151 protein-coding genes, 1 tRNA gene, 3 pseudogenes and 1 CRISPR repeat array (1 of these 156 running past the window's edge) are annotated in these 176,739 nt (G+C 65.3%); of the genes and pseudogenes, 79 read left to right on the top strand and 76 right to left on the bottom strand.

Annotated features, from left to right (window positions below; translation table 11 throughout):
* Positions 1 to 29: 29 nt before the first annotated feature.
* Positions 30 to 1,114: a CRISPR direct-repeat array (repeat unit 32 nt; unit sequence GTCGCCCCCCGCGCGGGGGCGTGGATCGAAAC).
* Between the two features lie 214 nt (positions 1,115 to 1,328).
* Together ABC969_RS12995 and ABC969_RS12990 are read left to right on the top strand one after the other, a co-directional pair.
* Complete coding sequence (locus ABC969_RS12995) at positions 1,329 to 1,832, top strand: EthD domain-containing protein (RefSeq protein ID WP_345865454.1); 504 nt, start codon at positions 1,329 to 1,331, stop codon at positions 1,830 to 1,832.
* Positions 1,833 to 1,904: 72 nt separating this feature from the next.
* Positions 1,905 to 2,204: a hypothetical protein gene (locus ABC969_RS12990; protein WP_345865453.1), complete on the top strand. Its 300-nt coding sequence runs from the start codon at positions 1,905 to 1,907 to the stop codon at positions 2,202 to 2,204.
* Positions 2,205 to 2,447: 243 nt separating this feature from the next.
* Here ABC969_RS12990 and ABC969_RS12985 read toward each other — a convergent pair whose 3' ends face one another.
* The 3 genes from ABC969_RS12985 to ABC969_RS12975 are packed head-to-tail and all read right to left on the bottom strand — an operon-like array spanning position 2,448 to position 5,037.
* Complete coding sequence (locus ABC969_RS12985; protein ID WP_345865452.1) at positions 2,448 to 4,112, bottom strand: recombinase family protein; 1,665 nt, start codon at positions 4,110 to 4,112, stop codon at positions 2,448 to 2,450.
* The gene (locus tag ABC969_RS12980; protein ID WP_345865451.1) at positions 4,109 to 4,522 is read right to left on the bottom strand and encodes a DUF2924 domain-containing protein; all 414 of its coding nucleotides are present in this window, start codon (positions 4,520 to 4,522) and stop codon (positions 4,109 to 4,111) included. Before ABC969_RS12980 ends, ABC969_RS12985 begins: the two co-directional genes overlap by 4 nt.
* Entirely contained in the window at positions 4,522 to 5,037 is a 516-nt protein-coding gene (locus tag ABC969_RS12975) for a DUF3489 domain-containing protein (protein ID WP_345865450.1), read from the bottom strand. The genes ABC969_RS12980 and ABC969_RS12975 overlap by 1 nt, the downstream gene beginning before the upstream one ends.
* Positions 5,038 to 5,395: 358 nt before the next feature.
* Here ABC969_RS12975 and ABC969_RS12970 point away from each other — a divergent pair, with 358 nt between their 5' ends.
* The 3 genes from ABC969_RS12970 to ABC969_RS12960 all read left to right on the top strand — a co-directional run bounded on the left by ABC969_RS12970 (position 5,396) and on the right by ABC969_RS12960 (position 10,113).
* The gene (locus ABC969_RS12970) at positions 5,396 to 6,451 is read left to right on the top strand and encodes an amidohydrolase family protein (RefSeq protein ID WP_345865449.1); all 1,056 of its coding nucleotides are present in this window, start codon (positions 5,396 to 5,398) and stop codon (positions 6,449 to 6,451) included.
* Positions 6,452 to 6,577: 126 nt separating this feature from the next.
* Positions 6,578 to 8,923 carry a TonB-dependent receptor gene (locus ABC969_RS12965; protein ID WP_345865448.1) on the top strand — a complete coding sequence of 782 codons (2,346 nt, stop codon included), beginning with the start codon at positions 6,578 to 6,580 and terminating at the stop codon, positions 8,921 to 8,923.
* A complete protein-coding gene (locus tag ABC969_RS12960; RefSeq protein ID WP_345865446.1) occupies positions 8,923 to 10,113 on the top strand; it encodes an MFS transporter in 1,191 nt (396 codons plus the stop codon). Before ABC969_RS12965 ends, ABC969_RS12960 begins: the two co-directional genes overlap by 1 nt.
* Here the strand turns inward: ABC969_RS12960 and ABC969_RS12955 are convergent.
* A complete protein-coding gene (locus ABC969_RS12955; RefSeq protein ID WP_345865444.1) occupies positions 10,110 to 11,027 on the bottom strand; it encodes a LysR family transcriptional regulator in 918 nt (305 codons plus the stop codon). The genes ABC969_RS12960 and ABC969_RS12955 overlap by 4 nt on opposite strands.
* Before the next feature lie 153 nt (positions 11,028 to 11,180).
* On the opposite strand from ABC969_RS12955, the gene ABC969_RS12950 reads away from it, so the two are divergent.
* Positions 11,181 to 12,371 carry an MFS transporter gene (locus tag ABC969_RS12950; protein WP_345865443.1) on the top strand — a complete coding sequence of 397 codons (1,191 nt, stop codon included), beginning with the start codon at positions 11,181 to 11,183 and terminating at the stop codon, positions 12,369 to 12,371.
* A gap of 15 nt (positions 12,372 to 12,386) precedes the next feature.
* Here the strand turns inward: ABC969_RS12950 and ABC969_RS12945 are convergent, their stop codons facing one another.
* The 8 genes from ABC969_RS12945 to ABC969_RS12910 form a co-directional block, all read right to left on the bottom strand.
* The gene (locus tag ABC969_RS12945) at positions 12,387 to 13,331 is read right to left on the bottom strand and encodes a fumarylacetoacetate hydrolase family protein (RefSeq protein ID WP_345865442.1); all 945 of its coding nucleotides are present in this window, start codon (positions 13,329 to 13,331) and stop codon (positions 12,387 to 12,389) included.
* A gap of 4 nt (positions 13,332 to 13,335) precedes the next feature.
* A complete protein-coding gene (locus ABC969_RS12940; protein WP_345865441.1) occupies positions 13,336 to 14,115 on the bottom strand; it encodes a cyclase family protein in 780 nt (259 codons plus the stop codon).
* Positions 14,112 to 15,269, bottom strand: coding sequence for an alpha/beta hydrolase family protein (locus ABC969_RS12935; protein ID WP_345865440.1), 1,158 nt, complete (start codon positions 15,267 to 15,269; stop codon positions 14,112 to 14,114). The genes ABC969_RS12940 and ABC969_RS12935 overlap by 4 nt, the downstream gene beginning before the upstream one ends.
* Before the next feature lie 6 nt (positions 15,270 to 15,275).
* A complete protein-coding gene (locus tag ABC969_RS12930) occupies positions 15,276 to 16,178 on the bottom strand; it encodes a VOC family protein (protein WP_345865438.1) in 903 nt (300 codons plus the stop codon).
* Between the two features lie 24 nt (positions 16,179 to 16,202).
* The gene (locus ABC969_RS12925) at positions 16,203 to 17,318 is read right to left on the bottom strand and encodes an FAD-dependent oxidoreductase (protein ID WP_345865436.1); all 1,116 of its coding nucleotides are present in this window, start codon (positions 17,316 to 17,318) and stop codon (positions 16,203 to 16,205) included.
* 284 nt (positions 17,319 to 17,602) lie between these two features.
* A complete protein-coding gene (locus ABC969_RS12920; RefSeq protein WP_345865434.1) occupies positions 17,603 to 20,044 on the bottom strand; it encodes a TonB-dependent receptor in 2,442 nt (813 codons plus the stop codon).
* Between the two features lie 556 nt (positions 20,045 to 20,600).
* Entirely contained in the window at positions 20,601 to 21,344 is a 744-nt protein-coding gene (locus ABC969_RS12915) for an IclR family transcriptional regulator (RefSeq protein WP_345865432.1), read from the bottom strand.
* 42 nt (positions 21,345 to 21,386) lie between these two features.
* On the bottom strand, positions 21,387 to 22,514 hold the full coding sequence (locus ABC969_RS12910) for a cobalamin-independent methionine synthase II family protein (protein WP_345865430.1): 1,128 nt from the start codon (positions 22,512 to 22,514) through the stop codon (positions 21,387 to 21,389).
* Between the two features lie 220 nt (positions 22,515 to 22,734).
* Between ABC969_RS12910 and ABC969_RS12905 the strand changes: the two genes are divergently transcribed.
* Positions 22,735 to 23,139 carry a nuclear transport factor 2 family protein gene (locus ABC969_RS12905; protein WP_345865429.1) on the top strand — a complete coding sequence of 135 codons (405 nt, stop codon included), beginning with the start codon at positions 22,735 to 22,737 and terminating at the stop codon, positions 23,137 to 23,139.
* A 35-nt stretch (positions 23,140 to 23,174) separates the two neighbouring features.
* Complete coding sequence (locus ABC969_RS12900) at positions 23,175 to 24,530, top strand: MFS transporter (RefSeq protein ID WP_345865428.1); 1,356 nt, start codon at positions 23,175 to 23,177, stop codon at positions 24,528 to 24,530.
* 3 nt (positions 24,531 to 24,533) lie between these two features.
* On the opposite strand, the gene pobA is transcribed toward ABC969_RS12900, so the two are convergent.
* Genes pobA through ABC969_RS12865 form a run of 7 tightly spaced genes read right to left on the bottom strand, consistent with a single transcriptional unit; the run spans position 24,534 to position 31,228 of the window.
* Complete coding sequence (gene pobA / locus ABC969_RS12895; protein ID WP_345865462.1) at positions 24,534 to 25,742, bottom strand: 4-hydroxybenzoate 3-monooxygenase; 1,209 nt, start codon at positions 25,740 to 25,742, stop codon at positions 24,534 to 24,536.
* 35 nt (positions 25,743 to 25,777) lie between these two features.
* Positions 25,778 to 26,719, bottom strand: a complete 942-nt coding sequence (locus ABC969_RS12890; protein ID WP_345865460.1) for a Gfo/Idh/MocA family oxidoreductase — start codon at positions 26,717 to 26,719, stop codon at positions 25,778 to 25,780.
* Between the two features lie 34 nt (positions 26,720 to 26,753).
* On the bottom strand, positions 26,754 to 27,650 hold the full coding sequence (locus tag ABC969_RS12885) for a class III extradiol dioxygenase subunit beta (RefSeq protein WP_345865427.1): 897 nt from the start codon (positions 27,648 to 27,650) through the stop codon (positions 26,754 to 26,756).
* Between the two features lies 1 nt (position 27,651).
* Positions 27,652 to 28,095: a protocatechuate 4,5-dioxygenase subunit alpha gene (ligA, locus tag ABC969_RS12880; protein WP_345865426.1), complete on the bottom strand. Its 444-nt coding sequence runs from the start codon at positions 28,093 to 28,095 to the stop codon at positions 27,652 to 27,654.
* Positions 28,092 to 29,111 (bottom strand): amidohydrolase family protein, encoded by a 1,020-nt coding sequence (locus ABC969_RS12875; protein ID WP_345865425.1) that lies wholly within the window; start codon positions 29,109 to 29,111, stop codon positions 28,092 to 28,094. Before ABC969_RS12875 ends, ligA begins: the two co-directional genes overlap by 4 nt.
* On the bottom strand, positions 29,108 to 29,968 hold the full coding sequence (locus ABC969_RS12870) for an NAD(P)-dependent oxidoreductase (protein ID WP_345865424.1): 861 nt from the start codon (positions 29,966 to 29,968) through the stop codon (positions 29,108 to 29,110). The genes ABC969_RS12875 and ABC969_RS12870 overlap by 4 nt, the downstream gene beginning before the upstream one ends.
* Before the next feature lie 54 nt (positions 29,969 to 30,022).
* Positions 30,023 to 31,228, bottom strand: a complete 1,206-nt coding sequence (locus ABC969_RS12865) for a LysR family transcriptional regulator (protein ID WP_345865423.1) — start codon at positions 31,226 to 31,228, stop codon at positions 30,023 to 30,025.
* A gap of 95 nt (positions 31,229 to 31,323) precedes the next feature.
* Between ABC969_RS12865 and ABC969_RS12860 the strand changes: the two genes are divergently transcribed.
* Genes ABC969_RS12860 through ABC969_RS12850 form a run of 3 tightly spaced genes read left to right on the top strand, consistent with a single transcriptional unit; the run spans position 31,324 to position 33,924 of the window.
* Positions 31,324 to 31,998, top strand: a complete 675-nt coding sequence (locus ABC969_RS12860) for a 4-carboxy-4-hydroxy-2-oxoadipate aldolase/oxaloacetate decarboxylase (RefSeq protein WP_345865422.1) — start codon at positions 31,324 to 31,326, stop codon at positions 31,996 to 31,998.
* On the top strand, positions 31,991 to 33,046 hold the full coding sequence (locus tag ABC969_RS12855; protein ID WP_345865421.1) for a 4-oxalomesaconate tautomerase: 1,056 nt from the start codon (positions 31,991 to 31,993) through the stop codon (positions 33,044 to 33,046). Before ABC969_RS12860 ends, ABC969_RS12855 begins: the two co-directional genes overlap by 8 nt.
* Complete coding sequence (locus ABC969_RS12850) at positions 33,043 to 33,924, top strand: amidohydrolase family protein (RefSeq protein ID WP_345865419.1); 882 nt, start codon at positions 33,043 to 33,045, stop codon at positions 33,922 to 33,924. The genes ABC969_RS12855 and ABC969_RS12850 overlap by 4 nt, the downstream gene beginning before the upstream one ends.
* 43 nt (positions 33,925 to 33,967) lie before the next feature.
* Here ABC969_RS12850 and ABC969_RS12845 read toward each other — a convergent pair whose 3' ends face one another.
* Genes ABC969_RS12845 through ABC969_RS12830 form a run of 4 tightly spaced genes read right to left on the bottom strand, consistent with a single transcriptional unit; the run spans position 33,968 to position 36,907 of the window.
* Positions 33,968 to 34,336, bottom strand: coding sequence for a dihydroneopterin aldolase (locus ABC969_RS12845; RefSeq protein WP_345865418.1), 369 nt, complete (start codon positions 34,334 to 34,336; stop codon positions 33,968 to 33,970).
* The gene (locus tag ABC969_RS12840) at positions 34,333 to 35,187 is read right to left on the bottom strand and encodes a bifunctional 5,10-methylenetetrahydrofolate dehydrogenase/5,10-methenyltetrahydrofolate cyclohydrolase (protein WP_345865417.1); all 855 of its coding nucleotides are present in this window, start codon (positions 35,185 to 35,187) and stop codon (positions 34,333 to 34,335) included. The genes ABC969_RS12845 and ABC969_RS12840 overlap by 4 nt, the downstream gene beginning before the upstream one ends.
* Positions 35,184 to 36,038 carry a formyltetrahydrofolate deformylase gene (gene purU / locus ABC969_RS12835; protein WP_345865416.1) on the bottom strand — a complete coding sequence of 285 codons (855 nt, stop codon included), beginning with the start codon at positions 36,036 to 36,038 and terminating at the stop codon, positions 35,184 to 35,186. The genes ABC969_RS12840 and purU overlap by 4 nt, the downstream gene beginning before the upstream one ends.
* Entirely contained in the window at positions 36,035 to 36,907 is an 873-nt protein-coding gene (locus ABC969_RS12830) for a methylenetetrahydrofolate reductase (protein ID WP_345865415.1), read from the bottom strand. The genes purU and ABC969_RS12830 overlap by 4 nt, the downstream gene beginning before the upstream one ends.
* 83 nt (positions 36,908 to 36,990) lie before the next feature.
* Between ABC969_RS12830 and ABC969_RS12825 the strand changes: the two genes are divergently transcribed.
* From ABC969_RS12825 to ABC969_RS12815, 3 genes and pseudogenes are all read left to right on the top strand, one after another.
* Positions 36,991 to 37,743, top strand: coding sequence for an alpha/beta fold hydrolase (locus tag ABC969_RS12825; protein ID WP_345865414.1), 753 nt, complete (start codon positions 36,991 to 36,993; stop codon positions 37,741 to 37,743).
* Positions 37,740 to 39,134, top strand: coding sequence for a syringate O-demethylase (gene desA / locus ABC969_RS12820; protein ID WP_345865413.1), 1,395 nt, complete (start codon positions 37,740 to 37,742; stop codon positions 39,132 to 39,134). The genes ABC969_RS12825 and desA overlap by 4 nt, the downstream gene beginning before the upstream one ends.
* Positions 39,135 to 39,185: 51 nt before the next feature.
* Positions 39,186 to 39,671: pseudogene (locus tag ABC969_RS12815) on the top strand (integrase core domain-containing protein); the annotation flags it as partial.
* An 819-nt stretch (positions 39,672 to 40,490) separates the two neighbouring features.
* Here the strand turns inward: ABC969_RS12815 and ABC969_RS12810 are convergent.
* A complete protein-coding gene (locus tag ABC969_RS12810) occupies positions 40,491 to 41,291 on the bottom strand; it encodes an NF038132 family protein (RefSeq protein WP_345865412.1) in 801 nt (266 codons plus the stop codon).
* 420 nt (positions 41,292 to 41,711) lie between these two features.
* Here ABC969_RS12810 and ABC969_RS12805 point away from each other — a divergent pair, with 420 nt between their 5' ends.
* Together ABC969_RS12805 and ABC969_RS12800 are read left to right on the top strand one after the other, a co-directional pair.
* The gene (locus tag ABC969_RS12805; protein WP_345865411.1) at positions 41,712 to 42,434 is read left to right on the top strand and encodes an IS6 family transposase; all 723 of its coding nucleotides are present in this window, start codon (positions 41,712 to 41,714) and stop codon (positions 42,432 to 42,434) included.
* A gap of 94 nt (positions 42,435 to 42,528) precedes the next feature.
* Entirely contained in the window at positions 42,529 to 44,016 is a 1,488-nt protein-coding gene (locus ABC969_RS12800) for a TonB-dependent receptor domain-containing protein (protein ID WP_345865410.1), read from the top strand.
* Positions 44,017 to 44,332: 316 nt separating this feature from the next.
* Here the strand turns inward: ABC969_RS12800 and ABC969_RS12795 are convergent, their stop codons facing one another.
* The gene (locus ABC969_RS12795; protein ID WP_345865409.1) at positions 44,333 to 45,253 is read right to left on the bottom strand and encodes a LysR family transcriptional regulator; all 921 of its coding nucleotides are present in this window, start codon (positions 45,251 to 45,253) and stop codon (positions 44,333 to 44,335) included.
* Between the two features lie 103 nt (positions 45,254 to 45,356).
* Between ABC969_RS12795 and ABC969_RS12790 the strand changes: the two genes are divergently transcribed.
* From ABC969_RS12790 to ABC969_RS12780, 3 genes are read left to right on the top strand one after another with little or no spacing between them, the layout of a single operon-like run.
* Positions 45,357 to 46,556 carry an MFS transporter gene (locus tag ABC969_RS12790; protein ID WP_345865407.1) on the top strand — a complete coding sequence of 400 codons (1,200 nt, stop codon included), beginning with the start codon at positions 45,357 to 45,359 and terminating at the stop codon, positions 46,554 to 46,556.
* Complete coding sequence (locus tag ABC969_RS12785) at positions 46,556 to 47,521, top strand: LLM class oxidoreductase (protein ID WP_345865405.1); 966 nt, start codon at positions 46,556 to 46,558, stop codon at positions 47,519 to 47,521. The genes ABC969_RS12790 and ABC969_RS12785 overlap by 1 nt, the downstream gene beginning before the upstream one ends.
* A 23-nt stretch (positions 47,522 to 47,544) precedes the next feature.
* Positions 47,545 to 48,462 (top strand): EthD domain-containing protein, encoded by a 918-nt coding sequence (locus ABC969_RS12780; RefSeq protein ID WP_345865403.1) that lies wholly within the window; start codon positions 47,545 to 47,547, stop codon positions 48,460 to 48,462.
* Between the two features lie 371 nt (positions 48,463 to 48,833).
* Here the strand turns inward: ABC969_RS12780 and ABC969_RS12775 are convergent, their stop codons facing one another.
* Positions 48,834 to 49,076, bottom strand: a complete 243-nt coding sequence (locus tag ABC969_RS12775; protein WP_345865459.1) for a DUF4334 domain-containing protein — start codon at positions 49,074 to 49,076, stop codon at positions 48,834 to 48,836.
* A gap of 4 nt (positions 49,077 to 49,080) precedes the next feature.
* Between ABC969_RS12775 and ABC969_RS12770 the strand changes: the two are divergent.
* From ABC969_RS12770 to ABC969_RS12760, 3 genes and pseudogenes are all read left to right on the top strand, one after another.
* A pseudogene (locus ABC969_RS12770) lies at positions 49,081 to 49,795 on the top strand (IS6 family transposase).
* A gap of 370 nt (positions 49,796 to 50,165) precedes the next feature.
* Positions 50,166 to 50,591, top strand: a complete 426-nt coding sequence (locus tag ABC969_RS12765; RefSeq protein WP_345865401.1) for a fasciclin domain-containing protein — start codon at positions 50,166 to 50,168, stop codon at positions 50,589 to 50,591.
* A 69-nt stretch (positions 50,592 to 50,660) separates the two neighbouring features.
* Positions 50,661 to 51,593, top strand: a complete 933-nt coding sequence (locus tag ABC969_RS12760) for an NAD(P)/FAD-dependent oxidoreductase (protein ID WP_345865399.1) — start codon at positions 50,661 to 50,663, stop codon at positions 51,591 to 51,593.
* On the opposite strand, the gene crtI is transcribed toward ABC969_RS12760, so the two are convergent.
* The 7 genes from crtI to ABC969_RS12725 form a co-directional block, all read right to left on the bottom strand.
* A complete protein-coding gene (gene crtI / locus ABC969_RS12755; protein WP_345865397.1) occupies positions 51,590 to 53,209 on the bottom strand; it encodes a phytoene desaturase family protein in 1,620 nt (539 codons plus the stop codon). The two genes, ABC969_RS12760 and crtI, sit on opposite strands and share 4 nt — an antisense overlap.
* On the bottom strand, positions 53,206 to 54,165 hold the full coding sequence (locus ABC969_RS12750) for a Brp/Blh family beta-carotene 15,15'-dioxygenase (RefSeq protein WP_345865396.1): 960 nt from the start codon (positions 54,163 to 54,165) through the stop codon (positions 53,206 to 53,208). The genes crtI and ABC969_RS12750 overlap by 4 nt, the downstream gene beginning before the upstream one ends.
* Positions 54,166 to 54,169: 4 nt before the next feature.
* On the bottom strand, positions 54,170 to 54,937 hold the full coding sequence (locus ABC969_RS12745) for a bacteriorhodopsin-like (RefSeq protein ID WP_345865395.1): 768 nt from the start codon (positions 54,935 to 54,937) through the stop codon (positions 54,170 to 54,172).
* Positions 54,938 to 55,190: 253 nt separating this feature from the next.
* Positions 55,191 to 55,814 carry a LuxR C-terminal-related transcriptional regulator gene (locus ABC969_RS12740; protein WP_345865458.1) on the bottom strand — a complete coding sequence of 208 codons (624 nt, stop codon included), beginning with the start codon at positions 55,812 to 55,814 and terminating at the stop codon, positions 55,191 to 55,193.
* A 217-nt stretch (positions 55,815 to 56,031) separates the two neighbouring features.
* Positions 56,032 to 56,433 (bottom strand): BLUF domain-containing protein, encoded by a 402-nt coding sequence (locus ABC969_RS12735; RefSeq protein WP_345865394.1) that lies wholly within the window; start codon positions 56,431 to 56,433, stop codon positions 56,032 to 56,034.
* Between the two features lie 375 nt (positions 56,434 to 56,808).
* The gene (locus ABC969_RS12730) at positions 56,809 to 57,204 is read right to left on the bottom strand and encodes a response regulator (RefSeq protein ID WP_345865393.1); all 396 of its coding nucleotides are present in this window, start codon (positions 57,202 to 57,204) and stop codon (positions 56,809 to 56,811) included.
* 324 nt (positions 57,205 to 57,528) lie between these two features.
* On the bottom strand, positions 57,529 to 61,734 hold the full coding sequence (locus ABC969_RS12725; protein WP_345865392.1) for a PAS domain S-box protein: 4,206 nt from the start codon (positions 61,732 to 61,734) through the stop codon (positions 57,529 to 57,531).
* Positions 61,735 to 61,980: 246 nt separating this feature from the next.
* Here ABC969_RS12725 and ABC969_RS12720 point away from each other — a divergent pair, with 246 nt between their 5' ends.
* Positions 61,981 to 64,290 (top strand): putative bifunctional diguanylate cyclase/phosphodiesterase, encoded by a 2,310-nt coding sequence (locus tag ABC969_RS12720; protein WP_345865391.1) that lies wholly within the window; start codon positions 61,981 to 61,983, stop codon positions 64,288 to 64,290.
* Positions 64,291 to 64,527: 237 nt separating this feature from the next.
* On the opposite strand, the gene ABC969_RS12715 is transcribed toward ABC969_RS12720, so the two are convergent.
* Positions 64,528 to 65,421, bottom strand: coding sequence for a hypothetical protein (locus tag ABC969_RS12715; protein WP_345865390.1), 894 nt, complete (start codon positions 65,419 to 65,421; stop codon positions 64,528 to 64,530).
* Between the two features lie 109 nt (positions 65,422 to 65,530).
* Between ABC969_RS12715 and ABC969_RS12710 the strand changes: the two genes are divergently transcribed.
* The 3 genes from ABC969_RS12710 (at position 65,531) to ABC969_RS12700 (ending at position 68,569) form a co-directional block, all read left to right on the top strand.
* Positions 65,531 to 66,832, top strand: coding sequence for an SLC13 family permease (locus ABC969_RS12710; protein ID WP_345865389.1), 1,302 nt, complete (start codon positions 65,531 to 65,533; stop codon positions 66,830 to 66,832).
* Between the two features lie 206 nt (positions 66,833 to 67,038).
* Complete coding sequence (locus ABC969_RS12705) at positions 67,039 to 67,398, top strand: hypothetical protein (RefSeq protein ID WP_345865388.1); 360 nt, start codon at positions 67,039 to 67,041, stop codon at positions 67,396 to 67,398.
* 49 nt (positions 67,399 to 67,447) lie between these two features.
* Positions 67,448 to 68,569: a glycosyltransferase family 2 protein gene (locus tag ABC969_RS12700; protein ID WP_345865387.1), complete on the top strand. Its 1,122-nt coding sequence runs from the start codon at positions 67,448 to 67,450 to the stop codon at positions 68,567 to 68,569.
* Here the strand turns inward: ABC969_RS12700 and ABC969_RS12695 are convergent.
* A complete protein-coding gene (locus ABC969_RS12695) occupies positions 68,505 to 69,086 on the bottom strand; it encodes a class I SAM-dependent DNA methyltransferase (RefSeq protein WP_345865386.1) in 582 nt (193 codons plus the stop codon). The two genes, ABC969_RS12700 and ABC969_RS12695, sit on opposite strands and share 65 nt — an antisense overlap.
* Positions 69,083 to 70,168: an acyl-CoA dehydrogenase family protein gene (locus tag ABC969_RS12690; RefSeq protein WP_345865385.1), complete on the bottom strand. Its 1,086-nt coding sequence runs from the start codon at positions 70,166 to 70,168 to the stop codon at positions 69,083 to 69,085. Before ABC969_RS12690 ends, ABC969_RS12695 begins: the two co-directional genes overlap by 4 nt.
* Before the next feature lie 47 nt (positions 70,169 to 70,215).
* On the opposite strand from ABC969_RS12690, the gene ABC969_RS12685 reads away from it, so the two are divergent.
* Positions 70,216 to 70,914, top strand: coding sequence for a PIG-L deacetylase family protein (locus ABC969_RS12685; RefSeq protein WP_345865384.1), 699 nt, complete (start codon positions 70,216 to 70,218; stop codon positions 70,912 to 70,914).
* A gap of 30 nt (positions 70,915 to 70,944) precedes the next feature.
* On the opposite strand, the gene ABC969_RS12680 is transcribed toward ABC969_RS12685, so the two are convergent.
* Complete coding sequence (locus tag ABC969_RS12680) at positions 70,945 to 71,406, bottom strand: hypothetical protein (protein ID WP_345865383.1); 462 nt, start codon at positions 71,404 to 71,406, stop codon at positions 70,945 to 70,947.
* Between the two features lie 283 nt (positions 71,407 to 71,689).
* On the opposite strand from ABC969_RS12680, the gene ABC969_RS12675 reads away from it, so the two are divergent.
* From ABC969_RS12675 to ABC969_RS12640, 8 genes are all read left to right on the top strand, one after another.
* Positions 71,690 to 73,999 (top strand): hypothetical protein, encoded by a 2,310-nt coding sequence (locus ABC969_RS12675; protein ID WP_345865382.1) that lies wholly within the window; start codon positions 71,690 to 71,692, stop codon positions 73,997 to 73,999.
* A 368-nt stretch (positions 74,000 to 74,367) separates the two neighbouring features.
* Entirely contained in the window at positions 74,368 to 77,157 is a 2,790-nt protein-coding gene (locus ABC969_RS12670; protein ID WP_345865381.1) for a TonB-dependent receptor, read from the top strand.
* Between the two features lie 14 nt (positions 77,158 to 77,171).
* A complete protein-coding gene (locus ABC969_RS12665; protein ID WP_345865380.1) occupies positions 77,172 to 77,738 on the top strand; it encodes a hypothetical protein in 567 nt (188 codons plus the stop codon).
* Complete coding sequence (locus tag ABC969_RS12660) at positions 77,735 to 78,697, top strand: family 43 glycosylhydrolase (protein ID WP_345865379.1); 963 nt, start codon at positions 77,735 to 77,737, stop codon at positions 78,695 to 78,697. The genes ABC969_RS12665 and ABC969_RS12660 overlap by 4 nt, the downstream gene beginning before the upstream one ends.
* Before the next feature lie 48 nt (positions 78,698 to 78,745).
* Positions 78,746 to 79,891, top strand: a complete 1,146-nt coding sequence (locus tag ABC969_RS12655) for an aldose epimerase family protein (protein WP_345865378.1) — start codon at positions 78,746 to 78,748, stop codon at positions 79,889 to 79,891.
* Positions 79,892 to 79,915: 24 nt separating this feature from the next.
* The gene (locus tag ABC969_RS12650; RefSeq protein ID WP_345865377.1) at positions 79,916 to 81,076 is read left to right on the top strand and encodes a glycoside hydrolase 5 family protein; all 1,161 of its coding nucleotides are present in this window, start codon (positions 79,916 to 79,918) and stop codon (positions 81,074 to 81,076) included.
* Between the two features lie 3 nt (positions 81,077 to 81,079).
* Positions 81,080 to 81,442 carry a hypothetical protein gene (locus tag ABC969_RS12645; RefSeq protein WP_345865376.1) on the top strand — a complete coding sequence of 121 codons (363 nt, stop codon included), beginning with the start codon at positions 81,080 to 81,082 and terminating at the stop codon, positions 81,440 to 81,442.
* 221 nt (positions 81,443 to 81,663) lie between these two features.
* Positions 81,664 to 82,098, top strand: a complete 435-nt coding sequence (locus ABC969_RS12640; protein WP_345865374.1) for a glycoside hydrolase family protein — start codon at positions 81,664 to 81,666, stop codon at positions 82,096 to 82,098.
* A gap of 31 nt (positions 82,099 to 82,129) precedes the next feature.
* On the opposite strand, the gene ABC969_RS12635 is transcribed toward ABC969_RS12640, so the two are convergent.
* Entirely contained in the window at positions 82,130 to 82,876 is a 747-nt protein-coding gene (locus ABC969_RS12635) for a FadR/GntR family transcriptional regulator (protein ID WP_345865372.1), read from the bottom strand.
* A gap of 227 nt (positions 82,877 to 83,103) precedes the next feature.
* On the opposite strand from ABC969_RS12635, the gene manD reads away from it, so the two are divergent.
* Together manD and ABC969_RS12625 are read left to right on the top strand one after the other, a co-directional pair.
* The gene (gene manD / locus ABC969_RS12630) at positions 83,104 to 84,315 is read left to right on the top strand and encodes a D-mannonate dehydratase ManD (RefSeq protein WP_345865371.1); all 1,212 of its coding nucleotides are present in this window, start codon (positions 83,104 to 83,106) and stop codon (positions 84,313 to 84,315) included.
* 4 nt (positions 84,316 to 84,319) lie between these two features.
* A complete protein-coding gene (locus tag ABC969_RS12625) occupies positions 84,320 to 85,624 on the top strand; it encodes an MFS transporter (protein WP_345865370.1) in 1,305 nt (434 codons plus the stop codon).
* Positions 85,625 to 85,633: 9 nt separating this feature from the next.
* Here ABC969_RS12625 and ABC969_RS12620 read toward each other — a convergent pair whose 3' ends face one another.
* The gene (locus tag ABC969_RS12620) at positions 85,634 to 87,271 is read right to left on the bottom strand and encodes a GH35 family beta-galactosidase (RefSeq protein ID WP_345865369.1); all 1,638 of its coding nucleotides are present in this window, start codon (positions 87,269 to 87,271) and stop codon (positions 85,634 to 85,636) included.
* 175 nt (positions 87,272 to 87,446) lie between these two features.
* Here ABC969_RS12620 and ABC969_RS12615 point away from each other — a divergent pair, with 175 nt between their 5' ends.
* On the top strand, positions 87,447 to 90,683 hold the full coding sequence (locus ABC969_RS12615; RefSeq protein WP_345865368.1) for a TonB-dependent receptor: 3,237 nt from the start codon (positions 87,447 to 87,449) through the stop codon (positions 90,681 to 90,683).
* A gap of 87 nt (positions 90,684 to 90,770) precedes the next feature.
* On the opposite strand, the gene ABC969_RS12610 is transcribed toward ABC969_RS12615, so the two are convergent.
* Both ABC969_RS12610 and uxaC read right to left on the bottom strand, forming a co-directional pair.
* Positions 90,771 to 91,778: a sugar kinase gene (locus tag ABC969_RS12610; RefSeq protein WP_345865367.1), complete on the bottom strand. Its 1,008-nt coding sequence runs from the start codon at positions 91,776 to 91,778 to the stop codon at positions 90,771 to 90,773.
* Between the two features lie 13 nt (positions 91,779 to 91,791).
* On the bottom strand, positions 91,792 to 93,225 hold the full coding sequence (uxaC, locus tag ABC969_RS12605; RefSeq protein WP_345865366.1) for a glucuronate isomerase: 1,434 nt from the start codon (positions 93,223 to 93,225) through the stop codon (positions 91,792 to 91,794).
* A 134-nt stretch (positions 93,226 to 93,359) separates the two neighbouring features.
* On the opposite strand from uxaC, the gene ABC969_RS12600 reads away from it, so the two are divergent.
* Positions 93,360 to 94,799: a mannitol dehydrogenase family protein gene (locus ABC969_RS12600; RefSeq protein ID WP_345865365.1), complete on the top strand. Its 1,440-nt coding sequence runs from the start codon at positions 93,360 to 93,362 to the stop codon at positions 94,797 to 94,799.
* A gap of 158 nt (positions 94,800 to 94,957) precedes the next feature.
* On the top strand, positions 94,958 to 96,736 hold the full coding sequence (locus ABC969_RS12595; RefSeq protein ID WP_345865364.1) for an IlvD/Edd family dehydratase: 1,779 nt from the start codon (positions 94,958 to 94,960) through the stop codon (positions 96,734 to 96,736).
* Positions 96,737 to 96,782: 46 nt separating this feature from the next.
* On the opposite strand, the gene ABC969_RS12590 is transcribed toward ABC969_RS12595, so the two are convergent.
* The 12 genes from ABC969_RS12590 to ABC969_RS12535 all read right to left on the bottom strand — a co-directional run bounded on the left by ABC969_RS12590 (position 96,783) and on the right by ABC969_RS12535 (position 110,715).
* Positions 96,783 to 98,909 (bottom strand): GDSL-type esterase/lipase family protein, encoded by a 2,127-nt coding sequence (locus ABC969_RS12590; RefSeq protein ID WP_345865363.1) that lies wholly within the window; start codon positions 98,907 to 98,909, stop codon positions 96,783 to 96,785.
* A gap of 159 nt (positions 98,910 to 99,068) precedes the next feature.
* Positions 99,069 to 101,048 (bottom strand): hybrid sensor histidine kinase/response regulator, encoded by a 1,980-nt coding sequence (locus ABC969_RS12585; RefSeq protein ID WP_345865362.1) that lies wholly within the window; start codon positions 101,046 to 101,048, stop codon positions 99,069 to 99,071.
* A complete protein-coding gene (locus ABC969_RS12580) occupies positions 101,041 to 101,679 on the bottom strand; it encodes a chemotaxis protein CheX (RefSeq protein WP_345865361.1) in 639 nt (212 codons plus the stop codon). Before ABC969_RS12580 ends, ABC969_RS12585 begins: the two co-directional genes overlap by 8 nt.
* Positions 101,676 to 102,056, bottom strand: coding sequence for a response regulator (locus ABC969_RS12575; protein WP_345865360.1), 381 nt, complete (start codon positions 102,054 to 102,056; stop codon positions 101,676 to 101,678). The genes ABC969_RS12580 and ABC969_RS12575 overlap by 4 nt, the downstream gene beginning before the upstream one ends.
* A gap of 86 nt (positions 102,057 to 102,142) precedes the next feature.
* Positions 102,143 to 102,388, bottom strand: a complete 246-nt coding sequence (locus ABC969_RS12570; RefSeq protein WP_345865359.1) for a hypothetical protein — start codon at positions 102,386 to 102,388, stop codon at positions 102,143 to 102,145.
* Complete coding sequence (locus tag ABC969_RS12565) at positions 102,385 to 104,316, bottom strand: chemotaxis protein CheA (RefSeq protein WP_345865358.1); 1,932 nt, start codon at positions 104,314 to 104,316, stop codon at positions 102,385 to 102,387. Before ABC969_RS12565 ends, ABC969_RS12570 begins: the two co-directional genes overlap by 4 nt.
* On the bottom strand, positions 104,316 to 105,164 hold the full coding sequence (locus ABC969_RS12560; RefSeq protein ID WP_345865357.1) for a CheR family methyltransferase: 849 nt from the start codon (positions 105,162 to 105,164) through the stop codon (positions 104,316 to 104,318). Before ABC969_RS12560 ends, ABC969_RS12565 begins: the two co-directional genes overlap by 1 nt.
* Positions 105,161 to 106,243 (bottom strand): chemotaxis-specific protein-glutamate methyltransferase CheB, encoded by a 1,083-nt coding sequence (gene cheB / locus ABC969_RS12555; RefSeq protein ID WP_345865356.1) that lies wholly within the window; start codon positions 106,241 to 106,243, stop codon positions 105,161 to 105,163. The genes ABC969_RS12560 and cheB overlap by 4 nt, the downstream gene beginning before the upstream one ends.
* Positions 106,240 to 107,616, bottom strand: a complete 1,377-nt coding sequence (locus tag ABC969_RS12550) for a chemotaxis protein CheW (protein WP_345865355.1) — start codon at positions 107,614 to 107,616, stop codon at positions 106,240 to 106,242. The genes cheB and ABC969_RS12550 overlap by 4 nt, the downstream gene beginning before the upstream one ends.
* Positions 107,597 to 109,528 (bottom strand): methyl-accepting chemotaxis protein, encoded by a 1,932-nt coding sequence (locus tag ABC969_RS12545; protein ID WP_345865354.1) that lies wholly within the window; start codon positions 109,526 to 109,528, stop codon positions 107,597 to 107,599. Before ABC969_RS12545 ends, ABC969_RS12550 begins: the two co-directional genes overlap by 20 nt.
* Before the next feature lie 86 nt (positions 109,529 to 109,614).
* Positions 109,615 to 109,842, bottom strand: a complete 228-nt coding sequence (locus ABC969_RS12540; RefSeq protein WP_345865353.1) for a hypothetical protein — start codon at positions 109,840 to 109,842, stop codon at positions 109,615 to 109,617.
* 99 nt (positions 109,843 to 109,941) lie between these two features.
* On the bottom strand, positions 109,942 to 110,715 hold the full coding sequence (locus tag ABC969_RS12535) for a FadR/GntR family transcriptional regulator (protein WP_345865352.1): 774 nt from the start codon (positions 110,713 to 110,715) through the stop codon (positions 109,942 to 109,944).
* Positions 110,716 to 110,850: 135 nt separating this feature from the next.
* Here ABC969_RS12535 and ABC969_RS12530 point away from each other — a divergent pair, with 135 nt between their 5' ends.
* Genes ABC969_RS12530 through ABC969_RS12520 form a run of 3 tightly spaced genes read left to right on the top strand, consistent with a single transcriptional unit; the run spans position 110,851 to position 113,971 of the window.
* Entirely contained in the window at positions 110,851 to 112,479 is a 1,629-nt protein-coding gene (locus ABC969_RS12530) for a sodium:solute symporter family transporter (protein ID WP_345865351.1), read from the top strand.
* A complete protein-coding gene (locus ABC969_RS12525; protein WP_380808149.1) occupies positions 112,473 to 113,339 on the top strand; it encodes a 2-dehydro-3-deoxygalactonokinase in 867 nt (288 codons plus the stop codon). The genes ABC969_RS12530 and ABC969_RS12525 overlap by 7 nt, the downstream gene beginning before the upstream one ends.
* Entirely contained in the window at positions 113,336 to 113,971 is a 636-nt protein-coding gene (locus ABC969_RS12520; protein ID WP_345865349.1) for a 2-dehydro-3-deoxy-6-phosphogalactonate aldolase, read from the top strand. Before ABC969_RS12525 ends, ABC969_RS12520 begins: the two co-directional genes overlap by 4 nt.
* Here the strand turns inward: ABC969_RS12520 and ABC969_RS12515 are convergent.
* Entirely contained in the window at positions 113,968 to 115,260 is a 1,293-nt protein-coding gene (locus tag ABC969_RS12515; protein WP_345865348.1) for an Hsp70 family protein, read from the bottom strand. The genes ABC969_RS12520 and ABC969_RS12515 overlap by 4 nt on opposite strands.
* 369 nt (positions 115,261 to 115,629) lie before the next feature.
* Complete coding sequence (locus tag ABC969_RS12510; protein WP_380808146.1) at positions 115,630 to 117,426, bottom strand: IlvD/Edd family dehydratase; 1,797 nt, start codon at positions 117,424 to 117,426, stop codon at positions 115,630 to 115,632.
* Between the two features lie 286 nt (positions 117,427 to 117,712).
* Between ABC969_RS12510 and ABC969_RS12505 the strand changes: the two genes are divergently transcribed.
* The 4 genes from ABC969_RS12505 (at position 117,713) to ABC969_RS12490 (ending at position 122,714) form a co-directional block, all read left to right on the top strand.
* Complete coding sequence (locus tag ABC969_RS12505) at positions 117,713 to 119,017, top strand: sugar MFS transporter (protein WP_345865347.1); 1,305 nt, start codon at positions 117,713 to 117,715, stop codon at positions 119,015 to 119,017.
* Positions 119,018 to 119,176: 159 nt separating this feature from the next.
* A complete protein-coding gene (locus ABC969_RS12500) occupies positions 119,177 to 120,754 on the top strand; it encodes an aldehyde dehydrogenase (NADP(+)) (RefSeq protein ID WP_345865346.1) in 1,578 nt (525 codons plus the stop codon).
* Between the two features lie 50 nt (positions 120,755 to 120,804).
* Positions 120,805 to 121,788, top strand: a complete 984-nt coding sequence (gene araD1 / locus ABC969_RS12495; RefSeq protein ID WP_345865345.1) for an AraD1 family protein — start codon at positions 120,805 to 120,807, stop codon at positions 121,786 to 121,788.
* Between the two features lie 2 nt (positions 121,789 to 121,790).
* Positions 121,791 to 122,714: a Gfo/Idh/MocA family protein gene (locus tag ABC969_RS12490; protein WP_345865344.1), complete on the top strand. Its 924-nt coding sequence runs from the start codon at positions 121,791 to 121,793 to the stop codon at positions 122,712 to 122,714.
* Here the strand turns inward: ABC969_RS12490 and ABC969_RS12485 are convergent.
* Positions 122,704 to 122,892 carry a hypothetical protein gene (locus ABC969_RS12485; protein ID WP_345865343.1) on the bottom strand — a complete coding sequence of 63 codons (189 nt, stop codon included), beginning with the start codon at positions 122,890 to 122,892 and terminating at the stop codon, positions 122,704 to 122,706. The genes ABC969_RS12490 and ABC969_RS12485 overlap by 11 nt on opposite strands.
* Positions 122,893 to 123,100: 208 nt before the next feature.
* On the opposite strand from ABC969_RS12485, the gene ABC969_RS12480 reads away from it, so the two are divergent.
* The gene (locus ABC969_RS12480) at positions 123,101 to 124,516 is read left to right on the top strand and encodes an amino acid permease (RefSeq protein ID WP_345865342.1); all 1,416 of its coding nucleotides are present in this window, start codon (positions 123,101 to 123,103) and stop codon (positions 124,514 to 124,516) included.
* 36 nt (positions 124,517 to 124,552) lie between these two features.
* Here ABC969_RS12480 and glf read toward each other — a convergent pair whose 3' ends face one another.
* Together glf and ABC969_RS12470 are read right to left on the bottom strand one after the other, a co-directional pair.
* Entirely contained in the window at positions 124,553 to 126,889 is a 2,337-nt protein-coding gene (gene glf / locus ABC969_RS12475) for a UDP-galactopyranose mutase (RefSeq protein WP_345865341.1), read from the bottom strand.
* A 145-nt stretch (positions 126,890 to 127,034) separates the two neighbouring features.
* Positions 127,035 to 127,298 carry a DksA/TraR family C4-type zinc finger protein gene (locus ABC969_RS12470; protein WP_345865340.1) on the bottom strand — a complete coding sequence of 88 codons (264 nt, stop codon included), beginning with the start codon at positions 127,296 to 127,298 and terminating at the stop codon, positions 127,035 to 127,037.
* A gap of 157 nt (positions 127,299 to 127,455) precedes the next feature.
* Here ABC969_RS12470 and ABC969_RS12465 point away from each other — a divergent pair, with 157 nt between their 5' ends.
* The gene (locus tag ABC969_RS12465; protein WP_345865339.1) at positions 127,456 to 128,622 is read left to right on the top strand and encodes an isovaleryl-CoA dehydrogenase; all 1,167 of its coding nucleotides are present in this window, start codon (positions 127,456 to 127,458) and stop codon (positions 128,620 to 128,622) included.
* 115 nt (positions 128,623 to 128,737) lie between these two features.
* On the top strand, positions 128,738 to 130,339 hold the full coding sequence (locus ABC969_RS12460) for a carboxyl transferase domain-containing protein (RefSeq protein ID WP_345865338.1): 1,602 nt from the start codon (positions 128,738 to 128,740) through the stop codon (positions 130,337 to 130,339).
* Positions 130,340 to 130,382: 43 nt separating this feature from the next.
* Here ABC969_RS12460 and ABC969_RS12455 read toward each other — a convergent pair whose 3' ends face one another.
* Positions 130,383 to 130,712 (bottom strand): GIY-YIG nuclease family protein, encoded by a 330-nt coding sequence (locus ABC969_RS12455; protein ID WP_345865337.1) that lies wholly within the window; start codon positions 130,710 to 130,712, stop codon positions 130,383 to 130,385.
* 158 nt (positions 130,713 to 130,870) lie between these two features.
* On the opposite strand from ABC969_RS12455, the gene ABC969_RS12450 reads away from it, so the two are divergent.
* The 8 genes from ABC969_RS12450 (at position 130,871) to ABC969_RS12415 (ending at position 137,994) form a co-directional block, all read left to right on the top strand.
* Positions 130,871 to 131,335, top strand: a complete 465-nt coding sequence (locus ABC969_RS12450) for a nuclear transport factor 2 family protein (RefSeq protein ID WP_345865336.1) — start codon at positions 130,871 to 130,873, stop codon at positions 131,333 to 131,335.
* A gap of 157 nt (positions 131,336 to 131,492) precedes the next feature.
* Complete coding sequence (locus tag ABC969_RS12445) at positions 131,493 to 133,349, top strand: acetyl/propionyl/methylcrotonyl-CoA carboxylase subunit alpha (protein ID WP_345865335.1); 1,857 nt, start codon at positions 131,493 to 131,495, stop codon at positions 133,347 to 133,349.
* Positions 133,350 to 133,467: 118 nt separating this feature from the next.
* Positions 133,468 to 133,923: a MaoC family dehydratase gene (locus ABC969_RS12440; RefSeq protein ID WP_345865334.1), complete on the top strand. Its 456-nt coding sequence runs from the start codon at positions 133,468 to 133,470 to the stop codon at positions 133,921 to 133,923.
* A 34-nt stretch (positions 133,924 to 133,957) separates the two neighbouring features.
* Positions 133,958 to 134,440: a DUF2141 domain-containing protein gene (locus ABC969_RS12435; protein ID WP_345865333.1), complete on the top strand. Its 483-nt coding sequence runs from the start codon at positions 133,958 to 133,960 to the stop codon at positions 134,438 to 134,440.
* 31 nt (positions 134,441 to 134,471) lie between these two features.
* Positions 134,472 to 135,146, top strand: coding sequence for a nucleoside/nucleotide kinase family protein (locus ABC969_RS12430; RefSeq protein WP_345865332.1), 675 nt, complete (start codon positions 134,472 to 134,474; stop codon positions 135,144 to 135,146).
* Positions 135,147 to 135,179: 33 nt separating this feature from the next.
* On the top strand, positions 135,180 to 135,845 hold the full coding sequence (locus ABC969_RS12425) for a nucleoside/nucleotide kinase family protein (protein WP_345865331.1): 666 nt from the start codon (positions 135,180 to 135,182) through the stop codon (positions 135,843 to 135,845).
* Complete coding sequence (locus tag ABC969_RS12420) at positions 135,842 to 137,179, top strand: lipopolysaccharide biosynthesis protein (RefSeq protein ID WP_345865330.1); 1,338 nt, start codon at positions 135,842 to 135,844, stop codon at positions 137,177 to 137,179. Before ABC969_RS12425 ends, ABC969_RS12420 begins: the two co-directional genes overlap by 4 nt.
* Complete coding sequence (locus tag ABC969_RS12415; RefSeq protein WP_345865329.1) at positions 137,176 to 137,994, top strand: hypothetical protein; 819 nt, start codon at positions 137,176 to 137,178, stop codon at positions 137,992 to 137,994. The genes ABC969_RS12420 and ABC969_RS12415 overlap by 4 nt, the downstream gene beginning before the upstream one ends.
* 7 nt (positions 137,995 to 138,001) lie before the next feature.
* On the opposite strand, the gene ABC969_RS12410 is transcribed toward ABC969_RS12415, so the two are convergent.
* Positions 138,002 to 139,420 carry a hypothetical protein gene (locus ABC969_RS12410; RefSeq protein ID WP_345865327.1) on the bottom strand — a complete coding sequence of 473 codons (1,419 nt, stop codon included), beginning with the start codon at positions 139,418 to 139,420 and terminating at the stop codon, positions 138,002 to 138,004.
* 170 nt (positions 139,421 to 139,590) lie between these two features.
* Between ABC969_RS12410 and ABC969_RS12405 the strand changes: the two genes are divergently transcribed.
* The 3 genes from ABC969_RS12405 to ABC969_RS12395 are packed head-to-tail and all read left to right on the top strand — an operon-like array spanning position 139,591 to position 142,306.
* Positions 139,591 to 140,640 carry a diacylglycerol/lipid kinase family protein gene (locus ABC969_RS12405; RefSeq protein ID WP_345865326.1) on the top strand — a complete coding sequence of 350 codons (1,050 nt, stop codon included), beginning with the start codon at positions 139,591 to 139,593 and terminating at the stop codon, positions 140,638 to 140,640.
* Positions 140,637 to 141,551, top strand: coding sequence for a hypothetical protein (locus ABC969_RS12400; RefSeq protein WP_345865325.1), 915 nt, complete (start codon positions 140,637 to 140,639; stop codon positions 141,549 to 141,551). Before ABC969_RS12405 ends, ABC969_RS12400 begins: the two co-directional genes overlap by 4 nt.
* Entirely contained in the window at positions 141,521 to 142,306 is a 786-nt protein-coding gene (locus ABC969_RS12395; RefSeq protein ID WP_345865324.1) for an NTP transferase domain-containing protein, read from the top strand. Before ABC969_RS12400 ends, ABC969_RS12395 begins: the two co-directional genes overlap by 31 nt.
* A 25-nt stretch (positions 142,307 to 142,331) precedes the next feature.
* Here the strand turns inward: ABC969_RS12395 and ABC969_RS12390 are convergent, their stop codons facing one another.
* The 6 genes and pseudogenes from ABC969_RS12390 to ABC969_RS12365 all read right to left on the bottom strand — a co-directional run.
* The gene (locus tag ABC969_RS12390; protein WP_345865323.1) at positions 142,332 to 143,147 is read right to left on the bottom strand and encodes a Cof-type HAD-IIB family hydrolase; all 816 of its coding nucleotides are present in this window, start codon (positions 143,145 to 143,147) and stop codon (positions 142,332 to 142,334) included.
* Complete coding sequence (gene gnd / locus ABC969_RS12385; RefSeq protein WP_345865322.1) at positions 143,144 to 144,130, bottom strand: phosphogluconate dehydrogenase (NAD(+)-dependent, decarboxylating); 987 nt, start codon at positions 144,128 to 144,130, stop codon at positions 143,144 to 143,146. The genes ABC969_RS12390 and gnd overlap by 4 nt, the downstream gene beginning before the upstream one ends.
* A 61-nt stretch (positions 144,131 to 144,191) precedes the next feature.
* Positions 144,192 to 145,310 (bottom strand): transaldolase, encoded by a 1,119-nt coding sequence (gene tal / locus ABC969_RS12380; protein ID WP_345865321.1) that lies wholly within the window; start codon positions 145,308 to 145,310, stop codon positions 144,192 to 144,194.
* A gap of 127 nt (positions 145,311 to 145,437) precedes the next feature.
* A complete protein-coding gene (gene tkt, locus ABC969_RS12375) occupies positions 145,438 to 147,519 on the bottom strand; it encodes a transketolase (protein ID WP_345865320.1) in 2,082 nt (693 codons plus the stop codon).
* A gap of 67 nt (positions 147,520 to 147,586) precedes the next feature.
* Positions 147,587 to 148,273: a ribose-5-phosphate isomerase RpiA gene (gene rpiA, locus ABC969_RS12370; protein WP_345865319.1), complete on the bottom strand. Its 687-nt coding sequence runs from the start codon at positions 148,271 to 148,273 to the stop codon at positions 147,587 to 147,589.
* A gap of 113 nt (positions 148,274 to 148,386) precedes the next feature.
* Positions 148,387 to 148,593, bottom strand: a pseudogene (locus ABC969_RS12365) (IS3 family transposase); the annotation flags it as partial.
* A 237-nt stretch (positions 148,594 to 148,830) separates the two neighbouring features.
* On the opposite strand from ABC969_RS12365, the gene ABC969_RS12360 reads away from it, so the two are divergent.
* The 4 genes from ABC969_RS12360 (at position 148,831) to ABC969_RS12345 (ending at position 152,795) form a co-directional block, all read left to right on the top strand.
* Complete coding sequence (locus ABC969_RS12360; protein WP_345865318.1) at positions 148,831 to 149,556, top strand: imm11 family protein; 726 nt, start codon at positions 148,831 to 148,833, stop codon at positions 149,554 to 149,556.
* Between the two features lie 68 nt (positions 149,557 to 149,624).
* Complete coding sequence (locus ABC969_RS12355) at positions 149,625 to 150,359, top strand: response regulator transcription factor (RefSeq protein ID WP_345865317.1); 735 nt, start codon at positions 149,625 to 149,627, stop codon at positions 150,357 to 150,359.
* Complete coding sequence (locus ABC969_RS12350; protein ID WP_345865316.1) at positions 150,356 to 151,720, top strand: ATP-binding protein; 1,365 nt, start codon at positions 150,356 to 150,358, stop codon at positions 151,718 to 151,720. Before ABC969_RS12355 ends, ABC969_RS12350 begins: the two co-directional genes overlap by 4 nt.
* A 217-nt stretch (positions 151,721 to 151,937) precedes the next feature.
* Positions 151,938 to 152,795, top strand: coding sequence for a TorF family putative porin (locus ABC969_RS12345; RefSeq protein WP_345865315.1), 858 nt, complete (start codon positions 151,938 to 151,940; stop codon positions 152,793 to 152,795).
* 16 nt (positions 152,796 to 152,811) lie between these two features.
* On the opposite strand, the gene ABC969_RS12340 is transcribed toward ABC969_RS12345, so the two are convergent.
* Positions 152,812 to 153,495, bottom strand: a complete 684-nt coding sequence (locus ABC969_RS12340) for a TetR/AcrR family transcriptional regulator C-terminal domain-containing protein (protein WP_345865314.1) — start codon at positions 153,493 to 153,495, stop codon at positions 152,812 to 152,814.
* A 67-nt stretch (positions 153,496 to 153,562) separates the two neighbouring features.
* On the opposite strand from ABC969_RS12340, the gene ABC969_RS12335 reads away from it, so the two are divergent.
* The 8 genes from ABC969_RS12335 to ABC969_RS12300 all read left to right on the top strand — a co-directional run bounded on the left by ABC969_RS12335 (position 153,563) and on the right by ABC969_RS12300 (position 166,016).
* Positions 153,563 to 154,996, top strand: coding sequence for an efflux transporter outer membrane subunit (locus tag ABC969_RS12335; RefSeq protein WP_345865313.1), 1,434 nt, complete (start codon positions 153,563 to 153,565; stop codon positions 154,994 to 154,996).
* A complete protein-coding gene (locus tag ABC969_RS12330) occupies positions 154,996 to 156,150 on the top strand; it encodes an HlyD family secretion protein (RefSeq protein WP_345865312.1) in 1,155 nt (384 codons plus the stop codon). The genes ABC969_RS12335 and ABC969_RS12330 overlap by 1 nt, the downstream gene beginning before the upstream one ends.
* Position 156,151: 1 nt before the next feature.
* Positions 156,152 to 157,696 carry a DHA2 family efflux MFS transporter permease subunit gene (locus tag ABC969_RS12325; protein ID WP_345865311.1) on the top strand — a complete coding sequence of 515 codons (1,545 nt, stop codon included), beginning with the start codon at positions 156,152 to 156,154 and terminating at the stop codon, positions 157,694 to 157,696.
* Positions 157,697 to 157,751: 55 nt separating this feature from the next.
* On the top strand, positions 157,752 to 158,864 hold the full coding sequence (locus ABC969_RS12320; protein ID WP_345865309.1) for an S-(hydroxymethyl)glutathione dehydrogenase/class III alcohol dehydrogenase: 1,113 nt from the start codon (positions 157,752 to 157,754) through the stop codon (positions 158,862 to 158,864).
* A gap of 298 nt (positions 158,865 to 159,162) precedes the next feature.
* On the top strand, positions 159,163 to 160,344 hold the full coding sequence (locus tag ABC969_RS12315; RefSeq protein WP_345865307.1) for an efflux RND transporter periplasmic adaptor subunit: 1,182 nt from the start codon (positions 159,163 to 159,165) through the stop codon (positions 160,342 to 160,344).
* A gap of 5 nt (positions 160,345 to 160,349) precedes the next feature.
* Positions 160,350 to 163,565, top strand: a complete 3,216-nt coding sequence (locus ABC969_RS12310) for an efflux RND transporter permease subunit (RefSeq protein WP_345865305.1) — start codon at positions 160,350 to 160,352, stop codon at positions 163,563 to 163,565.
* On the top strand, positions 163,562 to 165,058 hold the full coding sequence (locus ABC969_RS12305; RefSeq protein ID WP_345865303.1) for an efflux transporter outer membrane subunit: 1,497 nt from the start codon (positions 163,562 to 163,564) through the stop codon (positions 165,056 to 165,058). The genes ABC969_RS12310 and ABC969_RS12305 overlap by 4 nt, the downstream gene beginning before the upstream one ends.
* A gap of 127 nt (positions 165,059 to 165,185) precedes the next feature.
* Positions 165,186 to 166,016 (top strand): HpcH/HpaI aldolase/citrate lyase family protein, encoded by an 831-nt coding sequence (locus ABC969_RS12300; protein WP_345865302.1) that lies wholly within the window; start codon positions 165,186 to 165,188, stop codon positions 166,014 to 166,016.
* Here ABC969_RS12300 and ABC969_RS12295 read toward each other — a convergent pair.
* Positions 166,013 to 167,353, bottom strand: a complete 1,341-nt coding sequence (locus ABC969_RS12295) for an Nramp family divalent metal transporter (RefSeq protein WP_345865300.1) — start codon at positions 167,351 to 167,353, stop codon at positions 166,013 to 166,015. The genes ABC969_RS12300 and ABC969_RS12295 overlap by 4 nt on opposite strands.
* A 78-nt stretch (positions 167,354 to 167,431) precedes the next feature.
* Positions 167,432 to 168,055, bottom strand: coding sequence for a DNA-3-methyladenine glycosylase family protein (locus ABC969_RS12290; protein WP_345865298.1), 624 nt, complete (start codon positions 168,053 to 168,055; stop codon positions 167,432 to 167,434).
* A gap of 64 nt (positions 168,056 to 168,119) precedes the next feature.
* On the opposite strand from ABC969_RS12290, the gene ABC969_RS12285 reads away from it, so the two are divergent.
* Positions 168,120 to 168,437 (top strand): 2Fe-2S iron-sulfur cluster-binding protein, encoded by a 318-nt coding sequence (locus ABC969_RS12285; protein ID WP_345865296.1) that lies wholly within the window; start codon positions 168,120 to 168,122, stop codon positions 168,435 to 168,437.
* A gap of 70 nt (positions 168,438 to 168,507) precedes the next feature.
* Here ABC969_RS12285 and ABC969_RS12280 read toward each other — a convergent pair whose 3' ends face one another.
* The gene (locus ABC969_RS12280; RefSeq protein WP_345865295.1) at positions 168,508 to 168,873 is read right to left on the bottom strand and encodes an endonuclease domain-containing protein; all 366 of its coding nucleotides are present in this window, start codon (positions 168,871 to 168,873) and stop codon (positions 168,508 to 168,510) included.
* Between the two features lie 72 nt (positions 168,874 to 168,945).
* Positions 168,946 to 169,695 carry a 23S rRNA (guanosine(2251)-2'-O)-methyltransferase RlmB gene (gene rlmB / locus ABC969_RS12275; RefSeq protein WP_345865294.1) on the bottom strand — a complete coding sequence of 250 codons (750 nt, stop codon included), beginning with the start codon at positions 169,693 to 169,695 and terminating at the stop codon, positions 168,946 to 168,948.
* A 231-nt stretch (positions 169,696 to 169,926) separates the two neighbouring features.
* On the opposite strand from rlmB, the gene ABC969_RS12270 reads away from it, so the two are divergent.
* The 4 genes from ABC969_RS12270 to ABC969_RS12255 all read left to right on the top strand — a co-directional run bounded on the left by ABC969_RS12270 (position 169,927) and on the right by ABC969_RS12255 (position 171,301).
* Positions 169,927 to 170,012: transfer RNA gene (locus ABC969_RS12270), tRNA-Tyr, on the top strand.
* A gap of 133 nt (positions 170,013 to 170,145) precedes the next feature.
* Entirely contained in the window at positions 170,146 to 170,391 is a 246-nt protein-coding gene (locus ABC969_RS12265) for a glutaredoxin domain-containing protein (RefSeq protein WP_345865293.1), read from the top strand.
* On the top strand, positions 170,388 to 170,927 hold the full coding sequence (locus tag ABC969_RS12260) for a TspO/MBR family protein (protein ID WP_345865292.1): 540 nt from the start codon (positions 170,388 to 170,390) through the stop codon (positions 170,925 to 170,927). The genes ABC969_RS12265 and ABC969_RS12260 overlap by 4 nt, the downstream gene beginning before the upstream one ends.
* Positions 170,924 to 171,301: a thiol-disulfide oxidoreductase DCC family protein gene (locus ABC969_RS12255; protein ID WP_345865291.1), complete on the top strand. Its 378-nt coding sequence runs from the start codon at positions 170,924 to 170,926 to the stop codon at positions 171,299 to 171,301. Before ABC969_RS12260 ends, ABC969_RS12255 begins: the two co-directional genes overlap by 4 nt.
* Here the strand turns inward: ABC969_RS12255 and ABC969_RS12250 are convergent.
* The gene (locus tag ABC969_RS12250) at positions 171,295 to 171,477 is read right to left on the bottom strand and encodes a hypothetical protein (protein WP_345865290.1); all 183 of its coding nucleotides are present in this window, start codon (positions 171,475 to 171,477) and stop codon (positions 171,295 to 171,297) included. The genes ABC969_RS12255 and ABC969_RS12250 overlap by 7 nt on opposite strands.
* Before the next feature lie 216 nt (positions 171,478 to 171,693).
* On the opposite strand from ABC969_RS12250, the gene ABC969_RS12245 reads away from it, so the two are divergent.
* Positions 171,694 to 172,701, top strand: coding sequence for a zinc-dependent alcohol dehydrogenase family protein (locus ABC969_RS12245; RefSeq protein ID WP_345865289.1), 1,008 nt, complete (start codon positions 171,694 to 171,696; stop codon positions 172,699 to 172,701).
* 117 nt (positions 172,702 to 172,818) lie between these two features.
* Here the strand turns inward: ABC969_RS12245 and ABC969_RS12240 are convergent, their stop codons facing one another.
* From ABC969_RS12240 to ABC969_RS12230, 4 genes are all read right to left on the bottom strand, one after another.
* Positions 172,819 to 175,056, bottom strand: a complete 2,238-nt coding sequence (locus tag ABC969_RS12240; protein ID WP_345865288.1) for a beta-glucosidase — start codon at positions 175,054 to 175,056, stop codon at positions 172,819 to 172,821.
* A 130-nt stretch (positions 175,057 to 175,186) separates the two neighbouring features.
* The gene (locus ABC969_RS16515; protein ID WP_380807948.1) at positions 175,187 to 175,591 is read right to left on the bottom strand and encodes an SGNH hydrolase domain-containing protein; all 405 of its coding nucleotides are present in this window, start codon (positions 175,589 to 175,591) and stop codon (positions 175,187 to 175,189) included.
* Between the two features lie 134 nt (positions 175,592 to 175,725).
* Positions 175,726 to 176,427 (bottom strand): acyltransferase family protein, encoded by a 702-nt coding sequence (locus ABC969_RS12235; RefSeq protein ID WP_345865287.1) that lies wholly within the window; start codon positions 176,425 to 176,427, stop codon positions 175,726 to 175,728.
* A gap of 224 nt (positions 176,428 to 176,651) precedes the next feature.
* Positions 176,652 to 176,739 carry the final stretch of an alpha/beta hydrolase family protein gene (locus tag ABC969_RS12230; RefSeq protein ID WP_345865286.1) on the bottom strand. 899 nt of this gene lie beyond the right edge of the window, so only the last 88 of its 987 coding nucleotides appear in the window; its start codon lies beyond the right edge, outside the window — the gene reads right to left on this strand; its stop codon occupies positions 176,652 to 176,654.

Genomic DNA, 176,739 nt, shown 5'->3' with positions numbered 1-176,739 from the left:
CGCCATCTGGGCGTGTAGCGGTGATCGCGGGCGCCCCCCGCGCGGGGGCGTGGATCGAAACACCAGACTCTGGAGGCATGCGGGGCAGACAGGCGGTCGCCCCCCGCGCGGGGGCGTGGATCGAAACAGCGGCGAGAACATGGCGGCCAGCATCACGAGCCGTCGCCCCCCGCGCGGGGGCGTGGATCGAAACTCATAGAGCGCCGAGAACATGACGCGCAGCCAAAGTCGCCCCCCGCGCGGGGGCGTGGATCGAAACCTGATTCGGTGCCTGATGATGCTCGGGTCGCTCGTCGCCCCCCGCGCGGGGGCGTGGATCGAAACATCTAGAGCGATACGAATTGGCAGAACGAAAAAGGTCGCCCCCCGCGCGGGGGCGTGGATCGAAACGACATAGGACACCATGCCATCGCTGGTGAAGCCATGTCGCCCCCCGCGCGGGGGCGTGGATCGAAACGTGTTGGCACCCGCGCTGCTCGATGTGGCGGAATGTCGCCCCCCGCGCGGGGGCGTGGATCGAAACGATGGCGCTGCGCTGACCCGGCTGGTCTTTCCGGTCGCCCCCCGCGCGGGGGCGTGGATCGAAACGTGCAGGGCTCGCTCCTGCTGCTGCCGGGCACCTGTCGCCCCCCGCGCGGGGGCGTGGATCGAAACAGCGGTGCAGCGCGGGGATGGCAGTGTTAGATCGTCGCCCCCCGCGCGGGGGCGTGGATCGAAACACTTCATAGCCGCCGTTGGCTGCCTTGAAGATGCTTCGCCCCCCGCGCGGGGACGTGGATCGAAACTCCCTCCGCCACTGCGGACACCGAGACGACCAAGTCGCCCCCCGCGCGGGGGCGTGGATCGAAACATTCGCTCGCAAGGCATCGATCCCGCGCAGGTGAGTCGCCCCCCGCGCGGGGGCGTGGATCGAAACGATGCTCGTAATTGGCCGTGCCGCCGACTGCGCTGTCGCCCCCCGCGCGGGGGCGTGGATCGAAACATCGGCAAGCTGGATCAGACCACGGGTGCGACGCGTCGCCCCCCGCGCGGGGGCGTGGATCGAAACCCGGCTGGCATCGTGTCGGCCTCAGTCGTCGGCAGTCGCCCCCCGCGCCGGAGCGTGGATCGAAACAAGGCGGGCTGTCGCTTAGAACCGGGTCCTCGAATCCCCCGCGGGTGCAACAACATTTGGTTCTGCCGACGACCTCGCCACCTACGTCCTGCCCCATTTCCCAACCGACGCGCGTTAAGCGTTAGTCTTCGAAGGAACCGCCATGACCAAAGTTTAGATCGCCGCCGACCATGCCGATCGCGACGCGAGCATCGCGATCAACAGATCCACGACCGTGCTGCGACGCCCGCGTGTGCCGCACGAGATCTTCGCGACCTATTGGCGCGATGTGCACTGCCCGCTGTGTTCGCGCATCCCCGGGCTTGGCTGGTACGTACATAATCATCTGAACCGCCAGCAGGACGCGTATCTCTGGCCGACACTCGACGGCATCGCGCCGTTCGCCGACTATGAGCTCGACGGCGGGGTCGAGATCGGCTTCGCGTCGAAGGCCGAGCAAAAGGCGTTTAACGCCGCCAGCCGTCTCCTGTTCGCAGACAAACAGAACATGTTCGCCGCCACCATCGCCTATGCGCTGCCGACCGGATCGCGCACGCTGGTGGATCGCATGGCTGACCCCATTCCAAATGACGACGACGGGCTCGATCGCCTGCATGTCCATTTCGGTGCGGCGGGCGACAATGCGACGGGCTTCGGCGATTTTATGACCGGCTTTGCTGAGACGCTCGCGGCGGATCCGGCGGTCTTGAAGCTACGGCTGCATCTCCCGGATTGCTAGGACAATGCGAACCCCGCGCCGCCGGCACCCAATGTCGATCATCTGGTCCCTGCGGAACGCTCTCTGATCGCGGTGATCGAGTTCGCCTTCGAAACGCCGCTGACGCGCCGTGCCTTCTTGGATTCCGAGGCCTTCCGCGACACGCAGGAAGCGCAAAAGCGCCATATCGCTCCTGCGTCGGCGTTCGCGATCGGCGGGGTGTACACCTATGTCCGCGACAAGCAGCTCACCACCGCGGGGCTGCGCGGCAGTCGCCCGGCGCAGCTGATCGAGCGGCTTGGCGCCAAACCAGCTCACAAGCGATGTGCGCCAGCTGATGCAGGAAGGAAAGATGCCGTGTTCGTCGGACGCATGGCGGGCATTCTGCTATAGCGACGTAATCGACGATCGGCAGGCATAGCGCGACGTAAAGACCATCTGCGCGCAAAATCCTCGGGATGGTCGAGCGATTGCTGCCCGTCTCAAGCCAAGTGCTTACGATGCGTAAGCCGGCGGTGTCAGCGAAATGAACGAGGGTCCGGTTTCGGGAAGCGGACAGGGAGTGCTGAATGCAGGGTTCTGGATCAAAATACCCAGTTAGCTAGCGATCAATAGCAGGCGGCGCATCCGAGAAATCTAAAGGCTGATTTCAAAATGCCGGCGTTGCTCGGTCCAGCAGGTGGGCAATTTAGCGGTAAATGCGAGCCGCTTGGCATCGATCGTCGCTACCTGCCGACCTGCAAGCACATCGTCGACGACGGAAGGCGCTAGGAACGCCAATCGCACCACCCGCGTGACGTAGGATTTCATGACCCCTTCGGCGTCCGCCAGTTCCGTGATGGTAATCTCGCCACGCTGCAGCTGCCCCCACCAGCCGTGCGCCTTGACCAGAAGCCTGATCATCGACGCATCCGGGGGAGCGGCGGCGACGCTGCGCCCATCGTTCTGCACGAGCCGAAGCCTGTGGCCGGTGCGCGTTATCCTGACCGGGCAGGTGAGCGTGATCGGGGCGTCCGCCTCGGCTGTCGTCTCGACTGATAGGTTCTCCGCTACGGCTATGGTGTTGAGTTCGATCTGCAGCGTGGCGGGATGCACGATGATCTGCGCGACAAGCGCGCGCACCATCTGTGGCTCCCTGCGCCGTATCGTCGCCGCAGCGACGCTCGCTGCACAAAAGATGCGCTCTACGTCCGCCGGCGCGAGCGGGATACCGAGGTGCGCCAAGAGCGACATGGGATCATCGAATGCTGCCGCCAGCGCTTCAATCGTGGCGGTCTCGATCTCACGTGCCGGGATACGCAGGCCCTTGCCGTCACAGGTACCATGGTGGGCGGATTGGCTGACATAATAACGATAGCGCACCTTGCCCTTACAGGCATGCGCTGCAATCAGCTTTTCGCTTGCGTCGTCGACGATCAGTCCGGCTAGAAGACTACCGCTGGCGGTGTTGGACTTGCGCCGCAGGCCCGGCACATGTCCCGCCAGCAGAGTCTGGGTCGCCTCCCAAACTTGACCGTCGATGATCGGGGCGTGGAGGCCCTTGTGGCGTTTGTCACGGTGCGGGATCTCGCCAATATAGATCGGGTTTTTGAGGATGGCGTAGACCTGCCCCCGGCTGAACGTGGCGCCGCCAAAGGAGCGACCATTGGCCATCTGGCGTACCGGCGTGCGGATCCGCTCAGCATCCAGCTGATCGACCAGCAGACGAACGTTACCGATATCGAGATAGCGCTGGTAGATATCGCGCACGATGGCGGCATGCGCCTCGACGATCGTGAGTGTGCGACCATCGGGCCGGTAGCCAAGCGGCGGGAGACCGCCCATCCACATACCCTTAGCCTTGGAGGCCGCGATCTTGTCGCGGATGCGCTCTGCGGTCACCTCGCGCTCGAACTGCGCGAAGCTCAGCAGCATATTGAGGGTGAGCCGCCCCATGCTGGTGGTGGTGTTGAACGACTGCGTGATCGACACGAACGATACCCCGGCCTTATCAAACACCTCGACCAGCTTGGCAAAGTCGAGCAGCGAGCGGGTCAGCCGGTCGACCTTATAGACGACGATGATATCAACCTTGCCCGCGGCGATGTCGGCAAGCAGGCGCTGCAGGGCAGGGCGCTCCAGCGACCCGCCGGACAGGCCTCCATCGTCATAGATGTCGGGCAGGGCATTCCAGCCCTCGCTGGCCTGGCTCAGCACATAGGCGGCACAGGCCTCGCGCTGCGCGTCGAGCGAGTTGAACGCCTGCTCCAGACCCTCCTCGCTCGACTTGCGCGTATAGATCGCGCAGCGCACCCGGTTCATGCCGTCGCCTTCCGTTTGAGCCCGAAGAAGGCAGGGCCCGACCAGCGCGTACCGGTGATCGCTCGGGCGACCTCGGACAGCGAGTTCCACTCGCGACCATTCCAGCGGATCACATTGTCCTCGCCGATCGTCACGATATGCGCGGTACCCTGCCACTCGCGGATCAGCCGGGTGCCGGGGCGGGCCGTCTGGGTCACTGTCTTGGCTGCGCCCAATTGGGCGAGCCGTTGCCGACTGGCCCGCGACAGGCCGCCTAGCGCCCGCACCTGCAGCTCGTACCCTAGCGCTAGCCGTAACAAGCTCGGGCTGATCAATGGCGCAGGCGACGCCTTCAGGGCGCGCCACTCATCGCGTAGTTGCGCTGACGACATGGTCGTCAGCGCAAGCATCTTGTCCTCTACGCTCGCCATCACGCGGCCACCGCTGCGATGCGGTAGCAGGTCTGATCATCGCGCTTGGATTTGTCGATCTGGTAGCCCTTTTTGCGCAAGCCCGTCAGCGCAGCCCGCGTCGTGTGCGGCAGCCAGCCTGTCGCGGCGATCATGTCGGCGAGGGTCGCGCCCTCCTTGCGCCGGAGCAGTGCCAGTACGGCGCTGGCCTTGGTGACCCGCGGCGTATCCGGCTGGGCGGGGGAGGGGATCGAGGCATCCTCACCGACATCATCGCCACCGGCGATACCGATCGCGGCGTTGCCCGCGTCGGTGATGTACACGCCATATGCTACATTATCGTCGGTGCGATGTGTCGCCGCGTTGTCATGGGTCTCACGTTCCTCGGCGAGGCCGTGATTGAGCAGCGCGCTGATCGATTTGGTCAGGCGAGCGCCCGCGCTGCTCACATTTTCAGGGACGGGTAGCAGGCTGCCAGTGTGGCGCGTGGCTGCGCCGGACAGAAGGATGGTATCGAGGTCGGTCAATTTGATCATGATGACGGCTCTTATTCAAAGTGAGCAGCACCGTTGCTGCTCCCACCATCATCAGCCCCGCCGACCTGCGTCGGCGGGGCGGGGCGGCCTCACTGGGCCGCGATTCAGTACGCCGACGATTGCTCTGCTTGCAGCACAAGTCGAATGGTTTGTGGGGGAAAGGATGGTTCGACTCTGATGTTCGCTTATCCAGACAATCTGGAACCATTTCGCATCCACCCCGATGAAAAGGCCTTCAGTTTCAACCACCCAGCAATTCAATAGAATTTATTTAGTGTTAATTGGTATTCTAATTCAGTTACACGCACTGAGTTTTTAGTGTTCGGCTCAGCCAGGAATTGGAGACCATCATAGTGATATGGGCATCTGGAAAATGACTTGTGATCGACAGTCGCAAGCGCAAGCCGTACACCGCAACGGGCGCTACCTCACGCTAGACATGCATTGTCACCTCGGCGTCAGCGCTGCTGATGCGGTGGTTCAGGCCAGCTATCCCGGACCGCCACCCGGCATCCATGATTTCACCAGTCCGCAGACTGCCGCCGTGAACCGAGAGCAGTTCGTGGCGATTCGCTGCAAACTATATGGAATCGACGAACGTCTTGCCGACATGGACCGGCTGGACATCGACATGCAGGCGATCTCGCCCAGCCCCGGGCAGTATTTCTATTTCACCGATATCGATGTCGGGCGATCCGCTGCTCGACTGGTTAACGATGGCATCGCCGAGGCGGTCGCTTCGCATCCCGACCGGTTTGTCGGGATGGGCACAGTGCCGTTACAGGATGTCGATCAGGCAATCGTTGAGATGCGACGCTGCGTGCGCGAACTGGATCTGCGCGGGATCGAGATCAGTTCCAACGTCAACGGGCGCGATTTGCACGATCCGGTTTTCCGGCCGTTTTTCGCCGCCGCCGAGGAACTCGGTGTCCTGCTCTTCCTCCACCCGCTCGGCTTTACACATGCCAACCGGATGAGCGAATATTACTTCAACAACCTGATCGGCAATCCACTCGAATCGACGTTGGCGGTCGGGCATCTGATCTTCGGCGGGGTGCTCGATCGGTATCCCGGGCTGCGCATCTGCGTAGCGCATGGCGGTGGCTATCTGCCGAGCTATTGGGGCCGGATGGATCATGGCTGGCGCGCGCGCGCCGATTGCCGTGCCGATTGCCGGCATCCACCGTCCAGCTATCTGAAACGGCTGTGGTTCGACACGTTGGTGTTTGACACCGGCGAACTGGAGTCACTCGTGCGGACGCACGGAGCGGACCGACTGTGCATGGGCAGCGATTATCCGTTCGACATGTCCGAACCCGATCCGATCGGCTTTCACGCACTGCTTGGCGAGGAAGAACGCGAACGTATCCTCGGCCGCAACGCCGCTGCATTACTGGGGCTCATGGATAGCTGACCGTAAGATACGATGTCCGAACGAGCAATCGAGCGCGGTGATCGTTACGGATCAGGTATATCGATTTTGCTTAGTTGTCGCCAATGCCTATTCCCTTCTCAAATAATAAAACCTGGGAGGGGATTCATGAAAATGACTTTGCTGTGCGGCATCGCTGCGACCGCGCTCATCATATCGTCCAGCGCGGTCGCGCAGACCGTGGCAGGGGAGCCGCCGGTCGGCACCGGCCAGCCGGTTGCCGCCGGCCAGTCAACCGCGGCCGACACGCAAATATCCGAAGAGGGTATCCGCGACATCGTGGTCACCGCGCAGCGTCGCTCGGAAACGCTCCAACGCGCGGCGATCGCGGCCAATGCGGTCAGCGGTGAGCAACTCGTCCGCGCCGGCGTCTCCGATGCAACACAGCTGACCAAGCTGATCCCGGCGCTGACGGTGCAGCCGGTCGGCATCTCGTCGAGCTTCTTCATCCGTGGCGTCGGTGCGACGGCGATCAACTCGTTCCAGGAAAACGCCGTGGCCTTCTCGGTAGGCGGCATATTCTACGCGCGTCCCACCGCCCCCGCCGGTTCGTTCTTCGATCTCGACCGGATCGAGGTGCTGAAAGGCCCGCAGGGGACGCTATACGGTCGCAACGCCACCGGCGGCGCGATCAACCTGATCCCGCGTCGTCCGCGGCTCGGCGAATTCAGCGGCGATATGACCGCCGAATATGGCAATTACGATTCCAAGAAGATCCAGGGCGGGGTTAACATTCCGATCGGCAAGATCGCCGCGTTGCGCCTCGCCGGCCAGATCGTCGATCGCGACGGTTATTATTCTGATGGCTATGATGATGAAAAGGTCGAGACGTTCCGCGGGTCGCTGCTGATCGAACCGAGCGACCGCTTCTCGATGCTGTTTATGGCCGATTATACGCATCAGGGCGGCAAGGGCGTCGGCGCGGCGTTAGTCGCATCGCCGGCGACGCCCAACGTCCCCAATCTGCGCGACCGTGTCGGGGGCGCCGATCCCCAGATCACTGCGTTGCTGCAACAGCTGACGGTCAACACGTTCCGGTTCGTTCCGCCATTCTCGTTCCTGTCGCCCGATGCGCTCCGCAACTCCGTCACGGTGCCGCGCGGCGATGGTTTTCAGGACAGTAGCTTTTGGGGCGCCTCGCTCACCACCAACGGCGATCTCGGCTTCGCGTCGCTGACCACGATTCTGGCTTACCGCAAGAGCAAGCCCGACATCCTGACCTACGCACCCGGTTTCCCCGGGCGTTTCACCGAGAATGACGATCAGATGTCGGCCGAGGTGAGGCTGGCATCTCAGGGCGGCGGCCCGCTGCAATATGTGCTCGGCGGGTTCTTCTTTCACGAGCAACAGGATGGCTATAACAATTACAACCAGGGCATCCTGGCCAACACCGAATATTTCCCGCGGCTGAAGACCACCAGCCAGGCACTCTTCGGGCAGCTGACCTATTCCGTCGCGGACACGTTCCGGATCGTCGGCGGCGGGCGGTATACCAAGGAAATGAAGACGCTGACCGGTTCGACCCGGAATACCAGCTTCTTTGTCCCCAATCCGCCCAGCGTGCCGATCAACGGCGATCTCGATTTCAGCAAATTCACCTGGAAGGCGGGGGTCGAATGGGATGTCGCGCCGCGCTCGCTGATCTACGCGAACGTCGCGACCGGGTTCAAGGCGGGTGGTTTCTACCCTTCTGCCGGCACCAACACCTATCGCCCGGAAACGCTCACCGCTTACACATTAGGTTCCAAGAATCGCTTCCTGAACAACAAGCTGCAGCTCAATCTCGAGGCGTTCTACTGGAAATATAACGATCAGCAGATCAGCTATGTCGGCCCGATCGAGTCGACCCCGGGCAATTTCGCGCAGGCCGGCGTGACGGTCAATGCGGGCCGTGCGCGGATGTACGGTGCCGAGATCGACCTGTTGTTCCAGCCGACTTCGTCCGACACGTTCGGTGCGACCGTCCAGTACCTCAACGCGCGCTACGAAAGCCTGGTCTACAACGCGATCTCGACCAGCGGCGCACCGCTCGTCACGTCGTGCGCAGTACGCAACGACACGCGCACTGCGGCGCCACCGACGCGCTTGTTCGTCGTCGATTGCTCGGGCAAGCCCGGCGTGTTTTCGCCCAAATGGACCGCCAACGTGAATTACGAGCATCGCTTCACGCTTGGCAATTACGGGCTGACCGCCGGCGCGCGCACGCGGCTCGAAAGCGCCGCCTGGCTCAATCTCGACTATCTCGATTATCAGCGCCGCGACGCGTCGATGACCTCGGATGCGTACATCACGCTCAGCCCGACTGGCGAAAGCTGGTCGCTGACCGGGTTCGTCAACAATATCGAGGATAACGCGGTGTTTGCGGGCGGGCTGACGCGCCCGATTATCAACGCCTCGTTGCTGACGCTGCGTCCGCCGCGCACCTACGGCGCACGGGTCGGCTTCCGCTTCTGATGCGGCAGCCGAGCGAGTTTCGCCGCGGCTGGCCGGTGGTGCTGGTCGCGGCGTCCGGCGTCGGGCTGGGGATTGCCGGTCTGCTGACCTACACGGCGGGAATTTTCGCCAACGATCTGCGCGGCGCGATCGGGCTGTCGCGCACAGATCTCGGCTGGGCATTTTTCCTGTCGACGGTTACGCTCGCGCTCGCCCTGCCGTTGACCGGCTGGCTGATCGACCGGTTCGGCGCGCGCGGGCCCGCCGCCGCCGGCTCGCTTGCGCTGTCGGCGGGCTTCCTGGTGCTGGGCACCACGGTCCATTCGGTCGCCGGCTATATCGTGGTGATGGCGGCGATCGGGTTCTTCGCCGCCTGTTCCGCCCCCGTCGCCTATACTCGCGCGATAAGCGGCGCGTTCGATCGCTCGCGTGGGCTCGCCCTCGGCCTCACGCAGCTCGGCATCGGCGTGTCGGCGATGGCGGTGCCACCGATCCTTGCGCAGATCGTCGCCACGCAGGGCTGGCAGTCCGGCTATCTCGTCCTGTCCGGGCTTGCGCTGCTCGGGATCATCCCGGCGCTGTCGCTGCCGCCCAAGTCGCGCGACCCGATCCGGCCCGAGGGCGCCGACGTCGCCGGCACGCTCCGGTCGCGCGAATTCATCCTGTTGCTCGCGGCGTTCGGGATGATGGCGCTGGCCTTCGCCGGGTTGCTTCCGCATTTCGTGCCGATGCTGCGCGATGCCGGGGTCGATGCGCAACGCGCCGGGCTGATCGCCGGCGTGATCGGCGCTTCGGTGATCGTCAGCCGGGTGATCGTCGGCTGGCTTGCCGATCGGATCGAGGCCGCCTGGCTCGCCGCGGTCTGTTGCTGCATCTGCGCGCTCGGCTGCCTGACGCTTGCCTCGCAAGGCGCGACCTTCGCGTGGCTCGGCGCGATCGCGCTGGGCACCGCAATGGGCGCAGAGGCCGACCTCATCGGTTATATGACCGCGCGGCGCTTCGGCGTGGCGGGCTATGGCAGGCTTTATGCCGTGCAATATGCCAGCTTCATGCTGATGGCCGGGCTCAGCCCGTTATGGGTCGGCGCGCTGGCGGACAATAAAGGCGGTTACGCTACCCCGTTGGTCGTCGCGGCGATCGGCCTCGTGGTCGCCGCCGCAATCTTCCTGTATCTGCCGGCCTCGAAACCCCGCGCCGCGCCCGCGGGTTAGGCCGTCCCGGTCGGCACCGCTGCCACGCTCCTGAATTCGCCGACCAGCCAGGCGATCCCGGCATCGTTGGCGCGCGCGGCATGATATTGCACCATTTCATGCAGAACTGGCATGTCGAACGGCAACGGCTGCAGCTTCAGCTCGAACGGCGCGGAATAGGCTACCGCCAGCCGTTCCTGCAGCACTGCGATCCTGTTGGTATGCTGCAGCATCATCGGCACGCCGGAAAAGGTCGACGACGTCACCTCTATCCGGCGTCGATCGCGAAACGGCAGCAAGTGTCGCTCCGCAAATGCGATCGCTCGGCCTGCGCCGATGCTCACCGCGATATGCCCCAGCGACAGGAAGGCATCGAGGTCGATCGGCATATTCATCGCCGGGTTGCCGCTCCAGCCGACGACGACATGTCGTTCGTCCAGCAGCGGATAAGACGGGTGTGACGGGGAAACATATTCCTCCGGGCTCACGATCAGGTCGATTTCGCCGGACTCGAATTGTGCGATGCTTTGCGGCCCCGTCGGCCCGACATCCATGCTGATATGCGGTGCCCGCTCATGCAGGTTGCGCAGCACTGGCGCGATGAGCACAGATTGGATGTAATCCGATGCGTTGACGCGAAATCGTCGTCGCGAGGTCGCCGGGTCGAAACCGCTCGATGTGTCGATCAGCAACTCCGCTTTGTCGAGCAGCGCGCGCGCGATCGGCCACAGCGTCTCGGCATAAGCAGTCGGGATCATCCGCCGCCCGACCAGCACAAGCAATTCGTCAGCGAAATAGTCGCGCAGTCGTGCCAGTGCCGCGCTCACCGCTGGTTGGCTCAGGTTTAGCCGCAGCGCGGTTCGCGATACGCTGCGTTCCTCGAGCAACGTATCAAGCGCGACGACCAGATTGAGATCGAGACCCTTGAACCGCATGGCACGCCTTGAATAACTTCTGGTGATGGATCGCGATCAGTCTAATCGATTTCACTGACCAGTAGCAAGATTCTAGTGATGGCATGATCAAGCAGTTCAGTCGCAAGATCGCCCGACAAAGACGGCGACGCGTTCGGCAAAGGGGTAGGCATCGTGGATATCGCAGCATCTCGGGACGGCACTTCTACTGGCCAGGCGGGAACGCGCCACGGCGTGATCCTGATGGCGGCGGCGATCATGCCCGCCATGGCGATCATCTCGCTTGTCCCGGTCCTGCCGCTGCTGTTGCGCGAATTCGCCGATGTCCCAGGATCGTCCGTGCTGGTGCCGATCGCGATGACCGTCCCGGCCTTGTGCGTCGCGATCTTCTCCCCCGCTGCCGGATGGCTGGCCGATCGTGTTGGGCGCAAATGGCTGCTCGTTGCCGCATTGCTGCTGTACAGCGTGATCGGCGTGGTGCCGTTCTTCCTTCACGATCTGCACTGGATCGTCGCGTTCCGAGTGTTGATCGGCCTGACCGAGGCCGTGATCACCACCGTCGCGACGACGTTGCTCGGCGATTATTATACCGGCGAGCGGCGTGAACGGTGGATTGCGATTCAAACAGCCGTGGTCAGTTTCAGCGCGATCGTGTTGATCGCCGCCGGTGGCGTCTTGGGAGAAATCTTCGCGTCCCGCGGGCCGTTCCTGCTGTATCTGCTGGCGCTCCCGATCGCCGTGGCATCTGCGATATCGCTGTTCGAACCTGCTCTGCCCAAGATATCGTCAGACGACAGCGCCTTTCCGTTTGCGCGCGTTCTGCCGATCATCGCGATCACCCTCGGCGCTGCCTTGCTCTTTTACACGATCTTGATCGAACTCGGGCCGATCCTTGAAACCGCCGGCACAGTGTCACCGGCCGCGATCGGCGGGGCCGGGGCGGCCGCCAATCTGGGCGTAGTCGTTGGTTCGCTGCTGTTCCGTCGTTACGCCGCGGCCAACCGCGCGACCTTGCTCGCGGGCGGGTTCGGGCTGGCAGCCATCGGCTACCTCGGCGTGTCGCAATCCGTGGGGTTCTGGCCGATCACATCGTTTGCAATCTTGAGCTGTATCGGTGGCGGCATCCTGCTGCCGACGTTGCTGACCTGGGTGTTGCAGATCCTCCCGCCGAATTGCCGTGGGCGTGGCACCGGCCTGTGGAGCGGGACGTTTTTCCTCGCGCAGTTTCTCGCGCCGTTGATCGCAGTCGCCTTGTCGCAGGCGACTGGTGGGCTGAAACCGGCATTGGCGATATTGGGGGTGGGTGCCGCCTGCGCGGTGATCGCCGCGATCCTGTCCCGCCGCCGGTCGGCCGTTACCGGCTGAACCGCGGGCAGGGCGTCAGGCGCGTACGACGCGTTGTTCGATCACACCGAATGGCGCGCTGCCATCGGCTCGCCGGCCTTCCATGCGGACGGTATCGCCGAAGCGCATGAACTCCGTCTTCGGAGCGCCGCTATCGACGATCTCGATACCACGCCGCTCGGCAATGCAGGTCGACCCGATCTCGCGGTAATTGGAATTCGATACGGTGCCCGATCCGATGATCGTCCCCGCCGGCAGGGCGCGGGTGCGCGCGGCGTGCGCGATCAGCCGGTGGAACCCGAACGACATGCTTGTGCCGTTGGGCGTGCCGAAGCGCTTGCCGTTCCAGTCGACCAGCAGGTCCAGGCATACGCGCCCGTCGCGCCATTGATCGCCCAGTTCGTCCGGCGTCACCGCGATCGGCGCCATGCTGCAGGCGGGCTTGGCCTGCACCCAGCCGAACCCGGTCTTCATCTCCGGCCCGGCCAGCGCGCGCAGCGACCAGTCGTTGATCTGCACGATCAGCCGGATATGCCTCAGGGCGTCCTCGGGCGAGGTGCCCATCGGTACCGCATCGACGACCACCCCGAACTCGCCTTCGAAATCGATCCCGAGATCCTCGGACGGCACCGGGATATCGTCATGCGGGCCATAGAACCGATCCGACATGCCCTGGTACATCAACGGCACGTCCGAATGGTCCGGCGCGTTGCCGAAGACCTGTTTCATCAGCTCGCCGTGGCTTTCGAACGCTGATCCATCGAGCCATTGCCACGCGCGCGGCAACGGCGCCGCCAGCATCGTGCTGTCCAGCGTATCGGGAAACTCGTTCTGCGCGCGGCAGATGTCGGCCAGCGTGTCCCATCGTTCGATCAGCTCTTGCATCGTGGCGGCGGGGGCCGCCGCGCACCGCGTGCCGTCGGGGGAGACGAGCACCAGCCGACCATCGGGCGTGCCGTCGCGCAGCGTGGCGAACTTCATCGTGTCAGTCCTCGAAAATGGCGACGGCGCGCGTCCAGCCGGCCGATCCGCGCTTCACCTTGGCGGGGAAGCACGACACGGTGAAGCCGAAATCGGGAAGCTGCTCCAGATTGGTCAGCTTCTCCATATGGCAGTAACCGATCTCGCGACCGGCCTTATGGCCTTCCCAGATCAGCGACGTATCACCTGTTTCGGCAACCTTGCGCGCGGTGTGCGCGAACGGCGCATCCCAGCTCCACGCGTCCGTGCCGGTCACACGGATGCCCCGCGTCGTCAGGTACATCGTCGCCTCATACCCCATGCCGCAGCCCGACCCCAGAAAGTCCGGACCGCCCATCGCTGCGCCGGCCGCGGTGTTGATCAGCACGATATCCAGCGGTTGCAGCGTGTAGCCGATCCGCGTGAGCTCGGTCTCGATATCCGCCGCGGTCGCGACATAGCCGTTCGGCAGATGCCGGAGATCCAGCTTCACACCGGGCCGGAAGCACCAGTCGAGCGGCACTTCCTCGATCGTCATGGCGGGCTCGCCATTGTTCATCGTCGGATGATAATGCCACGGCGCATCCAGGTGCGTGCCGTTATGCGTCGTCAACGTCAGCGTTTCCGATGCCGCGAACCCCTGTCCGCCGGGCAGTTCCTCGGCCTTCAAGCCGGGGAAGAAGCTGTGCATCTCCGCGACCGTCTCGGCATGGTTCTGATACGATATCGTCGGCCGCATGAACGGCGGATCGGTGACGATCTCGGGATCGATCGTGATCGACAGGTCGAGGAACCGGCGCGTCATTGGCTGCGCCCGCCCAGCGTGTCGGCGAACCAGTCGGCGATATAATCGCGGCCGAAGCTCATATTGTCCGCCCCGACATGCTCGACGCCGCCTTCGCGATCGGTGAACAGCTTGAGTTCGCGGCGCGGCGAATTGACCAGCTGATCGTAGCAATCGTGCGCGTAGTTGACGCCGATCTGGCGATCGTTCGCCCCGTGGGTGACCAGGAAGGGCACCTTGATCCGGTCCATATGGCCGTTCAGGTTCATGTCGGCCGATTTGGCGAGGAAATCCTCCATGTCCGTCGCGCCGAACGCCCAGGTGACGTGCGCCCAGTAATGCGGGATGGGGTTCTCCCCCTCGCGCTTCATGCGCTTGTCCTGCACTTCGCGCCAATCGTGGTTGGCGCCCCAGACCGCACCACTGGCGAAGCGCGGTTCATAGGCGACCGCGCGCGGCGCGAAATGCCCGCCGAGCGAGATCCCGGTCATGCCGATCCGCGCCGCATCGACCTCGGGGCGCGCTTCGAGCCAATCGACCGCCTTCGATGCCCAATGCTCGCTATGCGGATCGACCGGCAGGTTCTGCAAGCGTAGCGCCTCGCCCGATCCCGGCTGGTCGACGCACAATGTCGAGATGCCGCGTCGCGCCAGTGCTTCGGGCAGCCGCGACCAGAATAGCAGTTCCTTGCAACTGTCGAGGCCGTTGCAATAGACCACCACAGGGTGCGGGCCATCGCCCGGCGCTTGCGTGTACAGCGCGGGCATTGTGCCTTCACTCAGCGGGATTTCGACGCGTTGGCGGGGAAGGCTGCCGAGTTGGGTCGATTTCTCGAACATCGCCAGCGCCTTGGCATAGGTCTGCTCGCGGCCGGGATGTCCGTGCCCCTGCATCCGTTCCGCCACAAGCAGGTACAAGGACGCGCGTTCCAGTTTATCGGAGGCGGAAAAACCCCGCTTACGCGCGGCATCCTCGTCCGCCAGCCCGATCAACTGGTCAGCCTTCGCGACCCACTGCGCCATGAACTGCGGCGTCCCCGCATCCGCGCCGCTTGCGGCGGCATCGCGGATCGGCTGGCACATATCGACGATCTCGCCGATCTGCGCGCCGCTCTCCAGCGCCATCGCAACCGACAGATTCCAAATATAGTTCGGAAAATATTCGAAAAGCGCCACGATCTGTTACACCTTTGCCGGCTGGAAAAGACCCGGATCGGCCGCTGGATGCGGCATCGTCTGCGGTCCACCGACCCCGACGCCCCATTGGTCCATTACTTGCGGACCGGGAATATGCACCTGGGCTTCGTGCGTATCGAAATCAACGTCTTCTAGTTCGGATGTATATTCGACCGCAAAGCCGCCTGGTGTGGTAAAATAGCTGAACGTGTTGTTGCCTGCGGTGTGCCGTCCCGGACCCCATAGGATATCGGTGCCCTGCTTACGCAGCCGGTTGATCCCGCGCATCATGTCGTCGACCGTCAGTACGTCATACGCGACATGGTTCAAACACGGCGGCCCAGGCAGGAAGGCGATGCGATGGTGCGCTTCGTTACAGCGCAGAAAGGCCATGAAATCACCAAGCCAGTCGCTCAGTTTGAAACCCAGCACATCGATGAAGAACTGCACCATTGCCTTGTGATCCGGCGAATGCAGCACGATGTGGCTGATCTTCTGCGGTACGGCATCCCATCGCACCATGTCGCGCCGATCGCTGCTCGCGACATCGCTTGATACCTCGAAGGGCAGGCCGTCGGGGGAAAAGAAGCGGAAGCCATAGCCACCACCCGCCGTTGTCAGGTCGCGCGGCGCGAAGATTACCCGGCATCCCGCGGCGACGACATTGTCGTGTAACGCATCGACGCTCGATCGGCTGTCCGTGGCAAGCCCGATCACATCGATGCGCATCGTCTCGTCCTGACGCAGGCGGACGACATGATGTTCGTCATCGCCCTGCGCCTTGAAATAGGTCATGCCGTCGTCCGACGATACCGGCTGCAGGCCCCAAACCTTGCTGTAGAATGCGCTTTCCGCCTCGATGTCCGGCATTGCATAGCCGATGTAGCGGATGTCAGTAACTCTACTCATCGCGAATCCTTCGTTTATCGTGGCTTAGATCGGCTGCGAAACCATCGCGAACATCTCGCGGGTCGCAGCGGCGTTATCGACCGGGGCGGACTTGCCCAACTGCCCGTGGCAGATCGCCAGGCTGGATCGCACGATATAGTCGCAGCGATCGAACCGGCGGTCATGATACGCGGCGAACGCCGCGTCGGTCGTGTCGTGGCGGGCAATTTCAGCCGCCAATACGATCGAATCCTCGATCGCCATGCCGGCACCCTGACCGAGGTGCGGCGTGGTTGCATGTATCGCGTCGCCGAGCAGGACGGTCCTTCCGCGATGCCACGGTCCCTTGAGCATCAGCGTTTCCAGCGGGCGATACACTACGCCATCATCGTCCGTGATATTCTCTGCCAGCGACCTGATCGCCGGTGGTGCACGATCGAGTTTGGCACGCATCGCCGCGGCAAGGCCAGCGCGGGGATAGCGCGGATTGCCGGGCTCGGCGGTGGTCACGAACATGTAGATCTGATTTGCGCTCATCGGCACCAGGCCGATCCCGATCGGGCCGTTATACGCTTGCAGCGCATCATGCCCGGCAGGGCGGGGCAGGTTGTAACGCCACACCGCTTGTCCGGTATATTCGGGCTCGGCAGCATCTGGGAACAACATCGCGCGGGTCTGCGAATGCACGCCGTCGGCACCAACTACGATATCGAAGTTTCGCTCGCTGCCGTCGGATAAGGTCACGTGGACCCCGTCGCCGAGATCGTTGATCGTGGTCGTCGTGACGCCAAGTAACACCTCGACCCCGTCCGACATTACGCGGTCCGCCAGCACCTTGTGCAATGCAGGCCGTGCGATGCCGACATTGGCCGGATAGCCATTTACTAGATTGGGCGACGGTACGCGTGCGACCATCGTGCCATGCGGCGTGAAAATTTCGACGTGGTTGAACCCGCATGCCGCGCCAAGATAGGTGTCGATCAGGTCGAGATCGCTCATCGCCCTGATTACATTCGATTGCTGAATGATGCCGACGCCATATACTGACCAGGACGGATCGCGCTCGATTACGGTGACGGCAAACCCTTCGCGGCGCAACGCGATTGCCGCGGTAAGCCCGCCGATCCCGCCACCAATGACCAGGATATCAAGCGCCTTCATATCACGCGCCAGCCTGTGCCGGGCCGCGCAATGGCAGCGATCCAGTGATCGCATATCGCGTCGAACATCATCGATATCCCCTCCGAACCCAAGCTTTTGCGTGGTTCGAGGCCCGTTTTACTCGTCGCCCTTCAATACAGGAAATGAGTTTATCTGATCCCCTTTCATCAAAACGGTGGATAGGAGTTGCTTCATTTCTCGCCGGCACCGGCACTCCATCGTGGCGATAGCCGGCTAACTCTCAAATCGCCACGCATGGACGGCGGGCGCCCAGCGAGCCGCGGCTAGAAGTCGTAGCCGATCGACAGGCCGTACGTGCGCGGCGGCAGGTAGGTCACGCCGATCAGGCGCCCGGTTCCGAGCGCAAACGTGCTCGACGGGCGGAAAATGTCGAATGCATTCTTGACGAACGCTTCGACCCTGATGTTTCGGGTTGCGGTGCGATAGGTGAGCGTACCATCGACCATCGTATAGGCCCGGGCGCTTTCGATATCGCGTTCGAACTCGCTGAAATAGGTACGGCTTTTGTGCGAGATGTCGAACGAGGGTGTCAGTTGGCCGTTCAGGAACGAGTTGCCGTCGCTCAGGTCAAATTCACCGTGTACGTTCCACGACAGGCGCGGGCTGTTGCGCACGTCGTTGCCGGAAAGCTGGATGTTGCCGCCGCCAGGGGCACCGAAGGCGGTCGGATCAGGATTGGTGATGGGGTTGTAGCCGGGGGCGCCGGCGCTGGCGACGTTGGCCGGGTTCAGCGGATCGAGCGTCAGATAATCGGTGAAGTGCGCGTCTGTGTAGGAGAGCGCGCCCGACAACCGCACGCCGCGCGTCGGCCGAGCGAACACCTCCAGTTCGAGCCCCTTGGCCTTTGTGCTCGCCGCGTTTTGGAAGATCGTCGTATAGCCGGTCGGACCGCCCGTGATCGTCTTGTTGAGCTGCAGGTTCCTGAGCGTGTAGGCATAGGCCGACAGATTGACCGTCAGGCCGCGCATCACCGTGGCCTTGATCCCCGCCTCGTTATTCTTGATCGTCTCCGGATCGACGATCGTCGTCGAACCCGAGGCGTTCTCGCCCGATCCCGCCTTGAAGCCTTCCGAGTAGGTGTAATAGATCAGGACATCCGGGTTCAGCTTCCATTCCAGCCCCGCCTCGGGCGTGAAATCCTTGAACGTGCGCTCGCGATGCGTCTGCGCCGCAGTATAGCGCAGCACGGGGCCGAGGCCGTTGCGCGTGATGACGATCGAGGGATTTTCCGAGGTCGCCTTTTCATTGCTGTAGCGGCCACCGAGCTTCAGCGAGAGACCGTCCAGCCCGACCAAATCGCCGAGTTTGATATTGGCTTGCCCGAACAGCGCGAACGCACGTGTGCCGAGGTTCGAGCGCGTGCACACGCGCTTGGGCGCGATGATCGCGCCACCGGTCAGCGTGCCGGGGCCATAGCCGCACAGACCGTACGCTTCGTTCAGGTCGATGCCCGCCGCCTGCAGCACGGCGATGTTGCTGAACTGCCCGTTGCGCGCCGCCAGCCCGACATTGTCGATCGGGCGCTGCCTTTCATGGAAATAATAGGCCCCCAGCACGACGCTGCCGATGTTCGACTGGTAATTGAACTGCAGTTCGTTGCTGAACTGTTTGCTGTCGATGCGGCGTTCCTGGTTGGTGGTGGCCTGTCCATTCGTCGCCAAGCTGCTAATCACCGCCGAAAGATCGAGATCTTGGAACAGCGAGCTCTTGAAGTTGCGATAGTTGGTGATGTTCGTAACGCTCAGCGTATCGGTCAGGGCCGCGGTCAGCGTGCCGGTAAATGCGTAGGTCTTCGTATCCGTGCCGACCTGGCTTTCGCTCGCCAGATCGCGCGCGCGTGTCGCATAGCCACCGACGCCGAGCGGGGCGAGCCGTGCGACGCCCGGGAACGACGCGCGTAGATAATGGATCGCCCCCGACGAATCGTTCTGCCGGAAATATTCGCCCGACAGCAGCAGATCGACCTTTGGCCCGAGATCGAACGCGAGCTGCCCGCGGATCATGCGGCGATTGAGGTCGTCGACGTCGCGCCCGGTCACCGGATTGCGGCCGAATCCGTCGCGGTCCTCGCTCCGGACCGCCACGCGCGCACGGACGCCGTCGATGATCGCGCCGCCGATCGCAGCCTCGGCGATGATGGCGTTGTAATTGCCGTACGTGGCGCGGGCATAGCCGCTGAGATCGTCGGTCGGCTTGGCGGTGATTAGGTTGATCGATCCGCCGACCGCGTTGCGGCCGTACAGGGTCCCTTGCGGTCCGCGGAGCACCTCGACGCGTTCGAGATCGAACAACGATGTCAATTGCGCTTCGGCGCGTGCGACATAGGCGCCGTCGACATGGAAGGCGACGCCGGTCGAACTGCCGGTGGTCGACGTGTTGGCGCCGACGCCGCGAATGAAGATCTTCGCCTGATTGAAATCGCTGCCGAAATTGACCGAGGGAATGATGTTCTGCAAATCCTGCAGTGTCGAAACCTGCGCGGTCGCCAATCGGTCGCTGCTGATCGCGGTAACCGCGGCGCTGACGTCCTGCAACGATTGCTCGCGCTTCTGTGCAGTGACGATGATATCGACCTGATCCGCGTCGTCGTTCTGCACGACGGAATTCGCCGCGGGCGGCGCAGCGGCCGGCGTAGCGGGCGCGACCTGCGCGTAGACACTGGTGGACGCCAGCAGCGCGGCAGCGGTAGCGATAAACCTGATCATGAAGCTCTCCTGATGGCGGTTGGGCGCGATGCCCGATCTCGCGTCATTCCGGCACGACGACGATTTCGAGCAGACGGGGGCCGGGCCCGGCGAACACGTTCTGAAGGGGGCATCGAGCGCCGCCGTGACATCTTCCGCGTGCGCCGGTTTTGCGGACGGACGGGGCATCTCGGCCGCGTGCTCGGCCAAGAGAAGCGGTTCGTAAGGCAAGTTCGACCGCGCTTGCTGCCCCTCGGTCGAACCGGGATTCCCGAAGATCGTGGTCACGCCGAGCCGACCTGGCAGCCCTATCACCGCGCGCGCCCGATGGCGCCAGCGACCGTCGCGATCGGATCGACGTGCCGCCCCCATACGGTCAATGCAGGCGCGCCCGTGCACAGCAGGACTCGCCCATGGTGATCCCGCCTAGACGCACCGCCGCTCCCATTTCTAATATGCGAATATTTCGCTTATGCGATGACTATAGATAAGCCGGCGTGATACGCAAGTGTAACGGTTCGTGTCGTCTGCGTCAGCGCCACGTTATTCGGCCGCGAGCGGCGCGATCATCGCTCGCTCAACTGACCAGCAAAGCGGCTGTCTTGACCAGCAACTCGATTGTCCGTCGCTCGACCGCCGGGTCGAACCGCACAGTGGGAATCGCCACGCTGAACGCGCCCAGTGTCGCGTTGTCGATCACGACGGCGCGGCCGATCCCCTGGATGCCCGGCGTATGTTCCTCGCGCGTGCGCGCAACCCCCGTCCGCCGGATCGTCTCGATCTCGCGACCCAGATCCTTTGCCTGCGTGATCGTCGCGGGGGTGAAGGCGGCGCGATCGGTATCGCGCAGATAGGCGGCAATCTCGTCGTCGGGCATCGCCGCGAGGATTGCTTTTCCGGCCGCGAAGCCGTGCAACGGCATGCGCATGCCCATCTGGACCGCGTAGCGCAGCGCATGATCGCTGGTCTCGGTAACCAGCGCCTCGACCTCCCACCCCTGCCGCACGAAGAAGGATGCGGTCTCGTTCAGTTGCTGGCTGAGCGCGCGGACCAGCGGGGCGACGCGTTCCTTCAACGAGAATCCCTGCGCGCCGATCTGCAGCCGGGCCAGTCCCGGGCCCGGCGTGTAGCGCCGTCCTTCGCGGGCGAGATAGCCGCGATCGACGAGTGTCGTCAGCAGGTAGGAAAGGCTGCTGACCGGAATGGCCAGCGCCGCAGCGATCTCCTGCGCGACGACCGGCGCCCCGCGCGCGACGACATATTCGACGATGTCGAGCGTGCGCAGCGCCGACTTGACGGGATTGGAGGCAGTGTCGGCCATCGGGCGACTATACGGCCTCGCGGCGGTCCCGCCAGCGCCGTGTCAGAGCCGCGCGTCTGCCAGGTCGGCGCCGGCGCGCAGGTTGCGCAGCTTGGCCCAAGTCACGGCCGGGTCGATCTTGCCGTAGCCGGCGAAGGTCCCGAACCCGCAATCGGTGCTGGCGACGACGCGATCCTTGCCGACGATGTTGGCGAAGCGTTCGATGCGCTGCGCGATAAGTTCGGGCGTCTCGAGATAGTTGGAGCAGGTGTCGATCAGTCCGGGGGCAAGGATCTTGTGATCGGGCACGCCGGCGTCGCGCCAGACGATCCATTCATGTTCGTGACGCGGATTCGCCGCCTCGAACAGCACCGTCGCGGGGCGCGCCTTGAGGACGATATCGATGATCCGTTCCAGCGGGATATCGTGATCGTGCGGCCCTTCGTAATTGCCCCAGCACAGGTGCATACGCATCTTCTCAGGGGCAATGTTGGCGGTGGCGGCGTTGAGCGCCTCGACATTTGCCTCGATCGTGGCGAGGAACTGCGCCTCGTCCATTTCCTGATAGCCGGTGTGGCGCGACATGGCGAGATCGGGGCAGTCGAGCTGCAGCTCGAAACCCGCTGCAACGATCGCTTCATATTCCGGCGTCATCGCGGTGACGAGGTCGGCGAGGTAGGCTTCGTGACTGGGATAGAAGGCGTTCTTCTGGAATGCGGTGATCAGCCCGGGCGAGGCGGCGTTCATGAAAGCACGTGTGCCGTTGCCGTGGCGATCGAGCGCGCCGCTGAAGCGGCGGATATCGTCGTGCAGCGGCTGGAGGTTGATCAGCTTGATCTTGCCGATGCACGAAGCGCGGGTGAATTCCTGCGACCCCATGATATGCGCGAGCTTGGCGCGCAGATTGGGCAGGGGGGCGAGATCGAGCGCCGACATGCGCTCGCTATGGCCGCCAAAGCCGGACAGCCGCTCGATCATGTAGGTCGAATAGCCCACCTTGCCGAGTTCGCCGTCGCTGACGATGGTGACGCCCGCGGCGATCTGCGCCTCGACTGCCGCGTCGACCGCGCTCTGGACGACGGTGTCAAAGGCATCGGCGTCATAGGGGTCACCATGATCGCGTGCCAGCAATAGCGGGGTCAGTTCGGCCCCGCGTGGCAAGCTGCCAACATGAGTCGTGGCGATCGACATGGTATTCCCTTTCGAAGACTATGAGCGGTTTTTGGCGGAAATTCACGTGCATGTATAGATCGTGTATGCGAACTGTTGCTCGGCGTAGCTGGCGTTGCGATGTAGAACGGCCATTCACGAGGGCCAGATCGTCGCCCTGCCGGATTTGAACCGCCAAGAAACAAATGCCGTAACGCCTGCAACGTCCAGCGCGCGAAGATCAGAAACGAGGGGAGAGCGTGTGAACGAGAAGATGTCGGCGGAGATGGTGCGCGCGATCGAATGGGACTGCACGCGGCTGGTCAGTCATTACGCGCTGCTCAACGACGCGGCGCGCTGGGTGGAGGCGAGCGCGCTGTTCCTCGCCGACGGGCGCCTTGCCCGGCCGAGTGCGCCTGACGCGCCGATTGTCGGTCGTGAGGCGATCCTTGCCGCGTTTCTCGCGCGTCCGCCGCGTGTGACGCGGCATGTGTGCAGCAATATCGTGATCGATGTGATTGGCCCCGACGCGGCGCGGGGCGAAAGCGCGATGCTGCTGTTTACCTCGACCGATGCGCCGCCGCTGGTTGGCGGGTTCATCGACCGGTTCGCGCGCACTGCCGAGGGCTGGCGCTTTGCCGAGCGCCGCGGCACGCTGAGCTTCTGAGGGGTGTGCGACATACAGAGCGATCGGGGGGAATGATGGCAGATCGTGATAGGCGTGCGCCGCGCGAGGCTGGAGCGGCGTTAGACCGCGATCCGCGCGCGATCGTGGACGACGCGCCGATGAGCCGCTTGCAGATCGCGGCGATCGCGATCACCGTGGGGCTCAACGCACTCGACGGGTTCGACGTGTTGTCGATCAGCTTTGCCGCGCCGGGCATCGCCGCCGAATGGGGCATCAGTCGCGCGGCGCTCGGCGTCGTGCTGTCGATGGAACTGATCGGCATGGGCATCGGATCGATGCTGTTGGGCAGCGTGGCCGATCGGATCGGGCGGCGGCGCATGATCCTCGGCTGCCTGGTCGTGATGGCGTTCGGCATGTTCATGGTGACGACCGCGCACGACGTGGTCACGCTGTCGGTATGGCGGGTGCTGACCGGGCTCGGCATCGGCGGGATGCTGGCGGCGATCAATGCGGCGGCAGCGGAGTTCGCCAATGCCCGGCGGCGCAATATCGCGCTCGCCCTCATGGTGATCGGCTATCCGGTCGGCGCGGTGATCGGCGGATCGGTATCGGCATTGCTGCTCAAGGGTGGCGACTGGCGGCTGGTGTTCGAGTTCGGCGCGGCGGTCACGGCAACATTCATCCCGTTGGTCTGGTTCTTCCTGCCCGAACCGGTACAGTTCCTCGTCGCGCGGCGGCCGACGGACGCGCTAGCCAAGGTCAACCGCACGCTGGCGCGGATGGGGCACGGCCCGGTCGCAATACTACCCGAGATCAGCGCGGAAGAGGCTCGCGGCTCGCTGATCGACATCCTTCGCCCGGCGCTACGCAAGACGACCCTGCTCGTCACGCTGGCCTATTTTACGCATGTCGTCAGCTTCTATTTCATCCTGAAATGGGTGCCGAAGATCGTCGTCGATCTCGGCCATCCCGCCGCGCAGGCGGCGAGCGTGCTGGTCTGGGCGAATGTCGGCGGGGCAGTCGGCGGCGCGATCTTCGGGCTGTTCGCGCAACGTTTTGCGCTGAAGCCGATGACGATCGGCGTGCTGGCGATATCGTCGATCATGGTCGCGCTGTTCGGCGCGGCGGGGGTGCGATCGCTCGACGGGCTGGCGGCGCTGGCCTGTGCCGGCGGGCTGTTCACCAACAGCGCGGTGGTGGGGCTCTACACGATCTTCGCGCGGGCGTTTCCGACGCATGTCCGCGCGACCGGCACCGGCTTCGCGATCGGCGTGGGGCGGGGCGGGGCGGCGCTGTCACCGATACTCGCGGGATCGCTGTTTTCCGCCGGGCTGCCGCTGGCGGGGGTGGCGATCGTGATGGGTTGCGGATCGCTGCTCGCGGCGTTTGCCCTGCTGGGCGTGACGCTCAAACTCGAGAGTAAGAAGTAGCGTTCACAGCGGCAGGCCGACGTAATTCTCGGCGATGGCGGTCTGCATCGCGCCCGACTCCGCGACATAATCGAGTTCGGCGACCTGCATGCGGTGCTCGAACGCTCCGTCTTCGGGAAAGCGGTGCATCAGCTTGGTTAAGTACCAGCTAAACCGCTCTGCCTTCCATATTCGCGTTAGCGCGCGCGCCTGATAGCCATCGATCCCGACGGTATCGCCGCGCGAGATCGCCGCGATCAGGGCGTCGGCGAGATAGGAGACGTCGGAGGCGGCAAGGTTCAGCCCCTTGGCGCCGGTCGGCGGCACGATGTGCGCTGCGTCGCCGGCGAGAAACAGCCGCCCGCGACGCATCGTCTCGAACACGTAGGAGCGCAGCGGCGCGATCGAAAGTTGTAGCGCGGGGCCGCGCGTCACCGCATGGTCGGCGAGCGGCGCGAAGCGGCGGTCGAGCTCGTCCCAGACGCGCGCTTCCGGCCAGTCCTCGAGCCGGTCGGTCAGCGGCACCTGGATATAATAGCGGCTGCGCACCGGCGAGCGCATCGAGGCGAGCGCGAAGCCGTCCTGCGTGTTGGCGTAGATCAGTTCGGGATGGCACGGCGGCACATCCGCCAGAATACCGAGCCACCCGAACGGATAGGCGCGTTCGAATGTCGGCCCCTCGCCGATTGCGGCGCGCGCAGGGCCGTGAAAACCATCGCAACCGGCGACGAACGCGCAATGGACGTGGTGCGACACGCCGTCCTGCGTCCAACTGACCGAGGGCGTATCACCGTCGATATCGTGGATCGCGACATTCCGCGCCTCGAACACGATCTCCAGCCCGCGCTCGGGCGCGGCGGCGATCAGGTCGCGGGTGACCTCGGTCTGGCCGTAGACGGTGACATTGCGTCCGGTCAGCGCGGCGAGATCGATCCGGATCATGCGGTCGTCGGTTGCGAGGTTGAAGCCGTGTTCGACCATGCCTTCCGCGTTCAGGCGGGCATCAAGCCCGAGGCGATGCAGCAGATCGGTGGTCGTCGTTTCCAACACGCCGGCGCGGATGCGGTTCTGGACATAGTCCCGCGTCTGGCGCTCGATGATCAGGCACTCGATCCCCTGCGCGCGCAGCAGGTGCCCGAGCAGCAGTCCGGCCGGACCGCTGCCGATAATGACGACCGGGGTCAGGCGTCTATCGTTATCGACCCGCGCGGGACTTTCGCTTGGACGGCGCATCGCCCCGAGCCCGCGGCGGGCGTCGGCAAGTGGCATCAACCCGCCAGCTGCCGTTCGAGCGCATCGAGCACACGGTAGCACGGCAGCACCTGCGCGACCGAGCTATTGGGCTCTCGCCGCTCGCGGATCGCGGCGACGAATTCGCGGTCCTGGAGCTCGATGCCGTTGGACGATACCGCGACGCCGGCAAGATCGACCGGTTCCTCCTTGCCGGTCAGGAGGTCGTCGTATCGCGCGATCCACGTACCGTTATCGCAGATATAGCGGAAGAATGTGCCAAGCGGGCCGTCATTATTGAACGAGAGCGACAGCGTGCAGATCGCGCCGCTTTCCGCCTTCAGCTGGATCGACATGTCCATCGCGATGCCGAGTTCGGGATGGATCGGGCCCTGAACCGCATTGGCCTGCACGATCGGCCCAGCCTGATAGGCGAACAAATCGACCGTGTGCGCCGCGTGGTGCCACAGCAGGTGATCGGTCCACGACCGCGCCTCGCCCTTGGCGTTCATGTTCTTGCGGCGGAAGAAATAGGTCTGGACGTCCATTTGCTGAACGCTTGCCTCACCGCCGGCAAACTTGGCATGCAGATATTGGTGGCTTGGATTGAACCGCCGCGTGTGCCCGACCATGCAGGTGAGGCCAGTCTCCTGCTGTTTGGCGAGTACCGCTTCGGCATCCGCCAGGCTGTCGGCGAGCGGAATCTCGACCTGCACGTGCTTGCCAGCGTCGAGGCACTGGATCGCCTGCGCCGCGTGCATCTGCGTCGGCGTGCACAGGATCACCGCATCGACATCATCCCGCGCCAGGCTATCAGCGAGATCGTTACAGGCGTGGCCGATACCGTATTTCGCGGCGATCGCCTGGGTCGGTTCCAACCGCCGACCGACGATGCTCGTCACCTTGACGCCGTCGATATTCTTCAGTCCGTCGAGATGCTTCTCGCCGAACGCGCCGGCCCCAGCAAGCGCGATACGCAAGGTCATACCTGTCTCCGTCTGCCCCAGGGGGCGATCATTCCGCGGCGATCGACTGCACCGTATCGCTGCCGGTCATGTCGAGCCCCTCGCCATTGTCGGGGCGCAGCACGACATGGCCGATGGCGGTATTCGAGCAGGGCACGTGATAGTGGCGATGAAGTGCATGCGTCTTCCTGCCCATCGCGCCGCGCATGATCAGCCACATGACCATCTCGATCCCTTCCGAGCCGGTCTCGCGCAGATATTCGATATGCGGCACGCGGCGGATCGCATCGCTCTCGCCGATCAGCGAATCGAGGAACATGTTGTCCCATTCGCGATTGATAATGCCGGCGCGCGGCCCCTGGAGCTGGTGGCTCATCCCACCCGTGCCCCATACCTGGACGTTGAGATCCTCTTCGTAGCTGGCGACCGCGCGCGCGATCGCCTCGCCCAGCGCCCAGCAGCGATTGCCCGACGGTGGTGGGTAGGTGACGACGTTGACGGCGAGCGGGATGACCTTGACTGGCCATGCGTCGGTCTTGCCATACATCATCGTCAGCGGCACGGTCAGGCCGTGATCGACGTCCATCTCGTTGATAATCGTCATGTCGAATTCGTCGAGGATCAGGCTCTGCGCGATATGCCAGGCGAGATCGGGATGCCCCTCCACCGCGGGCACCTGGCGCGGGCCCCAACCCTCGTCGGCGGGCTGGTAAAGCTCGCCGCAGCCGATCGCGAAAGTGGGGATGATCTTCATGTCGAATGCCGATGCGTGATCGTTAAAGACCAGGATGATGACATCGGGCTTCTCGGACTTCTCCCACTCGCGCGTCCATTCGAACCCTGCGAAGATCGGGCCGAAATAGTCGTCGGCATCCTTGTTCATGTCCGATGCTACGCCGAGCAGGGGCACGTGACTGGAGCCGATCCCGGCGGTGATGCGTGCCATGTCAGCGATTCCCTTCGGCGATGCCGGCGGCGGCGCGGGCATTGGCCTTGATCGAGCGATTGCCCTCGGCGGAACGGCCGCCGGCGACCATCATCTTGGTATAGGTCTCGAAATCCATGTCGGTCATCGTCGACACGGCCTGTGCGAAGCCTATTCCATCGGTGGAGAAGACCTTGGCGAGGAAATAGACGTTGCCGCCGAGATCGAGCAGCCGGTTGTAGTCGCGCTTGAGCAGCCCGTCTTTCTGCTCGGGCGTCAAATTCCATTCGTCGAGATAGGCGCTCTCGTCGGCGCGGAAACGGACACGGTTCTCGTCCTTCATCAGGCTCATCGCGCACTGATTGAGGTTATAGCCCTGGCGTGCGCGCTTGGCGGTGAACACGCGGGTGCCGGGAATGTCTTCGAACTCGGCGAGATATTCGTGGATGTCGCGGGGTGCGGTCACAACCCTCTCTCCTTCAGTTGCGCATCGAGGCGGGGATATACGCGGCGCGCATTGCCTTCGTAGATCGCGTGACGCTGGTCGGCGTCGATCGGGAGCGCGTCGACATAGCGCTTGGTGTCGTCGAAATATTGCCCGGTGGTCGGATCAATCCCACGCACCGCGCCGACCATCTCGCTGCCGAACAGGATGTTCTTCGTCTCAATCACGTTGGTCAGCAGGTCGATGCCGGGCTGGTGGTACACGCAAGTGTCGAAGAAGACGTTGTCCATCAAATGGATGTCGAGCGCGGGTTTTTCGAGCATGTCGGCAAGGCCGCGATAGCGCCCCCAATGATAAGGCACCGCGCCGCCGCCATGCGGAATGACAAAGCGCAGCGTCGGGAAGTCGGCGAAAAGGTCGCCTTCGAGCAGCTGCATGAAAGCGATCGTGTCGGCGGCGATGTAATAGGCGCCGGTCGCGTGGACGCCGGGATTGCACGAGCCCGAGACGTGGATCATCGCCGGCACGTCCAGCTCGACCATCGCTTCATAGAAGGGATACCAGAAGCGGTCGGTGAGCGGCGGTGCGGTGAAATGCCCACCGCCGGGATCGGGGTTGAGATTGCAGCCGATGAAGCCGAGCTGCTCGACGCAGCGGCGCAGCTCGGCGATCGACCCGGTGATGTCGGCCTTCGGGTTTTGCGGCAGCATGCAGACGCCGGCAAAGACTGCGGGATAGAGATCGACGCACCGTTTGATGAGATCGTTGTTAGCGCGTGCCCAGCCAAGGGACACGCCCTCGTCGCCGACATGGGGTGCCATCGCCGATGCGCGGGGCGAGAAGATCGTCATGTCCGCACCGCGCTCGCGCAGCAGCCGCAGCTGGTTGGTCTCGAGCGTCTCGCGGATCTCGTCGTCCGAAATGGCCGGATAGGCCGGCGCCGCGTCTCCGGCCTTGAACGCCGCCTTCTGCGCCTCGCGCCAGTCGTTATGCCTAGCCGGCGCGGTGGTATAATGGCCGTGGCAATCGATGATCATGCGGCTTCGCTCTTATTGAGGGGGCGGAGTGCGGTGAGCTTCGCGTCGAGACCCGGCGGGGCGGGGATGCGCCGTTCGCCGACGCCGTACTGCCACTGCATCGCGGCATCCGTCATCAGCGGTGCGATGCCGAGCCCGGTCAGCGTCTGCGCGACCTCGTGCATCTCCTCCGAACGGCGCAGGCCGTGGACCATCATCCGGTCGAGATTATAATCGAACCGCCTGGCCCAGTCCGCACCCGGCCAGCTCGCGTCGAGCGAGGCGATCACCGCTTCGCGCACCCCGGCGGCATCGGCGGCGAGCACGCATTCGGCGGTGAGCGCCTCAAGTCCCTTGACCATGACAGAACGAATCATCTTGATCGCGGACGCGTCGCCGATCGCAGTGCCAACAATCGTCACATTCGAGAAACCGAGCCGGTCGAGCGCAGCGGCGCCGGCGGCCGCGTGCGGCCCCGACACCAGCAACGGCACGCCGCGGCGTGCTGGATCGACCGGCGCCATTACCGCGACGTCGACATAGCGCGCGCCGTCGCCGAGCGCCGCCGAGGCGGTGCGCTTCGTGTCGGGCGCGACGGAGTTCAGGTCGAGATATAGCGCATCCGGCCGCAACAGCGGTGCCGAGCTGCGCGCGGCGGCAAGCGCCTGATCCGCGGTTACCAGCGACAGCACGATCGTTGCGCCGTCCAGCGCTGCGGCAGGACTCTCATGGGCGGTGACGCTGGTGGCGCGAAAGTCAGCGAGCTTGGCAGTGCGGGTCGCGGTGGCATCGAGCTTGATATCGTAGCCGCGCGCGCCCGCCCCGGCGAACGCCATCGCCGCCTCGCCGAACCCGATAAAGGTGACGTTGCTCTCCATGACGTGGGAGTAGCGGGCGCGGTGATGGCGACGCCAATCGGAATCGCCGTCGTCTCATTGGTTTTTCGGAATTCCGATTTCTCGCGATGCCTGGTCGAGGAGTGCGACGAAATGCGACTGCGCGGCACTCGGACGCCATCCGGCGCGCGTCGTGATGCCGATCGTCCGCACGCTGTCTTCGAGCGCGGGCCCAATCGTGGTCAGCATGCCCGCCTGGATTTCCAGCGCGACCTGATCGGGCGACAGCAGGGTCAGCAGGTTGGAATCGCGGAGCAGTCCGCGAATCACCATGGCCGAGCCGCATTCGATCGGCGCGGCGGGCAGCGCCCGGCTGGCGAACAGGCTATGCCATTGCTGCCGGAGTGGTGTCGCGGGCGAACCCACGATCCAGGGATAGCCGGCAAGCTGTTCGATCCCGGGGTGCGCGACCGCGGCCAGCGGATGGCCGGCGCGCGCCACGACCGCCAGCCGGTCGTCGAACAGCGCGCGCTGCTCCAGTCCGGGTGGTGGGGTGTCGCGCAATGCGCCGATCAGCAGATCGAGCACGCCCTCCTGCAACGGATCGACCAATTCGCGGAACGACCCCTCGACGACGTCGATCACGACGCCTGGCGCGGCGCGGGTGAAGGCGGCAAGCGCGCGGGGCAGCACCAGCGCGCGCGACAACGGCATCGCGCCGATGGCGATGCGCCCGGTGCCGGCGGGATCGGCGGACAGTTCGGACATGCCGGCGGCCAGTTCGCGCGCCGCCAGCCGCACGCCACGCGCGAGCCGGCGGCCCGCTTCGGTCATCGCGATGCCGCGACCGCGACGCTCGACCAGCGGCACGCCGGTGACCTGTTCGAGATCGCGCACCGCGCGGTGCAGCGCCGGTTGCGACAGGCCCGTCGCGGCCGCAGCGCCGACGAAGCTGCCGGCATCGGCGACGTTGAGGAAGGCGTCGAGCTGCGTCGCGGTCATCAGGTGATCGGGACGCGAGAAACCGCGACCGCCACCGGTACGGCAGGCGGCGGCGAGCAGGCGGAATGCCGCGTCGACGCGGTCAGCGAGGGTGCGGCCGGCGGCGGTCGCGACGACGCCGTCGGATCGGCGATCGAACAGCGCCACGCCCAATTGCCGTTCGAGCTTCGACAGGCCCTGCGTCAGCGCAGGCTGGGACAGGCCGATGCGACCCGCCGCGGCGCTGAGCGAGCCGTGATCGACGACGGCCGAAAGGGCACGAAGGTGACGCAGGTTAAGATCGAAAGGTTGCAGGATCACGGCGAACGGACATAGCAAAAACTTATCGCGCTGTCGCACTATCGATTGGGGCGGCTAGGCGCGCTCGGTTAGCCGATGATCGAAGGAGAGCGGGCATGGCAGGACGGGTGGTACGCACGATCGCGCGGGCGGACGCGCAGGTCATCGATGGGCTCGCGGCGGCGGGCGTCGCCACCGTGCATGAGTCGCAGGGGCGGATCGGACTGCTCGGCAGCCGGCTACGGCCGATCTATCCCGGCGCGCGGATCGCCGGATCGGCCGTGACGATCTCCGCACCGCCGGGCGACAATTGGATGCTGCATGTCGCGATCGAACAACTGCAGCGGGGCGACATTCTGGTGCTCAGCCCTATCTCGCCGTGCGAGGACGGCTATTTTGGCGACCTGCTGGCGACCTCGGCAATGGCAGCGGGCTGTCGCGGACTGGTGATCGACGCCGGGGTGCGCGACGTACGCGATCTGACGCAGATGGGCTTTCCGGTCTGGTCGCGGGCGGTGTTCGCGCAAGGCACGATCAAAGCGACGCTCGGCAGCGTGAACGTGCCGATCGTGTGCGCCGGCGCGGCAATCGAGGCGGGCGACGTGATCGTGGCGGATGATGATGGCGTGTGCGTGGTTAAACGCGCCGACGCTGCACGCGTGCTCGAAGCGGCGCAGGCGCGCGAGGCGAACGAGGAATCGAAGCGCCGGCGGCTCGCGGCCGGCGAGCTCGGGCTCGACATCTACGACATGCGCGGCAAGCTTGCGGCGATGGGACTGACCTATGAGTGAGGCCGCGCGCTGCATGTGGATGCGCGGCGGCACGTCGAAGGGCGCGTTCTTTCTGGCTAACGACCTGCCCGCCGACCCAGCGGCGCGCGACGCATTCCTGCTGCGCATCATGGGGTCGCCCGATCCGCGCCAGATTGACGGGATGGGCGGGGCGGACCCGCTGACGTCGAAGGTGGCGATCGTCTCGCGCTCGACGCGCAACGGCGTCGATGTCGACTATCTTTTCCTGCAGGTGTTCGTCGACAGGCCACTGGTCAGCGACGGCCAGAATTGCGGCAACATGCTGGCCGGCGTCGGCCCGTTCGCGATCGAGCGCGGGCTGATCGCCGCGCCGGGCGATGAGACGCGCGTGGCGATCTTCATGGTCAATACCGAACAGGTGGCAGTTGCGACCGTGCAGACCCCTGGCGGCGCGGTTTGCTATGACGGCGATGCGACGATTAGCGGCGTGCCCGGCACCGCCGCGCCGATCCCGCTGGCGTTCCGCGACACGGCGGGATCGTCGTGCGGCGCATTGTTGCCGACCGGCAATACCGTCGACCATATCGACGGCGTCGCCTGTACGTTGATCGACAACGGCATGCCGTGCGTGGTGTTCGCCGCGGCGGATGTCGGCGTCACCGGCTATGAGGATCGCGAGACGCTCGATGGCAATGCCGACATGAAGTCGAAGATCGAGGCGATCCGCCTCCAGGCCGGGCCGCTGATGAACCTCGGCGACGTGATCGACGCCTCTGTCCCCAAGATGATGCTGGTCGCCGCACCGCGAAACGGCGGCGCGATTGCGGTGCGCTCGCTGATCCCGCACCGCGTGCACGCCTCGGTCGGCGTATTGGGCGCGGTCAGCGTCGCGACGGCATGCCTGATCGACGGTTCGCCCGCCGCGGCGCTGGCCGTCGTTCCCGAGGGGCGGCGCAAGACGCTGGCCGTCGAGCATCCGACCGGCGTCACTGAATGCGTCGTGACGATCGACGCGGCAGGCGCACCGGTGGAGGCGGGGATGCTGCGCACCGCGCGCAAGCTGATGGACGGGGAAGTGTTCGCATGAGCCTGGATGCGGCGGGCCGGGTACGCAGCTGGACACTCGATCATTCGCGCCCGAAGTACGTACCGCCTAGCGGCGCAGTGGATGCGCATTGTCACGTCTTCGGGCCGGCAGACCGGTTCCCGTTCAGCGCCAAGGCGAAATACCAGCCGCAGGATGCCGGTCCGAATCAGCTGTTCGCGCTGCGCGATCGGCTCGGCTTCGCGCGCAACGTGATCGTGCAGGCGAGCTGCCACGGCACCGACAATGCCGCCACGCTCGATGCGATCGCGCGGTCCGGCGGAATGGCGCGCGGCGTTGCGGTGGTCGATCCGGCGATCTCCGAGGACGAGCTTCTGGCGATGCATGACGGCGGCATCCGCGGCATCCGGTTCAATTTCCTCAAGCGGTTGGTCGACGACGCGCCAAAGGACCGTTTCCTCCAGGTCGCCGCGCGGCTGCCCGCCGGCTGGCATGTGGTCGTCTATTTCGAGGCCGATATCCTGGTGGAGCTGCGGCCATTCCTCGACGCGATCCACGTCCCGCTGGTGATCGATCATATGGGCCGGTCCGATGTGACGCAGGGGCCGCACGGGGCCGACATGCGCGCCTTCCGGGCGCTGATCGAGGCGCGCGACGACATCCACTTTAAAGTGACCTGCCCCGATCGGCTCGACCCTGCCGGCCCGCCGTGGGATGATTTCGCGCGCGCGGTCGCGCCGCTGGTCTCCGATTATCCGGATCGCGCCCTGTGGGGCACCGACTGGCCGCATCCCAACATGCAGCACGCGATTCCCGATGACGGTGCGCTGGTCGATATGATCCCGCGCATCGCGCCGAGCGCGGCGCTGCAACGTGCGCTGCTGATCGACAATCCGATGCGGTTATACTGGGCCGACTGATAGGCGCGACGCGCGGTTTGAGTCAGACGTCGCGGCTGCAGCGTCAATCGACCGATTTAAACAATGGTTGCTCCCGGTCGAGCATGACGCGGACCGAGGCGAGGCCGTGGGGCAGCGCTTGCGGTTTGACGACGGTCACCACTGCCGTGCGCACCGGGCCGAGCGACAGGCAGCGCCGCGCGAGCATCTGGGCGAAAGTTTCGATCATGCCGATATGCGCGTCGGCAATCGCCTCGGCTTCGGCAACGATGCGGCGATAATCGACGCTGTCGGTCAGATCGGCGCCCTGCGCGCCAGCGGCGAGTGTCAGATCGACAGACACGATCAGCGGCTGGCGGCGGCCGGCCTCGTCCGGATTGATGCCGATACAGGCCGATAGCGGCAGATCGCTGACGCTGATGACGATGCTCACTGCCGAGCCAGCGTCGCCGCGCGAACCGTGTTGGCGAGCAGGCAGGCGATCGTCATCGGCCCGACGCCGCCCGGCACCGGCGTCGCCGCGCGGGCGTGGCCGAGCTGCTCGAACGCCACGTCGCCGACCAGCCTGGTGCGACCGTCGCCGGCCCTGATGCGTGTGATGCCGACGTCGATCACCACCGCGCCGGGCTTGATCCAGTCGCCCTGCACCAGTCGCGGCGCGCCGGCCGCGGCGACGACGATATCGGCCGTGCGGACGATCTCCGATAGGCCGCGCGTCGCGATATGCGTCACGGTGACCGTGCATTCGCGCTCGAGCAGCAGCATCGCGACCGGCTTGCCGACGATGTTCGATTTGCCGATCACCACCGCGGCAAGACCGCGATAATCCTCGATCACGCTGTCGAGCAGCAGCATGCAACCAAGCGGCGTACACGGCACGAGACCGCCGGTGCCGGTCGACAGCCGCCCGACATTGACCGGGTGGAAGCCGTCAACGTCCTTGCCCGGCGCAATCGTATCGAGCACGCGGCTTGCTTCGACATGTTCGGGCAGGGGAAGCTGAACGAGGATGCCGTGTACCGCAGGATCGCGGTTGAGCGCGTCGATCAGCGCCAGCAATGCCGCCTCGTCGGTCGCGGCGGGCAGGCGATGCTCGAACGAGACGATGCCGACGCGCGCCGATTCCGCCACCTTGCGTGCGACATAGACCTCGCTTGCCGGGTTGCTGCCGAGCAGGACGACCGCCAGCCCGACGCGGACGCCGATCTCGGCAAGCGCCGCAACCTCCGCCGCCGTCGTATCGGACAGCGTGCGCGCTATCGCGCGTCCGTCGATCGGGGTCATCGAAAGACGACGGTACGCGATCCGTTGAGTAACACGCGATCCTGCAAATGGTATGTCACTGCCTGTGCCAGCACGCGGCGCTCGATGTCGCGGCCCTTACGCACCAGATCCTCGGGCGTCTCGGCGTGGCTGATGACCTCCGCGTCCTGCGCGATGATCGGCCCCTCGTCGAGATCGACGGTGACATAATGCGCGGTGGCGCCGATCATCTTGACCCCGCGCTCGTGCGCCTGGTGATATGGCTTGGCGCCCTTGAAGCCGGGCAGGAAGCTGTGGTGGATATTGATGCACCGCCCCGACAGGAAGCCGGCAAGATCATCGGACAGGATCTGCATATAGCGCGCGAGCACGATCAGGTCGGCCTTGGTCTCGGCCACGACGCGCTTGATCTGCGCCTCCTGCTCGGATTTGCTGTCCTTGGTGACGGGAAAATAGTGAAAGGGGATGTCGCCGATCATCGTGATGTGCAGCGCGCGCTGTGGATGATTGGAGACGATGCCAACCACCTCCATGTCGAGCTCGCCGATGCGGTAGCGGTAGAGCAGGTCGCCCAGACAATGGTCGAATTTCGACACCAGCAGCAGGACGCGCTTGCGCTCGATGGCGGCGTGCATCGTCCATTCGGCGCCGATGTCGTCGGCCAGCGGCTTAAAGGCCGCGCGCAGGACATCGGGGCTTTCGCTTCTCTCAAGCTCGAACACGGCGCGCATAAAGAAGCGGCCCGTCAGCCGGTCATCGAATTGCTGCGCGTCGATGATGTTGCCGCCCTGATCGGCGAGAAAGCCGGCGACGCGCGCTACCAGCCCGGGGCGATCGTCGCAGGACAAGCGTAGCGTGAGCGTTTCAGTCATGCGTGGCGCGCCTCGTATTCGTTGATCCAGTCGACCGTGCGAACAAGCCCGCCGAACGGATAGAAATGCAGCCGGACGGGGCCGTGCGCCGCGGTCAGCCCGGCGGACATCTTTTCGAGCATCGCGTCGGGCCCGGCGGTGCCGAGCAGCTTGGTCAGCGAGATCCCGTATTTGCTCAGCACCGAGGCCGAGGCGCCGACGCCGCAATGCGCCGCGAAGCGCAGCAAGGTCTTGATGCCGGCGGGGCCGGGCACGCCGATGCGCACCGGGCAATCGACGCCGCGCGCGCGCAGCTTTTCGAGCCACACGAGGAATACGTCGGCGTCGAAGCCGAATTGCGTCACGATCAGGGTCGCCATGCCGCGGCGCGTGATCTCGTCGCGCTTGGCTTCCAGCGCGGCCCAGCACGCGGCCTCGTCCATCGCTGGGTGCCCGTCGGGGTGGCCGGCGATGCCGATCGCAACGATGCCATTCGCCTCGAAGATACCGGTGCGGATCAGCGCCATCGTATCCTCGAACGGCCCCGCCGGCACCGGCGGGTCGCCGGCGACGAGAAACGCACGCCGCGCCCCGGCTTCCGCCACGGTACGCCGCACGGTCTGTTCCAGCTCGTCGCGGCTGAGAATGCGCCGGGCCGACAAATGCGGCATCGGTTCCAGCCCGAGCGCGCGCACGTCGGCGGCGGCGGCGATGCGCGCCTCCATCGATTCGCCCGGCAGGAAGGTTATCGCAACCGGCGTATCGGGCGCGATCCGCGCCCCCGCCTCGGCCAGTGCGGGGCGATCCTTGGCGGTCATCTCCAGCGAATAGCCGTCGGTCATGCTTGTCGCCGAGCGCGCCCAATTGGGATGGATGGCGGGGATGGCCATGGTGAAAATCCTCCGTTCGACTGTGCCGCCGCTTCGACAAATGCTCTAGCGCTGCGAGTTCATTTCGTATAGGTGAAATATTCATGGACGCGAACAATTACGATTCAGTTCAAGCCGCTGAGCCGCTACTGCTGCTGCCGGGGTTAATGTGTGATTCGCGCATCTTTGCAGCGCAGTTCGCCAGGTTCGAGTCCGCGGTGCCTGCGGCGGATTACGGCGATGCGGACGATCTTGGCGACATGGCGGTTCGCGTGCTCGCCGCCGCCCCGCCGCACTTCGCCGTGCTTGGGCATTCGATGGGGGCGCGCGTCGCACTGGAGATAATACGACAGGCGCCCGAACGCGTGACTCGTCTTGCGTTGGTCAGCACCGGCGTACATTTGCCCACGCCACAGGAAGCACCCAAGCGGCACGCGCTGCGCGATCTCGGCCGCGCCGAGGGCATTGTGGCGCTGGTCGATGCCTGGCTGCCACCAATGGTGGCCGATGCGCGCCGCGACGATGTCGCCCTGATGGCGCGCTTGCACGCGATGTGCGTCGCGGCGGGGCTCGGTCGCTTCGAAGCGCAGATTGCCGCCTTGCTCGGGCGGCGCGAGGTCGAATCGATGCTGCCAACGATCACCTGTCCGGTGCTGGTGGCAGTCGGTCGCGAGGACCGCTGGAGTTCGCCCGAGCAACATGAAAAGATTGCCGCGCAGATACCACATTCCCGGCTCGTCGTGATCGACGGCGCAGGGCATATGCTACCGGTGGAAATGCCCGACGCGCTCAACGACGCGATCCTCGGCTGGCGCGCTTTGCCAATCACAAGAATAGTACAAGGAGAGAATGTATGACCGATAGCCTGCAGAACCTGCTCGACCAGAGCGGCGACATCGTCACGCTGCTGCGCAACCAGCAGAGCGGCCCCAACGTCTATCCGGGCGTGCCGGGGGAATATTCCAACTGGCGCGCCGAACAGCAGGCCTGGGCAACCACCGCCGTGCTGTTCAACCAGTCGTTCCATATGGTCGATCTGGAAGTGTCCGGGCCGGACGCCTTCGCGATGCTCAATCATCTTGGCGTCAACAGCTTCAAGGGATTCGTGCCGAACCGCGCCAAGCAGTTCGTGCCGGTCACGCCCGACGGCTACGTCATCGGCGACGTGATCCTGTTCTATCTGGAGGAGAACCGCTTCAATCTGGTCGGACGCGCGCCGACGATCGAGTGGGTGGAATATCATGCCGCGACCGGCGACTGGGATGTCACCGTCTCACGCGATGAGCGCACCGCAGCGCGCCCCGATCCCGAGAATCGCCGCAACTACCGTTTCCAGCTGCAGGGCCCGAACGCGATGAAGGTGCTGCAGGAGGCGATGGGCGAGACGCCGCCAGACCTGAAATTCTTCCACATGACGACGCTGAAACTGGCCGGCTGCGACGTGCGCGCGCTACGTCATGGCATGGCCGGGCAGCCGGGCTACGAATTGTTCGGGCCATGGGCAGATTATGACACGGTGCGTGACGCGCTGATCGCAGCGGGCAAGGATTTCGGGCTGACCTTGGTCGGGGGCCGAACCTATTCGTCGAACACAATCGAATCCGGCTGGATCCCGTCGCCGCTGCCCGCGACCTATTCGGGCGAAGGTACGCGCGGTTTCCGTGAATGGCTGACGGATGGCAGCTATGAGGCGAAGGCGTCGATCGGTGGCAGCTACGTGCCCGACAGCGTCGACGGCTATTATCTGACGCCGTGGGATCTTGGTTACGGGCCGTTCGTCAAGTTCGATCACGACTTTATCGGTCGTGAGGCGCTGGAGCGGATAGCGGGGCAACCGCATCGCCGTAAGGTGACGTTGGCGCTCGACAATGAGGATCTGATGCGCGTGGTAAGTTCGCAATTCACCAAGGGGGATCGGGCGAAATACATGGAATTCCCCTCGGCGGTCTATTCGATGCACCCCTATGATCAGGTCCTCCGGGACGGGAAACTGGTCGGGCTGTCGACCTGGATCGCGTACAGCGCCAATGAGGGGAGGATGTTGACGCTGGCGATGCTGGACGCGGCTCATGCAGAGCCGGGTACCGAAGTGACGTTGCTGTGGGGCGAGCCCGACGGTGGCACGAGCAAGCCGACCGTCGAGCGCCACGTGCAGACCGAGATCAAAGCGATCGTCTCGTCCGTCCCCTATTCCGAAGCGGCACGAGACGCCTATGCCGAAAGCTGGCGCACGAAGCAGAACGCGTGACGCGAGAATGCGGGGCGCGGGGGCGGTCTGCAATTCCTCCCCCGCCCGATCGACATATGGTCGATGGACTTCGTCTCGGACGCACTATTCGATGGGCGCCGGCTGCGGGCGCTGACGGTGGCAGACGCCTTCACGCGCGAGGCGCTGGCGGTCGACGTCGACCAGGCCATCAAGGGCGAACAGGTGGTCGAAGCGATGACACGGATCGCGCTGTCGCGCTGGGCGCCCCGGAGCATCCGGGTGCACAACGGCCGGGCGTTTATCTCGAAGGCGCTCGACCGTTGGGCATACGAGAACGGCGTGACGCTGGACTTCAGTCGACCGGGCAAGCCCACCGACAATGCCTTCGTGGAGTCGTTCAATGGTCGCCTTCGCGACGAATGCCTGAACGCGAATTGGTTCCTGTCCATGACCGACGCCCGAGCCAAGATCGAGGCCTGGCGGCGGGACTATAACGAGAGCCGTCCTCACACATCGCTTGGCTGGATGACGCCGGTCGAATATACTGCTGCGACGGCCGCCAAGGCGGCCGAATGAACGCCGGAAACTCACCCTCAGGTTGGATGAGAAACCGGGGGACCCTCATTCCGGTGCCCGACTCTAGCCCCAACTGGAGGAAAAAACAGGGGTTACGTCAGGAGCACCGCAGTTCGCCGAATGGGTGAAGCATCGCGGTTCTCATAACCAGATTTTACCGACCGCTGCTTGAAAGCAGCCATCACAGCAGGCGTATACAACTAATAACCGAAATTTCGCTTCGCGTATCATCGTTGCGACTTGCTGTTGAGCGCCAGATGGATAAGCCCTTGGCATTTGACCGACAGTTCTATTGTCAAGGTAAGGAGGTTTAAAAGTCGGCGAGAGTGCGGATCTTCTTCGTGAAATTGACCTCTAACGGGCGGAAATGGCGTTAGCCGGCTTGCCAGCAATAGCGGCTGCTTTTACCGATCCCGGGATGCGACCCCACCACGCTCAGCCATTAGTTCGATATCAATGGCCATAAGAAAACAATCCACAAGATACCGGAGGGAATGAGTAGGTATTGCGCCCAACTGGATTGGCGAAAGACATGCTCTGTCGCGGAGGTTGCAAGATACGAATCGCCCTCATTTTTATGACTTCGATCTATAAGGGCTACGCTGTGCATCTGTGTTTGCATGAGCTCTCCCATTGTTCGTAGACCGTGAAGAGAAACGTCAAGTGACTGACAATTGGTACGGCGAGCTGGCCGATAAGCAGAACTACGCCCCCCTCCCGTAGTAACGCAATTTCGTGATACACCGCCTAGGTTAGCGGAACGACCTCAATGCCGCCGGCCTTTCGACCGACGGCACTGAGATGCGACTCCGCTGTCGCTTAGAGTTCAGAAAGCGCACGGACCCTAGCCGTGAAGTTAATCTCCGACTGGCGGATCTTGCGACGCATAACGCCGCCGACCAAACCGAACCCGAGAAGCATCATTGCCCAGGTAGCCGGCTCCGGCACCGCGCCAACCGGCACGTTGTTGATTGTCACCCCGGCAAAGGCAAGACCAGACTGGTATGCGGTGTCTCCCACGTTAGTAACGCCGAAACGTAGCTGATAGGCCCCCGCCCCTGCGAGCGTGTACTGAGAACCGATCCAACCAGTGTAGCCGCAACCAGCGGCGTAGCAGCTGCCGCTTGACCCGCCCAATTGGGACCAAACAGGGGCGCCACTCACTATGGCCGTTGTGGCTGGCGTAAGTACAGAGTCATTGGCGGGTAGGCCAAAGCCCGGGCTGGTATTGCCGCTCGGCGTCGTACGACCGGTGAACAACCATGCCGCATGAATTCCGTTATTTAGTAACTCTGCAAAAGCATAATCGGTAAAGCTTCCGCTTCCATCGCTTGTGACATAATTAAAATAAAAGTTAAGTGAATCCCCGGTTGTTGCTGTGAAAACGCTGGTGAGAAACTCTGACCCGATCGTTCCACCTGCAACGCCGGGTATTTGCCCCGCGCCGGATAAGCCGCCGACCGTCGAGATATATTGATAGCCGGGACCAAAAGCTGGCGGAGAAGTGACTACACCATTTGGGCTACCGGATCCGCAAGTTCCGATGCAAGTATCCGCAGATGCTTGACCGCTGTACAAGCAACCTGCTGCCATAAGCGCAGAAAAGGCAATGTTTTTCATAGTTTCCCCCAAAGCCAATGATCGGCGCAAGCATATCTCGAGTCGAGCTGGTTCATGACATAACGTAGGCCTATCTCGGCTTTCTAAAATATTGCGTCATCATCATGTGAGCGACCCCTGTTCGAGTCCGGTTAACCGTATCTTAACCGTGAATATATTGAAATACTGAAAGCTAGGCGATTCTTACAAACACAAAATATGATAAATACCGTATCTAGCGAGCGATCCCGTGCTGCGATTAATCTCGATTAGGGGCACGACCCATTGATCTGAGAGGCGCGATCAGCTCTGTCAGACCAAATGCACCGATAGTTGGGCGTTGTGGGGCAGGGCGTCGGCATGATCCGTCCCCGCAAGCCCGCCAGCCGGCTTCGTCAGACCAATGTGGCAGCGGCAGCGGGCCGCTGCTAGCGGGCATTGATGAGCCGAAAATCAAGGGCGCTTCCACCGAGCCCGTTCCGTCGATTCAACTCGTCGCCAGAGGTGATCCGCCTGGTGGTGATGATGTACGTGCGATTTCCGCTCTCGCTGCGCAACGTGGAGGACCTGCTGTTCGAGCGCGGAATCGACATCTGCCATGAGACGGTGCGTATGTGGTGGAACAGGTTCGGGCCGATGTTCGCCGGCGACATCCGCCGGCAGCGCGTCTCGCGGATGCGGGGCTTTCGTCACTGGCGCTGGCACCTGGACGAGATGTACGTGAAGCTAAATGGCGAGATGGTCTATCTCTGGCGAGCGGTCGATCACGAGGGTGAGATTCTTGAGAGCTACATCACCAAGACGCGCGACAAGGATGCGGCACTTACCTTCATGAAGAAGGCGCTGAAGCGGCATGGCAGCCCGGAGGCGATCACCACCGACGGTTTGCGCTCCTATCGTGCAGCGATGAAAGAGCTCGGTAATGCCGAGAAGCAGGAGGTCGGACGCTGGGCCAACAACCGGGTAGAGAACAGCCACCTGCCGTTCCGACGACGAGAGCGAGCGATGCTCAGGTTCAGGCGGATGAAGACGTTACAGAAGTTTGCCAGCGTGCATGCCAACGTCCACAATCACTTCAATCTCGAACGCCATCTCGTCGATCGCCAGACTTACAAGGAACGCCGCTCAGCCGCACTGGTTGAGTGGAGCATGATCGCGAGCTAGGGATTCGTGGTCAAAGAGCGACATCCATCGTGTGGAGAGCGGTTCGCATTAGACTGACAGCACCAGTGGTCTTGCTCAAATGGCGAAATGCATCGTGTGGAGAGCGGTTCGCATTAGACTGACAGCACCTCTGGAAGCGGTGGGCAAGAGCTACAGCTTTTCCGGGCTGAACGGCGACAACCCGACCAACACGTACGGCTTCAATCCGGCCGATCCCGCGCAATGGACCGTGCAGGGCGCCGAATCGCGCGACGACGGCATCGACAGCGAATTCTACAATGCCAAGGGCGAGCTTGCCTGGCGCGTCGCCGAGGGCTCGACGCTCAAGGCGGGCGCCAGCTACAAGCATTTCGAGAATGGCGGGCTGCAGCGCCGCGCGCAGTTCAACTATGACGGCAAGACCGGCCTGCCGGTGGTGCCGACCCGCGTGATCCCGTACAGCAGCCGCACGCCCTATATCATCGCCGATATCGACGGCACTTATCGTGCACTGGGCATCAGCGGCACGGTAAATGCAAGCAATGCAATCGCGGGTGCCGATTACGAAGTGCGCGAAAAGACCGTTGCCGCTTATGTGCAATATGATCTCAACACCCGGCTGGGGGAAGTCGGCGTGCGCGCCAATCTCGGGCTGCATTATTATCACACGTCGCTCAATTCGTCGGGAACGGCGCTGACTGGCACGACGCTGACGCCGGTCGATATCACCAACAGCTATGACGGTTTCCTGCCCGCCGCGAACCTTGCATTCGATCTGAATCGGTCGCTGGTGCTGCGCGTCAGCGCCAACCGCAACGTCAATCGCGCCGCGCTCAACGACATGCGCGCGGCCGCAACGATCAACGTCGCCGCCTTCGGTGGCACGATCAGCGCGGGCAATCCCGACCTTGCGCCGTTCATCGCGGATTCGGTCGAGGGATCGCTCGAATATTATGACGGCAAGCGCGGATCGCTGGCGATTGGCGTGTTCCACAAGAAAATGAAATCCTTCATCACCACCGAGACGACGCCGGTCCCGTACAACACTACCGGCTTCCCCGTATCCCTGCTGCTGCCAGGCCAGGATCCGGCGATCCTGTTTAACTATACCCGGCCGGTGAACGGGCCGGGGGCCTCGATCAAGGGAATCGAGGTCGCCGCCAAGCGCGACTTCGATTTTCTCCCTGCGCCGTTCGACGGCCTCGGCGTGCTCGGCAACCTGACGCTGGCCGATGGCAACACCGACGTATTGTTTTCCGGGACCGCGGTGAACCTGCCGCTGACCAACCTGTCGAAAGTATCGACCAACGCCACGATCTACTACGACACCGGCCGATGGGGGGTGCGCGGCTCGGCGGCGATGCGCAGCAAATATCGCTGGGGCAGCGGCGGCAACGGCAATATCGGCGAATATATCAAGGGCACGACCAACTTCGATGCCTCGGCCTATGTCAACGTCACGCCGCAACTGCAGCTGACGCTGGAGGCGATCAACATCGGCGACGAACCGATCGTCCAATATGCCGACAAGGATGCCAAGCGTATGATGACCAACACGGTCAGCGGTCGCACGATCCTGTTCGGCGCGACGATGCGGTTCTGATGGCGCGGCCGGCCGCTGGACACTCCAGTGGCCGGCAATTCGAAGTAGGCTCTTCGCAAGGCCGGACCGCCCAGCGCTAACTGGCCATCTCCCGTTCTTCGACGGTGAATGCTTGGGCTCACTGAACGACGGGCGAACGCTCGCAACCCAATATGCATTTCGTACTTCTATGACGGCCGTTAGTTTCAAATGAATGGGCGTCTGCTTTTGGGAGGCGTTGGGATGCCGCTGGATGACCGCATGTGGGTCTTAACTGCTGCGAACCTGTCGAATAGATCCTCAATGGCACCATGCGACCACGCATATGACAATGCGGTCAATCGATCCGCAGGCCACTTGTCAGAGCTTCGAGCAATGCGTTCACCTTCGGGCTGAGCTGCCGGCTGCGTGGCCAGACGAGGTGCAGCGGGAGGCCCGCGGTCGCCAGCGTGGGAAGGATCTCGACCAGCGCGCCGCGCTGGAGCTCGTCCTTGATCAGCCAGGTCGCTAGTTGGGCGATGCCGAAGCGGGCCTTGACCGCGCCGACCTGCGCTTCCGCACTGCCCAGCACGATGCGCGGCTCCAGCGTGCGTTCCTCGACCCGGCTGGCGCCATCGGCGAAGCGCCAGGCGATCGTGCTGCCGTCGGCACGGCCGTAAAGGATGCAGTCGAACTTCGCGAGATCGTCGGCCGAGCCTGGGGTGCCACGGCGGTCGAGATAGGCGGGGGCCGCGCAGAAGATCACCCGTTCGTTGCCGAGGTGACGATGGCCAAGATTGTCGGCGCCCGTGTCCACCCCTCGGTCGACCGCGCCGATGCGGATCGCGATATCGATGCCCTGCTCGACGATATCGACCTTTCGGTCGGTGAAGGTGATGCTCGGCCGCAGATTGGGATAGCGCTCGGCGAAGGCGAGCAGCAGCGGCATCGCCTGCATCCGCCCGAACGCAACCGGCACATCGACCTTCAGCCGCCCGACGATCTCCGAGCGGTGCGCCGCCAGCACTGCCTCGGCATCGGCGAGATCGCCCAGCACGCGAACGCAGGTCTCGTAAAACGCCGCGCCGACATCGGTCAGCGTCAGACGGCGGGTCGTGCGCTCGAACAGCCGGCTGCCGAGCCGCGCCTCAAGCCGCGCGACACTCTTGCTTACGGCGGAATTGGTCAGGTTGAGGCGTGCGCCGGCGGCAGTGAAGCTGCCGGCATCGGCCGTGGTAACGAAGGCTTCGATGCCCTTGAGGCGTTCGGACGGGATCATGGCGCTACTCATTGTGGAATTATAGTCGCGCCATACAGGAATTAATGCCGCAGGACGCGCCTTTCTGTCGCGCGTAGGGAGGCTGGCTAACCGGAGTTTGCCCATGTCCCTCGCCCGTCCTGTTCCCGCCGACACCCCCGGCACCGCGTCCGCAGGGCACGGCCTCGCAGTGCTGCTGCTGGCGATATCCGCCTTCGTGATCGTCACGACCGAATTCATTATCGTCGGATTGTTACCGAGCCTGGCGCGCGACTTGGGCATCTCGATCTCGACCGCCGGGCAACTCGTCACGCTGTTCGCCTTCACCGTTATGCTGGCCGGGCCGTTCCTCACCGCGATGCTCTCGCATTTCGAGCGCAAGCGGCTGTTCGTCGTGATCCTGCTGATCTTTGCCGGCGCCAACGCGCTCGCCGCCGCCGCGCCCGACATCTGGATTCTCGGCTTCGCGCGCTTCCTGCCGGCGCTGGCGCTGCCGGTATTCTGGGGCACGGCGAGCGAGACCGCCGGCGAGCTCGCCGGTCCCGAGAAAGCGGGCAAGGCGGTCGCCAACGTCTATCTCGGTATTTCCGGCGCGATGGTGCTGGGCATTCCGCTCGGCACGCTCGCCTCGACCGCGTTCGGCTGGCGCGGCACCTTCTGGGGCCTGTCCGGCCTGTCGCTGCTGATGGCGGTGCTGCTGCTGGTCGTCATGCCGACGCTGGCGAGGCCGGCGCGCGTGAAGCTCGCCGAACAGGCGCGTATCCTCAAGGACCCGTATTTCCTCGGCAACGTCGTCCTCTCGGTGATCGTGTTCACCGCGATGTTCACTGCCTATACCTATTTGGCGGACACGCTCGAGCAGATCGCCGGCATTCCGGCCGGGCAGGTCGGCTGGTGGCTGATGGGGTTCGGGATCGTCGGCTTGGCCGGCAACTGGCTGGGCGGGCAGTTCGTCGCGCGCGGCCCGCTGATGGTCACTGCGATTACCGCTTTGGTGTTGGCGGCGGGCATGGCGGCGACGACACTGGTTGCCGGCTCGCATGGGTGGTTGGCCGTAGCGCTCGCCGTGTGGGGCATCGCCAACACCGCGCTCTACCCGATCTGCCAGGTGCGCGTGATGCAATCCGCGAGCCACGCCCAGGCGCTGGCCGGCACGCTCAACGTGTCGATGGCGAATGCCGGGATCGGCCTCGGCGCGATCATCGGCGGGTCGGTAATCCTGCATCTCGGCCTGGCCAATGTCGGCTATGTCGCCGCAGCGATCGCCATCCTCGCCGCGATCGTCGCGCCGCTGGTTGCTCGGCTCAAGGCTGGGAGCGCCTGATGCAGATCGCGTCGGACCTGGCCCAGCATCCCGCTTATGCCCGCGTGTTTCAGCCCGGCCGGCTGACCTTGGGCTTCATCGCGCCGCTCGAAGCCTATCCCGATGCGCCCTGGCCGACGCTGGCGGACCATGCGACGTTGGCCCAGACGGTCGATGCGCTCGATTTCGCTGCCATCTGGCTGCGCGACGTGCCATTCTACGATCCGAACTTCGGCGATGTCGGGCAAGTGCTCGATCCGCTGGTCTATGCCGGCTTCCTTGCCGCGCAGACCAAGCGGGTCGCAATCGGCACGGCGGGGATCGTCCTGCCGCTGCGCGATCCGCTGATCGTCGCCAAGCAGGCGGCGAGCGTCGACCATCTGCTTGGCGGGCGCTTGCTGCTCGGCCTGTCGACCGGCGACCGGCCATCGGAATTCGCCGCGTTCGGGAGCGATCTCGCCACCCGCGCGGAACGGTATCGCGAGGCGATCGCGGTGATCCGCGCCGCAACCGAACAGTCGTTTCCGCGGCATGTCTCGACGCATTACGGTACGCTGGACGGGACGATCGACATGGTCCCCAAGCCGGTCGGGCCGCGACTGCCGGTGCTGGCGATCGGCCGCGCCGGGCAGACGCTCGACTGGCTCGGCGAGAATACCGACGGCTGGATCTGGCATCTCAGCGACGCCCGACGCTTGCCCGAAATGCTGGCCAAATGGCGCGAGGTGACCGCGGGTGGGCCGTTCAAGCCCTATGGCTATGGCGCGATGTTCGACCTGTTGGCGGATCCACATGCGCCGCTCTCATATGGCGGCGGCGGGATGCGCAGCGGCCGCGACGCGCTAATCGAGCTGTGGAAGCGCCAGTGCGACGAGGGCGTCAATCACGTCGCGCTCAATCCGAAGCCGCTACGCCGCCCGTTCGCGGAAGTCGCCGACGAACTCGCCACCCACGTCCTGCCCCATTTCCCCACCGACGCGCGTTGATCGTCGGTCTCGAAGGAACCACCATGAGCGAAGTTTCGATCACCACCGATTATGCCGATCGCGACGCGAGCATCGCGATCAACAGCTACACCACCGTGTTGCGCCGCCCGCGCGTGCCGCACGAGGTGTTCGCGACCTATTGGCGCGATGTGCATGGCCCGCTGTGTGCGCGCATTCCCGGGCTCGGCTGGTACGTGCAGAACCATCTGAATCGCGAGCAGGACGCGCATCTCTGGCCCGCGATCGACGGAATCGCGCCGTTCGTCGAGTATGAACTCGACGGCGGAGTCGAGATCGGCTTCGCCTCGCAGGCCGATCAGGACGTGTTCAACGCGGCGAGCCATATCCTATTCGCCGACGAACAGAATATGTTCGCCGCCACCGTCGCCTATGCGCTCCCGACCGGATCGCGCACCCTGGTCGATCGCCTGGCGGATCCGATTCCCAACGGTGACGACGGGCTCGATCGCCTGCACATCCATTTCGGCGCGAGGGGCGACGATGCGGCGGCGTTCGGCGAATTTATGACCGGCTTTGCCGAGACGCTCGCGGCGGACCCGGCGGTACTGAAGCTGCGCCTCCACCTCCCGGACAGTTACGACAATGCGAACCCTGCGCCGCCGGCCCCCAATGTCGATCATCTCGTCCCAGCCGAACGCACGCTGATCGCAGTGATCGAGCTCGCCTTCGAAATGCCACTGACGCGCCGCGCCTTCTTCGACTCCGAGACGTTCCGCGCCACGCAGGAAGGACAGAAGCGCCATATTGCGTATGCCTCGGCGTTCGCGGTCAGCGGCGTCTACACCTATGTCCGCAATAAGCAGCTTACCACCGCAGGGCTGCGCGGCAGTCGCCCGGCGCAACTGATCGAGCGGCTCGGCGCCAACAACCAGCTCGCAAGCGAGGTGCGCCAGCTGATGCAGGAAGGAAAGATGCCATGATTTCGACGGACGGCAGGTATTCTGCTGGTCCATGTAATCCAGGATCAGCAGCGTAGTGCGACGTAACGACCGTCCGAGCGGCAATCTTTTCGTGATGGTCGAGCGTTGCGCTGTCCTTAGGCAATTGCGCACGGCTCCTAAACAGGCGGCTTCAGCGAAATAACAAGTGTCCGGTTACGGGAGGCGGGCAGGAGAGCTGAATGTCGTCTTATGGTCGTAGCAGAAGGAACGCGAATTACCGACGCAACGCTCACCAAATCGACGGCGGCGTACGCCGCCGGGGCGCCCAATGCTAGCCGGTCGCGGGGGCGCGAATATTAGATCGCATCAGTGCTGCGCGCCCCAAGGCTACACCCTCTCGATACGGTGGCTTAGTCTTTCAAAGGCTCGGGGTCGTCCACCCTTCTCAACGTGAAGAACAGCGCAGCGTGGCCGCGAAAATCCATCAGGCCCAGCACGACGCCCGGGGAGACCGCACGGAAAAAATCGATGATTGGCTGCCGATCGTACACCATGGCTGCCGTAGACATGCCGCGGGACGAAACCTGACGTAGTCGCGCTGTGGCTCTGTCAGACCAAATGCACGGGTCGTTAGGCGGTGTGGGGTAAGGCATCGGCATGCCCCGTCCCCGTAAGCCTGCTAGCCCCTTTCGCTATTTCAATTCATCTCCGGAGGTGATCCGGCTGGTGGTGATGATGTATGTCCGTTTCCCGCTATCGCTGCGCAACGTTGAGGACCTGCTGTTCGAACGCGGCATCGACATTTGCCATGAGACGGTGCGGATGTGGTGGAACAGGTTCGGGCCGATGTTCGCAGGTGATTCGCCGCCAACGTGTGTCACGGATGCGCGGCTTTCGTCACTGGCGCTGGCATCTGGACGAGATGTACGTGAAGCTGAATGGGGAGATGGTCTACCTCTGGCGAGCGGTGGATCACAAAGGCGAGATCCTCGAAAGCTACATTACCAGGACCCGAGACAAGGCGGCTGCGCTCACCTTCATGAAGAAGGCGCTGAAGCGGCATGGCAGCCCGGAGGCGATCACCACCGACGGTTTGCGCTCCTATCGTGCAGCGATGAAAGAGCTCGGTAATGCCGAGAAGCAGGAGGTCGGACGCTGGGCCAATAACCGGGTAGAGAACAGCCACCTGCCGTTCCGACGACGAGAGCGAGCGATGCTCAGGTTCAGGCGGATGAAGACGTTACAGAAGTTTGCCAGCGTGCATGCCAACGTCCACAATCACTTCAATCTCGAACGCCATCTCGTCGATCGCCAGACTTACAAGGAACGCCGCTCAGCCGCACTGGTTGAGTGGAGCATGATCGCGAGCTAGGGATTCGTGGTCAAAGAGCGACATCCATCGTGTGGAGAGCGGTTCGCATTAGACTGACAGCACCGCCATCTACTCCGCCAGTAGGCAGCGCAAATTCTCTCTTCAGACTATGGCCCCAACTGCGCGCGGAACCGCGCGGTTCGAGGTTTTGCTGCCGCCAGTTCGGTACGCGGCGATCCTGACCTGCCGTGGGCAAGTCGCTCGCCGGCCAACAGTCCAGAACGGGTTGCGTCGGATGGGACCCAAAGCCCGTATTGGGCACTCGCGGCAACGATGCCAAAGAATCGCCGCTGGGAAAAATTCAAAGCCAGCCGCATGCGGATGGCGACGCTATCCGCTCCCAGTGGCAGTACCACAGAAGGATAGCCAAATGACCGATCCCGTACACGATATCGTCGATACCGCGGTTGCCGCCGGGGCCTTTTCGACGCTCGTCGCCGCCGTTACCGCGGCGGGACTTGTCGATACCTTGAAGGGCGATGGCCCCTTCACCGTGTTCGCGCCGTCGGACGATGCGTTCGCCGCGCTTCCTGCGGGAACCGTCGAGACGCTCGTCAAGCCTGAGAATAAGGAGCAGCTCACCGCGATCCTGCTGCTCCATGTCCTGCCCGGCAAGGTGATGGCGGCGGACGTTGCCGGACAGGTCCTCGATCCGGCAACCGCCGGAGGCGCGACGGTCCATGTCGACGGGACGAACGGGGTGACGGTCAACGGCGCCACCGTCGTAACCGCAGACATCGCCTGCTCGAATGGCGTGATCCACGTCATCGACGCGGTCCTGCTGCCTAAGACCTGAGACAGGTGCCAGCGGCGGCCCGGTGACCGACCGCCGCTGGTTCGCTTGCCGCACGACGAGAGAGACCGAATGAAGATCGCCATCATCGGCGCCGGTATTGCGGGCCTTTCTTGTGCCGAAACGCTGCAGTTGCAGGGCCATGCGGTGGCGCTGTTCGACAAGGGGCGCGGCGCGGGGGGACGTATGGCCACACGCCGCGCGACGACCGCGTATGGCGACGTCGCGTTCGATCATGGCGCGCAATATTTCACCGCCCGCGACCCGGCCTTCGCGGAGATGGTGCGCGCGTGGGAGACAGCGGATGTCGTGACGGCCTGGCCGAGTGCCGGGGCGAATGCGTGGGTCGGGACGCCCGGCATGAATGCGGTGGTCCGCGCGATGGCACGGCACCTGCCGGTTCGCTGGAATGCTCCGGTCGATGCGATCCGGCGGATCGGTCATTCATGGGCGCTCGATCCCGTTTCCGAAGCGCTGTTCGACGCGGTGATTGTCGCGACTCCGGCCGAGCAGGCCGCACCGTTGCTGATCGCGCACGATCCGGCAATGGCGGCAATGGCGCAGTCCTGCCCGTCCGCGCCCTGCTGGACGGCGATGGTGGCGTTCGATCAGCGCATCGCGCTGGACGCCGATATCGTTAGAGACAGTGGCATTCTGAGCTGGGCCGCGCGCAACAGCGCCAAGCCGGGGCGCGGCGGGGTGGAGGCCTGGGTGCTCCAGGCGACGCCACAATGGTCGCGCGAGCATCTGGAGGACGATGCGGGCTTTGTCGTTCCTGCGTTGCTGTCAGCGCTTGCCGATGCGGCGACGGCGCAATTGCCCGAGCCGATCGTGCGGATCGGTCATCGCTGGCGCTACGCCCGTGCCACCGTCACGCAGCATGGCGCCTTGTGGAATGCCGCGACTTGCATTGGCGCCGTGGGTGACTGGCTTCTTGCCCCCCGGGTGGAAAGCGCGTGGCGGTCGGGCCGGATACTGGCCGAACGAATCATCGCGCATACTTAGCCGGGCATGCCCGCGACGATCCGCCGGTCGATCGCAAAGTCGCGCGCGATCTCGCGCGCGGTCATTTTCGCGGACATCATCACCGAGGGCGTGCCGCCGCCGGGCTGGGTGCCCTGTCCGACCAGATAGAGGTTGGTGATATCCTCGCTGCGGTTGTGCGGGCGGAAGAAAGCGGTCTGCGTCAGGCGCGGTTCGACGCCGAATCCGTTGCCGGCATAAGCGCCCAGCGTCTGCTCGAAATAGTCGGGCGTGACGAAGCTGCGATAGACCAAGCGTTTGCCCAAATCCGGAATATAGCCGCGTTCCTCCAGAAAGCGCAGCACCTTGTCGGCAAAGGCGTCTCCGATCGTCGCCCAGTCGATCTCACCGAGCGTATTGGGCACGGGGATCAGCGTGTAGGCGGCATGATGATCCGGCGGTGCCAGGGTCGGATCGGTGAAGGTCGGGATGTGCAGATATTGGGAGAAATCGTCGGCGAGGATCTTGCGTTCGAAAATGTCGGTCAGCAATTCCTCGTAGCGTGGGCCGAGGATGATATTGTGGTGCCGAAGATCGGGGTCGCCATCGCGCATCTCATACCCGAAATAAATCACCATCAGCGACATGCTCTGCTTGCGGAACTTGACCACCGCATCGCGATTGATTCGCCGGTGCGCCTTGTCGACCAGTTTCAGATAGGTTGTGGCATAATCGGCATTGGACACGACCAGATCGGCCGTCAGTCGTTCGCCCGAGGCGAGCGTCACGCCGGTTGCGACGCGCTTGCGGCCCCTTTTTTCGACGTCGATTTTCGCGACCTGGGCGCCGAGCTGTACCGTGCCACCCAGTTCCTCGAACTTGCGCACCAGCGCCTTGACCAAAGCGCCGGTGCCCCCCATCGCAAAATGCACGCCCCAGGTCTTTTCGACGAAATGGATCATCGCGTAGATCGCTGGCACTTTCAGCGGATTGCCGCCGATCAGCAGCGGTTCGAAGCTGAACACCTGCCGCATCTTGTCACTCTTGAAATATTTGCTGATCAGCGAGAACAGCGGCTGCACCGCGCCGAGCTTGAGCAGATCGGGAACGACGCCGAGCATCGAGCCGAGACTGCCGAAATAGGTGTAGCCGAGCTCCAGAAAGCCGCGCTGAAAAATCGCTCGCGCCGCTTCGTGGAAGCGCTCGTAGCCGTCGAGATCCTCGGGCGCGAGGCGCGCGATCTGCGCGCGGACGTTCGCGGGATCGGCATCATAATCGAAGAAGCTGCCGTCGTCGAAATAGATGCGGTAAAAAGGCAGAACCGGCACGATATCGAGATAGCGGCTGGTATTGGGGCCGCCGCTGATGCCCGAGCGCACGCGCTGCCCGTCACCCAGCACCGCGGGGGGAAAATCCGGCGCGTCCAGCATCGCCAGATCCCGCTGGAGCGTGAAAAGTTCTTCGATAAAGTGCGGCACGGTCAGCACCGTCGGCCCCATGTCGAAGGTGAAACCCTGCGCGCGCCGGACATAGGCCCGCCCGCCGACGTCATCGAGCTGTTCGACGATGCGGGTGTCGAAGCCAAGGCTCTGAAGGCGGATCGCGCAGGCAATGCCGCCGATGCCGGAGCCGATTACGAGTGCGGTACGACGGGTCATGCGCATGCTGTCTTTTCTTGAAATATGATCGGCGGGGCGTGGATGGCACGGTCGAGCCGTCGCTGGAGCCAGCGCGACAACAGCAGGTGTGGTACAGCGACTGACGCCAGCATTTGAAAGGCCTGCGCCACAAACGGCGGATCGATACGCGCCGGCGCAAGCCAGCGCATTGCGAGCCAACCGAAGATCGCGAGGAGCGACAGCGCTGCGCCGGTCGTGAGCCACCGCGTCAGCGACATGTCGTTCAGCGCCACGCGGGTCTGCGCCAAATGGCGCGGCGAATGAAGGAAAACGAAAAACAGCGCAAAGCCCCAGACCGGCGGGAGCACGATTAGCAAAACGAAGCATAGCGCCATGGCTGCCGCCCAGCCTCGGCTGCCGTCCCGCCACGCGAGCAAGACGCCGGCGGCGGTGACCAGCAATGCCACTGGCGCGGCCGCAGTGATGATCTGCGCGATGACGGACGCCCGGGGGTCGCTCATCATCGTGAACAGCGTGGAAACCTCTGCCGGGTGTCCGATCGTCGCCGCCGCGATTACGGCCGCGCCCGCCGCGCAGCGCAGCAGCGGCTCGTCGAGCATCTGCCAGTCCTCGCCGAAATGGACCGCGGCAACCGCGAGGAACAGCATGAGCGCGACCAGCGGCACTATCATCCACAGCAGCGCCATCAGCAGGGTGATGATGGCATATCCCGTGACGGCAAGCATGAGCGTAGCGCGATCGAGCGTAACGGCGCGGCGCAACAGCGCAATGTCATAAGCCCCGTGCGGCAGCCCGCCGCCGATGAACACGATGCTCGCCAGCGTTACCGCGCCCGACGCGTCGAGCCGGACGCCGAGCACCGTAGCCAGGCCGAGCGCTGCGGCGGCGAGCCAATAGGCCGGATAGACGATATCGCCGCGCCCCTGAGGGACGCGGCGTTTCGCCAATAGCTCAGGGTAGGGAGCCGTGGCCATCGGATCAGACGGCGTAGCCCCTGCCGTCGGTGTCCTCGACCTCCGATTTGCGGACCGCAATCAGGAAGATGAGAACGCCAAGCCCGGCCTTCGCGGCGATGTCCGCGATCGTATAGCCGATCTGGATTGTCGTAGTGACGTTGCCCCCGGTTAGCCCGGCATAGGGCGCCATGTAGACGATCGGGTAAAAGCCCCACGAGGCAAAGGTCAGCAAGCGGGCCTTGCGCACCAGGTTCTGCGCGCTCGCGGGTTGCTGTGCGATCGACTTGCCGAGCCCGCTGAACAGTTCCCAAACGATGTAGACGAACGGAATTGCCGACAAGGTGCCCCACAGGACGCGTGTCGGGATGTCGTTCGAGATTTCGCCGGGATAACCAAGCACGATCATCAATGCGGCAGCCGAGCCGAGCCGGACCGACTTGGATATGGTTTCCTCGCGCGACAGGCGCATGACCAGCACCAGTTCGATCAGCAGCAATGGCACGGTCAGCAGCCAATCAACGTACCGATACGCATCATTGAATGCAAAGGGGGTCGCCGTGACGACACCATTTCCGAACGTATAGGCGGCGGTCCAGCTCTCGAAGATGCGGTAATAGTGATAGGCCGCGATTGCAGTGACCAGCCCTGAAATGGTCAGCGCGGTGCGGTATGCCGGCGCGACTTGCGAACGACTGAGCCACAGAAACGCCGTGGCCGCGGCCATTGTCGCGAACGTAAAGGAAAAGGCATTATACACTAACGAGAATTGGAAGGGCGTGACGATATCCATCGGGGTCTCCGTCGCAGTGATCCGCGGCACGGGTGCGCCGCGCAGAATGGCGGGAGATCACGCAATCGTCGGGAAACGATCCTGGGGCTCCCGCGATGTCGTCACAGCGGCACCAGACGGGCGAGGGAAGCGGCCAGCCGAACACCCAATGGGTATTGGTTGTCGACTATGCCGCTGTGGCGACAGCATTGTAATACGGTGCACGCGGCGCTCGGACGATACGGACCTTATACCGTACCTTGGCAATGCGAAATTACAGTCCGGCCTCGACCGCCAAGCGTATCAGGTCAGCCGTGGTTTGCAGCCCAAGTCGGTTCATCAGGATCGCGCGGTGCATCTTGACGGTCTTTTCCGCCAGGTTCAGTTTTGCTGCGATCTGCTTGTTGAGCAGCCCGTTCGCGACAAGCTTGAGCACCTGCCCTTGTCGCGGCGACAATGCCTTCACCATTTCGGCGGCGCGGATGCGGCGCATGCTTGACGGGGCCGCCGCATCGGCATCGATTTCGACCTGTGATCCCAGGAAATACAGCAACGCGTCATCCTCGTCATAGATAGGTGCGACGAGGACCGCGTTGCGAAACGGTTGGCCATTACGCTTATAGTTGAGGATTTCCACTAGGACCGGGCGGTGTTCCCGCACGCCCCGGCGGATTTCCTCGGTCAGCCATGGTTCGGTCGCCGGCCCAGACAGGAAGCGGCAGTTGCGCCCAACGACTTCCTCTGTCGGATAGCCGGTCAGCGCGCAAAAAGCCGCATTGCACGCCACAATCGGATTATCCGGCAATCGCGGGTCGCTGATCACCGAAGGGATCGGGCTATCGACGACAAGGCGGACATGGCGATTGTCGGACGGATCGAGTTCTAGCGTATGTTCCATGTCAAAAGCGCACCCATGCCGGTGTTCTCTTTCTAAGCCGCCGGCACCACGATGACACGCGATTTGTCTCGATAGGTACGTGGGCGATTTTGTGGCCACATCCATCATTGCCGGCGCCGTGGCACAAGAAGCAACCAGTGTCTCGCCAGATGCCAGGACAAGGAACGCCATATTGCGGGCTAGCGCAGGAAATATCGCAGCGACCTGGCCTGGCCAGTCACAAAGCTGTCGCCACGTGCCCGGTGCGCGCAAACACTTGTTGGAGCGCCTCTGGCGTCGCCTTTCGAACCGCGCCGCCGGCGACTTCCTCAACCGACCATGACCAGGTCTGTGCCGGGTCATGTAGCATCGCCCATTTGGGAAAGAGCCGGGCAGCGACTTCGGCCCGATTGAGCAGCGTTACGGCAAGATGTCGGTCGTCGAGCGAGATGCGCGCGAACAGCGCATCAATCGCCGGCGCGTCGCCTTCGATCAACTGAAGATAGATGTCGTGGCGGCAAATGAGCGCACCAGTAATCGCGTCGCGTGAATTGTTACGGCGCGCTGTCGCGAGGATCGATGTGAGCGTGGTATGGTCATACCCGAATGGCTCCGACATGTAGATCAGTTGCGTGACCATGGCAGTCTTTCCTATCCAATGTACATCCCTACGCGATCCGGGAGCGGTGGACTAGTACTGCTCTAGATACGGGCATTTTGAAATATTGCGCGATGGGTCACGTGCGCACCGCGTGTCGTCCGCGCCGTCGTGCGTTTGCCACACCGGCTTTACAGGATCGAGATGCCTGCAGCCCCGCGTCGCCCCCATTCTGACAGCGACCGCGCACCGCGATCGCCAGGGGGCGGGGGGTAGATCAACCTGACGTTTTTCATGCCGCTTGCCGACCCGCGGCTGGCGTGGCCGGGCCGCCGGGCGCTGATTTCGCTAAATCCGATAGAGTGCCGGCACGCCATGCTATGCTGACGACGGCTGTCCGGACCGGCAGAGCGTGCCTCAGCGCGACGCGCGAGGATCGAGTTTGCCGCTTTTCGCAAGCAGCTGCTCGACACGAAACACAAACTCATCGGGGTCGAATGGTTTCTTCATATAATCATTGGCACCCGCAAAGCGGGCGAGCTCTTCATCCTGCGCCCCCCGTCGCCCTGTCAGCATCATCACCGGCAGGTCGTAAAAGGCCGGCAGATTGCGCAACTCGCGCAGCACGAGCACACCGGACAAGCCCGGCATGTTGCAATCGAGCACGAGCAAATCGGGCCTTCTCGCCTTGACCACACGCAAAGCTTCGGCGCCGTCAGCCACTAATCCAGCGCCATGGCCGCTGGATAGCAGCGCATCGCGGGCGATCTCGCCTACAAGCTCGTCGTCGTCGGCGATGATGATCAATGCCACTGGGTACCCTCGTTCGTTTGCGTACACTGGTATTACCGCCGATACCTTTCGATAATGCGAACCGCGCCAGCTGATGTTGCCTGGCGCAGTAGCATCGCGGTGGCCGGGGCACATGCTGGAGCAAGCCCTCCACCGGTTCGCCGGTACGATCTTGGCGAGCGAATTCTCCCGACATTTAGATAGCTTATGGAACAGCCCGCCCGGGTACGCGTCTCGTCGTCCGTGAAAGCGACGCGCTGCGGCAGGCTGGCTATATGCTTTAGGTTATGATCGGGGTGAGTGGTCTTTTTCGTAAAGTCAGGGGAGGGTAGCCCGTCAATAACCTTACGAACTACCCACGCATCCAACGATACGGTGGACTTCCTCTGCATATTGTCGAAGTTTGCACGCACGCTCGTCCACCGGCCAAAGCTTCAACCCCGAGTCGAGCGCTGCTGCGGCATCTCCCAACGCCGCTTCGCCGAACATGCCAGCCGTGCCCGCCAGGTTGTGCGCCATCGCGGCCAGTTCACTAATCTCGGCATCAGTAAAATGCCCGCGGCAAAGCGTGGTGTCGATTTTCTCAATCATTGCATCTCGCCGTGCGGCATAGCGTTGCTTCAGTGAGGAGCGCGCACCGGCGGGCGGCGCGGGGTCCTCCGTGCCCGCGTCAGGGCGCGGATCGGCTTTGTCCGCCACGAGCGGCGACATCTGATCTGTCCCAGCCGGCCGTGCGGGAGCATGGCCCAGATAGCGTCGTAGCACCTCCTCCAGCGCCCCCGGCTCGAGCGGCTTGGTCAAATGGTCGTCCATGCCCGCCTCGCGACAGCGAGCGAGATGCTCGGGTTGCGCGCTCGCGGTCAGCGCGACGATCGGCAAAGAGGCGGTGGGACCGGTCTGACATCTCAGCGCTCGCGTGGCGGCGAATCCGTCCATCACCGGCATCTGGCAGTCCATCAGAATTAGATCGAAACCCGCAACCTCCACCGCGGTGAGCGCTTCCGCGCCATTCTCCGCGAGCTCGACCGCGCAACCATATTTCGCCAGCATCGCGAGCATTAATTCACGGTTGAGGTCGACATCGTCGACAACCAATATGCGTTTGCCGATCAAGGACAGTTGGGGCGCCGTGGGCTGATCATGTCCGATTGCGGTCGGGCTGGCTACCGGAAGCGCGAGCTCGAACCAGAAAGTCGAGCCGACACCCACCTCGCTCAACACGCCAATCTCGCCGCCCATCAGCGTTACCAGCTGCCGTGAAATCGCCAAGCCAAGACCGGTACCGCCATAGCGGAGTGCGACGGAGGCACTTGCCTGCACAAAGCGGTTGAACAAGTTTTCAATCTTGTCCGGCGATATCCCGCCGCCTGTATCCACAACTTCAACGCGCAGCCGCGCAGTTTCGTCGTCTCCGCCCACCTTCAGCACGTTGGTCGTGACGGCGCCGTTCTGGGTGAACTTGATCGCGTTCGATAACAAGTTGAGCAGGATCTGGCGGAGGCGGCCGTGATCCCCCACAAGCCGGTGAGGAATTGCTGGATCGACGTTAACGTTGAGTACCACGTCACGTGCCGCGGCTTGCGGCTCCATCATGGAGGCCGTGCCGGTGACAAGCGCGGCCACATCGAAGGAGGCGCAGACAAGCGCGAGCTTGTCAGCCTCGAGCTTCGAGAAATCGAGCACGTTGTCGATCACCGCATGCAGCGCGACCCCCGCCCGGTGGACCATGCGGATTCGGCGCTGGTCCTCGGCGTCCAATCCCACACTTTGATCGAGCAGGCGCGAGAAGCCGATGATGCTGTTGAGCGGCGTGCGCAGTTCGTGGCTCATATTGGCCAGGAAACGTTCCTTGGAGTGCATCGCCTCCTCCGCCGCAAGCGTGGCCGCGCTAAGCGCATCCTCCTGCTCCTTGTTTGCCGTCACATCCCGGATCACATCCAGATACCCGGTTGGCGCATTGCTCACCGGATCGCGCAGTAGCGCGGGGCTCGATTCGAGCCAGACCCAGCGTTCCTCGGTTTTGTGCCAGGCACGCCAGCGCACGCATTTGCCCGTTGCGCCGGCCCACAATGCCCGGAACGCTTTGCGGAGCCCGTCGAGGTCGTCCGGATGAGTGATGTCGCCCGGGAGAGCCCCCAGTCGGTCTTCGGGCGTATAGCCCGTGATCGCCTCCGAAGACGGCGATACGAACGTCGTATGGCCTTCGAGATCGCTGGTGACGATGATGTCGCTCGAGTTTTCCGCCATCAGGCGATAGCGCAAATCGCTCTCGCGGGCCTTTTCCTCGGCCTGTTTTAACGCCGAAATGTCGAGCATAACGCCGAAGATACTGACCGCGACGCCGCGCTCGCGGCGGATCGTGCCGCGTGTCATGACATGCCGCGTCATGCCGTTTGGAAGCAGCAGACGGTAATTGCTTTCGTAATCGTCTGCACCGTTAGCAATAGCGCCCGCCAGGGTCTGGATCGCCCGCGCACTGTCGTCGGGATGGCGGCGGCTCGTCAAATTCTCGATCGTCGGGGCATCGCAGGCGGAATCGAATCCGAGGATGGTCCACAATTCCTCCGACCATATCATCTTCTGGGTTGTCAGGTCGTAGCTGCAGAAGCCCATATGCGCGATCTTGCCAGCAGCGCTCATCAGGACGTTGGCCTGTACCGCGGCTTGCTCGGCGCGTTTCAAGTCGCTGATGTCCCGCTTCCCGACGAACACCTGATGGACGGCGCCGCTGTTGTCGCATAGCGGCACCAGCCGAATATCGAAGGTCCCGCCGTGTCGCGATACCGTCAGCCCGCGCATGGTACGTCCGGCTTGCTTGGACGCCATCGCTTCGCTGATATAGTCGATCATCCTCGCGGCGACGTCGGGCGTGAACAGCATTTCGAGGGATTTACCGCGGGCCTCGGCCGCGGTCGTGCCAAAAGCCACTTCTGCCGCAGCGTTCATGGTGTTCATCGGGTATGCGCCATCGACCACGTCGCAGACGAAATTGAGGTCCGACGAGCTGTCGAAAATCCCCTTGAACAGCGCTTGGGCATCATTCAGCTGGGCCGCGGATCGTTCCGCCGCCTGATAGGCCTGGGTCAGCTCCAGATTGCTTTTTTCCAGTGCCGCCTGCGCCTCCACGCGAGCAGTGACGTCTCGGCAGGCAGAGACGATCTGCGGCTCGTCGTCGTCGCTCATCACGATGCGGGCGACGAACTCGATCGGGAGGAGATGGCCGGCCTTGTGGCGCAGCCAAGTCAGATGGGTCATCGTCGCGCCGGCCGGTTCGGTCTTCAGCTGCGCCATGGCCGTGACCATCGCCTCATGCCTGGCGGGTGGCATGAAGCCGAAGACGCTCCTGCCGATCAACTCCTCGGGCAGGAATCCCAGGATCTTCTCGCTTGAGGGCGACATGTAGGAGCAGCGCCCCGCGATCGAATACAGGCCGACCATATCGCTCGCGCTGTCCGCCAGCAGGCGGTAGCGCGCTTCGGATTCGCGCTGCGCGGAAAGATCCTGGACCTGGGCAATCAGATGCTTGGGCGCTCCGTCGTCACCCACCACCATCGACACCGACAGGCGGGCCCACATCACGCGGCCGCTTTTGCGAATGTATCGCTTTTCGAGCTGATAAGAAGGTAATTTACCGGCGATCAGGTCTGCCAGCAGCAGCAGATCGGCGGCCAAGTCATCGGGATGCGTGATGGCTTGGAAATCGAGCTTCGTCGCTTCGGCTATGGAATAGCCGATCAGCTGGCAGAACGCCGAATTCAGCTTCAGCAAACGCCCATCGAGCGCGACCACCGCCATCCCGATCGGGGCGTGATCAAAGGCGTTCTCGAACAATTCGGTTTGTGCGCGACGTTCGGAAATGTCCTGGATGAGCGCAGTGAACTGCCAATCTTCGCCGATATTGGTCGCGCTGAGTGCGAGCTCGATCGGGAAAATGTCGCCGTTGCGGCGCTGCGCTGTAACCTCGATACGTGTGCCGATCACGCGGGCTGTCCGGCTCTCCATAAAGCGCGCCAGTCCGGCATCGTGCGATGCGCGCAGGGCTGGCGGTACAATGAACCGTGACATGCACTGTCCGACGACTTCGCTCGCACGCCATCCGAACGTCAACTCGGCATGCCTGTTCCAGCCGCTGACGACACCGTGTCGATCAATCGTCACGATGGCCTGCTGCGCGGTGGCCAGAATGCTTTCCAGCCGCTGTTCCTTGGTGCGTACGGCTTCCCTGAGAAGGCGATGCTCGGCGAGATTGCGTGATTGTAATTGGCCGCTCAATTCCGCGGCACGATCGACGGCAATCTGCCGCCGCGCCATTTCCAGGCGGAGCGCGCGCGACCGGCGTATCAACAGGATTCCCGCTGCCAGACCACTGCAAAGCAGAGTGATGATGAGCTCGTCGAGCTGCCATGCCTCATGTTCGGCGACGAAGGCGTTCAACCGTTCGTAAGCTTGGAAGTACGCACAAAGGAGGGGAAGAACCGCAATCGCGATCAGCGCCACGATTAGGTCCGGATACCGTTGAGCGGCAACTCCGCGAGTTGGCGCGTCGATCACATTGGCTCTCCCTTCGCCTCATCCTAGGGCAAAGGGCATAACAGAAGGTGAAGAGGGGCATCTCCCAGGTGCGCGCGGCACGAGTCTGTCAGGGCCGAGACGGGACGGCTAGGCCCGGATCTCAAGGTCAGCGGGGATTTTTAGCTGGCCGGCTCAGTATTAACGCAATCATATCATATCCCAAATATTGCATCGGACGCGATGTACGTGCCCTCCCCGGGGGCTATTCTCTCTTGGATCGACCCGATGCTGATGGACCTGCCCGCGCAATGGACCGGAGAACCGACCGATCCTCCCAAGGGGCTGAGCGCAGAGGCACGCCTGTTGATGTTCGAGACGATCATCGGACAGGCCATGCGGGCGACGTGCTGTGCCGGGGCGATGATCTGCGCGACGGTCGATGGCGAATTGCAGCTCGTGGCGGGGAACCAGGAGGGGCCGTTGCGCAAGCTCGTCCCTTTCCTGACGGACGATACCGCTCCGGAGACAGCGGCACAGATCATTGGTGGCACAGCGGTTCCGATCGGGTTCCGGGGCGAGCGCGCGGCTGATGTGTGCTTTGCTGCGGCGGTGCCGATCCCGGGGACGCAAGGCGCCTTCCTGATCGTCCTCGACACGCTACCCCGTCCGCGGCTGAGTGCGGCGCAGACCTACGTGTTGCGCGCCCACGCCGCGCACCTCGGCACGTTGTTCGACCTCGCGGTGCTGCAGGAGCGCTTGGATCTCGCCGACAGCGGTGCGAACCGCGCGAACCTCGAGCGCCTGCGTCTGCTGGAATCCGTCGCTGTCCACGCGCGCGACTCGATCGTTATTACGCAGGCCGAGCCGATCGACTTGCCCGGGCCGCGTATCATCTATTGCAACGCCGCGTTCACGCAAGCGACCGGCTATTCTGCCGCCGAAGTGATCGGGCTGACGCCGCGGCTGCTGCAGGGACCGAAGACGGACCCTGCGGCGCGCGCGCGGCTGCGACAGGCGCTGGCGGCGTGGGAGCCGATCGAGATCGAACTGATCAACTACCGCAAGGACGGCACCGAGTTCTGGGTCGAACTCAGTATCGTTCCGGTCGCGAACGAAAAGGGCTGGTTCACCCATTGGGTGTCTGTCCAACGCGACATTAGCGAGCGCAAGGCCGCGCAGGAACTCGCCGCGCGGGTGCGGGTTGCCGAGATCGAGAATGAAGCGCTTACGACCGAGATCCTCGAGCGCAAGCGCGTCGAAGCGCAGCTGCTGTACGCCGCATTTCACGATAGTCTGACCCGTTTGCGCAACCGGGCCTTTTTCATGGAACGGCTCGCCAAAATGCTGGATCGCGGCGGTGAGAATTGCGCCGTGCTGTTCCTTGATCTTGACCGGTTTAAGATCGTCAACGACAGCCTCGGCCATCTCGCGGGCGATGCGCTGCTCAAAGAGGTGGCGCAACGGCTGCGGCAATGTGTTCGTCCGCAGGACACGTTAGCGCGCGTTGGTGGCGACGAGTTTGCAATCCTGATCGAAAACGCCACCGATCTCGCAACGCCGGTGACGATCGCCGAAGCCATAATCGAAGCGCTGCGCGCGCCGGTCCAGCTTGCGCGGCAGAGCGTTTTCCCATCGTGCAGCATCGGCATCGTCCATGTTGCCGGCCCGGGCGCGGCGCTCGACGACCTGATGCGCGATGCCGACATCGCGATGTACGAGGCCAAGCGCGCCGGCGGCGGCGACTATGCAATCTTTGACGCGTCGATGCGCGAGGACGCGGTGGGCCGGCTTATGCTGCAGACCGATCTGCGCCAGGCGGTTGAGCGTGATGAGTTCCATCTCGCTTACCAACCGATCGTCAATCCGGCGACTGGCGCGATCCGCAGCTTCGAGGCTTTGTTGCGCTGGAATCATCCAACGCGTGGCGCGATTAGCCCCGCCGATTTCATCCCCGTCGCCGAGGAGATCGGGCTGATCCGCCAAATCGACCGCTGGGTCATGCGCGAGGCGTGCGCGCAGCTCAGCGGTTGGCAGCGACGCTTCGCCAATCCCGATCTTAAGCTGAGTATTAACACTTCCTCGGCGGCCTTCGCCGAGTGCGGCTTCGTCGCTACACTGGCCGAGGTGCTGCGCGAGTTCGCTATCAGGCCCCAATCGCTTGAGCTGGAGATCACCGAGGGCATCTTTCTGCACCCGTCGCCGGAGATCGCCGAGACGATCGCCGCGATCCGCCGGTTGGGGGTGCGCGTCGCGCTGGACGATTTTGGAACTGGCTATTCGTCGCTCAGCTACATCAATCGCTATCCGATCGACACGATCAAGATCGACAAGTCGTTCATCGACGGGATCGGTACCAACCGCCAAACGCGCGCCATTGTTGAGCTGATCGTCAGGCTCGGCGACACGCTCGACCTCAACATCATCGCGGAGGGGGTCGAAACCCAGGAGCAGACCGACATGCTGATGCACATCGGCTGCCGTGCGATCCAGGGCTATCATTTTGCCGAGCCGCTTTCGGCACGAGATGCGGGCGAGCGGTGGCATGCGACCACAGCGAGCGAGGTGAACCGGTTTCCTCGTGGGGAGGGGCGGTAATAGAACCTGCGCGTTGATCAATTAACTATGGAAGTTCTGGCCCTAGACGTTTGGCCAGCTGGCATCGATGTGGCTGGCCTTTATCGGGATTGTCGTCACCCTACTCACACTCGACCTGGGAGTGCTGCATCGGAAGGTCCGGTGATTGACCGTCTTTGCGTCTAGATCAAAAACGTACGCTCACATTACTCTATCACGCGGCCCGAATTATACAGGGGCGGATCAGCGGTTATCGGATCATCGTGCCGCGGCATCGGCACCATCCACGGCCCAGGTCGCGAGCACGTTGCCCGAAATTGGATCGGCGATGGCGATTTCGTCGCTGGCAATGGCGATGACGCAGATCGGGCGCTGCTCAGCGCCTGCCGGCTGTCGGCACGTCACCGGGCCGCCGCCGGGTGCGGCGGCGATTCGCCCGGTGATACGCAGCCGCAAACCTTGCGTGCCGGCGAAGCCTTCGTCGGGCGCGCGCACGACCGCCTCATAAGGTTTGTCGCCGCGTCGGCCCTGGCGGATGTCGTCCGCGCCGAAAAATTGCGCGATCGCCAGCGTCTGGCCGGGCAAGGTCACTGCATCCGCGCCGCTGGGCGTGGCCACCGCACCGGTGGGCGGGCAGCTGTCGCTCGAGCTCCAAGGGCGCGCGATCCAAAATCCCTCGACCGCAACGACCGCCTCAGCGGCAGCGGCAGGCAGGAGGTCGGGTGCATCCCATACCGCTGGGGCGACGTGGACGCGCAACACCTTGGTCTCGCCATCGTAGCGCCAGCGCATCGGCGCGTCGCTGGTCTGGTCGGCCGGCCCCTGGCAGCCGAACGGAAGGTTGATCGTGAAACGCCGGCCCTCGGCGCGGGCAATGGCGGCGGGCAGCGGTTGACCCGAGGCCACGGCGTCGGCGGCTTGCGCGGCCAGCGCGATCAGGTCGGCGCGGCTCATCAGGCGATCCCGCGGCGCAGGCTGCTCGGCGATCGGCGCGGATGGCGCCGGGGTGGCGATCGGCGCCACGACCGCCGGCGCCGGATCGCGCGCCGAGGTTGATCGCCCGAGCAGAAACCCGCCGCCCCCCACCACGGCCACGGCGGCAAGGCCAGCGGCGAGCGCGACACGACTGGTACGGAGACTTGGCTCATTCATAATCGGGGGATAGCAAAGCTTTGCGTCCCGTCATACCCGGTGTAGCGCCACCGACAGGAGAAGGTATGCCTCGTTTCGTAGTCGCGCTCATGGTCCGCGACCAGCACCCGTGACGTTCGATCAGATCCTCACGCTCGTCGTGCTGGTGGCGGTGGTCGCCGCGCTGATCTGGGACAAGGTACGCGCGGATGTCGTCGCGCTGAGCGGCGCGGCGGTGTTGCTGGCGACCGGCGTGGTCCGGCCGATCGAGGTGCAGGGCGCATTTGCCAGCCCGGCGATCATCGCGCTCGCCTCATTGTTCGTGATCGCTTACGCGCTCGAATTGTCGGGGCTGCTCGATCGCGCGATCGAGGCGGCGGTGAAGATGTGCCGGCGGCTCGGCGCGGCGGGTCTGTGGCTGCTGCTCGGCGCGATTGGCTTGGTATCGGCCTTTCTCAACAGCACACCGATCGTCGTACTCGGTGCGCCGGTGGTGCGCGATGTCGCGATCGCGCTCAAGCTGCCGCCCAAACGCTTTCTCATGCCCTTGTCATACATCACGGTATTGATGGGCTGCTGCACGCTGATCGGCACCTCGACCAATTTGCTGGTCGACGATATGGCGCGCGTTGCCGGCCAGCCACGTTTCAGCATGTTCGAGATCACGCCCGTCGGCCTGCCTATCGCCGCGGCGGGGGCGCTGTACCTGTTCCTGTTCAGCGGCCGGCTGATGCGCGGCAGCATGACCGACGCCGCTCCGACGACCGAGGCGGCCGCGATCGACGTGCCCGGCGGACAAGTGGGCGATGTCACCTTGTTCGCAACGTATCGGCCGTTCCAGCCGGTCAAGGCCGCGATCGCGCTGGGCATCTTCGCCAGCGCCATTGCCGTTGCCGCAATGGGCCTCGCGCCGATCGCCGCTTCGGCTTTCGCAGGCGCCGTGCTGCTGATCCTGCTGCGCGTGATCACGGCGGATGAAGCTTATGGCGGTTTGCGCCCGCAGATCCTGATCCTCATCGCGGGGATGGTCGTGCTCGGCATGGCAATGGAGCGCAGCGGGCTGGCAGCGGAGGCAACCGGCGCGCTGGTCGGATCCATGCAGGAATTCGGGCCGCTCACCGCGCTCATCGTGTTGTACGCGCTGACCATGGTGCTGACCGAATTGCTCTCCAACGCCACCGTCGCGGTGCTGGTCACGCCGATCGCCGTCGCGCTGGCCGAGAGCCTGGGGGTCAGCCCGCGGCCGTTTCTGGTCGCCGTGATGATGGCCGGCAGCGCCGCCTTCGCCACGCCGTTCGGCTATCAGACCAACGTCATCGTTTATCAGATGGGCGGCTATCGCTATCTCGATTTCGTCAAGGTCGGGCTGCCGCTCAATTTCATCACGTTCGCGGTGGCGATCGTGGCGATCCAGGCGTTCTTCCCGTTCTGACGGCGTCGATCAGGTGAAGGACGCCGGCGCATTATCGCTGCCCATCGACCATCGCCGGTCCCGCGCCGCGCGTTTTTGCTTGATCCGCCACCGAGATAGCGTGCTCGCCTTTATCAGCGCCACTAGTGCGATCTTGGGCATGCGGGCGTCTCGCCTATCGATGTGAATGTGATCGCCGCCGGTGTGGCATGGATCTGGAGCGAATGATGCAGAAGCCGTCAACGACATGGGATGCGGCCATGGTCCGCACCTGGCTGGAGCGCCGCTTGGCCGCCGCGAAGCTGGATCAGGCGGCGGCGGACCGGCGCGGTTATGAAGCGCAGGACGAATATGATCAGGCCGCCGCCGAGGAATGGGTCTGCCGCGCGCTTCAAGCGGTCGATTGCGCCGATACGCAGGCCGCGCTGGCCCAGCGTCTCAAGGAACTGATCGGCCAGGACGACTATCCAGCAACCGGCAGCTATGACGATACGCGCTTCCAGCGGCATGTTCGCGCTCAATTGCGGAAGCTCGCCAAAATGACCAAGGCCAATGAGGGGTTTGGCAAGACGCTGCGCTATCAGTGAGCGCGGCGCAACCCGATCGCACTCGGATCGTTACTGAGCCGAAATGTGGATGTCTCCTTATCGCGTTGATGGGCTTGAATTGCCGTCACAGTGCGCCGCCGTGGTGGCGGTCGCGGTGCCCGCGTGCAACGAAGCCGGGACGATCGAGGCCTGTATCCGGGCACTCGATATCGCTGCTGCCAACGCTGGCGGGGCGACCGTCCAGCTCGTCCTGTTAGTCAACAATAGCAGCGACGATACTGCTGCGCGGGCGCGCCGCTATCGCGCGCGCGCCATGCGGATCAGCGTGGTGGAGATCGCCTTGCCGCCGCAGCACGCGCATGCCGGCGGCGCGCGGCGCGCGGCGCTCGATCATGCGACGACGCTGTTGCCGGCCCACGGCATCTTGATGACGACGGATGCCGACAGCCGGGTCGATCCGCAGTGGATCGCCGCAACCCTCGCCGAGCTTGCTGCAGGAGCGGATGCCGTGGCGGGCGCGGTTGCTTTCGACGAAGCGGATTTGACGGCGCTGCCACCGCTGCCGCTGCGCGCGCTGGAGTGGCACTTGGCCGGCCTGCAAGCGCGGCTCGGCACGTTGCTCGATCCGCGCGCGCATGATCCGTGGCCGAACCATATCTGGGCGTGGGGCGCGTCGCTGGCATTGACCGTGTCGGCGTACCGGCGCGTCGGCGGACTGCCGTCGGTCCCGCTGGCCGAAGACCGCGCGCTGGCCGCAGAACTGGAACGCTGCGATTTGAAACTCCGGCACAGCCACGCGCCCCTGGTGCTGACCTCCGCCCGTCGCAGTGGCCGCGCGCCCGGCGGGCTGGCCGATTTGCTGGACTGTTATGTCATCGATGCGGCGACGCCGTGCGACGCGGCGCTGGAACCGACGGCCGCGCTGCTTCGCCGATTATGCTGGCGCCGGCGGCTGCGGCGGATCGCGGGCGACGATGGGCTGGACGCCGCGGCAAACGCGGCGCGGCGGCTGGGGTATGACGGAGCGGTAACCACCGGTTTCGGCGCGCTGTGGAGTGCAGTCGAGACACAGTCGCCCGCGCTGGCGCGGTCGCGGGTGATGCCATCGACGTTGGCGGGCGAAGTGGCGCTGGCCGAGCGCTGGATCAGCCGGATCGCGCGATACTCAGCAGATCGAGCCGATAATCCGGCGTCCGCGCACGCTGCCTGACCTGCCACGCGCCGGCGGATTTGAAGGCGGCGACTGCCTCCTCGCCGGTCAGCGGATAGTCGGGCGTCTCGCCGAGCCAGTGGACCAGCACGATGTCGGCGTCGGGTGCGGCCATCGCGCTGACTGCCGCGGCGAGCCGAGCGACACCGGCCGAATCGAAGTAATAAAGCACTTCGGACAGCACGATCAGGTCGAACCGGCCGGGAGGCGGTGTCTCAGGCAGCGTGGACAATGCAAAGCGCACGGGCAGACCGTGGCAACGCTGCGCCGCGCGGTCGAGCGCCGCGCGCGCCACATCGAGGGCAAGCAAATCATCGCAGCGCGCGGCGAGACGCGCGGTGAGCACGCCCACCGAACAGCCGATCTCGATCGCACGGGGGTAATGTGCGCGCGGCAACGCCGCGAGCGTCGCGCTATACTTGGCGTCCTCATAAGCGCTGCTCTCCATCCGCCATGGATCGGGGTCCGCTGCGTAAAGTTGGTCGAAATAGCCGGGCTGGAGCGATCGCGCAGTCATTGGAAACGCCCTTCATGGTCGAGCAGCCAGGCCGCGGCATTGTCACGCGAGGCATCAAGGAAAGGTTGGCGCAGATAGGTTTCGAGATCGCGGAGCACGCGATCGAGCGGATCGGGCGCGATGAAACTGCCCAGCCCGATATTGCGGCGGGTAGCCTCGATACAGGTCAGCGCCAGTTCCTCGAATCCGCCGCGCGCGAGATCGACATAGGCATCGATCGCCGCCGGATTGCCGTCGCGCTCGGCTCGGGCGGCGGCCTCGCGCACGATCAGCCGCGCCGCCTCGTGCGCCGCGCCGGCACGGGCGAGGCGCGCGCGCGGCACGGCATCGGTGCCGCCGCGCAGATTCAACTTTTCAGCGTGCAACGCCATCACCGCATCGAGTCCGCCAAGCTGGACAGCGAGGACGCGCCACGCGCCGCCGGAGAAAAAAGGGCTGCGATAATAATCGCCGGGCACCCCGATCACTGCGGCATCCGGGACGACCAGCCCGGTGAAATCCACCGTGCCTGTTGCCGTGCCACGCATGCCGGCGGCGCGCCAGACGGACAGATCGGCGCGCTCCGCCGCAACCTCGGGAAGCATCATCAGCGGGCCATCGTCGCCGATCCTGGCGGTAACGAGCGGGCGACGGATCGCGCCACTGCCCGAGCAATGGATTTTGCTGCCCGACAATTGCCAGCCCCCATCGATCCGCACCGCGCTCAACCCGTTCGCGCGCTCGGCATTCCACACGCCCGACGGTCGGCCGGCAGCGATTTCTGCCGCCAGCAGCGGCAGCGCGTCTGGCGCATAGGTCGCGACCAGCCGCACCGCGTTGACATGTCCCTCGTACAGTCGCCCCACGGTCAGGCTGGCGGCGCCGATCATCGTCAGGATCTCGCACAACACCGCCGACGCTGGCCCGCCGTGGCCGAGGGCGATACCGCCAAAGTCGGCCGGCAGGCAGGCGCCCAGCAAGCCGGCGGCGGCGAGATCGGCAATATCCGCATCGGGGTAAGCGGCAGCGGCGTCGATCGCGGCGGCGCGCGCCCGAATCGCCGGGTGGAGGCGGCGAGCGGCGGCAAGGGCATCAGCGGGCACCTTGGGCCGCGATGGAACGTCGGGGGCAGGTGAGGGATTGGCCATCCATGCCGAACCCCCGTCACTCCGCGCTGTTCCGCCAAACCTCGGCGCAGGCCGTGCTGCGCCTCGCCGGCCGGCGGTGTATCGTGGTCGTCGCGCCGCACCCGGATGACGAAACGCTCGGCTGTGGGCTGCTGATCGCGCGGGCAACGCGTGCCGGCGCGCGCATCGCGGTGGTCGCGCTGACCGATGGGCAAGCGTCGCATCCCGGTTCGCGCCGTTGGCCCGCAGCCGCGCTGGGCCGGCTGCGTCGCGCCGAGCTGCGCCGCGCAATGGCCCGGCTCGGCGCCGCGGCGGCGAGGTGTGTTTATCTCGGCTGGCCCGATGGCCAGGTCGCGCAGCGCGGCAAGGTGGGGGCGTTGCGCCGCGTGTTGCAGTCGCTCGATCCCGGCGTTGTGATTGCGGCTTCGCCCGCGGATCATCATCCCGATCACAAGGCCGGTTGGGCGCGGACCCGCGCCGCGCTGCGCGGCACGGGCGTGCCGCTAGTGGCTTATGCCGTATGGTCGCGCACCACGGGCGGTGGCCCGGCGGCGCGCGATCCGGGCAAGGCTGCCAAGCGCTGGGCGATTGCCGCGCATCGCTCGCAAACCAGCGATTATATCGCCGACGACCCGCAGGGCTTTACCTTGTCCCCCGCTGTGCTCGCCGCGTTGGTCGATGAGGCGGAGCGCTTCACGCTCGCCTCCCGCGGAACGCGCTGACCGCGCGATGCTGGCATCACCACGGCGCGATCAGCCCGAGCCGGGGCTTTCCTGCTCGGCCTCGTACGGGGCGTCCGTGCCGACCTTGCCGTGCACTTCGGCTTCGGCAACACCGCTCGTCTCGACGATGTCGAAGCTGCGATCGCCTGCCCCGACGACGCGCGGTGCGTATGCCGGGGCCGGCTGTGCGGCGCTTTCGCCCAAGTCGCCGCCCGGCGTGGTGCCGCCCTGGCCCACCGCGCCGGCCGTGTCGGGGTTGGCCTTCTCGCCATCCGCCTGGCCAGGGCCGAAATATCCCTGCACGCTCTGGCCGCCTTGATAGTCGCCGCTTTCGCCGCGTGCCTCCTTGCCGGTGTGGGGATTGTCATAGCTGCCGCCGCCGGATTCGCCGCCGATGCTGCGACCCTGCGTGGCGTCATCGCCAACGCCGTCCGAATGAATTTTCGTGCTGCCCTGGCCACTGGCGGGCATTGGCACCTTTCCGTCGCTCACGTGCATCTCCTTTGCGGTGTTGCCCGGCGGGCCGTTGGTCCGCCGAACGTGCCCACCGAACAGTGGCGGGTAGTTAGGTGAGCGCTCAACGCGTGGCCGACGGCTTCGGCACCGCATTGAACCGGCAATCCATCCGGGGGCGATCTCGGCCCCCCCCGCGGCGGCCGATGAGAGTTGCGGCCGGGGCAAAGGCGGCTAGATGGATCGGGTGACCATTTTTGCCATCCTTCGCCGTACCCGTCTCCGCCTTGCCCTGGCTTGCCCGCTGGCGATGGTCGCGATCATGCTCGCGGCTCCCGTGGGGGCGAACGAGTTCGATCTTGCCGGACCGGCACTGCGCGTCTCGATCGCCCGGGGCGGGGTAACGCTCCCGCTGTCGCAAGTGCCGGATCTGGCGACGGGCGATCGTATCACTCTCGCCATCGATCTGCCGCGCGAGCAGGGCGCGCGGTACCGGCTGGTGTTGGCGTTCCTGCGCGGCGCCACCAATCCGCCGCCCAAGAACTGGCTGTTCGAGGCGGAGAGCTGGAAACCGAAAAAGGCCAGCATCGTCGCGGTGGTGCCCGAGGGCGCGCAGCAGGTGCTGGTGCTGCTGGTGCCTGACACCAAGGGCGCGGTCGATGCGGTGTCGACGGCCATCCGGGGCCGGCCGGGCGCGTTCGTGCGCGCGTCGCAGGAACTCAACCAGGCGATGCTCGGCAGCGCTCGGCTTACCGCCTTTGCCGAGCAGTTGCGCCGACGCGATGCTGCGGACGCGGCGGCCGTATCGCCCCAATTGGCCAAGAGCCTGGGGGTAAAGCCGGATCCGGCCTGCCTGGAGCGTCAGCCGCACACGCGGGCAGGGTGCCTGACGCAAGGCAGCAACGTGGCCGTTTTCGCCGATAGCCAGACCAACTCGATCGCGCAGACGCTGGCCGGCGCACCCGCCGATATTGCGCTGCAGCTGAGCGGGACGCCGCAGGGCGGCTTTGGATATTATAGCCCGTATATCGGCGTCGTGCGCGATCTCGCGCGCATCCTGGGGGCATTCCAGTCGGCGCAATTGCAGTTCATTCCCGCGCTCAGCGTGCAGCAAGGGGCGACCACGCAACTGCTGCTCAACACGGTGCCTTCGTTCCGCAAGCCGCAATCGGTGCTGGTCGCCGCGCTCCCGCCCGTGGCGCCGCCCGCGCTGCCGCCGATCGAGGCGATCGAGCGACGCGCGCTTTGTGCCAACCGGCCCAACCTGCTGATCCCGGTGGCAGGCGCGCCGCTGGTGTTCGCCACCGATTATGCCCGGCAAGTCGCGGTGCGCGTGCGCACCAGGGATGGGCAGACGCGCGATTTCCCTGTGTCCGCCGATGTGGCGCAGGGCGGTTATGTCCTGTCGGCGATGGCCGCGCCGGCGGCGCTCGAGCCGCAATCGACGGGAATGCTGCATGGGATGTGGGGCTTCACGCCGTTCGAGGGGCCGACGATCCGGCTGGCCGCCGCAACCGGCGCGGCGTGGACGCTCGCCGAAACGACCCCGCTGGTCGTCGGACGTGATACGCCGGTCACGCTGATCGGCGGTGCCGCGGCATGCGTTGCCGAGGTGTGGATGGAACATGGCGACGCGCGTCTGCCGGCGCCCATCGTCGAACAGGATGGGGATCGCCTCTCGCTTAAAGTGCCGTTGACCGGGGTCGAGCCGGGACCCGTCACCGTCCTGGTGCGCAGCTATGGGGCGGAGCAAGCGCAGCGGCTCCACCTTCGCGCCTTGTCCGAGGGGAGCCGACTGACCAGCTTCGATCTGCACGCCGGCGATCGCGATGCGGTGTTGTTCGGCACCCGGCTCGATCAGGTCGCCACGCTCGAACTCGCCGGTGTAACGTTCCGACCGCAGGCGCTGACCCGCGCCGGGGTAACCGATCAGCTGGTGATGACCACCGATCAGGCGGCAGTAGGGACGCTGCAACCTGGGCAGGCCGGGCAGGCGACGGTCACGTTGATCGATGGGCGGACGGTCGCGTTGCGGGTCAAGGTCGCAGCGCCGCGCCCGACCGCGACCTTGGTCAGCACGTCGGTGGTGGCAGCGGCATCGCCTCCCCTACCGATCACGCTGACCGCGCCCGACATCGTGCCGCAGAACGGCAAACTGGTCTTTTCGATTAAGGCGCAAGGGACCACGCGGTTCACCGCCAACACGCAGATCGATATTCGCGCGCTCGATCCGACCGTGATCAAGAGCGTGCCGGTTCGCCTGCAGGATACGTCAGTCGCGATCGCGACCTTCGTCCCGGAAGATGCGCTCGGCGTTTCGGCGCACGGGCCGCTGACCTTTCGGGTGGTCGAAAATGGCGCGGCGGGCGCGTGGATGCCGCTGGCAACGCTGGTACGTCTGCCGACGCTGACCGCCTTCACCTGCCCCGGCAACGGCGCCTGCGTGCTCAGCGGCAGCGACCTTTTCCTGCTGCGCAGCGTGTCGCCCGCGCCATCCGGCGCGGCGAGGATTGCCATACCGGATGGCTTTGCCGGGGCGACGATCGAGGTGCCGCGCGCCACCTCGCGGCGCTTGTTCCTGTACTTGCGCGACGCGCCGGACGTTGCAGCGTCGATCCCGTACCCCTCGTAATCACCTAATCATTGTTCGATCCCAACCGGCATACGCGCGTCCGGCATCCGGTCAGCATGCGATGGTATGCCCCTCGTTTCGGCGTGCCACTGGCCACGGACGCCCGTAAGCGACAGGCGCGGGCGCCGTGCCGACTGTTGCCCCGCATCGCTGATATGTCCGAACTGCTATCAAGTAGTTCAAAAAATTAGATAAATGCCGTTCGAGTGGCGCGGTGGGAACACCGAAGACCCGCGTCTCGGTGCGCGACTGTGGTCAAAAGGTGACGCTATATCTTTAATCAGACAAATACGTTGCTTGATCCGCATCATCGCTTTAGCAGGACAAACCAGTCGGAACGTCGACGGGATTGATCCAGGAGAGGGTTTATGAACGCCAAGGCGTTTCTTCGTACATCGGTAGCGGTTTGCGCGCTCGTCGGACTGACGCCGCTGGCCGCCCAGACGGCGGCCACCAGCGATGTGCAGGACGCGCCCAAGCCGGCCACTGCATCGGACCAGAGCGTCAGCCCCACCGCGGCCGATGCCTCGGTGCAGGAAACCCCGGTGGTCGGCGACGATATCGTCGTCACCGGTTTCCGCCGCAGCCTGCAATCGGCGCAGAACATCAAGCGCCTGTCGGATGGCATCGTCGATGCGATCGTCGCCGAGGATATCGGCAAGCTGCCCGATACGTTCGCGTCGTCGGCGCTGCAGCGTGTTGCCGGCGTATCGGTCACCCGTGGCGGCGGCGAGTCGGCCGGTGTCACGGTGCGCGGTCTGCCCGATCTCACCACGACCTATAACGGTCGCCAGATCTTCACCGCCGAAGGTCGCTACGTTCAAATTCAGGATTTCCCTGCCGGCACGGTCGCCGCGCTGGAAGTGTACAAGTCGGGGCTGGCCGACCAGATCGAGGGCGGCATCGCCGGCGCGATCAACGTGCGCGGGCGCAAGCCGTTCGATTTCAGCGGTTTCGAACTCTCCGGCTCGGCCAACGCCGTGCTCTCGCAGCAGTCCGAAAAGATCGTGCCCAACGGCAATCTGCTGATCAGTAACCGTTGGGATACCGGCATCGGCGAGATGGGCCTGCTGCTAAACGCTTCCTATGTCGGCATCAACTTCCTCGATTCGACGCGTGAACAGTCGCTGGTCATTGCCACAACCAACGCCACCAACGCGCCGACCGCGCAGCCCGGGCTGCGCTATCCCGATGCGCAGGGCAATTTTCTGGGTTACGGCGCGCGATACCGGCCCTCGGCCAACGCCGCGTTTCAGTGGAAGCCAACGCCCGAACTCGAAATCTATGCCGACGGCCTTTACCAGGGGTTCCGTTCGAAGGATTACAACCGTTACATGTTCGTCCCGATCTTCGGCGACGGTGTGACGCTGTCGAACGTGACAACGATCCCCGGCACCAATCAAATTTCGACTGCCACCGTCACAGGCGCGGTGCGGCCCGATGGCTATAGCGGCTCCTTCAACGGCAAGACTGATACTTATCAGGCCGGCGGTGGCGCGATCTGGAAGCGGGATCGCCTCCAGATCACGGCTGATGTTGCCTATACGAACAGCAAATATACCGCCAACCTCGTCAACGTCGATTATGCCGCGGCAAGCTCGCCCGCTCGCACCGTCCAGTTCGACGCGTCACAAGACGGTGGGGCGTCGCAAGACTTCGTCAATTTCAACATCGCCGATCCGGCCAACTTCATCAGCCGTGGCCTGTTCCAGGAGCTGACCGTGGTGAGCGGCAAGGATTGGCAGGCGCGTACCGATCTGTCGTACGATCTCGATATGGGCTTCCTGAAGCGCATCCAGGTCGGCATCCGCTATGGCAACCGCGATGCCGCACGCGATTTCGGCAATATCTACTTCAACAACGAAGGTGCGGGTCTCCCGCTGACCTCGTTGCCCGGGGCCGACGTCCGGGCGACGCTGCCAGGCTTCACCTATAATGATGCGCTGCCTAATACGACTTTTGCGGCGATCACGCGCAACAGCATCCGTAACAATCTGGTCGAACTGCGCAGCTTTTTCGGCGCACCTGCGGGCGAGCCAGCGTTTTCCCCAACCGATACGTTCCGCGCCAATGAAAAGTCCTACGCCGCTTATGGGCAGCTGAAATACGGCTTTGATCTCGGCACGACGGTTGTTGATGGTGTCGTCGGTTTGCGCGCGGTGAAGACCAAAACGCAGATTAGCGGTTTCTCGCGCATTGAAGATGCGGGCGGCGTAGTGAGTAACCCGGCCATTTCTGCTGAAAGTGAATATACCGACTATTTGCCGAACGTCAGCGCACGGGTCGCGTTCAGCGACAAGCTGCAATTGCGTCTTGCTTATACGCAGACGCGCACTCGGCCGAACTTCTTCGATCTGCGTCCGAACACATCGCTGGGTCAGCCGGTCATCCTCGCGCCTGGTGATCCCTGCCTCACCGACGCGACGACGGCGGACTGCATCGAGCGTCTCCGCCGTGGTGGATCGGCCGGTAATCCGGACCTTAAGCCGCTGACATCGAACAATTACGATGCCAGCCTGGAATATTATTTCTCGCGCAGCGGCTCGCTGACGGGTGCGATCTTCCGGCACGATGCCAATGGTTTCGTATCGACAGTGGACGATCGTTCCGTTGCCGGCCTGCGTATCGCGCGTCCGGTGAATTTGGGCCAGACGCGCTTGCAGGGTGCCGAAGTGACGTTCACCAGCTTCCTCGACATCGACGGGCTGCCCGATTGGGCCAAGGGCTTCGGCGTGCAGGCCAACGGCACGTTCATCGATGCCAAGGGCGATCTCCAGCCAAACTTCGCGGCGACGCTGAATAACGAGCAGCAAGCCTTCCCGGGCGTGTCGAAATGGACCGGCAATCTCGTCGCGCTGTACGAGCGGCCGAAATTCTCCACCCGTTTGGCCTATAATTACCGCTCGAAGTTTGTTTCGTTTTACAGCCTAGAGGCACTTGATCCGATCGCCCATCCGGTGATCGAGAAGGGCCGCGGCCAGCTCGACTTCTCGACCTCGATCACCCCCGTTCCGAACATCACGGTGGCGTTCGACATCGTCAATCTGCTGGGCAACCCGCTGCAGCGCTCGCGTCAATATGATGATGGCAACAGCTATGCGCGGCAGGTGCTGTATATCGAGCGCAGCTATTCGCTCGGCGTGCGGTTCCGCTTCTGATCGGAGGGGCAGGGATGAAGCTTTCCCTCCTCTGGGGTGCGGCGGCGATTGTCGCACCCTTGGTCGCTCTGGCGGCGCAGGAGCCGGCGCCGCCGGCCCCTGCGGTGGCGGTCAGCATGGCCGATCGGCTGGTCAACGATCCTCGCGCCGAGGCGCTGAGGCCCTATGGCCAGCCCATCCCGCCCACCGTCCGCAGCGACAAGACGGTGCAGTTCGGCAAGGCCCTGCGCGTGCAGATCAGCGGCCCCACGGCGGAAGTCGGCCGGATCGGTGCGATTACGCCGACGTTGAAGCCGGTCAAGGAAGGCGATCGCATCGTCATCGCCTTTTGGGCGCGCGCGCAACGCACCGACAGTGGCGCGCCGGGCAAAGTGTGCCGCGTGCAGCTCGAAGCGACACCGGTGGTGCGCGCGGTCTTTGATGCCGCGTTTGACATCACGCCCGAATGGAAAATGTATAAGCTGGGCGGCACGGCCGATCGTGCTTATGCGCCGGGCGCGCTAAACGCTGCCTTCCATCTCGCCTGCGCCAAACAGGTCATCGATATCGGCCCCGTATTTATCCTGGATTATGGCTCATGAAACGCTTCCTGATCGCCGCCGGCCTCGCGCTGGCGGCGCTGACCACGACCACCACGGCGGTGCGCGCGGATAATCCCCAGTTTCAGGGGGCGGATCCGCATGCCGTCTATATCGGCAACGAATTGTGGGTGTTCCCCACCGGCGGGCCCGGCGGCAGCTGGGAGGCGGATCGCTTCGGTGCCTTCTCCTCGACCGATCGCAAGCACTGGCAAAGCCGTGGCGAGTTGATCCGGCGCGACAGCATCAAGTGGATCGCCGATGATGGCGCCAAGGAACATTTCCTGTGGGCGCCGGCCGTCGCGACCAAAGGCGGCAAATGGTATCTCTATTATTCGGTCGGCCCGCAAAACCCGACGCCGAGCCGCATCGGTGTGGCGGTCGCGGCGCGGCCCGAAGGCCCCTATGTCGATAGCGGCAAGCCGTTGTTGACCGGCGAACTGGTCAAGGATGGGCGCGGCTTCGAAGCGATCGACCCGATGACCTATGTCGATGCCCCCTCGGGCAAGGCCTATATGTATGCCGGCGGCAGCGCGGGCGCCAAGCTGCGGGTATTCCAGCTGACGCCGGACATGGTGACGATCGATCGCGAGATCGCGGTCGCCACGCCGCCTCAATTCACCGAAGGCGCGTTCATGCATGAGCGGCGCGGCACCTATTATCTGTCGTACAGCCACGGGCACTGGAACGGGCCGGATTATTCGGTCCATTATGCCACGGCATCCTCGCCGCTCGGGCCGTGGCGCTATCGCGGCGCGATCCTGACCAGTGACAGCAAGCGCAAGGGGCCGGGGCATCACAGCTTCGCCCGCGATCCCAAGACCGGCCAGTGGCTGATCGTCTATCACCGCTGGGAAAATCCGCAGGGCAGCATGCCGTTCAAGGGCGAGCGGCAAGTGGCGGTCGATCGCGTGCGCTACGCGGCCGATGGCCGGATCCTGCCAATCCGGATGACGGACTGACCTGCGGCCGCTAGGCTCCGCCCGAAGAATTAGCAGAGAGGTATCCTGATGAACCGCACGTTTTTCGCCGCCACCGCGCTTGTTTCCATCGCGATGGGCCTCGCCGCCAGCCCGGCCGAGGCCGCCAGCGCCAGGCGCGCGAGCTTCGGCACAATGCCCGATGGCCGCGACGTGCCGGCGGTGACGCTGACCAACGCGCGCGGCGTATCCGCCACGGTGATCGCGCTCGGCGCATCGTTGCAGGCGCTGCTGATGCCCGACAAGGCCGGCAAGGTGGAAGACGTGCAGATCGGCTACGACACGCTCGACGGCTATCTGGCCAAGCCGGAATTCTTCGGCGCCACCGTCGGCCGCGTCGCCAATCGCATCGCCAAGGGCCGTTTCACGCTCGACGGCAAGACCTACAAGACGCCGATCAACGATGGCCCCAATTCGCTGCACGGCGGCACCAAGGGCTTCGACAAGGTACTGTGGGAAGTCACCGAAGTAAAAAGCGGCCCGGCGGCGTCGGTCACGTTGCGCTATGTCAGCCCCGATGGCGACATGGGCTATCCCGGCACGGTGACGACCTTCGCGACCTATGCGCTGGATGAGCAGAATCAGCTGACGATCGAATATCGCGCGACGACCGATCGGCCGACCGTGGTGAACATCTCCAACCATGCCTATTGGAACCTGGCCGGCGTGGGCGCGCCGCGCGGCGCGATGGGCCATATCGTCACCATCCCGGCCGAACGCTACACGCCGACCGATGCGACCGCGATCCCGACCGGGCAGCATGTGCCGGTGGCCGGCACGGTATTCGATTTCCGCACGCCCCGCGCGATCGGCGACCGGGTGCGCGATGCGCGCGATCCGCAGATCGCGTACGGCCGCGGGTACGATCACAATTGGGTGATCGGCGACGCGGTGACGCCCACCACGCATCTGATGGCGCGCGTGGTCGAGCCGGTATCCGGGCGCGGGTACGAACTTTGGTCGAACCAGCCTGGCCTGCAATTTTATTCCGGCAATTTCTTCAACGGCACGATCACCGGCAAGAAGGGCCAGATCTATCGCATGGGCGATGCCATCGTGATGGAGCCGCAGCTGTTCCCCGATGCGCCCAATCAGCCCAACTTCCCGTCGGTACGGCTGAACCCGGGCCAGACCTACAAGAACACGATGATCTACAAGCTGACCGTTCAGCGCTGATCGACGTATCCGGAGATCCACGAGATGAAACTATTCTTCACGGCGCTGCTCGCCACCGCGGCGATCGTCGCCAGCCCGGCCGAAGCGCGCGGGCGCTGGAGCGAGGCGCAGGCCAATAACTGGTACACCAAGCAGCCCTGGCTGGTGGGCGCCAATTATACCCCCGCCAGCGCGATCAACCAGCTGGAGATGTGGCAGGAAGCAACCTGGGATCCCAAGCGCATCGATTACGAACTGAACCTGGCGCAGGGCATTGGCATGAACACGATGCGCGTGTTCCTGCACGATCAGTTGTGGACGCAGGATCCCGAGGGCTTCGAGCGCCGTATCGGCGAATTCCTGACCATCGCGCAGCGGCACAACATCAAGCCGCTGTTCGTGCTGTTTGACAGCTGCTGGGATCCCGATCCCAAGCTCGGGCCGCAGCATCCGCCGATCCCGGGCGTGCACAATTCGGGCTGGGTGCAGGGGCCGGGCCTGCCGGGCCTGCGCGATCGCAGCCGCTATCCGGGCTACAAGGCCTATGTGCAGGGCGTCATCGGCGCGTTCGCGCAGGATGATCGCATCCTCGGCTGGGATGTGTGGAACGAGCCGGATAACGGTGCCGATCAGTATAAAGGGCAGGAGGGCAAGGAGCCATTGGTCCGCGCCATGTTGGCGCAGGTGTTCGATTGGGCGCGCGATGCCGAGCCGAGCCAGCCGATCACCTCGGGCGTGTGGCTGGGCGATGACTGGGCGCCGGGCGGCAAATCCTCGCCGATGGAGAAATTGCAGCTCGCGCAATCTGACGTCATCACGTTCCACGACTACAATTGGCCCGAGACGTTCGAGGGGCGGATCAAGCAATTGCTGCCGTATGGCCGCCCGATCCTGTGCACCGAATATATGGCGCGCGGCAACGGCTCGACCTTCGATGGCTCGCTGCCGGTCGCCAAGCGCTACAATGTCGCGATGATGAACTGGGGCTTTGTCGATGGCCGCACGCAGACGCGGCTGCCGTGGGACAGCTGGCAGAAGCCGTATACGATGGCCGAGCCGACGATCTGGTTCCACGAAGTGTTCCGGAATGACGGCACGCCATACCGCAAAGCGGAAACCGATCTGATCCGTCGTCTGGCGGCAGCCCCCAAGGGCGTCGTCCCGCCCGCCACGCCGATCGCGCAGGCGCCGCGCAAGCGCCGCTGATCCATGCGCCGGCTTGCCTTGGGGCTTCTGGTCGCGTTGCTGGCGGGAACGTCGGCGGCGCAGGCCCCGGGCGGGCCGGTCGCGCCCTTTGTCGATCCGGCCGGGGCGTATCTCTTCGCGCACATGACCAAGGAGCATTATGGCGCGCTCTATTATTCGGTCAGCCTCGATGGCCTGCACTGGACGCGGCTGAACGGCGGCGCGCCGGTGTCGGCCGATTATCACGGTCACGCCTCGATCGCGCGCGGTGGCGACGGCCGTTATTATCTGGTCGGCAACAAGGGCGATGACGATGCGCTGATCCGCTTCTGGGTACGGACGATCTGCTGCGATGGGCGCCGTTCGGCACCTACCGGCCCGATCTGACGAATATCCCCGACCATCCGCACACGCTGGCGCGGATCGGTGCGCCGAAGCTGTTCTACGATACGCCGTCGGGCCAGTTCCTGCTCACCTGGCATACCCCCAATCTGGATGGCGATGCGCAGGATCCCGAACGCTATTGGGGCAGCCAGCGTACCCTGTATGTCCGGTCGCCCGATCTGAAGTCATTCGCGCAGCCGCCGCGCCGGCTGTTCGCCTGGAACATGGCGACGATCGACACGATCGTGCAGCCGGATGATCGCGGCGGCTATTGCGTCGTGATCAAGGATGAGCGCTATCCATCCTATGCCTGGACCACGGGCAAGACCATCCGGATCAGCTGCGCGCCGAAACTGCTTGGGCCCTATCCGCTGCCCGGCCCGCCGCTCAGCCCCAATTTCCGCGAGGCGCCAACGATCGTCCGTGCGCCGAACGCCCGGGACTGGCTGCTATATTACGAGCAGTATGCCGGCACGAGCTACGGCCTGTCGACCGCACCGACGTTGCAAGGCCCATGGTATCAGATGTCGGGGAATAGCGGCGTGCCCGCATGGAACCGCTATGAGATGCCCGCGGGCACACGGCACGGATCGATGATCGCCATATCACGTCAGCAATATCAGGCGATCGTCGCGGCATTTCCCGAGCACGCGCGTTAACGAACACGCATAGAACGCTGCGTTGTACGCGTTACGCTGCGGTGTCTGGCGCGAAAATGCGCTCGCGCAGGCTGGCATTGCGAAGCCGCACCGCGGCGACTTCATCATGCTCGGTTTTGGCCAGCAGATGCTCGATCACCGCGTCGAGGTGGCGGCGCATCGCATTGCGGGCCGCGTCGGCATCGCCCGCTCGCAACGCGGCGAGAACCGCGCGATGTTCCTCCACGCGCAGCAATTCGCCCCCGCCCCGCGCGCGCTGGTGAATGGTGCGCGCCAGTTCGCAACGGTCGCGCATCGCCCATAGATCGGTGACGACCGCGATCATCGCGCTGTTGCCCGTGGCAGCGGCAATGACAAGGTGGAAGTCACGATCGGCACGCTCGCTGATCGTGATATCGGGATCCGTCATGGCCTCCAGCAACGCGTCCAACTCGCGCAAGGCGTCGGAGTCGATCCGGCGCGCCGCCACCGCGGCCACTTCCGCCTCGATGCTGCGCCGCGCTTCGAGCAATTCGAACGCACCGACATCCAGCGCCTCCGCCTGCGCGCCGGGCATACGCAGCGACGCGACATAGATGCCCGATCCTTTGCGCATCTCGACCACGCCCATCATCTCCAGCGCTACCATCGCCTCACGCACGGTCGCCCGGCTGGTGGCATAGCTCTCGGCCAGTTCGCGTTCGGTGGGCAGGCGGCTGCCGATGGCAAATCTGCCCGCGGCCAATTGTTCGACGACGCCGTCGATCACGCGTCGATAAAGTTTGTCTGACCGATCCATAAGAGATCTTACTGCCATCATGGAGGCAGGCGCAACGGCTTAGGCGCGTGCGATGCGCGCCGCGCACGCAGGTTGACAGGCCAAAGTCGTTAGGGTTGTATGACCAATAGAGAGGAGAGCGGGCCGCAGCGACGGCATCTGAATGTGCCTGGCAGCGCCCGAGCTGCGTCATTGTCCCATCGTTCCGCGCCCTCCAGGTGCCTCCCGATTGAAGAGTCTTTACCTCCATGCCCAAAATCGTCGACGCCCGCGTCATCGTCACTTGCCCGGGTCGCAACTTCGTTACGCTCAAGATCATCTGTGACAATGGCACGACCGGCGTTGGCGATGCCACGCTCAATGGGCGCGAGCTCAGTGTGGCGAGCTATCTGGCCGATCACGTCGTGCCGTGCCTGATCGGGCGTGACGCGCACCGCATCGAGGATATCTGGCAGTTTCTGTACAAGGGCGCCTATTGGCGGCGCGGGCCGGTGACGATGACCGCGATCGCTGCGGTCGACATGGCGCTGTGGGATATCAAGGGCAAGATCGCCGGCCTGCCGGTCTATCAATTGCTCGGCGGTGCCGCGCGCGAAAGCGTAATGGTCTATTGCCATGCCAATGGCGCGACGATCGAGGATACGATCGCGGCCGCGCTCGAGTATCAAAGCCAGGGGTTCAAGGCGATCCGGCTGCAATGCGGTGTGCCTGGTCTGGCATCGACCTACGGCGTCAGCAAGGATCGCTATTTCTACGAACCGGCCGATGCCGATCTGCCGAGCGAAAGCGTCTGGTCGACGTCCAAATATCTGCGCGTGGTGCCCGAGCTGTTCGGGGCCGCGCGCGAGGCATTGGGGTGGGACGTGCATTTGTTGCATGATATCCATCATCGCCTGACGCCGATCGAAGCCGGCCGGCTGGGTCGTGATCTGGAACCGTATCGGCCGTTCTGGCTGGAAGATGCCACGCCAGCCGAAAACCAGGACGCGTTTCGGCTGATCCGCCAGCATACCACCAGCCCGCTGGCGGTGGGCGAAGTGTTCAATTCGATCTGGGACGCGAAGGGCCTGATCGAGAATCAACTGATCGATTATATCCGGGCCACCGTGGTGCACGCTGGCGGCATCACGCATCTGCGCCGTATTGCCGCGCTGGCCGATCTCTACCAGATCCGCACCGGCTGCCACGGCGCGACCGATCTGTCGCCCGTGTGCATGGCAGCGGCGCTGCATTTCGATCTGTCGGTGCCCAATTTCGGCATCCAGGAATATATGCGCCACACCGACGAAACCGATGCCGTCTTCCCGCATAGCTACCGCCTCGAAAACGGTACGATGCATCCCGGCGAGGCGCCGGGCTTGGGCGTCGATATCGATGAGGAGCTGGCCGCCGGTTATGATTATAAGCGCGCGTTTCTGCCGGTGAACCGGCTTGAGGATGGCACGCTGTGGAGCTGGTAAGAGCATGACGCAGGCGGCATCGACGGTGGCGACAGAAGTGATGGAAAAGCCCCGCGGCCGGGTGCGGTGGATCGTCTGCGCGTTGCTGTTCGCGGCGGTCGCGCTCAGCTATATCGATCGCTTGGTGCTGCCGACGCTCAAGCCTGAATTGCAGGCGCGCTATCAGTGGAGCGAGCAAGGCTATGCCGATCTCGCCATTGCTTTCCAGGCGGCCTACGGCATTGCCTATGTCGTGTTCGGTCGATTGGTCGATCGGGTCGGGGCCAAGATCGGTTATACCATCGCGGTCACCTTATGGACCATCGGCCATGTCGCGCACGCCCTGTTTACCAGCGCGGGCGGGATGATCTGGGCGCGATTGCCACTGGCGATCGGCGAGGCCGGCGCTTTCCCCGCGGCGCTTGCGGCGACCAACGAATGGTTTCCGCAACGCGAACGCGCGCTGGCGATCGGGATTTTCAATGCCGGGTCCAATGTCGGCGCGATCCTGACCCCGTTGATCGTGCCGGTGATCGCGGTCGCCTTTGGCTGGCGCATGGCCTTCATCGCCACCGGCGCGCTGACCCTTTTGTGGCTGGTTGCGTGGCTGGCTTTCTATCGCAGTCCGCGCCGTCATAAGCGCGTCAGCGCCGAGGAACTGGCCTGGATCGAGGCCGACCCCGTCGCGCCGGCCAAGCCGGTCAAATGGCGCACGCTGCTGAAGTTGCGCCAGACTTGGGCCTATATGCTCGGCCGGTTCCTGATCGATCCGGTGTGGTGGACCTTTCTGTTCTGGCTGCCCGATTTCTTCAATCGGCAATATGGCGTGAAGATGCTCGATTTCGGGCCGCCTTTGGTGGCGATCTATGTGCTTGCCGATGTCGGCTCGGTCGCCGGCGGCTGGTTTTCGTCACGCCTGTTGGGCCGCGGACTGACGCCGAACCGCGCGCGTAAAACCGCCATGGCGGCCTGCGCATTGTTCGCATTGCCGGTGATCTTCGCGGCCCAGGCACCCAGCATGTGGTGGGCCGTGCTGGCGATCGGGCTCGCTTGTGCGTGCCACCAGGGCTTTTCGGCCAACGTCTATGCGATGCCAGGCGATCTCTTTCCGCGTGGCATGGGCGGCTCGGTAATCGGGCTGGGTGGCCTGTCCGGCGCGCTGGGCGGCATGCTGATGGCCAAGTTCGCCGGCACGATCCTGGCCGGGGTAGGCGGCTATGGCCCGATCTTCGTGGTCGCCGGTTGCGCCTATTTCGTCGCCTTGCTGGTGATCCACCTATTGGTCCCGCGCTACGCGCCGGTCGATCCGGCGCGATTGGCGGCGGCCTAGGCGCCGGCCTCAATCGTAGCGGTAGAGTTTGACGCGCTGGATCTGCCACCTGCCGGTTGGCAAGCTGACATGCCGGCCCTGATGCGTCTGATCGCCATTCAACAAGCGCGCCGGTCGCCACGTGCCGGCCGCATCGAACGCGCCTTCCCACACGCTGTCGAGGCCGGCTTGCGACGGACCATCGCCGATCGGCGCAAAGGTGACGGTGATGCCTTGCCCGGCGACCAGGAACTCTTCGGGCGCGATCTGGATGATCATGCCGCCGGCGGCAGCGGTGGTCGGCGCCAGCGTCGGGCGCTGGATGTCGGCATAAGCGATGGTGAAGCGATAGCCCCCCAGATCGCGCGTCTGCGGTTCATACAACACCGTGCCGTCATACAGTTCGGCGGGCTTGAACCCGGCGATGCGGCCAAGCCCCTGCGCGGCGAGAATGCTCGGCGTTAGCTGCGTCAGCACGTCATAAGCGGCGCCGAGCGCGCCCGGCGCATCATCGATCGACTCGATCGAGAATGGGCTGTAGCCGATCGCATCGTGCGCGCCGATCGCATAAAAGGCGTTGGCCGGCCCGGCGGGATTGTCGGCATTGTTCGCCTCCGGGATGAACAACGGATTGTCGGGCCGTTTGTAGCGCCCGACCAGATCGACGAAATTGGGAAAGTAGATGTCGGGGGCGATGAAATCGATCGTCGGCGCGCCCGCTTTCCACACGTCGATCAGGTGCGGTAGCGGCCCGCCGCTGGGATATTCGCCGGGCGCGCGGCCGGGGCGGTTGAGCGCCACGTTGACGTACATCGGCAGCGCATAGCGCGCTTTGCCGGCTGCGGTGAGCTGGTCGGCGAAGCGAGCATAATGCCAGGCGGTGAACACCTCCGCTGCGGCATCGCCCCGGCCGAACAGGTCTTCCCAACTGCCGCTCGTCTTGGCGCCGCGCTCGATCCACAGGCGTTGCATGCCCGGAACGAGCGTGGCGCGGTGCGCCGTGAGGTAGGAGATGAGCTCGACGGGCACGGGCTGGCGAAACGCTGCCTCGGCGAGCGGGCCATGATCACGTGCCACCGGCAACATGCCGATCTCGTTTTCGACCTGCACCATGACCACGGTGTTCTGCCGCTCGTCGATCGCGCGCAGATGCCCGAGGAGCGCCGCATAAGCGCGCTGGTCGGCGGCCAGCGTGTCGGGCGCGAAGGCGGACAGGATACCGACCCCGCGACCGTCGGCGAGCTGGGCGCGCGGGAAGCGCGTCTGATCGCGTTTCACCCAGCTGGGCACATAGGTCGACATCGAATTTTTCCACGCGCCAAACCACAGGATGACGAGCTTCAAATCGTGCGCGCGGGCATCGCGCACCAGCGCATCGACCGACGACCAATCGAACACGCCTTCGCGGGGCTCGATCAATTCCCAAGCGACCGGCGCCAGCACGGTATTGAGGTGCATCGCCTTCAGCTTGGCCCAATGCGGCGCCATGTACGCGGCGCTGGAGGCGGAGGAATTGCCCAGTTCGCCGCCCAGAATGAGCATCGGCCGGCCACCGACGATCAATTGCGTGGCGGTGCCCTGGCGGCGCAGCGACGGTGCCTCGGCTGCGGCCGGTGCGGTCGGCATCATCATCGTCAACGCCATCACAGCGGCGATCGTGCGGATCATTGATCCTCTCCCTTTATGGCGGCAGCGGGCTTATCACGCCGGCAGATGCTGTAAGGTGTTCTAACAATTATTGGCCGGACAACAATAGTTGACTTGCCAGACTGGTTAGCGCTACCAATAGCCAGCATAGCATGAGCAGGCCGCAATGACGGCCGCTCGCAGGGAGAGGATCGAGATGATTTACGGATCACCATTGCGTCGCGCGGGCACCCCGCTGGCGCTGCTGCTCGGCACGGTATCGTGGCCGGCGCTCGCCCAGACCGTTCCCGCGCAAGGCGCGCCGACCGCATCGTCCAACAGCAGTGCGACCACCATGCCAACCGCGACGACGCAGGATGGCGCCGGCAACACCGCGCCGACCGAGATGAACTCGGCCGATCAGGCGCCGGCCGATCCCTCGGCCACCGGCAATGAGGACATCGTCGTCACCGGCTATCGCGCCTCGCTGCAGAGCCAAACCAACGCCAAGCGCAACTCGACCGGCTTTACCGATACGATCTTTGCCGAGGATATCGGCAAATTCCCCGACACCAACATCGCTGAATCAGTCAATCGCATCCCCGGCGTGACGATCAGCCGCGAAGTGACCGGCGAGGGCGCCAACGTCGCCATTCGCGGGCTGGGCACGAACTTCACGCGCGTGCTGCTTAACGGGGCGCCGGTGGCAATCGCTTCGGTGCGCTTCGATGCGCAGAGCACGAATCGCGAAGTCGATCTCGATCTGATCCCGACCGAATTGTTCACGCAGTTGACGGTCAGCAAATCGCCGACCGCCGGCCAGATCGAGGGCGGCGCGGCCGGTACGGTCAATCTGCGATCGGCGCGGCCGTTCGATAATCCCAAGCCGTATTTCAGCTATGGTCTGCAGGGCTCCAAGGTCAGCGCGGCGGATAAATGGGGCTATCGCGGTTACGCGCTGGCCAGCGCGACGTTCGGCGATTTCGGTATCCTCGTGGGGGGCGCCGCGGTCAAGAACCGGTTCCAGGTCGATGGCTATGAGACGATCGGTTTCACCAACCCCAATCTCACCGCAGCGCAAAGCAGTTCGGCCACGCGCAACGCTACCGGTGGCGGCAATTTCACCATTCCGGGTACGGTGCCGGTCAATGCCGGTAACGGGCTGACGCCGGGCACGGTGATTGATCAAGCGTTCCTGCTGGCGCAGAATCCAGGAGCGACGATCGAGCAGATCGACAACGGGCTGCTGCCGCGTCTCAGCCGTCCGCGAACCGAAATCGGCGAACGCACGCGCTACAACGGGCTGGTGTCGCTCGAATGGCGTCCAAGCGACGCACTGCACTTCTATGTCGATGGCATGTATGCGAAGCGCGACACCGAATTCACGCGCACGGCGATGAACTGGGTGGTTCGTAACGGCGCGGCCATCCCGCTCGACACCACTTACGACAACGCCAATTGCGCGGCGGGCTGCACCGTGACCGGCGGCACGTATGCCAATTCGCAATTCTTCCTCGAATACCGCCCGTATAAGGACACGCAGGATTATTGGGGCGTCAATCCCGGCATGGAATTCGTCGTCAACGACTTCATCAAGGGCGACCTGCAGGCCAATTACACCAAGAGCAATTTCCGCCGCGAAAGCCCCACCGTGCTGGTGATCACGCCGCCAAGCAGTGGCGTCACGGTGAATTACGAGAATACCGGTAGTGGTATTCCCACCGTCACGAGCAATATCGATCTCAACAACCCGGCCAATTTCGGCTGGAACGGCGGCGGTCGCGTCAATCTCAACGGTGAGGAACGCAAGACCGAAACCAAGGGTATTCGCGGCAGCCTGTTGTTCGGCGACGAGAAGCGTTTCAGCGTGCGGGTCGGCGCCGCTTATGACGATACCTCGCGCCGCATCATCGCGTTCGATAACACCAATCCCTGGCAGGCGGCGATTTGTGGCAACAATCCGAGCGTCGTGCTGCCGGGGCCGAACCGTCAGCCGATTTGCGATGGCGCCAACGTGCCGGGCACCGTCGCGCCGCCGGGTTATCCAACCTATGCGGCATATGGCACCGGCTTTTCCGCCGGTGCGGCGCCCCTGGTCTATGGCGGGTCGATCATCCCGACCGCAGCAGTGCCCAGCTTCCTGCTGCCGGGCGCCAACGGTTTCGTCACGGTCGATTGGAACAAGTTCAAGGGCGCGACCAATTATGATGCGCTGTTGGCCGGCGCGACCGAAACGGGTGCTGGCAGCAGCGGCGCCAATGGCGGCCTGATCCGCGAAAAGGTGACAGGCACGTTCGTCGAGGCCAACGGCATTTTCGACGTGCGCGACAATGATACGATCCGCCTCAACGGCGGCGTGCGTTATGTCCGCACGCAGCAGATCGTCGGCGGGCGCACTACCGTGCCCGATCCGCGCAACTCGCGCGCGGGGGTGAGCTGCCCCGGTATCAGCCCGACTTTCGCGCTTGATGGGTCGTGCTATCCGGTGCTGGTCAATTTCACCGAGACCAACCGGCTTTATTCCAACTTCCTGCCCTCGGCGAGCATCGCCTATGGCTTCGGCAACAAGGCGGTGGCGCGTGGATCGGTGTCGCGCACGCTGACCCGGCCGGATCCCAACCAGCTGTTGCCCGGCGCGTCGTTTGTCCAGCCTTCCGCCGATGTCGGCACACTGGGCAACAATGCGCTTAATCCGTACATCTCGGACAATATCGATCTCGGCTTTGAATATTATACCGGGGGCGAAGGCGTCATCGCGTTTGCGGCGTTCCGCAAGTCGATCACCGGCTTTACCGTCAACGGCCTGACCACGGTGCCGTTCTCGACGCTGGAGCCGTACGGCATCACCTTCGCCTCCCTCACCCAGGCGCAGCAGCAGTCGCTGATCGATCGTGGCCGGCCCGCCGGCCTGGCGCCTGAACAAGTGCCGATCCAGATCCAGCAGCAGGTCAATTCGGATGGCAAGCTGACGGTTAACGGGCTGGAATTCCAGCTGACCCAGCCGCTCGATTTCCTCACGCAATATATCGGCGTGAGCGGGTTCGGCTTCCAGGGCAATCTCACGCTGATCGACCAGAAGGGCGAGGGTGCCGGTGCGCCGGCCGTCGCGCTCGGCGTGTCGCCGACCACCTATACGCTGACCGGCTATTATGAAGGCAACGGCCTGTCGACGCGCCTGACCTATACCTACAACGAAGGCTCGCAAGGATCGGGGCTCAACCAGAATGGTATCCCGGCGGCGGCGATCTTCGGCCGCGATTATGCGCAGCTCGATTTCTCCGGCAATGTCGATCTCGGCAAGATTTTTGGCAACAGCTACATGCCGACCTTGGTGCTCAACGTGATCAACATCACCAAGCAGGCGCAGCGCAGCTACTTCCAGTTCGATAATGCCGCATTCAACGAATATAATCCCGGCCGCACGGTCCTGGTCGGTATCCGCGGCCGCTTCTGATCTTCCTGATCCTCCCCCAGGGACCTCTAGGGCTGGCCGTTTGGCCGGCCCTTTTTTTAAGCTGGGCTGGCCGTCATTGGCACGAGGCTAGCGGCGGACGTCGAGCCCGCCAGCGAGGTAAGCGTCGAGATCCGCCTGGCGGAACAGGCTGGCGTCGCCCGGCAGCGAATGTTTGAGCGCGGCCAGCGCCAGGCCCGTGCGCGCCGCCTCGTGATTGTCGGCGCCGCCTCGCAGCGCGTGCAGCACGCCGGCAGCAAAGGCATCGCCGCCACCGATACGATCGACGATCCCGGCCAGCACCAGTTCGTCGGTCTGCGCGTGCCCGCCGCGCGTATCGATCCGTGCCGACAGGCGATGCAGATCGACATGCTCGATATGCCGCGCGGTGGAGGCGATCGTCTGCAGCCTGGGAAAGGCTGCGAACGCCGCCTCGGCGGCCTCGCGCCGGCGCTGTCCGGCATTGCTCGAAAAGGCGCGATCCAGCAGCAGCGCGATGTCGCGGTGATTGCCGAACAGCAGATCGGCATGCGCGACCAGTTCGGTCAGGATCGCGCGCGGATCGGAATCCCAGAGTTCCCACAATTTGCCACGCCAATTGCCATCGAACGACACGGCGATGCCGCGCGCGCTCGCCGCGCGCACCGCTGCCAGCGCGCTTGCCGCCGGCACGGGGCCGAGCGCGGGGGTGATCCCCGAAAGATGCAGCCGATCGACGCCGTCCAGCAAGCGGTCCCAGTGCCACGCCGCGACCGGCGCTTCGGCGAAGGACGACCAGGCGCGGTCATAGATCACTTCGGTGGCGCGCATGCCCGCGCCCGACGTGACGTAATACAGCCCCATGCGCTCGCCGCCGAGCTGGATCGCCGCGGTGTCCACGCCGTGCCCGCGCAGCGTGGCGATCGCCGAGCGGCCCAGATCATTATCCGGCACCATGCTGGCCAGCGCGACATCATGGCCGAGCCGCGCCAGTTGCGTGACGACATTCGCTTCCGCACCCGCCACCCACACGTCCAGCCGCGGCGATTGCATCAGCAATTCGCGCCCCGGCGGTGACAGGCGGAGCATGATTTCGCCGAACGCGAGCAATTTGGTCATGGTCTCTTTCCGTTCAGGCGCCGCTGGTGGGCTGATCCAGTCGGTAGGCGCGGCGCACCAGTCCGCTCGTTAATTCGTGCGCAAGGTCGAGCGCTTCCCAATCGGCGAGGCGGTGTTCGGCAACGAGCTGCGCGAGGAAGCCGCAATCCATGCGCCGCGCGACATCGTGCCGCGCCGGGATCGACAGGAAAGCGCGCGTATCATCGTTGAACCCGGCGGTGTTGTAGAAGCCGGCGGTCTCGGTGGTCATTTCGCGGAAGCGGCGCATGCCCTCGGGCGAATCGTGGAACCACCAGGGCGGGCCGAGCGTGAGGCAGGGATAATGGCCAGCGAGCGGGGCCAGCTCACGCGAATAGGTCGATTCATCCAGCGTAAAGAGGATGATCGACAGATCGGTCGACGATCCGAAGCGATCGAGCAGCGGCTTCAGCGCGGCAACATAATCGACGCGCATCGGCATGTCGGCGCCCTTGTCGCGGCCATGGCTGGCGAACAACGCCGCATTGTGATTGCGGAACGATCCCGGGTGCAGCTGCATGACCATGCCGTCCTCGATCGACATCGCCGCCATCTCGGTCAGCATCTGCGCGCGGAACAGCTCGGCATCGGCGGGCGTCCAATCACCGCGTGTGATCTTGGCGAACAAGGCTTCGCTCTCGGCCGGCGTCAGATTGGCGGTGGCGGCGGTGGGGTGGCCATGATCGGTGGCGGTGGCACCGGCGGCGCGGAAATCGGCGCGGCGCTTGCGGTGCGCGGCCAGGTAACCCGGCCAATCATACACGTCCTCTCCAGTCAGCTCGGCGAAGCGCGCCATCGCGGGCTTGAACGCCTCATGCTCGACATCGATCACGCCATCCGGGCGATAGGTGGTGACGACGCGGCCCGGCCAGCCCGATTGCTGGATGCGATGATGCGCCGAGAGATCGTCCTGCGCGCCTTCGGTGGTGGCGAGGAAATCGATCTGGAAGCGATCGAACAGGGCACGCGGGCGGAAGGCGTCGGTGGCGAGCAGTTCGGCGATGCGATCGTAATACAAATCGGCGGTGGCCGCCTCCAGCGCGATATCGAAGCCGAACACGTCGGCGAACACATGATCGAGCCACAATTGCGACGGCGTGCCGCGGAACAGGTGGATATGCTCCGCGAACACCCGCCAGGCGGCGCGCGGATCGGTCGCCGGCACGCCCTGGCGGCTGGGGATGGCCAGCGCCTCCAGCGCGATGCCCTGGCTGTGGAGCATGCGAAAGATGTAATGATCCGGCGCCAGCAACAGCGAGGTGGCGTCGGTCCATGGCATATTATCGGCGAACCAGCGCGCATCGGTATGGCCATGCGGGCTGACGATCGGCAGGCGGGCAATCTCGGCATATAATGCGCGCGCGATGCTGCGCGTCGTCGGATCGGCGGGAAACAGGCGGTCGGGGTGCAATTCCAGTCGCCGGGTCATGTCAGGTCTGCCTTTTGTCGACCCGACGGGCCGGGTGCATAAAATTGGTAAGCGGTGGCAGATTCTTACGCAAGGTATTGCGCAAATATGTCAGACCACTTGGTAAGCCACCGCGACGACTCTGAAGGAATATCGTGAACCTGTGCCACACCACGCTCGATCGCTTGCCCGATACGGTAATCGCCCCCCGCCATGTTCCGCCCGTCGCCACGGGCATCGTGCATTTCGGCCCGGGCGCATTCCACCGCGCGCATCAGGCAAGTTATATTGATACCGTACTTGATACCGATCCCCGCTGGGCCATCGCCGCCGTCGCGTTGCGCAGCGCGGGAACAGTGGCGGCGCTCGCTGCGCAGGACGGGCTCTACACGCTGGCGATCCGCGATGCCGCCTCCTCGCTCCGCGTCATCGCTGCGCATAGCTGCTTCATCGGCCCCGATGGCGCGCGCCAAACGCACGCGCTGCTCGCCGATCCGGCCGTGCGCCTGGTCACCTCGACCGTCACCGAGAAAGGCTATTGTCTCGCCGTCGATGGTACGCTCGATCTCGCGCATCCCGATATCCTTCACGATCTGGCCGGCACGGATGCACCGCGCAGTCTGGTCGGCTGGCTGGTCGCCGGGCTGGCCGCGCGGCGCGCGGCGGGGCACGCCCCGTTCGTGCCCATGCCGTGCGACAATCTCGCCGGCAACGGCGCCAAGCTGCACGCCGCGCTGGTGGCGTTCGCGGCGACGCGTGATGCCGGGCTAGGCGACTGGATCGCGGGCGAAGTGCGCGTGCCCGCGACGATGGTCGATTCGATCACCCCGGCCAGCGATGCGGCGTTGCTGGCGCAGGTGGCAAGCGCACTCGGCATGGCGGATGCCGCGCCGGTACAGCGCGAATCGTTCACGCAATGGGTGATCGAGGATATCGGCCGGCCATTGGGCCCTGATCTCGCCGCGGCAGGCGCTATCGTCACGCCTGATGTCGGCGGGTTCGAGCGCGCCAAATTGCGCATTCTCAATGGCGCGCATTCCACCTTGGCCTATGCCGGGTTGTTGCGCGGGCGCAGCAGCGTGGCCGAGGCGATGGCCGATCCCGAGCTTGCCGCCTTGGTCGATCGCATGATCCGCGACGACATCATTCCGATGTTGCCCCCGGTCGCGGGGCTCGATCTCGATGCGTACCGCCAATCCGTGCTGCAACGCTTCGCCAACCCGGTCATCGTCCACCGGCTCGATCAGATCGCGCAGGATGGATCGCAGAAAATGCCGTATCGGCTGGGCGATACGCTGCGCGACAATCGTCGCGCGGGACGGATGCCGCAGGGCGTGATCGCGGCGCTGGGCGGCTGGATCGCTTTCCTGATCCAGCGCAGCCGTGATGGGGCGCCGATCATCGATCCTTCAGCAACGGCATTGATCGCGGCCGCCAGCGCCGGGACGCCGCGCGCGGTGATCGAACGGCTGGCCGGTGCCGAACTCGGCTTGAGCCGCGATCTGCGTGAGGATGCCGCAGTGCTGGAGACGCTGGAGCGCGCAGTGTCGGCGATGCTGTCAGGCGATGTGCGCGGCGCGCTCGCCGCAACCTGATCCGCTTCTGCTGGTTCTAACGATCGTTGTTGATCTGGATAAGTAACTGGCCGGATAAGGCTGGCCGATCGGAACGGCCCAAGGCTTGACCCGCCAGGCTATGGTGATAGCGATAACAGCTGTGGCGCCCGGCAAGTGGCGCCGACGGGAGATAGATTGTGCAACGCGTACCAATTCGCCCCTTTCGTTCGCGCGACTGGTTCGCCGATCCCGCCCGCTCCGACATGACCGCGCTCTATCTCGAGCGTTTCATGAATTACGGGCTGACCTCGGATGAATTGCGCTCGGGCCGGCCGATCATCGGCATCGCGCAAACGGGGAGCGATCTTTCGCCGTGCAACCGCATCCATCTCGATCTGGCGCGCCGCGTGCGCGACGGCATCCGCGATGCGGGCGGCATCGCGATGGAGTTTCCAGTCCATCCGATCTTCGAGAATTGCCGCCGGCCAACCGCCGCGCTTGATCGCAATCTTGCCTATCTCGGGCTGGTCGAGACGCTGTACGGCTATCCGATCGATGCCGTGGTGCTGACGACGGGGTGCGACAAGACGACGCCGTCGGGCATCATGGCCGCCTCTACCGTCGACATTCCCGCCATCGTATTGTCCGGCGGGCCCATGCTCGATGGCTGGCACGAGGGCGAGCTGGTCGGCTCGGGCACGGTGATCTGGCGCTCGCGCCGCAAGCTGGCGGCGGGCGAGATCGACGAAGAGGAATTCCTCAAGCGCGCCACCGATAGCGCGCCCTCCGCCGGGCATTGCAACACGATGGGCACGGCCTCAACGATGAACGCCGTGGCCGAAGCACTCGGCCTGTCGCTCACCGGCTGCGCGGCGATCCCCGCGCCGTATCGCGAGCGCGGGCAATTCGCCTACGAGACCGGCCGGCGCATCGTCGAAATGGCGTATGAGGATCTGCGCCCGTCGCACATTTTGACGCGGGACAGCTTTCTCAACGCCATCCGCGTGGTCACCGCGATCGGCGGCTCGTCCAACGCGCAGCCGCATATCCATGCCATGGCGCAGCATGCCGGGGTGGAGATCACCGCCGCGGACTGGTCCGAACATGGCTATGATCTGCCGTTGCTGGTCGATGTCCAGCCCGCCGGGCGTTTCCTCGGCGAGCGTTTCCACCGCGCCGGGGGCGTGCCCGCGGTGATGACCGAATTGCTCGGCGCCGGGAAACTGGATGGTGATTGCCTGACCGTGACCGGAAATAGCATGGCGGAGAACCTCTCCGGGCGCACCGCCAGCGACCGCGAAGTGATCCGCGCCTTCGATACGCCGCTGAAGGAGCAGGCCGGCTTCCTGGTGCTGACGGGCAACCTGTTCGACGTGGCGATCATGAAGACCAGCGTGATTTCGCCCGCCTTCCGCGAACGCTATCTGCAGCATGAAGGCGCGGAGGATATCTTCGAGGCGCGCGCCATCGTGTTCGATGGATCGGACGATTATCACCATCGGATCAACGATCCGGCGCTCGATATCGACGAGAATTGCATCCTGGTGATCCGCGGCGCCGGACCGATCGGCTGGCCGGGCTCTGCCGAAGTGGTCAACATGCAGCCGCCAGATCATCTCATCCAGCGCGGCATCATGACGCTGCCGACCCTGGGCGACGGGCGGCAATCGGGCACGTCGGACAGCCCATCGATCCTCAATGCCAGCCCGGAAAGCGCGGTCGGCGGTGGCCTGTCATGGTTGCACACCGGCGACATGATCCGCATCGATCTCAAGGCCGGGCGCTGCGATGCGCTGGTCGAGGAGGCGGAGATCGCCCGCCGCCGCACTGAGCCGCCTCCGCCCGTGCCGGTCAGCAATACCCCGTGGGAGGAACTGTACCGCGAGAAAACCGGGCAATTGGGCGACGGCGCGGTGCTCGATTTCGCGGTGAAGTATCGCGGCATCGCGGCGAAGACGCCGCGGCATAACCACTAAGCGCGAAACTGGCCCTTCCCCGGAGTCCGCCGGGGAAGGGCAGCATTCAGCTACAAAGCCCGGCCGGCGGCCCGGCCAGTGTCGCGCCGCCCGGCGGCCCGCTCAGCGACGGCGTCGGCCCCGGCAGCGCCAGATCCACCGCTGCCGCATAATAGGGATCGGCCTCGGCCTCCGCGAGCGTGGTGAAGCGGAAACCCAGCGCGCTATACAGCGTGAGCAAGCGTGGCAGCATATGCGCGTCGAACGACCCGACATGCATCAGCAGCACATAGGGCACGTCACGCCCCAGTTGCGCCTTGGCGCGTGCGCGCGCGGCGAGCGCGTCGGCGCGTGCATCGGCGAGGAAACTCGTCTCGAGCCTGGCGATCCCGGCCATGTCGCGCTTGGCGGCGCAGGCGGCATAAGGCGGGTTCCAGGCATAGTCGCCGAAGCTCATCGTTACCGCCGCGGCGCGATAGCCGCGTGCTTTGAGATCGGCACGCGCGGCATCGCGCACCGCCGGCGTGCTGCCTTCGGACAGAAAGGGATAGCGGAACCAGTGCCAGTCGCTGCCCTTGGCGGCCGCGGCGAGCGGCGCCTCGTTGCGCGCCACGTCCGCGGCAAAGGCGGCCGCACCGACCTGATCCAAATTGCCGTGCGAAAATGTGTGATTGCCAAGCGGCAGGCCGGCGGCGCGCCAGGCGGCGATGGCCTGCGCCGCGTCGGCCGGATCATCCAGCCCGAAGCCGGCATTGAGAAAGCCGAAGGCGGGGGCCTTGGCCTTCGCGAGCGCTGCGGTGATCTTGCCGATCACGTCACGGCGCGTCTCGCCGGGGGCAAGCGGGCCGTGCGCCGGAATGTCGTCAAAGGTCAGCGCGATGGCCGGGCAGTCATCGCGCGCGGAACCGACATCCGCACGCGCGGCGTCGCCCAGCGCTGGCTTGGTGACGATCGCGGCGGTGTCGAACAGGCTTAGCGGCACGGCCTCGGCCATCACGCGGTAACCTGCCGCCGAGGGGTGCAGATGATCGCCCGAATCGAGCGCCGGGGCGAGCCGCTCGGGATGGGCGGGGTCGCGCATCACGCGGTCGAAGTCGATCACCGCGTCGAACGTGCCGGAATTGCGGATAAAGGCGTTGATCGCCTGGCGGTCGGCTTCCGAGGCGGCGGCGGGATGATAATAGTCGTTGCCCCCGAACGGCATGATCGTGCCGCCGATCACCTTGATGCCGTGCGCATGCGCGCGCGCCACGAGTTGCGTGAAGCCGGCGGTGACCTCGGCGACGAGCGCGGCGTGCTGTGCTGGCGTGGCGGGCGCTTCGCGCGTCAGCACGCCGATATCGTTGATGCCCTCCAGCACGATCGCCCAGCGCACGCCGCTGCGCGCGATTACATCACGATCGAACCGCGCGAGCAGATTGGGGCCGAGCCCGTCGAGCAGCACACGGTTTCCGCCGATCCCGGCATTGATCAGGCCGATGCCGCGTGTCGCGGGGCTGCCCCGCAGCCGAGCGGCGAAGATGTCGGTCCAGCGCGTATTGCTGTTGGGCGCGACGCCATAACCATCGGTGATCGAATCGCCGATCGCCACGATCGTGCCGCGAGTCGCGGGTCCGCTGACCTCGACATCGGCGATCGCGTACCAGCGCGTGATCGGCGCGGCGCCGGCCAGCGTGGCATCGCCGACATGGTTGCCGGCGAGCGCAAACCCCGTGCCGCGCGCGCCGGGATGCCCGGTCTGCGGCGTGGCCGGTTCCGGCAGATACAGGCTGATTGCCAGATCGGCGCCTGGTGTGACCGGCAGGGCGGCGGCATCGGCATAGATTTCCGCGCCGGCGGGAATGACAGCGGTCGGTTGCCCGGCAAAGGTCAGCCGGACGCCGCCCCGGATCTGCGGCGAGCCGACGGTAGGCGCGTAGGCGACATGCGCGGCGCCGATGGCCAGCGGGCGCGTGCCAAAGGCGTTGGACAGGCGCAGGCGAATGCGATCACCGCCAGCGGATAGCCGGACGATCTGGCGCAGCGTGATGTTGCCCGCGCGGTCAGCGGGCAGCGCGTTGTCGCCCTCGGCGATCATCTGCGCCGATCCCCAGCTGGCGATCCAGCCGCGTTTTCCCGCCGCATCGGCGTCGCGCGCCTGTGCGCCACCGGTCAGCAACGCAAAACCGATCAACGCCGTGGTCCACCACCGCATCATCCATCTCCTTATCGTTAGCGGTATCACTAACGGCATCGGAGCGCTTGTCGCAAGCGCCGGCGTGGGGTTTAGTCCCGGTGCCAGTTTCGCTCGGTGATGACCGCGCCGTGCTCGCGCGCCGCCGCGATCCGTTTTTGGGCGCGCGTCGCGGTTGGGTTACGCGCGGTCGAGCACATCCCTGACCTTGGCGGCGAGCGAGGCGTAGGTGAAGGGTTTGGAGAGCAGATCAAGGCCCGCCTCCAATCGCCCGTCGCGCATGATCGCATCGCGCGTATAGCCCGAGGTGAACAAGATCTTGAGCGTCGGCTGCACCGCCAGCGCGCGATCGGCGAGTTCGTTGCCGGACATTACGGGCATGACCACATCGGTCAGCAGCAGGTGGATCGGCTGCGCGGCGCGCTCGATCAATGCCAGCGCGGTGGGGCCATCGGGGGCTTCCAGAACGCCGTACCCCAACTCGCGCAGAATCTCGACCGTGTAGGCGCGGACGTCGTCGTCATCCTCGACCACCAGGATGGTTTCGCCGCGGCTGCGATGTTCGACCTGTGCCGGCTGCGCTGCCACGGGCTCGGCGTCATCCTGCTCCACCTGCGGAAGATACAGGCTGACCGTGGTGCCCACCCCCACTGCAGACTGGAGATCGATGTAACCGCCCGATTGCTTGATAAAGCCATAGACCATCGACAGGCCAAGACCGGTGCCCTTGCCGACTTCCTTGGTGGTGAAGAACGGATCGAACACCTTGCTGATCGTTTCCGCGGTCATGCCGCAGCCGGTATCGGCGACAGTGATGCACACATAGTCGCCCGGCGCGGCATAAGCGGGGGCGGCGCCGCGCGCATCGATGTGGACGTTATGCGCCTCGATAGTCAGCGCGCCGCCGTGCGCCATGGCGTCGCGGGCGTTGACGGCAAGATTGAGGATGGCGTTTTCGAGCTGGTGTGGATCGACCTCGACGCGCCAGAGATCGGGTGCCGAGTCCATCCGCACGGTGATGTTTTCGGTGATCGAGCGGGTCAGCAGATCGGACATGCCGACCAGCAATCGGCCGACATCGATCTGTTTGGGATCGAGCGGCTGGCGGCGCGAAAAGGCCAGCAACCGCTGCGTAAGCGCTGCCGCGCGCTCGGCGCCGCGCAACGCATTGTCCAGCGCGCGTTTGGCCCGCGGATCGCCGCTTGGATCCAGCCGGCGCGTGACCGTATCGATATTGCCGATGATGATCGTGAGCAGATTGTTGAAATCGTGCGCGATCCCGCCGGTCAGGTGGCCGACCGCCTCCATCTTCTGCGCCTGGCGCAGCGAATCCTCGGCCAATTGCCGTTCGGCAATTTCTTCCTGCACGCGCGTTTCGAGCGTTTCGTTGAGCTCGCGCAGCCGCGCCTCGGATTCTTTGGCGGCGGTCACGTCATAGATCACGCCGATGAAGCGATAGCCGCTCGTTTCGCTGTCCCGCACGATCTCGCCGCGGCGCGCGATCCAGCGTTGTGCGCCATCGTCATTGCGCAGGATGCGGAACGTGCCATTCAGATGCTCGCCGGCCTGTTCGACCTCGGGGATGATCTGCGCCTCGCCGGGGCAGGCGACGCCGTTGATCGTGCGCAGCGGCAGTACACGCGCCGGATGCAGCCCAAGCAGCCGGCAGAATTCGGTCGAGACGGTAACGGTGGCAAAGCCATCGACATATTCGAACGTGCCCACGCCGCCCGCGCTCTGCGCGATCCGCAAGCGTTCTTCGGTACGCTTGCGTTCGGTGACATCGACCAGCAGCCCGGTGAACCGCACCGGGCGATCGTCCTCGTCGACATGGCCCTGGCCGCGGCCATGCATCCACAGCACCGATCCGTCGGGCCGGCGCACGCGAAATTCCTTAGAGAACAGTTCCGCACCGCCGAGGATGCCGGCGACGGCGATCTTCATCCGCGCGCGATCATCGGGGTGGATCGCCGAGAAGAACGTGGCGGGGGGCACGCCGATGCTGCCGCTGGCGGGATCGAGCCCGTAAAGCTCGGCGAAGCGGCCATCGAAATGGAGCCGGTCCCGGGGAATATCCCAGTTCCACGTGCCGCTCGCGCCCGCCGCCGCGAGCACGGCGCTCAGCCGCGCACCGGTCAGATCGTCTTCCCGCTCAGCCATCGTTCCCGACGATCCGCTCGATAAACTCGCCGAGCAGTTGCTTGAGCGCCTGAAGTGAAGGCAGATCCATCAGCATCGCGATATATCCGCGGATGTCGCGCGAGCGCACCGCGAAGTCGATATAGAGAAACAGCACGAGGCCATCGGCGGTCTCGTGATCCACAGGCTGGAACAGCGCCGGACCGTCACCGCGCAATACTTCGGGGATCGTCATGGTCAGCGAGCGCTGGAGCATGTTGGCCATCGTCGCGAGGCAGCTGTTGAGAATGACATTGCCGGTCTCGGCCAGCGCCTCATGCTCGATATCGAGCACTTCCTGCGGGTCGAGCTCGTCACCGGTAACGGCACGCACCAGCTCCAAACTGTTTTCCTCGGGGAAGATCAGCAGCGCGCGGCCGGAAAAGACCCCGGTAAAATCTTGGCTGACGGCGACGAGTTGGTTGATCTCGCGCTCGCCGATCAGCCGCGCGGCGCGGCGCTGGCTGACGACTTCGATCGAGGGCACCGACAGCAGCACTTGATCGCCGACCATCTTGCGCAGATTGGACGCGGCACGGCTGACGCCGATGTTGACGATCTCGGTCAGCGCGTCCGTTTCCAGCTCGCTCAGCGTGATCGCGTCGCTGCTCACTTTTTCGACCGCAATCGCAGCGCAGCACCGGACACAAAGCCTTGCAGGCCTTCCGCCGTGACCGGTTTGGGCACGAACGCGGCGCCGACGTCGCGGGCGCGGGCAATCACTTCGTCCTGAATGTTGGCAGTGATGATCGCGATCGGCAGGTCGGGATGCAACGTGCGCAATTCGCCGGCCAGTTCCAACCCGTCCTTTTCGCTCATGTTGAAATCGAGCAATGCGACGTCGACCGAGCGGGTGCCGAGAATTTCGTGCGCCTGCGCGGCGCTGCTGGCCTCGACGCGCTCCCATTCGGGCTGCAATTCGGCCAGCGCTTTGCCCGCCACGATGCGAGCCAGTTTGCTATCGTCAACAATCAATACGGTAACTGCCATGAACTACTCCGGTCGCGCCACTCGACTCACGTCGGTGGATTGCTGGTCTGCATAGAGGAAGCGATGGGCGATCGTTAGCGTTGCTTTCATGCGGTCGCGCCAGCGAGCTGCGGTAAAAGCCACTTCTTTATAAAGGCGGAAGCGGGCTCCCCGCGGATCGGGCCACCCGCAGCGAGCAGCGCCTGCAGCACTGCCAGATGCAGGCGGGTACAGGCACCGATGTCGATCAGCACTGCATCATGCTGTTGCAGCAGCGCCAGCAGCGTCTCGGCATCTTCCACCAGGCAGTCGCCGATCAGATGAACGGCGCCATCGTGATAAGATACGCTCATGCGATCAGCTCCGCGAGATCGAGCACCAGCAGCACGCCGCCATCGGCGAGCAGCGTCGTGCCCGCGATCCCCGGCAGCGCCGCCATCAGCCCCGCGCGCGGGCGCACCAGTGCATCGATGCGCTGGCCGAAGCTGTCGACGATGAGCCCCACCGGCTCGGTCGCGGCTTCGGTAACCAGCATTTTGGGCACGGCGCGCGCGCTGCGTTCGCCGCCCAGCAGCATGGCGAGATCAAGGACCGGCAAGGTGCGATCGCGCCAGCTGCACGCCTGCCCGGCGCCGACGGGCATGATGCGATCGCGCGCCACGCTGGTCGTTTCGACGATACGATCCAGCGGTACGCCATATTGTTGCCCCGCCGCCTCGACGATCAGCAGGCTGGTCACGATGGCGTTGAGCGGCAGCCGCAGGCGGATCTCGCTACCCTGACCCAGCACGCTGGCAATCTCCACCCGACCGCCGAGCCGATTGATCACTGTCTGGACCGCGTCCATGCCGACGCCGCGGCCGGAGACCGCGCTGACCGCCGCCGCCGTCGAGAAACCGGGCGCGAAGATCAGCCGCAATGCCTGCGCATCGTCGAGCGCGTCGGCGGCAGCGCGATCGAGCAGCCCGCGGCTGACGGCAACATGACGGATGCGCGCCGGATCGATCCCGGCGCCGTCATCCTTGAGCGCGATCAGCACCTGGTCACCGTCGCGGCGCACGATAAGCTGGAGCGATCCGCGATCGGGCTTGCCCGCGGCGCGGCGGCCGTCGCCAGACTCGATGCCGTGATCCAGCGCATTGCGGACCAGATGGAGCAAGGGTTCGAACACCGCGTCGGCGATGCCCTTGTCGACCTCGGTGCCTTCACCGCGAATGTCGAAATCGATCGGCTTGCCCAGCGCATCGGCGATTTCACGGACCATGCGCGGCAGCCGGCGCAAGCTCGGTCGCAGCGACACCATCCGCACGGCAGTCACCGCATCCCGCATCCCGCCGACCGCGCGGTCGAGCGCGGCATGCGCATGGCGGATTTGCGCCGCCAGCTGCGGATTGACGCGGTCGGCCTGCGCGGCGATATGCGACAGCGCGGTGTTGGCGACGATCAGCTCGCCGACACCATCGGCGAGCGCATCGATCCGCGCGACGTCGACGCGCAGCGAGGTGATGGCGGCGATCGGGCTGGCTTGTTCATTATCGTCGGTGCGCGGCACGATCGCAAAAGCGACCTGATCGGCAACGAAGCGCAATGCTGCGCGGACATTGGCGATCGGCGCGGCGCTGATGCCCTCGATCGAAACGGCGCAGTGGAACGGGTCGAGCCGATCGAGCGCGGGCCATGGCGCGTGGGGCAGGATGTCCAAGGCCACGAGCTCGGGAATGGCCGCGACCAGGGCGAGCGGATCATCGCCGCGGAAGAAACACTCACTGTCGGGCGCATAGCGGAACGCGACCACCGCGCCCGCCGCTGCACCGACTATGGCCGCGTGGCGATCGAGCAGCGCATCGCGCCAAGCGGGCGCGTCTTCCGGCGTCGGCGCTGCCAAGACGCCGGACGAGGCGCGGGCCTTTTGATTCAGCTGGACCAGCAGCGTCTCGGCATCGGCATCTGCCGTTGCGCCCAGCGTGCCATCGCGCTCCATCGCATCGATCCAGCGATCGGTCTGATCGACCACCGCGACCAGCGCATCGAGATCGGCGGCGCTCAACGCATGCGTGCCGGCGCGCGCGCGCTCCAGCACATCCTCCGCGGCATGCAGCGCGCGCCCGGCTGGTGCCATATCGAAGATCGCCACCGATCCCTTGAGCGTGTGGATCGCGCGGAACGCGCCGTCGATGTGCGCGCGGTCGCCTGCGTCACGGCTCAGCGCGATGAGATCGTCGCCGGCCTGTGCGATCAGCTCGCGCGCTTCGATCAGAAATTGGGCAAGCAGTTCGTCCATCACGCTTTACGATAGACGATTGCGTCATCAAGGCGAGCCAGCGTGAAGCGATCGCTGATCCGCGCCATCGATTCACTATGGCCCAGGCACAGGAAGCCGCCCGGATTGAGCGCCGCATGCATGTTGGCGGCGGCGGCGGCGCGCGAGGCATCGTCGAAATAGATCAGCAGATTACGGCACAGGATCACATCGAACTTGCCTTGGGCGGCGACGCTCGCCGGATCGACCAGATTGGTCGCGGTAAAGCGCACCGATTCGCGCAGATCGTCGATGATCTTGCGGCGGTGGCGCTGCTCGGGCTCGAAATAGGCGGCCAGTACCTCGGGCGGCAATTTCGCGAGCGAGCGTCCATTGAACAGCCCTGCCGTGGCAGCGGCGATTGCTGCGGTGTCTATGTCCGATCCGACGATCTCGATATTATAGGCATCCACCAGCGGCCAGTTTTCGAGCAGCCAGATCGCGATGGAATAGGGTTCCTCGCCGGTCGAGCAGGGCATCGACCACAAACGGATCAGATCGCCCGGCCGCTTGCCGCGGATGATTTCGGGCAGGATCGTGTTCGACAGCGCGGCGAGTTGATGCTCCTCGCGGTAGAAATAGGTCTCGTTGACGGTGAAGGCGTTGATCAGCGCCTCGGCCTCTGCGCCCCCCGCCGCCCGCGCCAGATACGCCCGGACATCGCTCATGGCGGTCTTGGCCATCCTGGCAGCGATGCGCCGTTCAATATAATAGCGCTTGTTGGCGCCGAAGGTCATGCCCGTCAGTCGGTAAAGCAGCTGTGACACGCGCGCCATTTCCTCGTCGGACAGATGGAGCGGTGCAGGCGGGGACGCCGCCAGCGTGGTCACCACTTGCCCATCAGCGCGAGCAGATCGGCGGCGATGCGGTCGAGCGGGGTGATCAGGGTGGCCCCCCCGAGTTTCACCAGCGCGCCGGGCATGCCCCAGACAATCGCGCTCTCCTCCGCCTCGGCGATGGTGCGGCCGCCCGCAGTCTGCAATTGCCGCATCGTCTCAGCCCCGTCTGCACCCATTCCGGTCATCAACACGCCGATCAGCCGTTCGGGTCCGACATGCAGCATCGCAGACGCGACGAGCCGATCGACGCTGGGATGCCAGTGATAATCGGCGCTGCTCGGTGCGGCCATCGCGACCAGCCCGGCGGCGCGCCTGGCGATCACCAGATCGGCGTCGCCGCGCCCGATATAGGCGTGGCCCGGTTCGAGCGGTACTGCGCGGCTGACTTCGCTGATCGTCAGCGCGCAGATCCGGTCGAGCCGCTGCGCCAGCGCGCCGGTGAAGCTGGCGGGCATGTGTTGCGCAATCACGATCGGCCAGGGGAAATCGCCGGGCAGGGCGGTGAGCAACGCTTCCAATGCGGGCGGGCCGCCGGTCGAGCAACCGACCAGCACCAGGCCCTCGCCCGGAAGCGCGGTGCCGCGCGGCGGCAACGGCGGCGCGATGCGCCGGACGGGGGCGGGGCGGGGGGCGCTGCGCAAGCGGATGCGCTCGGCCAGCCGCAACGTGCGCGGGATCCGCGCGCTCGCGGCGGCGCGGACTTTCTCGATCAGCGCAGGCGCGAGATCGTCGATCGCCAATGAGATCGCGCCGCTCGGCTTGGCCACGAAATCGACCGCGCCGAGCGCCATTGCCTCGAGCGTGGCGTCCGCCCCCTGCGCGGTCAGCGCCGACACCATCACCACCGGGGTCGGGCGTTCGAGCATGATCCGGTCGAGGCAGGCCAGCCCGTCCATGCCGGGCATGTTGATGTCGAGCGTGATCACCTGCGGCGTAAAGGCGTGCAGCTTGGCCATGGCCTCCGCGCCATCGCGCGCGAGCTCCACTTGGAACTCGCCCGAAGCGGCAAACAGATCGGTGAGCAGCCGCCGCATCAGCGGCGAATCGTCGACAATGAGCAGCTTGATCACGAAACGGGCACACCTGCGCCGCTCGCCCCACCCAGATCGTGCTCGGCGCCGCGCAGCAGTACCTTGGGATCGAGGATCTGGGTCAGGCCCGCGCCGGCGCGGCCGAATGCGCGCGTTCCTTCGCCCAGTTCGGGGGCGGGGCGCACGGCGTCGCGCGGCACGTGACAGATGCCGGCGACGCGATCGACGATGAAGCCTGCCTTGCGCTCCCCTAGCGCCACGACGACCACGCGGCGCCGCTTGCCGGTCCCCGCGCCGCCGAGAAGACGGCGGTGCTGATCGATGATCGGGATCACCTGCCCGCGCAGATTGAGTGCACCTGCCACGCAATCGGGCGTGCGCGGCAATCGGGTGAGGCGGGCCGGGAGCATCCTCACTTCGGCCACCGCAGCGATCGGCAACGCCACGTCGTCGTGCCCCAGCTGGAATGTCAGGAAAGCGTCGCTGTCGATCGGTGCTACAGCGGCGGTGGTTGTTTCCGCCCGCTGCTGCGCGGCGATTTGCTGGGCGAGGCCTTCCTGCAGCAGATGGTCCACAGCCAGGATCGAGACGAGCCGCCGTCCCTGATCGAGCCGGCACACCGCCTGGATTTGCGCGTCGCCGGGTCCGCGCGACAGGACCGTCGGCAGCGGATCGATGATGCTCTCGGCGACCCGCAACACTGCCCCGACGGCATCGACGATAAGCCCGATCGACCGTCCGCCGATCTGCACGCTGACCACTTGTGGCCGCGCGGCCTGCGGCGCGTGCTGCAGCCCCAGTAGAAGGCGCAGCGACAGCAGCGGGAGTGTATGGTCGCTGTCGACAATTGCGGTTTCAGCGGACGATGACAGCGCGATATCAGCAGGCAGCCGCGTGACCGCGTCGATCTCATGCAGCGGCAGCGCGAATTCCTGCCCGCCCACCAGCACGCTGAGCAACGCGATCTGCGCGATTGCGTCTGCCGCTGGCGGCGCGGCAATCGGCGCCACGCGCGCATCGCGTGTCGCCGACCGCGCAGCGCCAAAGGCCTTGTCCAGCAGCGCGGGCAGGTCGAGCACCTGCGCCGGTACGGCGCCTGCCGCGACGACCGCCGAAACCTCGTCGACCAGCATCCCGACAAGCTCTGCCTGTTCGAGCACGATGACCCGCCCGCCGTCGCGCGCTGGCTGGCCGAGCAACACGGCAAGCGAGATTAGCGGCAGCGCGGTGCCGCGCACATTGCCCAGCCCGATCAGGCTCGCCGGTGCGTGTGGCACCGGTGTCGCGCTCGGCCGGCGCAGCACTTCGCGCACGGTGCTCGCGGGAATCGCATACAGCGCGTCGGCGACCCGGAACGTCAGCACCTGTTCGGCGTGCGCGGCCGGCACGCGATCAGGCCGTGGGGTCGACAAGCGCGGTGGCCAGCGCCGCAATATCCTCGATCGCTGCGGCCAGCGCTTCGGCGGCCTGCGATTGCTGCCGTGCCGCGCTGCCCGCTTCGCCGGCCGAGGCGGATGCCTGTTCGGCGGCGGCGGCGATCTGCAGCGTGCCGTTCTGAATCTCGCGTACCGAGCGGAAGATCGCTTCGGCGCCATGCGAGATCGCCTCGCTGGCGGCACGTGCGCCATCAAGATCGTCGACGATCTGGCCGAACCGCTCGACCACCGCGCGGTTGCGCGCCACCTCGATTTCGGCCGCGCCGAGATGCCGATCGAGATCGCGCCGTACCAGCAGGATGCCATCCTGGATCGTCCGCACGACATCGTTTGCGCGCCCCGCGCTGGCGGCCGAATCGCGCGAAAGGTTGCGAATATCTCCCGCGACGGTGGCGAAGCCGCGCCCGGCATCGCCCGCGCGCGTCGCTTCGACCGAGCCGCTAACCGCCAGCATGTTGGTCTGTACCGAGACCAGCGCCAGCGAATCGGTGATCTTCTCGATCTCGCGCGCGGTCGTGCCGAGCCCGCTCAGCAACGCAAGGATCGCGCGCGTCTCGTCGAGCGATTGCTCGACCCCGCCGGCCAGCGCTTCGATCGTCGCACGACCCGTGCGCAGCGCTGCGGTGATCGCCGCAATGCGCTCGAGCGCGGCGTTAGATGCGCGTTGCGCCGCCTCGGCCGCGCGCTCGATCTGGGCCATCGCGCCGCTCGCCTGCTGCGTCGCCGCGGCCTGGATCGCCGCGCCACGCCCGATCTGCTCGACCGCGATGAGGATCTGGCTCGCCGCGCCCGACAATTCCTGCACTGTGGCGGACAGTTCCTCGGCGGCAGCGGCGAGTTCCTCCGCCGCAGCGGCGCCATCGCCATCCTGCTTGAGTTGCTCGGTCTGCGCCGACAGGCCCTCGGCCGCCTGCTGGCTCTGGTCGAGCGAGATGGTCTGCTGCTGCACTGCTTGTTGCGCTTCAGCCGCGGCGGCGGATTGTTCTTCGGCGGCGCTGGCCACCTGCTCGGCGCCGCGCTGCGCCTCGCGCGCCGCCAGATCGGCCTCGACCGAGGCGAGCAGGATCGCCTCCGTGCCGACCACGACGTCGGCCAGATCGCCGCGCGAGGCATCGAGCAGATCGACCACCGTGCGCCCCGCTTGCGCCTCGGCGACCGCGCGATCCGCCGCCGCGCGAATGCGCACGACGATCGTGCGCACCTCGGCGGCGATCGCGCCGGCCAGCGTCTGGATCTCGCCCGCGCTGGTTTCGGATGTTTCGGCAAGCGCGCGTACTTCGTCCGCCACCACGGCGAAGCCGCGCCCCTCCTCGCCGGCGCGCGCCGCCTCGATCGTCGCGTTGAGCGCGAGCAGGCTGGTCTGATCGGCAATGTCGGCGACGCTGTGGCCAATCGCGCCGATGGCATCCGCCGAGCTTTCGAGCGCGGAGATGGTTGCGACCGACTCGATCTGGCGCTGCGCACCGAGTTCGATCGCTGCCAGCGATCCGTCGATCTGCGCGCTTGTCTCCAGAAAGCCGCTCTGCACCAGTTCGGCCTGCCGGCGCGATGCGTCGGCGCGGTCGCGCGCGTCGCCAAACCCTGCCGCCAGCGCCCCGATCAGCCCGAGCGACTCCTGCGCTGCGCCCGCCGCTTCCTCGGCGCCGCTGGAAATCTGGTCCATCGCGCGCCGAAGCTCGGCAGCGGCGGCGGCGGATTCGGCGAGCCCGCTGGCCAGTTCTTCGGTCGCGGTCTCGATCCGGTCGGCGGCCTTCATGCCGCGCGCCTGGACGCGGGAGGCTGTAATAGGACGCCTGGTAGCGATGTCTTCCGTGTACAGCGCGGCCGCCTTGGCCGCCGCGCGGTCCGCTGGTCGCACGCCGATGCTCGATTTTTTGACAAGCGCCATATTCAACAGGTCTCAGCGGTGGCAGACGCCCGGGCCATATCCGAAGCGACTTGGCAGCGCCAGCCGACTGGTCATCGCAGCGGCGGTTACGTGGTGACGAACGGGCGCTCGAGCCGGACGGTATCAAGCAGCCGTTCGATCGCGGCGACTTCGGGCGGCGTGCCGGAGGGATCCACTTCCCAGTTACAGTGCGTGTAGCTGTCTGCGCTGCGCACGCGGACGGGGCCGATCGCCATGCGCCAGCGCCGCGCCGTGCCGCCCGAGCTGCGAACGAGGCGCGCGATGAGCAGATCTTGGAGGTCGCTGGCGGTCATCGCGCGCTATCAGCATCTGGGCGTGGCCGGCGCAAGGCTTGATCGGGGGCGATCGGGCGCTCTCGAAAAGACGGCCCACGCCTCCCTGGCCGACGCGGGTCAGCTGTTCGGTGTCGCCGCGCCGTTATTGGCACTGTGCGGTGCGGCATTTGCCTCGGCCTGGGCGATCAGCTCCAGCACGTCGGTGATCAGCTTGCGCATCGCGCTGCGCGCCGTATCGGGATCGCGCGCGATAATCGCGTCGCACACTGCTTGATGATCGGCGAGGCTGGCGCTGCGGCCTTTGATACGGTTGGTGAAGCGGATGGACGTACGTAGCGCCGTGCTGACAACCTCCCGGAATTGCACGTAAAACGGGTTTTTCGAGGCGCGCAGGATGGCGACGTGAAACGCGATATCGGCATCCAACGTGTCGTCATTATCCGCCTCCGCCGCGGCCATGCGCGCCAGGCCGGCGGCGATGCTGGCGAGATCCCCGGCATCGCCAAAGCGCGCCGCCAGCGCCGCCGCCTCGGGCTCGATGGCGACGCGCAATTGCGTGAAATGCTTGAGCAATTGCACCGAGAAGGTGCGCTCGAGCAGCCAGCGCAGCACATCGGTGTCGAACAGGTTCCATGAGGTCGCGGGCTGGATCACCGTGCCCTGGCGCGGCCGCGCGCTGAGCAGCCCCTTGGCGGTCAGCATCTTGACTGCCTCGCGCGTCACCGACCGGCTGACGCCGTGCTGCTTGGCCAGTTCGGCCTCGGTGGGGAAAGGTTCGTGCTCGTAATGCCCGGTGACGATCGCCCGGCCGAGGCTATCCAGCATGCCGTATGTGAGGTTGCGACCGAGTTGTGGCCGGACGTCTTCGCCATCGAGATTGGGATAGGTCATGCCCGCAGAGTGTAACGCGTTGCCGATGCTGGACAAGGTCAATAAATAAGATAAATGACCAGCCAACCGTCGGCGTCGCCTGCGGCATGACCGGGCGAAGCGGAACCCCGCCGGCCCGGCAGGGGAGTGAACGCCGTGAGTCTCTCGACCATCGATCTGATCGTCGTCATCGTTTACGCGATCGGCATTTTCGGGCTCGCCCAATGGGTCAGCCGCGAAAAGGCCGGGCACGCCAAGGATACGTCGGATTATTTCCTCGCTTCAAAATCGCTCCCCTGGTGGGCGATCGGCGCGTCGCTGATCGCGGCCAACATCTCGGCCGAGCAGATCGTCGGCATGTCGGGATCGGGCTATGCCATGGGGCTGGCGATCGCTTCCTATGAATGGATGGCGGCGCTGACCTTGCTGATCGTCGGCAAATATTTTCTGCCGATCTTCCTGCGCAACGAGATCTATACGATGCCGCAGTTCCTGGAGCAGCGCTACGGCCGGCTGCTGCCGGTGCTGATGGCGGTGTTCTGGCTGGCGCTCTACGTGTTCGTCAATCTCACCTCGATCATCTGGCTGGGCTCGATCGCGGTCAACAAGGTCGCCGGTGTCGATCAGACCTATGCATTGGTCGGGCTCGGGCTGTTCGCCTTGCTGTATCAATTGTGGGGCGGGCTGAAGGCGGTCGCGCTGACCGACATCGTGCAGGTCACGCTGCTGGTCTTCGGCGGGCTGGTCGTCTCGTATCTCACGCTGACGCAGATCGGCGGCGGGGAGGGCTTCTTCGCCGGCTTCCGCATCCTGGTCGAGCGCGTGCCGACGCATTTCGACATGATCCTGACGCCCGACAACAAATTCTACAACGATCTGCCCGGCATCGGCGTGCTGGTCGGCGGGATGTGGATCGCCAATCTCAGCTATTGGGGCTTCAACCAATATATCATCCAGCGCGCGCTGGCCGCCAAGAACCTGGGCGAAGCGCAGAAGGGCGTGATGTTCGCCGCCTATCTCAAGCTGCTGATGCCGGTGATCATCGTGCTGCCGGGGATCGCCGCGGTGGTGCTGGCGCCCGATCTGGCCAAGCCCGATGAAGCCTATCCGACGATGATGCGGCTGCTGCCGCAAGGGCTCCTCGGGCTGGTGTTCGCCGCGTTGATCGCCGCGATCATCGCCTCGACCGCGTCCAAGATCAATTCGATTGCGACGATCTTCACGCTCGATCTGTACGCCAAGGCGCGCGGCATCCCCACGCGCGGCGAAGACAATGTCGGCGGGGAGGCGAAGGAAAAGCATCTCGTATTGGTCGGCCGCGGCGTCGCGGCGCTGGCCATCATCATCGCCATCTTCGCCGCCAAGCCGCTGATCGGCCAGTCGGATCAGGCATTCCAGTTCATCCAGGAATTCTCCGGCTTCTTCACCCCCGGCATCACGGTGATCTTCCTGCTCGGCCTGTTCTGGAAAAAGGCCACCGAAGCGGGCGCGATCGTCGCTGCGGTCACCTCCGTCGTGCTGTCCTATCTGCTCAAGATCAGCGTGCCCGTGCCGTGGTTGCCCGAAGCGGCCAACGTATACCTGACGCCGTTCATGAACCGCATGCTGTTCGTGTTCCTGGTCAGCCTGGCGCTGGCGGTGATCGTCTCGCTGGCCAGGCCGGCGCGGGTCGAGAAGAATGTCGTGACGATGCAAGGTGTCAGCTTCCGCACCTCGGGCGCGTTTAACATCGGCGCGCTGGGCGTCGTGCTGATCCTCATCGCCTTGTACGCGACGTGGTGGTGAGCATCGGCGACACCTTCCTCGCGGTCGATTGGGGCACGACCAATCGCCGCGTGTTCGTGATCGAGCAGGGCCGGGTGGTGCGCACCGCGCGCGACGGGCAGGGCGTCACCTCGGTCGACGATTTCCCCGCCTCGGTCGCGGCGTTGCGCGCCGAGCATGGCGATCTGCCGATGCTGCTGGCGGGCATGGTCGGCTCGAACATCGGCTGGCGGCCCGCGCCCTATGTCTCCGCGCCGGCGGGGATCGCCGAGCTCGCGGCCGGATTACTCAGAATCGATGCGCGCACCGCGATCGTGCCGGGCGTGTCGGTCGATCATCCCGCCGATGTGATGCGCGGCGAAGAGGTGCAGGTGCTCGGCGCGGTCGAAGCCGGGCTGGTGCCGCGCGATGCGCTGGTCGTGCAGCCCGGCACGCATTGCAAATGGGTCGAGCTGGCCGGTGGCCGCATCACCGGCTTCACCACCGCGATGACCGGCGAGTTGTTCGCGCTGCTGCGCACGCACGGGCTACTCGCCGCGCAGCTCGGCGGTGAGGTCACCCCCGGTGACGCGTTCCGCGCCGGGGTGGAGGAAGGCCGCAAACGCGATCTAGCCGCCTCCCTGTTCGGCATTCGCGCCGCCAAGCTGCTTGGCCAGCGCGACGATGCCGATGCCGCCGCCTTCGCCAGCGGTCTGCTGATTGGCGGCGATGCGGCGGCGCGGCTGGCGAAGTCGCGGCATGACGCCGCCTATATTCTGGCCGATCCTGTGCTGGGCGGGCTGTATGTCGCCGCGGTGGAATATCTGGGTGGCACGGCCTATCTTATCGACAGCCACGCCGCGTTCACGGCGGGCATCATCGCCATCGGAAATCATTCATGACGCATCTCGACACGTTCGACGCCGCCTTTGCCAAATGCCCGCTCGTCGCCATCCTGCGCGGCGTCGCGCCGTACGAGATCGATGCGATCGGCGATGCGCTGGTCGATGCCGGTTTCACGCTGATCGAAGTGCCGATGAATTCGCCCGATCCGCTGGAGAGCGTGGCCAGGCTGGCGCGGCGCTTTACCGGTCGCGCGGTGATCGGCGCGGGCACGGTGCTGCGTGTCGAGGATGTCGCCGCGGTCGAGGCGGCGGGGGGCACGATGATCATCTCCCCCAATGCCAATCTGCAGGTCATCGCCGCCAGCGCGGCGCGCGGGCTGATCTCGATGCCCGGCATCGCCACGCCGAGCGAAGCGTTCGCCGCGCTGGAGGCGGGCGCCACCGCGCTGAAGCTGTTCCCGGCCGAGGCGGCCAGCCCGGGCGTGCTGAAGGCGATGCGCGCTGTGCTGCCCAAGCAGGTCCGCGTGCTGCCCGTCGGCGGCATCGCGCCGGATAATATGACGCCGTGGAGCGCGGCGGGCGCCGCCGGCTTTGGCCTCGGATCGGCGCTGTACAAGGTCGGCATGACCGCCGAGCAGGTCGGCCACAACGCGCGCGCCTTTGTCGCCGCGCTGGCGGATCAGGGCTAGACCGCCCAGGCGGCGAGATCGTCCTGCTGCCCGATCAGCGCGAGGCCATGCGCGATCGAGGTCAGCTCGCCACCGGTGGCGATCCGCGTATCGCCGAAGCGATCGGTGAAGATGCGGCGGATGCGCGGCATCAGCGACGATCCGCCGGTGAGGAACACGCGGTCGATGCCCGCCGATTCAACGCCCGCCATATCCAGCGCGCGATCGATCGCCGCCTCGATGCGCACGATATCGGGCGCGATCCAGCGTTCGAAATCGGCGCGCGTCACATCCGCCTCGACCGTTAGATCCGCGCCGCTGAAGTGGAAATGCGCGGTGTCGGACGATGACAGTTCGCGCTTCACGCGGCCCACCGCATCGTACAACGCATAACCCAGTTCCTGCTCGATCACCGCGATCATCCGGCCGATCGCCGCGGGATCCAGCGCATGGTGGCGCAGCTTTTCCAGCTCGGCCAGCGTGCGGCGATTGCGCATCAGCGCGAGCCGCGACCAATCGGCGAATTCGGCGAAATGCCCGCCGGGAATATCCAGCACCTTGTCGAACGAGCGATAGGAGCCACCCTTGCCGAGCAGCGGCAGCACGAGATGATCGACCAGCCGATAATCGAAGCGATCCCCGGCGATGCCGACGCCAGTATGCGCCAGCGGCACGCAGCGCCGCGCCGCGCCCGGCTCGGCGATCTTCACGACCGAGAAATCGCTGGTGCCGCCGCCGAAATCGGCCACCAGGATGGTCGCCGGATCGGTGATCCGCGCGGCATAGCTATAGGCCGCGCCGAGCGGCTCATAGACATAATGGACCGTGGCGCCGAGCGCGGCGAACATCGCGTCGTAACGGCTGCGCGCCAGCGCCTCGTTGGGGCGGTGCCCGGCATATTCGACCGGTCGGCCGACCACCACGGTGGCGGCGCCCTGCATCGCGCCGCCGGCGCGCGCGATCATCTTGTCGAGGAACGTGCCGCCCAGCTGCTCGAACGTGTAGCGCCGCTCGAACACCGAGGCGGTTTCGAACGCGGCGCTGGCGGCGACCGATTTGAACGACTGGATGAAACGCGACCCTTGCGGGAAATCGAGATATTCGGCGATTGCCCAGGGCCCGGCATCGGCCGCAATGCCACCGCGCGCGGCATCATCCTCCCAGAAGCACAATGCCGAACGGAACACCGCCTCGGGCCCGGCAGGACCCTCCAGCGGCACGAGATCGGCGACAGCGCCGTGCGCGACCGCAGCGACCGAATTGGTCGTGCCAAAATCGAGGCCGAGCGAGAAGGAGGTGGGATGAGCCATGGGCGGAGCGCGCTACACGGCGAGCGGTGTTTCGCAAAGCCTGTATGTGGCGGCCGATCATCGGCGGGCGGCTGCAAAACTCTGCAGGCGGCGTATCGCGCGCGCGACCCTCGCAAACTTATTCCGTCACCGCGGACTTGGTCCGGGGTCCACCTAGCCGCAAACTTGCAGGCCGATGCTCCTGCGGCACCGTGGACCCCGGACCAAGTCCGCAGTGACACATAGGGTTATACTGCGGTTCCAGGCCCGGCGAAGGCGGGGGCCAGTCGTGCCGGTCGATGTGACCGACGCCGCCGCCCGCCACCTTTCGTTTCCCGACTGGCCCGGCCTCCGCCGGGGTCGTATGGTCAGCGTGCGCCTACGCCGCGATCAGTGATTATCGCGCGGCAGGCCCATGGTCTGCGCGATGCGCTGATACTTCTCCGCGCCTTCCAGGATCGCGCCGGTCTGCAACTGGCCCACCGTGGCGCGCTGGATTTCCTGCCACGGCGTCTGCGAGGCGGGATAGGCATAGCCGCCCGCTTCGACCAGCGCGCGGCGGCGCTCGGCCAGCTCGGCATCGTCGAGCAACACGTCGGCCGACCCCTTGTTCAGATCGATGCGCACGCGATCACCCGTGCGGATCAGCGCCAGCCCGCCCATTGCCGCCGCTTCGGGCGAGGCGTTGAGAATCGAGGGGCTGCCCGACGTGCCGGACTGGCGACCATCGCCGATGCACGGCAGCGCATGCACGCCTTCGCGGATCAGATAGGCCGGCGCGCGCATGTTGACGACTTCGGCCGCGCCCGGATAGCCGATCGGCCCGGCCCCGCGCATGAACAGCAAGTGGCTGTCGGTGATGCCGAGCGCGGGATCGTCGATCCGCGCATGATAATCCTCCGGGCCATCGAACACCACGGCGGGGCCTTCGAACGCCTCGGGATCCTGCGGGTTGGAGAGGTAGCGGTTGCGGAATTCGGGGCTGATCACGCTCGTTTTCATGATCGCCGATTCGAACAGATTGCCGCGCAGCACGATGAACCCGGCGTCCTGCTTCAGCGGCGTGGCGAACGGGCGGATGACCTTGTCATCCTCGATCGTGGCATCACGGCAGTTATCGCCGATCGTCTTGCCGTTGGCGGTGATCACGTCCTCGTGGATCAGGCCCTGCTTCATCAGTTCGGCGACCACCGCGGGCACGCCGCCGGCATGATAGAAATCTTCCCCCAGATATTCGCCGGCGGGCTGCAGATTGACCATCAGCGGCACCTTGTGGCCATGCGTCTGCCAGTCATCGAGCGCCAAATCGGCGCCGATATGGCGGGCAATGGCGGCCAGATGGATCGGCGCGTTGGTCGAGCCGCCGATCGCCGAATTGACCACGATTGCGTTGAGGAATGCCTCGCGCGTCATGATGTCGGAGGGTTTCAGATCCTCGGCGACCATCTCGACGATGCGCTTGCCAGTGAAATACGCGACCTCCTGGCGATCGCGATACGGCGCGGGAATGGCGGCCGAGCCGGGCAGTTGCATGCCGAGCGCCTCGGCCAGCGAGTTCATCGTCGTCGCCGTGCCCATCGTGTTGCAATAGCCGGTCGAGGGCGCGGAGGAGGCGACGAGCTTGATAAAGCCCTCGTCATCGATCGCGCCGGTCGCGAGCAGTTCGCGCGCTTTCCACACGATCGTGCCCGATCCCGTGCGCTCGCCCTTGTGCCAGCCGTTGAGCATCGGGCCGACCGACAAGGCGATGGCGGGGATGTTCACCGTCGCGGCGGCCATCAGGCAGGCCGGCGTGGTCTTGTCGCAGCCGATCGTCAGTACCACGCCGTCGAGCGGATAGCCGTACAGCACTTCGACCAGCGCCAGATAGGCCAGGTTGCGATCGAGCCCGGCGGTCGGGCGCTTGCCGGTTTCCTGGATCGGGTGGACCGGGAATTCGAGCGGGATGCCGCCCATCTCGCGGATGCCCTCGCGCAGCCGCTCGGCCAGCACGAGATGGTGGCGGTTACACGGGCTGAGGTCGCTGCCCGTCTGCGCGATGCCGATGATCGGCTTGCCCGAGCGCAATTCCTCCAGGCTCAGCCCGAAGTTGAGATAGCGCTCGAGATACAGCGCGGTCATGTCGATATTGGCGGGATTGTCGAACCAGGCGCGGCTGCGGAGGTTGGGGGCAGTGGGGGCAGTCATGGTGATGAACTCCGAAACGTAACGGGCGACGGTCAGGCGATCGACCATCGGGTGGCAAAGCGGGCCGGGATCAACGCGCGCACGGGCACATGCCGGCGTTTCGCCGTGGGCGCGTCCCGTATTGCCACGATCATGGCAATGGCGGAACGGCCGATCGCGATTGCATCACCCAGGGGCCGCGCGCTATCCCTCCGCCATTCCTAACCGCGTTGACCCGACGTGTCTCCATATATAGTCGGACAATAACAATGATTGCCGGCCTGCCGGCGATAGGGAGAGTTTGATCATGGCATTGCCCCCCGGCGTTAGCGCCACGCCTCACGCCGCCACGGGCGGCGCGCCGGCGACCAGTTATCGCGCCGCGCTGACGTTGCTCGCCAGCCTGTTCTTCATGTGGGGCTTCATCACCGTCATCAACGGCACGTTGCTGCCGCATCTGCGCAGCGTGTTCGATCTATCCTACACGCAGACCACGCTGATCGAATCGGTGTGGTTCATCGCCTATTTCTTCGCCTCGATCCCCTCGGCCAAGCTGATCGAACGCGTCGGCTATCAGCGCTCGATGGTCATCGGGCTGGCGATGATGGCGGCGGGCGCGCTGATCATGGTGCCGGCGGCGCGGCTGCCATCCTATGGCGTCACGTTGTTCGCGTTGTTCGTCATCGCCAGCGGCATCACGCTGCTGCAGGTCGCCGCCAATCCGTATGTCGCGGTGGTCGGCAAGCCTGAAACCGCCTCGTCGCGGCTCAATCTGGTGCAGGCGTTCAACTCCGCCGGCGCCACGCTGGCGCCGTTGTTTGGCGGCTATCTGATCCTCGGGCGCACCACATCGGGCACCGCCGTCGCCGGCGCCGCCGCGCTGACCCCGGCCGAGCGGCTGGCCGATGCGCAGTCGGTCGTATTGCCCTATGTGATCGTCGCGGTCGTGCTGGCGGTGCTCGCCATCATCATCGCGCGCTTCCCGCTTCCCGCCATGGGCGCGGCGACGCAGCGCCATGCCAAGGAGGAGCGCAGGGGGCATTCGCTGTGGAACCACCGCAACCTGGTGTTCGGCATCCCCGCCATCTTCATCTACCTCATCGCCGAGATCGGCGTCGGCAATCTGTTCATCAATTTCGTGTCGCAGCCCGATATCGGCAATCTCACGCATCAGCAGGCCTCGGATTATCTGTTCCTGCTGTGGGGCGGGATGATGATCGGCCGTCTGGTCGGCGCTTTCGTGATGCAGAAGGTGGATGCCGCGAAGGTACTCGCCATCGCCAGCATCGGCGCCACGATCGTCATGGTCATCGCCGCCTTCACCACCGGGCACGTCGCGATGTGGGCGCTGATCTCGGTCGGCCTGTTTCACTCGATCATGTTCCCCACGATCTTCACGCTCGGCATCAAGGGGCTCGGCCCGCTCACCGAAGAGGGATCGGGGCTGCTGATCATGGCCATTGCCGGCGGCGCATTGGTCATCGTGCAGGGCTGGCTGGCCGATCAATATGGGTTGCAGGCATCGTTCCTGCTTACCGCATTGTGCGAACTCTACGTGTTGTTCTACGCCTTGTGGGGCTCCAAGCCGGTGGTACGCGGGGCCGCTCGGTAGCGCTAACGCTGATCGCATCGCACGGTCGGTTCAGCCGATCGCGCATGGCGGCGGTCGCGGGACGCGCTATATGGACGGCGGGCGGCTATGCCTTGCTTTTGCGCAGCAGATTTGCGAGCGACCGCGGCCAAGAGATAATGTCAGACTAAAGGATCGACGATGGACATCACCGGAGCAATTCTGATCGGTTCAACCGACCGCACGGCGGGAACCACGTTCGACGCGGTCAATCCCGCCACCGGCGCGGCGCTGACCCCCTCCTTTGCCGAGGCTGGCCCCGCCGATGTGGCGGATGCCTGCGCGCTCGCCGCAGACGCCTTCACCGTGTTCAGCGATCTCGCGCCCGAGCAGCGCGCGCAGTTCCTGGAAGCCGTGGCCGAGCAGATCGCCGCGATCGGCGACGTGCTGATCGAGCGCGCGATGGCCGAAAGCGGCCTGCCGCGCGCCCGCCTGGAAGGCGAGCGGGGCCGTACCATCGGCCAGCTCAAGCTGTTCGCCTCGGTCGTCCGCCAGGGCGACTGGGTCGATGCGACGATCGATCCGGCACTGCCTGATCGCGCGCCGCTGCCGCGCCCCGATCTGCGCCGTCGCAATATTGCCGTCGGCCCGGTCGCGGTGTTCGGCGCGTCCAACTTCCCGCTCGCTTTCTCGGTCGCCGGTGGTGACACCGCCGCCGCCTTCGCCGCCGGTTGCCCGGTGGTGGTCAAGGGCCATCCGGCGCATCCCGGCACTGGTGAGCTGGTCGCGCGCGCGGTCCGCGCCGCAGTTGCGGCACAGGGTCTGCCCGAAGGCGTGTTCTCATATCTGCCCGGCACCACCAACGATCTGGGCGGCGCGCTCGTCGCCGATCCGCGCATCAAGGCGGTGGGGTTCACCGGGTCGCGTGGCGGTGGCCTGGCGCTGGTGCGGATCGCCGCAGCGCGCGCCGAGCCGATCCCGGTCTATGCCGAGATGAGCAGCATCAACCCGGTCGTCCTGTTCCCCGGCGCGGCGGCATCGCGCGGCGCGGCGCTGGGCACGGCGTTCATCCAGTCGCTGACGATGGGCGCGGGCCAGTTCTGCACCAATCCCGGCCTGGTCGTCGCGGTCGAAGGCCCCGAGCTCGATGCCTTTATCGAGGCCGCCAAGGCCGCGCTCGCGGTCAGCCCGGCGCAGCAGATGCTGACCCCCGGCATCCATGGCAGCTATTGCCACGGCGTCGATGCGCTCGCCGCGCATCCCGCGGTCGACGTGCTGGCGCGTGGGCTGGTCGGTGAAGGCCAGGGCCAGGCGCAGGGCGCGCTGTTCGCCACCACGGTGGAGAAGTTCCTCGCCGATGCGGCACTCGGGCATGAAGTGTTCGGCTCGTCCTCGATCCTGGTGCGCGCGCGCGACATGGCCGAAGTCACCACCTTGCTCGAGGGTCTCGAGGGCCAGCTGACCGCGACGATCCTGTTCGACGAAGCCGATGAAGCGCTGGTCGCGCCGATCATCCCGATCCTCGCGCGCAAGGCCGGTCGCATCCTCGCCAATGGCTGGCCGACCGGCGTCGAAGTTGCCCATGCCATGGTCCATGGCGGGCCGTTCCCGGCAACCAGCGACGGTCGCACCACCTCGGTCGGCACGCTGGCGATCGACCGCTTCCTGCGCCCGGTCTGCTATCAGGGTCTGCCCGATTCGCTGCTCCCCGCGGCAATCCAGTCGGCCAACCCCTGGAAGCTGGCGCGCCGCATGGATGGCACGATCGAGCGCGGCTGAGCCGTATCGGCGTCGCCCGGCGGGCGGCGCCATGCCTTGAGAGGAATGACGTGACGATATCCCTGGTTCAGTTCCGCGGCGGCGATGGCGCGCGCGGGGTAGCGGTCATTGGCGCTGACGATCAGCCGCGCATCGTGCCGGGGGCGACGACGACCTTGGCCCTGGCGCAGGCCGCGATCGTCGCGGGCCGCTCGCTCGGGGATATCGTTGCCGCGGCGGGCGAGGGCGCGCCGATCGATCTCGCCACCGTCACGCTGCTTGCGCCGATCGACCACCCGGATAGCGCGCATCTGTTGATGACCGGCACCGGGCTTACGCATCTCGGCTCGGCCGAAGGGCGGGACAAGATGCACCGCGCCATCGATGCCGCCGCCACGCAGACCGATTCGATGAAGATGTTCCTGATGGGCGTCGAGGGCGGCAAGCCTGCCGACGGCGCGGTCGGCGCGCAGCCCGAGTGGTTCTACAAGGGCGATGGCACTGCGCTCATCGCGCCGGGGGAGGCGCTGCCCTCGCCCGATTTCGCGCTCGATGCGGGCGAGGAGCCGGAGATTGCCGGCATCTACCTGATCGACGCGGCGGGCGCGCCGGTGCGCATCGGCTTTGCGCTGGCCAATGAATTCAGCGATCACGTCACGGAACGCGGCAATTATCTGTGGCTGGCGCATTCCAAGCTGCGCCCGGCGGCGCTCGGCCCCGAATTGCTGATCGGTGATCTGCCCGCCAGCGTCGAGGGCACGAGCCGCATCGTGCGAGGCGGCGAGACGATCTGGCAGAAGCCGTTCGTCTCGGGCGAGGCGAACATGTCGCACAGCATCGCCAATCTCGAGCATCACCATTTCAAATATGCGTTGTTCCGCCGCCCCGGCGATGTCCACGTGCACTTCTTCGGCACCGCGACCTTATCGTTCAGCGATGACGTCCGCACGCAGCCGGGCGACGTGTTCGAAATCGCCGCCGCGCCGTTCCGCCTGCCGGTGAGCAACCCGATCGCCGTCGCCGCCCCGGCGCCCGTCGCCGTGCGGGCGCTCTGAGCATGACGATTGCCATCGCCGTCGTCGGGCTCGGCAAGATCGCGCACGATCAGCATCTGCCCGCCATCGCCGCCTCGGATGAATTCACGCTGGTCGCCGGTGCGAGCCCCGAGGGCACGGCCGAGGGCGTGCCGGTATTTAAGGATATCGATGCACTGCTTGCCTCGGGCATTGCGGTGGATGCCATCGCCATGTGTCAGCCGCCGCAGGTGCGCTATGTCACCGCCGCCAAGGCGATCCGTGCGGGCAAGCATGTGCTGCTTGAAAAGCCGCCCGGCGCCACGCTGGCGGAAGTCGAGGGGCTGGTGCGCTTCGCCGAAGAAGGCGGCACGACGTTGTTCGCCGCCTGGCATTCGCGTTATGCCCCCGCGGTCGAACAGGCGCGCGCCTGGCTTGCCGGGCAGCAGGTCGTCTCCGCCGACGTCATCTGGAAAGAGGATGTCCGCCGCTGGCATCCCGGCCAGCAATGGATCTGGCAGCCGGGCGGGCTCGGCGTGTTCGATCCGGGCATTAACGGCCTGTCGATCCTGACGCGCATCATGCCCGATTTCATCCATCTGGCGGATGGCGAAATGGAAATTCCCAGCAATCGTGCCGCGCCGATCGCCGCGCGCATGTCGCTCGCCGACACGCAGGGCGCCAAAATCAACGCCGAATTCGATTGGCGGCAGACCGGCCCGCAAAGCTGGGACATAAATGTGACCACCACGACGGGTACGTTGGCGCTGAGCAAGGGCGGCAGCGAGCTGGTCATCAACGGCGTGTCGCAGCCGGTTGCGGCGCATGGCGAATATCCCGCGCTGTATGCCGATTTCGCGCGGCTGATTCGCGCCGGCAAAAGCGATACGGATCGCAGCCCGTTGCGGCTCGTGGCCGACGCATTTCTGCGTAGCCGGCATGTCGCGACCGAGCCGTTCATCGATTGATGCCGCGCTGACGTCGTTGTCCGTATGCCTGTTCGGAAGCCGGTTGATCGGTCGCCTCGAGCGCATGGCGCCGCTCGGCAATGAGGTGCAGATCAGGCGGCGATAATGCGCGCGAAGGTTGCGTCGGCTCAACACGATCTGGATTGATCGCGCCGACTGCTTCTGGGATGGTTTTCACATTATCTGATCAACCGGCCGCCTGTCCCGGTTGCGGAGCACCGTCGGCCGGAGTGACCAAGCGCAGAACATCGTCGTCCGCAGCCTTTCGGAGCGCGTGTGCGAGATCGTTCGCGAGCGGGCCGGACATATCAGGGGCAGGCTGGGCGATCCGCACGCGCAATGCAGAACGATGGTGACCTGATACAGGCGCCCAACAGGGGAATGGAATGTTCGGACCACGCAAGTCGCTCAGCCACGTAACGCAGCATGAATCGGGGCACCGCCTGGCCAAGACGCTGAGCTGGCCGCATCTGATCGCTTTGGGCGTTGGCGCGATCGTGGGCACGGGCATCTATACGCTCACCGGGGTTGGCGCCGAGCGCGCCGGCCCGGCCGTGATCCTCGCCTTTGCCATCGCCGGCGCGGTCTGCGCCTGTGCGGCGCTCTGCTATGCCGAGTTGGCCACGATGATTCCGGCGGCGGGCAGCGCCTATACGTTCAGCTATGCCGCGCTGGGCGAAAAGATCGCCTGGGTGGTCGGCTGGAGCCTGATTCTCGAATATTCGCTGGCCTGCGCCACCGTCGCGGTCGGCTGGTCGGGCTATCTGGTCGGCTGGATCGAGGCGGCGGGAGTCCACCTCCCGCCCGAAATCCTGGTCGGCCCGCATGGCGGCGGGATCGTCAATCTGCCCGCCGTCTTTGTGGCGTTGGCGGTGATGGGCATGCTGATCGCCGGCACGCGCGAAAGCGCCACGCTCAATATCGTGCTGGTGATCATCAAGCTTGTCGCGTTGGGCGTGTTCATCGCCTTCGCGCTGCCGGCGTTCCAATCGAGCAATCTCGAACCGTTCATGCCCTATGGCTTCGCCAGCACCGAAATCGGCGGGCACAAGCGCGGGGTGATGGCGGCGGCGGCGATCGTGTTCTTCGCCTTTTACGGCTTTGATGCGGTGGCAACTTCGGCTGAGGAGGCCAAGAATCCGGGCCGGGATCTGACCATCGGCATCATCGGATCGATGGCGGTGTGCACCGTGATCTACATGGCGGTGGCAATCGCCGCGATCGGCGCCTTGCCGTTCCAGCAGCTCGCCAATTCGCCCGAGCCGCTGGCGCTGGTGCTGCGCAGCCTGGGCCAGCCCGCCGCGGCCTATCTCATCGCGCTGGCCGCCGTGATCGCCTTGCCCTCGGTGATCCTGGTGATGATGTATGGCCAGAGCCGCATCTTTTTCGTCATGGCGCGCGACGGCCTGCTGCCGCGCGGCCTGGCCAAGGTTTCCCCGCGCACCGGCGCGCCGACCCTGATCACGTTGCTGACCGGGATCTCGATCGCGGTGGTGGCGGGGATCTTCCGGCTCGACGAGATTGCCGAACTGGCCAATGCCGGCACGTTGGTGGCGTTCATCGCGGTCGGCGCGTGTCTGATGGTGCTGCGCCGCGCCGCGCCCGACATGAAGCGACTGTTCCGCTGCCCGCAGCCGTATATTGTCGGCACGCTGGCGATCGTCGGCTGTCTGTATCTGCTGGTCAGCCTGCCCTCGTCGACGCTGGTGCGCTTCGTGATCTGGAACGCGATCGGGCTGGCTTTCTATTTCGCCTACAGTCGCAGTCGCAGCCTGGTCGGCAAGGCCGGTCGCGCGGCCTGAGGCAGCGGGGCCGGACGCGTGTCCGGCCCCGTAGGATCACACCGAGACGGCGGCGATCGCCTTGACGCCGATCCGCGGGGCGAGCCGGCGATAGGTCGCCAACGCCTGGCCCACCACCTGGTCCATGTTGTAATATTTGTACGTGGCCAGACGCCCGACAAAGCTCACGTCGGGCAGCGCATCGGCCAGCGCCTCGTATTGCTTGTACACCGCCTGATTGTCGGCGCGCGGGATCGGGTAATAGGGATTGCCGGTGGCGCTCGAATATTCGTAGCTGATGCTGGTCTGGCGATGCACTTGGCCCGTCAGCTGCTTGTATTCGGTAATGCGCGTGAAGGGCGTATCCTCCGATGGATAATTGACCACCGCGACCGGCTGGAAGCGTTCCATGTCGTGCGTCTCGTGCTGGAAATCGAGGCAGCGATAAGGCAGCGCACCGAAGCGGTGATCGAAATATTCGTCGACCGGGCCGGTAAAGATCGTGTGCCCCACGGTCACGCGGTTGGCCACGTCGCGGAAATCCACGCCCAGTTCGACATCGATCAGATCGTGATCGACCATATTCTCGAACATCCGCGTATAGCCATCGAGCGGCATCGCCTGGAAACTGTCGAGGAAATAGCGATCGTCGATCGAGGTCCGCGTCGGCACGCGTGCGGTGACCGATTTGTCGAGCTCGCTTGGGTCCAGGCCCCATTGCTTGCGCGTATAGCCGCGGAAAAACGTTTCGTAGAGTTCCTGGCCGACGGCGGCGATCACCACGTCTTCCGAGGTGCGGATCTCGCGTCGCTCGGCGCGCGCCGCCAGGAACGCGGCGGCCTGGTCATCGTCCTGCAGATCGAGGCCGTACAGGCCGTTGATCGTCGTGCGGTTGATCGGGATGGGCAGCAATTTGTCCCGCACCGCCGCCAGCACGCGATGCTCATAGGGCCGCCATTTGGTGAATTTCGAGAGATACTGGACGATCTCGTCGCTGTTGGTGTGGAAGATGTGCGGGCCGTAACGGTGGATCAGGATGCCGGCGGCATCATGCTCGTCATAGGCGTTGCCGCCGACATGCTCGCGCCGGTCGATCAGCAACACGCGCTTGCCCGCTTGCGACGCCAGCCGCTCGGCCAGGGTCGCCCCGGCAAAACCAGCGCCCACCACCAGCACGTCGTAATCCGGCCGCGCGTTGGCGCTGCGGATGGCGGGGGCGGTGACGACGTCGTTGGCCGGCAGCGCTGGCTGGCGGCGCACCTCGGCGGCGGCCAGCACCATCGCGTTCATGCCCGCGAACGTCCGGTCCCACGACATGTCCGCCAGCACCGTATCCGCTTCGTTCAGCCATGCGCCGGTTGCCGGCAACGCCAGTACGCGTGCGCATTCGGCGATGAACGCCTCCGGCGTCGCGGCGATGCCCACGCCCTCCATGTCGCCATATTGCGACACGACATCGACGATCGGCGTCGACACGACGGGCTTGCCGGCGACCAGATATTCCGGCGTCTTGGTCGGGCTGATAAAGCGCGTCGCGGCATTGATGGCAAAGGGCATCAGCGCCGCGTCCCAGCCCGCCAGATAGGCCGGCAGCTCGGCATAATCGCGCGCGCCGAGCCAATGGATGTTGGCGCGCTGGGGCAGATCTTCAGGCGCGATCTTGGCCACCGGGCCGATCATCACCAGCGACCAGTCAGGCCGCGCCACCGCCACCGCCTCGATCAGGGCAAGATCGATGCGTTCGTCGATCACGCCGTAAAAGCCCAGGATCGGCCCGGCGATCGTCGCCTGATCCGCCAGGGTCGTGATCGCACCACGCGCTGCCGCGAAATGCGCCACGTCGACCGAGGAGGGGAAGGCGCGGATATTGCCGTGGCGGGCCTTCTTCGCTTCGTACAGGCTCTGTCCGCCGGTGAACATCACGTCGGCGCGCGCGATCAGCGCCGCTTCGCGCGTGATCAGCGCGGGATCGGCGAAGTTGAACGCGGAGAGCTCGTCCATGCAGTCATACACCACCGCCGCGGCGGCCACATGCTCGGCAAAGCCGTACATCATCGGCGTATAGAACCACAGGATCGGCGTTGCGGAGACGCTGGTCGCCAGAAACATGTCGAGCAATGCCGCCAGCCCGGCCTCACGCTCGGCGGCGCTCCAGCCGTGCGGCACGCGCGGGCGCAGCGCGATCACATTGTCCGCCGGGAAAGGATGATATTCGAGAAAGGGCAGATGATGATCGCACGCGATCGGCTCTTCCCAGAAATAGACGCGGCGTTGCTCGGCAAAGCGGCGCATCAGATGCTGCGGGCGCTGCAGCACGAAATCCCAACGCAAATGCGAAAAGCAGATCAATGGTGCGGCATCGGCCGAAGACTTGGATAGGGCGATAGGATGCACGCGATACTCCCGCATAAGTCACCCACCCCGCACAGCGCGGTAGCGGGCCGATCAACAACTTCCATTAATCTGGATCACCATCCGAAACTTTTGCCCGAAACTCTGTTCGGACGCGTTTCGCTTCAATACAGGCCGTGCCGCGCGGTCAGCGCAACTGGCTGTCCTTGCTGCCGCGGCGGTTGATCCCGCTCATCACCGTCCTGGTGTCGCGGCCCGATTGGCACGCGACACATGTTCTCACGCCCGGCACGGCCACGCGGCGGCGTTCGGGGATCGGCTCGCCGCAATCCTCGCAATGCGTCTCGCTATCGCCGCTCGGCAGCAACGTCCGCGCGCGCAGCACCGCGTCGGCGATCGTATCGTCGATCTGATCCTGCACTGTCCCGTCCGGGGCCCAACCGCCGGCCATGGCTTTGTCCATTCTGTAATATACCAGACATAACTGGACACAGGCCGCATAGGTTCCGCCGCCGGCACTAGTATCAGCGGTTACCGCTTCGGTTCCCACCGCGCCCCCGTTAGGCTAGGGAGCCTTGCGCACGATTCACGATGCGGCTGGAGAGGTAATGACGCCCGATTTCGATTTCGCGCTCGGCGAGACCGCGGACATGATCCGCGAGACCACGCAGCGCTTCGCCGCCGAGCAGATCCTGCCGCTCGCCGCCCGTATCGATGCCGAGGACTGGTTCCCGCAGCAATTGTGGCCGGCGATGGGCGCGCTCGGTCTGCACGGCATCACCGTGGCGGAGGAGGATGGCGGCCTGGGCCTGGGCTATCTCGAACATGTCATCGCCTGCGAGGAAGTGTCCCGCGCCTCGGCCTCGGTGGGCCTCAGCTATGGCGCGCACAGCAATCTGTGCGTCAACCAGATCGCGCGTTGGGGCAGCCCGGAGCAGAAGGCCAAATATCTGCCCAAACTGATTTCGGGCGAGCATGTCGGCAGCCTCGCCATGTCCGAAGCGGGCGCGGGGTCGGACGTCGTCTCGATGAAGCTCCGCGCCGAGAAGACCGATACGGGCTATGTGCTCAACGGCACCAAATTCTGGATCACCAACGCCGCCTATGCCGATACGCTCGTCGTCTATGCCAAGACCGGGGAGGGCAGCCGCGGCATCACCACTTTCCTGATCGAAAAGGGCATGCCCGGCTTCTCGATCGGCCAGAAGATCGACAAGATGGGCATGCGCGGCTCGCCCACGGCCGAGCTGGTGTTCAACGATTGCGCGGTGCCCGACGCGAACGTCATGGGCCCCACCAATGGCGGCGTCGGCGTGCTGATGTCCGGCCTCGATTACGAACGTACCGTGCTGGCGGGCATCCAGCTCGGCATCATGCAGGCCTGCCTCGACGTGGTCGTGCCCTATGTGCGCGAGCGCCGTCAGTTCGGCCAGCCGATCGGCAGCTTCCAGCTGATGCAGGGCAAGATCGCCGACATGTATGTCGCGCTCAATTCCGCCCGCGCCTATGTCTATGCCGTGGCCAAGAGCTGCGACGCGGGCAAGACCACGCGGTTCGATGCGGCCGGCGCGATCCTGCTGGCGAGCGAGAATGCGGTAAAGGTCGCGGGCGAGGCGATCCAGGCGCTGGGCGGCGCGGGCTACACCAAGGACTGGCCGGTCGAGCGCTTCTTCCGCGATGCCAAATTGCTCGATATCGGCGCAGGGACGAACGAGATCCGCCGCATGCTGATCGGGCGCGAGCTGATCGGCGCGAGCGAGAAGGTGGCGCAGTGATTCCCTGTCACCACCGTCATCCTGAACTCGTTTCAGGATCCACCGTGCCACAAGCGCCGCCCTTCCTTGTGGAGCGGTGGATGCTGAAACAAGTTCAGCATGACGGAGCTATGGGGTGACCGCGCCAACCCTCGCCACCGCGCTTTCCCCCGACAGCGAAACCTTCCACGCCAACGCGCAGCATAACCGCGCGCTGGCCGAGCGCCTCCGCGCCGACGTCGCCCGCGCCTCCCTCGGCGGCACCGAAAAATCCCGCGAGCGCCACACCGCGCGCGGCAAGCTGCTCCCTCGCGATCGTGTCGAGCGTCTGCTCGATCCCGGCAGCCCCTTTCTCGAGATCGGCCAGCTCGCCGCCAATGGCCTGTACGACAATGACGTCCCCGGCGCCGGCCTGATCGCCGGGATCGGCCGCGTCTCCGGCCGCCAGGTCATGATCCTGTGCAACGACGCGACGGTGAAGGGCGGCACCTATTATCCGCTGACCGTCAAGAAGCATCTCCGCGCGCAGGAAATCGCCGAGCAGAACATGCTGCCGTGCATCTACCTGGTCGATTCGGGCGGCGCCAACCTGCCGCACCAGGCCGAGGTCTTCCCCGATCGCGATCATTTCGGCCGCATCTTCTTCAACCAGGCCAATATGAGCGCGAAAGGCATCCCGCAGATCGCCTGCGTGATGGGCAGCTGCACCGCCGGCGGTGCCTACGTTCCCGCCATGTCCGACGAGACGATCATCGTGCGCGGTCAGGGCACGATCTTCCTCGCCGGCCCGCCCTTGGTGAAGGCCGCGACCGGCGAGGTGATCTCGGCCGAGGAACTGGGCGGTGCCGACACGCACGGCCGCCGATCGGGTGTGGTCGATCACGTCGCCGAGAATGACGAGCACGCGCTGACCATCGTCCGCGACATCGTCTCGACGCTGCAGCCGCAAGCCGGCGGCACCGTCAACCTGCAGGATCCGCGCCCGCCGAAGTTCGACGCCGAGGAATTGTACGGCATCGTGCCGCAGGACGTCCGCGCGCCCTACGACGTGCACGAGATCATCGCGCGGCTCGTGGACGGCAGCGAATTCCACGAATTCAAAGCGCTCTATGGCACCAGCCTGGTGTGCGGTTTCGCGCACATCTGGGGCATCCCCGTCGCGATCCTTGCCAATAACGGCGTGTTGTTCAGCGAAAGCGCGCAGAAAGGCGCGCATTTCATCGAGCTTGCCTGCCAGCGCCGCATCCCCTTGCTGTTCCTGCAGAACATCTCGGGCTTCATGGTCGGCGGCAGATACGAGGCGGAGGGCATCGCCAAGCACGGCGCCAAGCTCGTCACTGCGGTGGCCACCGCCACCGTGCCCAAGATCACCGTGCTGATCGGCGGCAGCTTCGGCGCGGGCAATTACGGCATGTGCGGCCGGGCTTATTCCCCACGCTTCCTGTTCAGCTGGCCGAACAGCCGCATCAGCGTGATGGGCGGCGAACAGGCCGCGTCCGTGCTGGCCACGGTCCACCGCGATGCGGAGACTTGGTCGGACCAGGAAGCCGAAGCGTTCAAGGCGCCCGTCCGCCAGAAATATGAAGACGAAGGCAATCCCTGGTACGCCACCGCGCGCCTGTGGGACGACGGCATCATCGATCCCGCGCAAACCCGCGACGTCTTGGGATTAGCCTTCGCCGCCACGCTAAACGCCCCCATCCCGACGCGCCCCGCGTTCGGCGTGTTCCGCATGTGAGGCGATGACGATGCCCCATCATGCTCGTCATCCTGAACTCGTTTCAGGATCCACCGCGCGGCACCGGCGACCCGATCGGTTCCAGTCCCAGAGTCACCGCGAGATCGTCCCAATCGGGATTGTCGCGCTCGATAAGGTTCATTTTCCACTCTCGATGCCACCGCTTCAACTGCTTTTCGCGTGCAATCGCGGTCGGCATGTCGGCAAACATTTCGAACCGGACCAGCCGGCATATGCCGTAGCGCGCGGTAAAGCCGGGGATCTGACCCGCGCGATGCTGATACAGTCGCGCGAGCAGGTTCGACGTCACGCCGATATAGATCGCACCGATCCGGCCGTTGGCGAGCATGTACACACAGGGCTGCTTGGGCATCGCGCGCTCTCCCCCGCGGGAGCTTGCCGCGCGGTGGATGCTGAAACAAGTTCAGCATGACGGAAAGATAGCATGATCCGATCGCCGTCCCTCCACCATTCGCCGCAAGAGGCAAATGGTCCCCCGTCCCGTGCCGGGGACGAATCAGAAGGAATCTCATGCCCCTGATCCTCGCCCTCCTCCTCGCGCAAACCACCCCCATTCCGCCGATCCCCAAGGGCACCGGTCTGCCGCCCCCGGGCACCGCGGAAGCCACCGTCATGGCCCCCATCAACGCGCTGTTCGCAGCGATCGCCGCGCGCGATGGCGCGGCGGTGCTGCCGCATGTCCTGCCCGATGGCGGCGTCATCGCCGCCGACGGCAGCAAGATCAGCCGCCGCAGCTGGCCCGCCTGGGCCGCATCGATCACGCCCGGCCCGCAACGCTATCAGGAACGGCTGTACGATCCCGCGATCGAGGTTGACGGCGATATCGCCATGGTCTGGGGCCGCTACGATTTCCGCATCGATGGCAAGATCGTGCATTGCGGCTATGATCATATCGATCTGGTGCGCGATGCCGGGCGCTGGAAGATCGCCAACATCAGCTATTCCGCGCGCACCAGCGGATGCGACGCGTCATGAATATTGGCGCTGTCCTACAAGGGGCGATTCGGCCTATCCTCGCCATGATGACGCGCGCGCCCCGCCTCGCTCCCCTGCCAACGCCGCGCACGACTGTTGAGACGCCCCGCCAAAACCGCGCCAGCGTCTCAACATTGACAACATTGGGCGGCGCAAGATGCTGAAATCCCTGCTCATCGCCAATCGTGGCGAGATCGCCTGCCGCATCATCCGCACCGCGCGGGCGATGGGCGTCCGCACGATCGCGGTCTATTCCGACGCCGATGCCAAGGCGCTGCACGTCCGCCAGGCGGATGAGGCGGTGCATATCGGCCCGAGCCCGGCGCGCGAAAGTTACCTCGTCGGCGACAAGATCATCGCCGCCGCGCTGCAGACCGGCGCGGAGGCGATCCACCCCGGTTACGGCTTCCTCAGCGAAAACGCCGATTTCGCGCAGGCCGTGATCGACGCCGGGCTGATCTGGGTCGGCCCCAAGCCGGACAGTATCCGCGCCATGGGCCTGAAGGATGCGGCGAAGGAGCGGATGATCGCCGCTGGCGTGCCCGTCACCCCGGGCTATCTCGGCGCCGATCAGTCGCCCGAGCGGCTGGCGGCGGAGGCCGACAAGATCGGCTACCCGGTGCTGATCAAGGCGGTCGCCGGCGGCGGCGGCAAGGGCATGCGCCGCGTCGATGACGCCGCCGATTTTGCCGACTCGCTCGTCTCGTGCCAGCGCGAGGCCGCATCCAGCTTCGGCAATACGGATGTGCTGATCGAGAAATACATCCTCTCGCCGCGCCATATCGAGGTGCAGGTGTTCGGCGACAGCCACGGCAACGTCGTCCACCTGTTCGAGCGCGATTGCAGCCTGCAGCGCCGCCACCAGAAGGTCATCGAGGAAGCCCCCGCACCGGGGATGGACGAGGAAACGCGCGCCGCGGTCTGCGACGCCGCAGTGCGTGCGGCCCAGGCGGTCGATTATGTCGGCGCTGGCACGATCGAATTCATCGCCGATGCCAGCGAGGGCCTGCGCGCCGATCGCATCTGGTTCATGGAAATGAACACGCGGCTGCAGGTCGAGCATCCGGTGACCGAGGAGATTACCGGGCAGGATCTGGTCGAATGGCAGCTGCGCGTGGCCAGCGGCGAGCCGTTGCCCAAGCGGCAGGATCAGCTCGAAATCCACGGCTGGGCGATGGAAGCGCGGCTCTATGCCGAAAACCCCGCCACCGGCTTCCTGCCCTCGACCGGCCTGATCGAGCATCTTCAGCTGCCGAGTTTCGCGCGGCTCGAAACCGGGGTGGAGGAGGGCGGCGAGGTCTCCCCCTTCTACGATCCGATGATCGCCAAGATCATCGTTCACGAGCCCAGCCGGTCCGCCGCGATCGAGGAGTTGTGGGAGGCGACCAGCGATGTCGAGGTCTGGCCGGTGCGCACCAATGCCGGTTTCCTCGCGCGGCTCTGCCTCGACGCGGATTTCCGCAGCGGTACGATCGATACCGGATTGATCGAGCGCCGCGGCGAGGCGCTGACCATCCCGCCCGCGCCGCAGGAGACGCATCTGCGCGAGGCGGCGGCGGCGCTTGCCGCGCGCCCCGTGCGCGGCGTGTGGGAAGGCGCCATCGGCTTGCGGCTCAACGCCGCGCCCCGCGCCGAGGCGCGCATCGTCGACGACGCCGGGCAGGTGCATGTCGTCAGCGATCTGATGATCGACGATGGCCCGCCGCAGGATGAGGTGATCAGCTTCTATCTCGGCGAGGGCCGCGGCTATCGCCTCGCGCAGCCCCGCGGCACGGCCAGCGGCGCCGCCGCCGATGGCGCGATCCTCTCGCCTATGCCCGGCCGCATCATTGCGGTGGATGTCGCGGCGGGCGATGCCGTGATCAAGGGCCAGAAGCTCGTCACGCTCGAGGCGATGAAGATGGAGCATAGCCTCGTCGCCCCGTTCGACGGCACGGTGGAGACGCTGGCGGCGGTGATCGGCGGGCAGGTGTCCGAAGGCGCGGTGCTGGTGAAGATCACCGCCATTACCTAGCTTTGTGGGCGGCGCGCCCCACATCCACTCCGCCACCCCGGAACAAGTCCGGGGTGACAAACGGGGGAGGGGCGTACCCCCGCAAAATCCGGCCTCCGCCGGCAATGAGGAGAAGAACATGGCCGGCCGCTATTACGACGAATGGCAAATCGGCGACCAAATCACGCACGAAATCCGCCGCACCGTCACCGAGACCGACAATCTCCTCTTCTCGACCATGACGCATAACCCGCAGCCGCTGCATCTCGACGCCGAGGCGGCAAAGGCCAGCGAGTTCGGCCAGATCCTCGTCAATGGTACTTTCACCTTCGCGCTGATGGTCGGCCTGTCGGTCGGCGACACCACGCTCGGCACGCTCGTCGCCAATCTCGGCTACGACAAGCTGGTCCACCCGAGCCCGGTGTTCATCGGCGATACGATGCGCGCCGAAACCGAAGTGACGGATCTGAAAGACAGCAAATCGCGCCCCAATGCCGGCATCGTCACCTTCACGCATCGGCTGATCAACCAGCGCGATCAGCTCGTCTGCCAGTGCCTGCGCACTGCGCTGTTGCTGCGCACGCCCGTCGGTTAAGGCTGGCGCAACCTGCGATCAGGCAAGGAGCCGCATGATTTATTCTCTGATAGCCTTGCTCGCCGCACCAGCGGCGCCCCAAACCGTGCAATGCGCGCCCGGCACGCAGCATCCCGTGCTGGTCAAGGTCACCGGCCTCAAGAACCGCCAGGGCCAGCTGCGCGTGCGGCTGTTCGGCGGCTCCACCGCGACCTATTTCGACAAGAAGCGCACCGTCGTCCGGCTCGAAATCCCCACCCCGCGTACCGGGCCGGTGATGATCTGCGTCGCCGCGCCGCGTCCCGGCGTCTATGCCGTCGATGTCCGCCACGATACCAATGGCAATGGCGATACCGATCGTGCCGATGGCGGCGGCATTTCGGGCAATCCCAATGTCGGGCTGATGGACGTGATCTTCAAACGCAAGCCCGATCCCGCCATCACGCAGTTCCGCGTCGGCGGCGGGGCGACGACCGTGCCGGTCCAGGTCAAATATCTGCAGGGCGGATCGTTCAAGCCGGCGCGAACGATCGATTGACGCGCGCGCGGGCGATGGTCAGGGCAGGGGCATGGCACCGCTTATCGCGATCATCGGCTGTGACGGCTCAGGCAAATCCACGCTGGCCGCCGATATGGTGGCCACGCTGGGGGCCGAACGCCCCGTCGCCACGCGCTATCTCGGCCTGGGGTCGGGTGCGATCGGCGAGCGGATCAAGCGCTGGCCGCTGATCGGCGCTGCGCTCGAACGCCGCCTGGCGCGCAAGGGCAAACAGACGCGCACCAGGGGCGAGCGCATCCCCGGCCTGGCGACGGCGCTGGTGATCTACAATTTCTCGCTGCTCCGCCGCCGCCGCTTCCTGCAAGTCCTGGCGCTGCGCCGCCAGGGCGTCACGGTGATCACCGATCGCTATCCGCAGATCGACATGCCCGGGTTCTATGACGGCCCCGGCCTATCCGCCGCTGCCGCCCGCAGCGCCCCCGTCGCCTGGCTCGCCGCCCGCGAACGCCGGCTCTACGCGTGGATGGCCAGCCATCAGCCCACGCTCGTCATCCGTCTCAACATCGATGCCGAAACCGCGCACGCCCGCAAACCCGAACACGATATCGAGCTGCTCCGCCAGAAGGTCGCCGTCACCCCCTTGCTGCGCTTCAATGGCGCGCCGATCGTTGATCTCGACTCACGCGCGCCCTATGCGCAGGTCCGGCAGCGCGCGCTGGATGCAATTCGCGCCGCCATCGGCTGACCCGCGGACCGCCCGCGATACGGAAGAACAAGCATGGCGCCGCTCATCGCGATCGTGGGCTCGGACGGATCGGGCAAATCGACCGTCGGCACGGCATTGCTCGCCTGGATGAACGAGCGTCAGGCGACCGAATTGCACCATCTCGGCAAGCAAACGGGCAATATCGGCCGCGCCATCGCCCGTTGGCCGCTGATCGGCGGCAAGCTCGACAAGGCGATCGTCAAGAAGTCCGGCGGGGCGAAAAAGGGTGGCGGGCCGACCGCGTTTACCGCCATAATCATCTATGCGTTTTCGATGCGCCGCGTGCGCCGGTTCAGGAAGATGCTCGCCGCCCGCCAGCGCGGCATCGCGATCCTCGCCGATCGCTTCCCGCAGACCGCGGTGCCCGGCCCGATGGACGGGCTCGGCCTGGCCAAGGCCGGCGCGGGCCTGCCTGGCCGCCTCGCCCGGCGCGAGCGCGCGCAGTATGAATGGATGGAGCAGTACCGCCCTGATCTGGTGCTCCGCCTGAATGTCGATCTGCCGACCGCGCTCGCCCGCAAGCCCGATCACCGGCCGTCATCGCTGGCCACCAAGATCGCCGATGTGCCGCGGCTGACCTTCAACGGCGCCAGGATCGTCGATCTCGATTCGACGCAACCACTGGACCTGGTGATCGAACAGGCCAAGGCGGCGATCAGCGAAACGCTCGGCTGGTGAGGCAGTGGTTCGCTGACGGCGTGTTCCGCACGGTGCTGCGCAACGCCGGCTATCTCGCCTCGGGCAAACTGGTCGGCGCCTTGCTCGGTCTGGTCGCCCTGGCGTGCGCCGGGCGCGGCCTGTCGCTGACGCAGTTTGGCGTGCTGATGATCATCCATACCTATGCCAGCGGCGCGGGCGGCTTGGTTAAGTTCCAGACCTGGCAATATATCGTGCGTTACGCCACGCCCGCGCTGCACCACGGCGATGGCAAACAGGCGCGCGACGTGATCCGCTTCGCCTTCGGGCTCGATCTGGCCAGCGGCCTCGTCGGCATGATCGGCGCGATGGCGCTCCTGCCGTTCCTCGCCGGCTATTTCGGCATCGGCGGCGATTATCTGTGGATCGCCATGGCCTATTGCACTTTGATCCCGACCATGACCGAGGCGACCGCCACGGGGTCGCTTCGCGTGCTCGATCGCTTCGATCTCATCGCGCAGCAACAGGTGGTCACCCCGTTCCTGCGCGGCAGCGGCGCGGCGATCGCCTATGCCGGCGGTTTCGGCCTGCCGGGATTCGTGCTCGCCTGGTATGTCGCCGATCTGCTTGGCGATCTGGCACTGTGGGGTTTTGCCGTACGCGAACTGAAGCGGCGCGGCATGCTGGATGCGTTGCGGCCGGGCATGTTCGGCGTCGCGCGGCGGCTGCCCGAAGCGTGGAAGTTCGTGTGGACCACCAATGCCGCGCACTCGGTCTATGCCGCCTGGGGCCCGCTCAGCAATCTTGTCGTCGCGACGATCCTGGGGCCGGTCGCCGCCGGCCTCTACAAGATCGCCAGCACCTTGCTCGATTCCGCCACCAAACCCGCTGATCTGCTGCGCAAAGGCTATTATCCCGAGATCATGCGGCTCGATCCGCGCGATCCGCGTCCGTGGCTGCTGGGCGTGCGCACCGGGCTGCTCGCGGGCGGACTGGGGCTGCTGGTGGTTGCTGTCGTACTGCTCGGCGGCAAGCCACTGATCGCGCTCGTCTTCGGGCAGAAATATCTGCCGGCGTTCGATCTGCTGCGGCTGATGGTGTTCTCGCTGGCGATCCAGATGGCTACTTTCCCGCTCGAATCCCTGCTCTACATGGCCGGGCGGCAGGGCGCGGCGCTGATCGCCCAGATCGTCGCGGTCGCCGCGTATCTCACCTTGCTCGCCATCCTCACGCACCGCTTCGGGTTAAACGGGGCAGGCGTGGCGTATTTGCTCGGCAGCGTCGCGGTGGCGTCGTGCATGCTGGTGCCGACGCTGATCGCCTATCGCCGCCGCGCCACGCTGCCGTGGCCGCCGATCAGGGTCGAGCCGGCATGAGCGGCTTTTCGCAAGCGCAGCTCGATGCGCTGTTCGCCGCGATCCTGGTCAACGACGTGGTCGATGCCGCGGTCCAGCTCCCGCCGGCGATTCGCCTCGATTATCCGACCGGGCATCTGGCGGACGGCTTCGCGCTGTCGCGGCAATTATGGGAAACGGGGTTCGATCGCGGCGCGCTGATCGCCATGGCGACGAAGCTTGGCCGCGAGGGCACGATCGATGCCACCGAACAGCTGTGGTTCAAGCACGTCCGGGCCAAATTCAAGCATCTGCGCTTCGCTTTCGTACTGTATGGCGTGGAACATCGCTGCCCGCCGACGTTCAAGGCCGTCACCACCTCGATGGGGCATTTGCAGGACGCCTTTCGGAATGGCCGGCCCGGCGCGGTGACACGGCAGGCGGTCTTGCTCCGCTTGCTGCTCGCCCGCATGCCGCTGGCCGTGCTCGGTCGCGAGATTATCCGCATGAAGCCCAGCGACAGCGCCGATTTCCGCCGCTTCACGCTGGGCCAGATCGGCGAACTGCGCGCCATGCTGGCAGCGGATCGCGTTACCGGCCATCAATTCCACGTCGCGCGCAAGATCGTCAGCCGCCAGGTCTCGTTCCATGACGATATGCGCACGATTCATCCGTCGCCCGAGCATCTGGCGCTGTCGCGCTATCTCAGCGCGATCAACGGGTTGATGGGTCAATATCATGACGGTCTGGTGCTGCGCAAAGTCAGCGGCGAACTCGATTATGCCCGCGAAACCTTCGCCTTTCCGCCCGACATCCGCGCCCGCTTGCTCGCGTTAGTGGGCGGCTACCCCTCCTGAATCGTCATCACCGTTTCGGCACCAGCAGCTCAATACCATCCTTGGCATAGACCGTCCGATAGTGCGCCCGGATCGCCGGGATCAGCCGGTTTTCCTGCCAGCCCGGATTATGCCCGCGCATCTGGATCATTGCGAACCGGCCCTCCGCCAGCGCCGGTGCCAGTGCCGCGGCTTTGTCCTGCAGCAGTCGCTGCTTGACCGAGAAAAAGTCGATCCCGCTCTCGCGCCCGGCCCAATAGCAATAGGCCTGGTCATCGCACGCCACGGGTCCGCGGGCGGTGGCCAGCGCCGCGATCAGCGGTGCTGCATTGCGCACCGCATCGTCCCGCGTGCGCAGTTCACGCACGTTGGCGGCGGTGGCAATCGGCACCAGGCACAGCGCCGGCAACACGCTGATCCCGATCCAGGCAATGGACGGCCGCGGCCTCAGTGACGTCGCCACCGGCACGGCGACGGCCAGGGCGATCACGGTCTCGAAAAAGGCGTTGACGTCCACGCCGCTGCCGGCGCGCTGAATGATGCCAAGCGGGATCGACACGGCGAACAGACACAGCGGCAGCGCCAGTCGCCGGTCCTGTCGCCACTGCCTCAGCAACGGGCGGCAGGCGATCAGCACCGGGATCATCGCCAGCAACAATGGCCCGCCCTTGGCCAGCATGCGCATGGCCGAATAGCTGCGTGCGGGCGCCAGCACGTCGATGAACGCCGTCATGCCCCAGAGCGCATATACCCCGGCGCAAGCGATCGCCGTAAACAGCGCGCCGAAGCCGATCCACGCGATCAGCGCGCGGCGGTCGAACAGCATCAGCCACACGGTCACGGCAATGGGAAAGGCGACCAGATTGTGTTTGATCAGCTCGCCCGCCACCATCAGCACGGCGGCGATCGCGATGCTGCGCAGGCTCGGCGTGCCACCGGCGCGGCGCGGCACCATGAAAAACACGCCCCACGCCATTGCCGCATCCCCCAGCCATTGCGGGTCGTTCATCGCGACATAAGTGCGCAGCAACGTCACCGAATAGGCCCCGAACAGCATGATGCCGGCCAATTTCCATCGCGGTCCCGGTGCCAGCCGCGCCACGATCGCCCACACCGCCAGCGCGCACGCCAGTTGCGCCGACAATGCCAGAAGCCGCCCGGCCAGGATGATGTCACCCGTCACCGTGCCGAATAGACCCACGACGAGAAAGGACAGCGGCGGATAATTGTTTGCGATCAGCGCTTCCGGATCGGGATAGAGCGCCGCCGCTCCAAACAGGCGGACGACATGCTGGGCATTCCAGCCTTCGTTTACGCTCAGCGCCGCGGGCGCTGGCAGCCACCATAATCGCCCGACGCACAACAGCACGATGACTAGCCCGGCAAGCAGCCACGCCAGGCGTTCGCGTCGCTCGACGCGGAGCAACTCTGTGGGTGGATGGGCCATGGCACGCCTTAACTGGATTTGCTGCACTTGCGAACGTTTCGTAGGCTGCCCAAATACTGACACGAATGTGTCTCATAACCGTCATCCGGGCGGCATGCGACGCGTTTCACGTTGCAACCTGTGTCCCTGTTGCACGTTACGTATTTATTACAGCCGGAAGGGCGAGATTGATGAAGTCCATTTTGCCGCTCGAGGCGCAAAGCCTGATCGGCACGGTAGTTCGCCACGGCTACGCACCGGCGACGCCACGTGCGCATCCAGCGCCTACGCGTCCTTTGCCGCTCCGAATCGCCACGCCAGCCGATGCCGAGACTCGCATCGGCATCATCCATAATGCGCGCGCGCGGCTCAACGTGTCGCGCCATCGGCCTGTGCCGCTTGAGGGCTGCGAGCATGCAATGCCGGGATCGCATGCCGAACTCGATCGTGCGCTGGCCGGCTTCGCCGCGAATGGCGTCAACGCCCTGGTCATCGATGGCGGTGACGGCACGATCCGCGATGTGATGTCGGCTGCACTGCGTCACTTCACCGGCGTGTTTCCGCGCGTCGCGGTCATTCCCTCGGGCAAGACCAACGCGCTGGCGGTCGATCTCGGCCTGCCGCTTAACTGGACGGTGGCGGAAGCAGTCGAGGCGATCCGTCTTGGCGGTATCAAGGAACGCGCGCCGCTCGAAGTATGGCGCCCCGGCGATCGCGAAACCAGCTTGCGCGGCTTCATCTTCGGTGCCGGTGCCTTCGTCCGGGCGACCGGGCTGGCGCAGACCACGCATCGCTTCGGCGCGTTCAACGGCCTTTCCGTGGGGCTGTCGATTTTCGGTGCCGTCGCACAGACCGTGTTTGGCGGGCGCAACAATTCGTGGCGCCGGGGGCAGGCCATGCGCGTCGCGCCCGTTGGGGCGGTCGCGGTCGAAGGGCCGCAATATATGCTGCTCGGCTCGACGCTGACGCGCATGCCGCTTGGCATCAAGCCATTCGGCCGCTCGCGCGGCGGTTTGAAATTGTTGCGGATCGATGCCCAGCCGCGCCACATCCTCGCCATGCTTCCGGCATTGCTGGGCGGCAAGAACGATGCATCACTGCCCCGCAATGGCTATCATCGTCTCGATGCCGAGCGCATTGAACTGACCCTGACCGGCGATTTCATTCTCGATGGAGAAACCTTTGCCGGCGGACCGCTGACGCTTTGCCAGGGCAAACCGATGCGTTTCGTCGTGCCGTGAACGCCGCGCTGGCGGATTTCGTCGCGCACGAACTGGCCACGCCAGTGTCCGTGCCGATCGCGACCATGGCCAAGCAGCTCGCCGCCGAACTCGGTGGGCGGGCGGTGCTGTTCTATGGCTCGGCGCTGCGCACCGGGGATATGGATGGTGTGCTCGATTTCTATGTGCTGACCGATCGCGCCCGCGGCTCGCTGTGGCGCCGGCTGGGGATGCGCTGGTTGTGGCCGGATGTCAGCTTTCACGAAATGGGCATCGATGGCATGATCGTGCGCGCCAAAGTCGCCACGATGCCGCTCGCCACATTCGAACAGGCCACGCGCGGATCGTTTATCGACACCACGATCTGGACACGCTTCGTGCAGCCGGCCGCGCTCATCTGGTGCGCCGATGCGGCGACGCAGCAGCGTGTGTCGCAGGCCATCGGTGATGCGGCGATCACCGCCGCGCGCTTCGCCGCCGTGCTCGGCCCGCGCCAGGCGCGCGCGCGCGACTATTGGCTGGCATTGTTTCGCGAGACGTACCGGGCCGAAATGCGTGTCGAGGCGCCGGGGCGCGAGCAGCAGATCCTGGTCTATGATCCAGCCCGTTACGATGCGCTGCTGCCGATCGCGTGGCAGGCGGGCGGCGTGCCGCACGGCCGGGAGGGCGCATTGTTGGCGCCCATGTTGTCGTTCGCGGCAATCCGCGCGCTGACCCAGGCCTGGATGGTGCGGGTGCAGGCCGGCAAGGCGCTCAACATCGCGCGGCTCATCAAGGCCACCTTCACCTTTGACGGCGCCGCGCGCTACGGCCTGTGGAAAGTGCAGCGTCACACCGGGATCAGCGTGGCATTGACGCCGTGGCGCGAGGCGCATCCGGTGCTGGCCGCGCCGGCCGTGTTATGGCGCGTGATGCGCGCGCGCGCATCGTGAGCTTCACCGCGCTGGTCCTGGCGGGATCGCGTGGCGGGGTCGATCCGCTCGCCGACTATGCCGGGGTCACTGACAAGGCGATGATCGAGATTGGCGGGCGCACGATGCTCGCGCGCGTGGTCGATGCCTTGCGGCAGGCGGGGGCCGCGCGCATCGCTGTGGTGGTTTCATCCGATGTGGTGCGCCGCCATGCCGAGCAACTCGGCGTCGACGTCATCGCCGGAGCGGCGGGGCCGAGCGCCAGTGCGGCACTGGGCTTTGCGCAATTGGGTGCGCCCTTGCTGGTCACGACCGCCGATCACGCCTTGCTCGATCCCGCCTGGGTCACGCGCTTCCTTGCCGACGTGCCGCGTGATGCCGATGTCGCGGTGTTGCTGGCAAGGCGCGACGTGATCGAGCAGGCGGTGCCCGATCCCAAGCGCACGTATCTGCGCTTCGCCGATGGCGCCTGGTCGGGCTGCAATCTGTTCTATCTCGCCACGCCCAAGGCGGCGGCGGCGATCGCCTTGTGGCAGCGCGTCGAGGCCGATCGCAAACGGCCGTGGCGCATCGTCGGGCGGCTCGGGCCGCGGCTGTTGTGGCGTTATCTCTCCGGGCGGCTGACGCTGGCCGAGGGGCTCGCCCATATCGGCACGCTCGCCAGCGTCAATGCGCGGATGGTCGCCAGCCCGTTCGGTCTGGCGGCGGTGGATGTCGACAAGCCTGCGGATCTGGATCTGGTGCGTGGCTTAATCGAACGGTCCCGCGCCGGCTGAACAGTGTGTTCGCCAGCCGGCGCGTTTACCTGGCGCCCAGGATCATCCGATCGATCGCCTGTGCCACGCCATCGGCATCATTGCCGCCGGTCACGAAATCGGCCTTGGCGCGCACTTCCGCCGGCCCTTGCGCCATGGCAATGGACAAGGCCGCGTGTTCGAACATCGGCAGGTCGTTGGCCTGGTCGCCGATCGCCGCCACGGCGGTCAGCGGCACGTCCAGCGCGTCGGCCAGGGCAGTAATGCCCGCGCCTTTATTGCCCGATAACGCCGTGACATCCAGATAATAGGTCTGCGACTGGACCACCGTCGCCAGATTACACAGCGATCCGGCGCGCTCGTGGATGCGCTGCAACACCGCCGGCTCGTCGCTGACGAAGGTGATCTTGTCCGCGCGATCGTGCAGGCTCATGAAGTCGTCGGTGATCACGGGCGCCTGGTTCGAGGCCAGCCGTTCGCTGTCGACATGCGCGCCCTGGTCGCTGCTGGCGTACCACTGATCATCGGCAAACACCCAGATGTCGACCGGTTCGTCCTCGACCAGTTCAAGCATCTCGCGCGCGACATAGGGTTCGACGAAATGCTGGCTCAGCACGGTGCCGTCGCGGGTGAACACGGTGCCGCCGTTGAATGCCCCCATCGGCGCATCGATCGCCAACGTCTCGGCGATCGGCATCATGCCCGATCGCGGCCGCGCGCTGATGATCGTGAAGCCCAGGCCAGCCGCCCGCAGCCGCCCGACCGCTGCCACCGTGGCGGGCGTCAGCTGCTTCTGCTTGTCGACCAGCGTGCCATCGACATCCGATACGACGAGCCGGATCGCCTCGTTTCCGCCGATCATTGTGGCATCTCGACATGCCCGCCAAAGCCGTAGCGCATCGCCGAGAGCAACTTATCGCCGAACGTGTGATCCACCCGGCTGCGATAGCGTGCGAACAGCGCGGCGGTCAGCACATTGGCCGGCACCTTTTCCTCCATCGCCGCGTCGATCGTCCACTGGCCTTCGCCCGAATCCGCCACGCTGCCGGTAAAGTCTTCCAGCGTCATGTCCTTGGCCAGGGCGATCGCCGACAGATCCAGCAGCCAGGACGAGATCACGCTGCCGCGGCGCCACACTTCGGCGATATCGGTCAGGTTGAGATCGAAGCGCTGGTCCTCGGCGAGATGCTCCGAGGCCTTGCCCTTGAGAATGTCGAAGCCCTCGGCATAGGCCTGCATCAGGCCATATTCGATGCCGTTATGCACCATTTTGACGAAATGCCCCGCGCCCGCCGGCCCGGCATGGATATAGCCCTGCTCGGCGCGTGCATCCTCGCCATCATCGGCCATGCGTCCTGGCGTGCGCGGGATCGTGCCCAGACCGGGTGCAAGCGCCGCCAGCATGGGATCGATATGATCGACCGCGTCCTTATCGCCGCCGATCATCATGCAATAACCGCGCTCCAGCCCCCAGACGCCGCCTGACGTGCCGACATCGATATAGCGAATGCCCTTTTCCGCCAGCGTCTTGGCGCGGCGAATATCGTCCTTGTAGAAGCTGTTGCCGCCATCGATGATGATGTCGCCTGCGCCGCATAAGGCGGCAATGCTGGTCACGGTCTGCTCGGTCGGGTCGCCTGCCGGCAGCATCACCCAGAAGATCGCGGGGGCGTCGAGCTTGCTCTTCATATCTTCCAGCGAGGCGGCGGCGATCGCGCTTTCTGCCGCCAGCATTTCGATCGCCGGCTGGTTGCGATCGAATACCACCGTCTCGTGCCCCGCGCGCATCAAGCGCCGCGCGATATTGCCGCCCATCCGGCCGAGGCCGATGATCCCGATCTTCATATGTCGTTGTCCTTCAAACCGTTAGCTGGTGCACTTCCCGCCGGAGCCCGGGGTGTAAGCCTTAGGAAGTTGCGTGCTCAGCCGGATGCTTTGCCGCAATCGCGCCAAGCAGATCGTCGAACGCCTTGGAAAAGCTCGCCACCGCTTCCTCGACCAGCGTGTCGGTCACGCCGTTGAGGTCCAGCCCGAGCCGCTCCTGCGCCGCGATCACGTCGCGCGCCGCATCGATATCGGCGGCCAGCGTCTGCCCGACCGTGCCGCGCTCGCGGAACGCGTCCATCGTCTTGGGCGGCACGGTATTCACCGTGTCCTTGCCGATCAGCGTGTCGAGATACAGCGTGTCGGGATAGTCCGGGTTCTTGGTGCCGGTCGACGCCCAGAGCAGCCGCTGCACCTGCGCGCCCTTGGCCGCCAGTGCCTGCCAGCGCTCGGTCTTGATGAAGTCCTGATACCAGGCATAGGCCATCTTGGCGTTGGCGATGGCCACCTTGCCCTTCAGTGCCTTGGCTTCCTCGCCGCCCACGCCCGCATCGATCTTGTCATCGATCTTGGCATCGATGCGGCTGACGAAGAAGCTTGCCACGCTGGCGATGCGGTCGATCGGCTGGCCCTGACGCACACGCTCCTCGAGCCCGGTGACATAGGCTTCCGCCACCGATTTGTACGCCTCGATCGAAAACAGCAACGTCACGTTGACGTTGATGCCCTCGGCGATCGTCGCGGCGATGGCGGGCACGCCGGCGGGCGTGCCGGGAATCTTGACCATCAGATTGGGGCGGCCCACCGCCGCCCACAGCTTCTTGGCTTCGGCGATCGTCGCATCGGTGTCGTTGGCGAGATAGGGCGATACCTCGAGGCTGACATAGCCGTCCTTGCCATCGAGCCGGTCGTACACCGGGCGCAGCGTATCCGCTGCCGCCTGGATGTCGAGGATCGCGAGATGCTCGTAGCGATCGATCGTCGCCGCGCCGGGATGGTTCTTGTCATAGGCGGCGAGCTCTTGGTCATAGGCATCGCCATGCCCCATCGCCTTCTCGAAGATCGTCGGGTTGGAGGTGACGCCGGTCAGCCCATCCTCGTCGACCAGCTTCTGCAGGCCGCCCGCGGCGAGGAACTTGCGATCGACAAAGTCGAGCCACACTGCCTGCCCGGCAGCGGCGAGATCGTTGAGACGGCCCATGATTATATCCTTCTACTAATATGTTGTCGCCCTCACCCTTCCGACTCCGGCGTTCCTTCCCTCGCCGATGGGAGAGGGAGGGCCCCGCCGGGTGCAGCCCGGTGGGAAGGGTGAGGGTGACTAACTCTTACGCCTTACCCAGCATTTCCTTGGCCACCTTCACCGCATTATCCACGGTGAAGCCGAACTTATCCTGCAGCTTGGCGATCGGCGCCGAGGCGCCGAAGGTCGACATGGTGATCGTGCGGCCATCCAGCCCGACATAGCGATCCCAGCCGATTTCGCCGCCCTGCTCGATCGCCAGGCGCGCGGTGACTGCCTTGGGCAACACCGATTCCTTATAGGCGTCTTCCTGCATCTCGTAGCGGCTCCAGCTCGGCAGCGAGACGACGCGCGCGGCGATGCCCTCCGCCTTGAGCTTCTCATACGCGTTCACCGCCAGCGACACTTCGCTGCCCGTCGCGATCAAGATCACCTCGGGGTTTTCGCTGTCGGCCAGCACATAGCCGCCCTTCATCAGCCCTTCGGCCGAGGCATATTTGGTGCGATCGAGCGTCGGCAACGCCTGCCGCGAGAAGATCAACGCCGCCGGGCGGTTATTCTCGGTCAGTGCCGCGCGCCATGCCCAGGCCGTTTCATTGGCATCGCACGGCCGGATCGTATCGAGCCCGGGGATCGCGCGCAGCGTGGCGAGATGCTCGATCGGCTGGTGCGTCGGGCCGTCTTCGCCCACCCCGATCGAATCGTGCGTGAACACGAAGACTGAACCCAGTTCCATGATCGCCGCAAGGCGCACCGGCGGACGCATGTAATCGGAAAAGACCAGGAAGGTCGCGCCGTAGGCGCGCAGGTGTGACAGCGCCATGCCGTTGACCACCGCGCCCATGCCATGTTCGCGCACGCCGAAATGCAGGTTGCGCCCGTCATAGCTGTCAGCCTGGAACGAGCCGCCATCATCGATGAACGTCTTGGTCGATGGCCCGAGATCGGCCGAGCCGCCGATCAGCCACGGCAGCTTGGGCGCGATCGCGTTGAGCACCTTGCCGCCGGCATCGCGCGAGGCCATGCCTTTGTCGTCCGCGTCGAATACCGGGATATCGGCATCCCAGCCCTCGGGCAGCTGGTCAGAAAGGATCGCGTCGAGTTCCTTGGCCAGTGCCGGCTCGGCGTCGCGATAGCGCGCCAGCGTTGCTTCCCATTCCTCGCGCAACGCGCGGCCGCGATCGGCGATCACCTTGTTGAATGCCTCGGCCACGCCCTCGGGCACCAGGAACTGCGCGTCTTCGGGCCAGCCATAGGCCTTCTTGGTGCCGCGAATGTCATCGGCGGTCATGCCTTCGCCATGCGCCTTGGCGGTGCCCTGGATCGAGCTGCCATAACCGATCACGCTTTTCACCACGATGAAGGTCGGCTTGTCGTCGGTGGCGAGAAACGTCTCGAGCGCCGCTGCCATCGCCTTGGTGTCGTTGGCATCGTCGACATGGATCACGTTCCAGCCATAGGCCTCGAAGCGCTTGCCGCAATCCTCGTCGAACGCCAGATCGGTGCCGCCCTCGATCGACACCTTGTTGGAATCATAGATCCAGCACAGGTTGGCAAGCTTGAGATGCCCGGCCAGGCTCGCCGCCTCGCTCGCCACGCCTTCCATCATGTCGCCGTCGCCGGCCAGCGTGTAGATATTATGATCGAACAGCGTGTAGCCCGGCTTGTTGTAACGCGCCGCCAGCCAGCGCTCGGCAATCGCCATGCCGACCGAATTGCCGCAACCCGCGCCGAGCGGCCCGGTGGTCGTCTCGACGCCCGTCGTGTGGCGATACTCCGGATGCCCCGGCGTTCGCGATGAGAGCTGACGAAACTGGCGGATATCCTCCAGGCTGACTGCCGGTTCGCCGCTCGGCTTGCCGTCCTTGTCGATCTCCTTGATCCCCGCGAGGTGGATCAGCGAATAGAGCAGCATGGAGGCATGGCCGACCGACAGCACGAAGCGGTCGCGATTGGCCCAATCGGGGCGATCGGGATCGGTGCGCAGGAATTGCGACCAGAGCGTGTGCCCGACCGGCGCCAGCGCCATCGGCGTGCCGATATGGCCCGATTTGGCCTTGGCCACGGCATCCATCGATAGCGTGCGGATCGTGTCGATGGTCAGCCGATCGAGCGACCCATCCTCCTGCAGGCCGGCTGGGGTGTCGGTCGCTGGGGCGTCGCTCATGATCAAACTTCCTTGGGGCTGGAGGCACCCTCAACGCGAGGGGCGCGGCGAGGTTGCTTCTGCGTGCTTAACTGGTCCGGTCAAGCCGGGTTACAACCCCGGCGGCCGCGATATAGGCACAATCGATCTCGCCGACAAACAGCCCGTGGCCCATAACGCCCGGTATTTCAGAGAGTTGCGTGGACAAGGCGGCAGGCTCGAAGCCCGCTGGAAAAACACAGTCGAGCACCGCATTGTCCTGATCGGTGCGGTAGGCAAGGCCATCACGCAGCCGCTGAGTCGCCTCGCCGCCGAGCATCGCCAGCTGCGCCGCCACGAAGCCCCGCGCCAGCGGCAGCACTTCGACCGGCACGGGCGCCACGCCGAGCCGCGCGACGCGTTTCGATCCATCGGCAATTGCGATCATCCGCCGCGCTGCGCTGGCCACGATCTTCTCGCGCAGCATCGCGCCGCCCGCGCCCTTGATCGCGCGGCACTGCGCGTCGATCTCGTCCACCCCGTCGATCGCCAGATCGATCGCGGCGAGCGCGTCGAACGGCACGATGGTGATGCCCGCCGCGGTCGCCGCGCGCTCGGTCGCCAGCGAGGTCGCCACCGCGATGATGCGCAGCCCGGCACGCGCGCGTTCTGCCAGCCGCGCGATCAGGAAAGCGGCGGTCGATCCGGTGCCCAGCCCGACGATCATCCCCTCGGTGACCTCCTCGGCCGCGGCCCAGGCGGCGGCGCGCTTGTCATCGTCTTGGTCGCGGGACATGGAATGATCCTGCATTGGATCCCTTCTTGCTGGTGGCCCTGTCAATCGCCTGACGAAACGAAGGTTCCCGCCATCTTCCCCCGTCTCGGCGGCCACGCTGGGTTAGCGGTTATGCTCCGCTCGCATTGTTCGGGCGTAAGATGCCCGACGGCCGAGTGGATGCGGTGCCGATTGTAATAGCCTTCGATGTATCCGACCAGCGCCTGGCGCGCTTCGGCCTGTGTCGCCCATCGGCACCGATGGACCAGGTCGACCTTGAAGGCGGGGAAGAGGCTCTTCATTAAGGCATTGTCGTAACAATTCCCGGGGGTCCTGGCCAATGGTCCGGTGTGCAGAGTTCGGCGGAGGTCAAATCGACAGCGCTGAACTACGATATAGGGGTGGCTGTTCCGCGGGGGCGGAGCGGGCAGTGATCGGAAGCAGTATGAGTCGCGCGGGGCTGCGACGTGGCACTGCCGCATCGAGCGCGATTGCGGCGGTGATGCTCGCATCCTGCGCGCAGGATGATGCGGTCCGTGCGCTGCGGTCCGCAAGCGTCGCGCCGGAGAGTGAGCGCGATGACTGATCTGGAAACACCTTTCGACCCCAAGCGTCCGCGCTTCTACCTGCTCGACATGGATCTGCGGGCCGAGCCCGATTTTGACTTCACGAACGAAGATGTGGCGCTGATCGAGCAGCGCACCGCCGGCACGCATGTCGTGCAGGTCCGCGACACGGGCTACGAGTATCACATCGGCGTGCCCACGCTCGCAGCCAAGCCCGAGATCGTCGTCGGCTCGCGCACCAGGGGCAAGCGGCCGCTGGACCTTTATCGCGGCAACGGGATGTTCCTGTCCGACCGGTTCAAGCGCCTGCTCGACGCCATCGATCCGGACGCATTCGAGGTGGCCGAGTGCCTGGCCTTTGCGCCATCGGGCAAGCCGATCGATCCCTATTGGTGGTTCGACGTGGTCCGCGTGCTCGATGCGGTCGACGAAGAACGATCGGAGTTGTCGCGGCTGGTCGACAATCCCTTCTCGTCGAAAAGCGCGATCAACGAGATCCTGTATTTCAAGCTTCAGGACATCCGGATGCGGCCCGAGGTGGTCGGATCGGCGCATCTCTTCAGGCTCGCGCCTGCGCGCTCGGATATCATCGTTGATCAGGTCGTCGCCGACGCCATCCGAGCGGAGGCGCTGTTCGGCGTCCGCCTCACCCCGCTCCAGCCGCCGTCGCCCGACGAGCGCAAGAACCACTTCTATTTCGGTAACTATCCTTACTGGACCGACAAAGGGTACACATGATGGCGTATCGTTCCCAACCCTGGTGCCACGTTGACCCCGCCTGATCGCTTCCCTACGTCTTGTGGATAATGACCAGCGACACCGAAACGCTTTCCCCCGCGCCAGCGATCGTCCTGGTCGAGGACGATCCCGCGATCCGGACGCTCACCACGCGCGCGTTGCAGCAGAATGGCTATACCGTTCGGCCCGCCGGCTCGGGGCCTGAAATGTGGCGCGCGCTGGAGGCCGGGCCGGTCGATCTGGTGCTGCTCGATGTCATGCTGCCCGGCACCAGCGGGATCGATCTGTGCCGCGCGCTGCGCCAGAAAAGCGATGTGCCGATCATCTTCATCAGCGCCAAAGGCAGCGAAACCGATCGCGTCGTCGGGCTGGAATTGGGCGCGGACGATTATATCGCCAAGCCGTTCGGCACGTCGGAGCTGGTCGCGCGGGTCCGCGCGGTGCTGCGCCGCGGCGCGCTGGATCGTCGCCACGGCCGCCCCGAACAGGGTTTGCTGACGTTCGATGGCTGGCAGGCCAATCTCTCGCGCCGCGAATTGCTGTCGCCCTCGGGGTCGCTGGTCGATCTCACTGGCGCCGAGTTCGATCTGCTCGTAAGTCTGCTCGACCATCCGGGCCGCGTCATCGCCCGAGACCGCCTCATCGAGCTGTCTCGCAGCCGGCTGGGGGATAGTTCGGATCGCAGCGTCGATGTGCTGGTCAGCCGCTTGCGCCGCAAGCTCAGCCATGACGACAAGCCTGCGCCGATCGTCACGGTGCGCGGCATCGGCTATATGATGACCGCGGCGGTGACGCGCAGTTGAAAGCACTGGTCGCGCCGTCGATCGGGATTGTCGGTCGCATCGTCGCGATCCTGTTGCTGACGGTACTGCTCGAATTCGGCGTCAGCACGTTGCTGTACGAACGCGCCAGCCGCTTTGCGGTGCGGGAGGATGAAGCGCACCGGCTGGCCGAACATCTCGTGATCAGTCGCAAATTGGTGTTCGATGCGCGCCCCGAAGTCCGCGCCGAGCAAGCAGCGGAACTTACCACCGATCGGTACGCGCTACGCTGGCAAACCGCGCTCCCGCCGCCACCGCCGATCGCGCCGTCGCTCGATAGCATGCGCGAGCAGATCCTCGCCTGGGAGCCGTCGCTCGCCGCGTCCGATCTGCGCGTCCAGCTGATGTCGCCGGGGCGCCATCCCTATGTCACCGGGGGCTTGCGCCTGCCCGATGGCAGCTGGCTGTATTTCCGCACGATCGAACCGCTCGTCACCGTCAACTTGGCGTTCGAGCGCATCATGCTGACGCTGATTCCGGCGATCGCACTGATGATCGTCGCGGTGCTGTTGGTGCGGCGCATGCTGTTCCCGCTGCGTCGGTTGGCGGCGGCAGCGGACGAGTTCGGCACCAGCGGCGCGGGCGGCGCGGTGCCTGAATCGGGGCCGGGGGAGGTGCGGCGGATGACGGGTGCGTTCAATCGGATGCAAGAGCGGATCTTACGGCTGATTGCCGAGCAAGCTCAAGCACTTGCCGCGGTGGGCCATGATATGCGCACGCCGCTTGCGCGGCTTAAATTGCGCGCCGATGCGATTCCCGATGCCGAGGTGCGGCGCTCGGTGGAGCAGGATGTGGCCGAGATGGAGGCGATGATCGCCTCGCTGCTGGCGTTTCTCGGCGGCGATGACGAGCCCGAAAAGCCGGTGCGCAGCGATCTCGCCGTATTATGCGCGACGATCGTCGATCATCTGAGCGATGCAGGGTACGACGCGGACTATATCGGGCCGGATCATCTCGATCTGGTGCTGCGCCCGATGGCGCTGCGCCGCGCGATCAACAATCTGACCGACAATGCCGCGCGCTACGGCGCGCACGTGTGGCTGCGATTGTCGCGCGAGCATGATACGGTGAAGATCCAGGTCGAGGATGATGGCCCGGGCATCCCGGAGGAGGATTTCGCCCGCGTGCTCGAACCATTCGTGCGGCTCGACGATGCGCGGCAGCGCGACGCCGCGGGGTTCGGCCTTGGCCTCGCCATCGTCGCGCGCACGGTGGAAGCACAAGGCGGGACGCTTGCTTTGTCGACGCGGCAAGGCGGTGGCTTGTGCGCGACAATCACGCTGGCATTGCCCGCTGAGCCACGGCGCCGGGTGGATGCCGGAGGCAGTCACCGCGCGGTCTAGCGACACGCGGCGGGAAGTGTATCTCTCGTGCCGCAGTTGCGAAGAATAAGGTGGCCGCGCAACTTTTAGTGCCATTCAGCCATTGAATTGGCAATAAATCGTCGATAGTTCGGCAGCGTTCAGGCCGACCTTTACCCTCCCTCACGTGTTCGGGGGAAGAGGCGCGGCGGCCTTGGGCACGCGGGCTGGAACCTCACACGTTTAATTGGAGGTTTCCATGAAACTATCGCTCACCATCGCCGGCGCGGCGCTGCTTGTGGCTGCGCAACCCGCCTTTGCGCAGGACGCGACCGATCCGCCGCGTGAGATCACCGTCACCGGGTCAGTCGCCTTGGTGTCCGACTATCGCTTCCGCGGCGTCTCGCAATCGGATGAAAACATCGCCGTGCAGGGCGGCCTCACCGTTTCGCATAGCAGCGGGCTGTATGCCGGCACCTGGGCGTCGAACCTGGCCGGTTGGGGCACGTTTGGCGGCTCCAACACCGAGCTCGATCTGTATGCCGGTTTCAAGAAGCCGATCGGCGGCGGCGCGATCGACGTTGGCCTCACCTGGTATATGTATCCGGGCGGATCGGACAAAACCGATTTCGCCGAACCGTATGTCAAACTGAGCGGCACGATCGGCCCGCTCAGCCTGCTCGCCGGCGTGGCTTATGCGCCGAAACAGGAAGCGTTGGGCAATTGGTCGTTCACCGGGGCCAATGCGCAGGACGTGTTGGCTGGTGGCGACTACGACCGGGCGGGGGCCAAGGATGACAATCTGTATCTGTGGGGCGACGCCAGCGCCGGCGTGCCCAACACGCCGCTGACGCTCAAAGGCCATATCGGCTATTCGGATGGCAATCCCGGGCTTGGCCCCAATGGCACCAGCGTGGCACCAACGGGCAAATATTGGGATTGGCTGCTTGGCGCCGACATGGCGATCAAGGGCACCCCGCTGACCGTCGGCGTGGCCTATGCCGATACCGACATCGGCAAGGCTGAATCAGCGTATCTGTTGCCGAATTTCTCGTCCGCCAAGGGCAAGTCGATTGCCGATGCGCAGGTCGTCTTCTCGGTGAGTGCCGCTTTCTAAAGCGATCGCCCCGACGTCATCCCAGCGCGCGCTGGGATGACGATGCGGGTGCCGCTCGGTCCGCCGCCCACGCCCGCATGAAACTATCGACCGCAGCATCCACGTCATGCTGGCCGAGCGCGGCGTCGCTAAACCCGACAATTCCCACCAGCACTTCGTGGAAGCGGCCCGCCTGGCACAGGCCGGTAAACTGGCGCGTCGCCAGCATCGCATCGCCATGGCGCAGGCGGCCATCGGCCATCGCGCCTTCGATAAATTTGGCCAGCCGGGCCTTGCCGCGCTTGGGCCCGCGTTCGTAAAAGATCACGCCAAGTTCGGGAAAACGCAGCGCCTCGCCGATCACCAGCCGGTGCAGCGCGATAATCTGTTCCGACAATATCGTGGTCATCAGCGCGGAGCCAAAGCGGCGCAACACGGCCTCGACCGCGTCGTTGGGATCGAGCTCGATCCGCAACGCAGCGCTATAGCGCTCGACGATATCGTCGATCACCGCAGCGAACAGATCCTCCTTGGACGGGAAATACGCCCATAAGGTCGTTTTCGAGCCTCCGACCTTGGCGGCGATCGACGACATCGTGGTCGCGCCATAACCGTTCGCAAAAAAGCCGTCGCGTGCCGCATCGACGAACGCCTGGCGGCGCAAGGCGCGCGCCGTGTCGTTCGACGCGCCTTTTTCAATCTTTGTACCAGCTGGTATCATTTATTATTTGACAGTCATCAGCAAGAGGATCAGGGGCGCATGATACCAGATAGTATCAGGCCTGACCATGCGGCGATTGTCACTCATTATCGCGACCTCGACCGTCGCGCTCCTCGCCGGTTGCGCGACCGTGCCCAAGCTCGGTGCGGCGCCAGAGCGGCGCACGCCAGCGTCGCTCGAGTCGTCGCGCGCCTTTGCCGCGCCGGTTGGGGCAACCAACAACTGGCCGGCGGCGGACTGGTGGACCGCGTTTCGCGACCCGCAGCTCAACACGCTGATCGCCGAGGCGCTGCGGGCCTCGCCCGATGTCGCTGCCGCCGCCGCGCGGATCGCTTCGGCCGAAGCGCTGGCGCAGCAGAGTGATGCCGCGCTGCGCCCCAGCCTGACGGTCGACGGCCAGGTCGGGGGCAACAAGCAAAGCGAAAATCTGGGCATTCCGCCCGAATTCGTGCCCAACGGCATTCGGGATACCGGGCGGCTGACCGCCACGGCGTCGTACAATCTCGATCTGTGGGGCAAGAACCGCGCGGTATTGGCCGCCGCCACATCGGAAGCCGAGGCGGCCCGCGTTGATGCCGATCAGGCGCGGTTGCTGCTCAGCACCAACATCGCCTCGGCTTATGCCGAACTGGCGCAATATCATGCCGAACGTGATGTCGCCGTGGCCTCGCTCAAATCACGCGAGGCGACGTCGCGGATTACCGCGGAGCGCGTCGCCGTTGGCGTCGATGCGCGCGGCAGCCAGCGGCAGGCCGAATCGCGCGTCCCCGCCGCGCGCGCGGAGATCGGCGCGATTGACGAGGCGATGGCGCTGACGCGCAACCGTCTGGCGGCGCTGGCCGGGGCAGGGCCCGACCGTGGCCTGTCGATCACGCGCCCCACGCTCGCCACGCTGCCCGCCGGTTTGCCCAGCAATGCGGGGATCGATCTGATCGGTCGCCGCCCGGATATCGTCGCCGCGCGGCTGCGCGCCGAGGCGGCGGCCAGACGCATCAAGGTAGCGCGCGCCGATTTCTATCCCAACGTTAATCTCGCCGCGATCGTCGGGCTGCAATCGCTCGGGCTGGGGACGCTGCTCGATGGCGGCTCAAGCTATGGCAATGCCGGCCCGGCGTTCAGCCTGCCGATCTTCGACGGAGGACGGATCCGTGGCCGTTATGCCGAGGCGCGTGCCGATTATGATGCGGCAGTGGCGCGTTACGACACGGTGCTGATCACCGCGCTGCGCGAAGTGGCGGACGCCGTTGCGAGCCAACGCGCGCTCGATGCGCGGCTGGCCGATCAACGCGAGGCGCTGGCCACCGCGGCGGATGCCAGCCGGATCGCCGCGTTGCGCTATCAGGGCGGGCTGTCCACGCAGTTGCCGGTGCTCACCGCGGACGATTTCGAACTCACCGCCAGGCGCGCCGTCGCCGATCTCGCAGCACGCCGCGTCGTACTCGACATCGCGCTGATCCGTGCCTTGGGCGGTGGTTATATGATCAAGACGGAGACCAAGTGATGGCCGACGCGCCGCAGCCGCAAACCCTGTCCGCCCCGGTGGCGGACACGCCGGCGCCGCCCACCGCGGGCAAGCGCAAGAAATTGTTCGTGATCCTGGCCGTCGTCGTGGTGATGATCGGGGTGCTGTGGGCGGCGTGGTATTTCCTTACACAGGTAGGGCGCGTCGATACCGACAATGCTTATGTCGGCGCGGATTCGGCGCAGGTGACCTCGCTCGTCTCGGGCGCGGTGACCGAAGTGCGCGTCGGCGGCACGCAGGCGGTGAAGAAGGGCGACATCCTGGTCGTGATCGATCCGGCGGATGCCAGGATCGATCTGGCCACCGCAGAGGCGGCGCTGAAACAGGCGCAGCAGCGCTTCGGGCAGACCTCCGCGCAGGCCGGATCGGCGCGGGCGACGGCCACCTCGCGTGGCGCGGAAATCGCCCAGGCGCGCGCGCGGCTCACCGATGCCAATGCCACCGTGGCGCGGACGCGGATCGATCTCGATCGCCGCCAGCGGCTGGTCGGCAGCGGCGCCGCCTCGGCCGAGGAGCTGACCAACGCGCGCGCCGCTTATGACAGCGCGGTCGCGGCGCGCACTCTGGCGCAGGCGGGCGTCACCGCCGCCATCGCCACGCAGAACGCGGCGGGCGAAAGCGCGGTGGCGAGCGAGGCGCTGGTGCGCGGCACGACGATCGATACCGCGCCCGACGTGGCAACCGCGCGTGCCCGGCTCGACAAGGCACGGCTGGATTATGCCCGCACGGTGATCCGCGCGCCGGTCGATGGCGTGGTCACCAATCGCCAGGTGCAGGTGGGGCAGCGCATCGCCGCGGGCGCGCCGATCATGACGATCGTCCCGATCGCGACCGCGTATGTCGATGCCAATTACAAGGAAAGCCAGCTGCGCCACGTGAAGATCGGCCAGCCGGTCGAGCTGACCTCCGATTTCTATGGCGACGATGTGGTGTTCCACGGCCGCGTCACCGGCTTCGCGGGCGGCACGGGTGCTGCCTTCTCCCTGATCCCGGCGCAGAACGCGACGGGCAACTGGGTCAAGGTGGTGCAGCGTCTGCCGGTGCGCATCACGCTCGATCCCAAGGAATTGCGCGCGCATCCCTTGCGCGTCGGGCTGACTATGGACGCCGTCATCGATACGCGCGGCAAATAACATGGGCGATACCGAGACCCAGGGCGAAACGACGCCGGCGCCGCTGACCGGCGGCAAGCTGATCTTCGCCGGCATCGCGCTGGCGCTGGCCAATTTCGTCGTGGTGCTCGATACGACGATCGCCAACGTCTCGGTGCCGCATATCGCCGGTGGCCTGGCCATTTCGCCGACGCAGGGCACGTGGGTGATCACGTCTTATTCGGTCGCCGATGCAATCAGCGTGCCGCTGACCGGCTGGCTGGCGGCGCGCTTCGGCACGGTGCGCTGGTTCATCTATTCGCTGATCGGCTTCGGCTTCTTCTCGATGATGTGCGGGCTTTCCGGCAGCCTGTCGATGCTGGTCTTCTTCCGCATCTGCCAGGGCCTGTCCGGCGGGCCGCTGATGCCGCTGACGCAGACCCTGCTCTTGCGGGTCTTCGGCCAGAAACGATCGGGCGCGGCGATGGGGTTGTGGGCGATGACCACGGTGTGCGCGCCGATCGCCGGGCCGATCCTGGGCGGTTTGATCAGCGACAACTGGACCTGGCCGTGGATCTTCTTCATCAATCTGCCGGTCGTCGGCCTGTGCATCTTCTCGGCCGTGCGGTTCGTCACCCCGTTCGAGACGAAGAAAGCCAAGGTCGGCATCGACGTGATCGGGCTGATCCTGCTCGTCGTGTGGGTCGGCGCGTTCCAGCTGATGCTGGATACGGGGCGCGAGCATGACTGGTTCTCCTCGCCGTTCGTCGTTGCCATGGCGGTGATCGCGGCGGTCGGCCTGCCGGCCTTCGTGATCTGGGAATTGGGCGAGAAGAACCCGATCGTCGACATCAAGGTGTTCCGCCATCGCGGCTTTTCGGTCGGCACGGTGGCCGTCGCTTTGGGCTTCGGCGCGTTCTTCGCGTCGGTCGTGCTGACCCCGCTGTGGCTGCAATCGGTGGTCGGGTACACCGCCACCGAGGCGGGCTTCACCACCGCATTCGTCGGCGTGTTCGCGGTGCTGATGTCGCCGATCGCCGCCGGGCTGGTCGGCAAGGTCGATCTGCGCATCACCGTCAGCCTCGGTATCCTGTGGCTGGGCATCATCTCGCTGTTGCGCGCGGGATGGAGCACCGAATCCGATTTCTGGCATCTCGCCATGCCGCAATTGCTGCAGGGCATCGGCATGCCGTTCTTCTTCGTCGGGCTGACCGCGCTGGCGCTGTCGGCGGTCAAGCCATCCGAGACAACCTCGGCGGCGGGCATCATGAGCTTCGTGCGCACGCTCTGCGGCGCGATCGGCACGGCGATGGCGACGACGGCGTGGGACAGCGCCGGCCGCGTCAGCCGTTCCGATATGGTCCCCGCGCTCAATGGCGTGGCGGACACGATGACCAGGATGGAGGCGGGCGGCCTTTCCACCGAACAGGCGCGCGGCGCGGTCGATCAGCTGGTCGAGGCGCAGGCCTCGACGGTCGGCGCGACACACGTGTTCATGATGGCGTTCGTGATCTTCGTGTTCGCCGCGGCAATCGTGTGGCTGGCGCCCAAGCCGCGCGGCAAGATCGATACCAGCGCAGCGCACTAAGCTTGTCGCCGGTCGGCCAACAACGGTAAGCCGGCACCACATCAGGAGAATCCACATGAAGACCCGCGCCGCCGTTGCCTTTGCCGCGAAACAGCCCCTCGAGATTGTCGAACTCGATCTGGACGGCCCCAAGGCCGGCGAAGTGCTGGTCGAGATCATGGCGACGGGCATCTGCCATACCGATGCCTACACGCTCGACGGGCTCGATTCGGAAGGCATCTTTCCCAGCGTGCTGGGGCATGAGGGCGCCGGGATCGTGCGCGAAGTGGGCGCCGGCGTGACCAGCGTGAAGCCCGGCGATCACGTCATCCCGCTGTACACGCCCGAATGCCGGCAGTGTAAATCGTGCCTCTCGGGCAAGACCAATTTGTGCACCGCGATCCGCGCCACGCAGGGGAAAGGGCTGATGCCCGATGGCACGACGCGGTTCAGCTATAAGGGGCAGCCGATCTATCATTATATGGGCTGCTCGACCTTCTCGAACTTCACCGTGCTGCCCGACATCGCCGTCGCCAAGATCCGTGACGACGCGCCGTTCAAGACGAGCTGTTATATCGGCTGCGGCGTGACGACGGGGGTCGGCGCGGTGGTCAATACCGCCAAGGTGCAGGTCGGCGACAATATCGTCGTGTTCGGGCTTGGCGGGATCGGGCTCAACGTGTTGCAGGGCGCGCGCATGGCGGGCGCCAACAAGATCATCGGCGTCGACATCAATGCCGACCGCGAGGAATGGGGCCGCCGCTTCGGCATGACCGATTTCATCAACGGCCGCGGCAAATCGCGCGACGAGACGATCGCAGAGATCCTCGCGCTGACCGATGGCGGCGCGGATTTCACGTTCGATTGCACCGGCAATACCGAGGTGATGCGCACCGCGCTGGAAGCATGCCATCGCGGCTGGGGCACGAGCATCATCATCGGCGTGGCCGAAGCGGGCAAGGAAATCGCCACGCGGTCATTCCAATTGGTCACGGGGCGTAACTGGCGCGGCACCGCGTTCGGCGGCGCCAAGGGCCGCACCGACGTGCCCAAGATCGTCGACTGGTACATGAACGGCAAGATCGAGATCGATCCGATGATCACACACGTGCTGAGTCTCGAGGACATCAACAAGGGCTTTGAGCTGATGCACACCGGCGAGAGCATCCGCACCGTCGTACTGTACTGAGCGCCTGCGCCCGCCGCGCCCGGCGGGCGCCACCATCGGCCGGCCCCACTCGACAACGTGCGCGCAGAACAGGGCTATTTGGCAAGCGCCTGCAGGCATTTGTTGCATCGCAACAATTTTATTGGTACCGCCCGGTATATAATCGCGCGCCGGCCCCTTGCAAAGCCGGATCGGGAGCAACATCTGGTGGCGCTGGACGACCGCCCGCCGCGCTACTTCAAGGCGCGCGCGGGCGTTTCCGCAACAGCGGGAAGCTATCGCCGTGGGGACGTATCTAATGATTGATCAGGCTGTTTGGTTGCGTAAATTTGGTGCTGGTGCCGCATTGCTGGCGCTTGCCGCCTGCGCCAAGGAAGCGCCCCCGCCACCCCCGCCGCCCGGCGTGTCGGTCGCCGTCCCGCTGCAGCGCGAAGTCAACGACTGGGACGAATATGTCGGCCGGTTCGAAGCGCTGCAGGATGCCGAGATCCGGCCGCGCGTATCGGGCACGATCGAGAAGGTGATGTTCACCGACGGCCAATATGTGCGCAGCGGCCAGCCCTTGTTCGTGATCGATCCGCGGCCTTATCGCGCCGCGCTGATGCAGGCGCAGGCCACGCTGGCGCGCGCCCAGGCGCTGCTCGTCAACGCACGCAGCGAAAGCGCCCGCGCCGGCAAACTGCTTCAGGCGCAGGCCATTTCGCGCGAGGAATCGGAGCAAAAGACCGCCGCTGTCGGTACCGCGGTAGCGGACGTTGCCGCCGGCCGCGCCGCGGTCAACACTGCGCAGCTCAACTTGAGCTTCACCACGGTGCGCGCGCCGGTCTCGGGCCGCGTGTCCAACCGCCGCGTATCCAAGGGCAATTTCGCCAGCGAGGGCACGACGGTGCTGACCCGCGTCGTCTCCACCGATCCGATCTGGTTCACCTTCGAGGGCGCGGAAAGCTTCTACCTCAAATATCTCCGCCAGGATGGCACGGGTGAGCGCGGTTCGTCGCGCGGCACGGCCAATCCGGTCGAGGTCAAGCTGGCCGACGAGCCGACCTATCGCTGGCGCGGCAAGATGGATTTCCTCGATAACGCGATCGATCAGAATTCGGGCACGATCCGCGCGCATGCGCTGATCCCCAACCCGCAGGGCTTCCTGACGCCCGGCATGTTCGGCCGCGCGCGGCTGCTCGGCTCGGGCACCTATCGCGCCATGCTGGTCCCCGATGAGGCGATCACCACCGATCAGACGCGCAAGCTGCTGTACGTCGTCGGGCAGGACAACAAGGCCGCACCGCGCCCGGTGGAAACCGGTCCGCTGGTCGATGGCCTGCGCGTGATCAAGTCGGGCTTGAAGCCCAATGACCGCGTGATCATCGCGGGCATCACCAATCTGCAGCCGGGCGCCGTCGTGACGCCCAAGCTGACCAAGATCGCGGCGCGCCCCAACGCCGTATCGCCGAGCTCGCAAACCGATAGCGCGCCGCCCTCCTCCGAAGCAACGGTGCGTTAAGAGCGATGAAATTCCCCCATTTCTTCATCGAGCGCCCGATCTTCGCGGCGGTCCTGTCGATCCTGATCGTGGTGTTCGGGATCGTCGCCTATCCCAGCCTGCCGGTCGCGCAATATCCCGAGATCGCGCCGCCCACCGTGGTGGTCACCGCCAGCTATCCCGGCGCCACCGCCGAGACGCTGTCCGAAACCGTTGCCGCGCCGCTCGAATCCGCCATCAACGGCGTCGAGAACATGATCTACATGTCCTCCTCGGCCACTGGTGACGGCTCGCTGTCGATCACCGTCACGTTCCGCCAGGGCGTCGATGTCGATCAGGCGCAGGTGCTGGTGCAGAACCGTGTCGCGCAGGCCGAGCCGCGTCTGCCCGATCAGACGCGCCAGATCGGCGTGACGGTGCTCAAGAATTCGCCCGACATCCTGTTGGTCATCGCGCTGACCTCGCCGGATGGGTCGCTCAGCGATCAATATGTCTCCAACTATGCGACGACCCAGGTCATCGATCGGCTGGCGCGTATTCCCGGCGTCGGCGGCGTGCGCTCGTTCGGCGGCCGTGATTACAATATGCGCGTGTGGATCGATCCCGATCTCGCCGCTTCGCGTAACCTGACGGTCGACGAGATCACCGCCGCGATCCGCGCGCAAAACGCGCAGGTCGCTGCCGGTTCGGTCGGCCAGCCGCCGTTCAACACCGGTGGCAGCGCGTTCCAGCTCGGCGTACAAACGCAGGGCCGCCTGACCGATCCCGCCGAATTCGGCGAGATCATCGTTAAGCGCGACGATCAGGGGCGCTTGACGCGTCTGCGTGATGTCGCGCGGATCGAGCTCGGCGCGCAGGATTACAGCATCAACGCACGGCTGCATGGTCGTCCGGCGACGCTGCTCGGCATCACGCAGCTGCCCGGCTCCAACGCGCTCAGCACGGCGGAGGCGATCAGCAAGGAAATCGAACAGGCGTCGAAGAATTTCCCTGCGGGGATGAAATACGAGATCCCGTACAACCCGACCAAATATATCGATGCCTCGATCTCCGCGGTCGAGCATACCCTGGTCGAGGCGATCGTCCTCGTCGCGCTGGTCGTGCTGCTGTTCATCCAGAGCTGGCGCGCGGCATTGATCCCGATCCTCGCCATTCCGGTGGCGCTGATCGGCAGCATGGCGTTCCTCGCTGCGTTCGGCTTCTCGCTCAACAACCTCTCGCTGTTCGGGCTGGTGCTGGCGGTGGGCATCGTCGTCGATGACGCGATCGTGGTGGTCGAGAATATCGAACGGTTGATGGAGGAGAAGGGGCTTAGTCCCCGCGACGCGGCGCATGAAACGATGGACGAAGTTTCGGGTGCGCTGATCGCCATCGCGCTCGTGCTGTGCGGCGTGTTCATCCCGACCGCGTTCATTCCGGGGATTTCCGGGCAGTTCTACAAGCAGTTCGCGCTGACCATCGTCGCCGCCTCGGCCATCTCGGCATTCGTGTCGCTCACGCTGTCGCCGGCTTTGTCGGCGATGATCCTCAAGCCCAAGCACGGCGATGTCGAGCCACGGCGCGGCGTGCGTGGCTGGCCCACGCGCTTTGCGCGCGGCTTCAATCGCGGCTTCGAACGCGTCGGCAATCGCTACGGCAAGTTCACCGCCCGCGCGATGCGCATGCTGGCGATCGTCGGCATCGCTTATGTCGCGTTGATCGCGCTGGCCGGCTGGCGCTTCAGTGAAACGCCCAGCGGGTTCATCCCGTCGCAGGATCAGGGCTATCTGATCGTCGTGGCCCAGCTGCCGCCGGGCTCGTCGCTCGCGCGCACCACCGAGCTGATGCAGGAAGCGACCAAGAAGATTCTGCCGATGGAAGGCGTGCTCAACACGGTAGCATTCGCCGGGCTCGACGGCGCGACCTTCTCGACCGCGCCCAACGCCGCGGCGATGTTCGTGACGCTCAAGCCGCATGGCGATCGCGGCACCGATGTCGAAATCGCGCAGCAGTTGCGCCAGGCCTTCGCCTCGCTGCCGGGCGGCAATCTGCTCGTCATCCCGCCACCACCGGTGGCCGGCATCGGCACCGGCGGCGGGTTCAAGATGATGATCGAGGACCGGCAGAATCTGGGCTACAAGGCGCTGGAAGGCGCGGCGTTCGCCATGATGATGCAGGCCAATCAGGCCGAGGGCCTGACGAGCGTGTTCACCACCTTCAACACGCGCACGCCGCGGCTCTATGCCGATATCGATCGTGAACGCGCCGAACAGCTCGGCGTGCCGGTATCGAACGTGTTCGCCACGCTCGGCACCTATCTCGGCTCGTCCTATATCAACGACTTCAACTTCCTCGGCCGGACCTACCGCGTGACCGCGCAGGCCGATGCGCCGTATCGCGATCAGCCAAGCGATATCGGCCATCTGCGCACACGCTCGGCCTCGGGCGCGATGGTGCCACTCGATGCCGTGATGACGTTGAAGGACGATAGCGGGCCGTACCGCGTGGTGCGTTACAACCTCTATCCCTCGGCCGAATTGCAGGGCGATACGCTGCCCGGCTTCTCGACCGGGCAGAGCCTGCAGACGATGGCGGCGCTGGCCACGAAGGTGTTGCCCAAGGGCATGAGCTTCGAATGGACCGAGCTGGCATTCCAGCAGGAGCAGGCGGGCAATACCGCCGCGGTGGCCTTCGCGCTCGCCGTGCTGTTCGTCTTCCTGCTGCTGGCGGCGAATTATGAAAGCCTGGTGTTGCCGCTGGCGGTGATCCTGATCGTGCCGATGTGTCTGCTCGCGGCCATCCTCGGCGTGAACCTGATGGGGATGGATAACAACATCCTGACGCAGATCGGGCTGATCGTGCTGATCGCGCTGGCCGCGAAGAACGCGATCCTGATCGTCGAATTCGCCCGTCAGAACGAGCTTAACGGCATGGACATGTACAAGGCGGCAGAGCATGCCGCCGAGCAGCGTCTGCGCCCGATCGTGATGACCTCGATCGCCTTCATCCTCGGCGTGCTGCCGCTGGTGATCGGCTCGGGGCCGGGCTCCGAAATGCGCAAGGCGCTGGGTGTCGCGGTGTTCTTCGGGATGATCGGCGTCACCACCTTCGGCCTGTTGTTCACGCCGAGCTTCTACATCATCAGCCGGCGCTTCGGGGACTGGACGGCGCGCAAGCTGCGCCGCAACAAGCATGGCGACGCGCCGATCGATCCCAATGCGCCGCCCCCGATTGCGCCCGATCACCAGGTAGTACCGGTATGAAGAAGCTCGCTTCCCTGATCCCCACGCTGGCGTCCGCGCTGGCCCTCTCGGCCTGCGTCGTGGGCCCCGATTATGCGCCGCCGTCGACCCCGGCGAGCACGCCGGATACGGCGGCGTTCGCCGAGGCGGCCAAGACCAGCGCGGTCAGCGCCGCGGCGCTGCCCGCCAATTGGTGGCAGTTGTACCAGGATCCGGTGCTCGACCGGCTCGTGGCAGAGGCGCTGGCGCACAATACCGACATCCGCGTGGCCGCCGCCAATTTGGCCCGCGCACGTGCCGTGCTGTCCGAAACGCGCGGTCGCCGGTTGCCGACCACCGATCTCAGCCTCCAGACCACCTATGGCCGCACCGGGCTCGGGTCGCTCGGTGTGGCGGGTGCCGCTGGCGGGGCCGCATCGTCGGGCGTGGATGCGATCACGACCGATTTCTATTCCTTGGGCTTCGATGCCGGATATGAGGTGGATCTGTTCGGCGGTGTGACCCGAGCGCTGCAGGCGGCGCGCGGCGACACCGCGGCGGCGGCGGCGGAGCTCGATGCCGCCCGCGTTTCGGTCGCGGCGGAAACCGCGCGCGCTTATGCCACGGCATGCAGCAACGCGGCGCAGCGCGCGGTCGCGCTCGAGACGGTCGGCCTGCAACAGCGCACCGTGGGATTGACGCGTACCTTGTTCGACGCCGGGCGTGGCACGCGCCGCGATGTCGAGCGCGCGGACGTGCTGCTCGCCCAGACGCAGGCGACGATCCCGAGCTTCGAGGCCGAGCGTCGCGCTTCGCTTTATGCACTGGCAACGATGACCGGTCGCGCGCCGGAGCAGATCGATGCCGCGGCCGATCAGTGCAAGACGGCGCCCCGCGTGCGCACGATCATCCCGACCGGCGATGGCGCGGCGTTGCTCGCGCGGCGCCCCGATGTGCGTTCGGCCGAGCGCACGCTGGCGGCGGATACGGCGCGGGTCGGCGTGCAGACGGCCGCGCTATACCCGTCGATCCGGCTGCTCGGCAGCATCGGCTTTGGCGGCACCTCGCCGGGCGATGCGCTCAGCTCCAGAGGCTTCTCCTACTCGCTCGGGCCGCTCATCTCGTGGAGCTTCCCCAACATGACCACGGCGCGCGCCCGCGTGCGCCAGGCCGAGGCCGGCGCGGATGCCAGTCTCGCGCGGTTCGACGGGGTGGTGCTGACCGCGCTGCGCGAGGTCGAACAGGCGCTGGCGCGTTATGCCGGCGCGCTCGATCGCAACGCCGCACTGGTGCGCGCGGAACGCGCCAGCAGCGCGGCGGCCGATCTGTCGCGGCTGCGCTTCGATTATGGCGCGGACAGCTTCCTGCTGCTGATCGATGCCGAGCGCGACCGGGCGACCGCACGCGCCGCACTGGCGCAATCGGATGCCGCGGTGGCGGATGCGCAGGTCAGCCTGTTCAAGGCGCTGGGCGGTGGCTGGGAGCAGGCCCCGGCGCCGACGCGGCTTGATCCGGTAGCGGCGACGGCACCATAATCGTCACCCCGGACTTGTTCCGGGGTCCATCAGGCCGCAAAGGATGACGCGGAAGCTCCTGCGCGGCGTTTGCCGCACGGTGGACCCCGGAACACGTCCGGGGTGACGAAGGGGGGCGGGAGCCGAGATGACCCAACGCCAGCGCCGCAGCGCCCTGTTCATGCCCGCCTCGAACGCACGCGCGATCGCGAAGGCGCGGACGCTGGAGTGCGACGTGGTGATCCTCGATCTGGAGGACGCCGTCGCCCCCGATCGCAAGGCCAGCGCGCGCGACGCCGCCGTGGCGGCGATCGGGCAGGGCGGCTTCGGCGCCCGCGAGCTGGTCGTCCGCGTCAACGCGCTCGACACGCCGTGGGGCGCCGCGGACTGCGCCGCGCTCGCCGCGGCCCGCCCCGCCGCGATTCTGCTCCCCAAGGTCGCCACCGCTGCCGATCTCGCCGCTGCGCTGGCCGCGATTGGCCCGGACATCCCGCTCTGGGCGATGATCGAAACCTGCGCCGCGATCCTCAATCTCCCGGCGCTTTCCGCCGCCGCCGGCGCGCACGGCCTCGCCTGTCTGATCGCCGGCACCAATGATCTGGTGACTGAGCTGCGCTGCCGCCCCGATGCCGCGCGCACCCCGCTGCTGCCGGCGCTGGCACAGATCGTCACCGCCGCGCGCGCGGCGGGGATCACCGCGCTCGATGCCGTGTGCAACGTGCTGGAAGACGGGCCGGTGCTGGCTGCGGAATGCGCGCAGGGCGCGATGTTCGGCTTTGATGGCAAGACGCTGATCCACCCTGCGCAGATCGCCGCCGCCAACCGCGCGTTCGATGCCGGTGCCGAGCGCATCGCCTGGGCCCGGGCGGTCGTCGCCGCCTTTGCGCAGCCCGAAAACGCCGACAAGGGGGCAATCCGCGTCGACGGCGAAATGGTCGAACGGCTGCACCTCGCGGAGGCCGAGCGGCTGCTCGCCTAGCCGAAGAAGAAGCCGATCAGCAGTTTCACGTTGAGCACGATCACCACCGCCGCGATCGTCCAGGCGGCAAGCTTCAGCCATAAGGGATTGGCGAACACGCCCATCTGCTTGGCATCGCCGGTGAAGCGCACCAGGGGCACGATCGCGAACGGCAATTGCAGGCTCAGCACGACCTGGCTCAGCACCAGCAACTGCGTCGCGCCCTGGCCGCCATACAGCGCCACGACGATCACCGCGGGCACGATCGCCAGCAGCCGCGTCACGCTGCGCCGCAGCCACAGCGGCAGTTTCAGGTTGAGGAAACCCTCGGCCACGATCTGCCCGGCCAGCGTGCCGGTGATGGTCGAATTCTGCCCCGAGGCGAGCAAGGCGACGGCAAACACCACGCTCGCCGCGCCCGCGCCCAGGGTCGGCGAGAGCAGGCGATACGCCTGATCGATCTCCGCCACATCGGTGCGCCCATTGACGTGGAAAGCGGCCGCCGCAAGGATCAGGATCGAGGCATTGATGAACAGCGCGAGGAACAACGCCACCGTGCTGTCGATCGTCGCGTGGCGCACGGCATCGCGCTTGCCTGCCTCATCCTGATCGAACGCGCGCGTCTGCACGATCGACGAATGCAGATACAGATTGTGCGGCATCACGGTCGCGCCGAGAATGCCGATCGCGATATACAGCATCGCCGGGTTGGTGATGATTTCCGCGCGCGGGATGAGGCCGTCGGCGATCGCCGCGATGCTAGGCTGCGCGATCGCCAGTTCGAACGCGAAGCAGCCCGCGATCACCACCAGCAAGGCGACGATGAACGCCTCCAGCTTGCGGAAGCCGAAGCGTTGCAAGGCGAGGATCAGCATCACATCGAACGCGGTGAGGCACACGCCCGCCACCAGCGGCATCCCGAACAGCAATTGCAGCGCGATCGCCGTGCCCAGCACCTCGGCCAGATCGCAGGCGATGATCGCCAGTTCGCACAACACCCACAGGCTGAAATTCACCACGCGCCCATAATGCGCGCGGCACGCCTGGGCGAGATCCAGCCCGGTGACGATGCCGAGCTTGGCCGAGAGCGATTGCAGGATCATCGCCATGATGTTGGAAATCAGGATGACCGATAGCAGCGTATACCCGAAGGCCGATCCACCGGCGATGTCGGTCGCCCAATTGCCCGGATCCATATAGCCGACCGCGACCATATAGCCGGGCCCGGCAAACGCGCCGATCTTGCCCCAGAAGCGCCCCTTGCCGAGCGGCACGGTTACCGTGCGATAGCTTTCCGCCAGCGACGGGCGACGCTCTTCGACAGGCACGGGGGCAGTGGTGGCGGAAGGCGGCGGCATTGCTCGTCCTTTCCGCATCGTGGCGGGCGGGTCAATCAAACTGACGGGGGGATGCAGCTGTTCCGCCGGGGTACAGGCTCAGATCACCTTCATCGCGCTGCCATAATGATGCCAGGTAAAGATCGCCGCGGCGCCGCGATGCGGGCGCCACGGCTCGGCCAGATCGCGCGTCAGCTTCTCCGACGGCCGCGTCTCATGGCCCAGGATGCGGCCGATCTCGATCTGCACGGCGAGATCGCCCGCCGGCCAGATATCCGCGCGGCCTTCGGCAAACAGCAGATATATTTCCGCCGACCAGCGCCCGATGCCCTTGATCGCGACCAGCGCGGCGATCGCCGCGTCGTCGTCCTCAGGCAGGTGATCCAGATCGAGCGCGCCGCTGGTTACGTGATCGGCGAGGCTGCGGGCATAGCTCAATTTCTGCCGCGACAGCCCCGCCGCGCGCAACTGATCGTCGCTCGCGTGTGTGATAGTATTGGGATCGCTCAGATCGCCGATAATGCCCTCCAGCTTGTTCCACACCGCCTGCGCGCTTTGCGTGCTCACCTGTTGCCCGATGATCGTGCGCAGCAAGGTGGCGTGCCCGCGTGGGTTGATGCGCGGCGCGGGATAGCCGACGCGCGCGATCGCCGCGGCAAAGGCCGGTTCGATCGCCGCCAGTGCATCGATCGCGCGGCGCAGGTGTTCGGCACTCAGGCCCATGCGGGATACTCTTGATACGGGCGGCGCCGCGCGGCATGGCGGCGGACAACCCAAGGAGAATATGATGCCCAAGCTTATCGTCGTGACGCGCGAAGGGGAAGAACGCGAAATCGCCGGCGAGGCGGGCCTGTCGGTGATGGAAGTCATTCGGGATGCCGGGATCGACGAGATCCTGGCGTTGTGCGGCGGCTGCTGCAGTTGCGCCACCTGCCACGTCCATGTCGACCCGGAATTTGCCGCCAAACTGCAGCCGATGAGCGAGGACGAAAACGATCTGCTCGATTCGTCGAGCGAGCGTGACGAAAATTCGCGTCTGTCGTGCCAGATCGACATGACCGATGCGCTGGACGGCCTGCGCGTGACGATCGCCGCCGAGGATTGAGGCTAACCCCTGCCTGCTTCTAAGCCCTCTCCCGCTGTTCGCGGGAGAGGGTTGGGTGAGGGTCTTCTTTCTACTTCTGCTTTCTCTGCGCCGCGCGCCGTAGCAGCACTGCGTGAACGACCTGCGCGACGCCTTCCAAATTTTCCAGCACATCGCTGTTCCAGAACCGCAAAACCTCAAACCCTTGGTGTTCGAGATACGCCGTCCGTGCCGCGTCCGTGTCGGCATTATGCTGGCTGCCGTCCAATTCCACGATCAGCTTCGCCTCAAGGCAGACGAAGTCCGCGACGAACGGGCCGAGCGAATGCTGGAAACGAAACTTGAAGCCGTCGAGCTGACGGTTGCGCACGGCGCGCCAGAAGAGATCCTCGCAATCCGTTCGCTCGCGGCGAAGGCGCGCGGCGTGACGGCTGATCTGGCGGCGAACCGGCGGCATGGCGCGCGCAGAATAGAAGAAAGAAGACCCTCACCCAACCCTCTCCCGCAAGCGAGAGAGGGCTAAGGAGCCTCAGCCCGTCCGCGTGGAAATCGCGTACAGCGCGATTGCCGCGGCGTTCGATACATTGAGGCTCTCGACCTGATCTGAGATCGGCAGCTTGGCCAGTTCGTCGCAATGGGCGGCGGTATTCTGCCGCATACCTTCGCCCTCGGCGCCGAGCACCAGCGCGACGCGCTGCTGCCCCATCGCCTCGGCCAGCGTCTGCGTCGCCTCGCCGGTCATGCCCACGCGCCAGAACCCGGCTTCGGCGATCTCCTCCAGCGCGCGCGCCAGATTGACCACGCGGACCCAGGGCACGACTTCCAGCGCGCCGGAGGCGGCGCGCGCGATCGTGCCGGATTCGGGCGGCGCGTGGCGATCCGGCGTGACGATGCCGAGCGCGTTGAACGCTGCTGCCGAGCGCAGGATCGCGCCGACATTGTGCGGATCGGTGACCTGATCGAGGATCACCAGCGGGCGCTGATCGCCCTCGCCCTGCTGCAGCAGATCGCCGAGCCAGATATCCTCCAGCGGATCGACCTCGATCACCAGACCCTGGTGCGGCGCATCGCCCGGCACCAGCCGCGCCAGATCGGTCACGTCGGCGAACACCACGGGAATGGTCGAGGGGATCGAAAAGCCGGTCAGCGCCTCGCGCGTGGCCCATACCTTGCGCACGATGCGCTCGGGATTTTCCAGCGCGGCGGTTACGGCGTGACGGCCCCAGAAGCGCGGGCGGCCGGCAGGGGCCTGGGAGGGGCGGTGTCCGCGACGGGCCATGGCAAATCTCATTCTCGTTACCCTCGCATATGGCGTGGGTCTCTGTGCGGCGGGCCTAGCGCGCGGTCGGCGCAGATGCCAGCACTCGCTCGGCCGGTGTGAGGCGCTTAAAGGGCTAAATCGCGCTGCGGCAACATTATTACGCCCGCAATCGACAGGAACGGTCGTGCAGGCGTTGACAGGGGGGGCTGCGCTTGGCAGGGGACCGCCTCGCTTTTTAGCGGCCCAACTGGACAGGTGGCCGAGTGGTTAAAGGCAGCAGACTGTAAATCTGCCCGTGCAAGCGTACGCTGGTTCGAATCCAGCCCTGTCCACCACTTTCCCGATCGCCTCGCCTCGACCTATTTACAGCCTCGCGGCTGGGGCGCCTGGTGGTGTTCGCAGGGAACGCCATCGCCGCTGGTTCGCTATAGCAGCGTCCGGCGCTCCGTCCGGCCCCTAGGATAGCCGATGACCGACACGCGTAGCGCCACCTTGTACCGTATGATCCTGCCCGAGCACACCTGCCCGTTCGGCGTGCGCGCCAAGCAAATGCTCGAAGACAATGGCTTCGAGGTGGATGATCGCATCCTCGCATCGCGCGAGGAAGTCGATGCCTTCAAGCAGGAACATGGCGTGCCCACCACGCCGCAAGCGTTTATCGATGATGAGCGTATCGGAGGCAGCGACGATCTCGAGCGCTATCTTGCCACGTGACCGGCGCCCAGGCTGAGCGCCCGCTTGCCGCGCCCGCGCTGTCACGCGCGGTATCGATCGCGATCGTCGCCGCGGCGCTGGGCATCACGGCCGTGCTCGGTCGGCGCAACGCTCCCGATCCCACGCATCCGCGCACCCGCCGCTGGTACAAGCGGCTCGACAAGCCGGCTTATACGCCGCCCGATGCCGTGTTCGGCGCGGCCTGGCCGGTGCTGGAGACCGGTCTGGCGGTCGGCGGTTATCGGCTGCTGCGCCACCCGGCCGGTGCCGAGCGCGATCTGGCAGTCAATCTGTGGCTGCTCAACATGATCATGATCGGCGGCTGGACCGAGATATTTTTCCACCGCAAACAATTGGGGCCAAGCGCCGCGCTGTCCGGCGCGATGATCGCCAGCGGCGCCAGCTATGTCGCGGCAGCCGCCAAGGTCGATCGGACGGCGGCCGTGGCGGGGGTGCCGTTCGTCGCCTGGCTGGGTTTCGCCACGCTGCTGGCGGAGCGCATCTGGGAACGCAACCGGACGGACCCGCGCGCATGACACTGACCGTCTGGCATGACGGGGGATGCCCGCTATGCCGGCGCGAGATCGCGCTCATGCGCCGGCTCGATCGGCGCGGCGCGATCACCTTTGTCGATGCCCGGGCGCCGGGGGCGACGTGTCCGATCGACCGCGATGCGCTGCTCGCGCGGTTTCATGCGAGCGAGGACGGGCGGATGCTATCCGGGGCGGCGGCCTTTGCCGCGATGTGGCGTGCGATCCCGGTGCTGCGGCCATTGGGCCTGGGCGCGCGCAACGCGGTCGTGCTCGCCGGCCTGGAGCGGGTTTACCGCGGCTTCCTCCACGTTCGACCGGCCCTCCAGCGCGTCGCGCGCAGCCTGAGCGCGACGCGCCGGGGCCGCCGTCCCTACTGATACCCGCCTTCCTTGCGTTCCTCCGCAGCCTCCTCCTGTACCGCTTCCAGCTCATCGGTGTCCTGGTCGGTCGTCTCTTGCTCCAGCGTATCGTCGCGGCCGGCATCCCGCGCCTTGGGTATTTCGTTCACGTCGCTTTCGAAGCCGGGCTCTTCCGTCTCGGGGTGTATCGTCATGATCATCGTCTCCTCGCAGGGTCTAACGAAGCAGCGCGGCGAGCGATGCGCGTGCTGCGGATCTTTTTACGGCGCCACGGGTCTGCGCCGCGCGCGCCGCGCCGCCCTTATTAAATGTTGCCTGGTGCCTACTTAGGGGGCCGAGCGATCAACCCCATCGCGCGGCACAAGTCCGCGGTCGGGGCGTTCGATCGGTATACAGATAAGGACATTGGCATGAAGGCAGTAACATTGCGGGCGCCCGCCGGGCTCGACCAACTCTCGATGCAGGACATGGCAGATCCCGGCGCCCCCGGCGCGGGTGAAATTCGCGTCGTGCTGCATGGCAGCTCGCTCAATTATCACGATCTCGGCGTGGCGCTGGGCGGCATGCCGACGGCGGATGGCCGCATCCCGCTGTCCGATGGCGCGGGTGTGGTCGAGGCGGTGGGCGCGGGCGTGACCGAATTTGCCCCCGGCGATATGGTCGTGTCGTGCTTCTTCCCCGATTGGCAGGACGGCACGCCCACGATCGGCGATTTTTCGCGCACGCCGGGCGACGGCATCGATGGCTTCGCGCAGGAAGTCGTCGTGCGCCCCGCCACCGCCTTCACGCATGTGCCCAAAGGCTATGACGCGGTCGAGGCGGCGACGATCACCACTGCAGGGCTTACCGCGTGGCGCGCGCTGGTCACCGATGGCAAGCTCAAGGCGGGTGATACCGTGCTGTTGCTCGGCACCGGCGGCGTGTCGATCTGGGCGCTGCAGATCGCCAAGGCGATGGGCGCCACGGTGGCGATCACCTCGTCGTCCGATGAAAAGCTCGCGCGCGCCACGGCGCTGGGCGCTGATTTCACGCTCAATTATCGCGATCAGCCGCAGTGGGGCCGTGCGGTGCTGGAATGGACCGGCGGGCGCGGCGTCGATCATGTCGTCGAGGTAGGTGGCCCGGGCACGCTGGCGCAGTCGATCGAGGCGGTGCGCGTCGGCGGGCATATCTCGCTCATCGGCGTGCTCACCGGGGTCAGCGGCGATGTCCCGACCGCGGCGATGATGAGCAAGCAGGCGCGGCTGCAGGGCCTGATCGTCGGCAGCCGACGCGAGCAGCAGGATTTCGTCCGCGCGCTCGAGGCCAATGGCATCAAGCCGGTGGTCGATCGCCGCTTCCCGCTGGAGCAACTCGCCGAGGCATTCCACTTGCAGGCCAGCGGCGGCCATTTCGGCAAGATCGGCATCGAATGGTGATCGCCAAGCGCTGATCCGGCGGCTTGCAGCACAAGAAGGGAGGCTACCGGCGCGGTAGCCTCCCTTTTTAATGATCGGCGATTCGCCGGTGCGGCCATTGCCCTGCGCTGGTTCAGTTCACGGTCGCATCGTGGCGCTGTCCAGCGTGACGGTCTTGACCAGCGTCCGGTCGGTCGCGTCGCGCGCCAGCGCCACGCGATACGCGCCGCCGGTGATGCGCCACCCCGGCAGGCTCGTGTCGTAATCGGCGAGAATGCGCGGTTCGGCGGTCAGCGTCACGCGGCGCGTTTCGCCCGGCTTGAGCGTCACGCGCGTGAACGCCGCCAGCCGCATCGGTCCGCCCGATCCGGCACGGCCGACATAGATTTGCGGCACATCGGCGCCGCTACGCTTGCCGGTATTGGCCACGTCGAACGATACGCGGAGCGTCTTGCCGCCGCTCACCGTCATGTTGCGATAGGCGAAATCGGTATAGCTCAGCCCGTGGCCGAACGGGAACAGCGGCGCGCGGCCCATCTTTTCATACCAGCGATAGCCGACATCGGCGCCCTCGACATAGTCGATCGGAAAGCTCGGCAGCGCGCCCGCCGTCGCATTGGCCGGGTTGGCCGCGGCCTGCGCCTCGATGCTGGTGAGCAGATCGAGCCCGACCGGTGCGGGGCGCGGCGCCTGGCTGGCGGCGACGGGGAAAGTGATCGGCAAGCGGCCCGAGGGATTGACCTTGCCGGTCAGCAGGTTGGCGATCGCCTCGCCGCCGCGCTGCCCGGGATACCAGGCCTGCACCACCGCCGGCACCTGCGCCAGCCACGGCATGGTCACCGGCCCACCGGTTTCCAGCACCGCCACCGTGTTGCGTTGCGCGCCGGCGACCGCGGCGATCAGGGCGTCCTGCTGATCTGGCAGCGCCAGATCAGCGACATCCTGCGCTTCGGTGGTCCACTGCGTGGCGAACACGATGGCCAGATCGGCGCCGCGCGCCGCCGCCGCCGCCGCCGCCACATCGGTGCCATCGACGAACGTGATCGTCGTGCGTGGCAGCGCGGCGCGCAGCGCCTTGAGCGGTGACGAGGCGTGATAGGTATACCGCGCAAACGACATCGCCGCGCCCGAGGTCAGCGGTATTTCGATCGGCGCGCCGCCCACCGAGCGTACCTGGCTCGATCCCCCGCCCGAGAGCACGCCGACATCGGCGCGCCCGCCGATCAGCACGATGCGCCGCGCGGTGCGCGCCAGCGGCAGGATCTGCCCCTCATTCTTGAGCAATACGATGCCCGCTTCCGCCGTGCGCTGCGCCACCAGCGCGTTCCTGGCATAGGGAATGGCCTGCGCGCGCGCCGGCATCGGCGCGTCATAGGCGCCTGTCGCGATCAGCCCGGTGAGATAGCGCGCCACCATATCGTCGAGCCGCGCGCGCGGCACGGCGCCGCTATCGACCGCAGCCTTCAGCGGCGCGCCGAAATAGATCGCCTTGTCGAGTTCCTGCCCGGATTGCTGATCGAGCCCGGCATTGGCCGCTTTGGCGGTGGAATGCACGCCGCCCCAATCGCTCATCACGAAGCCCGGATACTGCCAGTCGCGCTTGAGCACACGGTTAAGCAGGAAATCATTCTCGCACGCCCAGTCGCCATTGACCTTGTTGTACGCGCACATCACCGATCCCGGCCTGCCCGTCTCGATGGCGATCTGGAACGCGAGCAGATCGCTCATCCTGAGCGCAGCCTCGCCGATCCGCGCATCGGCCACCATGCGCCCCGTCTCCTGCGCGTTGAGCGCGAAATGCTTGACCGTCGAGACGATGCGATTGCTCTGCACGCCGGCGATATGCTGCCCCGCCAGCCGCCCGGCGAGCAACGGATCCTCGCCCAGATATTCGAAATTGCGCCCGTTCCACGGATCGCGCGTCAGGTTCACGCCGCCCGCCAGCAGCACGTTGAAGCGTTTGGCGCGCGCTTCGCTGCCGATCATCGCGCCGCCGGCGCGCGCGATCGCGGGGTCGAATGTCGCCGCTGTGGCCAGCCCGGAGGGCAGCGCCGTCGCCACATCGCCCTTGCGCTGCTCGACCTGGTTGGCGACGCCGAGCGACGCATCGCTCTCGCGCACGATCGGCACGCCCAGCCGCGGGATGCCATCGATATGCCCGGCCGACGGGATCAGCGCATTTGCCGTCTTGCCCGCCGCCATCGGCGGGAACAGCCCGTGGACCAGCGCGATCTTCTCGTCGTCCGTCATCCTCGCCACGATCGCCTCGGCGCGCGCGCGCGGCGTGGTTTGCGGCGTTTGCGCAAGCGTGGGCACGGCGACGCACAGCGCCAGCAACGACGACACCGCCCATGCGGCAGGCACTTTCTTCGTCATACATCCCCCCTTTGGCCGCCACGTTGATCGTGGCAGTCCGGTAGCATCGGCAGACTGGGTCGCGCTGGAGCGGATGGAGCCGATCACTCGCTAACCTGCATAGCCGGCGGTTACCTAAGGCCCCGCGGCGCTATTTTGGAAGCAGAATGTTCTCAAACTTGCGAGACACCTGCCGAGACGTTGTGGCGCGCATGTGGCCCCCGTCAAAGTATAGTGGTTGCCCGTTGATCATAGGATTACAGCCGTTGCGGCAAAGGTCGGTGTAGAGATCAACAAAAGCGTAACCGTTTGCGCTAGCCTGTTCAGCTAAGAAGCGGTTCGTCTCACGCAGGCTCGCCAGACCGGTCGGTGTTTGACGTAGATCGATTGATCTACCGAACGCGGCGGCTCGTGCCATCGCATCGGGCACGGCAAGCCGCGCCCCCGGTGGGGGCCGACTATCACGATGTGTCGTGCCAAATTCTTGTACGCTGGAAACGACCGACGCACTGCTGCATCGAATGCGGCGCGGTCGCGAGTCCGGTGAGAATTCCACGAGGCATGGACGATCAATGTGTCGATCGGCGCGGCGCCAAGCAGCTTCGGCACCGCCTGCTGCGCCAGTATCTGCCCCACGGGGTCGATCTCTCAGCCTTCAGCCAGACCCACTCAGCGCCCTCGCCCGACAGCTCAACGAGCGGCCGAGAAAACCTTGATGTACCAAACGCCAGCTGAGAAGTTCGCGGAGATCGTTGCGTCGATCGGTTGAACCCACCGGTAAAAGGTGACGGTCGGCTTATATATTGCGCCGAGCGTGCTGAGCACCAACGTCGCGACGAACATTATAGAAAGCACAATGATCAGCGCTCGGGTCTGCTGTCGGTAGGACCGGATCAGTACCGGCAACAGCAGGTAGAATTGCCATTCTACAGCAAGCGACCAAGTGTGGAGATACGGGTTTTTTTCGAGCGCCGGCGAGAAATAGCTTACCTGCTTCCAGAAGACGAAATTTTGCAGCAGGACCGATCCCGGGCCCAGCGCTTTTGCCGAAGAAATAAGATCGCTCGGCAGCAATACCGCCAGCGACACTATCCCCGAGATTACAAGCGTGCCGTAATATGCCGGCAAAATTCGGCGCGCGCGGCTTAGGTAAAAGCTGCCAAAATCAAAGCGGTCCGATAAACAAATTCGGGTGATCAGAAACCCCGATATCACGAAGAAGACGTCTACCCCGACAAATCTACCGGGAAGAAACGATCGATCTGCGTGGAAAAGTAATACGCTGACTACTGCAATCACGCGTACGCCATCGATAAAATCGAAATAGCCTAACCGTTGTGGCGGGGCAGCTTGAGCGCCATGCACGCCCTGCGCAGTAATTGTTGTCATCATGCCCCCCCAAAGGCGCGTTAGTCGAGATGTTGGACGCGGACGCGGTACGAACCCGCCGGCAGCGGCGACGCTGCGAGCGTGGCGGATCTTATGTGGGCAGTGCGGAGATGCATGATCGATCCTACTCGTTCAATGCCCCAATTATGAGCCAGCTCCGCACCATCAACGGAGCGAGCCCTAATCTGACCAAGTGATAGAGGTCGCGCCTGCTGCGCGGCGCGGCGCTATGGCTTGCTTTTAACCACCTGATCCTGGGCGATGGCATCCACGAGCGCCGTTGAAAGCATCTCGTGCTCTCCTTCGAACACGACC

Source organism: Sphingomonas qilianensis, assembly GCF_039614825.1.
Taxonomy (GTDB): Bacteria; Pseudomonadota; Alphaproteobacteria; order Sphingomonadales; family Sphingomonadaceae; genus Sphingomonas; species Sphingomonas qilianensis.
This window is presented reverse-complemented; position numbering and strand designations above follow the sequence as displayed.

Bases quoted from the DNA above. Each gene is read 5' to 3' on its own strand.
- ABC969_RS12985 (WP_345865452.1), bottom strand. From the start codon at position 4,112: ATGAACCGGGTGCGCTGCGCGATCTATACGCGCAAGTCGAGCGAGGAG.
- ABC969_RS12980 (WP_345865451.1), bottom strand. From the start codon at position 4,522: ATGGCGAGCGTAGAGGACAAGATGCTTGCGCTGACGACCATGTCGTCA.
- ABC969_RS12975 (WP_345865450.1), bottom strand. From the start codon at position 5,037: ATGATCAAATTGACCGACCTCGATACCATCCTTCTGTCCGGCGCAGCC.
- ABC969_RS12970 (WP_345865449.1), top strand. From the start codon at position 5,396: ATGGGCATCTGGAAAATGACTTGTGATCGACAGTCGCAAGCGCAAGCC.
- ABC969_RS12965 (WP_345865448.1), top strand. From the start codon at position 6,578: ATGAAAATGACTTTGCTGTGCGGCATCGCTGCGACCGCGCTCATCATA.
- ABC969_RS12960 (WP_345865446.1), top strand. From the start codon at position 8,923: ATGCGGCAGCCGAGCGAGTTTCGCCGCGGCTGGCCGGTGGTGCTGGTC.
- ABC969_RS12955 (WP_345865444.1), bottom strand. From the start codon at position 11,027: ATGCGGTTCAAGGGTCTCGATCTCAATCTGGTCGTCGCGCTTGATACG.
- ABC969_RS12945 (WP_345865442.1), bottom strand. From the start codon at position 13,331: ATGAAGTTCGCCACGCTGCGCGACGGCACGCCCGATGGTCGGCTGGTG.
- ABC969_RS12940 (WP_345865441.1), bottom strand. From the start codon at position 14,115: ATGACGCGCCGGTTCCTCGACCTGTCGATCACGATCGATCCCGAGATC.
- ABC969_RS12930 (WP_345865438.1), bottom strand. From the start codon at position 16,178: ATGAGTAGAGTTACTGACATCCGCTACATCGGCTATGCAATGCCGGAC.
- ABC969_RS12925 (WP_345865436.1), bottom strand. From the start codon at position 17,318: ATGAAGGCGCTTGATATCCTGGTCATTGGTGGCGGGATCGGCGGGCTT.
- ABC969_RS12920 (WP_345865434.1), bottom strand. From the start codon at position 20,044: ATGATCAGGTTTATCGCTACCGCTGCCGCGCTGCTGGCGTCCACCAGT.
- ABC969_RS12915 (WP_345865432.1), bottom strand. From the start codon at position 21,344: ATGGCCGACACTGCCTCCAATCCCGTCAAGTCGGCGCTGCGCACGCTC.
- ABC969_RS12910 (WP_345865430.1), bottom strand. From the start codon at position 22,514: ATGTCGATCGCCACGACTCATGTTGGCAGCTTGCCACGCGGGGCCGAA.
- ABC969_RS12900 (WP_345865428.1), top strand. From the start codon at position 23,175: ATGGCAGATCGTGATAGGCGTGCGCCGCGCGAGGCTGGAGCGGCGTTA.
- pobA (WP_345865462.1), bottom strand. From the start codon at position 25,742: ATGCGCCGTCCAAGCGAAAGTCCCGCGCGGGTCGATAACGATAGACGC.
- ABC969_RS12885 (WP_345865427.1), bottom strand. From the start codon at position 27,650: ATGGCACGCATCACCGCCGGGATCGGCTCCAGTCACGTGCCCCTGCTC.
- ABC969_RS12875 (WP_345865425.1), bottom strand. From the start codon at position 29,111: ATGATCATCGATTGCCACGGCCATTATACCACCGCGCCGGCTAGGCAT.
- ABC969_RS12870 (WP_345865424.1), bottom strand. From the start codon at position 29,968: ATGGAGAGCAACGTCACCTTTATCGGGTTCGGCGAGGCGGCGATGGCG.
- ABC969_RS12860 (WP_345865422.1), top strand. From the start codon at position 31,324: ATGGCAGGACGGGTGGTACGCACGATCGCGCGGGCGGACGCGCAGGTC.
- ABC969_RS12855 (WP_345865421.1), top strand. From the start codon at position 31,991: ATGAGTGAGGCCGCGCGCTGCATGTGGATGCGCGGCGGCACGTCGAAG.
- ABC969_RS12850 (WP_345865419.1), top strand. From the start codon at position 33,043: ATGAGCCTGGATGCGGCGGGCCGGGTACGCAGCTGGACACTCGATCAT.
- ABC969_RS12840 (WP_345865417.1), bottom strand. From the start codon at position 35,187: ATGACCCCGATCGACGGACGCGCGATAGCGCGCACGCTGTCCGATACG.
- purU (WP_345865416.1), bottom strand. From the start codon at position 36,038: ATGACTGAAACGCTCACGCTACGCTTGTCCTGCGACGATCGCCCCGGG.
- ABC969_RS12830 (WP_345865415.1), bottom strand. From the start codon at position 36,907: ATGGCCATCCCCGCCATCCATCCCAATTGGGCGCGCTCGGCGACAAGC.
- ABC969_RS12825 (WP_345865414.1), top strand. From the start codon at position 36,991: ATGGACGCGAACAATTACGATTCAGTTCAAGCCGCTGAGCCGCTACTG.
- desA (WP_345865413.1), top strand. From the start codon at position 37,740: ATGACCGATAGCCTGCAGAACCTGCTCGACCAGAGCGGCGACATCGTC.
- ABC969_RS12810 (WP_345865412.1), bottom strand. From the start codon at position 41,291: ATGAAAAACATTGCCTTTTCTGCGCTTATGGCAGCAGGTTGCTTGTAC.
- ABC969_RS12805 (WP_345865411.1), top strand. From the start codon at position 41,712: ATGAGCCGAAAATCAAGGGCGCTTCCACCGAGCCCGTTCCGTCGATTC.
- ABC969_RS12795 (WP_345865409.1), bottom strand. From the start codon at position 45,253: ATGATCCCGTCCGAACGCCTCAAGGGCATCGAAGCCTTCGTTACCACG.
- ABC969_RS12790 (WP_345865407.1), top strand. From the start codon at position 45,357: ATGTCCCTCGCCCGTCCTGTTCCCGCCGACACCCCCGGCACCGCGTCC.
- ABC969_RS12785 (WP_345865405.1), top strand. From the start codon at position 46,556: ATGCAGATCGCGTCGGACCTGGCCCAGCATCCCGCTTATGCCCGCGTG.
- ABC969_RS12780 (WP_345865403.1), top strand. From the start codon at position 47,545: ATGAGCGAAGTTTCGATCACCACCGATTATGCCGATCGCGACGCGAGC.
- ABC969_RS12775 (WP_345865459.1), bottom strand. From the start codon at position 49,076: ATGCCTTACCCCACACCGCCTAACGACCCGTGCATTTGGTCTGACAGA.
- ABC969_RS12765 (WP_345865401.1), top strand. From the start codon at position 50,166: ATGACCGATCCCGTACACGATATCGTCGATACCGCGGTTGCCGCCGGG.
- ABC969_RS12760 (WP_345865399.1), top strand. From the start codon at position 50,661: ATGAAGATCGCCATCATCGGCGCCGGTATTGCGGGCCTTTCTTGTGCC.
- crtI (WP_345865397.1), bottom strand. From the start codon at position 53,209: ATGACCCGTCGTACCGCACTCGTAATCGGCTCCGGCATCGGCGGCATT.
- ABC969_RS12750 (WP_345865396.1), bottom strand. From the start codon at position 54,165: ATGGCCACGGCTCCCTACCCTGAGCTATTGGCGAAACGCCGCGTCCCT.
- ABC969_RS12745 (WP_345865395.1), bottom strand. From the start codon at position 54,937: ATGGATATCGTCACGCCCTTCCAATTCTCGTTAGTGTATAATGCCTTT.
- ABC969_RS12740 (WP_345865458.1), bottom strand. From the start codon at position 55,814: ATGGAACATACGCTAGAACTCGATCCGTCCGACAATCGCCATGTCCGC.
- ABC969_RS12735 (WP_345865394.1), bottom strand. From the start codon at position 56,433: ATGGTCACGCAACTGATCTACATGTCGGAGCCATTCGGGTATGACCAT.
- ABC969_RS12720 (WP_345865391.1), top strand. From the start codon at position 61,981: ATGCTGATGGACCTGCCCGCGCAATGGACCGGAGAACCGACCGATCCT.
- ABC969_RS12715 (WP_345865390.1), bottom strand. From the start codon at position 65,421: ATGAATGAGCCAAGTCTCCGTACCAGTCGTGTCGCGCTCGCCGCTGGC.
- ABC969_RS12705 (WP_345865388.1), top strand. From the start codon at position 67,039: ATGCAGAAGCCGTCAACGACATGGGATGCGGCCATGGTCCGCACCTGG.
- ABC969_RS12700 (WP_345865387.1), top strand. From the start codon at position 67,448: ATGTCTCCTTATCGCGTTGATGGGCTTGAATTGCCGTCACAGTGCGCC.
- ABC969_RS12695 (WP_345865386.1), bottom strand. From the start codon at position 69,086: ATGACTGCGCGATCGCTCCAGCCCGGCTATTTCGACCAACTTTACGCA.
- ABC969_RS12685 (WP_345865384.1), top strand. From the start codon at position 70,216: ATGCCGAACCCCCGTCACTCCGCGCTGTTCCGCCAAACCTCGGCGCAG.
- ABC969_RS12675 (WP_345865382.1), top strand. From the start codon at position 71,690: ATGCTCGCGGCTCCCGTGGGGGCGAACGAGTTCGATCTTGCCGGACCG.
- ABC969_RS12670 (WP_345865381.1), top strand. From the start codon at position 74,368: ATGAACGCCAAGGCGTTTCTTCGTACATCGGTAGCGGTTTGCGCGCTC.
- ABC969_RS12665 (WP_345865380.1), top strand. From the start codon at position 77,172: ATGAAGCTTTCCCTCCTCTGGGGTGCGGCGGCGATTGTCGCACCCTTG.
- ABC969_RS12660 (WP_345865379.1), top strand. From the start codon at position 77,735: ATGAAACGCTTCCTGATCGCCGCCGGCCTCGCGCTGGCGGCGCTGACC.
- ABC969_RS12655 (WP_345865378.1), top strand. From the start codon at position 78,746: ATGAACCGCACGTTTTTCGCCGCCACCGCGCTTGTTTCCATCGCGATG.
- ABC969_RS12650 (WP_345865377.1), top strand. From the start codon at position 79,916: ATGAAACTATTCTTCACGGCGCTGCTCGCCACCGCGGCGATCGTCGCC.
- ABC969_RS12645 (WP_345865376.1), top strand. From the start codon at position 81,080: ATGCGCCGGCTTGCCTTGGGGCTTCTGGTCGCGTTGCTGGCGGGAACG.
- ABC969_RS12640 (WP_345865374.1), top strand. From the start codon at position 81,664: ATGGCGACGATCGACACGATCGTGCAGCCGGATGATCGCGGCGGCTAT.
- ABC969_RS12635 (WP_345865372.1), bottom strand. From the start codon at position 82,876: ATGGATCGGTCAGACAAACTTTATCGACGCGTGATCGACGGCGTCGTC.
- manD (WP_345865371.1), top strand. From the start codon at position 83,104: ATGCCCAAAATCGTCGACGCCCGCGTCATCGTCACTTGCCCGGGTCGC.
- ABC969_RS12625 (WP_345865370.1), top strand. From the start codon at position 84,320: ATGACGCAGGCGGCATCGACGGTGGCGACAGAAGTGATGGAAAAGCCC.
- ABC969_RS12620 (WP_345865369.1), bottom strand. From the start codon at position 87,271: ATGATCCGCACGATCGCCGCTGTGATGGCGTTGACGATGATGATGCCG.
- ABC969_RS12615 (WP_345865368.1), top strand. From the start codon at position 87,447: ATGATTTACGGATCACCATTGCGTCGCGCGGGCACCCCGCTGGCGCTG.
- ABC969_RS12610 (WP_345865367.1), bottom strand. From the start codon at position 91,778: ATGACCAAATTGCTCGCGTTCGGCGAAATCATGCTCCGCCTGTCACCG.
- uxaC (WP_345865366.1), bottom strand. From the start codon at position 93,225: ATGACCCGGCGACTGGAATTGCACCCCGACCGCCTGTTTCCCGCCGAT.
- ABC969_RS12590 (WP_345865363.1), bottom strand. From the start codon at position 98,909: ATGCGGTGGTGGACCACGGCGTTGATCGGTTTTGCGTTGCTGACCGGT.
- ABC969_RS12585 (WP_345865362.1), bottom strand. From the start codon at position 101,048: ATGGCTGAGCGGGAAGACGATCTGACCGGTGCGCGGCTGAGCGCCGTG.
- ABC969_RS12575 (WP_345865360.1), bottom strand. From the start codon at position 102,056: ATGGCAGTTACCGTATTGATTGTTGACGATAGCAAACTGGCTCGCATC.
- ABC969_RS12570 (WP_345865359.1), bottom strand. From the start codon at position 102,388: ATGAGCGTATCTTATCACGATGGCGCCGTTCATCTGATCGGCGACTGC.
- ABC969_RS12565 (WP_345865358.1), bottom strand. From the start codon at position 104,316: ATGGACGAACTGCTTGCCCAATTTCTGATCGAAGCGCGCGAGCTGATC.
- ABC969_RS12545 (WP_345865354.1), bottom strand. From the start codon at position 109,528: ATGGCGCTTGTCAAAAAATCGAGCATCGGCGTGCGACCAGCGGACCGC.
- ABC969_RS12540 (WP_345865353.1), bottom strand. From the start codon at position 109,842: ATGACCGCCAGCGACCTCCAAGATCTGCTCATCGCGCGCCTCGTTCGC.
- ABC969_RS12535 (WP_345865352.1), bottom strand. From the start codon at position 110,715: ATGACCTATCCCAATCTCGATGGCGAAGACGTCCGGCCACAACTCGGT.
- ABC969_RS12520 (WP_345865349.1), top strand. From the start codon at position 113,336: ATGACGCATCTCGACACGTTCGACGCCGCCTTTGCCAAATGCCCGCTC.
- ABC969_RS12515 (WP_345865348.1), bottom strand. From the start codon at position 115,260: ATGGCTCATCCCACCTCCTTCTCGCTCGGCCTCGATTTTGGCACGACC.
- ABC969_RS12510 (WP_380808146.1), bottom strand. From the start codon at position 117,426: ATGACTGCCCCCACTGCCCCCAACCTCCGCAGCCGCGCCTGGTTCGAC.
- ABC969_RS12505 (WP_345865347.1), top strand. From the start codon at position 117,713: ATGGCATTGCCCCCCGGCGTTAGCGCCACGCCTCACGCCGCCACGGGC.
- ABC969_RS12500 (WP_345865346.1), top strand. From the start codon at position 119,177: ATGGACATCACCGGAGCAATTCTGATCGGTTCAACCGACCGCACGGCG.
- ABC969_RS12490 (WP_345865344.1), top strand. From the start codon at position 121,791: ATGACGATTGCCATCGCCGTCGTCGGGCTCGGCAAGATCGCGCACGAT.
- ABC969_RS12480 (WP_345865342.1), top strand. From the start codon at position 123,101: ATGTTCGGACCACGCAAGTCGCTCAGCCACGTAACGCAGCATGAATCG.
- ABC969_RS12470 (WP_345865340.1), bottom strand. From the start codon at position 127,298: ATGGCCGGCGGTTGGGCCCCGGACGGGACAGTGCAGGATCAGATCGAC.
- ABC969_RS12465 (WP_345865339.1), top strand. From the start codon at position 127,456: ATGACGCCCGATTTCGATTTCGCGCTCGGCGAGACCGCGGACATGATC.
- ABC969_RS12455 (WP_345865337.1), bottom strand. From the start codon at position 130,712: ATGCCCAAGCAGCCCTGTGTGTACATGCTCGCCAACGGCCGGATCGGT.
- ABC969_RS12450 (WP_345865336.1), top strand. From the start codon at position 130,871: ATGCCCCTGATCCTCGCCCTCCTCCTCGCGCAAACCACCCCCATTCCG.
- ABC969_RS12445 (WP_345865335.1), top strand. From the start codon at position 131,493: ATGCTGAAATCCCTGCTCATCGCCAATCGTGGCGAGATCGCCTGCCGC.
- ABC969_RS12440 (WP_345865334.1), top strand. From the start codon at position 133,468: ATGGCCGGCCGCTATTACGACGAATGGCAAATCGGCGACCAAATCACG.
- ABC969_RS12435 (WP_345865333.1), top strand. From the start codon at position 133,958: ATGATTTATTCTCTGATAGCCTTGCTCGCCGCACCAGCGGCGCCCCAA.
- ABC969_RS12430 (WP_345865332.1), top strand. From the start codon at position 134,472: ATGGCACCGCTTATCGCGATCATCGGCTGTGACGGCTCAGGCAAATCC.
- ABC969_RS12425 (WP_345865331.1), top strand. From the start codon at position 135,180: ATGGCGCCGCTCATCGCGATCGTGGGCTCGGACGGATCGGGCAAATCG.
- ABC969_RS12415 (WP_345865329.1), top strand. From the start codon at position 137,176: ATGAGCGGCTTTTCGCAAGCGCAGCTCGATGCGCTGTTCGCCGCGATC.
- ABC969_RS12410 (WP_345865327.1), bottom strand. From the start codon at position 139,420: ATGGCCCATCCACCCACAGAGTTGCTCCGCGTCGAGCGACGCGAACGC.
- ABC969_RS12405 (WP_345865326.1), top strand. From the start codon at position 139,591: ATGAAGTCCATTTTGCCGCTCGAGGCGCAAAGCCTGATCGGCACGGTA.
- ABC969_RS12395 (WP_345865324.1), top strand. From the start codon at position 141,521: ATGGCGCGTGATGCGCGCGCGCGCATCGTGAGCTTCACCGCGCTGGTC.
- ABC969_RS12390 (WP_345865323.1), bottom strand. From the start codon at position 143,147: ATGATCGGCGGAAACGAGGCGATCCGGCTCGTCGTATCGGATGTCGAT.
- gnd (WP_345865322.1), bottom strand. From the start codon at position 144,130: ATGAAGATCGGGATCATCGGCCTCGGCCGGATGGGCGGCAATATCGCG.
- tal (WP_345865321.1), bottom strand. From the start codon at position 145,310: ATGGGCCGTCTCAACGATCTCGCCGCTGCCGGGCAGGCAGTGTGGCTC.
- tkt (WP_345865320.1), bottom strand. From the start codon at position 147,519: ATGAGCGACGCCCCAGCGACCGACACCCCAGCCGGCCTGCAGGAGGAT.
- rpiA (WP_345865319.1), bottom strand. From the start codon at position 148,273: ATGTCCCGCGACCAAGACGATGACAAGCGCGCCGCCGCCTGGGCCGCG.
- ABC969_RS12360 (WP_345865318.1), top strand. From the start codon at position 148,831: ATGACTGATCTGGAAACACCTTTCGACCCCAAGCGTCCGCGCTTCTAC.
- ABC969_RS12355 (WP_345865317.1), top strand. From the start codon at position 149,625: ATGACCAGCGACACCGAAACGCTTTCCCCCGCGCCAGCGATCGTCCTG.
- ABC969_RS12345 (WP_345865315.1), top strand. From the start codon at position 151,938: ATGAAACTATCGCTCACCATCGCCGGCGCGGCGCTGCTTGTGGCTGCG.
- ABC969_RS12340 (WP_345865314.1), bottom strand. From the start codon at position 153,495: ATGATACCAGCTGGTACAAAGATTGAAAAAGGCGCGTCGAACGACACG.
- ABC969_RS12335 (WP_345865313.1), top strand. From the start codon at position 153,563: ATGCGGCGATTGTCACTCATTATCGCGACCTCGACCGTCGCGCTCCTC.
- ABC969_RS12330 (WP_345865312.1), top strand. From the start codon at position 154,996: ATGGCCGACGCGCCGCAGCCGCAAACCCTGTCCGCCCCGGTGGCGGAC.
- ABC969_RS12325 (WP_345865311.1), top strand. From the start codon at position 156,152: ATGGGCGATACCGAGACCCAGGGCGAAACGACGCCGGCGCCGCTGACC.
- ABC969_RS12320 (WP_345865309.1), top strand. From the start codon at position 157,752: ATGAAGACCCGCGCCGCCGTTGCCTTTGCCGCGAAACAGCCCCTCGAG.
- ABC969_RS12310 (WP_345865305.1), top strand. From the start codon at position 160,350: ATGAAATTCCCCCATTTCTTCATCGAGCGCCCGATCTTCGCGGCGGTC.
- ABC969_RS12305 (WP_345865303.1), top strand. From the start codon at position 163,562: ATGAAGAAGCTCGCTTCCCTGATCCCCACGCTGGCGTCCGCGCTGGCC.
- ABC969_RS12300 (WP_345865302.1), top strand. From the start codon at position 165,186: ATGACCCAACGCCAGCGCCGCAGCGCCCTGTTCATGCCCGCCTCGAAC.
- ABC969_RS12295 (WP_345865300.1), bottom strand. From the start codon at position 167,353: ATGCCGCCGCCTTCCGCCACCACTGCCCCCGTGCCTGTCGAAGAGCGT.
- ABC969_RS12290 (WP_345865298.1), bottom strand. From the start codon at position 168,055: ATGGGCCTGAGTGCCGAACACCTGCGCCGCGCGATCGATGCACTGGCG.
- ABC969_RS12285 (WP_345865296.1), top strand. From the start codon at position 168,120: ATGCCCAAGCTTATCGTCGTGACGCGCGAAGGGGAAGAACGCGAAATC.
- ABC969_RS12280 (WP_345865295.1), bottom strand. From the start codon at position 168,873: ATGCCGCCGGTTCGCCGCCAGATCAGCCGTCACGCCGCGCGCCTTCGC.
- rlmB (WP_345865294.1), bottom strand. From the start codon at position 169,695: ATGGCCCGTCGCGGACACCGCCCCTCCCAGGCCCCTGCCGGCCGCCCG.
- ABC969_RS12265 (WP_345865293.1), top strand. From the start codon at position 170,146: ATGACCGACACGCGTAGCGCCACCTTGTACCGTATGATCCTGCCCGAG.
- ABC969_RS12255 (WP_345865291.1), top strand. From the start codon at position 170,924: ATGACACTGACCGTCTGGCATGACGGGGGATGCCCGCTATGCCGGCGC.
- ABC969_RS12250 (WP_345865290.1), bottom strand. From the start codon at position 171,477: ATGACGATACACCCCGAGACGGAAGAGCCCGGCTTCGAAAGCGACGTG.
- ABC969_RS12245 (WP_345865289.1), top strand. From the start codon at position 171,694: ATGAAGGCAGTAACATTGCGGGCGCCCGCCGGGCTCGACCAACTCTCG.
- ABC969_RS12240 (WP_345865288.1), bottom strand. From the start codon at position 175,056: ATGACGAAGAAAGTGCCTGCCGCATGGGCGGTGTCGTCGTTGCTGGCG.
- ABC969_RS12235 (WP_345865287.1), bottom strand. From the start codon at position 176,427: ATGATGACAACAATTACTGCGCAGGGCGTGCATGGCGCTCAAGCTGCC.